Origin of the sequence: Bradyrhizobium sp. CCBAU 51745, assembly GCF_028128715.1 — a bacterium.
GTDB classification, from domain to species: Bacteria; Pseudomonadota; Alphaproteobacteria; order Rhizobiales; family Xanthobacteraceae; genus Bradyrhizobium; species Bradyrhizobium manausense.
In genome coordinates this window covers 115343-346028 of sequence record NZ_LBJP01000092.1, presented here as the reverse complement: position 1 = coordinate 346028, position 230686 = coordinate 115343, and the positions used below count along the sequence as shown (strand labels likewise).

205 protein-coding genes and 1 pseudogene (2 of these 206 cut by a window edge) are annotated in these 230686 nt (G+C 64.0%); 84 read left to right on the top strand and 122 right to left on the bottom strand.

Annotation, left to right across the window (positions count from 1 at the left end; all coding sequences use genetic code 11):
- Nucleotides 1-113, top strand: the end of a protein-coding gene (locus tag XH98_RS36105; protein ID WP_271621375.1) for a hypothetical protein. The gene continues 220 nt to the left of window position 1, outside the view; 113 of the gene's 333 nt are visible here — the last part of the coding sequence; the start codon falls outside the window, past its left edge; the stop codon is at nucleotides 111-113.
- 239 nt (nucleotides 114-352) lie between these two features.
- Nucleotides 353-637 (top strand): hypothetical protein, encoded by a 285-nt coding sequence (locus XH98_RS36100; protein ID WP_057754182.1) that lies wholly within the window; start codon nucleotides 353-355, stop codon nucleotides 635-637.
- 81 nt (nucleotides 638-718) lie between these two features.
- On the opposite strand, the gene XH98_RS36095 is transcribed toward XH98_RS36100, so the two are convergent.
- Nucleotides 719-1945 carry a lytic murein transglycosylase gene (locus XH98_RS36095; RefSeq protein WP_271621374.1) on the bottom strand — a complete coding sequence of 409 codons (1227 nt, stop codon included), beginning with the start codon at nucleotides 1943-1945 and terminating at the stop codon, nucleotides 719-721.
- A gap of 7 nt (nucleotides 1946-1952) precedes the next feature.
- Nucleotides 1953-3602 (bottom strand): energy-dependent translational throttle protein EttA, encoded by a 1650-nt coding sequence (ettA, locus tag XH98_RS36090; protein WP_057754174.1) that lies wholly within the window; start codon nucleotides 3600-3602, stop codon nucleotides 1953-1955.
- Between the two features lie 233 nt (nucleotides 3603-3835).
- Between ettA and XH98_RS36085 the strand changes: the two genes are divergently transcribed.
- Both XH98_RS36085 and XH98_RS36080 read left to right on the top strand, forming a co-directional pair.
- Nucleotides 3836-4045, top strand: coding sequence for a hypothetical protein (locus tag XH98_RS36085; protein ID WP_057754170.1), 210 nt, complete (start codon nucleotides 3836-3838; stop codon nucleotides 4043-4045).
- Between the two features lie 145 nt (nucleotides 4046-4190).
- Nucleotides 4191-5153 carry a D-2-hydroxyacid dehydrogenase family protein gene (locus XH98_RS36080; protein ID WP_271621373.1) on the top strand — a complete coding sequence of 321 codons (963 nt, stop codon included), beginning with the start codon at nucleotides 4191-4193 and terminating at the stop codon, nucleotides 5151-5153.
- 57 nt (nucleotides 5154-5210) lie between these two features.
- Here the strand turns inward: XH98_RS36080 and XH98_RS36075 are convergent, their stop codons facing one another.
- Nucleotides 5211-6380, bottom strand: a complete 1170-nt coding sequence (locus XH98_RS36075; protein WP_271621372.1) for a L,D-transpeptidase — start codon at nucleotides 6378-6380, stop codon at nucleotides 5211-5213.
- A gap of 220 nt (nucleotides 6381-6600) precedes the next feature.
- Here XH98_RS36075 and XH98_RS36070 point away from each other — a divergent pair, with 220 nt between their 5' ends.
- Complete coding sequence (locus XH98_RS36070) at nucleotides 6601-7644, top strand: hypothetical protein (protein ID WP_271621371.1); 1044 nt, start codon at nucleotides 6601-6603, stop codon at nucleotides 7642-7644.
- Nucleotides 7645-7647: 3 nt separating this feature from the next.
- On the opposite strand, the gene sseA is transcribed toward XH98_RS36070, so the two are convergent.
- The 3 genes from sseA to XH98_RS36055 all read right to left on the bottom strand — a co-directional run bounded on the left by sseA (nucleotide 7648) and on the right by XH98_RS36055 (nucleotide 10332).
- Nucleotides 7648-8499 carry a 3-mercaptopyruvate sulfurtransferase gene (sseA, locus tag XH98_RS36065; RefSeq protein WP_271621370.1) on the bottom strand — a complete coding sequence of 284 codons (852 nt, stop codon included), beginning with the start codon at nucleotides 8497-8499 and terminating at the stop codon, nucleotides 7648-7650.
- A gap of 125 nt (nucleotides 8500-8624) precedes the next feature.
- Nucleotides 8625-9035 (bottom strand): rhodanese-like domain-containing protein, encoded by a 411-nt coding sequence (locus tag XH98_RS36060; RefSeq protein ID WP_057754161.1) that lies wholly within the window; start codon nucleotides 9033-9035, stop codon nucleotides 8625-8627.
- 121 nt (nucleotides 9036-9156) lie between these two features.
- Nucleotides 9157-10332, bottom strand: coding sequence for a vWA domain-containing protein (locus tag XH98_RS36055; RefSeq protein ID WP_057754158.1), 1176 nt, complete (start codon nucleotides 10330-10332; stop codon nucleotides 9157-9159).
- A 264-nt stretch (nucleotides 10333-10596) separates the two neighbouring features.
- Between XH98_RS36055 and XH98_RS36050 the strand changes: the two genes are divergently transcribed.
- Together XH98_RS36050 and XH98_RS36045 are read left to right on the top strand one after the other, a co-directional pair.
- Nucleotides 10597-10842 carry a GlsB/YeaQ/YmgE family stress response membrane protein gene (locus XH98_RS36050; RefSeq protein WP_271602466.1) on the top strand — a complete coding sequence of 82 codons (246 nt, stop codon included), beginning with the start codon at nucleotides 10597-10599 and terminating at the stop codon, nucleotides 10840-10842.
- A gap of 93 nt (nucleotides 10843-10935) precedes the next feature.
- Nucleotides 10936-11778 carry an AAA family ATPase gene (locus XH98_RS36045; RefSeq protein WP_018641030.1) on the top strand — a complete coding sequence of 281 codons (843 nt, stop codon included), beginning with the start codon at nucleotides 10936-10938 and terminating at the stop codon, nucleotides 11776-11778.
- A gap of 1001 nt (nucleotides 11779-12779) precedes the next feature.
- On the opposite strand, the gene XH98_RS36040 is transcribed toward XH98_RS36045, so the two are convergent.
- The 5 genes from XH98_RS36040 to XH98_RS36020 all read right to left on the bottom strand — a co-directional run bounded on the left by XH98_RS36040 (nucleotide 12780) and on the right by XH98_RS36020 (nucleotide 17839).
- Nucleotides 12780-14435, bottom strand: coding sequence for a GMC family oxidoreductase (locus XH98_RS36040; protein WP_271621369.1), 1656 nt, complete (start codon nucleotides 14433-14435; stop codon nucleotides 12780-12782).
- 226 nt (nucleotides 14436-14661) lie between these two features.
- A complete protein-coding gene (locus tag XH98_RS36035; protein ID WP_271602464.1) occupies nucleotides 14662-15255 on the bottom strand; it encodes a GNAT family N-acetyltransferase in 594 nt (197 codons plus the stop codon).
- A 118-nt stretch (nucleotides 15256-15373) separates the two neighbouring features.
- Nucleotides 15374-16300: an SMP-30/gluconolactonase/LRE family protein gene (locus tag XH98_RS36030; RefSeq protein ID WP_271621410.1), complete on the bottom strand. Its 927-nt coding sequence runs from the start codon at nucleotides 16298-16300 to the stop codon at nucleotides 15374-15376.
- Between the two features lie 148 nt (nucleotides 16301-16448).
- The gene (locus tag XH98_RS36025) at nucleotides 16449-17282 is read right to left on the bottom strand and encodes an AraC family transcriptional regulator (RefSeq protein ID WP_271621368.1); all 834 of its coding nucleotides are present in this window, start codon (nucleotides 17280-17282) and stop codon (nucleotides 16449-16451) included.
- A 206-nt stretch (nucleotides 17283-17488) separates the two neighbouring features.
- Complete coding sequence (locus tag XH98_RS36020; protein WP_271621367.1) at nucleotides 17489-17839, bottom strand: hypothetical protein; 351 nt, start codon at nucleotides 17837-17839, stop codon at nucleotides 17489-17491.
- 193 nt (nucleotides 17840-18032) lie between these two features.
- Here XH98_RS36020 and XH98_RS36015 point away from each other — a divergent pair, with 193 nt between their 5' ends.
- Nucleotides 18033-18257 (top strand): hypothetical protein, encoded by a 225-nt coding sequence (locus XH98_RS36015; protein ID WP_220005815.1) that lies wholly within the window; start codon nucleotides 18033-18035, stop codon nucleotides 18255-18257.
- A gap of 280 nt (nucleotides 18258-18537) precedes the next feature.
- Here the strand turns inward: XH98_RS36015 and XH98_RS36010 are convergent, their stop codons facing one another.
- The gene (locus tag XH98_RS36010; RefSeq protein ID WP_271602461.1) at nucleotides 18538-19194 is read right to left on the bottom strand and encodes a glutathione S-transferase family protein; all 657 of its coding nucleotides are present in this window, start codon (nucleotides 19192-19194) and stop codon (nucleotides 18538-18540) included.
- Between the two features lie 123 nt (nucleotides 19195-19317).
- On the opposite strand from XH98_RS36010, the gene XH98_RS36005 reads away from it, so the two are divergent.
- Nucleotides 19318-20541: a polyhydroxyalkanoate depolymerase gene (locus tag XH98_RS36005; protein ID WP_083513980.1), complete on the top strand. Its 1224-nt coding sequence runs from the start codon at nucleotides 19318-19320 to the stop codon at nucleotides 20539-20541.
- A 29-nt stretch (nucleotides 20542-20570) separates the two neighbouring features.
- On the opposite strand, the gene XH98_RS36000 is transcribed toward XH98_RS36005, so the two are convergent.
- The 3 genes from XH98_RS36000 to XH98_RS35990 form a co-directional block, all read right to left on the bottom strand.
- Nucleotides 20571-22475 carry a diguanylate cyclase domain-containing protein gene (locus XH98_RS36000; RefSeq protein ID WP_271621366.1) on the bottom strand — a complete coding sequence of 635 codons (1905 nt, stop codon included), beginning with the start codon at nucleotides 22473-22475 and terminating at the stop codon, nucleotides 20571-20573.
- A gap of 171 nt (nucleotides 22476-22646) precedes the next feature.
- Nucleotides 22647-24839 carry a glycosyltransferase gene (locus XH98_RS35995; protein ID WP_271621365.1) on the bottom strand — a complete coding sequence of 731 codons (2193 nt, stop codon included), beginning with the start codon at nucleotides 24837-24839 and terminating at the stop codon, nucleotides 22647-22649.
- A 12-nt stretch (nucleotides 24840-24851) separates the two neighbouring features.
- A complete protein-coding gene (locus tag XH98_RS35990) occupies nucleotides 24852-26132 on the bottom strand; it encodes an HlyD family efflux transporter periplasmic adaptor subunit (protein ID WP_271621364.1) in 1281 nt (426 codons plus the stop codon).
- A gap of 212 nt (nucleotides 26133-26344) precedes the next feature.
- On the opposite strand from XH98_RS35990, the gene XH98_RS35985 reads away from it, so the two are divergent.
- Nucleotides 26345-26542, top strand: coding sequence for a hypothetical protein (locus tag XH98_RS35985; protein ID WP_271621363.1), 198 nt, complete (start codon nucleotides 26345-26347; stop codon nucleotides 26540-26542).
- A gap of 56 nt (nucleotides 26543-26598) precedes the next feature.
- Here the strand turns inward: XH98_RS35985 and XH98_RS35980 are convergent, their stop codons facing one another.
- Both XH98_RS35980 and XH98_RS35975 read right to left on the bottom strand, forming a co-directional pair.
- On the bottom strand, nucleotides 26599-27525 hold the full coding sequence (locus XH98_RS35980; RefSeq protein ID WP_271602456.1) for a 2-hydroxyacid dehydrogenase: 927 nt from the start codon (nucleotides 27523-27525) through the stop codon (nucleotides 26599-26601).
- Between the two features lie 9 nt (nucleotides 27526-27534).
- Nucleotides 27535-28863 (bottom strand): NAD(P)/FAD-dependent oxidoreductase, encoded by a 1329-nt coding sequence (locus XH98_RS35975; RefSeq protein WP_271602455.1) that lies wholly within the window; start codon nucleotides 28861-28863, stop codon nucleotides 27535-27537.
- Nucleotides 28864-29102: 239 nt separating this feature from the next.
- On the opposite strand from XH98_RS35975, the gene XH98_RS35970 reads away from it, so the two are divergent.
- Nucleotides 29103-30965, top strand: coding sequence for an ATP-binding protein (locus XH98_RS35970; RefSeq protein WP_271621362.1), 1863 nt, complete (start codon nucleotides 29103-29105; stop codon nucleotides 30963-30965).
- A gap of 142 nt (nucleotides 30966-31107) precedes the next feature.
- Here XH98_RS35970 and XH98_RS35965 read toward each other — a convergent pair whose 3' ends face one another.
- Complete coding sequence (locus XH98_RS35965; RefSeq protein WP_271621361.1) at nucleotides 31108-32133, bottom strand: AraC family transcriptional regulator; 1026 nt, start codon at nucleotides 32131-32133, stop codon at nucleotides 31108-31110.
- A gap of 186 nt (nucleotides 32134-32319) precedes the next feature.
- Between XH98_RS35965 and XH98_RS35960 the strand changes: the two genes are divergently transcribed.
- Together XH98_RS35960 and XH98_RS35955 are read left to right on the top strand one after the other, a co-directional pair.
- On the top strand, nucleotides 32320-32769 hold the full coding sequence (locus XH98_RS35960) for a cupin domain-containing protein (RefSeq protein WP_057743125.1): 450 nt from the start codon (nucleotides 32320-32322) through the stop codon (nucleotides 32767-32769).
- Nucleotides 32770-32875: 106 nt separating this feature from the next.
- Nucleotides 32876-34369: a flavin-containing monooxygenase gene (locus XH98_RS35955; protein ID WP_271602452.1), complete on the top strand. Its 1494-nt coding sequence runs from the start codon at nucleotides 32876-32878 to the stop codon at nucleotides 34367-34369.
- Here XH98_RS35955 and XH98_RS35950 read toward each other — a convergent pair.
- Nucleotides 34366-35913, bottom strand: a complete 1548-nt coding sequence (locus XH98_RS35950; protein WP_271621360.1) for a TadE/TadG family type IV pilus assembly protein — start codon at nucleotides 35911-35913, stop codon at nucleotides 34366-34368. The two genes, XH98_RS35955 and XH98_RS35950, sit on opposite strands and share 4 nt — an antisense overlap.
- 310 nt (nucleotides 35914-36223) lie before the next feature.
- Here XH98_RS35950 and XH98_RS35945 point away from each other — a divergent pair, with 310 nt between their 5' ends.
- The 5 genes from XH98_RS35945 (at nucleotide 36224) to XH98_RS35925 (ending at nucleotide 43718) form a co-directional block, all read left to right on the top strand.
- Nucleotides 36224-37288 (top strand): hypothetical protein, encoded by a 1065-nt coding sequence (locus XH98_RS35945; RefSeq protein ID WP_271621359.1) that lies wholly within the window; start codon nucleotides 36224-36226, stop codon nucleotides 37286-37288.
- A 47-nt stretch (nucleotides 37289-37335) separates the two neighbouring features.
- Complete coding sequence (locus XH98_RS35940) at nucleotides 37336-37977, top strand: glutathione S-transferase family protein (protein WP_271621358.1); 642 nt, start codon at nucleotides 37336-37338, stop codon at nucleotides 37975-37977.
- Between the two features lie 367 nt (nucleotides 37978-38344).
- On the top strand, nucleotides 38345-39529 hold the full coding sequence (locus tag XH98_RS35935; RefSeq protein WP_271621357.1) for an efflux RND transporter periplasmic adaptor subunit: 1185 nt from the start codon (nucleotides 38345-38347) through the stop codon (nucleotides 39527-39529).
- 13 nt (nucleotides 39530-39542) lie between these two features.
- Complete coding sequence (locus XH98_RS35930; RefSeq protein ID WP_271621356.1) at nucleotides 39543-42698, top strand: efflux RND transporter permease subunit; 3156 nt, start codon at nucleotides 39543-39545, stop codon at nucleotides 42696-42698.
- 321 nt (nucleotides 42699-43019) lie between these two features.
- A complete protein-coding gene (locus XH98_RS35925; protein WP_271621355.1) occupies nucleotides 43020-43718 on the top strand; it encodes a hypothetical protein in 699 nt (232 codons plus the stop codon).
- A 140-nt stretch (nucleotides 43719-43858) separates the two neighbouring features.
- Here the strand turns inward: XH98_RS35925 and XH98_RS35920 are convergent, their stop codons facing one another.
- Nucleotides 43859-45832, bottom strand: coding sequence for a potassium transporter Kup (locus XH98_RS35920; RefSeq protein WP_271621354.1), 1974 nt, complete (start codon nucleotides 45830-45832; stop codon nucleotides 43859-43861).
- Nucleotides 45833-46551: 719 nt separating this feature from the next.
- Between XH98_RS35920 and XH98_RS35915 the strand changes: the two genes are divergently transcribed.
- Genes XH98_RS35915 through XH98_RS35905 form a run of 3 tightly spaced genes read left to right on the top strand, consistent with a single transcriptional unit; the run spans nucleotide 46552 to nucleotide 50951 of the window.
- Entirely contained in the window at nucleotides 46552-47832 is a 1281-nt protein-coding gene (locus tag XH98_RS35915) for an OpgC domain-containing protein (RefSeq protein ID WP_333932795.1), read from the top strand.
- A gap of 34 nt (nucleotides 47833-47866) precedes the next feature.
- The gene (locus tag XH98_RS35910) at nucleotides 47867-49078 is read left to right on the top strand and encodes an OpgC domain-containing protein (RefSeq protein WP_271602446.1); all 1212 of its coding nucleotides are present in this window, start codon (nucleotides 47867-47869) and stop codon (nucleotides 49076-49078) included.
- Between the two features lie 58 nt (nucleotides 49079-49136).
- Nucleotides 49137-50951 carry a hypothetical protein gene (locus XH98_RS35905; RefSeq protein WP_271621353.1) on the top strand — a complete coding sequence of 605 codons (1815 nt, stop codon included), beginning with the start codon at nucleotides 49137-49139 and terminating at the stop codon, nucleotides 50949-50951.
- Nucleotides 50952-51097: 146 nt separating this feature from the next.
- Here XH98_RS35905 and XH98_RS35900 read toward each other — a convergent pair whose 3' ends face one another.
- Nucleotides 51098-51529 carry a cupin domain-containing protein gene (locus XH98_RS35900; protein WP_271602444.1) on the bottom strand — a complete coding sequence of 144 codons (432 nt, stop codon included), beginning with the start codon at nucleotides 51527-51529 and terminating at the stop codon, nucleotides 51098-51100.
- Nucleotides 51526-51993, bottom strand: coding sequence for an SgcJ/EcaC family oxidoreductase (locus XH98_RS35895; protein WP_271602443.1), 468 nt, complete (start codon nucleotides 51991-51993; stop codon nucleotides 51526-51528). The genes XH98_RS35900 and XH98_RS35895 overlap by 4 nt, the downstream gene beginning before the upstream one ends.
- Nucleotides 51994-52133: 140 nt before the next feature.
- Here XH98_RS35895 and XH98_RS35890 point away from each other — a divergent pair, with 140 nt between their 5' ends.
- Complete coding sequence (locus XH98_RS35890) at nucleotides 52134-53033, top strand: LysR family transcriptional regulator (RefSeq protein ID WP_271621352.1); 900 nt, start codon at nucleotides 52134-52136, stop codon at nucleotides 53031-53033.
- A 56-nt stretch (nucleotides 53034-53089) separates the two neighbouring features.
- Here the strand turns inward: XH98_RS35890 and XH98_RS35885 are convergent, their stop codons facing one another.
- The 3 genes from XH98_RS35885 to aspA all read right to left on the bottom strand — a co-directional run bounded on the left by XH98_RS35885 (nucleotide 53090) and on the right by aspA (nucleotide 57873).
- A complete protein-coding gene (locus XH98_RS35885) occupies nucleotides 53090-54850 on the bottom strand; it encodes a methyl-accepting chemotaxis protein (protein WP_271621351.1) in 1761 nt (586 codons plus the stop codon).
- A 172-nt stretch (nucleotides 54851-55022) separates the two neighbouring features.
- A complete protein-coding gene (locus XH98_RS35880; RefSeq protein ID WP_271621350.1) occupies nucleotides 55023-56348 on the bottom strand; it encodes a dicarboxylate/amino acid:cation symporter in 1326 nt (441 codons plus the stop codon).
- A gap of 91 nt (nucleotides 56349-56439) precedes the next feature.
- Nucleotides 56440-57873, bottom strand: coding sequence for an aspartate ammonia-lyase (aspA, locus tag XH98_RS35875; protein WP_271621349.1), 1434 nt, complete (start codon nucleotides 57871-57873; stop codon nucleotides 56440-56442).
- Between the two features lie 197 nt (nucleotides 57874-58070).
- On the opposite strand from aspA, the gene XH98_RS35870 reads away from it, so the two are divergent.
- Entirely contained in the window at nucleotides 58071-58955 is an 885-nt protein-coding gene (locus tag XH98_RS35870; protein ID WP_271621348.1) for a LysR family transcriptional regulator, read from the top strand.
- A gap of 79 nt (nucleotides 58956-59034) precedes the next feature.
- Nucleotides 59035-59748, top strand: coding sequence for an aspartate/glutamate racemase family protein (locus XH98_RS35865; protein WP_271621347.1), 714 nt, complete (start codon nucleotides 59035-59037; stop codon nucleotides 59746-59748).
- 2 nt (nucleotides 59749-59750) lie between these two features.
- Here XH98_RS35865 and XH98_RS35860 read toward each other — a convergent pair whose 3' ends face one another.
- Entirely contained in the window at nucleotides 59751-60923 is a 1173-nt protein-coding gene (locus XH98_RS35860; protein ID WP_271621346.1) for an MFS transporter, read from the bottom strand.
- Nucleotides 60924-60985: 62 nt separating this feature from the next.
- Between XH98_RS35860 and XH98_RS35855 the strand changes: the two genes are divergently transcribed.
- Entirely contained in the window at nucleotides 60986-61801 is an 816-nt protein-coding gene (locus XH98_RS35855) for an AraC family transcriptional regulator (protein WP_271621345.1), read from the top strand.
- Between the two features lie 263 nt (nucleotides 61802-62064).
- On the top strand, nucleotides 62065-63417 hold the full coding sequence (locus XH98_RS35850) for a malonyl-CoA decarboxylase (RefSeq protein ID WP_271602434.1): 1353 nt from the start codon (nucleotides 62065-62067) through the stop codon (nucleotides 63415-63417).
- A gap of 293 nt (nucleotides 63418-63710) precedes the next feature.
- Here XH98_RS35850 and XH98_RS35845 read toward each other — a convergent pair whose 3' ends face one another.
- Nucleotides 63711-63998: a GIY-YIG nuclease family protein gene (locus tag XH98_RS35845; protein ID WP_220005842.1), complete on the bottom strand. Its 288-nt coding sequence runs from the start codon at nucleotides 63996-63998 to the stop codon at nucleotides 63711-63713.
- A 260-nt stretch (nucleotides 63999-64258) separates the two neighbouring features.
- Here XH98_RS35845 and XH98_RS35840 point away from each other — a divergent pair, with 260 nt between their 5' ends.
- A complete protein-coding gene (locus tag XH98_RS35840) occupies nucleotides 64259-65392 on the top strand; it encodes a DUF418 domain-containing protein (protein ID WP_271621344.1) in 1134 nt (377 codons plus the stop codon).
- 152 nt (nucleotides 65393-65544) lie between these two features.
- Here the strand turns inward: XH98_RS35840 and tarD are convergent, their stop codons facing one another.
- The 5 genes from tarD to XH98_RS35815 all read right to left on the bottom strand — a co-directional run bounded on the left by tarD (nucleotide 65545) and on the right by XH98_RS35815 (nucleotide 69550).
- The gene (gene tarD, locus XH98_RS35835) at nucleotides 65545-66714 is read right to left on the bottom strand and encodes a D(-)-tartrate dehydratase (RefSeq protein WP_271621343.1); all 1170 of its coding nucleotides are present in this window, start codon (nucleotides 66712-66714) and stop codon (nucleotides 65545-65547) included.
- Nucleotides 66715-66911: 197 nt separating this feature from the next.
- Entirely contained in the window at nucleotides 66912-67169 is a 258-nt protein-coding gene (locus tag XH98_RS35830; RefSeq protein ID WP_092237479.1) for a DUF3297 family protein, read from the bottom strand.
- Complete coding sequence (locus XH98_RS35825) at nucleotides 67166-67642, bottom strand: glutathione peroxidase (protein ID WP_271602431.1); 477 nt, start codon at nucleotides 67640-67642, stop codon at nucleotides 67166-67168. The genes XH98_RS35830 and XH98_RS35825 overlap by 4 nt, the downstream gene beginning before the upstream one ends.
- Nucleotides 67643-67644: 2 nt before the next feature.
- Nucleotides 67645-69045 carry an amidase family protein gene (locus XH98_RS35820; protein ID WP_271621342.1) on the bottom strand — a complete coding sequence of 467 codons (1401 nt, stop codon included), beginning with the start codon at nucleotides 69043-69045 and terminating at the stop codon, nucleotides 67645-67647.
- A gap of 247 nt (nucleotides 69046-69292) precedes the next feature.
- Nucleotides 69293-69550: a DUF6894 family protein gene (locus XH98_RS35815; RefSeq protein WP_271602429.1), complete on the bottom strand. Its 258-nt coding sequence runs from the start codon at nucleotides 69548-69550 to the stop codon at nucleotides 69293-69295.
- A 251-nt stretch (nucleotides 69551-69801) separates the two neighbouring features.
- On the opposite strand from XH98_RS35815, the gene pqqA reads away from it, so the two are divergent.
- The 10 genes from pqqA (at nucleotide 69802) to XH98_RS35765 (ending at nucleotide 79932) form a co-directional block, all read left to right on the top strand.
- Nucleotides 69802-69882 (top strand): pyrroloquinoline quinone precursor peptide PqqA, encoded by an 81-nt coding sequence (gene pqqA, locus XH98_RS35810; RefSeq protein ID WP_007595659.1) that lies wholly within the window; start codon nucleotides 69802-69804, stop codon nucleotides 69880-69882.
- A gap of 135 nt (nucleotides 69883-70017) precedes the next feature.
- Nucleotides 70018-70947 (top strand): pyrroloquinoline quinone biosynthesis protein PqqB, encoded by a 930-nt coding sequence (pqqB, locus tag XH98_RS35805; RefSeq protein ID WP_271621341.1) that lies wholly within the window; start codon nucleotides 70018-70020, stop codon nucleotides 70945-70947.
- Entirely contained in the window at nucleotides 70944-71723 is a 780-nt protein-coding gene (gene pqqC, locus XH98_RS35800; protein WP_271621340.1) for a pyrroloquinoline-quinone synthase PqqC, read from the top strand. The genes pqqB and pqqC overlap by 4 nt, the downstream gene beginning before the upstream one ends.
- Before the next feature lie 9 nt (nucleotides 71724-71732).
- Nucleotides 71733-72044, top strand: a complete 312-nt coding sequence (pqqD, locus tag XH98_RS35795) for a pyrroloquinoline quinone biosynthesis peptide chaperone PqqD (protein WP_271602427.1) — start codon at nucleotides 71733-71735, stop codon at nucleotides 72042-72044.
- Nucleotides 72041-73234 carry a pyrroloquinoline quinone biosynthesis protein PqqE gene (gene pqqE / locus XH98_RS35790; RefSeq protein WP_271602426.1) on the top strand — a complete coding sequence of 398 codons (1194 nt, stop codon included), beginning with the start codon at nucleotides 72041-72043 and terminating at the stop codon, nucleotides 73232-73234. Before pqqD ends, pqqE begins: the two co-directional genes overlap by 4 nt.
- Complete coding sequence (gene pip / locus XH98_RS35785) at nucleotides 73224-74210, top strand: prolyl aminopeptidase (RefSeq protein WP_271602425.1); 987 nt, start codon at nucleotides 73224-73226, stop codon at nucleotides 74208-74210. The genes pqqE and pip overlap by 11 nt, the downstream gene beginning before the upstream one ends.
- A 26-nt stretch (nucleotides 74211-74236) precedes the next feature.
- Nucleotides 74237-74914 carry a DUF4286 family protein gene (locus XH98_RS35780; RefSeq protein ID WP_271621339.1) on the top strand — a complete coding sequence of 226 codons (678 nt, stop codon included), beginning with the start codon at nucleotides 74237-74239 and terminating at the stop codon, nucleotides 74912-74914.
- A gap of 349 nt (nucleotides 74915-75263) precedes the next feature.
- Entirely contained in the window at nucleotides 75264-77063 is a 1800-nt protein-coding gene (locus XH98_RS35775) for an FAD-dependent oxidoreductase (RefSeq protein WP_271602423.1), read from the top strand.
- Nucleotides 77033-78880: a 2-oxoacid:acceptor oxidoreductase subunit alpha gene (locus tag XH98_RS35770; RefSeq protein WP_271602422.1), complete on the top strand. Its 1848-nt coding sequence runs from the start codon at nucleotides 77033-77035 to the stop codon at nucleotides 78878-78880. Before XH98_RS35775 ends, XH98_RS35770 begins: the two co-directional genes overlap by 31 nt.
- Nucleotides 78877-79932: a 2-oxoacid:ferredoxin oxidoreductase subunit beta gene (locus XH98_RS35765; RefSeq protein WP_057743200.1), complete on the top strand. Its 1056-nt coding sequence runs from the start codon at nucleotides 78877-78879 to the stop codon at nucleotides 79930-79932. Before XH98_RS35770 ends, XH98_RS35765 begins: the two co-directional genes overlap by 4 nt.
- A 32-nt stretch (nucleotides 79933-79964) precedes the next feature.
- Here XH98_RS35765 and XH98_RS35760 read toward each other — a convergent pair whose 3' ends face one another.
- Nucleotides 79965-80531, bottom strand: coding sequence for an STM3941 family protein (locus XH98_RS35760; RefSeq protein WP_271602421.1), 567 nt, complete (start codon nucleotides 80529-80531; stop codon nucleotides 79965-79967).
- 190 nt (nucleotides 80532-80721) lie between these two features.
- Here XH98_RS35760 and XH98_RS35755 point away from each other — a divergent pair, with 190 nt between their 5' ends.
- The 6 genes from XH98_RS35755 to XH98_RS35730 all read left to right on the top strand — a co-directional run bounded on the left by XH98_RS35755 (nucleotide 80722) and on the right by XH98_RS35730 (nucleotide 83476).
- Complete coding sequence (locus XH98_RS35755; protein ID WP_271621338.1) at nucleotides 80722-81342, top strand: hypothetical protein; 621 nt, start codon at nucleotides 80722-80724, stop codon at nucleotides 81340-81342.
- A 41-nt stretch (nucleotides 81343-81383) separates the two neighbouring features.
- A complete protein-coding gene (locus XH98_RS35750) occupies nucleotides 81384-81833 on the top strand; it encodes a DsrE family protein (protein ID WP_271621337.1) in 450 nt (149 codons plus the stop codon).
- Nucleotides 81834-82047: 214 nt separating this feature from the next.
- Nucleotides 82048-82371 carry an ArsR/SmtB family transcription factor gene (locus XH98_RS35745; RefSeq protein WP_271602418.1) on the top strand — a complete coding sequence of 108 codons (324 nt, stop codon included), beginning with the start codon at nucleotides 82048-82050 and terminating at the stop codon, nucleotides 82369-82371.
- A complete protein-coding gene (locus XH98_RS35740; RefSeq protein WP_220005862.1) occupies nucleotides 82368-82799 on the top strand; it encodes an SRPBCC family protein in 432 nt (143 codons plus the stop codon). Before XH98_RS35745 ends, XH98_RS35740 begins: the two co-directional genes overlap by 4 nt.
- A gap of 45 nt (nucleotides 82800-82844) precedes the next feature.
- Nucleotides 82845-83057, top strand: a complete 213-nt coding sequence (locus tag XH98_RS35735; protein ID WP_271621336.1) for a hypothetical protein — start codon at nucleotides 82845-82847, stop codon at nucleotides 83055-83057.
- The gene (locus XH98_RS35730; RefSeq protein WP_271621335.1) at nucleotides 83054-83476 is read left to right on the top strand and encodes a DUF1801 domain-containing protein; all 423 of its coding nucleotides are present in this window, start codon (nucleotides 83054-83056) and stop codon (nucleotides 83474-83476) included. Before XH98_RS35735 ends, XH98_RS35730 begins: the two co-directional genes overlap by 4 nt.
- Before the next feature lie 109 nt (nucleotides 83477-83585).
- Here the strand turns inward: XH98_RS35730 and XH98_RS35725 are convergent, their stop codons facing one another.
- From XH98_RS35725 to XH98_RS35715, 3 genes are read right to left on the bottom strand one after another with little or no spacing between them, the layout of a single operon-like run.
- Entirely contained in the window at nucleotides 83586-85124 is a 1539-nt protein-coding gene (locus XH98_RS35725) for a SpoVR family protein (protein WP_057743052.1), read from the bottom strand.
- Nucleotides 85121-86398, bottom strand: a complete 1278-nt coding sequence (locus XH98_RS35720) for a YeaH/YhbH family protein (protein ID WP_205668201.1) — start codon at nucleotides 86396-86398, stop codon at nucleotides 85121-85123. The genes XH98_RS35725 and XH98_RS35720 overlap by 4 nt, the downstream gene beginning before the upstream one ends.
- Nucleotides 86399-86417: 19 nt before the next feature.
- Nucleotides 86418-88361: a PrkA family serine protein kinase gene (locus XH98_RS35715; protein ID WP_271602414.1), complete on the bottom strand. Its 1944-nt coding sequence runs from the start codon at nucleotides 88359-88361 to the stop codon at nucleotides 86418-86420.
- 901 nt (nucleotides 88362-89262) lie between these two features.
- Here XH98_RS35715 and XH98_RS35710 point away from each other — a divergent pair.
- The 6 genes from XH98_RS35710 to XH98_RS35685 are packed head-to-tail and all read left to right on the top strand — an operon-like array spanning nucleotide 89263 to nucleotide 96752.
- Nucleotides 89263-92112: a bifunctional transaldolase/phosoglucose isomerase gene (locus XH98_RS35710; RefSeq protein WP_271621334.1), complete on the top strand. Its 2850-nt coding sequence runs from the start codon at nucleotides 89263-89265 to the stop codon at nucleotides 92110-92112.
- 13 nt (nucleotides 92113-92125) lie between these two features.
- Entirely contained in the window at nucleotides 92126-93124 is a 999-nt protein-coding gene (gene gnd, locus XH98_RS35705) for a phosphogluconate dehydrogenase (NAD(+)-dependent, decarboxylating) (RefSeq protein WP_271621333.1), read from the top strand.
- Between the two features lie 29 nt (nucleotides 93125-93153).
- Complete coding sequence (gene zwf, locus XH98_RS35700; RefSeq protein ID WP_271621332.1) at nucleotides 93154-94665, top strand: glucose-6-phosphate dehydrogenase; 1512 nt, start codon at nucleotides 93154-93156, stop codon at nucleotides 94663-94665.
- Entirely contained in the window at nucleotides 94665-95414 is a 750-nt protein-coding gene (pgl, locus tag XH98_RS35695; protein ID WP_271621331.1) for a 6-phosphogluconolactonase, read from the top strand. Before zwf ends, pgl begins: the two co-directional genes overlap by 1 nt.
- Nucleotides 95401-95943 carry a gluconokinase gene (locus XH98_RS35690; RefSeq protein WP_271602409.1) on the top strand — a complete coding sequence of 181 codons (543 nt, stop codon included), beginning with the start codon at nucleotides 95401-95403 and terminating at the stop codon, nucleotides 95941-95943. Before pgl ends, XH98_RS35690 begins: the two co-directional genes overlap by 14 nt.
- Entirely contained in the window at nucleotides 95940-96752 is an 813-nt protein-coding gene (locus XH98_RS35685) for an HAD family hydrolase (RefSeq protein ID WP_220005870.1), read from the top strand. Before XH98_RS35690 ends, XH98_RS35685 begins: the two co-directional genes overlap by 4 nt.
- A gap of 228 nt (nucleotides 96753-96980) precedes the next feature.
- Here the strand turns inward: XH98_RS35685 and XH98_RS35680 are convergent, their stop codons facing one another.
- Nucleotides 96981-98786: a glycoside hydrolase family 15 protein gene (locus tag XH98_RS35680; RefSeq protein WP_271621330.1), complete on the bottom strand. Its 1806-nt coding sequence runs from the start codon at nucleotides 98784-98786 to the stop codon at nucleotides 96981-96983.
- Between the two features lie 27 nt (nucleotides 98787-98813).
- On the bottom strand, nucleotides 98814-100775 hold the full coding sequence (malQ, locus tag XH98_RS35675; protein WP_271621329.1) for a 4-alpha-glucanotransferase: 1962 nt from the start codon (nucleotides 100773-100775) through the stop codon (nucleotides 98814-98816).
- A 204-nt stretch (nucleotides 100776-100979) separates the two neighbouring features.
- Here malQ and XH98_RS35670 point away from each other — a divergent pair, with 204 nt between their 5' ends.
- Genes XH98_RS35670 through treY form a run of 6 tightly spaced genes read left to right on the top strand, consistent with a single transcriptional unit; the run spans nucleotide 100980 to nucleotide 114988 of the window.
- Nucleotides 100980-102926, top strand: coding sequence for a maltotransferase domain-containing protein (locus XH98_RS35670; RefSeq protein WP_271621328.1), 1947 nt, complete (start codon nucleotides 100980-100982; stop codon nucleotides 102924-102926).
- 10 nt (nucleotides 102927-102936) lie between these two features.
- Nucleotides 102937-106230: a maltose alpha-D-glucosyltransferase gene (gene treS, locus XH98_RS35665; RefSeq protein WP_271621327.1), complete on the top strand. Its 3294-nt coding sequence runs from the start codon at nucleotides 102937-102939 to the stop codon at nucleotides 106228-106230.
- Entirely contained in the window at nucleotides 106223-108370 is a 2148-nt protein-coding gene (glgB, locus tag XH98_RS35660) for a 1,4-alpha-glucan branching protein GlgB (RefSeq protein WP_271602404.1), read from the top strand. Before treS ends, glgB begins: the two co-directional genes overlap by 8 nt.
- Nucleotides 108371-108373: 3 nt before the next feature.
- A complete protein-coding gene (glgX, locus tag XH98_RS35655; RefSeq protein ID WP_271602403.1) occupies nucleotides 108374-110452 on the top strand; it encodes a glycogen debranching protein GlgX in 2079 nt (692 codons plus the stop codon).
- Nucleotides 110449-112203 carry a malto-oligosyltrehalose trehalohydrolase gene (gene treZ / locus XH98_RS35650; RefSeq protein ID WP_271621326.1) on the top strand — a complete coding sequence of 585 codons (1755 nt, stop codon included), beginning with the start codon at nucleotides 110449-110451 and terminating at the stop codon, nucleotides 112201-112203. The genes glgX and treZ overlap by 4 nt, the downstream gene beginning before the upstream one ends.
- 1 nt (nucleotide 112204) lies before the next feature.
- Nucleotides 112205-114988: a malto-oligosyltrehalose synthase gene (gene treY, locus XH98_RS35645; RefSeq protein ID WP_271621325.1), complete on the top strand. Its 2784-nt coding sequence runs from the start codon at nucleotides 112205-112207 to the stop codon at nucleotides 114986-114988.
- A 3-nt stretch (nucleotides 114989-114991) separates the two neighbouring features.
- Here the strand turns inward: treY and XH98_RS35640 are convergent, their stop codons facing one another.
- Nucleotides 114992-115309 (bottom strand): polyhydroxyalkanoic acid system family protein, encoded by a 318-nt coding sequence (locus XH98_RS35640; RefSeq protein WP_271602400.1) that lies wholly within the window; start codon nucleotides 115307-115309, stop codon nucleotides 114992-114994.
- A 182-nt stretch (nucleotides 115310-115491) separates the two neighbouring features.
- On the opposite strand from XH98_RS35640, the gene XH98_RS35635 reads away from it, so the two are divergent.
- A complete protein-coding gene (locus tag XH98_RS35635) occupies nucleotides 115492-115656 on the top strand; it encodes a DUF3309 family protein (protein WP_018318514.1) in 165 nt (54 codons plus the stop codon).
- A gap of 126 nt (nucleotides 115657-115782) precedes the next feature.
- Here XH98_RS35635 and ligD read toward each other — a convergent pair whose 3' ends face one another.
- Nucleotides 115783-118434 (bottom strand): DNA ligase D, encoded by a 2652-nt coding sequence (ligD, locus tag XH98_RS35630; protein ID WP_271621324.1) that lies wholly within the window; start codon nucleotides 118432-118434, stop codon nucleotides 115783-115785.
- A 119-nt stretch (nucleotides 118435-118553) separates the two neighbouring features.
- Here ligD and ku point away from each other — a divergent pair, with 119 nt between their 5' ends.
- The gene (gene ku / locus XH98_RS35625; RefSeq protein WP_271602398.1) at nucleotides 118554-119438 is read left to right on the top strand and encodes a non-homologous end joining protein Ku; all 885 of its coding nucleotides are present in this window, start codon (nucleotides 118554-118556) and stop codon (nucleotides 119436-119438) included.
- 95 nt (nucleotides 119439-119533) lie between these two features.
- On the opposite strand, the gene XH98_RS35620 is transcribed toward ku, so the two are convergent.
- From XH98_RS35620 to XH98_RS35595, 6 genes are all read right to left on the bottom strand, one after another.
- Nucleotides 119534-120223 carry a response regulator gene (locus XH98_RS35620; RefSeq protein ID WP_057743008.1) on the bottom strand — a complete coding sequence of 230 codons (690 nt, stop codon included), beginning with the start codon at nucleotides 120221-120223 and terminating at the stop codon, nucleotides 119534-119536.
- Nucleotides 120220-122943 (bottom strand): sensor histidine kinase, encoded by a 2724-nt coding sequence (locus tag XH98_RS35615; protein WP_271602397.1) that lies wholly within the window; start codon nucleotides 122941-122943, stop codon nucleotides 120220-120222. The genes XH98_RS35620 and XH98_RS35615 overlap by 4 nt, the downstream gene beginning before the upstream one ends.
- A 39-nt stretch (nucleotides 122944-122982) precedes the next feature.
- A complete protein-coding gene (locus XH98_RS35610) occupies nucleotides 122983-123588 on the bottom strand; it encodes a K(+)-transporting ATPase subunit C (protein WP_271602396.1) in 606 nt (201 codons plus the stop codon).
- Nucleotides 123589-123744: 156 nt separating this feature from the next.
- Nucleotides 123745-125859 (bottom strand): potassium-transporting ATPase subunit KdpB, encoded by a 2115-nt coding sequence (kdpB, locus tag XH98_RS35605; protein ID WP_271602395.1) that lies wholly within the window; start codon nucleotides 125857-125859, stop codon nucleotides 123745-123747.
- Nucleotides 125860-125890: 31 nt separating this feature from the next.
- Nucleotides 125891-127594 carry a potassium-transporting ATPase subunit KdpA gene (kdpA, locus tag XH98_RS35600; protein ID WP_271602394.1) on the bottom strand — a complete coding sequence of 568 codons (1704 nt, stop codon included), beginning with the start codon at nucleotides 127592-127594 and terminating at the stop codon, nucleotides 125891-125893.
- 115 nt (nucleotides 127595-127709) lie between these two features.
- Nucleotides 127710-127799 carry a K(+)-transporting ATPase subunit F gene (locus XH98_RS35595; RefSeq protein ID WP_035698142.1) on the bottom strand — a complete coding sequence of 30 codons (90 nt, stop codon included), beginning with the start codon at nucleotides 127797-127799 and terminating at the stop codon, nucleotides 127710-127712.
- Nucleotides 127800-128311: 512 nt separating this feature from the next.
- On the opposite strand from XH98_RS35595, the gene XH98_RS35590 reads away from it, so the two are divergent.
- The 3 genes from XH98_RS35590 (at nucleotide 128312) to XH98_RS35580 (ending at nucleotide 131125) form a co-directional block, all read left to right on the top strand.
- On the top strand, nucleotides 128312-128779 hold the full coding sequence (locus XH98_RS35590; RefSeq protein WP_271602393.1) for a hypothetical protein: 468 nt from the start codon (nucleotides 128312-128314) through the stop codon (nucleotides 128777-128779).
- A 105-nt stretch (nucleotides 128780-128884) separates the two neighbouring features.
- On the top strand, nucleotides 128885-129520 hold the full coding sequence (gene upp / locus XH98_RS35585; RefSeq protein ID WP_220006491.1) for a uracil phosphoribosyltransferase: 636 nt from the start codon (nucleotides 128885-128887) through the stop codon (nucleotides 129518-129520).
- Nucleotides 129521-129550: 30 nt separating this feature from the next.
- On the top strand, nucleotides 129551-131125 hold the full coding sequence (locus XH98_RS35580; protein WP_271621323.1) for an AMP-binding protein: 1575 nt from the start codon (nucleotides 129551-129553) through the stop codon (nucleotides 131123-131125).
- Here the strand turns inward: XH98_RS35580 and XH98_RS35575 are convergent.
- A complete protein-coding gene (locus tag XH98_RS35575) occupies nucleotides 131122-132288 on the bottom strand; it encodes an acyl-CoA dehydrogenase family protein (protein ID WP_271602391.1) in 1167 nt (388 codons plus the stop codon). The genes XH98_RS35580 and XH98_RS35575 overlap by 4 nt on opposite strands.
- A gap of 248 nt (nucleotides 132289-132536) precedes the next feature.
- Between XH98_RS35575 and XH98_RS35570 the strand changes: the two genes are divergently transcribed.
- Nucleotides 132537-133388: an HpcH/HpaI aldolase/citrate lyase family protein gene (locus XH98_RS35570; protein ID WP_271621322.1), complete on the top strand. Its 852-nt coding sequence runs from the start codon at nucleotides 132537-132539 to the stop codon at nucleotides 133386-133388.
- A 66-nt stretch (nucleotides 133389-133454) separates the two neighbouring features.
- On the opposite strand, the gene XH98_RS35565 is transcribed toward XH98_RS35570, so the two are convergent.
- Nucleotides 133455-133871: a hypothetical protein gene (locus tag XH98_RS35565; RefSeq protein WP_271621321.1), complete on the bottom strand. Its 417-nt coding sequence runs from the start codon at nucleotides 133869-133871 to the stop codon at nucleotides 133455-133457.
- 408 nt (nucleotides 133872-134279) lie between these two features.
- On the opposite strand from XH98_RS35565, the gene XH98_RS35560 reads away from it, so the two are divergent.
- Both XH98_RS35560 and XH98_RS35555 read left to right on the top strand, forming a co-directional pair.
- Nucleotides 134280-134498: a hypothetical protein gene (locus tag XH98_RS35560; protein ID WP_271621320.1), complete on the top strand. Its 219-nt coding sequence runs from the start codon at nucleotides 134280-134282 to the stop codon at nucleotides 134496-134498.
- Nucleotides 134495-134671 carry a hypothetical protein gene (locus XH98_RS35555; protein ID WP_167353965.1) on the top strand — a complete coding sequence of 59 codons (177 nt, stop codon included), beginning with the start codon at nucleotides 134495-134497 and terminating at the stop codon, nucleotides 134669-134671. The genes XH98_RS35560 and XH98_RS35555 overlap by 4 nt, the downstream gene beginning before the upstream one ends.
- 70 nt (nucleotides 134672-134741) lie before the next feature.
- On the opposite strand, the gene XH98_RS35550 is transcribed toward XH98_RS35555, so the two are convergent.
- The 5 genes from XH98_RS35550 to XH98_RS35530 all read right to left on the bottom strand — a co-directional run bounded on the left by XH98_RS35550 (nucleotide 134742) and on the right by XH98_RS35530 (nucleotide 138972).
- Entirely contained in the window at nucleotides 134742-135848 is a 1107-nt protein-coding gene (locus XH98_RS35550; protein WP_442868671.1) for a trypsin-like peptidase domain-containing protein, read from the bottom strand.
- Between the two features lie 162 nt (nucleotides 135849-136010).
- Nucleotides 136011-136346, bottom strand: a complete 336-nt coding sequence (locus tag XH98_RS35545; protein WP_271602386.1) for a hypothetical protein — start codon at nucleotides 136344-136346, stop codon at nucleotides 136011-136013.
- An 86-nt stretch (nucleotides 136347-136432) separates the two neighbouring features.
- Nucleotides 136433-136924 (bottom strand): Hsp20/alpha crystallin family protein, encoded by a 492-nt coding sequence (locus XH98_RS35540; protein ID WP_271621319.1) that lies wholly within the window; start codon nucleotides 136922-136924, stop codon nucleotides 136433-136435.
- Nucleotides 136925-136998: 74 nt separating this feature from the next.
- On the bottom strand, nucleotides 136999-137460 hold the full coding sequence (locus tag XH98_RS35535; RefSeq protein ID WP_271621318.1) for an Hsp20 family protein: 462 nt from the start codon (nucleotides 137458-137460) through the stop codon (nucleotides 136999-137001).
- A 210-nt stretch (nucleotides 137461-137670) separates the two neighbouring features.
- Complete coding sequence (locus tag XH98_RS35530; protein WP_271621317.1) at nucleotides 137671-138972, bottom strand: MFS transporter; 1302 nt, start codon at nucleotides 138970-138972, stop codon at nucleotides 137671-137673.
- 371 nt (nucleotides 138973-139343) lie between these two features.
- Here XH98_RS35530 and XH98_RS35525 point away from each other — a divergent pair, with 371 nt between their 5' ends.
- From XH98_RS35525 to XH98_RS35515, 3 genes are all read left to right on the top strand, one after another.
- Nucleotides 139344-140558, top strand: a complete 1215-nt coding sequence (locus XH98_RS35525; RefSeq protein ID WP_271602383.1) for an ABC transporter substrate-binding protein — start codon at nucleotides 139344-139346, stop codon at nucleotides 140556-140558.
- Nucleotides 140559-140566: 8 nt separating this feature from the next.
- The gene (locus tag XH98_RS35520) at nucleotides 140567-142300 is read left to right on the top strand and encodes an FAD-dependent oxidoreductase (protein WP_271621316.1); all 1734 of its coding nucleotides are present in this window, start codon (nucleotides 140567-140569) and stop codon (nucleotides 142298-142300) included.
- A 77-nt stretch (nucleotides 142301-142377) separates the two neighbouring features.
- Nucleotides 142378-143169: an IclR family transcriptional regulator gene (locus XH98_RS35515; protein WP_271621315.1), complete on the top strand. Its 792-nt coding sequence runs from the start codon at nucleotides 142378-142380 to the stop codon at nucleotides 143167-143169.
- Between the two features lie 271 nt (nucleotides 143170-143440).
- On the opposite strand, the gene XH98_RS35510 is transcribed toward XH98_RS35515, so the two are convergent.
- The 4 genes from XH98_RS35510 to XH98_RS35495 all read right to left on the bottom strand — a co-directional run bounded on the left by XH98_RS35510 (nucleotide 143441) and on the right by XH98_RS35495 (nucleotide 147931).
- Nucleotides 143441-144142, bottom strand: a complete 702-nt coding sequence (locus XH98_RS35510) for a GntR family transcriptional regulator (RefSeq protein ID WP_271602380.1) — start codon at nucleotides 144140-144142, stop codon at nucleotides 143441-143443.
- A 105-nt stretch (nucleotides 144143-144247) separates the two neighbouring features.
- Nucleotides 144248-144991 (bottom strand): aspartate/glutamate racemase family protein, encoded by a 744-nt coding sequence (locus tag XH98_RS35505; RefSeq protein ID WP_271602379.1) that lies wholly within the window; start codon nucleotides 144989-144991, stop codon nucleotides 144248-144250.
- 9 nt (nucleotides 144992-145000) lie between these two features.
- Nucleotides 145001-146266 carry an NAD(P)/FAD-dependent oxidoreductase gene (locus XH98_RS35500; RefSeq protein WP_271621314.1) on the bottom strand — a complete coding sequence of 422 codons (1266 nt, stop codon included), beginning with the start codon at nucleotides 146264-146266 and terminating at the stop codon, nucleotides 145001-145003.
- Between the two features lie 3 nt (nucleotides 146267-146269).
- Complete coding sequence (locus XH98_RS35495; protein ID WP_271621313.1) at nucleotides 146270-147931, bottom strand: thiamine pyrophosphate-binding protein; 1662 nt, start codon at nucleotides 147929-147931, stop codon at nucleotides 146270-146272.
- 272 nt (nucleotides 147932-148203) lie between these two features.
- On the opposite strand from XH98_RS35495, the gene XH98_RS35490 reads away from it, so the two are divergent.
- Both XH98_RS35490 and XH98_RS35485 read left to right on the top strand, forming a co-directional pair.
- Nucleotides 148204-149040 (top strand): transporter substrate-binding domain-containing protein, encoded by an 837-nt coding sequence (locus XH98_RS35490; protein ID WP_271602376.1) that lies wholly within the window; start codon nucleotides 148204-148206, stop codon nucleotides 149038-149040.
- 245 nt (nucleotides 149041-149285) lie between these two features.
- A complete protein-coding gene (locus XH98_RS35485; protein ID WP_271621312.1) occupies nucleotides 149286-150596 on the top strand; it encodes an MFS transporter in 1311 nt (436 codons plus the stop codon).
- 17 nt (nucleotides 150597-150613) lie between these two features.
- On the opposite strand, the gene XH98_RS35480 is transcribed toward XH98_RS35485, so the two are convergent.
- The 3 genes from XH98_RS35480 to XH98_RS35470 all read right to left on the bottom strand — a co-directional run bounded on the left by XH98_RS35480 (nucleotide 150614) and on the right by XH98_RS35470 (nucleotide 153700).
- Complete coding sequence (locus XH98_RS35480; RefSeq protein ID WP_167353964.1) at nucleotides 150614-150772, bottom strand: hypothetical protein; 159 nt, start codon at nucleotides 150770-150772, stop codon at nucleotides 150614-150616.
- Nucleotides 150773-150879: 107 nt separating this feature from the next.
- Complete coding sequence (locus XH98_RS35475; RefSeq protein ID WP_271621311.1) at nucleotides 150880-152340, bottom strand: carboxylesterase/lipase family protein; 1461 nt, start codon at nucleotides 152338-152340, stop codon at nucleotides 150880-150882.
- A 22-nt stretch (nucleotides 152341-152362) separates the two neighbouring features.
- The gene (locus tag XH98_RS35470; RefSeq protein ID WP_271602373.1) at nucleotides 152363-153700 is read right to left on the bottom strand and encodes an MFS transporter; all 1338 of its coding nucleotides are present in this window, start codon (nucleotides 153698-153700) and stop codon (nucleotides 152363-152365) included.
- A gap of 207 nt (nucleotides 153701-153907) precedes the next feature.
- On the opposite strand from XH98_RS35470, the gene XH98_RS35465 reads away from it, so the two are divergent.
- Nucleotides 153908-154558, top strand: a complete 651-nt coding sequence (locus XH98_RS35465) for a TetR/AcrR family transcriptional regulator (protein WP_271621310.1) — start codon at nucleotides 153908-153910, stop codon at nucleotides 154556-154558.
- A gap of 133 nt (nucleotides 154559-154691) precedes the next feature.
- On the opposite strand, the gene XH98_RS35460 is transcribed toward XH98_RS35465, so the two are convergent.
- From XH98_RS35460 to XH98_RS35435, 6 genes are all read right to left on the bottom strand, one after another.
- Nucleotides 154692-155477, bottom strand: a complete 786-nt coding sequence (locus XH98_RS35460; protein WP_271602371.1) for an ABC transporter permease — start codon at nucleotides 155475-155477, stop codon at nucleotides 154692-154694.
- Nucleotides 155474-156286, bottom strand: coding sequence for an ABC transporter permease (locus XH98_RS35455; protein ID WP_271621407.1), 813 nt, complete (start codon nucleotides 156284-156286; stop codon nucleotides 155474-155476). The genes XH98_RS35460 and XH98_RS35455 overlap by 4 nt, the downstream gene beginning before the upstream one ends.
- Nucleotides 156287-156355: 69 nt before the next feature.
- Nucleotides 156356-157402: an ABC transporter substrate-binding protein gene (locus tag XH98_RS35450; RefSeq protein ID WP_271602370.1), complete on the bottom strand. Its 1047-nt coding sequence runs from the start codon at nucleotides 157400-157402 to the stop codon at nucleotides 156356-156358.
- A gap of 22 nt (nucleotides 157403-157424) precedes the next feature.
- The gene (locus XH98_RS35445; protein WP_271621309.1) at nucleotides 157425-158732 is read right to left on the bottom strand and encodes an NAD(P)/FAD-dependent oxidoreductase; all 1308 of its coding nucleotides are present in this window, start codon (nucleotides 158730-158732) and stop codon (nucleotides 157425-157427) included.
- Between the two features lie 15 nt (nucleotides 158733-158747).
- Nucleotides 158748-159461, bottom strand: a complete 714-nt coding sequence (locus XH98_RS35440; RefSeq protein WP_271621308.1) for an HAD family hydrolase — start codon at nucleotides 159459-159461, stop codon at nucleotides 158748-158750.
- A 30-nt stretch (nucleotides 159462-159491) separates the two neighbouring features.
- Nucleotides 159492-160571, bottom strand: a complete 1080-nt coding sequence (locus tag XH98_RS35435) for an ABC transporter ATP-binding protein (protein ID WP_271621307.1) — start codon at nucleotides 160569-160571, stop codon at nucleotides 159492-159494.
- A 212-nt stretch (nucleotides 160572-160783) separates the two neighbouring features.
- Between XH98_RS35435 and XH98_RS35430 the strand changes: the two genes are divergently transcribed.
- The gene (locus XH98_RS35430) at nucleotides 160784-161722 is read left to right on the top strand and encodes a LysR family transcriptional regulator (protein WP_271602366.1); all 939 of its coding nucleotides are present in this window, start codon (nucleotides 160784-160786) and stop codon (nucleotides 161720-161722) included.
- Here XH98_RS35430 and XH98_RS35425 read toward each other — a convergent pair.
- Nucleotides 161716-162888: an alpha-hydroxy acid oxidase gene (locus XH98_RS35425; RefSeq protein WP_271621306.1), complete on the bottom strand. Its 1173-nt coding sequence runs from the start codon at nucleotides 162886-162888 to the stop codon at nucleotides 161716-161718. The two genes, XH98_RS35430 and XH98_RS35425, sit on opposite strands and share 7 nt — an antisense overlap.
- A 116-nt stretch (nucleotides 162889-163004) precedes the next feature.
- The gene (locus XH98_RS35420; protein ID WP_271621305.1) at nucleotides 163005-164651 is read right to left on the bottom strand and encodes an L-lactate permease; all 1647 of its coding nucleotides are present in this window, start codon (nucleotides 164649-164651) and stop codon (nucleotides 163005-163007) included.
- 219 nt (nucleotides 164652-164870) lie between these two features.
- Here XH98_RS35420 and XH98_RS35415 point away from each other — a divergent pair, with 219 nt between their 5' ends.
- Complete coding sequence (locus tag XH98_RS35415; RefSeq protein ID WP_271621304.1) at nucleotides 164871-165632, top strand: FCD domain-containing protein; 762 nt, start codon at nucleotides 164871-164873, stop codon at nucleotides 165630-165632.
- Nucleotides 165633-165889: 257 nt separating this feature from the next.
- On the opposite strand, the gene XH98_RS35410 is transcribed toward XH98_RS35415, so the two are convergent.
- Both XH98_RS35410 and XH98_RS35405 read right to left on the bottom strand, forming a co-directional pair.
- Entirely contained in the window at nucleotides 165890-167347 is a 1458-nt protein-coding gene (locus tag XH98_RS35410; RefSeq protein ID WP_271621303.1) for a M81 family metallopeptidase, read from the bottom strand.
- A gap of 311 nt (nucleotides 167348-167658) precedes the next feature.
- Entirely contained in the window at nucleotides 167659-169248 is a 1590-nt protein-coding gene (locus XH98_RS35405; RefSeq protein WP_271621302.1) for a winged helix-turn-helix domain-containing tetratricopeptide repeat protein, read from the bottom strand.
- 150 nt (nucleotides 169249-169398) lie between these two features.
- Between XH98_RS35405 and XH98_RS35400 the strand changes: the two genes are divergently transcribed.
- The 3 genes from XH98_RS35400 to XH98_RS35390 all read left to right on the top strand — a co-directional run bounded on the left by XH98_RS35400 (nucleotide 169399) and on the right by XH98_RS35390 (nucleotide 171363).
- Nucleotides 169399-169635, top strand: a complete 237-nt coding sequence (locus XH98_RS35400; protein ID WP_271602360.1) for a DUF1127 domain-containing protein — start codon at nucleotides 169399-169401, stop codon at nucleotides 169633-169635.
- A gap of 236 nt (nucleotides 169636-169871) precedes the next feature.
- Nucleotides 169872-170465, top strand: coding sequence for a DUF6647 family protein (locus XH98_RS35395; RefSeq protein WP_271602359.1), 594 nt, complete (start codon nucleotides 169872-169874; stop codon nucleotides 170463-170465).
- 430 nt (nucleotides 170466-170895) lie between these two features.
- Complete coding sequence (locus tag XH98_RS35390; protein ID WP_220004825.1) at nucleotides 170896-171363, top strand: MAPEG family protein; 468 nt, start codon at nucleotides 170896-170898, stop codon at nucleotides 171361-171363.
- A gap of 576 nt (nucleotides 171364-171939) precedes the next feature.
- Here XH98_RS35390 and uxuA read toward each other — a convergent pair.
- The 3 genes from uxuA to XH98_RS35375 all read right to left on the bottom strand — a co-directional run bounded on the left by uxuA (nucleotide 171940) and on the right by XH98_RS35375 (nucleotide 175123).
- A complete protein-coding gene (gene uxuA, locus XH98_RS35385; protein ID WP_271598277.1) occupies nucleotides 171940-173130 on the bottom strand; it encodes a mannonate dehydratase in 1191 nt (396 codons plus the stop codon).
- Nucleotides 173131-173197: 67 nt separating this feature from the next.
- Nucleotides 173198-174247, bottom strand: coding sequence for an L-idonate 5-dehydrogenase (locus XH98_RS35380; protein WP_271621301.1), 1050 nt, complete (start codon nucleotides 174245-174247; stop codon nucleotides 173198-173200).
- A 66-nt stretch (nucleotides 174248-174313) separates the two neighbouring features.
- On the bottom strand, nucleotides 174314-175123 hold the full coding sequence (locus XH98_RS35375) for a FadR/GntR family transcriptional regulator (protein WP_220004828.1): 810 nt from the start codon (nucleotides 175121-175123) through the stop codon (nucleotides 174314-174316).
- Between the two features lie 131 nt (nucleotides 175124-175254).
- Here XH98_RS35375 and XH98_RS35370 point away from each other — a divergent pair, with 131 nt between their 5' ends.
- The 3 genes from XH98_RS35370 (at nucleotide 175255) to XH98_RS35360 (ending at nucleotide 178202) form a co-directional block, all read left to right on the top strand.
- On the top strand, nucleotides 175255-176724 hold the full coding sequence (locus XH98_RS35370; RefSeq protein WP_271621300.1) for a mannitol dehydrogenase family protein: 1470 nt from the start codon (nucleotides 175255-175257) through the stop codon (nucleotides 176722-176724).
- 89 nt (nucleotides 176725-176813) lie between these two features.
- Entirely contained in the window at nucleotides 176814-177221 is a 408-nt protein-coding gene (locus tag XH98_RS35365; protein WP_220004830.1) for a nuclear transport factor 2 family protein, read from the top strand.
- 120 nt (nucleotides 177222-177341) lie between these two features.
- Nucleotides 177342-178202 carry an SDR family oxidoreductase gene (locus XH98_RS35360; protein WP_271621299.1) on the top strand — a complete coding sequence of 287 codons (861 nt, stop codon included), beginning with the start codon at nucleotides 177342-177344 and terminating at the stop codon, nucleotides 178200-178202.
- Here the strand turns inward: XH98_RS35360 and XH98_RS35355 are convergent.
- Nucleotides 178177-178287, bottom strand: a pseudogene (locus tag XH98_RS35355) (dienelactone hydrolase family protein); the annotation flags it as partial. The gene XH98_RS35360 and the pseudogene XH98_RS35355 sit on opposite strands and share 26 nt — an antisense overlap.
- A gap of 492 nt (nucleotides 178288-178779) precedes the next feature.
- Here XH98_RS35355 and XH98_RS35350 point away from each other — a divergent pair.
- On the top strand, nucleotides 178780-179358 hold the full coding sequence (locus XH98_RS35350; RefSeq protein WP_271598274.1) for a MarR family winged helix-turn-helix transcriptional regulator: 579 nt from the start codon (nucleotides 178780-178782) through the stop codon (nucleotides 179356-179358).
- A gap of 13 nt (nucleotides 179359-179371) precedes the next feature.
- Here the strand turns inward: XH98_RS35350 and XH98_RS35345 are convergent, their stop codons facing one another.
- Nucleotides 179372-180307: a hypothetical protein gene (locus XH98_RS35345; RefSeq protein ID WP_271598273.1), complete on the bottom strand. Its 936-nt coding sequence runs from the start codon at nucleotides 180305-180307 to the stop codon at nucleotides 179372-179374.
- An 811-nt stretch (nucleotides 180308-181118) separates the two neighbouring features.
- On the opposite strand from XH98_RS35345, the gene XH98_RS35340 reads away from it, so the two are divergent.
- On the top strand, nucleotides 181119-181889 hold the full coding sequence (locus XH98_RS35340; RefSeq protein WP_220004834.1) for a response regulator transcription factor: 771 nt from the start codon (nucleotides 181119-181121) through the stop codon (nucleotides 181887-181889).
- 115 nt (nucleotides 181890-182004) lie between these two features.
- Here the strand turns inward: XH98_RS35340 and XH98_RS35335 are convergent, their stop codons facing one another.
- From XH98_RS35335 to motA, 38 genes are all read right to left on the bottom strand, one after another.
- Nucleotides 182005-182463, bottom strand: coding sequence for a hypothetical protein (locus tag XH98_RS35335; RefSeq protein ID WP_220004835.1), 459 nt, complete (start codon nucleotides 182461-182463; stop codon nucleotides 182005-182007).
- Nucleotides 182460-183002: a flagellar biosynthesis protein FlgN gene (locus tag XH98_RS35330; protein WP_271621298.1), complete on the bottom strand. Its 543-nt coding sequence runs from the start codon at nucleotides 183000-183002 to the stop codon at nucleotides 182460-182462. Before XH98_RS35330 ends, XH98_RS35335 begins: the two co-directional genes overlap by 4 nt.
- Nucleotides 183003-183046: 44 nt before the next feature.
- The gene (locus tag XH98_RS35325; RefSeq protein WP_271621297.1) at nucleotides 183047-183514 is read right to left on the bottom strand and encodes a rod-binding protein; all 468 of its coding nucleotides are present in this window, start codon (nucleotides 183512-183514) and stop codon (nucleotides 183047-183049) included.
- Entirely contained in the window at nucleotides 183511-183930 is a 420-nt protein-coding gene (locus XH98_RS35320; RefSeq protein WP_271598270.1) for a hypothetical protein, read from the bottom strand. Before XH98_RS35320 ends, XH98_RS35325 begins: the two co-directional genes overlap by 4 nt.
- Nucleotides 183931-183936: 6 nt before the next feature.
- Nucleotides 183937-184689 (bottom strand): flagellar biosynthesis protein FliR, encoded by a 753-nt coding sequence (gene fliR, locus XH98_RS35315; RefSeq protein WP_271598269.1) that lies wholly within the window; start codon nucleotides 184687-184689, stop codon nucleotides 183937-183939.
- Nucleotides 184686-186767: a flagellar biosynthesis protein FlhA gene (gene flhA / locus XH98_RS35310; protein ID WP_271598268.1), complete on the bottom strand. Its 2082-nt coding sequence runs from the start codon at nucleotides 186765-186767 to the stop codon at nucleotides 184686-184688. Before flhA ends, fliR begins: the two co-directional genes overlap by 4 nt.
- A 71-nt stretch (nucleotides 186768-186838) precedes the next feature.
- On the bottom strand, nucleotides 186839-187105 hold the full coding sequence (gene fliQ / locus XH98_RS35305) for a flagellar biosynthesis protein FliQ (RefSeq protein WP_220004841.1): 267 nt from the start codon (nucleotides 187103-187105) through the stop codon (nucleotides 186839-186841).
- A gap of 2 nt (nucleotides 187106-187107) precedes the next feature.
- Complete coding sequence (gene flgD, locus XH98_RS35300) at nucleotides 187108-187530, bottom strand: flagellar hook assembly protein FlgD (protein WP_057742893.1); 423 nt, start codon at nucleotides 187528-187530, stop codon at nucleotides 187108-187110.
- A gap of 14 nt (nucleotides 187531-187544) precedes the next feature.
- The gene (gene flbT, locus XH98_RS35295) at nucleotides 187545-187955 is read right to left on the bottom strand and encodes a flagellar biosynthesis repressor FlbT (RefSeq protein WP_057742891.1); all 411 of its coding nucleotides are present in this window, start codon (nucleotides 187953-187955) and stop codon (nucleotides 187545-187547) included.
- On the bottom strand, nucleotides 187955-188299 hold the full coding sequence (flaF, locus tag XH98_RS35290; RefSeq protein WP_271598267.1) for a flagellar biosynthesis regulator FlaF: 345 nt from the start codon (nucleotides 188297-188299) through the stop codon (nucleotides 187955-187957). The genes flbT and flaF overlap by 1 nt, the downstream gene beginning before the upstream one ends.
- Before the next feature lie 45 nt (nucleotides 188300-188344).
- On the bottom strand, nucleotides 188345-189391 hold the full coding sequence (locus XH98_RS35285; protein ID WP_271598266.1) for a flagellar hook-associated family protein: 1047 nt from the start codon (nucleotides 189389-189391) through the stop codon (nucleotides 188345-188347).
- Entirely contained in the window at nucleotides 189391-190869 is a 1479-nt protein-coding gene (gene flgK, locus XH98_RS35280; RefSeq protein ID WP_271598265.1) for a flagellar hook-associated protein FlgK, read from the bottom strand. The genes XH98_RS35285 and flgK overlap by 1 nt, the downstream gene beginning before the upstream one ends.
- A gap of 46 nt (nucleotides 190870-190915) precedes the next feature.
- Nucleotides 190916-192154: a flagellar hook protein FlgE gene (locus XH98_RS35275; RefSeq protein WP_271598264.1), complete on the bottom strand. Its 1239-nt coding sequence runs from the start codon at nucleotides 192152-192154 to the stop codon at nucleotides 190916-190918.
- A gap of 115 nt (nucleotides 192155-192269) precedes the next feature.
- Nucleotides 192270-192851 carry a transglycosylase SLT domain-containing protein gene (locus tag XH98_RS35270; protein ID WP_271598263.1) on the bottom strand — a complete coding sequence of 194 codons (582 nt, stop codon included), beginning with the start codon at nucleotides 192849-192851 and terminating at the stop codon, nucleotides 192270-192272.
- Nucleotides 192802-194139, bottom strand: a complete 1338-nt coding sequence (gene fliK / locus XH98_RS35265) for a flagellar hook-length control protein FliK (RefSeq protein WP_271621296.1) — start codon at nucleotides 194137-194139, stop codon at nucleotides 192802-192804. The genes XH98_RS35270 and fliK overlap by 50 nt, the downstream gene beginning before the upstream one ends.
- Entirely contained in the window at nucleotides 194136-195320 is a 1185-nt protein-coding gene (locus XH98_RS35260) for a chemotaxis protein (RefSeq protein WP_271621295.1), read from the bottom strand. The genes fliK and XH98_RS35260 overlap by 4 nt, the downstream gene beginning before the upstream one ends.
- Complete coding sequence (locus tag XH98_RS35255; RefSeq protein WP_271598260.1) at nucleotides 195317-196636, bottom strand: MotB family protein; 1320 nt, start codon at nucleotides 196634-196636, stop codon at nucleotides 195317-195319. Before XH98_RS35255 ends, XH98_RS35260 begins: the two co-directional genes overlap by 4 nt.
- A 7-nt stretch (nucleotides 196637-196643) precedes the next feature.
- Entirely contained in the window at nucleotides 196644-197351 is a 708-nt protein-coding gene (locus XH98_RS35250) for a hypothetical protein (RefSeq protein WP_271598259.1), read from the bottom strand.
- Entirely contained in the window at nucleotides 197348-198973 is a 1626-nt protein-coding gene (gene fliF / locus XH98_RS35245) for a flagellar basal-body MS-ring/collar protein FliF (RefSeq protein ID WP_271621294.1), read from the bottom strand. Before fliF ends, XH98_RS35250 begins: the two co-directional genes overlap by 4 nt.
- Before the next feature lie 287 nt (nucleotides 198974-199260).
- Entirely contained in the window at nucleotides 199261-200169 is a 909-nt protein-coding gene (locus XH98_RS35240; protein WP_057742869.1) for a flagellin N-terminal helical domain-containing protein, read from the bottom strand.
- 287 nt (nucleotides 200170-200456) lie between these two features.
- Nucleotides 200457-201365: a flagellin N-terminal helical domain-containing protein gene (locus XH98_RS35235; RefSeq protein ID WP_220004852.1), complete on the bottom strand. Its 909-nt coding sequence runs from the start codon at nucleotides 201363-201365 to the stop codon at nucleotides 200457-200459.
- Between the two features lie 270 nt (nucleotides 201366-201635).
- Nucleotides 201636-202541 (bottom strand): flagellin N-terminal helical domain-containing protein, encoded by a 906-nt coding sequence (locus XH98_RS35230; RefSeq protein ID WP_057742864.1) that lies wholly within the window; start codon nucleotides 202539-202541, stop codon nucleotides 201636-201638.
- Between the two features lie 242 nt (nucleotides 202542-202783).
- Entirely contained in the window at nucleotides 202784-203524 is a 741-nt protein-coding gene (gene fliP / locus XH98_RS35225; protein WP_220004854.1) for a flagellar type III secretion system pore protein FliP, read from the bottom strand.
- Complete coding sequence (locus XH98_RS35220) at nucleotides 203521-203964, bottom strand: flagellar basal body-associated FliL family protein (RefSeq protein ID WP_271621293.1); 444 nt, start codon at nucleotides 203962-203964, stop codon at nucleotides 203521-203523. Before XH98_RS35220 ends, fliP begins: the two co-directional genes overlap by 4 nt.
- Before the next feature lie 30 nt (nucleotides 203965-203994).
- Nucleotides 203995-204690 (bottom strand): flagellar basal body L-ring protein FlgH, encoded by a 696-nt coding sequence (gene flgH, locus XH98_RS35215; RefSeq protein WP_271598256.1) that lies wholly within the window; start codon nucleotides 204688-204690, stop codon nucleotides 203995-203997.
- Entirely contained in the window at nucleotides 204691-205446 is a 756-nt protein-coding gene (locus XH98_RS35210; protein WP_271621292.1) for a MotE family protein, read from the bottom strand.
- Nucleotides 205447-205513: 67 nt separating this feature from the next.
- Entirely contained in the window at nucleotides 205514-206644 is a 1131-nt protein-coding gene (gene flgI, locus XH98_RS35205) for a flagellar basal body P-ring protein FlgI (RefSeq protein ID WP_271621291.1), read from the bottom strand.
- Nucleotides 206641-207117 carry a flagellar basal body P-ring formation chaperone FlgA gene (gene flgA, locus XH98_RS35200; protein WP_271621290.1) on the bottom strand — a complete coding sequence of 159 codons (477 nt, stop codon included), beginning with the start codon at nucleotides 207115-207117 and terminating at the stop codon, nucleotides 206641-206643. The genes flgI and flgA overlap by 4 nt, the downstream gene beginning before the upstream one ends.
- Nucleotides 207118-207130: 13 nt before the next feature.
- Nucleotides 207131-207922 (bottom strand): flagellar basal-body rod protein FlgG, encoded by a 792-nt coding sequence (flgG, locus tag XH98_RS35195; RefSeq protein ID WP_057742849.1) that lies wholly within the window; start codon nucleotides 207920-207922, stop codon nucleotides 207131-207133.
- Nucleotides 207923-207940: 18 nt separating this feature from the next.
- Nucleotides 207941-208270 carry a flagellar hook-basal body complex protein FliE gene (locus XH98_RS35190; RefSeq protein ID WP_271621289.1) on the bottom strand — a complete coding sequence of 110 codons (330 nt, stop codon included), beginning with the start codon at nucleotides 208268-208270 and terminating at the stop codon, nucleotides 207941-207943.
- Between the two features lie 2 nt (nucleotides 208271-208272).
- A complete protein-coding gene (gene flgC / locus XH98_RS35185) occupies nucleotides 208273-208689 on the bottom strand; it encodes a flagellar basal body rod protein FlgC (RefSeq protein ID WP_220004862.1) in 417 nt (138 codons plus the stop codon).
- Between the two features lie 11 nt (nucleotides 208690-208700).
- Nucleotides 208701-209102, bottom strand: a complete 402-nt coding sequence (gene flgB, locus XH98_RS35180; RefSeq protein WP_057742839.1) for a flagellar basal body rod protein FlgB — start codon at nucleotides 209100-209102, stop codon at nucleotides 208701-208703.
- A 62-nt stretch (nucleotides 209103-209164) separates the two neighbouring features.
- Nucleotides 209165-210247 carry a flagellar biosynthesis protein FlhB gene (gene flhB, locus XH98_RS35175; protein WP_057742837.1) on the bottom strand — a complete coding sequence of 361 codons (1083 nt, stop codon included), beginning with the start codon at nucleotides 210245-210247 and terminating at the stop codon, nucleotides 209165-209167.
- Nucleotides 210248-210260: 13 nt separating this feature from the next.
- A complete protein-coding gene (locus XH98_RS35170; protein WP_220004864.1) occupies nucleotides 210261-211295 on the bottom strand; it encodes a flagellar motor switch protein FliG in 1035 nt (344 codons plus the stop codon).
- A gap of 2 nt (nucleotides 211296-211297) precedes the next feature.
- Complete coding sequence (fliN, locus tag XH98_RS35165; protein WP_220004865.1) at nucleotides 211298-211672, bottom strand: flagellar motor switch protein FliN; 375 nt, start codon at nucleotides 211670-211672, stop codon at nucleotides 211298-211300.
- Between the two features lie 173 nt (nucleotides 211673-211845).
- The gene (locus tag XH98_RS35160; protein WP_271598250.1) at nucleotides 211846-212139 is read right to left on the bottom strand and encodes a hypothetical protein; all 294 of its coding nucleotides are present in this window, start codon (nucleotides 212137-212139) and stop codon (nucleotides 211846-211848) included.
- Nucleotides 212120-213061, bottom strand: coding sequence for a flagellar motor switch protein FliM (locus XH98_RS35155; RefSeq protein WP_057742825.1), 942 nt, complete (start codon nucleotides 213059-213061; stop codon nucleotides 212120-212122). The genes XH98_RS35160 and XH98_RS35155 overlap by 20 nt, the downstream gene beginning before the upstream one ends.
- Entirely contained in the window at nucleotides 213058-213954 is an 897-nt protein-coding gene (gene motA, locus XH98_RS35150; RefSeq protein ID WP_220004868.1) for a flagellar motor stator protein MotA, read from the bottom strand. Before motA ends, XH98_RS35155 begins: the two co-directional genes overlap by 4 nt.
- Before the next feature lie 153 nt (nucleotides 213955-214107).
- Here motA and XH98_RS35145 point away from each other — a divergent pair, with 153 nt between their 5' ends.
- From XH98_RS35145 to XH98_RS35130, 4 genes are all read left to right on the top strand, one after another.
- On the top strand, nucleotides 214108-214899 hold the full coding sequence (locus tag XH98_RS35145) for a DUF1217 domain-containing protein (protein ID WP_057743178.1): 792 nt from the start codon (nucleotides 214108-214110) through the stop codon (nucleotides 214897-214899).
- Between the two features lie 3 nt (nucleotides 214900-214902).
- Entirely contained in the window at nucleotides 214903-215631 is a 729-nt protein-coding gene (gene flgF, locus XH98_RS35140; protein ID WP_271598249.1) for a flagellar basal-body rod protein FlgF, read from the top strand.
- 48 nt (nucleotides 215632-215679) lie between these two features.
- Complete coding sequence (gene fliI / locus XH98_RS35135) at nucleotides 215680-217005, top strand: flagellar protein export ATPase FliI (RefSeq protein ID WP_271621288.1); 1326 nt, start codon at nucleotides 215680-215682, stop codon at nucleotides 217003-217005.
- A 941-nt stretch (nucleotides 217006-217946) separates the two neighbouring features.
- Nucleotides 217947-218582 (top strand): MarR family winged helix-turn-helix transcriptional regulator, encoded by a 636-nt coding sequence (locus tag XH98_RS35130; RefSeq protein WP_271598247.1) that lies wholly within the window; start codon nucleotides 217947-217949, stop codon nucleotides 218580-218582.
- 1213 nt (nucleotides 218583-219795) lie between these two features.
- Here XH98_RS35130 and XH98_RS35125 read toward each other — a convergent pair.
- The gene (locus XH98_RS35125; protein ID WP_271621287.1) at nucleotides 219796-220860 is read right to left on the bottom strand and encodes a ketopantoate reductase family protein; all 1065 of its coding nucleotides are present in this window, start codon (nucleotides 220858-220860) and stop codon (nucleotides 219796-219798) included.
- Nucleotides 220861-221218: 358 nt separating this feature from the next.
- Here XH98_RS35125 and XH98_RS35120 point away from each other — a divergent pair, with 358 nt between their 5' ends.
- On the top strand, nucleotides 221219-222730 hold the full coding sequence (locus XH98_RS35120; RefSeq protein ID WP_271621286.1) for an ATP-binding protein: 1512 nt from the start codon (nucleotides 221219-221221) through the stop codon (nucleotides 222728-222730).
- A 5-nt stretch (nucleotides 222731-222735) separates the two neighbouring features.
- Here the strand turns inward: XH98_RS35120 and XH98_RS35115 are convergent, their stop codons facing one another.
- From XH98_RS35115 to XH98_RS35080, 8 genes are all read right to left on the bottom strand, one after another.
- The gene (locus XH98_RS35115; protein WP_442868670.1) at nucleotides 222736-223761 is read right to left on the bottom strand and encodes a HoxN/HupN/NixA family nickel/cobalt transporter; all 1026 of its coding nucleotides are present in this window, start codon (nucleotides 223759-223761) and stop codon (nucleotides 222736-222738) included.
- 123 nt (nucleotides 223762-223884) lie between these two features.
- Nucleotides 223885-224625 (bottom strand): ABC transporter ATP-binding protein, encoded by a 741-nt coding sequence (locus XH98_RS35110; protein WP_271621284.1) that lies wholly within the window; start codon nucleotides 224623-224625, stop codon nucleotides 223885-223887.
- Nucleotides 224622-225470 carry an ABC transporter ATP-binding protein gene (locus XH98_RS35105; RefSeq protein ID WP_271621283.1) on the bottom strand — a complete coding sequence of 283 codons (849 nt, stop codon included), beginning with the start codon at nucleotides 225468-225470 and terminating at the stop codon, nucleotides 224622-224624. The genes XH98_RS35110 and XH98_RS35105 overlap by 4 nt, the downstream gene beginning before the upstream one ends.
- Nucleotides 225470-227293, bottom strand: a complete 1824-nt coding sequence (locus XH98_RS35100) for an ABC transporter permease (RefSeq protein WP_271621282.1) — start codon at nucleotides 227291-227293, stop codon at nucleotides 225470-225472. Before XH98_RS35100 ends, XH98_RS35105 begins: the two co-directional genes overlap by 1 nt.
- Before the next feature lie 54 nt (nucleotides 227294-227347).
- The gene (locus tag XH98_RS35095) at nucleotides 227348-228499 is read right to left on the bottom strand and encodes an ABC transporter substrate-binding protein (RefSeq protein ID WP_271598242.1); all 1152 of its coding nucleotides are present in this window, start codon (nucleotides 228497-228499) and stop codon (nucleotides 227348-227350) included.
- Nucleotides 228500-228569: 70 nt separating this feature from the next.
- On the bottom strand, nucleotides 228570-229148 hold the full coding sequence (locus XH98_RS35090) for an alkylhydroperoxidase domain protein (protein ID WP_057742801.1): 579 nt from the start codon (nucleotides 229146-229148) through the stop codon (nucleotides 228570-228572).
- Between the two features lie 15 nt (nucleotides 229149-229163).
- Nucleotides 229164-229763 carry a CMD domain protein gene (locus XH98_RS35085; RefSeq protein WP_271621281.1) on the bottom strand — a complete coding sequence of 200 codons (600 nt, stop codon included), beginning with the start codon at nucleotides 229761-229763 and terminating at the stop codon, nucleotides 229164-229166.
- Nucleotides 229764-229795: 32 nt separating this feature from the next.
- Nucleotides 229796-230686 carry the 3' portion of a putative FMN-dependent luciferase-like monooxygenase gene (locus XH98_RS35080; RefSeq protein WP_271621280.1) on the bottom strand. 144 nt of this gene lie beyond the right edge of the window, so the window shows 891 of its 1035 coding nt (coding positions 145-1035); its start codon lies beyond the right edge, outside the window — the gene reads right to left on this strand; the stop codon is at nucleotides 229796-229798.

Genomic DNA, 230686 nt, shown 5'->3' with positions numbered 1-230686 from the left:
CGGGTCCCGGCTACGTGGCCGACGACTATTACGGCGATGGTTGCGTCTGGCAGAAGCAGCGCTTCTGGGACGGCTACGCCTGGCGCGTTCGCCGCGTCCGAGTCTGTGGCTGAGGCGCGTTAGACCGGATCGCTGGAGCCGTTCTCGTTGGGCCGGTTCACTACGGATGCGCCGTTCATCTCAAAGCCTGAAAAAGACCGCTTTTTCTCGTCACAGCTCCGTGTGCGTTTACCGTGGATTGACCAATTGCGCGCTTTCTAGCTGCAAGGCCAATTCCATTAGAGTGTGCGTGAACCTTTGAACCCTGGACGCTCCTAACAAGGGACGTCCTTCTCCCAGGAGAGCCAAGAGCATGAAGAAGACTATTGTTGCCGCCCTCACGGTTGCGACGATCGCCGGTTCGCTGGTGACCGCCACTCCGTCCGCCAAAGCCGGTGACAACATCGGCGCCGGCATCGCGGCCGGCCTGATCGGCGGCGCCATTGTCGGCGGCGCGATCGCATCGAGCCGTCCGGCCTATGGTGGCCCGGTTTACGTCGCCGAGCCCGCTCCGCCCCCGCCGCCCTGCTACTGGCAGCGGCAGCGCTATTGGGACGGTTACGGCTGGGTCATTCGCCCGGTTCGCGTCTGCTACTGATCCGATCGCACGGCGCTGACCAGGCGCTGCGATCGAAGCCCGGCCGAGACCATCGGCCGGGCTTTTTCTTTGGGAAGGCCGCTAGCGCGCGGCCTGGATCGAGCGCAGCACCTCTTCGCTCGGCCAGCAATCAACCTTGAGCGCCGCCGATTTCTGATAAGCGCCGAGCGCGGCGCGCGTCTGCATGCCGGCCTTGCCGTCGATCTTGTCCTTGTACAATCCGATGCGGGTGAGCCCGCGCTGCATCGCCTCCACATCCTTCGTACGCAGCTGCTTCGATGCCGACCATGGCGTCGCAAACGGCAGCGGGCTGGTCATGCGGTCGCTGAGATGACCGACGAACAGCACGTAAAGGTCGGAAAAATTGTATTCCTTGATGACGTAGTAATTCTTCGTGGTCAGGAATGCCGGACCATAGATGCCCTCCGGCTGAAGCAGCGAGGCCGGCTGAGCCTGCTCTGCGGCACTCAGCTTCTGCCCGCGCACCGGCACGAAGCCTTCACGCAACCACTGACCGATCGGCTTGGTCACCTCAGGCACGCCAATGGTGCAGTCGACCTTGGCAGGTGCCTGCACTTCATAGGCCCAGCGCACGCCACTCTGCCATCCCTTGTTGACGAGCTGCTGCGCAGCCGAGGCGAGCGCATCCGGCACCGAGTGCCAAATGTCGATGCGACCATCGCCGTCGAAATCGACGCCATGCTTGTAATATTCGGACGGCAGGAATTGCGTGAGCCCTGTGGCACCCGCCCATGATGAGGTCATGTCCTTGCGCGTCACCACGCCCTCGCCGAGGATCCTCAGCGCGAGGATGAACTCGTTGCGATAGGTGTCCTTGCGCCGGCCGACATAGGCCTGCGTTGCCAGCACGCGGACGAGATCGTAGGGCAGTTTATAGCGACCATAGTCGGTTTCACGTCCCCAGATCGCGAGCATGACGGTCGCAGGGACGCCGGAGCTCTTCTCGATCTTCGTCAGCGCGACATTGTATTTTTGCAGCAGCCGCTGTCCCTCGCCCGCGAGATTCGCAATCGAGGCTTCCCGGACGTAATCGGCCGGCACCTGCACGAACTCGGCCTGCGACGGCGCACCGGTCGCGGGCCGCCCCGGCAGAATCAGATCGGGCAGCTTGTAGTCAGGCTCAAGCCCGCGCGTCTCCCGGTCGAACGTCGCGCGCGAGACGCCGGCCTCTTGCGCTTCCGGCCAGAGCGAGGCGATGAACTGCGTAAAGGCAGCATCGGCAGCATGGGCGGACGGCCATCCGCCGGCGATGATGATCGCCGCAGCGATGAGCGCCCGCCGCATCATCACACCATCACCGCGTCAGCTTCTTGTACTTCACGCGGTGCGGGATGATGCTGTCCTGGCCGAGGCGGCGCATCTTGTCCTTCTCGTAATCCTGGAAGTTGCCTTCGAACCATTCGACATGGCTGTCGCCTTCGAAGGCCAGGATGTGGGTCGCGATGCGGTCGAGGAACCAGCGATCGTGGCTGATGATGACGGCGCAGCCGGCGAAATCCTCCAGCGCCTCTTCGAGCGCGCGGAGCGTGTCGACGTCGAGGTCGTTGGTCGGTTCGTCGAGCAGCAGCACGTTGGCGCCGGACTTCAGCATCTTTGCCAGATGCACGCGGTTGCGTTCACCGCCGGAGAGTGCGCCGACCTTTTTCTGTTGGTCAGCGCCCTTGAAGTTGAACGACGAGCAATAGCCGCGCGAGTTCACTTCCTTCTTGCCGAGCAGGATCAGCTCGTTGCCGCCGGAGATTTCCTCCCACACGGTCTTCTTGCCGTCGAGCGCATCGCGTGACTGGTCGACATAGCCCAGATGCACGGTCTCGCCGATCGTGATCGTGCCCTTGTCGGGCTTGTCCTGCCCCGTGATCATCCTGAACAGCGTGGTCTTGCCGGCGCCGTTGGGACCGATGACACCGACGATGCCGCCGGGCGGCAACTTGAAGGTGAGATCGTCGATCAGGAGCCGATCGCCGAAGCCTTTGCTGAGGCCTTCGAAATCGACCACGTTGGCGCCGAGCCGCTCGGCCACGGGAATGATGATCTGCGCAGTCTGGGTCTGCTTCTCGCTCGCCTGCTTGAGCAGCTCCTCATAGCGCTGATAGCGCGCCTTCGACTTGGCCTGGCGCGCCTTGGGCGAGGACGCGACCCATTCCTGCTCGCGGGCGAGCGTCTTCTGGTGCGCGGCGTCCTCGCGGCCTTCCTGCTCGAGGCGCTTCTGCTTCTGCACCAGCCAGGACGAATAATTGCCCTCGTAGGGGATGCCGCGGCCGCGATCGAGCTCGAGGATCCACCCCGTGACGTTGTCGAGGAAGTAGCGGTCGTGGGTGACGATCAGGATGGCGCCGGGATAGTTGCGAAGATGACCTTCGAGCCACGACACGGATTCGGCGTCGAGATGGTTGGTCGGTTCGTCCAGCAGAAGGAGGTCGGGCTGGTCGAGCAGAAGACGGCACAGCGCGACACGGCGGCGCTCGCCGCCGGAGAGCTTCGTCACGTCGGCATCATCAGGCGGGCAGCGCAGCGCGTCCATGGCCTGGTCGACCTTGCTGTCGAGATCCCAGAGGCCCTGGGCCTCGATCTCGTCCTGCAGCTTGGTCATCTCGTCGGCGGTCTCGTCCGAATAATTGACGGCGAGCTCGTTGTAGCGGTCGAGGATCGCCTTCTGCTTGGCGACGCCCTGCATGACGTTCTCGCGGACGGAAAGCGCGGGATCCAGGTGCGGTTCCTGTTCGAGATAGCCGACGCGGGCGCCCTCGGCGACCCAGGCCTCGCCGGTATATTCCTTGTCGAGGCCCGCCATGATCTTGAGCAAGGTCGACTTACCAGAGCCGTTGACGCCGAGAACGCCGATCTTGGCGTCCGGGTAAAAGCTGAGATGGATGTTGTCGAGCACCTTCCGGGTCGGGTAGCTCTTGGTCAGGCCTTGCATGAAATAGATGAACTGGCGCGCCATCGGTCCCGTGAAACCTTCAATTTGAGGAGATTTGCTAGCCGCCGATGTAGCGATCCCGCCCCCAAAGGGCAATGTTTTCCCTCCGTTCACCACGGATGAATACTGGCCGGACACCATCCGGCCACCGATCCGGACAATTGAAACCATCTTTTAATCAATCAGGCCAAAGCTCGGTTTCGCGCGGCAACAGCGCCACCCGCTCAGAATGAACGGGAGCACAGCGAGGCCCCATCATGGCTCTGATTGAGACCCATTCCCTTCCCGTTCCGGCGGAAGCCGGTCGCGGCAACGCGCTCGTGTCCGAGATCAAGGGTTTCTGGAAGCGCTTCTTCGCCACCGCCTTCAATCCCTACCGGCCCGAACTGCACTATATGCGCGGCCCCGGCCCCGCCTGGCGCGCCAAGCACGGCATGGATGCACCGATCCGGTTGAAGCCGCGCTGAAGCGCCCCGTCCCTGTCGGATTTTTGAAGTCCCAGACTGCTTGCGCGCGGAGCTGAATGCGCGCAACCATGGCCCCGTTCCGACAATGGCGCCCCGCCCGGCGCTGTCACCTCTCGCCGTCAACTCTGGCCTTGGATCGACGCTGATGACGCGGCTGCGCTGTGCAATCCTCGACGACTATTTCAACCTCGCCCTCGACGTCGCCGACTGGTCGAAACTCTCCGACCGGATCGACACCACCGTGTTCAGCCATCCCTTCACCTCGGAGCAGGCTGCGGTCAGCGCGCTCGCCGATTTCGAGATCATCTGCGCGATGCGCGAGCGCACGGCGTTCCCCCGGAGCCTGTTCGACAAGCTGCCCAAGCTGAGGCTGCTGCTCACGTCAGGCATGCGCAACGCGGCGATCGACATGGAGGCCGCGAAGGCCAGGGGCGTCGTGATCGGCGGCACGCAATATTCGCGTGATCCAACTGCGCCGCTGACCATGGGCCTCATCCTGGAGCTGACCCGCGGCATCGGCCGCGAGAATGCGCGCATGCATGCCGGCGAGCCCTGGCAGACCTTTGCCGGTGTCGAGATCGAAGGCCTGACGCTCGGCATCGTCGGCCTCGGCAAGCTCGGTAGCAAGATGGCCGGCATCGCCAAGGCGTTCGGCATGAAGGTGATTGCCTGGAGCCCGAACCTCACCCCGGAGAAGTGCGCCGCCGCCGGCGTCGGCTACGCCACCAAGGAGGAGCTGTTCGCGAAGGCCGACATCATCACCATCCATGTGGTGCTGAGCGAGCGCTCGCGCGGCCTCGTCAGCCGCGAGGATCTTGCGCGGATGAAGCCGACCGCGTTCCTCGTCAACACCGCGCGCGGGCCCATTGTCGATGAGGCCGCGCTGCTGGAGGCCTTGCAGCAGCGCAGGATCGCGGGCGCTGGCCTCGACGTATTCTCGGTCGAGCCGCTGCCGGTCGACCATCCCTTCCGCAAGCTCGACAATGTCGTGCTGACGCCGCATCTCGGCTACGCCACCAAGGACGGCTTGCGCATCCATTACGGCCAGATGGTCGAGGCGATCGACGCCTGGACCAAGGGCGGTGAGCTGCCTCGCAAGCTCGCCTGAAATGACGAAGGGCGTGCCGATGGCACGCCCTTTTGCAATCTGAATTCGTGAAGCGCTTTAGCGCACGGTGACCGGGGCGGGCAGCGGCGGCACGACGGTCGGCTGCGTGCCCGGCACGGGGCCTGCCTGGGCGGCCATTGGAGCCGGACCGGGTGCAGGCGCGGCCGACGCGGTCGTCGTACCAGCCGGCGGATTGCCAGGCATCACCACGACGCGGGTGCCGACCTTGGCACGGTCAAACAGGTCCGAGACGTCCTCGTTCAGCATGCCGATACAGCCTGACGAGACGAACTTGCCGATCGTCGAGGGCTGGTTGGTGCCGTGGATGCGGTACACGGTCGAACCGAGATACATCGCGCGGGCGCCCAGCGGATTGCCTTCGCCACCGGCCATGAAGCGCGGCAGATAGGGCTGGCGCTCGATCATTTCCGCCGGCGGATGCCAATCCGGCCACTCGGCCTTGCGGGTGATCTTCTGCACGCCGGTCCAGGTGAAGCCGTCGCGGCCGACGCGGACGCCGTAGCGAATCGCACGGCCATTGCCGAGGACGTAATAGAGGTAGGTGTTCGGGGTATCGACCACGATGGTGCCGGCCGGCTCCTTGGTCTGGAACGCGACTTCCTGGCGGCGCAGGTTCGGCGGCAGTTGCACGGGGGCAGCGTCGGGCTGCTCTTCGGGCGGCAGCGCGGCGACCGACGTCGGCCGGCCATCGGCGCCCTGCTGTGGGACCGCGCCGGTCGCGGCGGGGCCACCGATAGCTTCGGGCGGACGCATGCCATCGTTGGTTGGCGCCTGCCCCGGACGGTCGGCATAGATCACCGCGGGCGGAGCGGCAGGGCGGCCATAACGGGGATCGTCGGGCGACATGACCGGCCCCTGCGGCGGTGCGGCGGAATAGACCGGCGGAGCGCCAGCCGGGCGGCCATAACGCGGGTCATCCGGCGACATCACCGGGCCCTGCGGCGGAGCCGCGGAATAGACCGGCGGGCCGGCGGGACGAGCGTAGCGCGGATCCTCAGCCGGCCCGGGCGGCGGCAGCGAGGCCTGCGGCATTGCGTCGTCGTCGTCCAGCGCGTCGAAATTCGGGGTGCGGTCACCGGGCCGATACTCGGCCGGGGCGCCATAGCTCGGCGCCTGCTGAACCGGATAGCTCTGGGCCTGTGCAAGCGAAGTTCCCGCCGCAGCGACTGTTGCGGCAGCGCATATCGTCAGAAAATGTTTGATCATCATCGCTCTTGTAAGTCCCCGGGCCCCGTCCGAGCCGATGAGGGCCAGATGACCGAAGATAGCGGCACATTCAAGACATAACAGGCTGATTTGTGCCCGATTTAGCGATTTGTGATGCAATCGCACACAGTTGCCCCGTTGCATCACGGGGTGAAAATCGCACCCCGCCGTAGATTGCCGGAGTCATCAGCCCCGATTTTTACGGAACGGGGCGAAGGCGTTGCGATATGGTCGAATCAGCCTGATTCGCCACCGATTTGAGCTCGAATCCCCGCGTGGCGAAGGCGGCAACCAGTACCGTCACCGCGTTCAGATGGCTCATGGGCCCTGGCCACACGCCGCCGGGGCGGAAATTCGCAACCCGTCGATGCTTCCCGGCTTTCGCTTCCTGCTTGCCGCGATCCTGCTGTCTACCTCCATCCTGGTGTTCGGCCTGGGCGCCGCCGCGCTCGTGCGGGCGAGCCACGAGCAGTATGTCAGCAACCCCTCCTGGCGGAACGGCCCGCAGGAGCAGATGTTCGCGCAAGCCTCCGAGCCTGCCCAGCCGGTGCTTGCGGCCCTGCGCATCGAGCCCGCCGCGCCGGTCGCCAACGATGCGGCGCCTGCGATGCCCGCGCAGGTCTCGAGCAGCCAGGTCTCGAGCAACCAGGTCTCGAGCAACCAGGTCCCGAGCATCGGACTGCCCGCGGTCGAAACGGGACCCGAGCAGATGGCTGCGGTGACGCTCGACGCCAAGGTCCAGCCTGAGCCTCAGGTCGTCGCCGTTGCGGCGGTGGCAGAGCCGGCTGCGTCCGCCACCGAAGCGCAGGCTCCTGAGCCGGCCAGGAGTGAGGCGGCAGCTTCCGCGCCCACCGACACGCTCACCCCGGCCGACACCACGGCTTCCATCGCCATGACGATTCCGGCCCCGGCCATGAGCGCCACCGACGTGCCGCGCACCGCAACGCCGGCGCTGGCCTCGCGCGTGAGCGACATCGCAGCGGCCAGAGTGGCGGCACTGAACGACCTCGCGCCGCCGGCAGAGCCCAAGGCCAACAGCGCAAAGCAAGACAGCAAGCCGCGTGCATACAAGCCGAAGAAGCGTCACCGCATCGTACGGCGCGCGCCGCCTCAGCAGGTCAACCAGGCGCTCGATCCGTTCGGCCAGCAACGGCAGCTGCAGCAGCTACAACAACAGCAGCAGCTGCAGCAGCTACAACAGCAGCAGCTACAGCAGCGGCAGCAGCAGATGCTCGCCACGGCGTCCACGCGCCCGCGCCAATAAGGCTTACGCCGGTCCGGTCGCGATGGCCGGGCCGCCCTCCTGGCCCCATTCCGACCACGAGCCGTCATAGAGCGCGGTGTCGGTAATCCCAAGGCGATAGAGCGCGAGCGTCAGCACGCCGGCAGAGACACCGGAGCCGCAGCTCGTGACGATCGGCGCATCGAGCTTGACGCCGGCACCGGTGAAGGCGGCGCGCAAATCCTCGAGTGGCTTCATCACCCCGGTCGCGGCATCGAACAGCTGGCTATAAGGCACATTGCGCGCGCCGGGGATGTGGCCGGAGCGGATGCCCGCGCGCGGCTCGGGAGCGCGGCCCTCGAAACGATCGGCGGCGCGGGCGTCGATCACCTGCTCGGCGCGGCTTTGGAGGTTGGCGATCAGCTGCTGCATGCTGCGCACGCGCTTCGGATCGTAACTGGCCCTGAAGCTTGCAGGCTTCGGCTTGACCTCGCCGCTCTCGACCGCACGTCCCTCGGCGCGCCACTTCTTCAGGCCGCCATTGAGGATGCGGACATTGCTGTGGCCGAAGGCCAGGAACATCCACCACGCGCGGGGCGCGGCGACCCAGCCGCCGGCATCGTAGATCACCACTGTATCGGCGTTGGAAATGCCGAGATTGCCGACGTCGCGGCCGAACTGCTCGGCGCTCGGATACATGTGGGGCAGCGGATTGGAATGATCGGACACCGCGTCGACGTCGAAGAACACAGCACCCGGCAGATGCGCGGCGAGATAATCATCCTTCGGCAGCGGCAGCACGCCCGGCAGCTTGAAGCTGGCGTCGAGCACTTTGACGTTGGAATCATTGATATGGGCGGCGAGCCATTCGGTGGAGACGAGGGGATCGGGGGTCATGCTGCTAATTCCTTGTCATTCCGGGGCGTGCGCAGCACGAACCCGGAATCCATCGTGCGGCAGAGTTGGTGGATAAATGGATTCCGGGTTCGCGACTTCGTCGCGCCCCGGAATGACGAGAGCAATTACTTCTTCTTCGGCTCCCAGGCTTCCGTCGGTCCGCCGGCATCGCGCCAGGCGGCAAAGCCGCCGGCGATGTGGGCGACAGGCTTGAGACCCATGTCTTGCGCGGTCTTGGCGGCGAGCGCGGAGCGCAGGCCGCCGGCGCAGTGAAACACGAACTTCTTGTCCTCCTGGAAGATCGGCTTGGCGTAGGGGCTCTGCGGATCGATCCAGAATTCGAGCATGCCGCGGGTGCAGGAGAATGCACCGGGAATGCGGCCCTCGCGCTCGATCTCGCGGGGATCTCTGATATCGACGATGACGACGTCGCCATTCTTGGAGATCTCGATGGCGTCCTTGGCCGAGAGCGTCTCGATCTCGGCATTGGCCTCGTCGCAAAGCTGCTTGATGCCGCGGGTGATGTTTTGGGGCATGTGGTTCTCCCTTCTTCTCTTCCGGGGCGCGCGCAGCGCGAACCCGGAATCCATTTCTCGACTAACTCTGCCGCCCGATGAATTCCGGGCTCGCCCTTCGGGCGCCCCGGAATGACCGAGGCTAGTGCGTCAATTCCTTCATCGCATTCTCCAGACCTTCGATCGTGATCGGGTACATGCGATTGGCGAAGATGCGTTTGATGATGGTGGTGGATTCCGAATAGTCCCAGTGCTTCTGCGCGACCGGGTTGAGCCACACCGTGTGCGGATAGGTGCGGATGATGCGGTCGAGCCAGACCGAGCCGGGCTCCTCGTTGACATGCTCGACCGAGCCGCCGGGCACCATGATCTCGTAAGGGCTCATCGAGGCGTCGCCGACGAACACGACCTTGTAGTCGTGCGGATATTTGTGCAGCACGTCCCAGGTCGGGGTGCGATCGGTGAAGCGGCGCTTGTTCTGCTTCCACACGCCTTCATAGAGGCAGTTGTGGAAGTAGAAATACTCCATGTGCTTGAACTCGCTCTTCGCCGCCGAGAACAGCTCCTCGACCTGCTCGATATGCGAATCCATGGAGCCGCCGATGTCGAAGAACACCAGCAGCTTCACCGCATTGCGCCGCTCGGGGCGCATGTGAACGTCGAGATAGCCGTGATTGGCGGTCTCGCGAATGGTGGTGTCGAGATCGAGCTCGTCGGGCGCGCCGGTGCGCGCGAATTTGCGCAGGCGGCGCAGCGCCACCTTGATGTTGCGGATGCCGAGCTCGACATTGCCGTCGAGATCCTTGAACTCGCGCTTGTCCCACACCTTCACGGCGCGGTTGTTGCGGTTCTTCTCCTGGCCGATGCGGACGCCTTCGGGATTGTAGCCATGCGCGCCGAACGGCGAGGTGCCGGCCGTGCCGATCCATTTCGAGCCGCCTTGATGGCGGCCCTTCTGCTCCTCGAGGCGCTTCTTCAAGGTCTCCATGAGCTTGTCCCAGCCCATGGCTTCGATCTGCTTCTTCTCTTCCTCGGAAAGGTATTTTTCGGCGAGCTTCTTCAGCCATTCCTCGGGAATCTCCGCCTTCTCCATGGCGTCGAGCAGGCTTTCCAGCCCCTTGAACACCGTGCCGAAGACACGATCGAACTTGTCGAGATTGCGCTCGTCCTTCACCAGCGAGGCGCGCGAGAGGTAGTAGAAATTCTCGACCGAATAGTCCGACAGGTCAGCGTCGAGCGCCTCCATCAGCGTGAGGTATTCGCGCAGCGTGACGGGGACCTGCGCATCGCGCAGAGACGTGAAGAATTGCAGGAACATGGGTGACAGATTGCCCGTCGGTGGACGGACGTCAAGGGGCGCCCCTTCACCTCTCCCACAGGGAGAGGTCGGCACGCAGTGCCGGGTGAGGGGTTCTGCTTCCTCGAGGGACCTGCGCCCCCTCACCCGGATCGCAAGCGCGATCCGACTTTTCCCCGTCGGGGAGAGGTGAAGGACAATCGCGAGCCTGCGATTCAACATGGACCGGGAGGCTATTTGCTCTAGAATTGACCACCTCAACGGGTCGTTTTGGGGAATGATGCAATGGGTATTCTCGCAGCGCTCATCATTGGCGCGATCGCCGGCTGGCTGGCCGGCAAGATTGTCCACGGGGCGGGATTTGGGCTGATCGGCAACATCGTCGTCGGTATCATCGGCGCACTGGTGGCCAGCTGGGTACTGCCGCAGCTGCACATCGAGCTCGCGACCGGCACGCTCGGCTCCATCGTCGATGCCACGATCGGCGCGGTGATTGTGCTGGTGATCCTTTCGCTGATAAGACGGGTCTGAAAGCCTGACCGAACCAGGAACGGCCGCCACGTGCGGCCGTTCCCATGTCGCGACCGGGGCACTCTTCCCGCCGACGACCAACAAGGACGCGCGATGAAATTTACCGGCACCAAGGACTATGTTGCGACCGACGATCTCAAGGTCGCCGTCAATGCCTCGATCGTGCTGGAGCGGCCGCTCCTGGTGAAGGGCGAGCCCGGCACCGGCAAGACGGTGCTGGCGGAGGAAGTGGCGAAGGCGTTGAACGCGCCGCTTTTGACCTGGCACATCAAGTCCACAACCAAGGCCCAGCAGGGCCTCTACGAATACGATGCAGTGTCGCGCCTGCGCGACAGCCAGCTCGGCGATGCCCGCGTGTCCGACATCAAGAACTACATCAAGCGCGGCAAGCTGTGGGAAGCCTTCACGGCCGAGCAGCGCCCGGTGCTCCTGATCGACGAGATCGACAAGGCCGACATCGAATTCCCCAACGATTTGCTGCTCGAGCTCGACCGCATGGAATTCCATGTCTACGAGACCGGCGAGACCATCAAGGCCAAGCAGCGCCCGATCATGATGATCACCTCCAACAACGAGAAGGAGCTGCCGGACGCCTTCCTGCGCCGCTGCTTCTTCCACTACATCAAGTTCCCCGATGCCGACACGATGGGGCGCATCGTCGACGTCCACTTCCCCGGCATCAAGAAGCGCCTGGTCGAGGAAGCCTTGCGCATCTTCTTCGAGGTGCGCGAGGTGCCCGGCCTGAAGAAGAAGCCGTCGACCTCCGAGCTTTTGGACTGGCTCAAGCTTCTGCTCAACGAGGACATGAGCGTCGAGCAGCTTAGGGAACGCGACCCGCGCAAACTGATCCCGCCGCTGCACGGCGCGCTGCTGAAGAACGAGCAGGACGTGCACCTGTTCGAGCGACTGGCGTTCTTGAGCAGAAGGGAAGTGTGAGGCGAGCTACGGCGAATCTCACGGTGCCGTAGGGTGAGCAAACGCGCGACGCGCCGTGCCCACCAATCGGTAACGACACGCAAGATACGTGGGGACGCTTCGCTTTGCCCACCCTACGATATCCGCGTCCGGGGCACGGGAGTGCAGTGTGACGCACCATCATCTCCACATCGTCATTGCGAGCGCAGCGAAGCAATCCAGAATCCTTCCGCGGAAAGACTCTGGATTGCTTCGCTGCGCTCGCAATGACGGAGTATGAGGCAGCATCGCCGCTCGTTCAGCTCGCACTTTGACTCGCAGACATACCTTCGCATCCTCGCGGCTGATCCCGCCCGAGCTTTGCTTCGTTCCGTCACCCCCAAGAACAGAGGGTGCAGGGAAGGCCGGGTGCCGACTGAGCACCCACGGTCCGCTGTGCGCGTGTAGCGCAATGAGAAATGCACAGCGGCATACAGGTGAAGCCGAACACACGGCCTTCCCTGCGCGATGGTCGGACGGCTTATGCCGCGCTCTCCCGGGAGCCGAATTCCTTCTGGCCTCCCTCGCCTTGCGGAAGTCACCGGCACCGCGCCGGTTGACGCTGCTGCCGCATCCGCAAGACTTGACCGTAGCGACGACGGCCGGGACCACACGGTTTTGCCGTACGCGGACGACCCTGCTTCGCCAAGAGGCTTCGCAGGGCTTCGGCGCCGTTCGTACAACGCGGCTTGCAAGTCGCTCACGGGGCTCGGCTCAATCCATCGCCCCGCCCTGCGACCCGCATCCGCGACGACGCTGCCCACGTCCACCGCAGCCCGATCCGCGGCTCGTGACGACGTACGACCGCCCCTCTTCGCCGGATCAGGATGGGCGAAACATACGACAAATCCGAATTTCGGCAAAGCGGAATATTTTTGTACGGAGGGGTTGACGGGGTGGCGGGTGTTTTGCCCGACGGGTCGTCTCGTAGGGTGGGTTACGCCAGCGGATTGCGCTTCGCGCAACCCGCTAGCTAACCCACCCTACGCTGCTGTTCCCACCGCCGTCTCCGGAATCCGCGTGGCTTCCATCGGGGCCTTGCCGCGGATCAAATCGGAGGCGCGGTCGGCGATCATCATCGTCGATGCGTTGAGGTTCGCCGAGATCATGCGAGGCATCACCGAGGCGTCGATGACGCGGAGGCCTTCGAGGCCGTGGACGCGGAGCTGGTCGTCGACGACGGCCCAGGTCGAGTCCGCCGGGCCCATGCGGCAGGTGCAGCCGGGGTGGAAAGTCGTGGTGCCCCGCTCTGTTGCCGCGTGCAAAAACTCGTCGTCGGTGACGACGTTGGGGCCGGGGAAATCCTCATAGGCGTAATAGGGCGACAGCGGCGCGCTCTTCAAGAGCCGCCGCGCCAGCTTCATGCCGCCGACGATGACGCGGCGGTCGAGCTCGGCATCGAGATAATTGGTCTGGATGATCGGCGGCGCGAACGGATCATTGGAGCGGATGCGGACATAGCCGCGGCTCTCCGGGCGCTGCTGCCAGGACGCCACCGTCATGCCGGGCTCGTCCTCGAGCTGGCCCTGCACCCCTTCCTTGTAGCTTGCCGGCGTGAAGGTGAGCTGGAGGTCGGACGACTCCGCGCTCTCGCCGGAGTGCCAGAAGCAATAGACCATGGTCGGGGACAGCGAGAGCAGGCCGCGGCGTGCGGTGGCCCATTTCATCGCCTCGACCCAGAGCCGCCAGCCGCGGCGAAGCTCGTTGATGGTCTTGATGTCCTTGACCCGCGCCACCGTGCGCGGGGCGTAGTGGTCCTGCAGCCCCTCGCCGACCGGCAGCGCGTGACGCACCTTGATGCCATGGGCGTTCAGCAGGTCGGGCGAGCCGATGCCGGAGAGCTGCAACAGCTGCGGCGAATTATAGGTGCCGCCGGCGAGGATCACCTCCTTGTTGGCGCGCACCTCCACCGGCGTGCCGCCGCGACCGCCCTTGCTGTAGCGTACGCCGACGGCGCGCTTGCCCTCGAAGATGATCTCGGTCGCATGCGCATGCGTGTGCACATGCACGTTCGGCCGCTTCATCGCCGGCTTCAGGAAAGCGGTCGCGCCGGAGACGCGCAGGCCGTTGTTGATGGTGCGCTGGCAATAGGAGACGCCTTCCTGGGTCCTGCCGTTGTAGTCAGGGTTGCGCGGAATGCCGAGCGAGACCGCGCCTTCCATGAAGGCCTCGCAGAGCGGATCGCGCCAGTCCATCGTGGTGACGATGAGGTTGCCGTCGCGGCCGCGATAGATGTCCTCGCCTTCGCCGATCCGCTTCTCCAGCCGGCGGAAGTAGGGCAGCACGTCGGCATAGCCCCAGCCGCGATTGCCCATCTGCGCCCAGGTGTCGAAATCCATGCGCTGGCCGCGGTTGTAGATGTGGCCGTTGATCGAGGACGAGCCGCCGAGCGTCTTGCCGCGCGGCGCGTAGATGCTGCGCCCATTGGTGTAGGGCCCGGGCTCCTGCTGATAGGCCCAGTTGATGCTCTTCATGTGGAAGGTCTTGATGAAACCCGCCGGCAGATGGATGTAGGGGTGCCAGTCGTTCGGCCCCGCTTCGAGCACGCAGACGCTGGTGTTGGGATCTTCGCTGAGCCTGGAGGTGAGGACGCAACCGGCCGAACCCGCGCCAACAATCACATAGTCAAATCTATCCATGGTGCCTGCGCCTTTAAAGCGAAATGAGTCTTGATTGAATCGGTGCCTGAAGCTCGCGCCCCTTCACCTCTCCCGGAGGGAGAGGTCGATTTGCGCAGCAAATCGGGTGAGGGCTTCAGGTCCCACGAGAGACCGGTCCCCTCACCCGCGCCTTCGGCGCGACCTCTCCCTATGGGAGAGGTCATCGAGCCCGCGGCGGCATTGGTGCGAAAAGCATGCATGAAAACTAGCGCGGCTTGTCGTTGAGTTGATATTCCAGATGCGCCTTCACCGTCGGCCATTCGGCGGCGGTGATGCTGTACACGACGGTGTCGCGCAGCGTGCCGTTGGGCGCGACCTGGTGGCTGCGCAAAATGCCGTCCTGCCTGGCGCCGAGACGCTCGATGGCGCGGCGGCTCTGGTGGTTGAAGAAATGGGTGCGGAATTCCACCGCGATGCAGTTCAGCGCCTCGAAGGCGTGGGTGAGCAGCAGCAGCTTGCACTGCGTGTTGAGCGGGCCGCGCTGCACGCTCTTGCCATACCAGGTCGAGCCGATCTCGACGCGGCGGTTGTTGGCGTCGATGTTCATGTAGGTCGTCATGCCGACGATGTTGCCGCCGGCGTCGAACACCGTGAATGGCAGCATCGAGCCAGCGGCCTGAAGGCCGAGGCGGCGGTCGATCTCCTTGCCCATGTTCTCGGGCAGCGGGATCGCGGTGTACCAGAGCTTTGACAGCTCGCCGTCCTTCACGGCCTCGGTCAGCCCCGCAAGGTGCTGTTTCGACAGCGGCTCGAGACGGGCGTGCTGTCCACGCAGGGTGATGGGATCAGGCCAGGGCATTCGATCGTCCTCATGGTTGTCATTCCGGGATGGTCCGCAGGACCAGACGCGGAATCTCGAGATCCCGGGTTCGGCTCTTCGAGCCGCCCCGGGATGACGATGGCGTACTACGCCATCGTCACTTATTCAGAAAATTCAACGGCAAACCGCTGCGCGGCCAGTCCATGACGATCAGCTCGCCCTTGCCTGACAGCGTGATATAGGCGGTCTTCAGCTCGGGGCCGCCGAAGGCGATGTTGGTGGTGACGCGGTCGCCGGTCGGGACCTGCTCGACCAGGGCGCCGTCGGGCGCGACCACCGAGATGCAGCCGGAGACGAGCGTGGCGACGCAGACATTGCCGTTGGCCTCGACCGCGAGCGAGTCGAACATCTGGTAGCCGCCAAGGCCGCAGATCGGCTTGCCCCGCTCGCCGCGATAGATCGCCTCGCGCGGCTTGAGCACGCCGGGCGCGGAGAGCTCATAGGCCCAGAGCCGGGCCGTCGGCGTCTCCGCGATGTAGACGGTGTTCTCGTCCGGCGACAGGCCAATGCCGTTGGCCGGCAGCACGCCGTGCACGATTTCGACGATCTCGGTCATGCCGGGCTTGAGATAGTACATGCCGCCGACATCCATCTCGCGGGGACGGCGCTTGCCGAGATCGGAGAACCAGAGGCCGCCATGCTTGTCGAAGACGAGATCGTTCGGCCCGCGCAGATCGTGCGCGCCGCATTTGGTCACGACGGTCTCGACCTTGCCCGTTTGCAGATCGACGCGCTGGATCGACCCGCCGAGATAATCCTCCGGCTGCGGGCCCGGCATGATAATCTTGCCGGTCGGAATCCAGGAGAAGCCGCCATTGTTGCAGATGTAGATTTTTCCGTCCGGGCCAAGTGCGGCGCCGTTCGGCCCGCCCGGCACCTTAGCGACGACCTCCTTGCGGCCATCAGGATAGACCCGGGTCAGGCGCTGGCCACGGATTTCCACCAGCACGACCGAACCATCCGGCATCACGACGGGGCCTTCCGGGAATTCGAGGTCGGTGGCGAGAACGCGGATGTCAGACATGGCAGTGGACATTGGCGGGACCCTCCGGGCTGCTTGTTATGGCTTGCTCGGGATGTCCGGCACGGGCCCCGCTGGCAAGTTTTGCCAGCGGTTATGACAAAACAGGTCTCCCTTGCCAAGCAAGCGGGCGCAATGCTGCGTTGCAGCCTTATCCTTTGATGGGCACCCAGATCTCGAAGCCGCCATTGCCGCTGACCGGATCGAACTTCTCGTCGTAGCGCTCGAAATTGGGGGCGTCGGCGGCCTTGTAGCTGGAAGCCGGCAGCCATTGATTCCAGATCGCGTTGACGGTGCGGCGGATCGAGGCGACGTGGTCGCTGTGGGTGAACACCGCGTAGCGCTGCTCGGGGATACGGATGCGACTGAGCCCGCGAGGCAGATCGGAGAAGTCGGCGACCTCGACACCGGCGATGTAATCGAAATTGCCGGAATCATCGCCGTTGCAGCAGACGCCGTAAGCCACGTTGCCGATGCGCCCGGGAATGTCGGCGACCTGCTGGTGGAAGCGGGCCCACATTCCGGGGATGATGGCGCCGTTGTCGCAGGTGATGCGCTCGGCGAGGCCGGCGACGAGGAAAGCCTTGGCGGTTTCGAAGCGCGGGGCTTTGAGAGTGTCCGAGATCGTGGAGTCCATGAGGATCGGCTCCTGAAGCTTGAGCTGGCTTGTGCACGTCGCCGCTCTGACCGCTTCGGGCGTGGTGCCGAACTGGTCGCGGAACGCGCGGGTGAACGCTTCGTGCGAGCCGTAATCCGCCTCCAGGGCGACGCCGAGAATGTCCGGCGCGCCGTTGGCGAGACGACGCGCCGCCTCGCTCAGCCGCCGCGCCCGCACGTAGCGCATCACCGGGAAGCCGGTGGCTGCGGCAAACGCACGCACCATGTGGAACCGCGACACGCCTCCGATCGCAGCGATCTCATCGAGCGTCATCGGCTCGGCCAGATGGCTTTCGATGTACCAGAGCGCGCGCTGGGCTGGGTTCATGGCTCAAGGCTCTCGTTCGAAGCGGGGTGATGATGCGCCCTCACCGCGCGCCTCGCTTGATCGGGATTGCTGTCGTGCCGCTAGCGCGGAACTCGTAGGGTGGGCAAAGGCGCATTAGCGCCGGCCAACGATCCGTTGCCTCATTGCCCGCGGCCGTGGGCACGCTTCGCTTTGCCCACCCGCGCCGCCTGGGGACACTGCACCATTCATTTCACCGCATCCTTCGGCGGCGGCGCATCCTGTTTCTTCTTCAGATCCTCCGCCTGCTTCGCCTGCGCGGCCTGGAGATCGCCGATGGTTTTCTGCAAACCGGCCAGCGTCACCTTCAGCGTATCGATCTGCCTCATGGCGGCATCCAGTTTCTGCTGGTGATCGAGATTGAGCTTGGTGATGGTCTTCTGGAGGAAATCGACATTGCTCTGCAGGCAGCTGGTACGCCGCTCCATAGTCTTCTCGACCGTGCAGATCTCGATGCCGGGAACGTCCTGCGCCGCGACCCGCGTAGGCGCGACGAGCGGTAACATGGCGAAACAAACAGCGGCGATCCGGCGCGGCATCCAGGTTCCTCATCATCGATCACGGCAATGTGCGCCGATTGCGCAGAGCCGCGTGAGGCTACCACACTGGCACCGCATTCTCGCGTTGAGCTTGGCACGTTCCCTCGGATGATCCTTTGGATGGGGAGCAGGAAACCGCGCGCGGAAGAGGTGGGCGCTCTTTCCGCGGCTTTGATTAGGGGAGATTTTTGGAATGGCAACGCGTGATAGACGTCTGGCTGAATTCGATGGCGCCGGAGAACCGCCACCTGGTCTGCCGGTCGAAGTGCTGTGTGAGGACCACAGTGGAACGTATCAACTGCCGTTCGCCTGCCGCTATGTCGAGGGCCGCTGGCAGAACCACGTGGCCGGCGTCCCGGTGGAAGCCACCGTCATCGGCTGGCGCGTGCCGCGCGTGAAGCATTCCGGCGCGGCTTGACGGGCGCCTCTGTCTCAAAATGCAACGGCGCCGCGCTCCACCTTAACGAACGGAACGCGGCCCGAACGAATCACGTCCGAATCAGCCTGGTGGCTCCGTACGCGGCTGTTCACGGCTAGATGTCGACAAAGTACTGATGGCACGCACAATATCTGCCCAGCGCGCGAGCTGGCCGCCGCCGCAGACCGTCCGCAAAAGTTAATCATCGCAAGGACATAGAGGCAGGCGGGGACGCTGGCCGCATCCGCTCCGGAAACAGGCAAGGCGCTGCGCGGCCTGCCTAATATTCGACCTCGAGCTCCTCGATCTCGGCCGGCTCGTCCTTGGCCGCCGCGATCCACTCCCTCATCTCGGGCATGCCCATGATGGTGTCGGCATAGGTCTTCAGAAGCGGCTCGAGCTTGACGTCATAGGTGACGAAGCGCGTCACCACGGGCGCGTACATCGCATCCGCCATGGTGCGTTTCTCGCCGAACAGGAACGGGCCGCCTGATTTCGCCAGGCAGTCGCGCCAGATGGACCAGACGCGGTCGATGTCGGCCTGCGCGCGCGACCAGATCTTGAAGCCGGGGAAGTGCCCCTTCAGGTTCACCGGCAGCGAGGCGCGCAGCGTGGTGAAACCGGAATGGATTTCGCCGCAGATGGAGCGGCAATGCGCACGCTGAACGCGATCATCAGGCAGCAGCCCGGCTGACGGCATCACCTCGTTGAGATATTCGGCGATCGCGAGCGTATCCCAGACCGTCGCGCCCTCGTGCCGCAGGCAGGGCACCAGGATCGAGGACGACAGCAACAGGATTTCAGCACGCGCCGATGCGTCATCAGGCGCGGTGATGATCTCCTCGAAATCGAGCCCGGAAAATTTCGTCAGCAGCCAGCCACGCAGCGACCAGGATGAATAGTTCTTGCTGCTGATGGTCAGTGTCGCCTTCACCATAGGGCCCTTCCCTCACGTTTCCGACCCAACGCGCAGCAAGCGACGTGCCAATTCCAGGAGGGCGGCGACGTCTCGTCTGGCTTCGATATTGCATGGAAGCAGCGGATAAGTGGGCGCTTCAGTATGATGTCGATGTATTATCAGGCTTTTCAGAACCAGATGGATTTGACGGCGCCGTTGCGGGCGGGAGCCTCCTCGGCGCTGAAATTCCTCAATCTGGTACCGCAGGGGATGTCGGACCAGGCCGTCGGCCGGCTCTCGGCGGCGCTGGAGCTGATCTCGCGCTCCACCCTCACCTATGACCGCCCGGCCTACGGCATCGACAGCGTGACGGTCGGCAATCGCGAGGTCGGCGTGACCGAGGAGATCGCTTACGCCACGCCATTCGGCTCGCTGCTGCATTTCAAAAAAGACGGCGCGAGCGAGCAGCCGCGTATGCTGCTGGTGGCGCCGATGTCCGGCCATTTCGCCACGCTGTTGCGCGGCACCGTGAAGACGCTGCTGCAGGACCACGATGTCTACATCACCGACTGGCACAATCCGCGCGACATTCCGCGCAGCGAGGGCCGCTTCGGGCTCGACGATTACACCGAGCATCTGATCGACTTCCTGGGACAGCTCGGCCCGCGCCCACATATGGTGGCGATCTGCCAGCCGTCAGTCTCGGCGCTCGCGGCCGCCGCCATCATGTGCGAGGGCAACCATCCCTCGCGCCCCGCAACGCTGACGCTGATGGCGGGCCCGATCGACACGCGGATCCAGCCGACCAAGGTCAACGAGTTCGCCAAGAGCAAGCCGATCGAATGGTTCGAGCGCAACCTGATCAACTTCGTGCCGGTGCAATGCCGCGGCGCATTCCGGAAAGTCTATCCCGGCTTCGTGCAGCTCACCGCCTTCGTGTCGATGAATCTCGAGCGGCACATCAAGCAGCACATGGATCTCGCCAACCACATCGCCAAGGGCGAGAAGGAGAAGGCGGCGACCATCAAGACCTTCTACGACGAATATTTCGCGGTGATGGATCTGCCGGCCGAATTCTACATCGAGACCGTGCGCGACGTGTTTCAGGAGCATCTCTTGCCGCTGGGCAAGCTGATGCATCGTGGCCGCCCCGTCGACACCAGGGCCGTCAGCCGCATGGGGCTGATGACGGTGGAAGGCGAGAAGGACGACATCTGCTCGATCGGCCAGACGCTCGCCGCCCAGGACCTCTGCACCGGCGTGCGCGCCTATCGCCGCGTCCACCACATGCAGGCCGGCGTCGGCCATTACGGCGTGTTCTCCGGCAAGCGCTGGAACAACGAGATCTATCCGCTGCTGCGGGACTTCGTGCACGTGAATTCGTGAGGCGCGCGGCGGCACACGACAGCTGCTCTTCAAGCCCGTATCGAGCCGGGCCAGGCGATGACTTGTCCTGACATCACAAGGCGGTTGCGTCCGCTCTCCTTGGCGGCGTAGAGCGCCTTGTCCGCAGCCGCTATCAACGAGGTGCAATCCGCCTTGTCGTCGAACGACATATGTGTGGCGCCACCAATACTGAGGGTGACCTGCTTGGATGGCGCGTTGAGCGCGTGCAGGATGCCGAGGTCCTGAATCGCCTGCCGGATTCGCTCGCCGACCTGCTCGCATCCTCCCATGTCGGTATTTGGTAGCAGCAAGGCGAATTCCTCACCACCATACCGAGCGGCTAAGTCTGCCGGCCGCCTGGCCTGCTCCGCCAGGACCCCGGCGATCGAGCGAAGACATGCATCGCCCGCCTGATGCCCATACTGATCATTGAAACTCTTGAAATGATCGGCGTCCATCAGCAACAGTGACAGAGGCCTTCCTTCGCGCCTGGCCCGGTCCCATTCCGCCTCCAGCCGCTCGTCGAAGTGTCTGCGGTTTGCCAAGGCCGTCAGGCCATCCGAGCTGGCGAGAGCCGCCAGCCTATCTTCCAGGTCTTTACGTTCGGTCATGTCGCGCGAGATCGCCACCACGCCGTTAATGTCCCCACTCTGCGCATCCCTGGCGATGCGCAGCGCGGTTTCGATCCAGACCTCGCCTTTCTCGCGATGCCGAGTGCGATAAGTGATTCTAGCCTCCTCCGCTTCGCCGTTCATCAACGCGGAGATCGTCTCCCCAACCCGCGTCAGATCCGCCGGATTTATGCCGGCGAGGGCCGACGTATCCACCAATTCGTTCGGAGCCCAGCCGAGAACTCGCGCGCTGGACGGCGATGCGTAGAGGATCCGTCCATCAACCGCTATGCGCATGACCATGTCTCCCGACTGCTCCGCGAGCAGACGAAAATCCGCCTCCTTGGCGATCAGAGCAGCGGCCATCTTCTGCCGCAGGTGCAACTGGCGCACCAGCAAAAGCCCCCCAACAGCGAGCCCTCCTATCAGTCCCAGCACCGCAGCCATGCGCGTCAGCGCCGCTCTGCGCCAGGGGGCCAAGACGTCGTCTTCCGATTCCGTCGCAACCACGAGAACAGGGTAGCGACTGCTGAGTTGATAAAAGCTTAGACGCCGAACGCCGTCGAGAGGCGATGTGAAGTAGTAGACGTCCGCAGCCGGCCGCTCATGGATAATCTTGAGGAGCGGAGCACTCGACAGATCGCGGCCCGTATATCCGTTGTCCGGGCTACGCGCGAGGATAATGCCGTTTGCCGTCGCCAGTGCAATTGAACCGTTCTGGCCAACGTCGAATCCGCGATAGAATTGTAAGAAATAGTCGACATCGATCGTGGTAAGAGACACTCCGGCAAAACTGCCGTCAGGATGATTGAAGCGCCTTGACGCTGTGATGATCCATTGCCCGCCCGACCTGCTCCTCACCGGAGGCCCAATGAAAGTTCCCCGCTCAGCCACGGCGCGATGATGCTGGAAATACTCGCGGTCGCTGTCGTTGAGGCTGGCGAAATCCACGGGCTCGCTGGTTGCGAGCCTGCGCCCGGCCTCGTCATAGATGAACACAGCGCGGATCCGGTTCGCGGCTTTGCGCCGGGAAAGAAAAGTCTGAATCTTGGCGATCGCCGCCGGGCTGGTTCCCTCGAGTTCGAGTTGGCCGACCAACACATTGAGAACGGTGTCCGCAAGTTCGAACGTATCGTCCGCGTGTTGCGTCACCGACCGGGCAAGATTGGCCATGTCTGTTTCGGAGGCCTTCAGCAGCGTCTGTCGCGAGGACCACTCGCGCCAGCCGCTGAGCGCGACAATCGCCAGGCAAGCGGCCGCCACGAATGCGGAGGCCCAGAGCGTCGGACGCCCTTTGCGAAGGTCGCTGCGGTGATCGATCAAGAGAGGCTCCCTGCACCCTCAAGCCCGTAAACGCCTTGGGCTAAGGGATGGTTGCTCGTTCCGGTTGAGATTTTTGGCAGAGCACCGGAAGGAGACTGACGCCATCGACGAGCGGCTTGACCGTCGATCGATGGCCCGTGGACTGGTCCGACGAGAAGGACAACACGGCAATCAGCTCGGCGCGACGGCCTCGATCACTGTGCCGGCCACTCGGCCAAAGCCAGGTTCCGTGAAACTCGTCGGATGCAGGCTTCGTACCCCGGCAAGATGTGCAAAATCGTCTGTCCGCGGTTGAGGCCGAATGACCATGCTCTCTGCCGGCAGACGCTCGGTCGGCGGGAGCGGCGCGGGCTTCGCGCCGCCTGCAACAATATGGGGCAACGGCGCGGCCATTGACCAGATGTTCTTGAGCATCGCCCTGTTCACCGAGCACGCGACGACATCGTTTCGCTTCAGACGGGCGACGGTAAAGAGCTTGCGGATCAGCAGGTCTCGTTCAAGCGACTGCGGCAATTTGAACCGCACCCCGATGAGCCGGCTTCTTTGTTGCGCAATCACCGCATCGACCCAACCCACTTGCATGATGTGCACGCGCAGCGGTTCTCCGGCGCGAGGACAGTCAATGCCGGAGCCGAGCGTAACGCCGGCGCCGGAGAGGGAGATGTTGCTCACGCGCCCGGAGAGCTGCTCGCCGGTCCCGGTCTGGATCAAGACCGTTTCGTCGATGTCGAAACGCTCCTCGGTACGTCCCATCCGCGCCTGCAGCGAGGTCATGCAGACGAAGAAAAGCACGATGATGTTCACGACCGACCAGAAGGCGACCATCGGTAGAGCCGCCGGATGATCGATCACCCGCCATTCCGGGATCGTGTTCAGAACCACACCGACAACCGTCAACGCCATCAGGATCGCCGACGGCCAGAATATCTCCGCAGCGTAACTTGCACGCCGCGCCGCAGCGCCCTTGGGCGTCACCCTGAACGCATGTCCCGTCGGCTTGACGAGAGTCCCCAGCACCGTTGGCAGGAGCTTGAAGCTCTGGATCGTCGCCGACACCTGAGCGGCGAGCGGAAAATGCACGTGCGGCGCAAACCAGGAGATGCCGCCGTTGAGCGCCAGGATCGCGGGAAACAAGTAAAAGAACACCGATTCGGGGGTGACGTCGACGACAGGCGCCAGGCCGGTCCACATGAACACGATCGGAACCACCACAACCATGAGCGCCCGCAAGCCCAATGAGAGCCAATGCGTCGGAAAGAAGAGAAGCCGATGCATCAAGCCCAGTCCGGGGCCGAGCGGGCCGGCGGCGAGGTACAGCGTCTGGATCGCGCCACGCGCCCAGCGTTGCCGCTGCACGAAAAAGGCATCAAGGCTTTCCGGCGCCAGTCCAATCGCCAGCGGTTCGCAGAGATAGCGGGTGACGTATCCCTTGCGCAGCAGGACGAGCGTCAACAGGATGTCTTCCGTAATGGACTGGGTCGGCAAGGCATCGCCCACCGCGCGGAGTGCTGCGCGACGCGTGACGGAGTTGGAACCACAACAGAAGGCACCATCCCAGCCGTCGCGCGCGGGCATGATGGAATCGAAGAAGAACCGTTGTTCGTCCGGCAGTCCCCTGTGCAGGCCGAGATTCGCCTGCATCGGGTCCTCATTGTAGAAGGCGTGCGGGATCTGAACGATTCCGACCTTTGAATCAGCGAAGAAGCCCATCGTGCGCATCAGGAAATTGCGCTGCGGCACGAAGTCCGCATCAAAGATCGCGAAGAACTCGCCGCTCGTCTTGGTCAGCGCATGATTGATATTGCCGGCCTTGGCATTCAAGCTGTCGGCGCGCGTGAGATAGCCGGCGCCCTTTTGCGTGCAGAGTGCCCTGAGCCAAGGCCTGCGACCATCATCCAAGACCCAGACCTGGATGTTTGGATAGTCCAGACACAGCGCGCCCGTGATCGTCTTTTCCAGCACCTCGAATGGCTCGTCATAGGTCGGAATAAAGACGTCCACCGAGGGCATCTCGTCGTCCGGCAGGCTGCGCAGCCGACGCTCGTGCTGATCTGCTTCGCTTCGACGATCGGTCCTGCGAAGGAACGTCAGATAGAGAATGAACTGATCTGTGAAGGTCAGAAGCTCGACGAACAGGCAGAACCAGATCCAGCCGACCTGATACCAGGTCCCGCCTGCCGGCAGCACGGTGGTGAAAATACGCCACTCGAGATAGCGGGCGACCACAAGCCAAACCACGACGAAGACCGCGACACGCGCCCAAGGGCGCGCGACCGGGAAGGTCGGCGCCAACAGGTACATTACGGCAAAGATGGCCATCATCGGCGCGAACAGCTGAGAGAAAGGCAGAGTCATGGCCTGCATGGAACAGCTCGCTCACAGGGACGATTGGTCGAGTTCCAGGCGAGCGGTCAGCCATTTCAACTTCGAGCTGACCAATCGTAGCAGGCCGTCGGCTCTGCGCTCGAAGCGCACCTCAGCCAGCCGTCCGATATCGCAGGAGCCGTTGCGGTCGGCCGACGTCTCATTGGGCGGAAGCGATATCTCAATGGTAATGTTGCCGGGATCAGGCCGCGGCACCCGAGCCGCAAGCAGCCGATCATCGCCGTACGCCGCCGATCCGCGGACCTGCCGGATCTGGCCGGTCTTCCATTCGCGGCTCCCAATCAGGCGGACGGTAGCCGCATCTCCGGCCTTGATCTTCTCGAAATCGCGCTCGGGTAGTTCAACAACGATAAACCGCCGTTCGCAATCTGCGAAGTCGAAGACCGACTGTCCTTCCGTGACCATCGAGCCCGGGCTGGCCGCGACCGACCAGACCACATGGGCCGCGGGCAAGGACAGATCGTAGTGATCGAGACGATCAAGTCGAGTGCGCTCCTCTGCGATTTCCGCAGCCAGCTGCGCGGCACGTGAGCTGTTCTGCAACAGGTCCGTCTCGAGCTCCTGTCGGCGGAGGACAAGCCGCTCGCGCTGCTGCTGAGAATAGGGCACGTCATTGGCATCGCCACGAAGATAAATGCCCTTCTCGGCCGCCCCCAGTTCCGTCCTGAGGCGCTGCAGGCGTTGATCGGCCATCTGGCACCGCGTTGCAGTTGCCTCCTGCGAGGCCTGGGCCTCACCGGAGCGGATCTGCGAACTGATGCCGAGCTTCACGAGCCTCTCCATCCGGCCCGCGACATCGTTCCGCTGTCGCGCCTCAGCGAGACAGCCGCCTTTCTCAACTTCGGTTTCACCGATCTCGTGGCTCAGGCGCGTCACCATCCCCGAACGATAGTCGTCGCTGCGCTCGCGGAGCTTGCGATCGAGCTCGGCGATTTCCTCGAGTTGCCGACGTGCGAGCTCGGCGCGTTTGGTGGACACGGCAAGCTGCTGGTCAAGGTCCATGAAGTGCCTGCGATCCGGCGAACGCGCCTCGACCAGCGGCACCATCCGGGTGTGCTCGAAATATTCACCCTTGCGTGGAAGATCTGACGAAAGCTGACCCGCCATCGGCGCAGTCACCCGCATAAGCTCGGCATTGACATAGGCGGAGGGAGCGATTCGGTAGGTCACATACGGCAACAGGGCCCATCCGCTGAGAGCGATAATCCCAAGCGCCAGGGATCGGCGAACGATCCGGCTGCGAATGAAACGTTCGACATGCAAGCGAACCACGACTGGATCTCCAATGAGCTTTGGTCGCTTCGACTGCCGCTGCGAAGGCGACAATCGCCGCATGGCCTGGGCGTTGGCATGAAGTCGGCGCCTTGAGGCAAGGAGCAATCCGACAACATTGCCGCTGGCCGAAATCAAAATTCGCCGCCGAAGCAGACTCGCCCTCGCAACCACGAGAAGCATATCTAGGTTTCACCACAATAGGTTAATACGTGTCAAAACCGGAGAACTACGGCACCCGAAGCGAAGAACAAGATGCCGACCTATTCCGGCTTGAAGTCGGCGCGGCGCTTGTACCGACCGAATGGCGGCGGTGCGAGGGCGGTCATCCCTCGCGCCGGCGACGCACGACCAAGGTCAACGACTTCGCCAAGAGCAAGCCGATCGAATGGTTCGAGCGTGCTGCTTGATATGGCAATCGAGATTCATCGAGATCCGCGCCGATGTTCGCATCATCACCGCACCCTCAGTAACCGCGACGACGATCGACCAAGCCCGGCAGGGCTTCGCCGCGACGGTGACGGGCGATGGTGTCGAGCACGTAGTCGACGGCCGTTTCCGGCTTCGTCGTGCTGGCGATGTGCGGCGTCAGCAGAATGCGCGGATGGCTCCAGAATGGATGGCCCGCAGGCAGCGGCTCCGGCTCGGCGACATCGAGCACGGCGGCCGACAACGCCCCGCTGTCGAGCGCCGCGATGAGATCGGCCTCGACCAGATGGCCGCCCCGGCCGACATTGAGCAGGCGTGCACCACGCGGCAGACGCGCGAACAGATTTGCGTCGAGGATGCCGCGCGTCTCCGATGTCAGCGGCAGCAGGCAGACCAGAATGTCGGTCTGCCCGAGGAAATCCGCCAAGGCGTCCGCGCCCGCATAACAGGTGACGCCGTCGATGCTGCGCGGTGAACGGTTCCAGCCGAGCAGTGAGAAGCCGAACGATTTGAGCCGATCGAGCACGGCCAGACCGAGCAGACCGAGCCCCATCACACCGACACGCCGCTCGCTCGCGTAGATCGCGGGGAGCTCGCGCCAGACCTGCTCGCGCTGCTGGCCGATAAACTGCACGAGGTCCCGGTGCAATGCGAGCACCGACATGCAGGCATATTCGACCATGCGATCGGTGATGCCCGGCTCCATCATGCGAACCAGCGGCACATGCGGCGGCAATTTCGTGAAGTCGAACTGGTCGACGCCGGCGCCAACCGAGAACACCAGCTCGAGATTCGGAAAGCTCCGTGCGATATCGTCCGGCGGCACCCATGCCACGAGATAGCGCACATCGGCCGGATCGCCGATGTCGGGCCAGAGCCGGAACGGCACGTCGGGCGCGCGCTGCGCGAACAAGCGCGCCCACTCCGCGCCGCGCACCAGATTGGCCTTGTAGAGAACCGTCATGCCGCGCCTTTAGAACGGGCTGACCGGCGCGAGCCGCCGGCCGTCGATCATGCGCTTGTGGCTATAGGCGGCGGGATCGACCAGCGGCGTCGCACCCGTGACGAGGTCGGCGGCGAGCTTGCCGGCGGCGGGGCCGATGCCGAAGCCGTGGCCGGAGAAGCCGGTGGCGAGGAAGAAGCCCGGCAGCGCATCAACCGGCGAGATCACCGGGATCGTATCCGGCGTGCAGTCGATGGTGCCACCCCAGGCCTCCGCGATCTCGATGTCTTTCAGCTCGGGGTTCGCCTTGATCAGCGAGGCCAATGCCGCGCTAACCAGCGACATGTCAGGCGCGGGATCGCGCACGCGCTCGGTCTCGAACGGCGACGGCTTGTCAAAGCTCCAGCTGGTGCCGCGCATGATCTGGTCGAAGAACGACTTGCCGAATGACAGCTTCAGTCCGCCCTTGCGATGCTGATAGGTCGGCCAGAAAGTGCGCGCGTAGCGGAATAAATCGGGCGACAGCTCGACCGTGCCGCGGTTGCGCAGCGCCAGCGTGAAGCCGCCGTCGAGGCGGCGGCGGATGCAGTAGAGATCGGTGCCGAGCGCGCCCGAGGTGATCTCCGGCGCCGGCGTGGTCCGGCACGCCGTGGCATTGACGAGACCGATCGGAAGCTCGATGCCATGGCGGCGGCAGAACAGCGACGACCATGCGCCGCCCGACAGCAGCGCGGCTTGGGTGCGAATGGTGCCCTTCTCGGTGACGACGGCGCTGACGCGCCCGCCTGTCGTCTCCAGCCCGCGCGCGGCGCAGCCTTGATGGATGGTGACGCCGTGCTTGCGCGCAGCCGTCGCAAGCGCCGGCACCGCCATCGACGGCTCGGCGCGTCCGTCGCTCGGCGTGTGCAGGCCGCCGACCCATGTGTCGGTATTTCCCGGCATGCGCTCGGCAACCTCGGCCGGCGTCAGCACGGTCGAGTGCACCTGCATCTCGCGCGCGACGGCGGCCCAGCGCTCCCAGCCGGCGAGCTCGTCCTTGTTCTTGGTCAGGAACAGCACGCCGGTGCGGCGGAAGCCGGCATCGACGCCGGCATCGTTCTGCATGTCTTCCCACAGCCGCAAAGCTTCGCGCGCGAGCGGAATCTCCTCGCGCGCACGGCCCTGCTGACGGCACCAGCCCCAATTGCGGCTCGATTGCTCGCCGCCGACATGGCCCTTCTCGACGAGGGCAACGGAGAGCCCCTTCTTCGCCAGATGATAGGCCGCAGAGACGCCGATGACGCCGCCGCCGATGACGACGACGTCAGCCTGCGCCGGCAGACGCTCGTCGCTGCTTATTCGGTTGAGCGGCGGGGACATGATGCACTCCTGGAAGGTCAGTTCGAACGATCACACCTCAATACAGCTGTCAATCGCATTGCTTGTATGCACGCCCTTCGCGCCAGACCGGTTCGCCCCGGGGGTGAACCCAAAGGAAAGGCAGGAGGACGACACTACCTCAAATTGCCCCTCGACGCCGCCGCGCGGAGTCTGTAGCTCACATCAAGCGGCAGCCGGGACCGGGTGGCCGGTGCGGTTGTCGTCTTTGGTGTGGGAGCATGAAACTCAGGGGGCTTCTGACATTTGCGATGGCCGCGCAGTCCGTCGTGACCGCCGCGGCTCTCTTTGTCTCCTATGCCGTGGCCGGCAGCGGTTTCGGCGCTGCCCAGATCGTTGCCCTGCTCGCAAGCGGCGCAGTTGCGGTGCTGCTCGCCCGCATTTGCGCAAGCAGCATCGCGACGTCACAGCGCCAACGCCACACCGCCGAACTGGCGGAGCAGGCGCAGGCGCGCACGGGCAGCGCGCAGATGACGCAAGCCATCATCAGGACCGCGCTCGACGCCTTCATTCAGACCGACGACACCGGCATTGTCCTGGAGTGGAGCCTGCAGGCCGAGGCCCTGACCGGCTGGTCGCGGCTGGAAGCTCTGGGTGCCGACGTGGTCGAGTTGCTCGTCGCCGAGCCGCTGCGCCCAGGTTTCAGGCAGCGCATGACGCGCATCCTGCCGGAACTCCGCGATACGCCGATCGGCATCCGCTTCGAGGCAAACATCCTGCACCGAACCGGCGACGACATCCTGATCGAGGCGTCGAGCACCGCGCTCCGCATCGGTGACCGCTCCGTCATCAACGTCTTCGTCAAGGACGTGACGCAAAAGCGCGCGGCGGAGGAACAGCTGATCCAGTCCCAGAAGATGGAGGCGGTCGGCCAGCTCACCGGCGGCATCGCGCACGAGTTCAACAACATGCTCACGGTCATCACGGGCACGATCGAGATCCTGGCCGAGGCCGTGAAGGACAATCCGCCGCTCGTCTCCATCACCAAGCTGATCAGCGAGGCTGCCGACCGCGGCGCCGCGCTGACCTCCAGCCTGCTGTCGTTTGCGCGCAAGCAGGCGCTGCAGCCGGCCGAGATCGACGTCAACGATTTGCTCGAGGAGCTTTCAAAGCTGCTGCTGGCGACGTTCGACAAGAAGATCGAGATCGTGCGCAAGCTCGACGGCAATGTCTGGCTCGCCTACGCCGACCGCGGGCAGCTCAGCGCGGCGCTGCTCAATCTCGCCATCAACGCCCGGGACGCGATGCCGGAGGGCGGCCGCCTGACGCTGACGACGCGCAATGTGGTGTTCGGCGTGCGCGAGGCCGTTGCGGTCGGCGCCGGCTACGCCGGCGACTATGTCGAGATCGAGATCATCGATACCGGCACGGGCATCCCGCAAGCGCACGTCGAGCGGATCTTCGATCCGTTCTTCTCGACCAAGGAGGTCGGCAAAGGCACCGGCCTCGGGCTCAGCATGGTGTTCGGCTTCGTCAAGCAGTCCGGCGGCGGCATCAAGGTCAAATCCGAGGAAGGCCGCGGCACGACCTTCACGATCTATCTGCCGAAGGCCAAGACCAGCGCGTTGCGTCCCGCAAGCTATGATGCGCGCAAGATCGTGGGCGGCACCGAGACCATCCTCTGCGTCGAGGACGACCGCGACGTCCGCCGATACGTCACGGTCCAGCTCGAGAGCCTCGGCTACAAGGTCGTCCCCGCCGCCAACGCGACCGAAGCGCTTGCGATTGCGGCGAGCGGCACGCCGTTCGACCTGCTGTTCACCGACATCGTGATGGCCGGCGGCATCAACGGCCGCGAGCTTGCGGACCGGATGGTGGCCGCGCGTCCGTCGCTGCGGGTGCTGTTCACCTCGGGCTACGCTCACGATTCCCAGCACGCGCCGGGAAGTGCGACCACGGGCGCGCCCCTGCTGGCAAAACCCTACCGCAAGGCCGAACTCGCACGCATGCTGCGCCGCTCGCTCGACACCGCCGTCGATGCCGCGGGGGATGCGATCCCGACGCCCTATTCGGTGCAGGCCGATCTCGAGGGCTTCCTGCGCAGGCAGGCGGCCGAGGACAGCGCCACGCGATCCCGAAAATAGATCTGCCCTCTCGCTAAAAGCGCGATGAGATCGGTTTGAATCGTCATCACGCTTTAGCTCTTTGTTTGAGCATGATCTCCGCGCAAACGCGTTCCGCTGATGTCGCGAGGGAAAACCGCTTCGCACTTTTCCGGATCATGCTTTAACTCAGCCGCCGTCGCAGCGTTGCCGACGGTGTCTCGCCGAATTTTTCGCGATACGCTCCGGCCATGCGGCCGAGATGCGTGAAGCCGAGATCGAATGCGATGTCGGTGATCGAGACGTCGAATGACGCCCTCGCGAGCCGGGCGTGGAGACTGGCAAGCCTGATATCGAGCAGCATCTCCGAGATCGACATCCCGAAGTGACGGCGGAAGCCGAGCTGAAGCGCACGGATGCCGATGCCGGACGCGCAGGCGAGCTGCGCGAGATCGAGCGGCTCATCGGCATTATCAGCAAGATAGTCCCGCGCAGCGCGGAGCGCGCGCGGCAGGCGCTCGGCCTGACCCGAGAACGTCGTGATCGCATCCGACAGGCCGTGCCGCTGGCCATTGAGCAGACGATCGAGCAGCACCTCGCGCCATCCGGCCATCGACGTCGGTGAAAGCCTGCCAGACGGTCCCAGCCGTTCGGCAAGCGTCATCAGCTCGGCAAGGCTGGCCTGCAGATGCCGGCCCGACGGTGCGCTCAGGTCGATCACGGGATCGAATTCGACCGCGGCCGCCGCCCTGCCCGACAGCGCCGCGGCACGCTGCTCCACCATGCGGCGATCGAGCAGCAAGATCGCTTGCGCACAGTCACGCCACGTCATCTGCGTTGCGATCGTCGGCGACAACAGCGAAGCAATTTTGCCGGGCGCGACGTCGAATCCGCTGGCACCTGCGTGAATATGGGCACTGCCTGTGAGCGGGACCTGGACAAGAAAGAAGCGATCGAGGCAGCCCGGATCGATGCTGACGGTCCCGCCATAGCCGACATAGTTGATGGAAAAGCCGTCGAAGGCTGCGCAATTGTGCCGGGCCGAAAATCCGGACGCACGGGCCTGCGCCGGCCTGAGATCGTGCGGACAGAAAATACGACCGATCTGTTCGGCCGCTTCGTCGACATCATCGGTGGTGACGCGAGCGAACTCCGCAAGCCGTTCGGCTGCGGGCGCCCTTGCGCTGATTTCCAGCACGGCTGCGGACATGATCGACCACGCTTCGCGTCGCGGAATTGCTTTAAGCCTATAATAGTTCCGGGGATGCGAAAAGGGCCGTGTCGCAAATTCGCCGTGCTGCAGGGCAATAGCCACGGCCGGATTCGTTTAGCGGATAGACAGCCGCTCGCGTCTGGCTGAAGCTCCATTCTCGCCGGTATCCAACAGGAGGCGAGCATGACTGCACTCGAAAAGGGCATTACTGCAAACGGCACGGGCTACGGCGGCAAGAGCTGGAACATCCTTGGCCAGGTCTACTTCCCCAAGGCCGTCACCGACTCCACCTTCGCGTTCGAGACCAACAGCGATCCCGGCCAGTTCGTGCCGGTGCATATCCATCCGACCCAGGACGAATTCATCCTGGTGCAGGAAGGCACGCTCGACCTCAAGCTCGACGGCGTCTGGGTCAAGGCCCATGCCGGCGACCTCGTGCGCATGCCCCGGGGCATTCCGCACGGCTATTTCAACAAGTCAGACAAACCGTGCCGCGCGCTGTTCTGGGTCTCGCCGATGCAGAAGCTGGAAGCGCTGTTCAACCAGCTGCACAATCTGACCGACCCGGCCGAGGTCGTGCGCATCTCGGCGCTGCACGAGGTCGACTTCCTGCCGCCCGAGGCCAACGACTAGGCGCCCGCCTCCTCGTTCACATTCACCTGCCTGCAGCCCCGCCGGCCGCACCTTGCGGCCGAACGTGGCCGCTCGCGCGCAAAACACAACGATTGCGAGCCATCCCATGGTCAGCCCCAAGCATGTCTGCGTGATCGGCGCCGGCGTCTCCGGCCTCGCCACAGCGAAAGCCTTCTCCGCCCGCGGCCACCACGTCACCATCGTCGAACGCAGCGCCGATCTCGGCGGCGTCTGGGAGCCGGCGCGCTCCTACCCGGAGGTGCAGACCCAAAGCCCCAAGGATCTCTACCGCTACACCGATCGCGCCATGCCCGAGACCTATCCGGAATGGCCGACCGGGCCGCAGGTCCATGCTTATCTTGCCGACTACGCGAAAAGCTTCGGTCTCGACCGCATGCTGCGCCTCAATACGACGGTTTCGGGCATGGCGCGGCGCACCGACGACAGACCGGGCTGGACGCTCGCCCTGTCGGGCAAGGATGGCGCGACCAGCAACGAGGATTTCGATTTCGTCGCTGTTTGCACCGGGCAGTTCAATGAGCCGCGGGAGCTGCATTGCCCGGGCGAGGACGGCTTTCTGGCAGAGGGCGGCCAGATCCTGCATTCGTCGAAATACGGCGATGCCACGCTTGCGAAAGGCCGCCGCGTCGTCGTGCTCGGCGGATCGAAATCGGCGACCGACATTGCTGTCAACGCGGTGAAATCGGGAGCGCGCGAGGTCACCATCGTGATGCGCGAGCCGGTCTGGCGCATCCCCTATTTCATCGGCGGGCTCGTGAACTTCAAGCGCATCCTCTATATCCGCGCGCAGGAGGAGATGTTTCCGGGCTGGGGCCTCGGTGCGATGTCACGGCTCGCGTACCGTCTCGCTGCGCCCGTGATCTGGGCGAACTGGCGCGGCCTCGAGAGCCTGTTGAAAGCGCAGCTCAAGCTTGGCAAGTGCAAGATGGTGCCGAAAGAGCGGATCGAGGATGGCGTCAACTGCTCGGTGCCGATCGCGACGCCCGGCTTCTACCCGATGGTCGCCGACGGCCGCATCAAGGCGGTGTTCGGCACGTTCGATCATTATGAAGGCGACAGCATCGTGATGAGCGGCGGCGAGCGCATCGGTGCCGACGTCGCAGTTCTCGCGATCGGTTACAAGCTCGGCGTGCCCTTCCTTCCCGAGGCCTATCAGCAAAAGCTGGTCGATGCGGACGGGCAGTACCGGCTCTACCGCCTGATCGCCAACCCCGACCTGCCCGACCTCGGCTTCGTCGGCTTCAACTCGTCATTCTGCACCGTGCTCTGCGCCGATCTCGCCGCCAACTGGCTGGTGCGCTATGCCGATGGACGGCTCGCGAAGCAGCCGACGGAGCGAGAGATGCGCGACAACATCGAGATGATGCTGCACTTCAAGCGCGTGGAGCGACCGGCCGCCGGCGTCTATGGCGGCCTGTGTGTCGCACCTTATCACTACCGGCATTTCGACGAGCTGATGGCCGACATCGGCGCAAAGACCCGGATGCGCGGCGGGCTCAAAGGACATTTCCTGCCGCCCGATGCCGATGCCTATGCAAAATTCCTGACGACGGCACCAGCGTATCAGGCAGCGGATTAGTTGGTGATGTGGGCCTCCTGGACCGCATGATTGAACATCGCGTTCAGCGCCGCCGTGATGTCGGCAGGTGTGTTCGCGGTGTAGAAGAAGCCCGGAGAGGCACAGTTCTGCAGGCTGGCCGGAATATTCGGGATGTTCCAGTTGGCGTAATCGTCCTCGTCGCCGGCGAAGGACGTGTTGACCGGATTGATCTTCTGATAGGGGATGTACAGCACGGAGATGATGATGCCGCGGTTCTTCAGCGGCGTGCACGACGTGGCCGGGTTTATCGTGGTGGCATGGTTGCTGCCCGACCAGGACCCGTTGGGAACGCCCTTGACCTGCGGATCCTGCGCGCCATCGGTGACGAGGAAGACATAGGGCAGCGTGTTGTTCCACGCGCTGCCGTCGCCCACACTCGTGATCAGCGTGTTCACGCTCGACAATGCCGTGTCGATATGCGTGCCGCCCGAGCCGAGGCTCGCATTCATGTTGGTATCGAGCAGCGTCGCCAGATTGGCCGCCGCATAGTTGATCGTCGACGGATTGGTCGTCGAACCGTTGATGCTGCTGGTCAACGGGAAATACGAGTACAGATAGCGAATGAAAGGATAGAGGCCGATGCGGAACTGGTTCGTCACCCTCGCCGTATTGTTCGCCGTGACGAACAGCTGGTTCACCGCATAGCCGACGGCGTCAAGCCGCAGCTGGATGCAGGAATCGGTCCCGTCGGTCGGGCAGTTCGCCACCGTCGCGAGATTTGAGTAGAGCGAATTCGGCAGTCCGGAGACGATCGAGGACGGCAGCTGAACGCCCATGGGATTGGTGGCCTTGGGGCTGAGCAGGCCCCTGTACCCACTCTGACTGACGCGCGAGATCGCGTAGCCAAGGCAATAATTGTTGGTGGGATAGCCTTGCGTGCCGGAATCCGTGCAGGCACTGTTCTGCGGCGAGAAATGGCAGGCCAACGTGCAGCCCGTCGGATATTGCCGGTAGTTGTCGGGATTGATCGACTGCATGCGCTGGGCTTCCGCGGTGGTCGAGGGAAGGCCCATCGAGCCCGAGACGTCCAGCGTCAGATAGAAATCGAGATACAGCGGCAGCGTCGTGGACGAGGACGAACTGCCGGTTACGGTCAGCTTGTGGTAGCCGAGAAGCTGCATGAAGGTGACGGGGACGTCCGCGCTGAATTGCACGGACGCCGACAATCTCGATCCCGATTTGGTGACGGTGCTCGTCAGACCCAGATTGGTGTAGCTGTTGGCGAACCCGGTGACGTTTCCGTTGAAGATGTTGTTCGCTTCCGTAACGCCGGCGGCAACCGATCCGTTCGACGTCATCGCCATCGCGGCGTTGTACCCGGCCGAGTTGACCGAGATCGAGGCCACGCTCGCCGCATCCGCGGAACTTTGCAGCTTCGCCTTGATGCGCGTCGCCATGCTGTAGTCGATGGCACATCCGATCGACGCAATGAGCGGCACGAGCGCGATTGCAAAGATGGCGACGACGTTCGCACGGGAGTCGCGCTGCCATCGCGACAGGAGCCGGCCAAGGCGCTGTACCATTCCAAAATCCGGCATTGCCAAGCCTTCTCGACGGTTCGCGGAAAAATGATTGACAGGAGTCAAAAGGGTCACGAGACGAAACAGTCGCCGGGACCAGCGCTTGGTTAGCGAAGATGATAAACTTCGCGTAAAAGGCCTCGCGTAGCCCCCGGGACATGACGGTACATTGTGCAGGTCGGGCGCTACCGAATCGTAAAGTTGTGCGGTGAAAAGTGGGCCCATTCCTCCTCCCGGCCACCCCTCGCCAACCCGCATCTTTGGGGCTTACGATCTCCACGGAAGCCGAATCGGCAGGCCCGGGAACCTCGCGATGCGAACACGATGTTATGCCGCCGCTGCGGCGCTGGCCCTGTTCCTCATAACGCCCGCTTCGGGACAGGGCGCACCGACGCCGGCGCAGTCGGAGGCATCAGCCGCTTACGAGCACGCGCTCGGTGAGTTCAAGTCGATCCTTGCCGAGCGGCGCCGCCAGATCGAGACCAAGCAGCCGCTGCCGAACCTGCCGGGCCAGGCGCTCTATCTCGCCCGCGTCGCTGTGATCAGCACCTACAAGGATCTGACCGATGCCATGCCGTCGCGGATCGGCCAGCCGAACAAGTTCGGGATCCCTCCGGCCTATTTCGACGCCGCGATCGAGCCGCTGGTCGACGAATATGCTGATATCTTCGAGATCATGGAGGCGCCGCCCGCGAGCGCTCAGAATTCGCCGACACCGTTCAAGGACGTCGTCGATCTTGGCACCGCGATCGCGCGCGCCAAAGGGCTTGCGCCTGCTGACGCCGAGGCCGCGGGCCGCATCAGCCTCGGACTCTTCTATGCCGAGACGAACGGCAAGCAGAACGTCCGCAACGCACGCTCGAATACCTATATGGGCAGCCTGCAGACCGGCCCCTCCGAGGACCGCAACGGCCAGCGCAAATGGGAGGCGATCAAGGGCACGATCGCGGCCATCGATCCAGCTTTGAACGCGCGCGACGACGAGGAAGAGGCGCGGTCCCGCGGCACCGACCGCCGTTTCAATCACTGGACCAACGTCCGCGACGGCCTCATGAACGCGCATGCGGAGCTGTTTGCCGAAATCCCCGCGATCGTGAAGACGCTGCCCGATCCGATCGAGCAGATGAAGCTGTTCGAGCTGATCCAGATCATCCCGACGCCGACGCGAGCCGCGCTGAGGTCCGGCGATCTGCTGAACTACAGGGTGTCCAATCCCACCATCATGAAACACTTGCGCAACAACAGCGTCTTCGCCTTCGGCAAGGTCGACCGGGCGCGGAGCTCGGCGACCTTCCGCGAGATTTTGGGCGCGATGTGGCTGTTCAAGCGGAAGTTCGACAAGGCGATGGTGAAATATGCGGAGATCAGACCGCGCTAGATCGTCTGCGAGTCAGTTTATCCAGTCCAATCCAGGAATGTTCAACTATGCTCACCGTCTATGGCGAAGGCCGCGGCTTCCGTGTTGTTTGGCTGCTTGAGGAACTCGGATTGGCTTATCGGCTGCGCCCGGTCGATCTGCTCGCAGCCGAGGATGACCGAGATTTCCTTGCGGTCAACCCCGCCGGCTTCATTCCGGTGCTGCAGGACGGCGACACGATCATGGTCGAGTCGATCGCGATTCTTGAGTATCTGCTCGCCCGCCACGGCCCGAATTCGCTTGCCGTCGCCCCCGATGATCCTGCCTTCGCACCTTATCTGCAATTTCTCCACTTGGGCGAGGCCGGGCTCGCCGGGCCGATGAATGCAGTCCTTATCGGTCGCCAGCTGGCGCCGGAAGCCGAGCGAGGCGCCCGGGTAACCCGCTGGGCAGCCGAGACCTTCGAGAGCCGGCTTGGGTTGGTCATCCGTCGCCTCGCGGATTGCCGCTATCTCGTCGGCGACCGATTCACTGCCGCCGATATCTCGGTGAGCTACGCCCTCCTGCTCGGTCTGCGAACGGGCAACTACGTCCCCGGTCCGACCGAGCGGGACTATCTCTTGCGCACGACGGCACGTCCCGCCTACGCCCGAGCGATGGAAAGCTGCCAGGCCACCAAGGCTTGGGCGGCGAGATCACCGGGATTGTAGTGCTCGCTTCATCGGAGAGAGCGTTCGTTCTCCACCTTGTAGCCGTCGGTCAGCGTTTTCAGGAAGCGACGATGGCGGCTCCGTCCTGTTCCGTCATCGCCGCCTTGTCGAAATAGTCCGGATCGCTTGCCAGCGAGCGCGGCGTTGCGCGGCGCGCCGAGCGCCTCCTATTGGTGGTCGGTGAAGAGCGGCGGCAGGCCATCGCGGGACGGCCGAGGCGTGACAACCGGCGGCGGGATGCGCGCGCAGCACCATGTCGACCGTTGTGGGTGCCGCCACAGCGGACTACACCATGGCTATGGTGTTCCACGAACGGAGATTTGTTGCTAGCCTGCCGCACCGACAGACGATCATCAGGGGCCACCGAATGACTTGCGCGAATCCCGCTCGACTCACCGGACCGTGGAGACGTCTCTGTCTGACGCTGACCGCGACAATGGCCGTGGTTGCGCTCGCCGGCTGCGAGGACAAGAACGCCTACGTGGCGCCGCCGCCCCCGAAGGTCGATATCGCCACACCCATACAGCGCCCGGTCACGCGCTATGTCGAGGCTACCGGCAACACCGCGCCGATCAAGAGCGTCGATCTCGTCGCGCGCGTGCAGGGTTTTCTGCAAACGATCGACTACACCGACGGCACCTTCGTCAAGCAGGGCACCCAGCTGTTCACGATCGAGCCCGAGACCTACAAGCTGAAGCTCGAGCAGGCGCAGGCCGCCGAGGCCGGCGCGCAGGCCTCGCTCAGGCAGGCGGAAGCTGATTTCAAACGACAGGCGGATCTCGTGCAGCGGCAGGCGGTCTCGCAGGCGACGCTGGAGACGTCGACATCGACCCGCGACAACGCCCAGGCCAATCTCCAGCAGGCCCAGGCCAACACCAGGATCGCGGAGCTCAACTACAGCTACACCAAAGTGAGCGCGCCGTTCGACGGCGTCGTCAGCGCGCATTTGGTCTCGGTCGGCGAGCTGGTCGGCGCCTCCTCCCCGACGCAGCTTGCGACCATTGTTGCCATGGACCCGATCTGGGTCAACTTCACCGTCAACGAGCAGGACGTGCTGCGCATCCGGGCCGAGGCGCAACGCCGCGGACTGACGGTGGCCGAGCTCAGACAGTTGCCGGTCCAGGTGGGCCTCCAAACCGAGACCGGCTATCCGCATGAAGGCCACCTCGACTACGTCTCGCCGACCCTCAATACATCAACCGGCACGCTCGCCGTGCGCGGCGTCATCCCCAACGACAAGCGGGTGCTGCTCCCGGGCTATTTCGTCCGGGTCCGCGTGCCCTTCGACCAGGACAAGGACGCCCTGCTCGTTCCTGATACGGCGCTCGGCAGCGACCAGGGCGGCCGCTATCTGCTGGTGGCCAACAAGGACAACGTCGTCGAACAGCGCAAGGTGCAGATCGGCCCAACCGACAATGGCCTGCGCGTGATCGAGAGCGGCCTGCAGCCTGACGACCGCGTGGTCATTTCGGGCCTGCTGCGCGTGATCCCGGGCCAGAAGATCGATCCGCAAGAGACCAAGATCGAGCAGCCGCAGGCGTCTGCCAAGTGAGGGGCCGCCAGCCATGATCTCAAAGTTCTTCATCGAGCGGCCGGTCCTCTCGAACGTCATTGCGCTGCTGATGATCCTGATCGGTGGCGTGGCGCTGTTCAACCTCGCGATCGCGCAATATCCCGATGTGGTGCCGCCGACGGTGCAGGTGACGACGCGCTATCCCGGCGCCAGCGCCAAGACCGTGATCGACACCGTCGCGCTGCCGATCGAGCAGCAGGTCAACGGCGTCGAGGACATGCTCTACATGCAGTCCTACAGCGGCTCCGACGGCACCTACACCCTGACGGTGACCTTCAAGATCGGAACGGATCTGAATTTCGCGCAGGTGCTGGTGCAGAACCGCGTTTCCAGCGCGCTATCGCAGCTGCCGCAATCGGTGCAGAACCAGGGCGTTACCGTTCAGAAGAAATCGACCTCGATCCTCTTGTTCGTGACGCTGACCTCGCCGGACTCCCGGTTCGACAGTCTTTTCCTGAGCAACTACGCCACCATCAATATCCGCGACGAGCTGTCCCGCCTGCCCGGCGTCGGCAACGTCACGGTGTTCGGCGCCGGCCAGTATTCGATGCGCATCTGGCTCGATCCGAACAAGCTGCAGGCGCGTGGACTCGTGCCGCAGGACGTCATCCAGGCGATCCAGCAGCAGAGCCAGCAGGTCTCGGCCGGACAGGTCGGCGCGCCGCCGACACCGCCGGGACAGGCGTTCCAGTACACGCTCAACGTCAACGGCCGGCTCGAAGACACCAGCCAGTTCGAGAACATCATCGTCAAGACCGGGACCAGCGGCGACGTCACGCGCGTGCGCGACGTCGGCTGGGTCGAGCTCGGCGCGCAGACCTACAGCCAGATCTTCTCCCTCAACAAGCAGCCCGCGACCGGCATCGGCGTGTTCCAGTCGCCCGGCGCCAACGCGCTTCAGGTCGAGCAGGCCGTCGAGAAGAAGATGGTCGAGCTCGCCAAGCGCTTTCCGGAAGGCATCAAGTACGACACGCCGTTCGACACCACGAAATTCGTCAACGCCTCGGTGCACGAGGTCTATATGACCCTGATCGAGGCCGGCCTGCTCGTGCTGGTCGTGATCCTGGTGTTCCTGCAGGACTGGCGCGCGATGCTGGTGCCGGCGACCACGGTGCCTGTCACCATCATCGGCGCCTTCGCCGCGATGGCGGCGCTCGGCTTCACCATCAACATGTCGACGTTGTTTGCGATCGTGCTCGCGATCGGCATCGTCGTCGACGACGCCATCGTCGTGGTGGAAGGTGCTGCGCATAATATCGAGCAGGGCATGAACGGGCACGACGCCGCGATCAGGGCGATGGACCAGCTGTTCGCGCCGATCGTCGGCATCACCCTGGTGCTGATCTCGGTGTTCCTGCCCGCCTCGTTCCTCGCCGGCCTCACCGGCCGCATCTATTCGCAATTCGCGCTGGTGATCGCGGCGACAGCGCTGCTGTCCGCCATCAACGCGGCAACCCTGAAGCCGACGCAATGCGCGCTATGGCTGCGGCCGGCGGTGCCGCCGGAGCAGCGCAATTTCTTCTACCGCGGCTTCAACGCCGTCTATGACAGGGTCGAGCGGGGCTACACGCGGCTGATCACGTTTCTGGTGAAGCACGCGACCGCCTCGGTCGCATGCGCGCTTCTCGTGATCGGGCTCAGCGGCTACGGCCTGTCGCGGGTGCCGACCGGCTTCCTGCCGATCGAGGACCAGGGCTATTTGATCGCGGCCGTGCAGCTGCCCGACGGCGCCTCGCTTGAGCGAACCCAGAAGGTGCTCGACCGCGCCGCCGACATCATCAAGGACACGCCCGGCGTCCAGCAGGTCATCACCATCGCCGGCATCTCCGCGCTCGACAACAGCGCGAGCCTTGCCAATGCCGGCGTTGCCTACATCATCCTGAAGGACTGGTCCGCGCGCGGCAAAGGCGAGGATCTGCGCTCGCTGGTCTACGGCCTCAACGACCGGGTCTCGACCATCATGGAGGCGCGCACGCTGGTGCTGCCGCCGCCGCCGATCCAGGGCATCGGCAATGCCGCCGGCTTCTCGATGCAGGTCGAGCTGCGCGACGGCAACAGCGATTTCGCCAAGCTGCAGGCCATCACCGGCGCCATGGTCTCCAACGCCCAGAGCCAGAGCGCGCTGCAGCGGGTCTCGTCCTCGTTCCGCTCGGCGGTGCCGCAATTCAATGTCGAGATCGACCGCGTCAAGACCCAGACGCTGCATGTGACGACGGACGCGGTGTTCTCGGCGCTGTCGACCTATCTCGGTTCGTCCTATGTCAACCAGTTCAACAAGTTCGGCCGCGTGTTCCAGGTCTACACGCAGGCCGATCCCGCATTCCGCGTCACCGAGCGCGACATCGCCAACATGCAGGTGCGCAACCAGAACGGCGACATGATCCCGATCGGCACGATCGCCACCATCACGCCGGTGACCGGCCCGTCGCTGATCAGCCTCTACAATCTCTACCCGTCCTCCACCATCGTCGGCCTGCCGGCGCAGGGCTATTCATCCGGCCAGGCGCTGCAGCTGATGGAGGAGATCGCCGACAAGACGCTGCCGCCGGGTACCGGTTTCGAATGGACCGCGATGTCCTACCAGGAGAAGGCGGTCTCCAACCAGATCTACTGGGTGTTCGGCCTTGCCATGCTGCTGGTCTATCTCGTGCTTGCCGGCCAGTATGAGAGCTGGTACGCGCCGATCTCGGTGATCCTCGCCGTGCCGCTGTCGCTGCTCGGGCCGATGCTGATCCTCTCCGGCCTCAAGATCGACAACAACCTCTATTGCCAGATCGGCCTGATCCTCCTGATCGCGCTGTCGGCCAAGAACGCGATCCTGATCGTCGAGGTCGGGCTCGAGCTGCACGGGCGCGACGGCAAGCCGGTCATCGAATCCGCGATCGAGGCGGCACGCGCCCGCTTCCGTCCGATCCTGATGACCTCGTTCGCCTTCATCCTCGGCGTGGTGCCGCTGGTCCTCGCGACCGGCGCCGGCGCCAGCGCGCGCAAGTCGATCGGCATCACGGTCTTCTCCGGCATGCTGGCCTCGACCTGCCTCGCGGTGCTGTTCGTGCCGGCCTTCTTCGTGGTGGTGCAGCGGTTCGAGAACTGGCGCGAGTCAAGGAAGGCACCGAAGGCCGCACCGGCCGTGGAGGTGAAGTCCTAGGACGGTTTCAGCAACAGCGCGAAAAACAACCCCATGCACAGTAGGGATGGGGTTGAAAAAGCAGAATAATTTCGCTTTTACAGAAAAAGGGCTTGTGCCGTCGGGCAAAACACTGACATAGTGGCATCGTGGGTGGTGTGCGTGACGCGACGACCGCGCGCCCCTCTCTCCGTCATTGCGAGCGCAGCGAAGCAATCCAGAATCCCTCCGCGGAGGTAGTCTGGATTGCTTCGTCGCAAGGGCTCCTCGCAATGGCGATTATCTGCCAGTTCACAAGGCTACCAAACTGCGAACAATGGTTGTGTTGCCAAGGGAGACCAAATGGACCAGACGGAAGTTGCATCGGCTTTGTCTTGGTTAGGCTGGCTTGAGCTAATCAAGAGAGTTGGTGGATTTATGGTTATTGCCGGTGTTGCCATTGAGGTTGGCGGCGATTGGATCAGCGGGCCGTTCCACAAAAAAGTCGAGGACGCGCGCCAGCTTGAACTAACCACATTGAACAACGAAACAGCACAGCTCTCGAAAGAGGCCGAAACTGCACGGAAAGAGACAGCGCAGGCGCAATTACAATTGCAACAATTGCGATTCCCACGGGGGCTCGATGCCGACAAACTCAGGGATGGGATTAAAGAGCTTCCTCCGCAGTTTTTCGAGGTTCTGTATGATCCCAGCGCCGCTGACGCAAATAGCCTCGCGTTCGGTATTTTCGTGGCCCTACATATGGTCAGTTGGAAGACAGACCAAAAGTTGCCTGCTCCACTGGTCCCACGGCAGGGACCGATTGAGCTAAGAGACGTATATCCGCTGTTGCCGCTGACGCAGCAAGCCGGTGGCCAAGCCTGGGGACTTAGCGTGGTAACGAAAGGGCCTATCGATGACGATGCTAAGACACCCGAAAACGCACTAATTCGCGCTCTGCTCGACGCGGTCTCAGGACCGATACAGATAGTCTCACATGGCAAAGACGAGTCGATGCCAGCGGGCAAAATACGGATCATCGTCGGCCCCAAGCTTCCATAGCTGGGACCAACGCCACAAAAGAATGCGCCTCCGAGACACAACAACAAGCGTGGCTTGCTATCGTTGTCGACTGCCGGATAATCGCCCTCGCAATGACGACGGAGAGAGCGGTGGTCGCAACGCCTCCTGGCGGCAATGACTCACACGTCGACGCGGAAGCCGACCTCGATCACCGCATCGTGGGGGATCTTGAAGAAATCGGGCGCGCGGCTCGCGACCCGGTTCAGGAACGAGAAGATGCCGAACGAGAGCGGATCGATCGTCGACCCGGCCTCGCGGCGGACGATGGTCTCGTGGGCGAGATAATAGTTCTTGTGCTCGAGATCGGCGTCGAAGCCGAGCTTGTTGCAATTGTCGAGCGTCAGCGGAATGTCCGGCGTCTGCATGAAGCCAAGCCGGACCTGGATGCGATAGAAGCCGCGTCCCAGACGATGCACCGAATGCCGCTCGCCGAACGGCACCCGCGGCCGGCGATCCGAGACATACGTCAGCAGCACCACCGTCTCGTGCAGCACACGATTGTGCTCGATGTGGCGGAGCAGCATTGGCGATGCCCCATGCTCGACCTTGGTCAGCCAGACGCCCATGCCCGGCGCGCGGCCGATCACGGCATTGTCCGCATAGCCAAGGAATTCCTTCAGCGGCATCGACATGTCGTCGAGGCGATGCCGCACCGCCGACGAGCCCCTGCGCCATGACAGCATCAGCGCGGCGATGAGCGTACCGACCACCAGCGGAAACCAGCCGCCCTCGACGATCTTCAGCGAGTTGGACACCAGGAAGGTCGCATCGATCGCGCCGAAAACTGATATCACCGGCAGCGCCAGCGCACGCGTCCATTTCCAGCGCGAGCGCGCAACATGATAGAGCAGGATCGTGGTGATCAGCATGGTGCCGGATACGGCGATGCCGTAGGCGGCGGCGAGGTTCTCCGACGAGCGGAACATGATCACCGTGAGCAGCGTGCCAGCCATCAGCAGCCAGTTTGCGGCAGGCACGTAGATCTGGCCGGCTTCGTCCCAGGAGGTCGGCGTGATCCGCGCACGGGGCGCCAGCCCCATCTGCATCGCCTGCCGCGTCAGCGAGAACACACCTGAGATCAGCGCCTGCGAGGCGATGACGGTGGCGAGCGTTGCGAGGATCACCATGGGGATCAGCGTCCAGCCGGGCGCGAGCTTGTAGAAGGGATTGTCGGCCGCCGAGGGATCGGCCAGCACCAGCGCGCCCTGCCCGAAGTAATTCAGCATCAGCGCCGGCAGCACCAGCGCGAACCAGGCGCGCCGGATCGCGGTGGCACCGACATGACCCATGTCGGCATAGAGCGCCTCGCCGCCGGTGAGCGCGAGGAAGACGGCGCCGATCACCACGAACGAGATTTTGGGATCGGCCACGAGAAAGCGGCCAGCTTCGAGCGGATTGACCGCCAGCAGGATGGCCGGCGCCTGCCAGACATTGATCGCGCCGAGCCCGGCGATCACGACGAACCAGATCACCATGACCGGTCCAAACAGTTTTCCGATGCTCCCCGTGCCGTGGCGCTGGATCACGAACAGGCCGATCAGCACCGCCAGCGTCGCCGGCAGGATGAACGGCTCGAAGGCAGGCTGAACCAGCTTGAGGCCTTCCATCGCCGAGAGCACGGAGATCGCCGGCGTGATCACGCCGTCGCCGTACAGCAGCGAGGCGCCGATGATGCCGAGCAGGACGAGGATGGGAAGCTTCGCGCCGTCGGCGACCTTGTCGGCAGCGACCAGCGACAGCAAGGCGAGAATGCCGCCCTCTCCGTCATTGTCCGCCCGCAGAATGAACACGACGTATTTGAGCGCGACCATGGCGACCAGCGCCCAAAGAATGAGCGAGACGATGCCCGTGACCTCGGCCGCGACGGGCGCGGCGTGGCCAAGACCGGACAGCGCGACCTGGAAGGCATAGAGGGGACTGGTGCCGATGTCGCCGAACACGACGCCAAGCGCCGTCAGCCCCAGAAACCATGGACTGCCGAGATGATGGACGAATTTTGGATGCTCGCTCGCTGCCTCAAGCGGATCGTGAACCACGCCTGTCGCGGCGCGATCGATCAGGCTCCGGACCGGGAGGTCGGACGGCATATCCATGCGAGGCCTCGAGGTGAGGATGGATTCCCGTGAGGACCAAATGCAAACGGCATGCCGGGCCGGTTCCCGGTGCCTCAGGCGAGAGGCGCAACCGCATGCACAGTCGGGATGGATTCGCAAAAGCTTGAGTTATTTCGGCGATGCCGAATTTACCGCTCCACGGGCAAAACACCGGCATAGTGGCATCAACGGCGGTAGGGTGAGGTGCCGAGCCTCTCTCCTCGTCATTGCGAGCGAAGCGAAGCAATCCAGACTGTCACCGCGGAGGGATTCTGGATTGCTTCGTCGCAAGGGCTCCTCGCAATGACGGGGAGAGAGTACGCGGGATGCCGCCACACGCTCCTTCATTGCCGACGAAGCGAAGCAATCCAGTCCCCAGTCCCCGACTTTGGCACGCAGCAAAGCCTGGCGCCATGACCGGCCGCACGGCGCATCCCTCGATCGTCAGCTCTGTCTGTCCTTCTCGGTCACTTCCAATGCCGACCGGCTAACGAAGCCATAGGGCCAAGGCATTGGATCGGTCCCCCCGTACCGACTATGCAGCCTCCACGCACGGCATTCGTTGTGCGAGGCATTCGGCAGGATCGACTTGCACATGGAGGCATCGCATTTTCGATGTTCTTGTTCCAGAGCAGAGGCTAAACTCCTGGGAACAGGGAGGGGGACCAATGGGGCGTTCGCCGATTCTTGGTATCCATGGCGCGCGGGCCGGGAGTGGGGTGACTGGTCGCCCTCAGCACCGCCGATTGATCTGGCTCGCCGCCTGGTTCGCCAGAAGTTACCCCAAATCAAAGCGGCATGGTGTCGTGCCGGCGTCGTCGCCGCCCCTCGCAACACCCAGCTTTGCCGTCGCCAAAGGCGAGCGAGAACTGCGACTCGACTTCTTCCGCGGCCTGGCCCTCTGGCTCATTTATATCGATCACGTTTCACCCGACGTCCTGACCTGGGTCACGATACGCAACTACGGGTTCAGCGACGCAGCCGAAGTGTTCATCTTCATCTCCGGCTTCACTGCAGCTCTGGTCTACGGTCGCGCAACCTTCGAGGCTGGCTTCGTGATCGGGACAGCGCGCGTGCTGCGGCGGGTCTGGCAGATCTATACCGCGCATCTTCTGCTTTTCCTGGTGCTGATGGCCGAAATCGCTTTGGTCACTACGGTTGCCGAGAAGCCGGCGTTCTACATCCAGGAGATGGAGGTCGGAGACTTCTTCAAGCAACCCGGTTCCGAAATGATCCAGGCGCTGCTGTTGCGATTCCGTCCCCTGAACATGGATGTCCTGCCGCTCTATGTCGTTCTGATGGCTTTTCTGCCGTTGGTGCTGCTGCTCGCCAGATTGCACAGGGATCTGCCGCTTGCCCTGTCGGCCGGACTCTATGTGCTCATGCTCCGATACGACCTGCATCTGTCGACCTATCCGGACGGCTTCTGGTCGTTCAATCCTTATGCATGGCAGCTGCTGTTCGTGTTTGGCGCCTGGTGCGCGCTTGGAGGAGGCAAGCGACTGTCGCCGATCCTCAATTCCCGATCGGTGTTGTGGCTGGCCGTTGCCTATCTCTGCGCGGCCTTCTTTGTGACCATGACGTGGTATTTTCCGTCACTGGAGCGGGCGATCCCCGGCTGGGTGGCGCGGCTGATCTATCCGATCAACAAGACCGATTTCGACATCCTGAGGTTTGCGCATTTCCTGGCATTGGCCGTCGTCGCGCTGCGCTTCGTGCCGGGCGACTGGGCGGGGTTACGATCGGCCTGGGCGCGCCCACTCATTCTTTGCGGACAATATTCTCTTCAGATTTTTGCGCTCGGCGTCGCCCTGTCATTCGCAGGCTACGCGCTGCTCACCGAGCTTAACGCTGATATCGTGCTGCACGTGATGGTTGGCGCCGGCGGCATCTTGATCCTGTACGGCATAGCAAGGGTATTCACCTGGTACAAATGGGCGATGTCCGGGCGCGAGCGCGCCAAGACGGATACTTCCAAGCTGATTTCGCAAGATGCTTGAAAACAATTCACTCTTATTAATGGGACTGACGGACATGGGAACAGAGAGCAAGGATCGGTTTGTCGTAGAGCGAGATTTGAGGCTCGACCTTTTGCGCGGCCTCGGCCTCTGGATGATCTTTCTCGACCACATTCCGGATGACGTCGTGGCCTGGCTCACGCTGCGCAATTACGGCTTCAGCGACGCAGCCGAGTTCTTCGTTTTCATCTCCGGTTATCTCCTCGGATTCATCTACGTGCCCATCGTGGCTGCGGGCCAGTTTCTTCCGGCGTTGAAGCGATTGTGGCTGCGCGCCTGGCAGATGTACGTTGCCCACCTCCTGCTGTTCCTTGCCTTCACGGCACAGATCGCCCGCGCAGCGAGGAAGTGGGACAACCCCATGTACAAGGACGAGTTCAACGTCGCCAACTTCCTGGCGCATCCCGACGAGTTGATCGGCAAGGCGCTCACGCTGCAATACAAGCCGGTCGATCTGGACGTCCTGCCGCTTTACATCTCCCTGGTGCTGGTTTCGCCGTTCGTGGTGTGGTGCCTGGTGCGGCGCCCGAATCTGACCTTGGCAGGTTCGATCGTGCTGTACCTGCTCGCCCGCTATTTCGACTGGAACCTGCCGTCCTATCCGAAAGGAGCGACCTGGTACTTCAATCCGTTCGCCTGGCAATTGATGTTCTTTTTTGGTGCCTGGTGCGGATGCGGCGCGGTCGCTCAAATCAGCAAAATCCTTCAGTCGCGCATCGTCTTCGCGGTCGCGATCGGCTGGATCGCCTTTGCGCTGGTGATCGTGATGAGCTGGCACAGCGCTTTTCTGGAGTCGTTGATCCCGAAATGGATGATCAAGCTGATCTATCCGATCGACAAGACCGACCTCGACATGCTCCGGTTCACGCACTTTCTCGCGCTGGCTGTCATCGTCTCGCGTTATCTCAACAAGGATTGGGAAGGACTGAAGTCGAAATGGCTGCGACCGCTGGTGTTGTGCGGCCGGCATTCGCTGCCGCTGTTCTGCCTCGGCGTCTTCCTGTCGTTCGGAGTGCATTGGATGCTGGTTCAGTGGAAGCACCAGGTGATCGAGCAAATTCTGCTCAGCATCGGTGGAATGGTCATCATGACCGCTGTCGCCTGGCTTCTGGATCGCGCACAGCGGGTGCCCAATCTTTTCGTGGACGCCGGCGGCGACGAGCGCCTGGACACGACGCTCCAAGCGGAGGCCACGCCCGCGGCTCGCACTCAGCCGAGCGCCGCGTGACCTGATTCGGGGATGAGACAGGCATGCATGAGGACCATAAGCTCTAGGACCACCGGTCATGAGGGACGAAGCGGGAGACAGCGCACCAGTTGCCGGCTCCGAGAAGCGGCCTCGGCTCGCTTTGCAAGCGAGCGGGCCGAACGTGAGATCCGACAATGCACTTTGGAGAGTTGAAGAAAGGGCGGCGAACCGGGTTTCCGTTCATCACGCAGCAAAGCATGATGTCGAGCGCACTCCGCGCAGCATCATCCCTTCGCAGGCTTTCGATTTCCTGGCCTTGGCCTTTCTTGCAGTCCTGGCATTCCTCGTGTTCTCCACAGCGAAGGATTACGCGATCTCAAATGACGAGGGCGTCCAGCATCGCTACGGCGAATTGATCATTGCTTATTATCAGAGCGGACTGCGGGTCCGCGATCTCTTCACCTTCGATAATCTGTATCTCTACGGAGGTCTGTTCGACGTCATAGCAATCGCGCTCGGCCGGGTTATCCCCATCGACATTTACGAATTGCGGCACATCCTCTGTGCCGTTACGGGCCTTGCCGGCATCGCCGCCAGTGGCGCCGCCGCGCGACTGATCGCCGGACCGCGCGCCGGCCTGATTGCGATGGTCGCGCTTGCACTCTGCGGCGCCTGGTACGGCGCCATGTTCAACCATACCAAGGACATTCCATTTGCGGCGGCCATGGCCGGAGCGACGCTGTTCCTTCTCCGCCTGGCGCGCCAACTTCCCGCGCCCCGCGCCCTCGATGTCGTGGTCTTCGGCTGTCTTGCCGGGGCAGCGCTCGGGCAGCGCAGCTATGGTTTGCTGCTGTTCGTCTATCTCGGCGTTGCAATCCTGATCTATCTGCCCTGGCCGGAAAGCCGCGGGGCGCGCCTGGCCTTTGCGGCCAACTCCCTGTTGGCGACATGTCCGGCGGTCGCAGTCGCCTATCTGCTGATGATCCTGGCCTGGCCGTGGGCTGCCCTGTCGCCCCTCAATCCCATCCGTGGCCTGTTTGCCTTCTCGGAATTTCAGTATGCAATCCGCACCCTTTTTGACGGGCGCGTGTACGAGATGGCCAACGTACCGCGCGCCTATGTTCCCTTCTACCTCTTGATCCGCTTGCCGCTGATGACACAGGCGGGCGCCGCGCTGGCGATGGTTTCGCTTCTTTGGCGCCCCCTCAGGCGAGGCTCGGTCCGGTGCCGCGAACTCGCATTGCTCTCGACCATGGTTCTGCTTCCCCTGGCAAGCCAAGCCCTCATTCATGGCCCTGCGTTCAGCGGCATGCGCCATTTTCTCTTTGTGCTTCCTCCGCTGGCCATGCTGGCCGGCGTGGGGTTGAACGACGTTCTCAATACGATGGCCGTGCGTAGCCGCCGACTGGCCTCGGCGGCACTTGCGACGATGTGCGCGGCTTTCCTGTCCGAAGGGATCACGCTGGCAAGGCTTCATCCTTACGAGAATCTATCCTACAACGCCGTGGTCGGAGGTCTTCCGGGAGCCTTCCGCCGCTATGACCTGGACTACTGGTTCAACAGCATGCCGGAGGCGATCCGCATCCTCGAGGCATTCGTCCGCGAAACGACACCGCTCGACAATATCAAATCGCCGGCGGTCTATTCGGTCGCGGTATGTGGGGAACGTCCGGCGTTCGATCACACCGTCACGCTTCCGCAATTGCGTTGGGACTTCCGGTCCGAATGGGACGAATCGGAGTTCTTCATCGCTCCGACGCACATGAACTGCGATCGCGACCTTGATGGCGCCATCATCGGCCGCGTGGAAAGGTTGGGTGTTCCCATTGCCTATGTGAAAGACAGGCGGGCCATTGTGAAGCAACCGGCGACAAACGTCTCAATTGCCGCTCGCCCGTCAGATTCCCGCTGAGAACGAGATCGCGCCGGGATTTCGAAAGCCGTCGTCTTCTGATCAGGCGCTCCGACCCGCCAAGGGCGGATGCTTCGCGCTGGATTGGATAGGTCGAAGCGGCCGGGACGAGCGGGAGCACATCGCAGGGATGGCGCTCCTGCTCGTCAAGCGCTGAACGTGTCATAGGCCGCGCCAAGCCTCGCCAGAACACTCGGATCGGACGGAGGCCATACGGGGGATTCGGTTGCCAGCGTGAGAAGATTCTGGAAATAGCCTTCCATGCCGGCACGATCGAAGCCGAATAGAAATGCGAGCGCCCGATCCGGATCGGCGTTGCGCCATTTGTGCACGCGCCGCGGCGCGACCTCGACAAAATCACCTGCGCCGGCAAGACGGACTCCGTCCGGAAATTCGAATGCCATTCGCCCGTCGAGGACGCGGAACCACTCGGTCGACACGGCATGGTAGTGCGGCCGCACGCCATCGAATCCCGGCGGCGCCACATAGTCGAGCACGGTGTGCGCACCGCATGAGGAGAGCACACGGATCCGCACGCCGAGAGCCGTCATCTCGCGCGCATTGCTGAAGTCGGTCATGCGCGGCCCCCGAGAGCTTGCGGCGCGAAGGGATGGCCGGCAATCGCCGCGCTTTCCAGCGTGTTCTGGAAGAACAGGATCTGCCAGGCACCGCCGCGGCGCTGGGCAACCAGGCTCGGGCGCCCGGTCAAGCGCGTTGGACCATCCGGCGCCCGATAGTCGAGCGTTTGGTAAAGACGAACAATTGCAAGATCCGCCTCGAGATGGCGGATACCCTCCACGCCGAGGCTGAGCCGGCTGCCGCGGTAGATCGTGTCAAACAGCCGACGGTGCGCCGCCCCGATTCCGGTCCGACCTGCGCCATGACCGCCAAGCACGTGGATAAAGTCCGCATCATCGGCAAAATGCGCCGCCCAGGCGGCGGCATCTGCCGCATTCCAGGCAGCGACAAGACTGTCGGCAAGCCGCTCCGCGGCTGCCGAGAGATCCGGCACGACGGTCTCATCGGACTTGGGAATGGTCATTGCGGGGCCTCCGGTTCAATCCGTCGGGGGTATAGTCCGGCGCTCCTCCCGTGATAAGAAGCCATCGGCGGAATATCTGTTCGACATAGGACGACAATCAGGGCCGGGACGCCGTCAGGCCCCGTGCGAGGGGTGGTCACATGGGTCGTCACGGCGATCTCACTGGCATGGAGGAGTTTGCCACGGTTGCGCAGGCCGGCTCCTTCACCGCTGCGGCGGCCCGGCTGAAGCTGACGAAGTCCGTGGTTTCCGAACGCGTCCGGGCGCTGGAGACGCGCCTTGGCTGCCGGTTGTTCGACCGCAGCACGCGACGCGTGCGGCTCACCGAGGCCGGCGCCGTCTACCTCGAGCACGTCGACCGCATTCGCGACGAAATCCGCAGCGCCGAAGGCGCGCTCCAGGATCTGCGTCAGGAACCGCGCGGCCGCCTGACCGTGGCGACCACGATCAACGGGGCCACCCTGTTCGTGGTCCCCGCGCTCGCCGACTTTCGTGCACGCTATCGCCACATCGACCTTCACATCATCGCCGACGATGCCGTCGTCCATCCCGCCCATGTTGGCGCCGACGTCGCGATCCGGTTCGGCACGGTCGACCGTCCGGACTGGGTCGCCCGCCGGATCGGCGGGATCGACTACATTCTCGCGGCTTCAGCCTCCTATGTCGCGACACACGGTGCGCCGCGCAGTCCCGGTGATCTTGCCGGGCACGTCTGCCTGCCCTTCCGCAACCAGGTGCCATGGGTGTTCCGGCAGGGTGAGCGGGTCGTCCACGAGCCACGCACCTTTGTCAGCACAGACAACGGTCCGGTGTACCGCGCACTTGTCCTGGGCGGCTACGGCATCGGGATGCTCAACCGCCTGGCCGTCGGTCCCGAACTCGCATCCGGGGCGGTGGTGCAGATATTGCCGGACTGGAAGATTGAAGGCCGAGATGAAATGGCCACATGGGTCGTGCTGCCGGACAACCGCGCAATTCCGCCCAAGGTCAGGGTGTTCGTGGACTATATGGCTGAACGAATGGCGGCAGTCAGCGCATAGCTGCGGCCTGTGCCCCGGTGATGATCAAAGGGGCGCAGGCGCAGCTGGCGAGAGTCCTACGCCGCCGACTGGAGCGCCTGGAGCTTGCGGACAAAGCCCAGCGCCGCTTCGTTCAAATCGCCAAATCTGCTTCGCAACGCCTCTGCGCGCGAGCCCGCGCCTTGCGCAATCGACTGGCCCATGACGGCCTTCGAACAGACATCCTCGACCGATTTCTGCAGATGCTCGGCACCTTGCGCGGCGCACCTCGCCGCGCGGTTGATGTCGCTGGTGGCGCCGCTCTGCTCCTGAACCTCTCGGGCAATCCTCGCGCTCTGCTCCCTGATATCGCCGATGACGGCGACGATCGCAGCGATTTCACTTGCCGCCGCCTGGGTCGCCGACTGGATGCCGAGCACCTGGGACGAGATGTCCTCCGTCGCGCGCGCCGTTTGCGTCGCCAGCGTCTTGACCTCTGCCGCAACCACCGCAAAGCCGCGGCCTGCTTCGCCCGCCCGCGCCGCCTCGATGGTCGCGTTGAGGGCCAGCAGATTGGTCTGGCCGGCGATATCGCTGATCAATTCCACGACGCTGCCGATCTTTGTTGCGGCTTGCACCATGCTTTCCACCATCAGTCCGGCCTGGGTTGCGCGACCGCTGGCGACATCCGCCACCTGGCTCGCTTCCTGGGCGCGGCCATTGATGTTCCGGGTGGAGGCATCGAGCTGCTCGACCCCGGCGGCCATGGTCTGCACGCTGCCGGCGATCTCTCCTGCGGACGCCGATGCCGTGCGGCTGCGCAGCATGTTGTCGGCGTTGAACCGCTCCAATTCCTGGATCGCATCGGCGATGTGTCCGGCCGCCTCCACGACCTCATCCACCGAACCGACGACCGATTCCTCGAAGGACGAAGTCGCACGCGCCAGCACGTCTTTCAGCTCGCTCTCCGCCTCCAGCTTGAGCTTTGCCTGCGAGGCCTGGAGCGCCAATCGATCGGCGGAATGGTCACGCAAGACGGCGACGGCTGCGGCCATGGCGCCAATCTCGTCGCGCCGGTCCAGCCCCGGAATGTGTCCTTCGATCTCGCCCGACACGATCTTGCGCAGCCGCTCCTCGAGGCGCCGCAGCGGCCGGGAGATCGTTGCTGCGATCACCACCGCAAACGCCACGCTCATGAGCACCACCAGCAAGGCAAGACCGCCGAGCCGCAGCGCCGCAGCATTGAACGATGCGTCGAGATCGTCGACATACATGCCGCTGATGACCATCAGCTTCAGGTCCGGAATCGCCCTGACGAAGGCTTGCTTGCGCAGCGGCTGCGGCTGGCCGTTGCGGGGGAAATAATAGGTGACGGTCCCGCTGCCTGCGCTATGGGCGAGATCGACGATCTCGCGCCGGAACAGGCGTCCATTGACATCGCCCTTGTCGATCAAGTTCTTCCCGACGTTCTCGGGCGTGCCGCCATCGGCGAGATTGAGCCCGTCCCAATCATAGACGAAGAAGTAGTTGTTGCCGTCATATCGCGATTTCGCGACGATCTCCCTGACCCTCGCAATCAATTCGTCGCGGCTCAAGCGACTTGAAAGCACATCCTGCTGATAGGCCGCGATCTGCGATGCGACCACGTCCACGGCACCGCGCAGCGCCCGCGTCCTCTCGGCCTCCATCTGATCGCGCAGCTGGACCAGGGACACGCCAACGAGCACCATCATCGCGAGCACGCTGCCGAGCGTGAGCATGCCCAATCGCCACGCGATCTTGATCTTCTTCATGCGAAATCCCTTGTCGTTGCAATCATGGCCGAACCTTGCGATCGAAAACTTGACGAGGACTTTCACTAACGGCGCCGAACGCGGCGCCTTGCACAAAAATCTTATGCGAAATTTGCATCGGCTAGTCGTGTCTTGCATCGAAGCGCGGCAAACGTGTCCGGCAAAGACAAAAGCCCCGGCTACCGCCGGGGCCTTTGAATCAAGCGCAGCATGTTTTCGAATGGGCCGGACCAGCCTTCTATCCGCCCGCCGCACCAGCTACGGCAACGGCCGGCGTTGCGGTCTCGACGGATGGCTCTTCGATCAGACCACGCTCGTCTTCCCACTTCGCCACGGCCGCCGTCGCAATGCCGTTGCCGATGACATTGGTCATGGTCCGGCCCATGTCCAGGAACTGGTCGATGCCCATGACGAGAAGCATGCCGCCCACCGGCAGGTTGAACATCGGCAGCGTCGCGGCGACGACCACGAGCCCCGCGCGCGGCACGCCGGCGATGCCCTTGCTGGTGACCATCATCACCAAGAGCATGACGAGCTGTTGCGTGAAGCTGAGCTCGATGCCGTAGGCCTGGGCGATGAACAGGGCCGCAAAGGCCTGGTACATCATCGAGCCGTCGAGGTTGAACGAATAGCCCAGCGGCAGCACGAAGCCCGAGATGCGCTCGCTGACGCCGAACTTGGTCAATTGCTCGATCATCTTGGGGTACGCGGCCTCGCTGCTCGCGGTCGAGAAGGCCAGCAGCATCGGCTGACGCAAGAGGCCGATGAGATGAAGCACCGGCCGGCCGAGGGCCAGGAGGCCCACGAGAACGAGGACGCTCCAGAGCACGGCGAGGCTGAAATAGAAGGTCGCGATGAACTTGCCGTAGGTCACGAGCACGCCAAGGCCCTGCGTGGTGATGACGGCCGCAATGGCCGCGAACACGCCGAGCGGGGCGAACTTCATCACGAAGTTGGTGATCTGCAGCATGATGTGGACCAGCTCGTCGATCGACGCCGCAATGGTCTTGGCGTGGCTCGTCTTCAACCTGCTGAGGGCGAGACCGAAGAACACGGCGAAGACCAGGATCTGCAAGATCTCGTTTGTCGACATCGCCTGGGCGATGCTGGTCGGAAAGACGTGGGTGATGAAGTCCTTCAGATTGAATCCGGCGGTCTGCAAGGTGTTGGCGGCATCGGCGTTGGGAAGCGGCAGCTGCAAGCCCCGCCCCGGCGCGAACAGGTTCGCGAAGATCATGCCGAGGCCGAGGGAGACGAGCGAGGCCGAGACGAACCAGCCCATGGACCTGGCGGCAATGCGGCCGACCGCCCCGCCTTCGGAGCCGAGGCTGGTAATCCCTGACACGATGGTGGCGAAGACGAGCGGCGCGATGATCATCTTGATCATGCGCAGGAACACGTCAGTCGCGATCGAGAAATAGCCGGCGATGGTCTTCGCCATCTCCGGCGTCGGCGCCAGCTCATGACAGGCGTAGCCGGCCAGGATGCCGAGCAGCAGGCTGACCACGAGAGCATTGGTCAGGCGGTTGGGTCGCGCGGGTGAATTGTCGGCACTTATCGTCATTGTCTATGACCTCCCTTGGGTACGCCTGATCACGACGGTTCGGAGACGACCCGCGGCCCGCAGGCGCGTCGACGCAGTTGTGCTGATCGTTTCAGCAAATCGGCTGTGGCTGGCGGCCGTCCTGGTCCGTAGCGGCAAGACTTTGCGGCCGCGTCAGCATTTCCGGCTTCAGGATCGCCGCCAGCGTGGCCTCGGTGAGCAGGCCGCGCTCGCGCACGAGCTCGGCAACGCCGCGGCCGGAGGCATGTGCCTCCACGGCGACGGCCGTCGCGGCCGCGTAACCGATATAGGGGTTGAGTGCGGTGACGAGGCCGATCGAGTTTTCGACATCGGCCTTGAGACGGTCGCGGTTGGCGGTGATGCCTGCGACGCAGCTTCGCTCCAGCGTCAGGCAGGCCCGGCTGAGATGGCTGATGCTCTTGAACAGGCTGTGCGCGATGATCGGCTCGAAGGCATTGAGCTGCAATTGGCCCGCTTCGGCGGCCATGGTCACCGTGACGTCGTTGCCGATCACTTCGAAAGCGACCTGGTTCACGACCTCGGGGATAACAGGATTGACCTTGCCGGGCATGATCGAGGAGCCGGCCTGGACCGCCGGCAAATTGATCTCGCCGAACCCGGCCCGCGGCCCGCTCGAGAGCAGCCGGAGATCGTTGCAGATCTTCGAGATCTTGACCGCGACGCGCTTCAGCACGCCGGAGATCTGAACGAAGGCGCCGCAATCCTGCGTCGCCTCGACGAGATCAGGCGCGGTCACCAGCGGCAATCCCGTGATCGCATTCAGATAGCGGCAGACGAGACGCGCATAATCCGGGTGGGCGTTGATGCCAGTGCCGATGGCGGTTGCGCCCATGTTGATCTCGTGGATCAGGGTTCCTGCTTCGCGGAGGCGCTCCTGATCCTCGCCGATCATGACGGCATAGGTGTTGAACTCCTGCCCCAGCGTCATCGGCACCGCGTCCTGCAACTGGGTCCGCCCCATCTTCAGGACGTCCTTGAACTCCGCAGCCTTGTCGGCGAAAGCGAGACGAAGGACGTCCATCGCTCTCACGAGAATCTGCAAGCCATGCGACGTCGCGATCTTCAGCGCCGCGGGGTACACGTCGTTGGTGCTCTGGCTCATGTTGACGTGCTCGTTCGGATGCAGCGCGGCATACGCGCCCCTGGCGTGGCCAAGAATTTCCAAGGCCCGGTTCGCGATCACCTCATTGGCGTTCATGTTGGTGGAGGTGCCGGCGCCGCCCTGGATGACGTCAACGACGAACTGGTCGTGCAGCCGGCCGGCGCGCAGCTCCTCGCAGGCCGCGACGATGGCCCGGCCGCGTCGCTGGTCGAGAAGGCCGAGCTCCATGTTGGACAGGGCCGCCGCCTGCTTGATGGCGGCGAGCGCACCGATCAGCTCCGGATAGGCCGAAATCGCGATCCCCGAGATCGGAAAGTTCTCGACGGCGCGCAGCGTGTGGACGCCGTAATAGGCCTCAAGAGGCACCTCGCGCTCGCCAAGCAGATCATGTTCCGTCCGCATGTCATCTCCCGCTGGTCAGCTCCGTTGTCCGGAGACAGTGGGCCTCGCGCTGAGGCCTGGCATTGCGGGGCGATGCATGCGCCTGGGGACGGCGGACCGTCCAATGTTATGCCGGCAAGCTCTATTCCGATTTTGCATAGATTTCCCGCCAGGATCAGGGCATCTTCGCAAGGCGAGCCTCGCCCGGAGCAGACCCGATGGAATTGAAATGGCTGGAGGATTTTCTCAGCCTGGCGCGAACGCGCAGCTTCTCGCGCGCGGCCGACGAGCGGCACGTGACGCAGTCTGCGTTCAGCCGCAGGATCCAGGCGCTGGAGCTTTGGCTCGGCGTGTCCCTCGTCGACCGCAGCAGCTACCCGACGACGCTGACCGCCGAGGGTCGTGAGTTCCTGGAGACCGCGGAAGAAACCGTTCGCATGCTCCATGCGAGTCGTCTCGCGCTTCAGGCGAGCAAGCGGCCGAGCACGCAAGTGGTCTCCATCGCCGCTCTGCACACCCTGTCGCTGCACTTCTTTCCGCGCTGGTTCCGGACCATCGAGAAAGAGGTCGGGCCGATCGGCAGCCGCTTGCTGCCCGATGATTTTCACAGCTGCCTGCAGGCGCTGGTCGAAGGCAGCTACGACTTCCTGCTCACCTTCCATCATGCCAATGTGCCGATCCTGCTGGAGCCGGAGCTCTACCCGCATATCGTCGTCGGCATGGACAGTTTCGTCGCCATCCGCAGCACGGCGCTCGCTGGAGACGATACCGCTTCGCTGCCCCTGCTCAGCTACGCCGCGAACTCGTTCCTGGGACGGGTCGCCACCTTCGCCCAGGCCCAGGCCGGCTCGCCGCCGGCGCACGTGACCCATACCAACGAGAACGCCATGGCCGAGGGGCTGAAATTCATGGCGCTGGAGGGCTATGGCCTGGCGTGGCTGCCGCGCAGCCTGGTGGCCCGGGAGATCGATGAGGGCACCCTCACCATCGTGGGGCCGGAGATCCCGCTGGAGGTTCGGCTCTATCGCAGCGCACGCCGGACCCGGCCCATCGTGGAAAAGGTCTGGAACGCGGCGCAGGCAGCCGCCCCCAAAACTATGTAGAAGCCGCATATGCCGTTCTGAACAGGCATTGGATTTGCCTGAAGCGGCCGTGCATCGTGGCTCCAACAAGGAGAGTTCGATGCTTGGCATTCTGGGCGGCATGGGGCCGATGGCGACCGTGGATTTCATGGGCAAGATCGTCAGGAACACCCCTGCGTCCTGCGATCAGGACCACATCCAGATGGTGGTGTGTTCGGCGACCGACGTGCCCGACCGCACCGCCGCCATCCTCGGGCACGGCGCTGATCCCTTTCCCGCCATGCTGAATGCCTTGCGCCGGCTCGAGCTGTCAGGCGCGACCCGCATCGCCATCCCCTGCAATACGGCGCATCATTGGTACGGCGCGCTGCAGGCCGAGACGTCGGTGCCGATCATCCACATCGTCGATGCCGTCACTGAGGCGCTTGCGCAGCGGCGGACGAACCCGACCCTGGGGGTGCTTGCGACCGACGGCACGGTGCACGCCGGGATCTACCAGCAGCGTCTTGCCGAACGCGGCTATGCCTGCGTGGTGCCCGCCGCCACGGCGCAAGCCGAGGTGATGCGCGCGATCCGTCTCGTCAAGGCAGGACTAACGGACGAAGCGGCCGGCATCCTCGGCCGGGAAGCAGAGGCGCTCGCGGCCAGAGGCTGTTCGCACATCGCGATGGCCTGCACGGAGATTCCCCTGGCACTGGCGGCTCTCGACAGCGATGTCGGCGCGGCGCTGCTCGATCCCACCGACCTGCTGGCGCAGGCCTGCGTCAGATCATGCCTAGCCGCGCCGCAGGAGACGGTGCGGGAAGTGGCGTAGCCTCACGTCGCCGCGGGCGTGCGGATCTCGCGCGGCAGGATGATCGCCGCGGCGATCGCGAGCAGGCAGAGGCCCGCAAACGCGTGCAGCATCGTCACGAAGCCGCCCTGCTCGTAGAGCCAGGCGACGAGGCCGACTGACGCGCCCGCCGCGGTGAAGCCGATGAAGTAGCGCACCGCGTAGGCGCGCGAACGCCATTCCTCGCTGGTGTATTTGCCGACCATGGCGTCGTTCACCGTGACCTGGCCGAAGGCGCCCATGACGATGCCGATCGAGACCAGGATCAGCGGCAAATTGCTCAGGCTCGCGGCCAGATAGAGGAACGGTGCCAGCATGAAGGACAGCGGCAGCGCCACCGTCTTCAGCGAATAGCGATCGAGCAGCCGGCCGATCGTGTACTGCGTCATCGCGCCGAACACGTAGACGCAGGCGGCAATGACCCCGAGCAGCGCCGGACTTTTGGTGAGATCGGCGAGCCGCTCCGCGAACAGTTTTGGCAGCGCCACGGTGACGGCGTTGAAGGTGGTGGAGATCGCGATCACGACGATCAGCAGCGACAGCACCACGCGCCACATGTCCTGCTTGGCCACGCGAGCCTGGGCTGCGGCCTGCTTCGAGCCCTTGCGGTCCTCGTGCACCACCAGCATCGCAAAGGCGATGCCGATGAGGATGGTGACGATTCCAGGGATGATGAAGGCAGCACGCCAGCCGAGATATTGGCCGATCACACCGGTCACCAGCGCGGACGAGGCGACGCCGAGATTGCCCCAGACGCCGTTGATGCCCATCTCGCGGCCAAGCCTGTCGGCATAGGACACGATCATCGCGGTCCCGACAGGGTGATAGATCGAGGCGAAGACGCCGATCGCGAGCAGCGCGGCGCCGAGCTGCACGGGCGTCTGCGCCAAGCCGACCGAGATCATGGAGGCGCCGATGCCGACGAAGAAGATCAGCATCATGTGGCGGCGGCTCCAGCGGTCCCCGAGCCAGCCGGTCAAGAGCGAGCCGGCGCCGAAGGCGATGAAACCCGGCGTCGCGTAAGGCAGCAGTTCCGAATAGGCCATGCCGAGCGCCGGCCCCATGATGATCACCGCGGCGGCGAAAATCAGCATTGAATAATGGTCGATGAAATGGCCGGCGTTGACGAAACTGATGACCCTGACGGGGCTGTTCATGTCCCGAATCCTCTCCTGCTCCGAAATGAGTTATATGTCTTGGCCATGACGGGGTGCTGCCAATGACTGTCTTGGAAACGCCAATCTTGGAAACGCCAATCCTGCGGGAGGTCCGGAGCAACCATCGCTCGCCCGCGGGCGTGCATTTGGTTGCGCGCGACTATCCCAGGGGGATGCGGATCGATCTGCACATGCACCGCGAAGCGCAGCTGATCTACGCGGTGAAGGGCACGATGCAGGTGAATACGCCCGGCGGACGCTGGCTGGTGCCGCCGGACCGCGCGGTCTGGGTGCCGGCCGGGCTCGAGCACGCCATCGACCTGCTCGCCGACACCGAGATGCGCACGCTGTATTTCGACCTCGCCTGGCTCAAGCGCGAACAGCGCTATGAAGGATTGACGCGGGAATTCGTAGTGCGGGTGTCGCCGCTGCTCAACCAGGCGATCCTGGCGCTGTTCGACGCCCGCAACACCGAAGAGCGCACCCAGCTCCTGGTGCGCCTCGTCATGCTGGAATTGCACCAGGCCGAGGATTCCGCGACCTTCGTGCCGCTGCCGCAGGAAGTGCGCTGCCGCCGCGCGGCGATGATCGTGCTCGACGATCCCACCGCCCTGCACGACATCGACACGCTGGCGCGCGAGGTCGGCACCTCCGCGCGCACGCTGTCGCGGCTGTTCTCGGCGGAGACGCAGCTCAGCTTCAAGAGCTGGTGCCAGCGCGCGAGGATCGCGGCGGCGATCCAGAGACTGTCGACGGATGCGAATGTGTCCATAAAGCAGCTCGCGACCCAGCTCGGCTACGCCAGCGTGCCGGCGTTCTCGGCCGCGTTCCGCCAGGTGACGGGACGGACGCCGACGGAGTTTGCGGGGAAGGTGTAGCTCCAGCCTCGTCATTGCGAGGAGCTCTTGCGACGAAGCAATCCAGACTGCCACCGCGGAGAAACCCTGGATTGCTTCGCTACGCTCGCAATGACGGTGGTTGAGGCAGCCGGCCCCCTCTCGCCTTCACCGAGCATAGCGGCATTCTCCAAACGCACGGCACCAACGAAAGTTGCCGCATTCCCCTGCTTGATTGTGATCGGCTTCCGCCTAAATCCCGTGTAAGCTTGCGCATCGCACAAACCCGGATTCGAAAAGCCCTGATGGCCAATGCCTTCTTCTCTGACCTGCTCGCCACAATTTCCGAGCGCGGCCGAACGCTGCTGCGCCGGAGGGATTCCGCTGACACCAAGCAGGATGCCGACGGGCTGATCGCGCTTTGCAACGCGCTACTGTCGGGCCGGGGCGAAGCCTCCGGCACCGCGATGGCGCGTGAGGTGCTCGACATCTACCAGGAGTTGGATGCGGCGGGACGACGCGCCTTCTTCGAAGGGTTGGTGCGCGATTTCGGACCGGACCGGGAGCGCCTGAGCAAGGCGATCGAAAAGTGGCGCAGTCAACCTGATGACGAGGACGCCAGCGCGCTGCATTTCGCCTCGGAACCGCGGCGACAGGAGCTGATCCGCCGGCTCAACCGCGCGCCCGGCGGCACCGGCGATCTCGTCGCCATGCGGGCCGACCTGCTCGGCATGATGAACGGACACACCGACCTCGCCGCGCTCGACCGCGACGTCTCGCATCTGCTCTCTTCTTGGTTCAACAGGGGGTTTCTCGTGCTGCGCCGGATTGACTGGTCGACCCCGGCCAACATCCTCGAAAAGATCATCCGCTATGAAGCCGTGCACGAGATCTCTGACTGGGACGATCTGCGCCGCCGCATCGATCCGGTCGACCGCCGCTGCTACGCCTTCTTTCATCCCGCGATGGTCGACGAGCCCCTGATCTTCGTCGAGGTGGCCCTGACCGAGACGATTCCCGGCGCGATCGCCCCGCTGCTCGCGGTCGATCGCCAGCATCTGGGAATCGAGAAGGCGCGCACCGCGGTGTTCTATTCGATCTCCAACACCCAGCGCGGGCTTGGCGGCATCTCCTTCGGCAGCTTCCTGATCAAGCAGGTGGTCGAGGAGCTGCGCCGCGAGCTGCCCAAGCTCGACAATTTCGTGACGCTGTCGCCGGTGCCGGGCTTCATGTCCTGGATCAAGCAGGACAAGGATCTGCCGCTGTCGGACGAGGACCGCGAGGTGATGAAGCGCCTCGACGATCCCAAATGGTATGAGAATCCGGAGACGACCACGCAGCTGCGCGCCGTGATCGAGCCGCTCGCCGCCTATTACTTCCTGAGGGCACGCACGCCGAAAGGCCGCCTGATCGATTCCGTCGCCCGCTTCCACCTCGGCAACGGCGCGCGGCTCGAGCGCATCAACTGGCTCGGCGACCTCTCGCCCAAGGGCCTGCGCGAATCCGCCGGCGTGATGGTCAACTATCTCTACCGTCTCGACGACATCGAGAAGAACCACGAGGCCTACGCCAATGACGGCGAGGTGGTGGCGTCGAGCGCGGTGAAGAAGCTGCTGAAGGGCGAAGGACGACGGCTGCTGGACATGCGGCTGTCGTAGGGAGCGCGTTCTCTCCGCCGTCATTGCGAGCGCAGCGAAGCAATCCAGAACCGCGGAAAGACTCTGGATTGCTTCGCTACGCTCGCAATGAAGGAGTGTGTGGCGGCACCTCGCGCAATTCAGCAATTCGCTCCCAGCAAGCAAGATCTCCGATAGATATCGCCGCTCTATCCCCGTCATTGCGAGGAGCCCTTCGACGACGCAATCCAGACTATTCCCGCAGAGGCAGACTGGATTGCTTCGCCACGCTCGCAATGACAAAAAGCGTGGCGGCGCCTTCGCGCATTGCAAGGTCAGATCAGCGTCTCGTACAAATCTCGCCAGTCCGGATTGACGCTTTCGATCAGCGCGAGCTTCTTGGCCCGACTACCGCCTTTGATCTGCTTCTCGCGCGTGATCGCGTCGGTCATGGTCGCATGCAGTTCGTACCAGACGAGGACCTTGCAGCCGTATTTCGCGGAGAAGCCTTTCACGAGGCCTTCCCGGTGCTCGAACGCGCGGCGCGGCGGGTTTGAGGTGACGCCGGTGTAGATCGTCCCGTTGCGACAATTGGCGAACATGTAGACGCAGGGTTGCTTCATGATTACCCTCACTTCAAGCGAGTCTGGAGCATATCACAACCAAGAGGTGATTGCGAGCAAGCACCCGCACTGAATGCGGTGAATCGCGAGACTGTCGCCACACCGTCATTGCGAGCGCAGCGAAGCAATCCAGCGTCCCTCCGCGGCAAGGATTCTGGATTGCTTCGCTGCGCTCGCAATGACGGAGGGTGTGGCGGCAGCTCGCCCTGGTGTCCCAGGACTTGCGGTAAAATTCGCCGAGACTCATTTGGAATGCATGCATGACGTCCGTTAGCACAGCATCAGCCCGACCGACGAACCCTGCGGACCGCATCGACGCCATCGACGTGCTCAGGGGCATCGCCCTGTTCGGCGTCATGGCCATCAACGTCGTGATGGAATTTCGCGTTTCGATCTTCGAGCAGTTTCTGGGGCCGAAGACGCTCGCCTCGTCAATCGATCGCGCCGTCGAGACGATCTTGACGCAGGCCGTCGAGCTCAAGGCATTTGCGCTGTTTTCGCTGCTGTTCGGCGCCGGCCTTGCCATTCAATTCGACCGGCTCGCCAAGAGCGAGCACCGCACCAGGCTGCTGGCGCGCCGGCTCGCCGTGCTGCTGGTGTTCGGCGTCATCCATTTGTGCCTGATCTGGAACGGCGACATCCTCACCGAATATGCTCTGGCCGGGTTCATTGTGCTGCCGCTGCTGTTTGGTCCGCGCTGGCTGATCGCTCTCGCTGCACTGGTGTTTCTGGCGCTGTATCTGGCGATACAGGACTTTCCGCCGGAGGGGTTCTTTCCGAGCCGGACCCTGATCTGGCGCGATGTCATGGATGCCAACCGCATCTATGCGACCGGCGGCTTCCTCGACGTGCTGGCGTTTCGCCTGCGCGAACTTCCCCTGATCGCCTCGCTCCACGCGTTCGTCTTCCTGCGCACGATCGGGCTGTTTCTGCTGGGGGCGCTGGCCTGGCGCAGCGGCCTCGTGCGGAATACGCGCGCCCTGTTCGTCATCGCGATTCCCGCGATCGCTCTCGGTGCGGCGTTGCTCTGTGGCGGCATGGAGCCGCTCGGCACCATCCTGCTGGCGCTGGGCTATGGTGCCGCCATCCTTGGTTTTGCCAGCTTTGAGCGCGGCAAGCAGTTGCTTGGCTGGGCCGCGCCGCTGGGACGGATGGCGTTCACCAACTACATCGCGCAATCCATCATCTTCGGCTGGATCTTCTACGGCTACGGCCTCGGCCTGTTCGGCCGGCTCGGCATCACCGAGGCCCTCGCCATCGGCATCGCCGTCTACCTCGCACAGGTGCTGTTCAGCGCCTGGTGGCTGCGCCGCTACCGCTACGGACCGCTGGAATGGCTGTGGCGGTCGTTGATGTATGGGGTGCGGCAGCCGATGGTGGTGGCGGAGGTGTGACTTAGCTCTCTCCCCGTCATTGCGAGCGCAGCGAAGCAATCCAGAATCTTCCTGTGGAGAGACTCTGGATTGCTTCGTCGCAAGTGCTCCTCGCAATGACGTGTGGAGAGAGCTGCGCTCGCAATGACGGAGGGGTGTGGACGCAGACGGGCTTACTCCGCCAGCGCCTTCATCTCCTTGTAGAGATCGGACTTGCCTTCGAAACCGATGCCCGGAAGGTCGGGCATGGTGATGTGGCCGTTCTCGACGCTGATACCATCCGGGAAGCCGCCATAGGGCTGGAACAGGTCGGGATAGCTTTCGTTGCCGCCGAGACCGAGGCCGGCGGCGATGTTGAGCGACATCTGGTGACCGCCGTGGGGGATGCAGCGGCTGGGGGACCAGCCGTGGGTCTTCAACACGTCCAGCGTGCGCTGGTATTCGCACAGGCCATAGGACAGCGCGCAATCGAATTGCAGCCAGTCGCGGTCGGGGCGCATGCCGCCATAGCGGATCAGATTGCGGGCGTCCTGGTGGCTGAAGAGATTCTCGCCTGTCGCCATCGCACCCGGATAGAATTCGGCGAGTGCGGCCTGCAGCGCGTAGTCGAGCGGATCGCCGGCTTCCTCGTACCAGAACAGCGGATAATCCCGCAGCATCTTGGCGTAGGCAATGCCGGTCTCGAGATTGAAGCGGCCGTTGGCGTCGACGGCGAGCTGGGCGTCCTTGCCGATCTCCTTCAGCACCGCCTCGATGCGGGTGCGGTCTTCCTCAATCGGCGCACCGCCGATCTTCATCTTCACGACGTTGTAGCCGCGGTCGAGATAGCCGCGCATCTCACCGCGCAGCATCGAGAGATCCTTGCCGGGATAGTAATAGCCGCCGGCGGCGTAAACGAACACGCGCGGATCGGCGGTGACGCCGTGACGTTCGGCGAGCAGGCGGAACAGCGGCTTGCCCGCGATCTTCGCCACCGCGTCCCACACCGCCATGTCGATGGTGCCGACCGCGACCGAGCGCTCGCCATGGCCGCCCGGTTTCTCATTGGTCATCATCGCGCCCCAGACCTTGTCGGGGTCGAGATTGTCGCCGGCCGCATCGAGCAGCGACTTCGGATCGGCTTCGAGGATGCGCGAGGCAAAACGCTCGCGGATCAGCCCGCCCTGCCCGTAACGGCCGTTGGAATTGAAGCCGTAGCCGACGACCCGTTTTCCCTCGCGCACGACATCGGTGACGACGGCGACCAGGCTCGTCGTCATCTTCGTAAAATCGATATAGGCGTTGCGGATCGGGGAGGAGATCGGCTTGGTGATCTCGCGGACGTCGACGATGCGGACGGACATGGGGCGGCCTTCGTGATCGAGAGGGACTTCGCCGACTGTCTTCCCATCATCCTGAGGTGCGAGTGGCGCGATGCAAAGCATCGCGCCGGGAGCCTCGAAGGATGAACGGCCGAGATGCAGCCGGGCCGTCGCCCTTCGAGGCTCGCCGAAGAGGCGAGCACCTCAGGGTGACGGGGAAACATTTAGGCACGTCGCGCTTATTTCTTATCCCTGAAATACGGCTCGACCGGGCCATGCACCTTGATGGTCAGCGGGTTGCCGTAGCGGTCCTTGGCGTTGCCGGCGGTGACGCGGACCCAGCCCTCGCTGATGCAGTACTCCTCGACATTGGTCTTCTCGATGCCCTTGAAGCGGATGCCGACGTCGCGCGAGAGGATGTCGGCGTTGTAATAGGGGCTGTTGGGGTCGACCGACAGTCGATCGGGGAATTCATCGCTCATGGATGTCTCGCTCATAACAGGGTTTCGATTTGCTGCCGCAGCCCTTCCGGTCGCGCGGTCGGCGCATAGCGCGCGGTCACCTTGCCGGCACGGTCCACCAGGAATTTGGTGAAATTCCATTTGATGGAGGAACCGAGCAGACCGGATTGCTGGCGTTTGAGGTACTCATACAGGGGATGCGCATTGGCGCCGTTGACGTCGATCTTCGCGAACAGCGGAAAGGTGACGTCGTAATGAGTCGAACAGAATTCCTGGATTTCGCTCGCCTGCCCCGGCTCCTGCGCGCCGAACTGGTTGCAGGGAAAGCCGAGCACCGAGAAGCCGCGCGGCGACAGGTCGCGATGCAGATCTTCCAGACCACGATATTGCGGCGTGAAGCCGCATTTGCTCGCGGTGTTGACGATCAGCAGCACCTGTCCCTCGAAGGCGCGCATCGACACTTCCTTGCCATCAAGCGAATTGGCCTTGAAGTCGTAAATCCCAGGCATCGCTAACCCACGGGATCGATCGGCGAGGCCGGCACGCCGCCCGCCTCGATCGCTTCGCCGGCGAGCAGGCAGAGATCCTCGCGGTAGCGGCCGGAGACGATGTGCACGCCGACGGGCGTCTTGCCGACGAGGCCGGTGGAGACCACGAGGCCCGGCAGGCCCATGAAGGGAATGGCGATCTGCGGCAGCTGCGCCTCCCAGACCCGCTTGAAGGACTCGTCGTCCTTGCGGTCGAGATGATCCGGGAACGGCAATTCGCCCGAGACCGGCGTCAGCAGCACCGCATATTTTTCGAAGAACAGCATCCATTCGCGGGTCAGCGTGGCTCTTCGGGTCAGCGCCTTGGCGTAAGTCGCCTGGTCCATCGGCGTGACCCTGGCGCGGACACCGCGCAGGCAGGCCAGCGCGCCGGGATCGCCCTCGCGTTCGGCCATCTCGAGCTGTGCCTCGAAAGCATCGCCGAGCCAGAGTTTGATTTGCCACTCGACCGCTTCGCGCATCGGCGGCGTGTTCTCGATCACATCGACGGTCCAGCCGGCGCGCTCGAGGCGCTTGCCGGCGTCGGTCACGGCGGCCTTGACCTCAGGCGTGGTGGCAAGTCCATCCGGGTTGAGGCAGAGCGCGGCGCGCTTCTCGCGCGCCGGGCCTTCCAGCGGCACGGGCACGTACCAGGGATCGCGCACGTCGCGCGCCGACATGGCGGCGAGGGAAATCCTGAGGTCATTCACAGTGCGCGCCAAGGGGCCCGAGACGGCCATGATCTGCGGACCGATCGGTCGCTCCGGCAGCGCCGGGTTGAAGGCGGGGATGCGGCCCAAGGTCGGGCGCAGGCCGTGCACGCCGCAGGCATAGGCGGGATAGCGGATCGAGCCGGCGATGTCGGTGCCGTGGGCGATGGCGCCGATGCCGGCCGCCACCGCCGAGCCGGCACCGCCGGACGAGCCACCCGGGGTCAGCGCGGCATCGCGCGGGTTCTTGGTATCGCCATGGACGAGATTGGTGGTGAACCAGCGATAGGAGAAGGCCGGGCAATTGGTGCGCCCGAGGAGAACCGCCCCGGCTTTGCGGAAATTGGCGACGACAGGATTGTCCTCGCGCGCGATCAGGTCGCGCTGGAATTTCAAGCCGTTGGTGGTGGCAAAGCCCTCCTGGTCGACATTGGCCTTGATGGTGACGGGCACCCCCGCCAGCAAGCCGGGGTCCTCGCCCCTGGCGATGGCGGCATCGACGGCGTCGGCCTGCTTGAGCACGTCCTCGGGCCGGTGGTCGATCACGGCGTTGAGCCTGGGATTGACGGCATCCAAGCGGTCGAGACCGGCCTTGGCCGCCTCCCGAGCAGACACCTTCCTGGATTTGACGAGGGCCGCGAGGTCGGCGGCCGACAGGCGCCATAGATCTTGCATGACATGCTCCGTATGACCGGCGTCTTTTAGCGCCGGGATCGCGGCAAAGCCATGCGGAATTCGCAGGGAGGAAAGGCGGGTTTGGTCCCGGGTCGTGCCTCATCCTCCGTCATTGCGAGCGAAGCGAAGCAATCCAGAATCCCTCCGCGGAGGCAGTCTGGATTGCTTCGTCGCATCTGCGCAAAATTGCTACGCAATTTTGTCGCGAGCTCCTCGCAATGACGTGGAGGGAGCGGCGGATCTCCCCCTAATGCCTTGTCGCGGATTCGTCCGGGAGGTCCAGCAGCGCCTCGGTGAAGGGGAATTCGAGCACGATCTCGCCGTCGTCATCGGTCACCTCGATGACCGCCTCGAGCAAGGCCGGCTGGGCGCCTTCGGATTTCACCACCTCCAGGATCATCTGGCGGGCGACCTCCCAGGCGCGATCGGGATTGCGCAGATCCTCGCCATCGGGGTCCACGATCAGTTCATCGCCGATACGGGTGTTGAAGAAATATTTTGGCATCACGAGATCCAGCTAAAGCGGCCTGTACCGGATTGAAAGCTGCACTGCACTCACAACTGCTTTATCAGGACAGGGTTCACGACCGAATGCGCCGGGCGCAAGGCCGTATCACCAGAAAGTACTGTTCCCCGCGTATGTCTCGCGGCGCAATATGGCCGTGCTCGGGAAAATTTCACTGGCGAACTTTTCCGCCCGCAGTAATTTAACCCCCGGGCGGAGACGTCCCAAAATCGCGAAAATGGAGAGCCGAAATGGCCTGGAAAGCCCCCAAGATCGTCGAAGTGCCCTGCGGCATGGAAATCAACATGTATGTGAGCGCCACCCGCAAATAAGCGGTCGGCAGTCAAGCGTTCTGCGCAGGTGGGTCTCTCGGTCACGATCGGTTTCCGACTGATGGAAACTGTGTCGTCCAAGTCCTTTTTGATCCTTTTGATCCACCTCGCGACGTTGCCTCCAGGAGACGGATCATGCTTCGCGTCGTCGTCCTGGGCGCCGGGGCTGGCGGCGGAGTCCCGCAATGGAATTGCGGGTGTGAGGGCTGCCGGGCGGCCCGTGAAAACGGCCACGAGCTTTGTCGAACCCAGGCCTCGGTCGCCTTCAGCGGCGACGACGAGCATTGGTTCCTGATCAATGCCTCCCCTGATCTGCGCCAGCAATTGAATGCCACGCCGCGGCTGCATCCCAAGGCGGGCGCGCTGCGCCATACGCCTGTCGCAGGCGTGATCCTGACCAACAGCGAAGTCGATGCCGTCGCCGGCCTGCTCTCGATGCGCGAGGGTTCGCCCTTCACGGTCTATGCGCATGAGAAGGTGCTGGCGATCCTGGCCAGCAACAGCATCTTCAACGTGCTGAACGAGAAGAACGTCAAGCGCCAGCCGATCGGAATCGGTGAGCCGTTCGAGCCGCGATTGCCTGATGGTGCGCGCTCGGGCCTGGAGGTGCTGCCCTTCGCGGTGCCGGGCAAATCGGCCTGGTATCTCGAGGGCAAGGTCCATCCCGGCGGCAGGAGCGGCGATGGCGATACGCTGGGCCTGAAGATATCAGACAAATCATCAGGCAAGTGCTTCTATTTCATCGCCGCCTGCGCCGAGGTCACCGATGCGCTCAAGGCCGAGATCGACGGCGCCGCGCTGGTGTTCTTCGACGGCACGGTCTGGCAGGATGACGAAATGATCAGGTGCGGCCTTGGCCACAAGACCGGCAAGAGCATGGGCCATGTCGCGATGTCCGGCGAGAACGGCGCCATTGCGCGGCTGGCCGATCTCTCGATCGGCAGAAAGATATTTCTACATATCAACAACTCGAACCCGGCACTGCTGCCTGCCACGCCTGAACGCAAGATGGCCGAGGGCGCGGGCTGGCAGATACCCGCCGACGGAACGGAGATCGTGCTGTGAATGCTGCATCCATGACGGGAATGACCGCGCTCTCGATCGGCAAGGACATCAGGCTCAGTAGCGCCGAGGAGCTCGAGGCGACGCTGCGCCATATCGGCGCGACGCGCTATCACAGCCTGCATCCGTTCCATAAGCTGCTGCATGGCGGCAAGCTGAACAAGGGCCAGGTGCAGGCCTGGGCGCTGAATCGCTACTATTACCAGAGCACGATCCCGATCAAGGACGCGGTGGTGATCTCGCGCTTCCGCGACCGCGCCACGCGGCTGGAATGGCGTCACCGCATCGAGGACCATGACGGCGATGTCGGCTCCGAGGGCGGCATCGAGCGCTGGCTGAAGCTGACCGAAGGCCTCGGCCTCGACACGGCCTATGTGGAATCAACCGAGGGCATCCTGCCGGCGACGCGCTTCGCGGTCGAGGCTTACGTGCATTTCTGTCGCGAGAAGAGCCCGCTGGAGGCAATCGCCTCCTCGCTCACCGAGCTGTTCGCGCCGAGCATCCACGAAGAGCGCATCGCCGGCATGTTGCAGCATTATGATTTCGTCAATCCTGACATCATGAGCTACTTCAAGCGCCGGCTGACGCAGGCGCCGCGCGATGCCAATTTCGCGCTCGATTATGTGCGGACGCATGCGCGGACCCCGGAAGAGCGGGCTTCGGTCTGCAATGCGCTGATCTTCAAGACCAACGTGCTGTGGGTGCAACTCGACGCGCTCTATCATGCCTATGTCGAGGGCAACATTCCGCCGGGCGCGTTCGTGCCCAAGGCGAGCTAAGGACAACAGATGGCCGGGCCGCGGAACATCAGCGTCAGCGAGGCAAGCCGCCCCGTGCTGCCGCGGCATGCCAAGCTGAAATATGACGAGACGCGAAAGGTCTGGGTGATCCTGGCGCCGGAACGCGTGCTGGCGCCGGACGAAATTGCCGTCGAGGTCTTGCAGCTCTGCAATGGCGAGCGCAATGTCGGCGAGGTCGCCGATCAATTGGCGGCGAAATACGCCGCGCCCCGCGAGGCGATCCTGACCGATGTCATCGCCATGCTGCAGGATCTCGCCGACAAGGGCTTTTTGGCCGAAGCCCGGGAGAAGACGCCATGAGCGATGTGCCCCTGGTCATCCCGCCCGACGCCAGCGACAGCCTCGCGGTGCTGGAGAAGAGCCGCTCGACGGCGGAGACCTTCGGTATTCCGCTCGCGGTGCTGCTGGAGATCACCCATCGCTGCCCGCTGCAATGCCCGTACTGTTCCAATCCGATCGAGCTGGATCGCTCGGCCAAGGAGCTGACCACCGACGAGTGGAAGAAGGTGCTGAGCGAGCTCGCCGAGATCGGTGTGCTGCAGGTGCATTTCTCCGGCGGCGAGCCGACCGCGCGGAAGGACCTGGTCGAGCTGGTCAAGCATGCCAGCGACGTCGGGCTCTATACCAACCTCATCACCTCGGCCGTGCTGCTGACGCGCGAGAAGCTCGGCGAGCTGGCCGATGCCGGGCTCTGCCATGTGCAGATCTCGTTCCAGGGCATCGAGGAAGGCCTCGCCGACCGCGTCGCCGGCTACAAGGGCGGCCATCGCAAGAAGCTCGAGGTCGCCAAATGGACGCGGGAGCTGGATTTGCCGCTCACCGTGAACGCGGTGATGCACCGGCAGAACCTGCACCAGCTCCCCGAGATCATCCAGATGTCGATCGATCTCGACGCCGACCGGCTCGAGGTCGCCAATGTGCAATATTACGGCTGGGCGCTGAAGAACCGCGCCGCCTTGATGCCGACGGTGGCGCAACTCGACGAGTGCACCCGCACCGTCGAGGACGCGCGCGAACGGCTGAAGGGCCGGCTGACGATCGACTACGTCGTCCCTGATTATTACGCGCTGCGGCCGAAGAAATGCATGGGCGGCTGGGGCCGACAGTTCTTCAACATCTCGCCCGCCGGCAAGGTGCTGCCCTGCCACGCCGCCGAGAGCATCACCGGGCTCGATTTCCTGTCCGTGCGCTCCAACCATTCGATCGCCTGGATCTGGCAGAACTCCGACGCCTTCAACCGCTATCGCGGCACCGGCTGGATGAAGGAGCCGTGCAAGTCCTGCGAATTCCGCGAGATCGATTTCGGCGGCTGCCGCTGCCAGGCCTTCGCGCTGACGGGCGATGCCGCCAACACCGATCCGGCCTGCGCGCTGTCGCCGCTGCACGAGACCATCTTCAAGCAGGCGGAAGCCGAGGCCGAGGGCGAAACCAACCGCTTCCTCTACCGCAATTTCGCCGGCGGCACCCTGGAATCCGAGAATGGCGCCTGACGCCGACGCTGCCGCATCCGCCAGGCGCGCCGATCCCTTTGCGCCGCTGACATCGGACATGCTCGATGTGGGCGACGGCCATGAGCTCTATGTCGAAAGTATCGGCCGCGCTGGCGGCATTCCCGCGATCTATCTGCATGGCGGCCCGGGCTCCGGCTGCCAGCCCGATCACCGCCGGCTGTTCGATCCCGAGCGCATGCATGCCGTGCTGTTCGACCAGCGCGGCTGTGGCCGCAGCCGGCCGAAGGGATCGCGCGAGCATAACACCACTGCGCATCTGGTCGCGGACATGGAGAAGATCCGCGAGAAATTCGGCGTCGCACGCTGGATCGTCGTGGGCGGCTCCTGGGGCGCGACGCTGGCCCTGGCTTACGCAGAGGCTCATCCCGAGCGCGTCTGCGGCATTGCGCTGCGCGCGACGTTCCTCGGCACGCAGGGCGAAGTCGAGACCGCCTTCACCTCGCGCCTCGCACAATTCTATCCGGCGCTGCACGAGGATTTCTTGAGCGTGCTGCCGCCGGAGGAGCGCGCGCAACCGGTGCAGGCCTATTATCGCCGCATCCTCGATCCTGATCCGGCCGTGCATGGTCCCGCCGCGCGCGCCTGGCACGACACCGAGCGCGCGTTGTCCGAGCACAAGGCGGCAAAGACGCGCATCGACCTTGCATCACTGAACGTCTGGCGCACGCTGCCGGCGACGCCGTTCATGGAGGCGCATTATTTCGTCAACAACTCCTTCATGAGCGACAACCAGTTGTTGCGAAATGCTACGAGGCTCGCCGACATTCCCGGCATTATCGTGCAAGGCCGCTACGACCTGTTGTGTCCTCCTGAGACATCCGCGCGGCTCGCGAAACTGTGGCCGGGTTCCGAGGTCAGGATCGTGGAAGAAGCCGGACATTCCCTCTATGATGCCGGCGTGCGCGATGCGGTGATGAAGTCGATCGCCGACCTTGCGTCGAAGGCCGCGCGCTGACGCGCGAAAGTAAGGACAACAAGAAAATGCCGCTCGCCGGGACAGGCATGCTGCTGACATCGATGGATATCGACGCGGCTGACGATGCCGATTTCAACCGCTGGTACGATCGCGAACATCTGCAAGAGCGCGTCGCGATCGAGGGATTTCTCGAAGCGCGCCGCTATGTCGCGCACGCGGCCTCTCCGAAATATCTCTCGCTGTATTCGACCACGACGCTCGAGGTGCTCGACAGTCCCGCCTACCGCGCCCGGCTTGCCAACCAGACCGAATGGTCGCGGCGGACCATGGCGCATTTCAAGAACATGCTGCGCGTGGTCGCCCGCATCACCATCAGCAAGGGCACCGGCCGCGGCGCCGCGCTTGGCCTGGTGCGGCTGCGGCCCACGCCTGACAACGCCGGCGCATGGCGTGACGCACTGCGAGAAAAGCTGGCGCCGGGGGATCGTGACGGCATCATCTCGATGCATCTGCTCGAAAGCGAGCCGGAATTGTCCGGCGCAACGGCGGACATCCCCGCGGTGCGCAACCAAGGCGCGCGCGACTGGTTCGTGCTGATCGACGGCACCCATGTCGGCGCCGTCTCCGCCGTCATCGCCGAACGCTTCACCGGCCCTGCGGCCGCGCCCTTCCCGCTCCCGGTCTCCGTCGGCACCTACTGCCTGATGTGGGACCTTGCCAAGAGCGATATTGCGGGCGGCTGAGGTGCCGAGATTGCTGCGCTGCCACCAACACCGTCATGGCGAGCGCAGCGAAGCAATCCAGGGTCTTTCCGCGGTGGCAGTCTGGATTGCTTCGCTGCACTCGCGATGACGACGGATGGAGCAGAGTGCGATGCTGCACCGCACGCATCTCGCGCGCGCGGCGCTAATGCTGTGTGCGCTTAGCTCCCATGAAACGCGGTGATCGCACAAATTTGCCGTTGTACTCCGGAACGGTTCTAATAAGCTAACCCGATGACGTCATTCAGAAACGAGATCGCCGCGCGTTAGGCGTCGACAAGCTCAAAGAAGAGGCCGCCAGGTCTTTGAGCCTGCGCGGACGAGGGTAGGAATGAAACCGACCGATATCGCGGCCCCCGACTACTTTCACAAAGTGGTCGATTGCCAGTGGGCCTGTCCCGCGCACACCCCGGTTCCCGAATACATCCGATTGATTGCGCAAGGCCGCTACAGCGACGCCTACATGATCAACTGGAAATCGAACGTGTTTCCCGGAATTCTGGGACGCACTTGCGATCGTCCATGCGAGCCGGCGTGCCGCCGCGGACGCGTCGAGGAAAATCCGGTTGCGATCTGCCGCTTGAAACGCGTCGCGGCCGACTTCAAGGACGACATCAAGCAGCGCCTGCCGCGGCCCGCAGCCAGAAACGGCAAGCGCGTTGCGCTGGTCGGCGGTGGTCCCGCCTCGCTGACGGTGGCGCGCGATCTCGCGCCGCTCGGTTATCACTGCACCGTGTTCGATGCCGACCCCGAAGCCGGCGGCATGATGCGGACGCAGATCCCGAAATTCCGCCTGCCCAATTCGGTCATCGATGAGGAGACCGGTTATATCCTGGGTCTCGGCGTCGAGTTCAGGGGCGGCCATCGCATCGAGAGCATGAAGGCGCTGCTCGCGGAGAAATATGACGCGATCTTCGTCGGGTCCGGCGCGCCGCGCGGACGCGAGCTCGACATTCCCGGCCGGAAAGAGGCCGCCGCCAACATCAACATCGGCATCGAGTGGCTGGCCAATGTGTCGTTCGGCCATGTCGACAAGATCGGCAAGCGCGTCATCGTGCTCGGCGGCGGCAACACCGCGATGGATTGCTGCCGCACCGCGCGCCGTCTCGGCGGCGAGAAGGTCACGGTGGTCGTGCGTTCCGGCTTCGAGGAGATGAAGGCCTCGCCCTGGGAGAAGGAAGACGCGATCCACGAGGATATCCCGATCCTCAACTACATGGTGCCGGTGGCCTTCAAGCATGTCGCCGGCAAGCTGATCGGCGTCACCTTCCAGCACGTCAAGGCCGAATACGACGCCAAGGGCCGCCGTAACCTGGTGCCTTCGGGCGATCCCGATCAGACCATTCCCTGCGACGACGTGCTGGTCGCGGTCGGCCAGGAGAACGCCTTCCCCTGGATCGAGCAGGATTGCGGCATCGCCTTCGACAAATGGCATATGCCCAAGGTCGACCCGAAGACCTTCGTCTCGACCAATCCGAAGGTGTTCTTCGGCGGCGACGCCGCCTTCGGGCCGAAGAACATCATCTGGGCGGTGGCGCACGGCCACGACGCCGCGCTGTCGATCCACAAGATGCTGTCGGGCGAGGACATCACCGAGCGGCCGCTGCCGGAGGTGCAAATCTCCTCGCAGAAGATGGGCATCCACGAATGGAGCTATGACAACGACATCTCCATCGACAAGCGCTTCAAGGTGCCGCATCGCGACAAGGTGATCGCGCTGAAGGACGTCAGGACCGAGGTCGAGCTCGGCTACGACGTCAAGCTCGCGCTCGGCGAAGCGCATCGCTGCCTGAACTGCGACGTGCAGACGGTGTTCTCGACCTCGCTCTGCATCGAGTGCGATGCCTGCGCCGACATCTGCCCGATGGACTGCATCACCTTCACTGACAATGGTGAGGAGAGCGACCTGCGCACGCGCCTGAAGGCGCCCTCGCCGCATCCGGACCAGGATCTCTACGTCTCGTCCGATCTCAAGACCGGGCGCGTCATGGTCAAGGACGAGGACGTCTGCCTGCATTGCGGGCTGTGCGCCGAGCGGTGTCCCACCGGGGCCTGGGACATGCAGAAATATTTCATCGAGATGACTCACGCAGGTTCGACATGCCCGACAAAAAGCCGATCAGCAGCGTAAACGACTTCGTCGTCCGCTTCGCCAACGTCAACGGCTCGGGCTCGGCCTCCGCGAACGAGATGTTCGCGCGCGCGATCCTGCGCCATGGCGTGCCGGTATCCCCGCGCAACATCTTTCCCTCCAACATCCAGGGCCTGCCGACCTGGTACGAGGTGCGGGTGACTGAAGCCGGCCATCTCGGCGCCCGCGGCGGCGTCGACATGATGGTGGCGATGAACCCGCAGACCTGGGACAAGGACGTCGCCGGCATCGAGCCCGGCGGCTATCTGTTCTACGATTCCACCAAGCCGATGCCGTCGACCAAATTCCGCGACGACATCACCGTGATCGGCGTGCCGCTCACCGCGATCACCAACTCGACCTACACCGATCCGCGTCAGCGCCAGCTGTTCAAGAACATCATCTATCTCGGTGCGCTCAGTGCGCTGCTGGAGATGGACCCGAAGCTGATCGAGCAGCTGATCGGCGAGCAGTACAAAGGCAAGGAGAAGCTGCTCTCCTCCAACGTCCATGCGCTGCATCTAGGCCGCGACTGGGCGCTGCAGAATTTGAAATGCCCGATCGGGCTCAGGGTGAAGAAATCCGACAAGGTCGGCGACCGCATCTTCATCGAGGGCAACAGCGCCGCCGCGCTCGGCGCCGTCTATGGCGGTGCCACGGTGTGCGCCTGGTATCCGATCACGCCGTCATCGTCGGTGGCGGAAGCCTTCACCGCGCATTGCAAGAAGTACCGGCACGATCCGGAGACCGGCAAGGCGAAATACGCCATCGTGCAGGGCGAGGACGAGCTCGCGTCCATCGGCATCGTCATCGGCGCCTCCTGGAACGGCGCCCGCGCCTTCACCGCGACCTCGGGGCCCGGCATCTCGCTGATGACCGAGTTCATCGGCCTCTCATATTTTGCCGAGATCCCGGCCGTGATCATGAACATCCAGCGCGCCGGCCCTTCCACGGGCATGCCGACCCGCACCCAGCAATGCGACATCATCGCCTGCGCCTATGCCTCGCATGGCGACACCAAGCATGTGCTGCTGTTCCCGGAAGATCCGGCCGAAGCGTTCGAGTTCGCCGCGGCCGCGTTCGATCTCGCCGAGCGGCTGCAGACCACGATCTTCCTGATGCTCGACCTCGACATCGGCATGAACCACCGGCTCTGCCGTCCGCTGAAATGGGACGATGCGCGGCAATACGACCGCGGCAAGGTGATGACCGCGGAGATGCTGGAAGAAGGCCGCGACTTCGGCCGCTATCTCGACGTCGACGGCGACGGCATTCCCTACCGCACCTATCCCGGCACGCATCCGACGAAGGGCTCCTATTTCACCCGCGGCACCTCGCGTGACCGTTACGCGCGCTATTCCGAGGAAGGCACCGTCTATGCCGACAACATGCAGCGCCTGGTCCGCAAATTCGAGACCGCGCAGGATCTGGTGCCGCGGCCGCTGCAGGCCAACGCGGAACGGCCGACCAAATATGGCGTGATCTATTTCGGCTCGACCTCGCCGGCGATGGACGAGGCGATCGGAATGCTGGAGGCGCGCGGGCACCAGCTCGATCGCCTGCGCATCCGCGCCTTCCCATTCCACTCCAGCGTCGCAAGCTTCCTCGCCGAGCACGATTTCGTCTATGTCGTCGAGCAGAACCGCGACAGCCAGCTCCGTCAGCTCATCGTCAACGAGAACGGCATCGATCCAGTCCGCCTCGTGCCGATCGTGCATTATGACGGCACCCCGATCACCGCCCGCTTCATCGCAAAAGCCATTGGCGACCATCAGGATCACCTCAAGGTGACCCCGCTCCGCAAGGCCGTGTCATGACCTACATCGCAAAGCCGAAATTCCACCATCCGGGCCTGAAGAAGAACGAGCTCGGCTACACGCATCGCGATTACGAGGGCAAGATCTCGACGCTGTGCGCCGGCTGCGGCCATGATTCGATCACCGCCTCGATCATCGAGGCCTGCTACGAGCTGTCGATCGAACCGCACCGCGTCGCGAAGATCTCCGGCATCGGCTGCTCCTCCAAGACGCCGGATTACTTCCTCGGCAATTCGCACGGCTTCAACTCCGTGCACGGCCGCATGCCCTCAGTGCTGACAGGCGCCAACCTTGCCAATCGCGACTTGATCTATCTCGGCGTCTCCGGCGACGGCGATTCCGCCTCGATCGGCTTCGGCCAGTTCGCGCATTCGATCCGGCGCGGCGTCAACATGACCTATATCGTCGAGAACAACGGCGTCTACGGCCTGACCAAGGGCCAATTCTCGGCCACTGCCGACCGCGGCTCGAAGTCGAAGAAGGGCGTCACCAACACCGACAACGCCATCGACCTCGTCGCGATCGCGCTGCAGCTTGGCGCCACCTTCGTGGCGCGCTCGTTCTCCGGTGACAAGGACCAACTGGTGCCGCTGATCGCCGCCGCGATCCGACACAAAGGTTCGTCTTTCATCGACGTCATCAGCCCCTGCATCGCCTTCAACAATCACGCCGGCTCGACCAAGAGCTTTGATTATGTCCGCGAGCACAATGACGCCGTGAACCGGCTCGACGTGCTGGTCGGCCGCGATCCGATCGCGGTGGACTACGCGCCTGGTACCGTGCAGGTGGTGGAGCAGCATGACGGCAGCAAGATCGCGCTGCGCAAGATCGACGCCGATTACGATCCGCATGACCGGTTAGGGGCCCAGACCTTCCTCGCCAGGCACGCCGCCAAGGGCCAGATCGTCACCGGGCTGCTCTACGTCGATCCTGACGCGGAAGATCTGCACGCCCATCTCAACACGGTCGAGACGCCGCTCAACACGCTGGAGGCGGACACGCTGTGCCCCGGCTCGGCGGTGCTCGACAAGATCAACGCCAGCCTGCGCTGACGCGCTGACGCGACCGGCCGGGCGATCGGTCGCTAGCTGACGGGCTCCGGCGTCGCACGGCGCAAATGAGCGAGCCGGCTGGCCGTCCAATATTGCCTGCAGGTCTGGGACAAGGTCTCGGCGTCCATGGTCAGGCCGCCGGCATTGATGATCACGCCGTCGGCGCCGAGCGCCTTGTTCATCAGCGTTACGATGTGCTTCAGCATGCCTCCGGCAAACTGCTCGGCAACGAGGGGATCAACCTTCAGTACCACGATCTTTTGGGTGCGAAGCTGCCAGACCAGGATGTCGCGCACCGATCGCCAGGCGATGGTGTCGTCGGCGATCCTGGTGTCGCGGATGCCGACGCGGGTGATGAAGATAACCGGCTCCCGGGCGGAGACCAGCCGCCAGATCGCCTGGCAGGTCGCAAAGCCGAACAGCGCAACACCGGCGGAGCAGATCACGATCTGGAGCGAGCTGATCTCCTTGCCGTGCAGCCAGTTGAAGGCGACGGCGGCACAGAGCAACGTCAGCAGCAGGCCCGCGCCGAGCACCTTCAACGACCTGGCCAGGGAATAGCCGATCGCAAGATTGGGCAAGTTCTGACTTTCGGACATGTTCAACCGCCTCCAGCCATTTGCAACGCCCGGGGTTTTTCTGCGCCCCCTCGCAAGGGTTAAGCCTGGAACCTTGCGCGAGGCTGCCGGCCAGGCGCGCGGTTGAACGCGCCGCGTGCGGCTTGCGACTAACCGCTGGTGGCCCGTCACCATCCCGATGCGGGCCCCAAATGGCTGACCCGGTGCAATCATGAAAATTGCCCTTATCCTTCCGCTTGCCTTCGTGGCCTTCATCGGCGTCGCCCGGGCCGAGGAGGCCGACGACTTCCGCGAGGCGAACAAGACCGAAGCCGAGACCTTCAACGCACGGATCTATGCGGGCACACCAGGCAAGACAGCCTATGCCTGCTTCGTCCGCCGCTACGATGCCGAGCATCTGGCGCGACATCCGAAGCAGAAGGTCGCTTCCATGAAGCTGCTGGTCTCCGCGGAGACCGACAGCGAGGACAAAGAGCTCCACAACTCGTTCCGGCTCGGCTTCCGCTATCGCCACCGTAGCGGTGATTTCGATTCCAGCGGCTCGTGTCACCACACGGTGCTCACCAAGGAAGGCAACGAGGTCAGACTCGGCTGCGGCGTCGATTGCGAGGGCGGCGGCATCGGTATCGCGCTCTCGAAGGACGACAAATCGGCCATCGTACGGCTCGAGAGCGTCAGGGTCTGGCTGCACAACAAGCCCGACGACGAGGCCGAGCGGTCGCTGGTCGCTGGCAGCGATGACGGGATTTTCCGGCTCGACCGGGCTGACAACAGCGAATGCGCCGCGCTCGCGACCGACCGCAAGGAACTCGCCGCGCTCCGCCACAAGTGATATCGCTCCGGCAAAGACGGGCGTCATCAAAGGACATCGCCATGAACCGCCGGAACATTCTGTGGAGCACGATTTCGGCGCTGGGCGCGGCCTTTGCCGCCTCGCGCGCCAACGCTGCGACTGAAGCCGCAAAGTCAGACAAGCTGAAGGTGGTGTATCACCTCAGCGACGCCGACAAGGTCAATTTCGTGCTCGGCAACATCCAGAACCACATCGACGGCGTCGGCGGCCCCGACCATGTCACCCTCGCGCTCGTCATCCACGGGCCGGCGCTGAAGGCCTTCCATCAGGCACAGGCCAATCCCGACGTCAGGGGGCGGATCAGCAATTTCGCCAAGGACGGCGTCGAGCTCGCCGCCTGCGGCAACACCATGAAGGCGCAGAACATCACGCTGACGGATCTGCTGCCGGGCTTCGTGAGCGCGGAGAACGGCGGCGTGGTTCGGCTCGCCGAACTGCAGTCGCAGGGGTATTTGTACTTGCGGCCGTGAGCCACATTCGCCCCCATCCTCCGTCATTGCGAGGAGCCCTTACGACGAAGCAATCCAGGCTGCCTCAGCGGAGAGATCCTGGATTGCTTCGCTACGCTCGCAATGACGGGCGAGAGAGTTGCGCCCGCCAGCACCAACCCCTTTGCCGCCCCTTGACTTACCCATAACCCTGCGGTTATGAATCAATCCATAACCTAGGAGTTATGGATTTCCCATGTCCTCCACCCCTGACCTTCTGTTCCGGACGCTCGCCGACCCGACGCGGCGGGCGATCTTCGAACGGCTGTGCCGGGAGGGCGAGCAGACGGTCGGAGCACTGACGGCGCGATCGGGCGTTTCGCAGCCGGCGGTGTCAAAGCATCTCGGCGCGCTGAAGCTCGCCGGCCTGGTGCGCGACCGGCATGAAGGACGCCAGACCCATTACAGCGCGCAGCCCGGCGCGCTCAATCCGCTGATCGACTGGACCAGCCAGATGGCCGGCTTCTGGCAGAACCGGCTCGATGCACTCGACGATCTCCTGAAGAGGATGGACCAATGACTGAGGCTGCGACCGAAACACGTTCCGTGGTGATCGAGCGGGAATTCGCCTATCCGCCTGAGCGGCTGTGGCGCGCGCTGACGCAGCCGCATCTGATCGAGGAATGGCTGATGAAGAACGACTTCAAGCCCGAGGTCGGCCACCGTTTCAATCTGCGCGGCGAATGGGGCGGCGTGCTGGATTGCGAGGTGCTCGCCATCGAGCCACAGCGCTCCCTCGCCTATACCTGGAACTTCACCAACGAGGACGCAGCCTACGACCTCAGAAGCGTGGTGACGTTCACGCTGACCCCGCAAGGATCGGGCACGCATCTGCGTGTCGAGCAGGCGGGCTTCCGCCCCAGCCAGAAGCAGGCCTATGGCGGCGCACATGCCGGCTGGAAGCAGTTTTTCACCAAGCTCGACGAGCTGCTGGCACGGGCCGAATAGCGAGCCACAAACGTTGATCCCGAATATTCCCAGAGGAGACTTTAGATGAACTCGAACATGTGGGTCCGGCAAATCCATCGCTGGCTGTCGATTGCCTTCACGCTGGCCGTGATCGCCAACATCGTTGCGCTGACCATGCAGATTCAGGCCACGTGGATTGGCCTGATGGCTTTCGTGCCCTTGATTCCGTTGCTCGCGACCGGGCTCTATCTGTTCGCACTGCCCTATCTCGGCCGCGGCAGCGAGGCGAGGCCATGAAGAAGACCGTGACCGCGAAGAAAGAGACGGATGGGCCGTCACCATCCAGGATGATCGACGGCCGGATCAAGGAGCTCGGCGACTGGCGCGGCGAGACGCTGAAGCGGATCCGCGCCCTGATCAAGGAGGCCGATCCTGATGTGGTCGAGGAATGGAAGTGGCGCGGCGTTCCCGTGTGGGAGCACGACGGCATCATCTGCACGGGGGAGACCTACAAGGCGGTGGTGAAGCTGACCTTTGCCAAGGGCGCGGCTCTGGACGACCCCGCCGGCCTGTTCAATTCCAGCCTCGACGGCAATGTGCGGCGCGCGATCGATATCAGCGAGGGCGCGAAGATCAACGAGAAGGCGCTGAAGGCGCTGATCCGCGCGGCGGTGGCGCTGAATGCGGCGAAGAAGAAGCCGGGGAAGAAAGCCTGACCTGATCTCTTCAGAAGCCGCGGACTGGCTCTAACCTCTCCCGCAAGCAGGCGGGCGAGGGAGCGCACCGCCTTCTGCGCGCGGGTCTCATATCACCTTGAAAGATGCCTCAGGCCACCGCGGCCGCGATTGGACGCGGGCTGACGACGTATTCGCGCAGCACCTTGTCGTTGGCATCGACCTCGATCAGCGCGACGTCGTAGGTCCAGAGATCGGCGAGGTGCTGCAGCACGCGCTTGGCGTCGGTCTCGTTGAGCTGCGAGCCCTTGATGACACGGTGATGCAGGATCAGCCGGCGGTCGCCGGAGAGATCGACGTCGACCACCTCGATATTGGCATCGATGAAGCCGACATCGTGCTGGCGCGCCAGCTCGCGGCGGACGCGGCGGAAGCCGCGCTCGTCGTGGATCGCGTCGACCCGGATGCCGGCGCGCTCCTCGGGATCGTCGTGCAAATGGAACATGCGGAAGTGCCGCATCAGCTTCGGGCTCAGGAACTGGCCAATGAAGCTTTCGTCGCGGTAATTGGCCCAGACGTCGCGCAGCACGCCCATCACGTCGTTCTTGCCGGCGATATCAGGGAACCATTCGCGGTCCTCGTCCGACGGACTGGTGACGATGCGCTCGATGTCCTGCATCATGGCGAAGCCGAGCGCGTATGGATTGAAGCCCGAGAAGCGTGGATCGTCGAATTCGGGCTGGAACACCACATTGGTGTGCGAGCCCAGAAACTCCAGGAAGTTGCCATCGGTGATGCGGCCCTGCTGATGCAGCTGGGTCATGATGCGATAGTGGACGTAGGTCGCCGTCCCCTCGTTCATCACCTTGGTCTGGCTCTGCGGATAGAAATATTGCGCGATGTGGCGGACGATGCGCAACAATTCGCGCTGCCAGGGCGCGAGGCGCGGCGCGCTCTTCTCCAGGAAGTAGATCAGATTTTCCTGCGGCAGGCCGAGCAGCTTGCGGCGGCGCTCGATCGAGAGCGCGGACCGGCTCTTGCTCTTGCCTGTCGGCACGGTGCGCCAGAGGTCGTTGAAGACCTCCTCCTCGTGCTGGCGGCGGCGCCCTGCCCGCTTCTCCTCGGCGCGCAAATCCAGCTTCTTCTTGCCCGGATACCGGTCGATGCCGTGCGACATCAGCGCATGCGCGGCGTCCAGCGTGCGCTCGACCTCGATGCGGCCGTAGCGCTCCTCGCACTGCATGACGTAGTTCTTGGCGAAATCCAGATAGTCGAGAATCCCTTCCGCGTCGGTCCACTGCTTGAACAGGTAATTGTTCTTGAAGAAGTGGTTGTGGCCGAAGGCGGCGTGCGCGATCACCAGCGTCTGCATCGTCGCCGTGTTCTCCTCCATCAGGTAGGAGATGCAGGGCGAGGAGTTGATCACGATCTCATAGGCAAGACCCATCAGGCCCTTGCGATACGAGGCCTCGTGATAGGCGAAGTGCTTGCCGAACGACCAGTGCTTGTAGAACAGCGGCATGCCGACGGACGAATAGGCGTCCAGCATCTGCTCGGCGGTGATGACCTCGATCTGGTTCGGGTAGACGTCGAGCCCGAGATCCTTCAACGCAACTTCTTCGCAGGCATCGGTGATGCGCTGCAAGGTGTGGAAATCCCAATCGGCGCCTTCGAACAAGCGTTCCGTCATGGAGCGGCTTTCTCCTGGGCAGTTTCGCGGCGCTGGAACAGATCGTGGAACACCGGGAAAATCTCGCTGCGCTCGGAAACCTTGCGCATCGAGAGCGGTGCGCCAGAATTGCGCAGGCGCTCATAGAGGGTCCAGAGCGAGGAGTCGGAGAGATCGAAGGCGCTGCCGCCTGATTCCCCGACCTCGAGATAGGCAAAGAACTGGCAGACCGGCAGGATCTTCTCGGTCAGCAGCAGGCCGGTCAGCTCGCCATCGGAATAGGAATTGTCGCCGTCGGAGGCTTGCGCGGCGTAGATGTTCCAGTCCGCCGGGCTGAAGCGCTCGCGCACGATCTCGTGCATCGCCTGCAGCGCGCTGGAGACCAGCGTGCCACCGGAGGCCGGGCCATAGAAGAAGGTCTGCTCGTCGACCTCCTCGGCGCGGTCGGTATGGCGGATGAAGACGATCTCGACATGCTTGTAGCGCCGCTTCAGGAACACGTAGAGCAGCATGTAGAAGCGTTTGGCCAGATCCTTCATGTGCTCGGACATCGAGCCCGACACGTCCATCAGGCAGAACATCACGGCCTGCGCCACCGGCCGCGGCACCTTCTCGTAGCGGCGATAGCGGATGTCGAGCGGATCGATGAAGGGAATGCGCTTGGTCTTCGCCTTGAGCTTTTCGAGCTGGGCGATGAGCTCGGCACGCTCGTCCTCGTCGGTACAGGCCTCGATCGCGGCTTCCAGCTCCTCGACCTCGTCCTTGCGCGGGCGCTTGAGCGCGATGCGGCGTGCGAGCGCCAGCTTCACGGTGCGGCTGACCGAGATATTGGCGGGCGAGCCCGAAGTGGTATAGCCGGCGCGCTGGATGCCTTCGCTCTCGGTCTGCGCGATCTTGCGCTTGGCGAGATCAGGCAGCTCGAGGTCGTCGAGAAAGAGATCGACGAACTCGTCGCGGCTGAGCACGAAGCGGAAGGCATCTTCGCTGTCGCCTTCACCGGGACCGGAATCCTTGGCGCTGCCCTGGCCCTGACGCTGGAGATAGTCGCCCTCGACGAACTTCTTGTTGCCGGGCAGCACCATGTCGCGCGTGCCGCCTTCACGGCGGAAACGCGGCTCGTGCATCCCGTCGAGCGGGATTGTGACCTCTCCACCCTCCAGGACGTCCTTGATGTCGCGTTCCTGAGAGGTCTTCTTGACGGCGCCCTGCACCAGGGATTTGGCCCGACGCAAGAACCGCTGGCGGTTCTCAAGACTCTTGCCGCCTGGATTCAGGCGCCTGTCAATAATGTGAATGGCCACTTTCTCATCCGCCTCAACCGGCTTGCTTCACGCGCATGTACCATTCGACCAGTCGGCGAACCTGACGCTCGGTGTAGCCGCGCTCCACCATGCGTGCCACGAACTCGCCGTGCTTCTTCTCCGTCTCGCCGTCCTTCTTCGAACCGAACGAGATGACCGGAAGCAGGTCTTCGACCTGGGAGAATATCCGCTTTTCGATCACATCGCGAATCTTCTCGTAGGAGGTCCAGGTCGGATTCTTGCCGCCGTTCTGGGCCCGGGAGCGTAACGAGAATTTGACGACCTCGTTCCGGAAGTCCTTGGGATTGGCAATACCCGCCGGCTTCTCGATTTTCGTCAATTCCTGGTTCAAAAGCTCGCGATCAAGCAGCTGGCCGGTGTCGGGGTCCTTGAAGTCCTGGTCCTCGATCCAGGCATCGGCGTAATCGACATAGCGGTCGAACAGGTTCTGGCCGTAATCCGAGTAGGATTCGAGATACGCCTTCTGGATCTCGTTGCCGATGAACTCGGCATAGCGCGGCGCCAGGTCGGCCTTGATGAATTCGAGATAGCGCTTCTCGACTTCCTCGGGCAGCTGCTCCCTGCGGATCGACTGCTCCAGTGCGTACATCAGATGCACGGCGTCGGCGGCAACCTCCTGCGGATCGTGGTTGAAGGTCGCAGCCAGGATCTTGAAGGCGAAGCGGGTGGAGACGCCGTCCATGCCTTCGTCGACACCGGCGGCATCGCGATATTCCTGCACGCTGCGCGCCTTCGGATCCGATTCCTTCAGGCTCTCGCCGTCATAGACCCGCATCTTGGCGAACAGCGTCGAGTTCTCGTGCTTGCGCAGGCGCGACATCACCGAGAACCGCGCCAGCGTCTCCAAGGTCGAGGGTGCACACGGCGCAGCCGCCAGCTCGGAGCCCTGGATCAGCTTCTCGTAGATCTTCTGCTCCTCGGTGACCCGGAGGCAGTAGGGCACCTTGATGACGCAGATGCGGTCGATGAAGGCCTCGTTGTTCTTGTTCGACTTGAAGCTCGCCCACTCCGCCTCGTTGGAGTGCGCGAGGATGACGCCGGTGAACGGGATCGCGCCGATATTCTCGGTGCCGATGTAATTGCCTTCCTGCGTTGCCGTCAGCAACGGGTGCAGCATCTTGATCGGCGCCTTGAACATTTCGACGAATTCGAGCACGCCCTGGTTGGCGCGGTTGAGGCCGCCGGAATAGCTGTAGGCATCGGGATCGTTCTGCGCGTAGGTCTCGAGCTTGCGGATATCGACCTTGCCGACCAGCGAGGAGATGTCCTGGTTGTTCTCGTCGCCGGGCTCGGTCTTGGCGATCGCGATCTGGCGCAGCCGCGACGGCTGGATTTTTGCGACCCTGAACTGGGAAATGTCGCCGCCGAAGGCCTCGAGGCGCTTGTAGCACCACGGGCTCATCAGGCCGGTGAGACGCCGGCGCGGAATGCCGTACTTCTCTTCCAGCATCGGCCCGAGCTGATCGGGATCGAACAGGCTGAGCGGGCTCTCGAACACAGGCGAAAGCTCATCGCCGGCCTTGAGCACGTAGATCGGATGCACCTCCATCAGCGACTTCAGCCGCTCGGCGAGCGAGGATTTACCGCCGCCGACCGGGCCGAGCAGATAGAGGATCTGTTTACGCTCTTCGAGACCTTGCGCCGCATGACGGAAGAAGCCGACGATGCGCTCGATGGTTTCCTCCATGCCGTAGAAGCCGGCGAAGGCCGGATAGGTCCGGATGGTGCGGTTCAAAAAAATACGGCCAAGGCGTGGGTCCTTGGCCGTGTCAATCGTCTGGGGCTCACCGATCGCTGCAAGTAGTCGTTCGGCCGCATTCGCGTATTTCATGGGATCGCTTCGACACGATTCCAGATATTCCGCCATCGACATGTCGTGCTGGCTTCTCGCCTCGAACGACCGAGCGAAAGCGTTGAATAGAGAATCGTTGTACATGATCCCTCTCCGCGTGAGTTCCGCTACAAGCTGAAACGAAAGCAGTTACTAGACTGTTCCTCAGGCCGCTTCTCGAATCAGCGTGAGCACATGCCGATCATTGGACACCCGGGTGCCGACGCGACGCAACGCACAAGGTAGGCACTCGCTGAATTACGAACAGGCACTTGCCTGTAATTTGTGCGAATCTTCCTATATCTTGGCGTATTTCCAGAAATTGTCACTGGCTGGCCACATCCGGGCGATACCGGGGCACCACTCCCTCCGGCACTGCAACATGACGATTTCCGAGCGGCAAACTTATGACGCTTGCAGGACGATCGCGTGGGTGCCGCGGTCATCTTCCTGCTGCAATGCGGTGCCCCGGCTGCCTGCAGCGGCCTGCTTACTTGCAGCCATGACGGTCGCGACAAGCGCGCAGTATCAAAATCGGTCGCCAGGCCCCTCCTGACGGATAACGTCGTTCTGCGTGGCAGCTCGGATGCAGTCGCATCAGGTATTGACCGACGTCGGGATCACAGGATGCGCCGACGCAGGCGACCGACGCGATCGATCGCCGGTGACCGGCGACGGCAACGCCGTCAGGACTTGCGTGCATGCTTTCCCCCAGCATGACCATTCGCGACCGAGCCGATCAGACAGGTCAAACAACCGCTGACCACACTCCGCGACGCGACAGGTGTCCTCACGCAGCAAGACGTTGGTCGAACCATCCCAGATTTATATTACGCATAAGCACGGCTCCCGCCTGGATCGCCATGATCGCGACGGAGTTAGACCGAGAGAATGACGCCAATACCCTTGATTGGTTCCCTCCCGGGAGCATGTGGGCTAAAGGATAGCGCGTCAGGACCGGCGCGGAAACCCCCTCCGCCCGCAGGCTTGGAGATAAATAAGCATCATGAATCCCGTCAAAGAACTGGAAAAGCACGGACAAGCCGTCTGGCTGGACTTCCTCGCCCGCGGCTTCATCGCCAAGGGCGACCTGAAGCGGCTGATCGACACCGATGGCGTCAAGGGCGTCACCTCCAATCCCTCGATTTTCGAGAAGGCGATCGGCAGCTCGGACGAATACGACGCCCCGATCGGCAAGGCGCTGAAGCGCGGCGACCGGACCGTGGCCGATCTGTTCGAGGCGGTCGCGGTCGAGGACATCCAGGCCGCCGCCGACGTGCTGCGCCCGGTCTATGACCGCCTCAAGGGCGGCGACGGCTATGTCAGCCTCGAGGTCTCGCCATATCTCGCGATGGACACGTCAGGCACGATCGCCGAAGCACGCCGGCTCTGGAAGGACGTTGGTCGCAAGAACCTGATGGTGAAAGTGCCGGCGACGGCCGAGGGCCTGCCGGCGATCGAGACGCTGATCGGCGAGGGCATCAGCATCAACATCACGCTGCTGTTCTCCAAGGCGGTCTATCTCCAGGTCGCCGAGGCCTACCTCGCAGGCCTCGAGAAATATGTTGCCGGCGGCGGCGACCCCTCGCATGTCGCCAGCGTCGCCAGCTTCTTCGTCAGCCGTATCGATACCATGGTCGACAAGCAGCTCGACGAGAAGATCGCGCGGGCCAACGACCCTAGCGAGAAGGAGCGGCTCGCCGCGCTGAAGGGCAAGGTCGCGATCGCCAATGCCAAGGTCGCCTATCAGGATTACAAGCGACTGTTCTCGGGCCCGCGCTGGGAGAAGCTCGCCGCCAAGGGCGCCAAGCCGCAGCGCATGCTGTGGGCCTCGACCGGCACCAAGAACAAGGATTACAGCGACGTCCTCTACGTCGAGGAGCTGATCGGCCCCGACACCATCAACACCGTGCCGCCGGCAACGCTGGATGCATTCCGCGACCACGGCAAGCTGCGCGACAGCCTGGAGGAGAATGTCGAGGACGCCTACCGCGTGCTGGAGGAGCTGGAACGCTCCGGCGTCTCGCTCGATGCCATCACCGAGGACCTGGTCAAGGACGGCGTCAAGCAGTTTGCCGACGCCGCCGACAAGCTCTACGGCGCGGTCGCCCACAAGCGCGCCACCGTGCTCGGGCCGGCAATCGACCGCCAGCTTCTCTCGCTCGGCGACGGCCTCGGCAAGGCCGTGGCCAAGAGCACCGAGGAATGGCGCGCATCGGCAAAAATCCGCAGGCTGTGGCAGCGCGACAAGTCGGTCTGGACCGGGACGGACGAGGACAAATGGCTCGGCTGGCTCGACAGCGCCGCCAAGGCCGACGTCGCCGATTATGAAGACTATGCCAGCCGCGTGAAGGGCCAGAAATTCTCCGACGCCGTCGTGCTCGGCATGGGCGGATCGAGCCTCGGCCCCGAGGTGCTGGCCGAGACCTTTGCCCGGAAGCCCGGCTTCCCGAAGCTGCACGTGCTCGATTCCACCGATCCGGCCGAGGTGCGGGCGATGGAGGCCAAGATCGACATCGCCAATACGGTGTTCATCGTCTCCAGCAAGTCCGGCGGCACCACCGAGCCGAACGCGATGAAGGACTATTTCCATGAGCGCGTCGCGCAGGCCCTCGGCCCCAAGGCCAAGACCGGCTTCCGCTTCATCGCAGTGACCGATCCCGGCTCCTCCTTGGAGAAGGCGGCCAAAAAGCTGAGCTATGCCCGCATCTTCCATGGCGAGCCCTCGATCGGCGGCCGCTATTCGGTGCTGTCGCCGTTCGGCCTGGTGCCAGCGGCAACCGCCGGCATCGACGTCAGGACCTTCCTCAAGCATGCGCTTGCGATGGCCCGCTCCTGCGGCCCGGACGTGCCGCCAGCCGAGAACCCGGGCGTGCAGCTCGGTCTCGCCATGGGCCTTGCCGGCCTCGAAGGCCGCGACAAGGTGACGATATTCTCGTCGAAGAAGATCGCCGATTTCGGCGCCTGGGCCGAGCAGCTGATCGCGGAATCGACCGGCAAAGAGGGCAAGGGCCTGATCCCGATCGCCGGCGAGCCGATCCGCGAATCCGCCGTCTACGGCAATGACCGCTTCTTCATCGACATCCGCACCGAGGGCGAAACCGATGCCGCCCATGACTCGGCGCTCGCCGGAATCGAGGCGGCCGGTCATCCCGTCGTGCGCATCGTGATGAAGTCGATCGACCATCTCGGCCAGGAATTCTTCCGCTTCGAGATGGCAACGGCGGTGGCAGGCAGCATTCTCGGCATCAATCCGTTCGACCAGCCGGACGTGGAAGCGGCCAAGATCAAGACCCGCGAGCTGACGTCGGCCTTTGAGAAGACCGGCGCGCTGCCGGCCGAACAGCCTGTCGTCAGCACCAAACAGTTCGATCTCTACACCGACGACCACAACGCCGCTGCGCTCCGCACGATGGGCGCCAATGGCGACCTCACCTCCTGGCTCAGGGCCCATATCACCCGCTCGCGGCGCGGCGATTACTTTGCCCTGCTCGGCTACATCACGCGCGACAAGGCCAACATCGAGGCGCTGCAGCAGATGCGCACCGCCGTGCTCGAGAAGCGGCACCTGGCAACCGCCGCCGAATTCGGGCCGCGCTTCCTGCACTCCACGGGGCAGGCCTATAAGGGCGGACCGGACAGCGGCGTGTTCCTCCAGATCACCGCCGACGACGCCAAGGACCTCGCTGTGCCGGGCCAGAAGGCCAGCTTCGGCGTGATCAAGGCGGCGCAGGCGCGTGGCGATTTCGACGTGCTCACCGAGCGCGGCCGGCGCGCGCTCCGGGTGCACCTGAAGGGACCGCTCAAGAAAGGTCTCGCGGCGCTCAATGCCGCGCTCAACGACGCGCTGAACTAAGGGAATTTCTCACATGCAACTCGGCATGATCGGCCTCGGCCGAATGGGCGGCAACATCGTTCGCCGGCTGATGCGTCACGGCCATTCGACCGTGGTCTATGACAAGGACCCCAAGGCCGTCGCCGGCCTTGCCGCCGACGGCGCCGTGGGATCGGCGACGCTGGAAGAGTTCATCTCGAAACTGGAGCGGCCGCGCACGGCCTGGGTGATGCTGCCGGCCGGCCGCATCACCGAACAGACCATCGAGACGATCGCGGGCGTGATGCAGGACGGCGACGTCATCATCGACGGCGGCAACACCTTCTGGCAGGACGACGTCCGCCGCGGCAAGGCGCTGAAGGCGCGCGGCATCCACTATGTCGACGTCGGCACCTCGGGCGGCGTCTGGGGTCTCGACCGCGGCTATTGCATGATGATCGGCGGCGAGAAGCAGGTGGTGGACCGGCTCGATCCGATCTTCGCAGCGCTCGCGCCCGGTGTCGGCGACATTCCGCGCACGCCGGGGCGCGAGGGACGCGATCCCCGCATCGAGCAGGGCTACATCCATGCGGGTCCCGTCGGCGCCGGCCATTTCGTCAAGATGATCCACAACGGCATCGAATATGGCCTGATGCAGGCCTATGCCGAAGGGTTCGACATCCTCAAGAACGCCAATATCGACGCGCTGCCGGCCGATCATCGCTACGATTTCGACCTCGCCGACATCGCCGAGGTCTGGCGCCGCGGCAGCGTGATCCCGTCCTGGCTGCTCGACCTCACCTCGACGGCGCTCGCCGACAGCCCGCAGCTCGCAGAATATTCCGGCTTCGTCGAGGACTCGGGCGAAGGACGCTGGACCGTGAATGCGGCGATCGACGAGGCCGTGCCGGCCGAAGTCTTGACCGCCGCGCTCTACACCCGCTTCCGCTCCCGTCGGGAACACACCTTCGCCGAAAAAATTCTTTCCGCGATGCGCGCGGGTTTCGGCGGCCACAAGGAGCCGAAGCAACCGGCCGCTTCGAAGCCCAAATAAGAACTCCATCAAGCGAAGGCCAATCGTTCGTGACCAAAGACCCGCAACCAAAGCGCAAGCCGGAAAACTGCGCCTTCGTCATTTTCGGTGTCACCGGCGACCTCACCCATCGCCTGGTGATGCCGTCGCTCTACAACCTCGCGGCCGAGCACCTGCTGCCGGAAAAGTTCTGCGTCGTCGGCGTGGCCCGCAGGGGCCAGTCGGACGACGAGTTGCGCGACGGCCTGATGAAGGGCCTCAAGCAATTCGCAACGCGGCCCGTGGACGACGACATCGCGACGAGGCTCTTGGAATGCGTGACCTTCGTCGAGGCTGATCCGAAGGACCCGCCCTCCTTCGACCGCTTGCGCGAGCATCTGGATACGCTGGAATGCGCGCAGGATACCGGCGGCAACCGCCTGTTCTATCTCGCGACCCCGCCGGCCGCCTTCGCGCCGACGGCGCGCGAGCTCGGCCGCACCGGCATGATGAAGGAGAATGGCGCCTGGCGCCGCCTCGTGATCGAGAAGCCTTTTGGCACCGACCTCGCCTCGGCCAAGGCGTTGAACGCCGAGCTCCTGAAGATCATGGACGAGCACCAGATCTACCGGATCGATCATTATCTCGGCAAGGAGACGGTGCAGAACATCCTGGTGCTGCGCTTTGCCAACGGCATGTTCGAGCCGATCTGGAATCGCAACCACATCGATCACATCCAGATCACGGTGGAGGAGAAGCTCGGCGTCGGTCATCGCGGCGGCTTCTATGATGCCACCGGCGCGCTGCGCGACATGGTGCCGAACCATCTGTTCCAGCTGATGTCGCTGGTGGCGATGGAGCCGCCGGCGCGCTTCGACGCGCATTCCGTGCGCTCCGAGAAGGCCGACGTCCTCACGTCGATCCAGCAGCCAAGCCGGGAAGAGGCACTGAGAAATTCGGTGCGCGCGCAATATCTCGCCGGCCGCATCGGCGACGAGGACATCCCGGATTATCGCAAGACCGAGGGCGTCAAGCCCGACAGCACCATCGAGACCTTTGTCGCCCTGAAGCTGATGATCGACAATTGGCGCTGGGCCGGCGTTCCGTTCTACTTGCGCACCGGCAAGGCACTGGGCCACAAGCGCACCGAGGTGGCGATCAAGTTCAAGCAGGCGCCGCTGTCGATGTTTTCAGGCACGACGGTCGACCGGCTCTCGCAGAACTTCCTCACCATCGGCATTGCGCCGACCGAAACCATCGAGCTTCAATTCAATGCCAAGATTCCGGGGCCGAGCATCACCATCGACGGTGTCGAGATGAAGTTCAGATATGGCGACTATTTCCGCGCCGACCCCTCCACCGGCTACGAGACGCTGATCTACGACTGCATGATCGGCGACAACATCCTGTTCCAGCGCGCCGACGGCATCGAGGCCGGCTGGGCGGCGGTGCAGCCGTTCCTCGACGCCTGGAAAACCGAGGGCAGCAACGGCATCGAGACCTATGAAGCCGGCAGCGACGGCCCCGCCTGCGCTGATGAACTGCTGCGCCGCGACGGCCGCAGCTGGCGGAAATTTTCGTGATGGCGGCGGTCGCAGAGCCGAAGTTGATCGTCGTCGCGGACGCCGAAGCCCTCGCACAAGCCGCCGCCGAGCGGGTGATGGCGCGGATAGCAGCCAATCCCGGCCGTATCGCGATCTGCCTGACCGGCGGATCGAGCCCGAAGAAGCTGTATCAGCTGCTCGGCAGCGACGGCTATCGCAGCAGGATTCCGTGGGACCGCGTGCACTGGTTCATCGGCGATGAGCGCTTTGTCCCCGAGAGCGATCCGCTCAACAACATGGCCGTCGCGCGCGCCATTTTTCTCGATCGCGACGCGCCGTCGGGCCATATCCATCCGATCCCGACCCTGGTTGAAAATCCCGACGAGAGCGCTGCGGCCTACGCACACGAATTGCAGGCCTTCTACGGATCTGAACGCCTCGATCCGGCTCGACCGCTGTTCGATCTCGTCCTGATGGGCGCAGGACCCGATGGGCATACCGCCTCGCTGTTTCCCGGCTATCCCGAGATCGAGGAAACCGCGCGCTGGGTGGTCGGCGTGCCCAAGGCCAATGTCGCGCCGTTCGTGCCGCGGGTCTCGCTGACGCTTCCCGCGCTGGCCTCGTGCCGCGAGATGCTGTTCGAGATTGCAGGGCATGACAAGCAGCCGATCTTGACGCGCCTTCTCAATGGCGAGAATCTGCCGGCGTTACGCGCGCGCTCGCATGGTGAGACCGTCTGGATGGTCGATCGGGCCGCGCTTCCGGAGGGGATTCGTGGGCCGCGTTAAAGCACCTTGTGCGTTGATTGTGATGGGCGTGTCGGGATCGGGCAAGAGCACGATTGCGGCTGCACTCGGCGAGCGCCTCGGCTGGCGCTTCGAGGACGGCGACAGCTTCCACCCCAAGAGCAATGTCGAGAAGATGCGGGCCGGCCATCCCCTCACGGATGAGGACCGCTGGCCCTGGCTCAACGCCATCGCCGACGAGATCGCGCGCGCCTGCGGCAAGGGCGAGCATGTCATCATCGCCTGCTCGGCGCTCAAGCACAGCTATCGCGAGGTGCTGCTGCGCGGACGTGACGACGTGCGCTTCGTGTTCCTGAAAGGCACGCAGGAGCTGATCGCCGACCGGCTGGCGCACCGCAAAGGCCATTTCATGCCGCCCGGGCTGCTCACCAGCCAGTTCACCACGCTGGAGCCGCCGGACGCGAGCGAGCACGTCATCACGGCCTCGATCGACGAATCCGTCGAGGCGATCGTCGACGGCATCGTGCGGCAGCTGAAAATCGACGGCGGGAAAAGCAGGGCTGAGCCATGACGAAGATTTCACTGGTCGTCTCCGATGTCGACGGCACGCTTTTGACCAAGGACAAGACGCTGACGGACCGCGCGAGGAGCGCGGTGCAGCGGCTGCACCAGGCCGGCATCGGCTTCACCATCACTTCGAGCCGCCCCGCGATCGGCATGCGCTTCCTGATCGAGCCGCTGGCGCTGTGGCTGCCGGTCGGCCCGTTCAACGGCTCCTCGATCATCGACCCCGAGATGAGGCCGGTCGAGCAGCATCTGATCCCGAAAAGCGCCGCCGAAAGGTCGCTTCAGATCCTGCGGGAGTTCGGCGCCGACATCTGGCTGTTCACGACCGACCAATGGCTGATCGACAACCCCAGCGGTAAATACGTCGCGCATGAGCAGCACACGATCCGCTCCGATCCCACCATCGTCACGGACTTTGCGCCGTATCTCGCCAGTGCCTGCAAGATCGTCGGCGCCAGCGCCGATGCAGCGGGCCTCGAGGCTTGCGAGAAGGCGATGCAACAGGCGCTCGGGAGCGAGGCGACCGCGGTGCGCTCGCAGACCTATTATCTCGACATCACCCCGCCCGGCTTCGACAAGGGCACCTTCGTGCAGGCCATGGCCAAGCGCCTCGGCGTTTCCCTGGATGCGGTCGCCACCATCGGCGACATGCAGAACGACCTCGCCATGTTCCGCGTCAGCGGCACCTCGATCGCCATGGGCAACGCCACCGACAACGTCAAGGACCAGGCCACCAACGTCACCGCGAGCAACGAGCAGGATGGTTTTGCCGAGGCGATGGAGATGATCTTGAAGCGGAATGGGGTGGGCTAGGGCATCCCGCGAGGGCAGGTTGAAGCGGCCCGCTCAAATCTCTCACCGTCATCCTGAGGTGCTTGTCCTGCAACGCAGGACGAGCCTCGAAGGACGACGGCCTGGCTGCATCCCCGGCCGCTCATCCTTCGAGGCTCGCCAAGCACCGCTTCGCGTCGCATGGCTCGCACCTCAGGATGATGGGTCTGACATGGCATCCTTGCGCGCAATCGAAGTTGATCTTTCGAGCTATTTCGACCGCTGCATCGCCGGCTTGTCGCCGGCGTGCCTTGCCGCCGAGAGATTGTGCGCGGTGTTGATCAGCGCGATATGTGTCAGCGCCTGCGGGAAGTTGCCGGTATGGCGGCGTGCGAGGGAATCATATTCTTCGGCGAGGAGCCCGACGTCGTTCGCAAGACCTGCGATGCGATCGAACAGCGCCTGCGCCCGATCGAGGTCGCCCGCGAGCACGTGGGCGTCAGCCAGCCACAAGGTGCAGGCCAGGAAAGCGCCCTCGATCGGCTGTGTCTCCTCGGAGACCTCGCGCGGATCGTGCCGCAGCACGAAGCCGTCGCGCATCATGTGCTTCTCGATGGCCGCGACGGTGCCGCGGATGCGCGGGTCATCGGCCGGCAGGAAGCCGACACCCGGCAGCAGCAGCAGGCTGGCATCGAGCCGTTTTGAGCCGTAGGACTCGACGAAAGCGTTCTCTTCGGTATCCAAGCCCCTGTGGCAGACGTCGCGGTGGATGGCCTCGCGCAAGGTGCGCCAATGCAGCAGCGGCGCCTTGAAGCCAAAAGTCTCGGCGCTCTTGATGGCCCGGTCGAAGGCGACCCAGGTCATCACCTTGGAGAAGACGTAGTGCTTCGGCTGACCGCGCCGCTCCCAGATGCCGTGGTCGGGATGATCCCAGACTTCAGCGAGATGATTCAGCACGGCGCATTCGAGCGCCCAGGTCGCCTCATCGTCGAGCTTCAGCTTGGCCATGCGCGACTGATGGAAGGCATCGATCAATTCGCCGTAAACGTCGAGCTGGAGCTGGGCATGCGCGGCATTGCCGACACGTACCGGCTTGGCGCCTTCATAACCGTCGAGCCAGGCCGCCTCCCATTCCAGGAGCCGCCGCTGGCCCCAGATGCCGTACATGATCTGCATGTTGGCCGGCGAGCCGGCGGCCGCACGCAGCAGCCAATTGTGCCAGGCCGAGGCTTCCTCGGTGTAGCCCGAGTTCATCAGCGCCAGCAGCGTGAAGGTGGCATCGCGCAGCCAGCAGAAGCGGTAGTCCCAGTTCCTGCCACCGCCGAGCTTTTCCGGCAGCGAGGTGGTCGGCGCCGCGACGATGCCCCCCGTCGGGCCAAATGTCAGCGCCTTCAGCGTGATCAGCGAGCGCATGACGAGATTGCGATACTCGCCATCATGGGTGGAGCGGCTTGACCACTCCTTCCAGAACTTTTCGGTCTCCTGGAGCGCGGTCTCTGGGTCGATTGCCTCTGGCGGATCGAGATGCGAGGGGCCGTAGGTCAGCACGAACGGCACGGTCTCGCCGGCCTTGACGTCGAAATCGGACACCGTGGTGAGATCCTCGCCGCGGATTTCGACCGGCGTGCGCAACACGGTCATGTCCTGGCCGGCGACCGCCAGCAGGGACCGATCTTCGCAGCGGCGCACCCAGGGAATATCGACGCCGAAGCCGAAGCGGATGATGAGCTCCATCCGCATCTTCACCGTGCCCTTGACGCCGCGCACCAGCCGCACGATGTCGGAGGCCTTGCCGCGCGGCGGCATGAAATCGATCAGCGCGGCGGTGCCGCTCTTCGTTTCAAAGCGCGTTTCAAGGATGAGAGTGTTGCCGAGATAGCGGCGCGAGATGCTTGTAACGTCCTCGCTCGGAGCGATCAGCCAGCGACCGTTCTTGCGCGTGCCGAGGATGGCGGCAAAGCAGGCGTCGGAATCGAAGGCCGGCCAGCACAGCCAGTCGATCGAGCCGTTGCGCCCGACCAGCGCCGCGGTCTCGCAGTCGCCGATCAGCGCATAGTCCTCGATCCTCTGCGACAATGTTTTGCGAGCCTAAAACCCTCGATATCAACGCCCACCGATGAGCGAACGTTCCCGCGTCGCGGCCTTCAGGGCCGCGAGATCGATCTTGGCAACGATCTGATCGAGCGCGACCGGAAGCCGCTGCCGCCAGTTCGGGTGCTCGTCGATGGTGCCGGGAATGTTGGGTTGGTCGATCACGCCGAGCAGGTCCTCCAGCGACACGGCGAGCAGCCGCGACGGCGTGCGCGACAGGAAGCCGAGCACAGAGTAGAGATCGTTGGCCTTGATCCCGTTCTGGCGCAGGATCTCGTCGAGCGCGCCGAGCGCGTCCCAGCGCGCCTGCTCGTTCTCGCCGGGATCGAGCCCGAGCGAGCGCTTCATCTTGAGATCGCTGAAGGAGCGCCAGCCCGCATAGGTGCAGAGATCATGGGTATTCAGCGTGACCAGCGCGTTCGGCCGGTAATGGTCGACATTGCGGAAATGGCCGGCGTCGTCGCGCTCGAACATCATGACGAGATAGGACCAGATGCCGAAATCCTGCATGGTCTCGCGGAAGCCTTCGGGCACGGTGCCGAGGTCCTCGCCGATCACGATGCATTTATGGGTCACGCTCTCGCACACGACCGCCGCCAGCAGCGCCTCGAGCGGCATCTGCACATAGGCGCCGTTGTCAGGCTTGAAGCCGCGCGGCACCAGGTACAGCCGCTTCAAGCCGAGCACGTGATCGAGCCTGATGGCACCGGCATGCCGCATCGAGGCGGCCAGCATGTTCGCGAACGGCACGAAGGATTGCGCCTCCAGGCCGCCCGCGTTGAAGCCGGCAAGGCCCCAATCCTGGCCGACGGTATTGAGGACATCAGGCGGGGCGCCGACCGCGAGATGGCGGGAGATGGACGTCTGCTCGTTCCAGGCATCGAAGCCGTTGGACTGCACGCCCACGGCAACGTCGAGATAGAGCCCGACGCGCATGCCGAGCTCTGCGGAGAGCTCCTTCGCAGCGCGCAACTGGCTGTCCGCCGTCCATTGCACGAATTCGACGAACTCGGTCTTGTGCTTGTCGGGTCCGTTGCGCAATTCAGCGCATTTGGCATCGTCCGGCTGCTGCCATTCCACCGGCCATTCCCACCACGGCACATTGAAACGATGCCGAAGTACCTCGAAGCAGGCAAAGCGCGACAACAGCGGCGCCCGCTCGGCGCGGAAGGCATCGAACTGGTTGCGCCGGACACCGGTCGCGGTCTTCAAGAAGCTGGCAAAGGCGGCGCGCAGGCCCAGCCATTTCAGCGCCGCCATGTCGGCATACGGGACACGATCGCCTTCGCGCAGCCGCGCCGCGGTCCTGGCAGCGTCCGGGATGAGGTCGGCCGAATATTCGGGGATGGCCTCCACGTCGATATAAAGCGGATTGAGAAACAGCCGGCTGTTCGGCGAATAGGGGCTGCAATCGGCCGGATGATCGTCGAACAGGACATGGAGCGGATTGAGCCCGACGCCGTCGGCGCCGAGTTGCTTGGCGAGCCTGACAAGGCCGGCGAGGTCGGTGAAATCGCCGATGCCCCAATTGCGATCCGAGCGGACGCTGTAGAGCTGCACGGCCAGCAGCCAGCCGCGGTCAAACTCACCGCCGAAGGCCCGTTCGGGCGCCACGATCATCGGCACCTCTTCGGTCGCGCCCGCAGCATCGGTCAGCGTCAGCCGGTGATAGCCCAGTGGCAGGCCGGCGGGCCAGGCGATGACAGGCTCGTGCGTCTCGCCCTGCCCGATCATGTTGCCGTTGCCCGTGATCTTCCATTGCAGCGGCGCGGCGCCGACGGAAGCGAGCTCGGTGCGCGGATTGCCGAGCGCGCGCACCACGACCGGACCGCTGACGAAGCGATAGACCCGCTTTTCCGGCAGGGCATCGAGGATGGACTTGAGCGCCTCGGGCGCAGTGACCCGCAGCTTGCCGAGGGCATCGACGAATTCGGACTGAACGCCCTTGATCCGGGCTTGAGCTAAAAGATCCATTCGGCACGCAGCTTGCAGGCCATTGTTTGGCCGGGGGCATGGATTTTAACGAGGTCGCGGAAGAGGTTAGTCAGGGGTAACTCGCAAACTGGGCCCGCCGTTCCCAAGGGAACCAATGACACACAAGCGGCTTTCTATAGTGGTACCAAGCGTAGGTTCCCGACAAGGGAAACGGGCTCCTGCTTTCTTGTCAATGGCATCACCGTGAACAAGACAATTCAAACTGTCGAGAGTGCCGCCGCCGGCAGCGCTTTCCTCATCGAAGATATCTATCCGTTGATCGATGGCGGCCGTTTTGCCGTGAAGCGGATCGCGGGTGATCGGGTCGACGTCTGGGCCGACATCTATCGCGACGGCGAGGCGACCATCAGAGCCGCGCTGATCTGGCGTGGCGAACAGGACCGGGAATGGCGGCGCGAGCCGATGACCCATCATGGCGACGACCGCTGGTGCGGCGCATTCACGCCAACCGAAGCAGGCCAATATGTCTATGCCATCGAAGCCTGGACCGACGAATTCGCCACCTGGCGTCACGGGCTCGAACGCAAGCAGCTCTCGGGCGGCGACGTGACGCTCGATGCGATCGAGGGCGCCGGCCTTTTGACCAAGGCGCATGGCGCGCGGCAGGACGCCGCGGCCGTGATTTTCAGGCAATGCGAGGATTATCTCCAGAACGGCGACGTCGCTTCGCTGCTCGCAACTGATCTCGGCGAGGCCATGGCCGAAAGCCAGGCGCGGCCCGACCTGACCCGCTCGCCAAACTTCCCGCTTATTGTCGACCGCGACAAGGCGCGCTTCAGCGCCTGGTATCAGATGATGCCGCGCAGCCAGAGCACGGTGGCCGGCCGGCACGGCACCCTCCGCGACTGCATCGCCCGCGTACCCGACATCGCCGCGATGGGCTTTGACGTCCTGTACTTCACGCCGATCCACCCGATCGGGCGCACCAGCCGCAAGGGCCGCAACAATGCGCCCGTCGCAACCGAGGGCGAGCCCGGTTCGCCCTATGCGATCGGCTCGGCCGAGGGCGGGCACGATGCGCTGCATCCCGAGCTCGGCACCATCGAGGATTTCCGCGCGCTGGTCGCGACCTGCCTCGAATACGGTCTCGAGATCGCGCTCGATTTCGCCGTGCAATGCTCGCCGGATCATCCCTGGCTGACGCAGCATCCGGAATGGTTCAAATGGCGGCCGGACCGCTCGGTGCGGACGGCGGACGGCCGCTATTCCGACATCGTCATCCCCGATTTCGCCTCGGTCGACCGGGTCGGGCTGTGGAATGCGTTTCGCGACGCCATGCTGTTCTGGATCGACCATGGCGTGACCATCTTCGCCATCGACAATCACGACACCGCGCCGCTGCCGTTCTGGGAGTGGCTGGTCCACGAGATCAGGCAGCGGCATCCCGAGGTGATCCTGTTCGCCAAGACGTTCGCGCGGCCGAAGCTGATGAAGGGTCTCGCCAAGCTCGGCTTCGCGCAGTCCTTCAGCTATTTCCCCTGGCGCACGGCGAAGTGGGGGCTGGAGCAATATCTCGGTGAGCTCTTGCGCTATCCCGAGCGGGATTTCTACCGGGCAAACCTGTTCGTCAACACGCCGGACCTGCTGCCCTATCACCTCCAGAGCGGCGAGGCCTGGATGTTCAAGGCCCGTGTCGCTTTGGCAGCAACGCTGTCGGGCAATTACGGCCTCTATAGCGGGTTCGAGCTGCTCGAGCACGAGGCCGTGCCCGGCCACGAAGAATATCAGGATTCCGAGAAGTACCAGATCCGCCAGCGCGACTGGGACAAATCCGGCAATATCAAGCCCTGGATTGCCGCGCTCAACCGCATCCGCAACGACAATCCGGCGCTGCAGCAGACCACCAATCTGCGCTTCCTCGGCATCGAGGACGGCGAGACCATCGCCTTCGTCAAGGCGGCCGCCGAACCCGCCAACACGATCGTCGCGGCCATCGCCCTCTCGCGCCATGTGCGCGAGACCTGGTTGCCGCTCGGCGACCTCACCATCGACGTCGGCGGCGAACGCCGCCCCGTCACCGCTCTTGAAAATCTCATGACAGGCGAACAGTCCCGCATCGAATGGGGCGGGATCAAATTGCGTATCGATCCCGACCGCGATCCGGCCCTGCTCTTCCGCTGCCTGGCGTAAGGATCACGCCATGAATGTTCTGTCTTCCGTCGACACCAAGAAGGCCGAGGCTGCCGGGATCGTAGATGAGCTCTGGTACAAGGACGCGATCATCTACCAGCTCCACGTCAAGGCCTTCGCCGACAGCAACAATGACGGCATCGGCGATTTCGCAGGGCTGACCGAGAAGCTGCCTTATCTGCAGGACCTCGGCGTCACTGCACTGTGGTTGCTGCCGTTCTATCCCTCGCCCGGCCGCGACGACGGCTACGACATCGCCGATTACGGCGCGGTCAATCCCGATTTCGGGACGATGAAGGACTTCAAGCGCTTCATCCAGGAAGCGCAGAAACGCGGCCTGCGCGTCATCACCGAGCTCGTCGTCAACCACACCTCGGACCAGCACAAATGGTTCAAGCGCGCCCGCCGCAGCCCGGCCAGCTCGAGCGCCCGCAACTGGTATGTCTGGAGCGACACCGATCAGAAATACCAGGGCACGCGGATCATCTTCACCGATACCGAGAAGTCGAACTGGACCTGGGATCCCGAGGCCGGCGCGTTCTACTGGCATCGCTTCTTCTCGCACCAGCCCGACCTCAATTTCGACAATCCGCGCGTCGTCAGCGCCATCATCCAGGTGATGAAGCGCTGGCTCGACGCCGGTGTCGATGGCTTCCGGCTGGACGCGATTCCCTATCTGTGCGAGCGCGAGGGCACCTCGAACGAAAACCTCCCGGAGACGCATGCGATCATCAAGCGCCTGCGCCAGGAGCTGGACGCCTATTCCAAGGGAAAGCTGCTGCTGGCCGAGGCCAACCAATGGCCGGAGGACGTGCAGGAATATTTCGGCCGCGGCGACGAATGCCACATGGCCTACCACTTCCCGCTGATGCCGCGCATCTATATGGCGATCGCGCAGGAGGACCGCTTCCCGATCACCGATATCCTGCGCCAGACGCCTGATATCCCCGCGAGCTGCCAATGGGCGCTGTTTCTGCGCAATCATGACGAGCTGACGCTGGAGATGGTCACCGACGTCGAGCGCGACTATCTCTGGACCACCTACGCCAACGATCCCCGCGCCCGCATCAATGTCGGCATCCGCAGGCGCCTTGCGCCGTTGATGGACAATGACCGGCGCAAGATCGAGCTGATGAACTCGCTGCTGCTGTCCTTCCCCGGCACGCCGATCATCTATTACGGCGACGAGATCGGCATGGGCGACAACATCTATCTCGGCGACCGCAACGGCGTGCGCACGCCGATGCAATGGAGCCCGGACCGCAACGGCGGCTTCTCGCGCTGCGACCCCGCCCGTCTCTACGCGCCGCTGATCATGGATCCGGTCTATGGCTATGAGTCGGTGAACGTGGAGGCGCAGTCGCGCAGCCTGTCGTCGCTGCTCAGCGCCACCAAGCGGCTGATCTCGGTGCGCAAGTCGACGCTCGCCTTCGGCCGCGGCACCATGACCTTCATCCGCCCGGCCAACCGCGCCGTGCTGGCCTATGTCCGGCAATATCGCGACGAGGTCATTCTCTGCGTCGCCAATCTGTCGCGCGCGGCGCAGGCGACCGAGCTCGATCTGTCGCCGTGGAAGGACCGCATCCCGCAGGAGATGCTGGGCCGCACGCGCTTTCCGCCGATCGGCGAATTGCCCTACATGATCACGCTCGGGCCCTACGGCTTCTACTGGTTCCAGCTCCAGGAGCGCGACAAGTCCGAGCCGGTGGTGCCGCGCGCGGTGCCGGAGTTCGAGACGCTGGTGGTTCCGGTCAATTCGAACTGGGTGTCGCTCGCCCGCGAGCGCGGCGTGTTCGAGCGCGACGTGCTGCCGGGATTTCTGGCAAGGACGCGGTGGTATCCCGAGCATAATCCCAAGCACATCAAGGCGACGCTGACGTCAGCGGTGCCGTTCAGCGACATCGGCGACAACAGGCCCTGGATCGCGTTCTTCGAAACCGCAGGGAATGATGTCACGACGCGCTACGTGCTGCCGATGCAGATCGAGTGGGTGCGCTTCGACCGCGAGCGCTTCAACCCGAGGGCGCTCGCCGCCGTGCGCCAGGGCGCGCGCGAAGGCACCCTGCTCGACGTCGCCACCGACCAGATCTTCATCGGGCTTTTCCTGCGCGGCTTGTCTCAGAACCTGGTGGTGGACGAAAACAATCTGCGGCTCGAGTTCAAGGCGACGAGCCGTTTCGCCGACTACACCGTCAAGGAGCCCGGGCGCATCCGCGCGATCGAGCAATCCAACAGCACCGCGCTGGTCGACAATCAATATGTGGCCAAGATCTATCGCCGGCTTGAAAGCGGCCCCAATCCTGAGATCGAAATCGGCAATTATCTCACCGAGGTCGCACGCTTTGCCAATACACCGGCGCTGCTCGGCAGCGTCGAGCTGGCCGAGGGCGACAGCCGCAGCGCGCTCGGCGTGCTGCATGCCTATGTCGAGAACCAGGGTGACGGTTGGGCGGTCACGGCGGGCTATCTCGACCGCTATGTCGACGAGCAGCGGGTGCTGCCGCCGGACGAGGAGTACCGGACGACCCAGGAGCAGTCGATCTATCTGCACTTCGTGGCGCAGATTGGCCGCCGGCTTGCCGAGCTGCACATGGCGCTCGCCGCTGCAAAATCCACCGACCTTGCCCCTGAACCGATCGGCAAGGCCGACGTCAAGCGCTGGACGACCGACCTCATGAGCCGAGCCGAGCGGGTCTTCGACCTGCTGACCGATGCCCGGGACGGCCTGCGCGAAAGCGACCGGCCCCTGATCGACCAGCTTGTCGCGGTGCGCGCGAGCTTGCCGCGCCACATCAACACACTCTTGCCATCCGAGATCGGCGGGTTGAACATCCGTCATCACGGCGACTTCCGCCTCGGGCAAACCCTGATCGTGAAGGACGACATCTTCATCATTGATTTCGACGGCGATCCGCACCTCGCACTGGCCGACAAGCGGCGCAAGCTGCCTGCCGCGCGCGATGTCGCGGGCCTGGTGCGCTCGATTGATCTTTCGGTTAACGCAGCGCTTGGCCGCGCGGGCTCGGGCGGCGGTGATGAACAAGGCCGGATCACGGCCGCGCTCGACGAATGGCGCGAGCGCGCCACCGCAACCTTCCTGTCCGCCTATCATGAGGCCATGACCCACCGGCGGCTCTGGCCGGAAGACGCGCACGGCGCGGAAAGCATGTTAAGGTTTTTCCTGCTTGATCTAGCGTTCGACGAGGTAGAGTACGAGCTGTCCCACCGGCCCGACGGGCTCCATGCGCCGCTGACCGGCCTGCTTCGCATTCTGTCCAGTGCCGGGAGCGAAGCCCATGCCTAAACTGCCAGCCGAAGCCTACGCCATCATCGAGGGTCGCCACTCCGATCCCTTCCACTATCTCGGGATGCATCCCGAGGGTGGCAGGAGCGTGGTGCGCGCCTTCCTGCCCGAGGCCTCCAATGTCGAGGCAATCGGCGAGCATGGCGAAGTCGCGCCGCTCGACCGTGTCCACGATTCCGGCCTGTTCATCGGCGCCCTGCCCAACGGCTCCAAGCACTACCAGCTTCGCGCCAAATTCGGCGACAACGTCGTCGAGTTCGAGGACGCCTATCGTTTTCCGCCCATTCTGACCGATTTCGATCTCTATCTGCTCGGCGAAGGCACGCATCAGCGCCTCTACGACAAGCTCGGCGCCCATCCGATGCGGCTGGAGGGCATCGACGGCGTCGGCTTCGTGGTGCTGGCCCCGAATGCGCGGCGCGTGTCCGTGGTCGGCGATTTCAATTTCTGGGATGGGCGGCGTCATCCCATGCGGGTGCGCGGCGCCGGCTATTGGGAATTGTTCATTCCGCACGCCAAGAGCGGCGATCACTACAAGTTCGAGATCATCGGGCCGCACGGCCATCTGCTGCCGCTGAAATCCGACCCGCTGGCGTTCGCCAGCGAGGTGCGGCCGAAGACCGCCTCGATCGTGTTCGACGAGGCGCATCTGCCGCGGCCGCGGCCGGCGCCCGACGGCATCAACGCACTGTCGGCGCCGATGTCGATCTACGAGGTTCATCTCGGCTCGTGGCGGCGCAAGAACGGCAATGAATGGCTGACCTATCGCGAACTCGCCGAGCAACTGCCCGCCTACGCCCGCGACATGGGCTTCACCCACCTCGAATTCCTGCCCGTGAGCGAGCACCCGTTCGACGGCTCCTGGGGCTATCAGCCGACCGGCCTCTATGCGCCGACCAGCCGTTTCGGATCGCCGGAGGATTTTGCGGCGCTGATCGATGCCTGCCATCGCGAAGGCATCGGCGTGCTGCTCGATTGGGTGCCCGGCCATTTCCCCGATGATCCGCACGGGCTCGGCAGCTTCGACGGCACGGCGCTCTACGAGCACGCCAATCCGCTCCAGGGCCGTCATCTCGACTGGGGCACGCTGATCTACAATTACGGCCGCACCGAAGTGACGAACTTCCTGGTGTCGAACGCGCTGTTCTGGCTCGAGCGCTACGCCATCGACGGCCTGCGCGTCGATGCGGTGGCATCCATGCTCTATCTCGACTACAGCCGCCCGCCGGGCGCCTGGATTCCCAACCAGTATGGCGGCCGCGAGAACATCGAGGCGATCAACTTCCTGCGCCGCTTCAATACCGAGCTGTTCGCGCGCTTTCCGCAGGCGACCACGGCAGCGGAGGAATCCACCGCATGGCCGCAGGTCTCGCGCCCGGTCGAATTCGGCGGGCTCGGCTTCGGCTACAAGTGGAACATGGGCTGGATGCACGATACGCTGAACTACATCAGCAAGGATCCGATCCACCGCAAATATCACCACGGCGAGATCCTGTTCGGCCTGCACTACGCCTTCTCTGAGAACTTCATCCTGCCGCTGTCTCATGACGAGGTCGTGCACGGCAAGCGCTCGATCTTCGGCCGCATGCCCGGCGACGAATGGCAGCGCTTTGCCAATTTGCGCGCTTACTACAGCTTCATGTTCGGCCATCCCGGCAAGAAGCTGCTGTTCATGGGCGGCGAGATCGCGCAGAGCCGCGAATGGAATCACGACCAGTCGCTCGACTGGCACCTGCTCGAATACAAATATCATCAGGGCATCCAGGCGCTGGTTCGCGACCTCAACCGCCTCTATCGCGCAGTGCCGGCGCTGCACCAGATGGACTGCGACCAGGCCGGCTTCGAATGGCTGGTCACTGACGATGCCAACCGCAACGTGTTCGCCTGGCTGCGCAAGGGCTTTGACGAGCACGCGCGGTGTCTCGTGGTCGTCAACTTTTCCCCCAATGTCTATCGCAACTACCGCGTCCCCGTGCCCTTTGCGGGCAAGTGGAAAGAGGTTTTCAACTCGGATTCCGCCCATTATGGCGGCACCAATGTCGGAAACATCGGCGAGGTGCAAACCGTTGCCGGCAAGGCGCCCGAGCTCCGCCTCACCATTCCGCCGCTCGCCGCGATCTTCCTCGTTCCGGAAAGCTGACCGATGCGCCTGACTGCTGGATCGCCCGCGCGCCTCGGTGCAAGCTGGGACGGACGCGGCACCAATTTCGCACTGTTCTCAGCCCACGCCGAGAAGGTCGAGCTGTGCCTGTTCGACAGCCAGGGTCGGCGCGAGCTCGAGCGCATCGAGCTGCCTGAGCGTAACGAAGACGTCTGGCACGGCTATCTCAACGACGTCTCGCCGGGCCAGCTCTACGGCTATCGCGTGCATGGCCCCTACGAGCCCGAGCACGGCCACCGCTTCAACGCCAACAAGCTTCTGCTCGACCCCTACGCCAAGCGGCTCGCCGGGCGGCTGGTCTGGAGTGACGCGCACTTCGCCTATCGCACCGGCTCGGCGCGCGAGGATCTGTCGTTCGACCGGCGCGACAATGCACGCGGCATGCCCAAGGCGGTCGTGGTCGACGAGACTTTCAACTGGGGCCGCCGCGAGATCAGGCCGAACATCGCCTGGGAAGACACCATCATCTACGAGGCCCACGTCAAGGGCCTGACCCAGAAGCGCGACGACGTGCCGCCGAATCTGCGGGGCACCTATGGCGGATTGTCGTCGCCGGCAATGATCGAACATCTGAAGAGGCTCGGCGTCACCACGATCGAGCTGTTGCCGGTTCACAGCTTCGTCGACGACCGCGTGCTGGTGGAGAAGAAGCTCACCAACTACTGGGGTTACAACACGCTGTCCTTCTTCGCGCCGGAGCAGCGCTACGCCCAGGACAATGCGCTGGATTCCTTCCGCACCACGGTGGCGCGCCTGCACGATGCGGGCATCGAGGTGATGCTCGATGTCGTCTACAATCACACCGCCGAAGGCAATCACCTCGGCCCGACGCTGTGCTACCGCGGCATCGACAATGCCTCCTATTACTGGCTGAACCGCGAGAACCCGCGCTATTATGACGACTTCACCGGCTGCGGCTCCTCGGTGAACCTGACCCATCCGCGCGTGCTGCAGATGGTGATGGATAGCTTGCGCTACTGGGTCGAGGTCTGCCATGTCGACGGCTTCCGCTTCGACCTCGCCACCACGCTGGCGCGCGGCCCGAACGGTTTTGACCGCGGCAGCTCGTTCCTCACCGCTGTCAGGCAGGATCCGGTGCTCGCCACCGTCAAGCTCGTCGCCGAACCCTGGGATCTCGGCCTCGGCGGCTACCAGGTCGGCGCCTTCCCCTCGCAATGGTCGGAATGGAATGACCGCTATCGCAGCGCCATGCGCCGCTACTGGAGCGGCGAAGGCAGCCTGATCGGCGACATCTCCAGCCGCATGACGGCCTCGTCCGACCTGTTCAATCACGACGGACGCCGGCCGCGCGCAAGCATCAACCACATCACCGTTCATGACGGTTTCACGCTGGCGGATCTCTTCAGCTACAACGAAAAGCACAACGAGGCCAATGGCGAGGACAATCGCGACGGCTCAAACGACAACCACAGCAACAATTGCGGTGTCGAGGGCCCGACCGATGATCCCAAGATCCTTGGCCTGCGCCGGCAGCTTCGCAAGAACGTGCTGGCCTGTCTGATGCTGGCGCAGGGCGTTCCGCTGATCCTTGCCGGCGATGAGGTCGGTAACACGCAATTCGGCAACAACAACGCCTATTGCCAGGACAACGAGGTCGGCTGGGTCTCTTGGGACAATCTCGGCAAGGACGGCGATGACATGATCGATTTTGTCGCTGATCTCGCAGACATCCGCCGAAAATTCTCGCAGCTCCGCAGCCATCGCTGGCTCGACGGCCGGCCCAAGGACGGCATCTCCTACGGCGCACTGTGGCTGACGCCCGAAGGCAACGAGATGACCGAGAGCGACTGGACATTCCCGGACGGCCGGTTCCTCTCTTATGTGATGGGACCGATGGAACCGGGCAACGCGGCGCTCTTTATCGTTCTGAACGCCGCCCCGGAAGAGATTGCATTCAAATTGCCCAAAATGCCCGAATACAAGAGTTGGCAGCAGATCCTGAACACGACGGATGCCAAGCTGAACAGCGTTGATTTCCTGTCCGGAAGCGACAGCAAGGCGCCGCCACGCTCCGTGCTCGCCTTCGCGGGGGCGCTATGAGGCCATCCTTCGGAGCGAAGCCGACCAAGGACGGCGTGTCGTTCCGGCTGTGGGCGCCCGCCGCGCGCCGCGTCGATCTCCTGCTCGAAAGGCGACATGCGATGCAGCGCCGGCAGGATGGCTGGTATGTCGCCGAGATCGCCGGCCTCGCTCCTGGCAGCCAATACAAGTTCAGGATCGACGACGAGATCGACGTGCCGGATCCCGCCTCCGCGTTTCAGCCCGAGGATGTGTTCGGCCCGAGCGAGGTGATCGATCACGACGCCTTCGCATGGCGCGCCAAGGATTGGCGCGGCCGCCCCTGGGAAGAGACGGTGCTGATCGAGACCCATGTCGGCACCTTCACGCGCGATGGCACCTACCGTGCCATGATCGACAAGCTCGATCATCTGGTCGCATCCGGTATCACCGCGCTGGAGCTGATGCCGCTGGCCGATTTCGCCGGCCGTCGCGGCTGGGGCTATGACGGCGTGCTGTGGTACGCGCCCGACAGCGCCTATGGCCGTCCGGAGGACTTGAAGACGCTGATCGACGAGGCGCACCTGCGCGGGCTGATGGTCTTCCTCGACGTCGTCTACAATCACTTCGGCCCGGAAGGAAACTACCTCGGCCGCTACGCGCCATCTTTCTTCACCGACGCGCACACGCCCTGGGGCAGCACGATCGATTATCGCATGCCGCAGGTGCGCGCCTTCGCGGTCGAGAATGCGCTGTCCTGGCTGACTGACTACCGGTTCGACGGTCTCAGACTGGATGCCGCCAACCACATCATGGCGATCCCGGGCGAGCAGTCGATGCTGCACGACCTCAGCGTCGCCGTCGGCGAGCTCGCCAAGGCCACCGGAAGGCACATTCATCTGGTGCTGGAGAATGGCGACAACCGCGCCAGCCTGCTCGATGCCGCGCAGGAGCCGCCGAGCGGCAAATATCGCGCGCAGTGGAACGACGACTATCACCACGTCTGGCACGTGATGCTGACCGGCGAGCTCAACGGCTATTATGCCGACTACCAGACCCCGCGCATGGACCTCGCGCGTGCGCTCGCCTCCGGCTTCGTCTACCAGGGCGAGATCTCGGAGTTCTGGGGCAAGAAGCCGCGCGGCGAGCCGAGCGGCGAGCTGCCGCCGGCGACCTTCGTCACCTTCCTGCAAAACCACGACCAGATCGGCAACCGCCCGCTCGGCGAACGGCTGGAGAGCCTGGCCTCGCCCGAGCAGATCGAGGCCGCGCTCGCGGTGACGCTGCTCGCGCCGATGGTACCGATGCTGTTCCAGGGCGAGGAATGGGGCTCGAAGATGCCCTTCCCATTCTTTTGCGATTTCCAGGGTGGCCTCGCCGATGCCGTGCGCAAAGGGCGCAAGCAGGAATATGCCTGGGCCTACGCGAAATATGGCGACGAGGTGCCGGACCCGCTTGATCCTGCCACGCCGCAATCGGCCGTGCTGGACTGGACCGGCCGCACGCCCGAACAGGACGCTCGGCTGGCGCTGGTGCGCGACTTGCTCGAGCTTCGCCGCAGGGAGATCATGCCGCGGCTGAAAGACGCGCGCTTCGGCGATGCCGAGGCGAAAGACAACGGCCTGCTCACCGCGCATTGGCGCATGGGCGACGGCACGACGCTGCAGCTCACCGCCAATCTTTCCGACAACGACATCGCGCATTCCAACGACAACGCGGGCACGCCGATCTGGGGCGGCGCTGCCGGCGACCGACTCCCGCCCTGGTCGGTGGTCTGGCATCTCGGAGGTTGAAATGCCTTCCGCGATCCCTCTTGCGACCTACCGGCTCCAGCTCACTGCGGATTTCGACTTCGACAAGGCCGCCGCGGTCGTGCCTTATCTGAAGGCACTGGGGATCACCCATCTCTACGCCTCGCCTGTGATGAAAGCGCGCAAGGGCTCGACCCATGGCTATGACACTGTCGATCACAGCCAGTTCAATCCCGAACTCGGCGGCGAGGCCGGCTTTGCCCGGCTGAGCGAGGCGCTCGCACAGAACGACCTCGGCCTGATCGTCGACTTCGTGCCCAATCATGTCGGCGTGCATTTCGCCGACAATCCCTGGTGGCTCGACGTGCTGGAATGGGGCCAGGCCTCGCCGCACGCCGTTTCCTTCGACATCGACTGGGACCAGCTCCCCTATCGTGCCCGCGGCGGCGTGCTGCTGCCGATCCTCGGCGCGTCCTATGGCGAGGCGCTGGAGCGCGGCGAGATTGAGCTGCGTTACGATCCCGATGAGGGCAGCTTTTCTGCCTGGTATTTCGAGCACCGCCTGCCGATCGCGCCGGAGCGCTATGGCGAGATATTGCGGATGATCGTGAAGGAGGCGGATGCTGCCGATACCGTTGCCGGCAAACGCCTGCTCTCGCTCGCCGCGCGCTATACCGGCCTGCGCAGGCCGAACCGCAAGGAGGCCCCCGCCTTCAAGGCAGAGCTGAAGGAGATCGCAGGCGGCGCCGACATCGTCATGCACGGCCTCCTCGCCTATCGCGCAGCCAAAGACCGCCCGGCGCAGACGCTGGCGCTGCATCACCTGCTGGAGCGGCAGAACTACAAGCTCGGCCATTGGCGGCTTGCCTCCAGCGACATCAACTATCGCCGTTTCTTCGACGTCAACGGGCTCGCCGGCCTGCGCGTCGAGGACGCGAGCACGTTCGCCGCCACGCACCGGCTGGTGAAGCAGCTCGTCGCCGACGGAAAACTGCAAGGCATCCGCCTCGATCACATCGACGGCCTGCGCGACCCTGCGCAATATTGCCAGCGGCTGCGCCGGCTGGTGCGCGACGCGCAAGGCAATGCCAAACCATTCTACACGGTGATTGAAAAGATCCTGTGCGAGCACGAGAAGCTGCCGCACTTCGCCGGCGTCCAGGGCACCACGGGCTATGAGTGGATGAACGCGATCACCCAGGTGCTGGTCGATGCCAAAGGGCTGGAGGCGCTGGACGAGACCTGGCGCCAGATCAGCAACCGGCCGCCGCGGCTCGCGCCCTATGTCAAGGACGCCAAGCGACGCGTGCTGGAAACGCTGCTGACCAGCGAGTTCACCGTGCTGACCCGCCTGCTCGCACGCATCGCCAACGGGCACTATTCGACCCGCGATTTCTCCGCCGACAGCCTGCGGCAGGCGCTCGAGCTCTACGTGCTGCACTTCCCGGTCTATCGCACTTACTTGACGCATAGCGGCCCGACCGCGCTCGACCGCAAGCTGATCGACGACACCATCGCGCGCGCCCGTACAGAGTGGTTCGCCGCGGATGAAGGCATTTTCGACTTCCTGCGCGATGCGCTGACCATGGACCTGCTCAAGCCCGGCCGTCCGCCGCACAGCGCGCCGCGCGTGCGCCGCTTTGCACTGAAGGTGCAGCAGTTCACGGGACCGATGATGGCGAAATCACTGGAGGACACCGCGTTCTACCAGTTCCACCGGCTGCTGGCGCTGAATGAAGTCGGCGGCGATCCCGCCAGCAAGGGTCTCACCATACGGGCCTTCCACGAGGCGATGCGCGCCCGCGCCAGGGAATGGCCGCAGGGGATGACGGCGACCGCAACCCACGACACCAAGCGCGGCGAGGATGCGCGAGCGCGGATCACGGCGCTGAGCGAGATATCAGGCGAATGGACCAGCGCGGTTTCGCGCTGGAAGGTGCTGAACGCGCCGCACCTCGCGCTGTCAGGCAATCTGCGCGCGCCGTCGGCAACGTTCGAATACATGCTCTACCAGACCCTGCTCGGCGCCTGGCCCCTTCAAGGGCCGGATGCCAGTTTCGTCGAGCGCATCCAGGCCTATGCGCTCAAGGCGGCGCGCGAGGGCAAGGAGGAGACGAGCTGGCTCAATCCGCATGAAGCGTATGAAAACGGCATCAACAGCTTCATCGAGAAGATTCTCGACCCCGGCCTATCAGGCGAATTCCTGGATGCGCTTGCCACTCTGGCTCGCCGTGTCGCGCTGCTCGGCGCACTGAATTCGCTGAGCCAGCTCACGCTGAAGGCGACACTGCCGGGGGTGCCTGATTTCTACCAGGGGACTGAATATTGGGACCTGTCGCTGGTCGATCCGGATAATCGCCGCCCGGTGGATTTTTCTGCACGGCAAGCGGCGCTGGCTTCGCTGGAAACACCGGATTGGGGCGGGCTGATCAGGACCTGGCCGGACGGACGGCTCAAGCTGGCCTGGACGCGGCACCTTCTCAGGCTCCGGACTGAGCTCGCCGACGTTTTTGCGCAAGGCGGTTACCAGCCGCTGGATGTGCGCGGCGCGCACGCCGATCATGTGATCTCTTTTGTCCGCCACCACGGCCGCGCTGCAGCGATCGTCGTGGTGGCGCGCCAGTTCGCACCCTTCACGCAAGCGGGCCGCGAGTGGCCGGCGCTCGAAGGTTTTGACGCAACCGTCGACATCAGCGGCTACACCGCGCCGGGCCTTGCGGGCAACGAATTGCCGCTCGCGCAGGCATTCCGTGATTTTCCCGCTGCGGTCATCGAGGCGCGCGCGGCAGGTGCCGTCAGGCCCCGGCGACAGCGCGTGGGCGCCTGACGCCTACTTTCCCTCATCCTTGGTCAGCAGCAATTGCCCGCGCTTCTTGATGGTCGCCTGCGCCATCTCGGCAAAGCGCTGCAGCAGCCACGGCAGCACCACCTCGACCTTGACATGGTCCTCAGTGACGTCGACCTGCCCGCTCGCGACCTGGCCGAGCGCGCGAATGCGGAAATTCATGGTGTCGCCGCTCCAGCGCTCCTCCTCGACCTGCATCACGGGAATGCTGGCGGCGGCGCGGCCGAGCCCGGTCTTGAGCCGGCGAACCGCTTCCTCGCGACCGAGGCGATGCGGAATGGAGACGACGAGCGGTGCTGACATGGCGCTGCCCTGTGGCGACTGATCCTCACATAGTCATGCCTGATAGAGGCGTAAAGGTTCCATGCAGGTCGGAACTGTCGCCCCGTTTCAAACCCGGAACTTTAAAACCCCGGGCAAGTTGCCCTCCGCACAACGGGACAGGTTGCAACAACCCTTTCGACAAAGGGCTGGAGGAGATTCGCATGTCTATCGGTACGATCATTCTGATCATCCTGGTTATCGCGCTGCTCGGCGGCTTCAGCGGCATCGGCGGCGGTCCGTTCTACGGCACCGGCTATTACGGCGGCGGCGGCCTTGGGCTCGTCATCGTCATTCTGCTGATCCTGCTGCTGATGGGCCGGATCTAGGACGAGATCTCGTAGGGTGGGCAAAGGCGCGACGCGCCGTGCCCACCTAATCTTCGCTCCAACGAAAAGATGGTGGGCACGCTCCGCTTTTGCCCACCCTACAGCAGTTGTGCCCGGCGCGCGGGTCTACTTCTTCGTAGCCAATTTCTTGATCGCCGCCTTGATCGACACGGCAGCATCATCATAGCCATCCCATGCCTTCGACCGCGCCAGCAGGCCCGGCACGGTGCGAACCGTGTAACGCTTCGGATCGAGATCGCTCTTCACCTGCGCCCAGGTCAGCGGCATGGACACGGTTGCGCCCGCACGTGCACGCGGCGACAACGGGGCGACCGCCGTCGACATCCGGTCGTTGCGCAGATAATCCAGGAAGATCTTTCCCTTGCGCAGCTTCTTCGACATGTTGAGCAGATAGCGCTCGGGATCGTCATCGGCCATCCACTGACAGATGCCTTGCGCGAATGCCTTTGCTTCCTTCCAGTCCACCTTGTCGCGCGCGCCATGCAGCAGCGGGACCACCACATGCAGGCCCTTGCCGCCCGTGGTCTTGCAGAAACTCTCCATGCCGATATCGGTGAGCCGCTGCCGCATCTCCTTCGCCGCTTCCACCACATCGGCGAATTCGACATCAGGCGCAGGATCGAGATCGAATACCAGCCGGCCCGGAACGTCATAGGCGTAGGGCGCACAGTTCCAGGGGTGCAGCTCGACCCCGCCGATCTGCGCGACCGCGGCAAGGCCCTCGATACGGTCGATCTGCAGGTAAGGCTTGCGATCGCCTGACACGCGCGCGAGCTCGAGCAGGTTCGAGGTGCCCTGCATGGCGTGGCGCTGGAAGAAGCACTCTCCCTTGATTCCGTCAGGTGCGCGGATCAGCGAGCATGGCCGGCCCTTGAGATGCACGATCATCCATTCGCCGACGGCCTCGAGATAGCGTGCGAGGTCGAGCTTGGTGACCGGCGCGCCCTCCCCATCGTCGGGCCACAGCTCCTTGTCGGGCTTGGAGATCACGACGCCCATCACTTCGGCGGTGCCCTTCCCTGCCGCCGGCTTTGCAGCAACGCGCTTCCTGGGAGAGGGCTTGGCGAGTTCTGTATCCGCAGGCGTCTCCGCCTCGACTTCCTCAGCGGGCTTGTCCTGCCGCAGGCCCTTGAAGGCGGCCTGGCGGATGTTGCCATCAGCGGTAAATCCGGCGAACTCGATCTCGGCGACGAGCTCGGGCTTCAGCCAGTGCACGTCACGGGTCTTCTTCGGCGCATTCTTGCCGCCGAACGGACTTTCCTTGGCTTCCATCGCTTTCAGCGACGGCATGATGCGCTTGATCTTGTCGGCACCAAATCCGGTCCCGACCATTCCGACGAAGGCGAGATGATCGCCCCGATGCACGCCCGCCATCAGGGAGCGGAATTTTCCATTGGTGGTCTTGTAGCCGCCGATCACCACCTCATGGCCGGCGCGGCATTTTGCCTTGGTCCAGCTCTCGGTGCGGCCTGAGCGATAGGGCGCGTCCAGCTTCTTCGAGACGACCCCCTCGAGCTCGAGCTTGCAGGCCGATTGCAGCACCGCATCGCCGCCGCTCTCGAAATGCTCGACATAGCGGATCTGGCTCGTCTTCTTCTTGCGGGCCTCCAGCAGTTTCTTGAGACTGGCCTTGCGCTCGCCGAGCGGCAGGCGGCGATAATCGAGATCCTCGGCGAACAGCAGGTCGAAGGCAAAGAAGATCAGCTCGTCGGTCTTGCCGTCCGACAGCGCGGCCTGCAGCGAGGAAAAGTTCGGCGCGCCGTTATGGTCGAGGGCGACGATCTCGCCGTCGATCATCACGTTCGGCAACTCGGCGGCCTCCTTCGCGATCGACGCGAACTTGCCGGTCCAGTCGAGGCCCTTGCGCGTCTTCAGCGTCGCTTCGCCGTCCTCGACGCGAAGCTGCACGCGATAGCCGTCGAACTTGATCTCGTGGCACCAGCCATCCGAGGCCGGCGGCCGCTCCACCGGGGTGCAGAGCTGCGGCGCCACGAAATCAGGCATGTCCGAGACCTTCCTGGCCGTCGTCGCTGATGTCGCTTTCTTCTTCGATGCCTTGCTGCTCTTCAGCGCCGTGCGAGGCGCCGGCTTGAGCGTGCGCCCCTTGGTCTCCTCGGCGCGGTTGGACTGCCAGACCGCATCGGCCTTGCCCTTGCCCTTCGCCAGCATGAACGGTTTTGGCGCGCGACCCTTCCCGCCTGCGATCTGCTCCATCGCACGGCCGGAGGCCACGGACTTGTCCTCCGCCAAAATATCCTCGTCTTCGCTGGCATATTCGTCGCGGTGCTTGATCAAGAGCCAGTTGGTGCGCTTCTCGCCGCCACGGTTACGCATGCGCACCAGCACCCAGCTGCCATGCAGCTTGTCGCCATGCAGCGTGAACTTGAGATCGCCCTTCTTGAAGCCGGCTTCGGGGTCATCGCACTCCCAGGTGCCGCGATCCCACAGCATCACCGTGCCGCCGCCATATTGGCCCTCGGGAATGGTTCCTTCGAAATCGCCATAGTCGAGCGGATGGTCCTCGACTTCCACCGCCAGCCGCTTGTCGTGCGGGTTGAGCGAGGGCCCTTTCGTCACCGCCCAGGACTTGAACACGCCGTCGAATTCAAGCCTGAGATCGTAGTGCAGGCGCGTCGCGTCATGTTTCTGGATCACGAAGCGGCGTTGCTTCGAGGGCGCCACCGCCGTCTTGCCCGACGGTTCGGGCGTCTTTTCGAAATCCCGCTTCTTTCGATAGATGGAGAGTTTTTGCAGCACGACGGGTCCCACATCCTCTGATCGCGTTGAAGCCTATCACGGCGAAAGTCCCACCCGGAACCAAAACCCCGGGGGCCGGTTGGAGTTCCTGAAAAGCCTTGAAATCACTGGAGAATGGAATGGCCCCGCGCGCCTATTGGAAGGGAACGTTGAAACTCTCGCTGGTCAGCTGCCCGGTCGTGCTTTACCCGGCGACCACGGCCGCCGAGAAGACGCGGTTTCACATGATCAACCGCGAAACCGGCAACCGGCTCAAGCAGCAGATGGTGGATGCCGAGACCGGTGACGTGGTCGAGAGCGACCAGAAAGGCCGCGGCTATGAGCTGCGCAAGGGCAAATATGTCGAGATCCAGCCGGAAGAGCTCGAGGCGGTGCAAATCGAGAGCAACCACACCATCGATATCGAGAGCTTCGTGCCGAGCGAGGAGATCGACCAGCGCTATCTCGACCATCCCTATTACATCGCGCCCGACGGCAAGGCCGCGGCCGACGCCTTTGCGGTGATCCGCGACGCCATGAAGGACCAGGACCGCGTCGCGCTCGCCAAGATCGTGCTGACCAACCGCGAGCACATCATCGCGATCGAGCCGCTCGGCAAGGGCCTGCTCGGCACCACGCTGCGCTTCCCTTACGAGCTGCGTGACGAGGACGAATTCTTTGGTGACATCAAGAGCACGAAGATCACCAAGGACATGGTCGAGCTCGCCGGCCACATCCTGCACACCAAGGCGGCGCATTTCGACCCGAGCAAGTTCAAGGACGAGTACGAGACCGCGCTGAAGGCGCTCGTCAAGCGCAAGGCGAGCGGCAAAAAGATCGAGCTGCCGGAGCCCGAGGAGCGGCCGAGCAACGTGATCAACCTGATGGATGCGCTGAAGCAGAGCCTGAAGGGGCGCGGCGGCGGAAAAACGGCGGCCAAGTCGCATGCGCGGCGTGCGACGGGGCGGCAGCGGGCGGCGAAGAAGACGCACCGGCCGACGGCGCGGCAGAGGAAGGCGGGGTAGCTCCTACCGTCATTCCGGGGCGCCTCGAAGTGGCGAACCCGGAATCTCGAGGTTCCGGGTTCGATGCTTCGCATCGCCCCGGAACGACGACCTAGTTAATCCCCCGCCTTCAGCCGGTACCCGATCCCCGTCTCGGTCAGCACATATTGCGGCCGCTCCGGATCGGCTTCGATCTTCTGGCGGAGCTGGCGGACGTAGACGCGCAAATATTGCGCATCGGTCAGCTCGTCCCAGAGCTCCTTGAGCAGAAAGCGATGGGTCAGCACCTTGCCGGCGTGCTGGACCAGCACGCGCAGGAGATCATATTCCTTCGGCGATAGCTTGATCTCGCGCTCGCCGAGCTTGACGATGCGGCGGACCAGATCGACCGAGAGATCGCCGCTGCGAAACACCGGACGCTCGCCCTGGACCTGCAACTGGTGCCGTAGCGCGGCGCGCAGGCGCGCCAGCAGCTCGTCCATGCCGAACGGCTTCGTCAGATAATCATCGGCGCCAAGATCGAGCGCCTGCACCTTGCCGGCCTCGTCGCCACGGCTCGACAGCACCACGATCGGCACGGCTTCGTTGCGGGCACGGATGGTGCGCAAGAGCTCGTGGCCCTGGATGTCAGGCAGGCCGAGATCGAGAATGATCAGCGCGGGCTCTTCGGCAAGCTTCTCAAGAGCGAGCTTGCCGTTCGACGCCTCCAGGATCTCGTAGCCTTGCGTCGACAACCCCATCCGCAGCAATTTGCGGATCGGCGGCTCGTCGTCGATCACCAAAACCTTGATTGGGGCAGCGCTCATGCGGCGGTATCCAAAGCCTTGGTCTGTGCCGGAACCGGCAGACGGATGGTGAGGACGGCGCCGCTGCGGTCGCTGCGATTGGCGGCCGAGATCGTGCCGCGCATCGCCTCGACGAAGCCGCGCGAGATGGCGAGCCCGAGCCCGGTGCCGGGACGGACATGGTCGCCCTTCTGCACGCGATAAAACTTGTCGAACACGCTCTCGAGCTCGTCGGGAGGAATGCCGGCGCCCTCGTCAGCGACCTCGAGCACCACATGGTCGCGCTCGCGCCGGCTCCTGATCGCGATCGTGGTTTCAGGCGAAGAATATTTCGCGGCATTGTCGAGCAGGTTGAACAGCACCTGCTCGAACAGCACGGCGTCGAGCTCGAGCATCGGCAGATCGGCCGCCAGCACCAGCTCCACCTTGTGCGCTGTCAGGATCTTCGATGCCCGCCGCAGTGCGCTGCCGACGATCTCGCCGAGATCGTGCAGCGCCGTGTTGGGCACGATGGCGCCGGATTCGAGCTTGGTCATGTCGAGCAGATTGGCGATGAAGCGGTTGAGCCGCTCGGACTCGTCGATCACGGTCGCAAGCAGGTCGCGCTTCTCGGTGTCGGACAGCGCGCCGGCGAGGTCGCGCATGGTCGAGGCCGCGCCCAGCACGGAGGCGAGCGGCGTCTTCAGGTCGTGCGAGATCGAGGTCAACAGCGCCGAGCGCAAGCGCTCGGATTCGACGGTGCGCTTGACGCGATCCATGTCCTCGACCAGCAGCACGCGCTCGATCGCCAGCGCGCCCTGGTCGACCAGCGCGTCCAGCAGCCGGCGCTGGTCCGGCGTCAGCAGCGGGCCGGTGCGGTCATTGTCGATGCCGATCACACCGATCGGACCGCGCCCGGTACGCATCGGCAGGAACAGCCGCTTGGCACCCGGCAGCGTATCCGAGCCGCGACCGGCGGAACGGTCATTGCTCCAGGCCCAGTTGGCGGCGGCAAGGTCGGCCTGGTCGAGCTGGTCCTCCGGCGGATAGCCCGACTTCACCGTGAGCAGGCCGTCTTCCGGCAGCAGCAGCACGACACGCACCTTCAGCATCAACGCGATCTGATAGGCGGTCGCCCACAGCACGTCGTCGAGCGTGGCGGTGCCGGCGAGCTTGCGGCTGAACGCATAGAGCTGCTCGGTGGTCCTGATCCGGCCGATCGCGGTGTCGGCCTGCGTACGCACGCGCGCGGCGACATTGGAGACGATCATCGCCACCACCATGAACAGGAAGAAGGCGGCGACGTTGGTCGGGTCGGTGATCGTGAAGGTGTAGATCGGCGGCAGGAAGAAGAAATTGTAGGACAGCGAGGCCCCGACGGTCGCGAGCAGCGAGGGCCACAGGCCATAGCGGACCGCCACGGCAACAACCGCCGTGAGCAGCACGAGGTCGACGTTCTCGATCCCGAAATAGGGCTGGATCAGCTCCGCGGCACCGAGGCCGACCAGCACGACGCCGAGCGCCTTCAGATAGGGTAGCGGGTTGAACGGCTCGGCCCGCGCGGCGGTCTGCACCGCCGTCTTCGCCGCCGCCTCGCCGGGCAGCTCGTCACCGGGAATGACGTGAACACTGATATTGCCGGCGCGCCGCACCAGATCATGCACGACCGAGCCGCGCGTCATCTCGAACCAGCGCGAGCGTGTCGACTTGCCGATCACGATCTGGGTGACGTTGTTGCCTTGCGCAAAATTGATGACGTCGTCGGCGATGCGGCGGCCGACCGCGGGAATGGTCAGCGCTTCGCCGCCGAGCGACTCCGCGAGCCGCAGCGTGTCGGCGAGCCGATCGCGCTCCTGGTCCGAAAGCTGGAGCGAGCGCCTCGTCTCGATCGAGATCGCTGTGAACGGCGCATGCAGCCGGTCAGCCAAGCGCTTGGTGTAGCGCACCAGGCCGGCCGCGCGGGGATCCTCGCTGACGCAGACGAGGATGCGCTCGCCTGCGGCCCAGGGGCCGGCGATGGCGTTCGCCTGCATGTGACTGAGCAGCTGCTCATCGACCCGCTCGGCCGTCCGCCGCAGCGCGAGCTCGCGCAGCGCGGTGAGATTGCCGGGCGAGAAGTAATGCTCCAGCGCCCGCTCGGCCTGCTTGGGAACGTAGACCTTGCCCTCGCGCAGGCGCTGGATCAGATCGTCAGGCGTGAGGTCGATCAGCTCGATCGCGTCGGCGCGGTCGAAGATCGAATCCGGCACGGTCTCGCGGACCCGCACATGGGTGATCTGGGCGACGACGTCGTTCAGGCTCTCGATGTGCTGGATGTTGACGGCGGTGTAGACGTCGATGCCGTGCGAGAGCAGCTCCTCGACGTCGAGATAACGCTTGGGGTGACGGCTGCCGGCTGCATTGGTGTGGGCGAGCTCGTCCACCAGCGCGATCTTCGGCCGCCGCGCGATCACCGCGTCGAGGTCCATCTCCTCGACGATCTGGCCGCGATAATCGAGCCGCTTGCGCGGGACGACCTCCAGTCCCCGCACCAGCGCCTCGGTCTCGGCGCGGCCATGGGTCTCGACGAAACCGACCACGACATCAATGCCGGCCTTGCGCCTGGCATGGGCGCTTTGCAGCATCTCGTAGGTCTTGCCGACGCCGGGGGCGGCGCCGACGAAAATCTTCAGCTTGCCGCTCGCGCTCTCCTCTCGGCGCGCAGCTTCCAGCAGCGCCTCGGGCGAGGGACGTTGTTCGGGATCGCGGCGTTGCTGAACCATCAGGCCAATATAATCATCCTGATATTGCCGGCCTAGACGCTACTTCGCGGACGCACGATCCAGCGCCAGATTCAGCGCCAGAACGTTAACCCGGGGTTCGCCGAGCAGGCCGAGCAGGCGGCTCTCGGTGTTGGCGGCGACCAGCCGCTTGAGCGACTCTTCCGGCATCTTGCGCGCCTTGGCGACGCGCGGCACCTGGAATTGCGCCGCTTCCGGCGAAATGTCGGGGTCGAGACCGCTGGCCGAGGTCGTGACCAGATCGACCGGCACGGCGGCATCCGGATTCTCGGCTTTCAACCTGTCCACATCCTCCTTCAGCCGGTCGGCCAGTGCCTTGCTGGTCGGGCCGAGATTGGAGCCACCGGAATTGGCGGCGTTGTAGGGCGCCGGGATCGTCTTGCTCGAATCGCTCGGGTCCGGCGCCAGCGTCGCCGAGGGGCGGCCGTGGAAATATTTGTCATCCCTGAACTCCTGCCCGATCAGGGCGGAGCCGATCACCTTGCCGTCCTTCTCGATCAGGCTTCCTTGCGCCTTGGCGGGGAAGATCGCGCCGGCAATGCCGGTCATGGCGAGCGGATAGGCCAGGCCCGTGATGGCGGTGAGCACCAGCAACAGGACGATGGCGGGGCGGATTTCTCTGAGCATGTGTTTTTCTCCAGTTACGTCGTCATTGCGAGGAAAGCGTCTCTCCTGTCGTTCCGGGGCGGTGCGAAGCATCGAACCCGGAACCTCGAGATTCCGGGTTCGCCTCTTCGAGGCGCCCCGGAATGACAGTGAAAATCGCTCCACTCGATGACGCGGTTAAGCCAGGTGCAGCGCGACGACCGCAAGGTCGATCGCCTTGATGCCGATGAAGGGAATGACGATACCCCCTAAGCCGTAGATCAGGAGATTGCGCCGAAGCAGCGCGCCGGCACCGACCGCGCGATAGGCGACGCCCTTGAGTGCCAGCGGGATCAGGCCGACGATGATGAGCGCGTTGAAGATGATCGCCGACAGGATGGCGCTCTGCGGGCTCGACAGGTTCATGACGTTCAGCACGTTGAGCTGCGGGTAGAACGCCAGGAACATCGCCGGGATGATCGCAAAATACTTTGCCACGTCGTTGGCGATCGAGAAGGTGGTCAGCGCACCGCGCGTCATCAAGAGCTGCTTGCCGATCTCGACCACCTCGATCAGCTTGGTCGGGTTGGAGTCGAGGTCGACCATGTTGCCGGCCTCGCGGGCGGCCTGGGTGCCGGTGTTCATGGCGACGCCGACATCGGCCTGCGCCAGCGCCGGGGCGTCGTTGGTCCCGTCGCCGCACATGGCGACCAGCTTGCCCTTGGCCTGCTCGTCGCGGATCAGCTTGAGCTTGTCCTCGGGCGTTGCCTGCGCCAGGAAGTCGTCGACGCCGGCTTCCGCCGCGATCGCGGCCGCAGTCATCGGATTGTCGCCTGTGATCATGATGGTGCGGATGCCCATGCGGCGCAGCTCGGCAAAGCGCTCGCGGATGCCGCCCTTGACGATGTCCTTGAGCTGGATGATTCCGAGCAGCCTGCCGTCCTTGGCGACCGCCAGCGGCGTGCCGCCGGACTTCGACACTTCGTCGGCAATCGTCTGGATCTCGCGGCCGATCTCGGAGAGAGCCGCAGGCTGGATCGCCCTCGCCGTGTTGCCGGAAGCGACGGCGATCGGAGCGCCGCCGCCGACATAGTTCAACATGGCATCCACCGCGCCCTTGCGCACCGACGAGCCGCCGGCATCGACGCCGCTCATGCGGGTCTGCGCCGTGAACGGGATGAAGGTCGCGCCAAGCTCAGCCATGTCGCGGCCACGGATGCCGTACTTTTCTTTCGCGAGCACGACGATGGAACGGCCTTCCGGCGTCTCATCGGCGAGCGAGGCGAGCTGGGCGGCGTCCGCGAGCTCCTGCTCGGTCACCCCGCGCACAGGGCGAAACGCCGTTGCCTGGCGGTTGCCCAGCGTGATGGTGCCGGTCTTGTCGAGCAGCAGCGTGTCAACATCGCCGGCCGCCTCGACCGCGCGGCCGGACATCGCCAGCACGTTGAAGCGGACCAGACGGTCCATGCCGGCGATGCCGATGGCTGACAACAGCGCGCCAATGGTGGTCGGGATCAGCGTCACGAACAAAGCGACCAGCACGATCACCGAGATCGAGCCGCCGGCATAAGCGGCGTAGCTAGGAATCGTGACGGTGGCGAACACGAAGATGATGGTGAGGCCGGCGAGCAGGATGTTCAGCGCGATCTCGTTCGGCGTCTTGGCCCGCTCGGCGCCCTCGACCAGCTTGATCATGCGGTCGATGAAGGTCGAGCCTTGGGCCGCCGTGATACGGACGCGGATCCAGTCGGACAGCACCTGGGTGCCGCCCGTCACCGCCGAACGGTCGCCGCCGGACTCGCGGATGACAGGCGCTGATTCACCGGTGATGGCGGCCTCGTTGACGGAGGCCACGCCCTCGATCACCTCGCCGTCGGAGGGGATGGTGTCGCCGGCTTCGACCAGCACCAAGTCTCCAACCTTCAGGCTCGTGCCCGGCACCAGCTTGAAATCATGGCCCGCGCCATTCAGGAGCTTGGCCTGGCTTTCGGTGCGGGTCTTGCGCAGCGAATCCGCCTGCGCCTTGCCGCGGCCTTCCGCGACGGCTTCCGCGAAATTCGCGAACAGCACCGTGAACCAGAGCCAGACAATGATCTGGAAAGTGAAGCCGAGATTCACCCCGCCCGTGACGAGATCGCGCAGGAAGATCACCGTGGTGAGCGCGGCCACGACCTCAACCACGAACATGACGGGGTTCTTCACCATCAGCCGCGGATCGAGCTTGGCGAAGGAGGCACGGATCGCGGGCAGCACGATTTTCGGATCGAGCATGGCCGACATCGGGGCACGCTTTTGCAGTTTCATCGTATCCATCGAGGGCACTCCGGAAATCAGAAGAGGTTAGTCAGAACAGTTGGCTTGCGTTCATCGCCAGATGCTCGACGATGGGGCCGAGCGCGAGTGCCGGAAAGAAGGTCAGGCCGCCCATGATCAGGATCACGCCGACGACGAGGCCGACGAACAGCCCGCCCGTGGTCGGGAACGTGCCCATCGACGGCGGGATCGATTTCTTCTCTGCGAGCGAGCCCGCAATCGCCATGGCCGGCACGATCATGAAGAAGCGGCCGACGAACATCGCGCTGGCCAGCGTGAGGTTGTAGAAGAAAGTGTTGCCGGTCAGGCCCGCAAAGGCCGATCCGTTGTTGCCGGTCCCCGAGGTGTAGGCGTAGAGCACCTCGGTGAAGCCGTGCGGTCCGGCATTGGCCATGGAGGCCACCGCCGCCGGATAGACCACGCCAACCGCGGTCCAGCCCAGGATCATCAACGGCAGCACCAGGATGGCCAGCATCGCCATCTTGACCTCGCGCGCTTCGATCTTCTTGCCGACATATTCCGGCGTGCGGCCGACCATCAGGCCGGCGACGAAGATCGCCAGGATGACGAACAGCAGCATGCCGTACATGCCGGCCCCGACACCGCCGACGACGATTTCGCCGAGCTCGATGTTGATCAGCGGGATCATGCCGCCGAGCGCGGTGAAGCTGTCATGCATGGCATTGACCGCGCCGCAGGAGGCGGCGGTGGTGATCACGGCAAACAGCGAGGAGGCAACGATGCCGAAGCGGACCTCCTTGCCTTCCATATTGCCGCCGGTGAGGCCGAGCGCCTGGAGCGTCGAGGTGCCGCTGGCTTCCGCCCAGTAGGTCACGGCAACGCCGGCGATGAACAGCACGCCCATCACGGCGAGGATCGCCCAGCCCTGGCGCTGGTTGCCGACCATGCGACCGAACACGTTGGTCAAGGCAGCGCCCAGCGCAAAGATCGACAGCATCTGCACGAAGTTCGACAGCGCGGTCGGGTTCTCGAAGGGATGCGCAGCATTGGCATTGAAGAAGCCGCCGCCATTGGTGCCGAGCATCTTGATCGCGACCTGCGAGGCGACAGGGCCGACCGCAATGGTCTGCTTGGCGCCTTCGAGCGTCGTGGCTTCGACATAGTCACCGAGGGTTTGCGGCATGCCCTGCCAGACCAGGAACAGGGTGTAGACGACACAGATCGGCAGCAGCACGTAAAGTGTGCACCTGACGACATCGACCCAGAAATTTCCGACCGTGCGCGCCGAGGCACGCGAGAAGCCGCGGATCAACGCGACCGCGAGCGCGATGCCGGTCGCCGCCGACAGGAAGTTCTGGTGCGTCAGGCCCAGCATCTGCACGAGATAAGAGATCGTGCTCTCGCCGCCGTAGTTCTGCCAGTTGGTGTTGGTGATGAAGGAGATCGCGGTGTTGAAGGACAGATCCTCGGCGACCGCTGTCTGCCCGGCCGGATTGAAGGGCAGAACGGCCTGGAGACGCATCACGGCGTAGATGATCAGGAAGCCGCCGACATGGAACAGCAGCATGGCGACCGTATAGGTCAGCCAATGCTGCTCGCGCTTCTCGTCGACGCCTGAAATCCAGTAGATCCCGGCCTCGATCGGGCGCAGCACCGGCGAGAGAAACGTTGTCTCGCCATTGAACACGCGCGTCATGTACCAGCCGAGCGGTTTTGTCAGCGCGACGATGATGAGGCAGAAAAGAATGATCTGGAGCCAACCGATCACGGTCATGGAATCAACCCTTCAGGCTTGGTGTCCGGCGCAACAGCTACGGCAGCAGCACCATCAACGGGCAGGCGAACAGCGAGGCCTCTGCCAGCAGCAATCCGACAAGCAGCAGCACCGCTCAGAATCGCTCCGGCCGCAGCAGCGCGTAAGTGAGGTAGATCAGAAGGCCGAACGAGACGGCGCCGGCGAGCGCATAATCGAAGATCATGGTCCGCTCCGTCACAGCCGTTCGCAGGCGTAGGTGTAGCCGATCGCAAGGGCAAAGAAGCCGAAGCCCAGCGCCAGCATGAGAATGTCCATCATAGGGATGCTCCTCGTTGCGTCCCCATATCGGGGGCAACACTCGACCGTGCTGAAGTGCCATCACGGGCATAGGTTTTCGAGACGAGGGCCATGGCGAAGTTATAAGAATCTCATAAAGGGCGGAGGCGGTGCTCGGCCAATTCTCTATCGTCGTCCCGGCGAAGGCCGGGACCCATAACCACGAAAGGGAGTTGGAGCGCAGAGCTCCCACTCCGAGTCTTCGTCAAACCACTGCCTCGGGGTATGGGTCCCGGCCTTCGCCGGGACGACGACAGAGAATGACGCTACAGACCGCCCCCTCCCACCTTTATGAAATTCCTATATCTGCCGCTCCCGCCCCATCTCGTTTTCCAATGCGCCTCCCGCCATCCTGAACAGGCCGGCCGACTGACCGACGCCGCTTCCAGGAGGCCTGACATGACTGCCGCTTTCCGACACTACGATTCATCCTCCCTCGGCGATCGCTTGCGTAACGCGCAAGGCATGACCGGTCCGCTGATGCGCGAGTTCATCGACAAAGCCTGCCGGCGACTCCCCTCACTCCACCAGAGCGAGCGCACGGCACGCCTGGTGCAGCTGATCGAAGCCGAAGCCTGGACCGATGCCGCGTTGGCACTGATGGAGCTTGAGCTGCCGCTGTGGCACGTCCGCCGCATCGCCTATGACGAAGGCGAGTGGCATTGCGCGCTGTCGCGTGAACGCGAGCTGCCCGACTGGCTCGACGCGGCGATCGAGGGATGCCATGGCGACCTCGCGATCGCGCTGATGTCGGCGTTCGTGGAGGTGCAGGCACGCACCGTGGACGCGCCGCGTCCGAGTGTGCCCAACGTGCGTCCCGCCCCGGATCCCCTCATTGAGCCGGCCTCGTGCGAGAACTTCAGCTGACCGAGCTCCCGCGGTAGTCGCACCGCCCTGACAGGGTTGCGTCCCTTGCGGAAAACGCCCCGGCCGATCTGGCGCAGCTTCGCGGAACCGTGTTAGATCGGCCGCATGAGCACATCTAGCGTCAACGTCGTCGCCCACCCCCTGGTCCAGCACAAGCTCTCGCTGATGCGGGAGAAGGACCGCTCGACCAAGAGCTTTCGCGAGATCCTGAACGAGATCGGGATGCTGCTCGGCTACGAGGTGACGCGCGACCTGCCGCTGGAGCTGGTCGACATCGAGACGCCGATCGCCCCGATGCAGGCGCCGAAGATCGCCGGCAAGAAGCTCACGCTGGCGCCGATCCTGCGCGCCGGCGTCGGCTTTCTCGACGGCATGCTGGCGCTGATGCCGTCGGCGCGCATCGCCCATATCGGGCTCTACCGCGATCCCGAAACGCTGCAGGCCGTGGAATATTACTTCAAGGCGCCGCAGGACCTGTCGGACCGTACCGTGATCCTGATGGACCCGATGCTGGCGACCGGCAACTCGGCCTGCGCCGGCGCCACGTTGCTCAAGGCGCGCGGCGCCCGCGACATCCGCTTCGTCTGCCTGCTGGCGGCCCCGGAGGGCATCGCCCAGTTCCAGAGCGAGCATCCCGACGTGCCGATCTGGACCGCCGCGATCGACGAGCGGCTCAACGATCACGGCTACATCGTGCCGGGTCTCGGCGATGCCGGCGACCGGATGTTCGGCACCAAATAGACGAATTTGCGCGATCGGGCTCCGGTTGCCATGCATGCTGACGATGTTTCACTGCAATCGCTGATCGGACCTGCGACATCAGCCGATCCCGCCTTCGTGTTTGGCGGCACGCCCGTTTTGCGCGCGGAATTTTCCCGCAAGGTCGAGCAGACCGCGGCCTGGCTTGCCGCGCAGGGTATCGGCAAAGGCGACGTCGTGGCGGTCTGGCTGGTCAACCGTGTGGAATGGATTGCGCTGCTGTTTGCCGCCGCCAGGCTGGGAGCGATCGTCGCCGCCGTCAATACGCGCTATCGCAGCGCCGAAGTCGCGCATCTGCTGAAGCTATCAGGCGCAAAGCTGCTGGTCATCGAGGCGGCGTTCCGCTCGATCGATTTCGCTGCCATTCTCGCCGACATCGCCAAGACCGATGTCCCCGCGCTGCAACAGCTCGCGGTGGTCGGCGCGGATACGGTTCCTGCGCAATGGCCCAGTGTGCGCTTCGACGCCTTCGACAAGCATTATCCCCCGGCTCCGACTCAGCACGACATCGATCTGCCCGTGCTGCTCTACACCACATCGGGCACGACCAAAGGGCCAAAACTGGTGGCACATTCGCAGCGAACGCTGGCGAGCCACGCCAAGGCCGTGGCCAACGCGCTCCAGCTTTCGCCGCAGCGTCATGCCCTGCTGGCGATGCTGCCGTTCTGCGGCACCTTCGGCATGACGAGCCTGCTTGGCTTCGTCGCCGCCGGCGCCACCGTCCACGTGCTCGATGCCTTCGAGGCGGCGCCGGCGCTGAAGATCCTTGCCGAGCACAAGATCACCCACAGCTTCGGCTCCGACGAGATGTTCCGCCGCATCCTTGCGCTGACCGACGCAAGGCGGCCGTTCCCGCATCTGCAAGTTTGCGGCTTCGCCGCGTTCCAGCCCGGCTGGCGCGAGCTGGCCGCGGAGGCCGAGGCACGCGGCCTGCCGCTGTTCGGCCTGTACGGCTCGAGCGAGGTGCAGGCGCTGTTCTCGATCGGGCGCGCCAGCGACGCCTTCGCCGACCGCATCGAGGGCGGCGGCTGGCCGATGTCCCCGGACGCGGAAGTCCGCGTGCGCGACACCGAAACCGGCGAGCTTGCGCCGCAAGGCGTCTCCGGCGAGATCGAAATCAGCGCGCCATCGCGCTTCCTCGGCTATTTCAACAATCCGCAAGCCACCGGGGATGCGATCACTGCGGACGGCTTCTTCCGCACCGGCGATATCGGCCGCCTGCGCGGCGGCGCCTTCGTCTATGAGACCCGCGCAGGCGATGCGATGCGGCTCGGCGGCTTCCTGGTCGCGCCCGGCGAGATCGAGGACGAGCTCAAGTCCTGCGCCGGCGTTGCCGACGCCCAGGTCGTCGCCGTCGATCTGAAGGGCCAGGCGCGCTGCGTCGCTTTCGTAGTCCCGGCCGGAGCTCCGCCGCGTCAGGAGGTGCTGACGGCCCGCCTGCGCGAGCGGCTCGCCGGCTACAAGATTCCGGCACGGATCTATGTCGTGGATGCCTTCCCGGTCACCGACAGCGCCAATGGCGTCAAGATCCAGCGCGCAAAGCTCCGCACCATCGCGATGGAGCGGATCGCGGCCGAACCGAGCTAATACGACTTGGCAAGCCCCAGCACCTTTTCCGCGATGAAGCTCAGTGCGAGCTGCGGGCTGACCGGCGCGATGCGCGGGATCAGGATTTCGCGCAAGTAGCGCTCGACGTGAAACTCCTTGGCGTAGCCGAACCCGCCATGGGTCATCACCGCCTGCTCGCAGGCATGGTATCCGGCTTCGCCCGCGAAATATTTTGCGGCATTGGCGCCAGCGCCGCAGGGCAAGCCCTTGTCGTACTGCCAGGCGGCCTGCATCACCATCAGCCAGGCCGCCTCGAGCTCGACCCAGTTCACCGCGAGCGGGTGCTGGATGCCTTGATTCTTCCCGATCGGCCGGTTGAACACGACACGGGTCTTGGCGTATTCGGTCGCGCGCGACAGCGCGAGCTTGCCGAGGCCGACGGCTTCTGCCGCGATCAGGATGCGCTCGGGGTTCATGCCTTCGAGGATGTACTGAAACCCTTTGCCCTCTTCGCCGATGCGGTCCTCGATCGGGATCTCGAAATCCTCGAAGAAGAGCTCGTTGGAATCGACGATCTTGCGGCCCATCTTCTCGATCTCGTGGACCTTGATCCTGTTGCGGTCGAAATCGGTGTAGAACAGGCTGAGGCCATGGGTGGGCGAGCGCACCTCCTCTAGCGGCGTGGTGCGCGCCAGCAGCAGGATCTTGTGCGCGACCTGCGCAGTCGAGATCCACACCTTCTGGCCGTTGACGATGTAGCGGTCGTTCTTGGCAACGGCGCGGGTCTTGAGCTGGGTGGTGTTGAGCCCGGTGTTCGGCTCGGTGACGGCGAAGCACGCCTTCTCGCGGCCCTCGACCATCGGCGGCAGCATGCGCTTGCGCTGCTCTTCGGTGCCGAACACGACGACGGGGTTGAGACCGAACACGTTGATATGCACGGCAGACGCGCCGGACATGCCGGCACCGGATTCGGCAATGGTGCGCATCATGATCGCAGCTTCGGTAATGCCGAGGCCCGAACCGCCATATTGCTCCGGAACGCAGATGCCGAGCCAGCCGGCATCCGCCAGCGCTTTGTGGAAGTCGTGCGGGAAGCCGCCGTCGTGGTCCTTCTTCAGCCAATAGGCGTCAGGAAAGCCTTCGCAGATCTTGGCGATGGCGTCGCGAATGGCTTCCTGCTGATCGGTGAGCGCGAAATCCATGGTCTTGGTCTCCTTGTTGGGAGCCGCGATTGCCCCATCTCCCGATCGCGTTCCCCGCGCAAAGGCCATGGCGCTTGCCGCGCCCGACATGCCCTGGCTTTTCGTTCTTTAGCTCGAAAAACCGCATGCAGATACGTGAATTTGTCCATCAACTGTGTCTAACATGCATGGCGTCATGCGGCGCAAAGCTAAGCGCGCCGTTATTTCGCAAGGAGGGAAACCGCGATGATGCACAAGAGGCCGGCCTGATGCGTTCGATGCTGTTCGTGCCGGGCGATTCCCCGCGCAAATTCGAGAAGGCGAGCGAAGGCAAGGCCGACGCCCTGATCATCGATCTCGAGGACTCCGTCGTCACCGACAAGAAGCCCGAGGCGCGGACCCTGACGCTTGCGATGCTCAGGAGCCGCCCCGGCCCGCACCAGCTCTATGTCCGCATCAACGCGCTCGACACCGGCATGACGCTGACCGATCTCGCCGCCATCATGCCGGGCAAGCCTGACGGCATCGTGCTGCCGAAATCGCAAGGCGGCGATGACGTGCGCCAGGTTGCGACCTGGCTTGAAGCACTGGAAGCAGCATCCGGAATCACAGCAGGCGCAACACGCATCGTCTGTGTGGCGACGGAAACCGCCAGCTCGATCTTCGGGCTCGGCAGCTACAGGGGCTGCTCCCCTCGCCTTGCCGGCTTGATGTGGGGCGCGGAAGATCTTTCCGCCTCGCTCGGCGCGACCGAGAAGGCGTCAGGCGGCGTGTTCCACAGTCCCTACCGCCTCGCGCGCGATCTGTGCCTGATGGCGGCGGCCGCGGCGGAAGTGGCGCCGATCGACACTGTCTATACCGACATCGACAATCTCGCAGGTCTCGAGCAGGAAACCCGCGCCGCGCGGCGCGACGGCTTTTCGGCGAAGGCGCTGATCCATCCCAAGCATGTCGACATCGTCAACGCGGCGTTCGCGCCGACCGACGCCGAGCGCATTTGGGCGGAGAAGGTCGTCGCCGCGTTCGCGAGCAATCCAAACGCCGGCACGCTGCGCCTCGACGGCCAGATGATCGACAAGCCGCACCTTCGCGCCGCGAAGAAGATCCTGGGCCAGATCTAGAGAAGTGGCCGCGCTGATGGCGCGGACGGTGGATCGGCTGCGGCCGAAGACCACCGCGGCCTGGTTTCAGTCGAATCCCTGAACGGGTGGCGTCGTGGTTGCCGCTGGCGCCGCAGGCGCAACTTGAGCCGGCTGCGACACGGGAGCGGCTTGGACCGGCGGATTGCCGGCCGCGCTCATCTGACCGTTGGCCTCCATCGCCTCGCGGGTGCGTGGGGGCGCACCGGCGGCCGTCGTCCCATACGCCTCGCGACGTGGCGGCTGCCGGTGTCTTGCCGAGCGCGAACCTCTCATGCCCCATGACCGGGCGATGGCAGGACCGGCGGTATAGCCGATCACGGCGCCCGCGACGGCACCGACCGGCCCCAGCACGACCGCGCCGGACACGGCTCCGAGCGCCGCCGAGCCGGCGCGCTCCTGCGCAACGGCGCTTGCGGGCACGGCGGCCAGCATCACAACGGCAGTGATCAGAGCTTTGTTCATGGAGTGCCTCCCTCACCGGAAACCACTCCTTCTCAAATATGGCCACAGGAGGTTCGCTTGCCGGCCAACAAAAGGCAATCGACGGGGGAACCCGGCGGTGGAAGCGACGATGACCTTAACCCCGCGAGCGCTAGGGCGTCGCAGATCGACGTTCACCGGAGGTCGTCATGCCCGGGCTTGTCCCGGGCATCCACGTTCTTTGTGCCGCGTAACAAGGCGTGGAGGGACAAGCCCGGCCATGACGATGTGAGCCGGCGGATTTCAATACGGCGACGAGCTGGACCTCGTGGTGGCCGGCGTTTGGCAAATCTCTTGACACGAAATTCGCGCTGCATATTTTTGCGGCGAGAACACCGTTCTCACCCTCGGAAATCAAAGGATCCAACGCGACCGTCTGGAGAGACGACGATGCTCGATGAGAATTTGGCCCGCATTCGTGCACATCGTAACAACATCCACCGTTACCGGCGTCTTCTGAAGACCAGGCTGTCGGAGCTCGAACGCCAGTTCATCGAGAGACGTCTCACGGAAGAAAGGTCGGCGCTCGAAAGCCTGACCGCGGCGACCTTCCCGGTTGCTCTCTCTGCCACCCAGGCGCCGATCGATGTGAGAGGAGCAATACAATGATCAGCCAGCGAGAGCTGCTCATTCGCGGCAGCGAAAAGGTGATCGGCCATTACGAACTGCTCCTGGCAGGCGCAAAGTCCGAGCAGGAGCGCGAGCTCTATCTCCAGCGGATCGAACGCGAGCGAAGGCTGATCCGCGACTTGCAAGGCGAGCAGGATCACCGCGCGGCTTGAGCCGCGATGTCATGCGGCTCACCACCCTCGCAGGGGATACACCGTTGATCTTCGGCCCCCTGCGACCGATTCAACGAACGAGGCGATTGGGCCCTGCGAGGGCGCTGCTGGACTCACTCGCGGGCGCGATCCTGACGCTCACGGTGAGCGGAACGCCGTTCCGCAAGACCGAGAGCCTCACATCCTCGCCGACGCGGGCAAGGCCGATCGTGTTGCGGAGCTGGGCGGCGGTGCGGATCGGGCGGTCGTCTGCTCCGGTGACCACATCCCCCCTGCGCAGGCCTGCCTTTTCCGCGGGCGAATCCGCGGCCACTTCGGCAATGACGGCGCCTTGAATCAATCCCCTGTTGGCCGAGGGATGCAGATCGTTCAGCGAGATGCCGATACGGCCGCGCTCGACGCGACCGTTGGCGATGATCTGCTCCATCACCTTGCGTGCCATGTTGACCGGAATGGCAAAGCCGATGCCGACATTGCCGCCGGCCGGAGAGATGATCGCCGAGTTGATGCCGACGAGTTCTCCGCGCAGGCTGACCAGCGCCCCGCCGGAATTGCCCGGATTGATTGCGGCGTCGGTCTGGATGAAATCCTCATAGCCCTGTTTGCCGATTCCAGTCCGGCCCAGCGCGCTGACGAGACCTGACGTCACGGTCTGGCCGAGCCCGAATGGATTTCCGATCGCGAGCACGAAGTCGCCGACTTCGAGCGCGTCGCTGTCGCCGAAGGGGAGCGCCTTGAGCCCGGTCGGGTTCTGAATCTGGAGTACCGCGACATCGGTGGGTGGATCACGTCCGACGACCTTCGCGGAAAACTGCCGGCCATCCTTGGTCGTGATCTGGACGGCGGAGGTGCCTTCGACCACGTGATTGTTGGTCAAGACATAGCCGCGCTGGGCATCGACGATCACGCCGGAGCCGGTCGCGTTGACCTCCTTCTCGATCTGCCTGGGGACGTCGAAGAACTCGCGAAACATCGGGTCGCGGTAGAGCGGGTTATCCTCCCGCACGCGGCCGTGCACGGAGATGTTGACCACGGCGGGCGTCACCTGACGCACCAGCGGCGCCAGGGTCGGCAGCGAGCCGCCGGTCTTCAGGTCGGGAATTTGGCCGGCAGCAGGCTGCAACGCCGTGGGCGTCAGCACCAGCATCGCCAGCAGGAGCAAACGCACAGCACGCATCTTCAGTACCTGCTACCTTGCCTGGGATTGGAACGTAAAAGCTCTGGCCTCAGATCTCGGCACGCGCCCCGGTGACGAGGCCTTGCAGAGCCAGAAATGGAACCGCCCAGACTGCCGAAGCCTGGCCGAGCAGCACGAGCCCGAGAACAGTCTGTGTGAGCATCATGCGCTTTGCCCCTCGGCGGCGGCCGATGGCCGCCGCAGCCGCATCGGGACGCCGCCGCCGCGCGGCGGGTCGTCATTGTCGTTGTCGCCGTCGAGCTTGCGCAGGGCAGCCAGGATATCGGCGAGCCGGACCGTGTGGCCCATGCCGGGGATCTCGCGCAAGGCGGGACAGGATTCCACCGCGTACATGTCGGACGCCCAGGACGACAGGATGACCCGCTTCTCCGGCGTGGAGAGATCCTGTGCATTCAGGACCTCGGTAGGTGAATCGTAATGGGCGGCGGGATGAAACAGCGGATTGAGATTGCCGAAATTGGTATTCACGTTGGTCATCGGCGGTTGCCTCCCTCATACTCCTTTCAAGGGACGGGTTCGTTGACGGGGGACGGCGGCGCCAGAGGCCGCCGTCCGGCTTGTTGCTATTGCAAATTGATCGCGATGCGCTTGACGCCTTCGCGCGCCCTCTCGGACTTCGGCAGCGACACGGTCAGAACGCCGTTCCTGAACGACGCCTCGGCCTTGTCCTCCTCGACGCCTTCCAGCGGGATCTGCCGCTCGAAGGCACCATAATAGCGCTCGGTGAAGTACCGGCCCTCGCCGTTGCGCTCCGCCTTCTTCTCGCCGCGGACTGTCAGGACGCCATTGGCGATCTCGACCTGGACGTCCTTCTCGGTCAAGCCGGGAAGCTCGGCAGACACCGTCAGTGTCTTGTCGGTCTCGCTCAGTTCGACCTTCGGCCAGCCGAAACGGCCTTCCATCAGCGGCGACAGACCGGTCCCACTGACGCCGCGGAAAACGTCGTCGAACAGACGGTTCATCTCGCGGTGAAGCGTCAGGAAGGGGTCGAAACTGTCCCGCGTGGGCGCAAGCTCCTGGTTTCTCGACCAGGGAATGAGGTCACGAAAAGCCATGCTTGTCTCCTTCATGCATCGGGAGCGCGGCGCGCATTGCACGCCGCGTTCCGCCGTTGGACCGATCGAGCGCTTTAGGCTGCTTTCTTCTGCTCGATCTGCGATGCCGCAGGAGCGCCGCCCGCGATCGGAATCCGACGCGGCTTCATGGCTTCCGGAACCTCGCGGACGAGGTCGATGATCAGGAGCCCGTCCTGGAACGAGGCCTGCTTCACCTGGACATAGTCTGCGAGATTGAACACGCGCCGGAACGGACGCGCGGCGATGCCCTGGTACAGGTATTCGCGCGCGGCGGTCTCGGGCTTCCTGCCCTCGATGGTGAGCGCGTTCTGCTCGGCCGTCACGGTGATATCGTTGGTGCTGAAACCCGCCACCGCAAGGCTGATCCGGTAATGGTCCTCGCCGGAGCGCTCGATATTGTAGGGGGGATAGTTGTCCTCGGTCGCCTGGCGCAGCGTGCTGTCGACGAGGTCGGCCAGGTGATCGAAGCCGATGGTGGAGCGCCACAGGGGCGCAAAGTCAAAACTGGTCCTCATAACCAAGTCCTCCAAAGAGCAAGATGGATACGAAGGAGCGCAGGACAGGGTATCAGACGGGTCCGACGACCGATCCGGCGCCCGCACCGGGCCCGATCTGGCGCCCGGCACACCGCTCTCGCGGCGAAAAATCAATTAGAAAAACGGCTGGCGGTTTCAAGGGGGAGGCTCGAAAAATTTTTGGCCGCCCAGGCCGGTCGCCGGAATGCCTCAGGACTTCAGCGCGTCGCGCGCCGTCTCCGGCGTCATCAAGGTCGCAATGATCGTGATGACCGAAAGCGCGATGATGTAGAGCGACACCGGCCAGGACGTGCCGGCCCAGCCGAGCAGCGCGGTCGCGATCAGCGGCGAGAAGCCGCCGCTCAAGGCGGCCGCGACATTTGCCCCGAGCGAGGCGCCGCTGTAGCGCACCTTTGTGCGGAACAGTTCCGGCATGAACGCCGCCTTCGGCCCGAACAGCAGCGCATGCGTCAGCGTCATCGTGACGACGAGCGCGAGCGTGATCAGCACCGGCTCCCTGGTGTCGAGGAACCAGAACAGCGGAAAGGCGAGCGCCACCGTGAATACGCCGCCGGCAAGATACAGCGCCTTGCGGCCGAAAAGATCGGATAGCCAGCCGGCGAGCGGCAACGTGGCGAACTCGACGAGCGCGGCATAGACGACAGCATTCAGGATCACCTGGCGCGGGAGGCCGAGTTTTGTCGTGGCATAAAGCACGGTGAAGACAGTGAGGAGATAAGCGAGCCCCACTTCCGAGATCGTGATGCCGATCGCCAGCAGAAAGCTGCGCCAGTCGCGGCGAAGCACCTCCCACACCGGCTGCGCCAGCACCTCCTTGCGCTCGACCACCTCCTTGAAGTGCGGCGTCTCCGCAAGCTTGAGCCGTACGATGAGACCGATGCCGACCAGCAGAATGCTGATCCAGAACGGCACGCGCCAGCCCCAACTCAGGAAGTAGGCCTCAGGCAGTTGCGTCATCAGCCCGAACATGCCGGTGGAGGCAGCAACGCCGACGGGAAAGCCGATTTGCACCAGGCTGCCGTAGAAGCCGCGCCTGTTACCGGCGTGCTCGACCACCATCACGACCGCGCCGCTCCACTCGCCGCCGAGGCCAATGCCTTGCACAAAGCGCAGGATGACAAGCAGGATCGGCGCCCATACGCCGATTTGGCTGTAGGTCGGCAGGCAGCCGATCAGGAAGGTGCCGAGCCCCATCGCGATCATGGTCGCGACCAGCATCCTCTTGCGGCCGAGCCGGTCGCCGTAATGCCCGATGATGGCGCCGCCGATCGGCCGTGCCACGAAACCGACCGCATAAGTGGAGAATGCCGCCAGCGCGCCGACGAAGGGATCGAAGCTCGGGAAGAACAGCTTGTTGAGCACGAGCGCGGCCGCCGTGCCATAGATCAGGAAGTCATACCACTCGATCGCAGTGCCGAGCGCACTCGCCCACACCACATGCGCCGTCGTCGATCGCTCCGTTTCGCCGGAGACTCCTGTTGCCGCCGTCATTGCCCATCCGCCCCAAAAGATCCCGGGAGCATCATGGCCAATCGTGGTGTGGGTTGCAACTTGTCCGCGCAATGCCGTCAACCCGGATCACAGCGGGAGAGGATGCTCACAACTGTTTCAACCACGTCGTTGCGAGGAGCCCTTGCGACGAAGCAATCCAGACTGTCTCCGCGGAAAGATTCTGGATTGCTTCGCGTCGCTCGCAATGACGGGTGCTGAGGCAGTTGCGCACACGTCTCCGCAGCGCTTCTCGGCGAGAAGGAACCCTCATTGACGCCTGTATTTGTCATTGACAAACTTATTCACTAATATCTAATTTACCGCCATAACAGCCGGCCGCACCAAGCGGCCAATAACGAGAGGAAACATCGATGAGAGGGCTTTTGGCCTGCGCCATGCTCGCGGCCATGACTTCGGCTGCCATGACCAATGTCGCGCGCGCGCAGGTCTCCGACGATGCAGTGCGGATCGGCGTGCTGACGGATCTGTCGAGCTGGGGCCGCGACAACTCCGGGCCGGGCTCGGTCGAGGCCGCCAGGATGGCGGTGGAGGAGTTCGGGCCGACCGTGCTCGGCAAGCCGATCGAGATCATCAGCGCCGATCACCAGATGAAGACGGACGTGGGCGTGCAGATCGTGCGCGGCTGGTTCGACAACGGCAAGGTCGACGCGGTGGTCGACATCCCCAATTCCGGCATCGCGATCGCCGTGCACAACATGGTGCGCGAGCGGGGCAAGATCGCCCTGCTCTCCGGCCCCGGCGCGAGCTCACTCACCGACGAGCTGTGCAGCCCGAACACAGTGCACTTCACCTACGACACCTACGCACTGTCGAAGGTGACGGCGTCCGCCGTGATTAAGGAAGGCGGAAAATCCTGGTACTTCATCACCGCGGACTACGCCTTCGGCCAGCAGCTCGAGAAGGACGCCACGCGCTTCATCAACGAGATGGGCGGCAAGGTGCTCGGCGGCGTCAAGCACCCGACCAATACCGCGGATTTTTCGTCCTTTGCGCTGCAGGCGCAGAGCTCCAAGGCTGACGTCGTCGCCTTCGCCAATGCCGGCCAGGATACGGACAACGCCATCAAGCAATCCGGCGAGTTCGGCCTGGTGCAAGGCGGCCAGAAGCTCGTCGGCCTCTTGATGTTCGACACTGACGTGCACGCGATCGGCCTGAAGTCGGCGCAGGGCACCTACATGACGACGGCGTCCTACTGGAACATGGACGAGGCCACGCGGGCATGGTCCAAGAAATTCTATGCGCGCACCAACGTCATGCCGACCATGATCCATACCGGCGTCTACGGCTCGGTGCTGCATTATCTCAAGGCCATCAAGGCTGCAGGCACGGACGACCCCGCCAAGGTGATGGCCAAGATGCGCGAGCTGCCGATCGAGGATATTTTCGTCCATGGCGGCAAGTTGCGCGAGGACGGCCGCGTCATCCGCGACATGTATCTGGCCAGGGTGAAGGCACCAGAGCAGTCCAAGGAGCCCTGGGATTATCTTGACATCATCAAGACCGTGAAGGGCGAGGATGCCTTCCGCCCGGTCTCCGAATCCAAATGTCCGCTGCTGAAGCAGTGAGGTGAGACATGGCCGGCAGCGAGCATAGCGCAAGCGAAACATACGAGTGCGACGTGCTCGTGGCCGGATCAGGCTGCTCCGGCATGTCGGCGGCGATCACCGCGAGATATCGCGGCCTCGACGTGCTGATCGTCGAGAAGGAACCGCGCTTCGGCGGCACCACCGCGCGCTCCGGCGGCTGGCTGTGGATTCCGGGCACCGCCCTGGCGAAAGCCTACGGCATCGAGGAGACGCCGGAGCAGGCCCGTACCTATCTGCGCCACGAGGCCGGCAACAATTTCGATGCGGCGCGCGTCGATGCGTTCCTCAGCGCCGGCCCCGAGGCGGTGGATTTCTTCACCACCAAGACCGCGCTCCGCTTCGACATGCCACTGGTGTTCCCCGACTATCACGCCGAGGCGCCCGGCGGCGCGCAAGGCGGCCGCTCCATGGTGACATGCCCGTTCGATGGCCGTGAGCTGGGCGACCTCATCAAGACGCTCGGCATGCCCCTGCCCGAGCTCACCGTGTTCGGCATGATGCTGGGGTCAGGCAAAGAGATCATCCATTTCATGCGCGTCACGAAGTCGCTGACGTCAGCGGTCTATGTCGCAAAGCGGCTATCGCGCCACCTGATGGACGTGCTGCGCCATGGCCGCGGCATGACCTTGACCAACGGCAATGCGCTGGCGGGTCGGCTCGCAAAGTCCGCGCAGGATTTGAAGATCCCGATGTGGTTGTCTTCGCCGGTGCGCGAGCTGACGGTCGAGAATGGCACGGTGACCGGCGCGATCGTGTCGCGCGAGGGACGCGACGTCCGCGTCCGCGCGCGGCGGGGCGTCGTGCTCGCCTGCGGCGGCTTCCCGCATGATGTCGAGCGCCGCAAGAAGATGTTTCCGCATGCGCCGACCGGCGCGGAGCATTTCTCGCCGGGGCCGACCGGCAATACCGGCGACGGCCTGCGCCTCGCCGAAAGCGCGGGCGGACATATCGAGGATCGCCTGCCGAACGCGGCGGCCTGGGTCCCGGTGTCGCTCACGACGCGCAAGGACGGCTCGAAAGGCGTGATGCCGCACTTCATCGATCGTGCCAAGCCCGGCGTGATCGCGGTGATGCGCGACGGCAAGCGCTTTGCCAATGAAGGCAATTCCTACCACGACTTCGTCCAGGCCATGATCAAGGCGGCCAGGCCCGGCGAGGAGATCGCCGCCTATCTCGTCTGCGATCACAAGACGTTGCGCAAATACGGCCTCGGCTGCGTGCCGCCGTTCCCGGTGCCGCTGGGACATCATCTCGCGAGCGGCTATCTCATGCGCGGCGATACGCTGGAAGCGCTGGCGGCAAAGGCCGGCATCGACGCGAAGGGCTTTGCGGAGACAGTCAGGCAGTTCAACGCGACCGCGCCGCTCGGACAGGACCCCGCCTTCGGCAAAGGTTCAAAAGCCTATAACCGCTACCAGGGCGACGCGCTGCACGGTCCCAATCCTTGCGTCGCGCCGATCGAGAACGGCCCGTTCTACGCCATCAAGATGGTAACAGGCGATCTCGGCACCTATGCCGGTATCGTCACCGACGAGAACGCGCGCGCTCTCGACGCCGAAGGCCGGGTGATTCCCGGGCTCTATGCCGCCGGCAACGACATGGCGAGCATCATGGGTGGCAATTATCCCGGCGCCGGCATCACGCTTGGGCCGGCGCTGACCTTCGGCTACATTGCCGGGCGACACCTTGCCGACAGCGCCAGCAAGCGCGATGCGGCGTAGAGCATGATCCGGAAAAGTGTGCAGCGGTTTTCCGAAGAGATCATGCTCAAACAGGGACTCAAGCGCATCGGGAACGCATGAAGAAAGAAAGCCGCGGCATCCAATCGATCGAGGTCGGCGGAGAATTGCTGCGCGCGCTCGCGAGATGCGGCGAGCCGATGATGCTGCGCGATCTCGCGCGCGAGGCCGGCATGACGCCGGCCAAGGCGCATCCTTATCTCGCCAGCTTCTCCCGCATCGGGCTGATCGAGCAGGACGAGACCACCGGCCGCTACGAGATCGGCGCGCTGGCGCTCGAGCTCGGACTGATCAGCCTGCGCCGCCTCTCCGGCGTGCGCATCGCGCAGCCGAAGATCGCGGCGCTCGCAAGCCAGATCGGCCACGCGGTCTCGCTCGCGGTCTGGGGCACGCACGGCCCGACCGTGGTGCAGCTGGAAGAGCCCGGCCAGCCCGTCCACATCGTCATGCGCGCGGGATCGGCGATGGCGTTGCTGGAGACCGCCACGGGGCGTGCCTTCGCAGCGTTCCTGCCGGAGAAGACCATCAACGCCGCGCTCGAGAGCGGCCTCGATCGCCAGGGCGTCGGCTACAATCCGAAGCGGCCGGTGAAAGGCAAGGTCGCGGAGATGCTGACCGAGGTCCGCAAGCACGGGCTCGCCCGCGCGCTCGGCGATCCCCTGCCCGGCGTGAACGCGTTCGCCGCACCGGTGTTCGATCATTCAGGCCATGTCGCGCTGGTCGTCACCGCCATGGGACCGGAAGGCACGTTCGAAGCGCGCTGGGACAGCCCGATCGCGCACGCGCTGCGCGATTGCGCGGGGGCGATTTCGAAGCGGCTTGGTTACGGAATGAATGTTGCGGCGGAGTGAAAGGCGAACCGCCCGCCTCACAACAGGTGTCATGCCCCGCGCAGGCGGGGCATCCAGTACGCCGCGGCCTATCGGTTCAATCACCGCCGTCTCGGCGTACTGGATCGCCCGGTCAAGCCGGGCGATGTCAGCGAGAATGGAGCCGCCCTGCTTATCCTTCACCGGCACCGTGTAGAAATCGTAGGGTGGGCAAAGGCGCACTTGCGCCTTGCCCACGACTAGGTGGTGGGCACGCTTCGCTTTGCCCACCCTACGATACTGCAGAAGAGCCTCAATTCGCCCCAGCTCTCAGCGCCGCCGGCATATAGATCTGCGCGTAGCCTTCCTTGATCGCGGAGGTGATGCGGTCGAGGCGGCGGTCGATGTGCTTCTCCAGCACCGAGACGCAGACCTCTTCGTTGCGTGCCATCAGGCCCTCGATCACCGCGCGATGCTCGGCCTGGGTGTTGGTACGGTTGATGCTGTCCATGTCGATCCAGCGCACGAAGCGGATGCGGGCGTTGACGTTGCGCAAGACGCGCAGCATCTCGGCATTGTTCGACATCGCCATCAGCCGCTCGTGAAAAGTCTCGTCCAGCTCGACGAGCTCGACCGATGTGCGGTCGCCGGGATCGGGGCCGGTGGCCTCGAGGAATTTCAGCAGCGCGTCGATATCTTCGTCCTTGGCGCGCTTGATGGCGAGGCGGACCGCGGCGACTTCGATCGACTTGCGCAGCTCGTAGAGATCGAAGATCTCGTGGGCGTCGAGCTCGCGGCAGAAGAAGCCCTTGCCCGGCGTGAAACGCAGAAAACCTTCGGTGTTGAGACGATTGAGCGCTTCGCGCAGCGGCGTGCGGCTGACGCCGAGGCGCTTGGCCAGTTCGCCTTCGTTGAGCCGCTCGCCCGGCTTGAACTCATAGCTCACGGCCATGGCCTTGAGCTGTTCGTAGACGCGATCGACGATACTGTCGGAGGCCAGTTCCACGTTGCTCATCATCAACTGCATTCATGACCGAACACAGCCAAATATACCGGGGCTGCGGCGGCGATTGCAATGCAAACAACAGCAGAGGTGCGAGGAGCTGTGTGACATCAGGAATCAGCCGAAGGCGCGCGGGCGCAGTCCAGCATGAAACCAGGTGATCATGGAATAGATGTCGTAAACGGGCAACCCGACTTCGGCCTGCAGCGCTGCCGCATAAGGCGGCATGTTGGTGCATTCGAGCACGATGGCGCCGACGTCGGGGTTTTTCGCGACCAGCTCTTTGCCGGCCTCGACCACGTCGCGCTCGGCCTGCGCGACGTCCATGTCATCCTTCTCGGCCTTGATCAGGACGCGGAAAAACTCCTTGCCGTGCTCGGTACCGACCACCGGCGTATCGAGCGGCACGCCGGCACCTTCGAGATGGGCCGGTGTCAGGGTCGAGCCCGATACCGTAACGAGGCCGACGCGCTTGCCAGGCGGCAAGGTCGCCTGCACCCACGGCACCTGCATCAACGACGAGGTCGCAACCGGCACGCCGACCGCGGCGGCGATCTCCTTCTGGAACAGGGAGAGGAAGCCGCAATTGGTGGTGATGGCTTCGGCCCCGAGCCGCACCAGGTCCTTCGCCGCATCGATGAAATCAGGCAGCAGGCCAGCCGCGCCCTTCAGCACCACCTTCTCCGGCGACGCCCCGCTCACCACGCGATAGAGCACGGGGAAGGGCCAGGTCGTGCCATTGCCCATGTCGCCGGGGATGCGCGGAAAGCGCGCTTCCAGCATCAAAATGCCGAGCGGCGCGCCGTAGATGGCCTTGCCGCCACGGGCGATGCGGGATGAGGAACTGGACGTATAAGTCATGTTGCAAGCTCAGAGGAAGCGATCGGGAGAAAACGGCGCGAGCGGAATTTCGGGCGGCTTGCCGCTCAGGAGCTGGGCGACGAGGCGACCGGTGCGAGCTGAGCCGACCAGGCCGACATGACCATGGCCGAAGGCATAGACGATGTCGCGCGAGGCGCGGGAGTAGCCGATGCAGGGACGTCCGTCCGGCATGCTCGGACGATGGCCGAACCACATCTTGATGCGCGAGGCGGGAATGTCCCTCGGCAGTTTCGGAAACATGCTGAGAAGGTGGTCGCGCAGAATCTCCGCGCGCTTCCAGTTCGGCGCGGCCGCGAGGCCCGCGATCTCGACCGTGCCTGCGGCGCGCAAGCCCTTGTTGGTCCAGTTTGCCACCATCTTGGCGTCGGAGGCCATCATCGAGCTGCGCGGACCTACTTCCGGGTTCTCGATCATGACGTGATAGCCGCGCTCGGTCTCGAGCGGTAGCGGATCGCCGACGGACGCAGTCAGCCGCTTCGACCGCGCGCCGGCGGCCACCACAGCGGCATCGCAAGCAATCTCGCCGGTGTCGGTGAGAACGGCGACGAGCTTGTTGCCGCTCAGCTTAAGCCCGGTTGCCTTGGCACGAACCAGCTTCGCGCCGCTCGCTAGCGCTTGTTGGGCAAGCGCGGCAACATAAGCGCCGGGATCACGGCAGCGTCCCGCCTCCTCCACCACCACACCAAAGGTATAGCGCGGATGCAGATCCGGCTCGCGCTGACGCATCTCGTCGGCGTTCAGCTCCAGCCATTCGACGCCGACCTTCCTGCGCAGGCGCCAGCCGAGATCGTTGTCGAAATTGCCGCGCGACGGGAACACATGCATCACGCCGTTGCGCTCGATCAGCTCAGGCACGCCAGCTTCTTCCGCCAGCTTCCGGTGCAACAGCGGCGCGTCCTTCAGGAGGTCGCGCAGCGCGAACGCTGTCTTCTCGACACGCGCCTCGGTCCAGCCCGACAGCAGATATTTGATCAGCCAGGGCAGCGCCTTCGGCAGATATGACCAGCGGATCGCGAGCGGGCCGAGCGGGTCCATCAGATAACCCGGCACCTTCTTCCAGACGCCGGGCTCGGCCGGCGGGATCACCGAATGCGACGAGAGCCAGCCGGCATTGCCGTAGCTTGCCGCCTGTTCGCCGCCCGGCTCGCCCGGATCGATCAGCGTGACGCGATGCCCTTCGCGCAGCGCCTCGATGGCGCTGATCACGCCGATCGCGCCGGCCCCGATGATGGCGACGTGGCGACCCTCTGCCATCGCCTACGCCTTCACCTGCGGCACAAAATCCTTGCCGACCGAGATCGCGCGGGGATCGATGATGCAGTGGAGGATCGACGGCTTGCCGGAAGCGAGCGCGCGCTCGAACGCCGGTGCGAATTCCTCGGTGCGCTCGACCCGCTCGCCATGGCCGCCGAATGCTTTCGCGTACATCGCGAAATCAGGATTTTTCAGCTGGGTGCCGACGACGCGGCCGGGATAGTCGCGCTCCTGGTGCATGCGGATGGTGCCGTATTGCGAGTTGTCGATCACGATCACGATCAGCGGCGCGTCATACTGCACGGCGGTCGCAAACTCCTGGCCGTTCATCAGGAAGCAGCCGTCGCCGGCGAAGGCGACGACGACGCGGTCAGGATATTGCCGCTTCGCCAGCACGCCGGCCGGCACGCCATAGCCCATCGAGCCCGAGGTCGGCGCGAGCTGCGAGGCAAAGCTGTGGAAGCGATGATGGCGATGAATCCAGCCGGCATAATTGCCGGCGCCATTGCAGACGATCGCATCCTTCGGCAAGCGGTCACGCAACCAGGTCATGACCTGACCGTACTGGAAATTGCCCGGCAGCTCCCGCGCCTTCTCGGTCCAGGCGAGATAATCGGCATGCGCCTTGGCGGCCTCGCCCTTCCAGGCAACGGCACTCGAAGGCTTCAGCGTCTCCACAGCGGCTGCGAACGCGGCCGGCGTCGCCTGCATCGCCAGCTCCGGCTGATAGATGCGGCCGAGCTCTTCGGAGCCGGGATGCACATGGATCAGCTTCTGCTTCGGCGAGGGAATGTCGAGCAGCGTGTAGGACGAGGACGGCATCTCCGACATGCGGCCGCCGATGAGGAGAATGACGTCAGCGTTGTCGACGCGCGCTTTCAGGCCCGGGCTCGGCCCGATGCCGAGATCGCCGGCATAATGCGAATGATCGGCATCGATCAGCGAGGCCCGGCGGAACGAGGTCGCGACCGGCAGATCGAAGCGCTCGGCAAACCGCGCGATGCTCTTGGTAGCCTCATCGGTCCAGCGCGAGCCCCCGAGAATGACCAGGGGTGCCTTCGCGCCAGCGAGCAGCGCACCGACACGTTCGATGTCTGGTGGCGCCGGCCAGCTCACCGCGGGCTCGATGCGCATGGCGTCGGCCACAGCGGCGGTCTCGGTCAGCATGTTCTCCGGCAACGCGATCACCACCGGACCCGGTCGGCCCTGCATGGCGACGCGGAAGGCGCGCGCGACCAGCTCGGGAATGCGGTCGGGGCGATCGATCTCGACGGCCCATTTCGCCATGGAGCCGAATACCGCCTTGTAGTCGAGCTCCTGGAACGCCTCGCGCTCGCGCATGCCGGTGTCGACCTGGCCTACGAACAGGATCATCGGGGTGGAGTCCTGCATCGCGATGTGGACGCCGTGGCTGGCATTGGTGGCGCCGGGGCCGCGGGTGACGAAGCAAACGCCGGGGCGCCCGGTGAGCTTGCCATAGGCTTCCGCCATCATCGCAGCGCCGCCCTCGGCGCGGCAGATCACGACGTCGATCGGACTGTCGTGCAAGGCATCGAGCGCCGCCAGATAGCTTTCACCGGGAACGCAGGTAACCCGCTCGACGCCTTGCGCGACCAGCTGATCGATCAGGATCTGGCCCCCGGTGCGGGTGTTTCTGATGGTCATGACGGCTCCCTGCATGCTTTAGCGAACGCGCTGTTGTTCCGAGGTGGCGTAGGACAGGAGGACATGAGGTGCAAGGCCGATGCTGACAGTGCAGAGAGCATCGGCACGCCTCGGCTTCACAAAATTTTCTCTCGCTTTGCCAACGGACTAGGCTCTAACCTGCCGCACCGCTCAAATGCCCGGCAGGGCTGCGATACCATATTGCATTATGTTCTGAATACAGAAATAGTCCGCCTGCCGGCTAATGATCCCATCCCCAGGGAGTACCGACGATGAACCGCAGGGACGCACTCACCACCGTCGCGCTGGCGGGCGCCGCAATGGCCGCGACCGCGCCAGTCAAGGCCGACACCGCGCCGACCTCCACGCTCGATCGCATCAAGAAGAGCGGCGTGCTGCGCATCGCTGTCATCGCCGGCCAGGACCCCTATTTCCACAAGGATCTCGCCACCAATCAATGGTCGGGCGCCTGCATCGACATGGCGAATGACATTGCGGGCAAGCTGGGCGCCAAGGTCGAGATGCTGGAATCGACCTGGGGCAACCAGATCCTCGATCTTCAGGCCGACAAGGTCGACCTCGCCTTCGCCGTGAATCCGACGCCGGAGCGCTCGCTCGTCATCGACTTCTCGACCCCGATCCTGGTGCACTCCTTCACCGTCATCACCAAGAAGGGCTTTGCCAAGCCGCAGACCTGGACCGAGCTCAACAAGGCGGAGGTCAAGATCGCCGTCGACATCGGCTCGACGCACGAGACCATCGCGCGCCGCTACTGCCCGAAGGCTGACATCCTCGGCTTCAAGACCCGCGACGAGGCGATCCTCGCGGTGTCGACCGGCCGCGCCGACTGCAACGTCTCGCTCGCGGTGCTGTCGATCTTCACACTGAAGAAGAATCCGACGCTCGGCGAGCTCGCGATCCCGCGGCCGATCCTGACGCTGCCGACCAATCTCGGCATCCGCGCCGAAGCCGACCGCCGCTACAAGGATTTCCTCAGCGCCTGGGCCGACTACAACCGGTCGCTCGGCCAGACCCGCGAATGGCTGCTGAAGGCCTATCAAACCGTCGGCCTCAGCGCCGACGACATTCCCGGCGAGGTGCAGTTCTGATCGGTCAATCATGTCAGGGACGCGTCAGCCGCGCAGCAAGCGGCTGAAGACGTTCTTGAGCCGGTTGCACCGGACACATTGACGCGGATGCCCTGAATAAACCGGGAAGCTGATATGCGCGCCGCCTGACGTGGCACTTCCGGTGTTGACGCGAATCCACGCGCGTTTAAGTAGGTGAGACAAAGACTGCAGGGATGGCGACGTTTGCTGGGCTGGTTCCCGTTGCCGTCACCTAAGCAGGACACATGACGACCTCGCCTCACGCGACCTCGCCAAGCGCGAAACCGAAATCCCATTCCCCTCATCTCGCCATCGTCCTGTTCTCGCTCGCGATGGGCGGCTTTGCGATCGGGACCACCGAATTCGCATCGATGAGCCTGCTGCCGTTCTTTGCGGCTGACCTTCATATCGACGAGCCGACCGCCGGACACGCGATCAGCGCCTACGCGCTCGGCGTGGTGCTGGGCGCGCCGCTGATCGCGGTGCTCGGCGCGAAATTCGCCCGGCGCACGCAGCTGTTGGCGCTGATGGCCGTGTTCGCGCTCGGCAACGCCCTCACCGCGCTGGCGCCCGGCTTCGGCTCGATGGTCGCGGCCCGCTTCCTCTCGGGCCTGCCCCACGGCGCCTATTTCGGCATCGCCGCGCTGGTTGCGGCCTCGCTCGTGCCGCAACACCGCCGCTCGCAAGCGGTCGGCCAGGTGATGCTGGGCCTGACTATAGCCACCATCATCGGCGTGCCGCTAGCCAATCTGATCGGCCAGATGGTCGGCTGGCGCGCGAGTTTCGGCCTCGTGTCGGTGCTGGCCCTGTTCACGATGCTGCTGTGCGCGTTGTTCGCGCCGCGCGACCGGGCCGGCCGGTCGGATCCGCTGCGCGAGCTCGGCGCGCTCAAAAGCCGCCGGGTCTGGACCACGCTCGCGATCAGCGCCATCGGCTTCGGCGGCATGTTCGCCGTCTACACGTATCTCGCGACGACCTTGATCGAGGTCACCAAGGTCAGCACCGAGGTCATCCCGTTCTTCCTGGCCATCTTCGGCGTCGGCGCCACGCTCGGCAATCTGTTCGTGCCGCGCTTCGCCGACCGCGCCTTGATGCCGACCGCGGGCGGCATCCTGGTGTTTGCGGCCGTGGCGCTGCTGGCCTTTCCGCTTGTGGCCGGCAATCCCTGGCTGCTCGCGATCGACATCTTTGCCATCGGCGCGAGCGTCGCGCTCGGTGCCGTCTTGCAGACGCGGCTGATGGATGTTGCCGGAGATGCGCAGGCGCTTGCCGCCGCGCTCAACCATTCGGCGTTCAACACCGCCAATGCGCTCGGCCCGTTCCTGGGGGGCCTTGCCATTCGTCAGGGGCTCGGCTGGACCTCGACCGGTCCCGTCGGCGCGGGGCTGGCGGTCCTCGGCTTGCTGATCTGGTTTGTTGCCTGGCGCGACACCGGCGCTGCGCCGGTCGAACACGTCCCAGGCAGCGATACCTCGCCACGCGAAGCAGCTCCGCTGGAGCAGGCGCCGCCGCTGGCGCCGCGTGAGCGAAGCCGTCCCAAGGAACCCGTGGCCTGACGGCGATTGCGACGCGCTCAGAACAGAGCGGCGTTGAGAGCCTGTCCGTAGATCATCGCGGCGACGAGCGAGACCAGGAGGCCCGCGCCCGAGAAGATCACGAGGATCTTCAGGGTTTCGAAATCGACATTGGTTCCCGTCGCGCGGGATATTGCTCTTGCCAGTGCAGCAATCATCGCCAACTCCGAAGTCGGCCGCTTGGACAGGGCCTGACTTCATCTAGCGCAGATCGACGCATTCGCCTGTGAAGCAGATTACAGGGGGCGGCTTCGAGCACCCCGTCTCACGCGCTCAGTTCCGCCCACAGGCGGGCACGTGCGCCTTCGTTCAGGGGCACAACATGAAACGGCTGACCGAAGATGGCGAGCGATTCCTTGTGAGGCTCGAACCGCGGCCAGGCTTCCGCAACATCGGGCATGCCTGAAGTCACGAAGCGCAGCAGGCTGGTCTGAAACCGTGCTGCGACGTCGATATCGGCAGGCGTCATCGGTCCGCCCTTGCGCTTCAGGATCGGGCGATCGATGAAATCAGGCAGATGCGCCCACAGGCAGGCATTGTCGGCGCCATGCGTCGGCCCCTGCGACAGAAACGGCTCCAGCGCCGGGCGATGGTCGAACCGGCTGAGCCACACCGCGCCGCCTGCTTCGGCGTGGCTCCGCGCCAGATCGGCCATCGGGCGGTGCCAGAACGCATCCGACAGCAGCGCCTCGTACGGGTTCTCGTCGGGACGCACTGAACCGCGATAGCAGGCCAGCAGCCGTTCCCAGCCGGCGTCGCCAAAGGCAACGCGCAAATTGCGCTCGCTGGTGCGGATCATCGCGGCGGGCGGGGTGCTCTTCAGGAACATCACCATCTCGTCGCGGCAGGAGCCGAGCCAGAGCTCGACATCGCGCAGAGCCCCATCGGCAAACACATCGCGCGGCTCGCGCGGGATCACCGTGCCGTCCAGCACAGGCCCGAACACGGTGCCTGCTTCCGTTTCGTCCGCGATCCTGCGGCCGACACGCTCGACGGCTGCAAACAGGTTCGGCAGCGGCACCGATGCGATCGCGCTCGGGTCTTGCTCGATCTCGAGCTCCGCGAGCACCCGGCGCGCGATGTGGTCGGCATGATCCGCGCTCATGATGTTGCGCCCCGGCGCGCTCAGCGCCAGCGCACGGGTGAACTTGCCCCTCGCCTGCGGCAAAGTCGCGAGTGCAATCACCATCGACGCACCGGCCGACTGGCCCGACAGCGTCACCTGGTCAGGATCGCCGCCGAAATTGGCGATGTTGGCATGGACCCAGTCGAGCGCGGCGAGTGCATCCGAGATCGCGAGATTGCTGGCTTCGCTCAGGCCATGGCGATGCAGTTGCAGGAAGCCGAGCGGGCCGAGCCGGTAGTTGATGGTCACGATGACGGCCGGGCCGTGCGCGGCGAGGAAGGTGCCGTCATAGTCGGCGCCGCCACCGGTGACGAAGGCGCCGCCATGGATGAAGAACAGCACCGGCAGCGGGCCATCGGCGCCGACAGGCGTCCAGATGTTGAGGCTGAGACAGGAGTCTTCCGGCTGATCGAGCTGCCCCGGCTGCGGTGCGTAAGGGCCGTAATCCGTGCAGCGGCGCGGCTCGGTCCACGCAAGCGGCGGCGTCGCCTTGGCAAAGCGCCGCGCCATCGCGAACGGCACGCCCTTGAAGGCGCGGACGTGCCCCTGCTCGGCCCCGATGACGGGACCGAGCGTGGTCGGAACGGCGCAGGTCAGCATCGGTCTTTGTCCCGTCTTGCGCTCACGCGCGCCGCTTGCCGAGATCGGCGATGTCGACCTTATGGGTTTCGCGCGCGGTCGATGCGGCCGCGGCCGAGGCGACGCAACAGCCCGCGACGAAGATCGCCACCGGGATCCAGCCGTTCGGACCCTCGCCGACGAGGCTTGCGCTCACCAGCGGCGTGAAGCCGGCGGCGAGGAAGCCAAGCTGGGTGCCGATCGCCGTGCCGGAATAGCGCACCCGCGCTTCGAACATCTCGGCGTAGAACGACGGCCAGATCGCGTTGGGCGCGGAGTAGATGATGTAGAGGCCGATCGCAGCAGTGAAGATCGCGGTCGTGCTGCCCGTCGTCACCAGCATGAAGTAAGGGAACAGCAGCACGGCGCAACCGAGCACGCCGCCGATGAACACCGGCTTGCGGCCGATCTTGTCGGCGAGCAAGGCCCAGAGCGGCTGCGCGAACAGCGCCACGACATTGCCGAGCACGCCGGCCCACAGCATGGTCGGACGCGCGACGCCGAACTTGCTGGTGGCATAGCCGAGCGCGAACACCGCCGTCAGCGTGCTGACGGTCGCGATCAGCGCGCAGACGATCACGCGCAGCACGTCCGGCCAGTAGTCGCGCAGCAGCGCCACGACGGGGAAGCGCGCCACCTGCGCCTTGTCCTTGATGTCCTCGAACACTGGCGTTTCCGGCATGGTCCGGCGCACCAGATAAGCCACCAGCAGCACGAGCGCCGAGAGCAGGAACGGAATGCGCCAGCCCCAGCTCAGCAATTGGTCTTCCGGCATGCCGGCGACGGGAATGAACACCAGCGTTGCCAGGATCGCGCCGGCCTGGGTGCCGCTCAACGTCCAGCTCGTGAAGAAGGCGCGGTTGGAATTGGCGGAATGCTCCAGCGTCAGCGAGTTCGCCCCGCTCTGCTCGCCGGCGGCCGACAGGCCCTGCAACAGGCGCAGCAGCGTCAGGATGATGGGCGCGGCATTGCCGATGGTCTTGGCATCAGGCAACAGGCCGATCGCCAGCGTCGAGAAGCCCATCACCACCAGCGTGAACAGCAGCACCGTCTTGCGGCCGATGCGGTCGCCGAAATGGCCGAGGATGACGGCGCCGACGGGGCGCGCGATATAGCCGATGCCGAACGACAGCAGCGCAAGCAGCGTCGCGGTGCCGGGATCGACATTGGCGAAGAACACTTTTGGAAAGATCAGCGCCGCCGCAGTGCCGTAGATGAAGAAGTCATAGTATTCGAGCATGCTGCCGACGAAGCTGACGAGCGCGGCGCGCTTCGGCAGCTTGTTCTGTGTTGTCTCCGCGCTGGACGGCGCGTGCAGCGATGCAGTTGAGGTCAAGCTCATCAATCGTCCTCCCGTATGCGATGGCGACCGCAGCCCGCGTCATGCCCATCCGGCTTTCCGCGGGCTTTTGCTTCTGGTTGCCGCAACCTTGGTTTCGCCGGATAATGTACGAACTAGTACGTTTATGCAAGCATCCTGGGTCGTCGGATTGGGCGAAATTTGCCTTCACCTTCAAGGTGATCCATAGAACCGGCGGGAGAAATTGTGATGCTCAAGCGCAAGCCGCCCCCATCCAAGCGCACCAACGACCCCGAACGCACCAAGCGCGACATCCTCGAAGTGGCGATGGCCGAATTCGCCTCGGAGGGCTATTCCGGCGCCCGCGTCGACGCGATCGCCGCGCGGACCCGCACGTCCAAGCGGATGATCTATTATTATTTCGGCGGCAAGGAGCAGCTCTACCTCGCCGTGCTGGAAGAGGCCTATCGCAGCATCCGCGCGCTGGAAGACCAGCTCGATATCGAAAGCTGCGACGCGCGCGAAGGCCTGCGCCGGCTGATCGAGGCGACCTTCGACCACGACGAGCGCAACCCGAACTTCATCCGCCTCGTCTCGATCGAGAACATCCACCACGGCAAGCATCTGAAGCAGAATCTCCAACTGCGTGAGCTCAACGCCAGCGTGATCGCGACGCTCGACAGCATCCTCAGGCGCGGCCGCAGCGAGGGCGCGTTCCGCGACGACGTCGACGCCATCGATCTGCATCTGGCCATCTCCTCCTACTGCTTCTTCCGCGTCGCCAACCGGCATACGTTTGGGGCCCTGTTCGATCGCGACCTGAGCGAGCCGAAGGTGCTGGCGAGGAGCAGAAGCCAGATCGTGGAGATGATCCTGGCGTGGCTGGAGGCCAAGGCTTAACAGCCGCCACACACTCGCTGTCATTCCCCGCGAAGGTGGGGAATCCAGTACGCCGCGCCTATCGAGGAATCACTGCCGTCTCTGGAATACTGGATTGCCCGCCTTCGCGGACGATGACACCGGGAATGGAGCCCTACCCCGCCTTCTTCTGCCGCGTACTCGCCGCGAGCACCAGCAGGAACGACGCCGCCGTCATCAGCGTCGAGATCGCGGCGATGGTCGGGTCGATCTCGTCGCGGAGCGCGGTGAACATGCGTTTGGTCAGCGGCTGATACTGGCCGCCGGAAATGAACAGCGCGACGATGGTCTCGTCCATGGCCGAGATGAAGGCGAAGATGCTCCCCGCAATCACGCTCGACTTGATCTGCGGCAGCGTCACCGCAAAGAAGCTGCGCAACCGGTTCATGCCGAGGCTGCGCGCCACCATCTCCTGCGCGGGATCGAAGCTTTGCAAGCCCGCGAGCACCGAGATGACGACGTAAGGCAAGCCCAGCATCACGTTGGCCAGCACGAGGCCGGGCATGGTCGCGACCAGGCCCACCTTGGCATAGACGAAGAAGATGCCGACCGCGGTAATGATGATGGGCACCACCAGCGGCAGCAGCAGCGCCATGTGGATCAGCCGCATGATGCGCAGTTTCGACTGGCTGATGGCATAGGCGGCGGCGATACCGCACGGCGTTGCGATCACCACGGTGAACAGCGCCACCGTCAGCGTCACCCGCGTCGCCTGCATCCAGGCCGGATTTGAAAAATACTGCTGGTACCAGCGCATGGAGAATGACGGCGGCGGGAAGGTCAAAAAGCGCGCACTGGAGAACGAGATCGGCGCGATGATCAGCACGGGCAGGATCAGATAGAGCAGCACCAGCGCGCTGATCACGTAGAGGGCAATTCGAGCGGGCGAGATCCGCGTCATTTCTGCCCCAACACGCGATCGAGCGAAATGAAGCGGCTGACGACGAAGAAGATCGCGAGCACACCGAGGAGCAGCACCACCGCGACCGCGCTCGCGGCACCGAACTGGTTGTAGAGCTCGACATTGCGGCTCACCAGCATCGACACCATCACGGTGCGGCCGCCACCTAGCAGCTCCGGCGTGATGTAGAAGCCGAGGCAAAGCACGAACACCATGGTGCAGCCCGCGAGCACGCCCGGCAGCGACAGCGGCAGGAACACGCGAAAGAATGTCAGCGACGGGCTTGCGCCCAGGCTGGCGCCGGCCTGCATCAAGTCACCCGGGATCTTCTGCATGGTGGCGTAGAGCGGCAGCACCATGAACGGCAGCAGGATGTGCACGGTCGCGACCACCGTGCCAAAGGTGTTGTGCACCAGCGCCAGCGGCTCGGAGATCACATCGAGATAGCGCAGGAATTGATTGATCACGCCGGTGCGTTGGAGCAGCGCCAGCCAGGCATAGGCGCGCACCAGCACTGATGTCCAGAACGGCAGCACCACCAGCGACAGGATCAGGATGCTCCAGCCCTTCGGCACGGAATTGGCGAGGTAGGCGACGGGATAGCCGAGCAGCAGCGCGATCACGGTGACCGCGAGGCTGATCTCGAAGGTCAGCGCGAAGCTGCGCCAGTAGATGTCCTCGGTGAAGACGCGGCGATAGTTCTCCACTGTAAAGCCGTCATGGTAGATCGACTGCCAGGCCAGCCAGCCGACCGGCAGCACAATCAGAGCCAGGATCACCAGCAGCGCCGGCGACGCCAATGCCAGCATCAGGCCGTGCTCGCGGCGCTGATGCTTTTGGGAGGGATCTGGCACTGAAGTCGCCAAGGCTGGCCTCACTCACTTCTGCATGAACGACGCCCAGCGCTTTTCGGCGGCTTCGCCCGCCGGCGAGGACCACCAGGCGTAGGACATCAGCGCTTGTTTCGAAGCGTTCGCCGGCTCGCTCGGCAATTGCGCTGCGCGCTCGGGGTTGATCACGCCCGTCTCGAACGCCTTGGGATTGCCTGGGCCGTAGTCGATGTTGAGCGGCAGATTGGCCTGGTGCACGGGATCGACGGCCTCGTTGAGGAACTTTACGGCCGTGTCGAGATTCGGTGCGCCCTTGAGGATGCACAGCGATGTGCTCTGCAGGATGCCCTGGTTGTAGGTGAAAGCAACCTTGGCGCCTTCCTTGGCGACGGCGCTGACGCGGCCGTTCCAGGCCATCTCCATGTCGACTTCGCCGTCATTGAGCAGCTGCGCCGACTGCGCACCCGAGGTCCACCACACCGTGATGTTAGGCTTGATCTCCTCGAGCTTCCTGAAGGCGCGGTCGACGTCGAGCGGATAGAGCTTGTCAGGCGCAACGCCGTCGGCCATCAGCGCCGCCTCCAGCGTCGCGAAGGGATGGTTGCGCAGCGCGCGGCGTCCGGGGAATTTCTTCACGTCCCAGAAATCGGCCCAGCTGTTCGGGGCGTCCTTCGGGAACGTCTTCTGGCTGTAGGACAGCACGCTGGAATAAAATTCGTAGGAGACCGAATAGGGACTGCGATAGGCTTCCGGCATCGCCGCACCGTTTGGAATCTTCGAGAAGTCGAGCTTCTCCATCAGCCCCTGCTCACCGCCACGCAGGCAGTTGCCGGTCGGGGTGTCGACGACGTCCCAGATCGGCTTGCCGCTGCCGACCTGGGTCTTGATCGCAGGCCAGGCGTCGGGGATCGAATCCTGGTTGATGGTGATGCCGAGCTTCTTGGCGGAGGGATCCAGGATCGCCACCGTCTGCGCCTGCTGATAGGCGCCGCCCTGCGAGACGAAGGTGATCTGCTCGGCGGCATCAGCCGAGGTGGTCAATCCCATTGCGCCCACCAGCGCACAGCCCAATCCAAAATTCCGTTTCGTCATCATCCTCGCCTCCTTCAAAGTGATTTCACCGACCGATCGCATCGAGAAACTGGTACCAGCCGGCGACCATGCGCACGGCGGGCTCGCGCAGCGGATAGAACGGAATGGGTTTCATGCGGCTGACGTCGAGCAGTGCGACATCGGGCCTCTCGCCGCGCACGAAGGCGGCGAGATAGCGGCCCATCAGGCTCGACATGGCAACGCCGGCGCCGTTGTAGCCGAGCGAGACCAGGGTGCGGTCGTCGATCCGGCCGATATGCGGCACCGAGTCCAGCGTCATCGCGACAAGGCCCGACCATTTGTATTCGAGCGGGACATCGGCCAGATCAGGGAAGATGCCGACCATCGCCTTGCGCAGCGCGTCGAAGGCGGTTTGCGAATCCTGCTTGCCGAAGGCTCCGCGGCCGCCGAAGATCACGCGATTGTCGACCATGCGGAACCAGCGCATCATGCGCTTGGTCTCGGTATAGGTGCGCCCCGTCGGCATCAGTTTGCCGGCGAGATTGCGCGGCAGTTTTTCCGTCGCAATGAGGGCGCTGCGGAACGGGATCAGCGTGCGCTGGAGTTGCGCGGTGGCGCCGGTGAGATCGGAATAGCTGTTGGTGGCGATGATCGCCTGCCTGGCGCGCACCGCACCTCGCGGCGTCTCGGCGACGACACCCTCGCCCTCGCGCCGGAGTTTTACGACCGGCGATTCCTGGAAGATCTGAACGCCGCGGCGCGCGACGCCGTCGGCGAGGCCGCGCAGATAATTCAGCGGATGGACGCCGCCGGAGCCGGGATTGAGCACGCCGCCGACGAAAATGTCGGAGCCGGTCTCCTCGCGCACGCCGCGCTTGTCGAGGATACGGACCTCGGCCGAGCCCATTTCGCGCGTCATCCAGTTGGCTTCGTCGATGGCAGCCTTCAGCGTGGTTTCGTTGTGCGCCGCCTTGACCTGGCCGGTGCGGGTCAGGTTCGCACTGGTGATGCCGAACTCGGAGACAAGCTCCTCGACCATGTCGGTGGATTCATGCGCGATCTCGTACATGCGCCTCGCCATGGCGCGGCCATGCGCGGCATCGATCTCGCGAAACGAGAGACGAAACTTTGCGGTGATCACGCCGCCATTGCGCCCGCTCGCTCCCCAGCCCGGCCTGTTGGCCTCGAGCACGACAGGGGTCAGCCCGCTCTTGGCGATGTGGTGCGCGGCGGAGAGGCCGGTATAGCCTGCGCCAACGATCACCACATCCGCCTGTTGCTCGCCGGAGAGCACCGGAAAGGCGCGCGCCGGCTCCGCCGTGGCTTCCCACAGCGAGTTGGCCGATGGCAGCGCGCGCCAGTCCCGTGTCATGCCGGCACCCGTCCCTTAAGCCGGGCCGATGGCCGCGTCGGCCAGCGCCTTCAGGGTCGGGTAGTGGAAGTCCGGCTTGGTCAGCGTCTCCACCGCCGGCGTCCCGCCGAAACCTGCGATGCCCCGGCGGCGCTCGATCCAGCACACCTTGTAGCCGAGTTTTCGCGCGATCCCGATGTCGTGATACTGGCTCTGCGCGACGTGCAGGATGTCGGACTGCTTGTAGCCGAAGGCGGATTGCCGGCCCTTGTTGTAGGCAAAGAACTCCGGATTCGGTTTTGCCACGCCGGTGTCGTCGGCGCAGACGGTGTCGTCGAAGGGATTGCCGAGCGCATGGGCGTAACAGGAGAGCGCGACGCGGTCGGCATTTGTCATCGCCACCAGGCGAAACTTTGTCCGCAGCCGCTTCAGCGCCTCGACGGAATCGGAGAACGGGCCCCAGCGCAGCACCGAGAGCTGGAACACGTCGCAGGATGCGTCGTCGGCAGGCAAACCGAGCTCGGTGGCGAGATGGCGATAGACGTGGAACATCACCTCGCTGGAGCGCTCGTAATGCTTGTCGCGGCCGCGCTTGTAGGGCTCGAAGATCTGCTCGTCGCTGAGCTCGGCCGCCTTCCTGCCGCCGATCCTGCGCACGGCTTCGAGCACGCCGGTTTCGAAATCGATCAAGGTGCCGACGACGTCGAAGGTGAGAACCTTGAAATTGCTGAACGCGGCTTGGGTCGACATGTGCTTCTTCTCTCAGGTTGCAACAAGGCTTCAGTCCACCCGGGGCACAACGATGGTGTCCTCGGGGTGGAGGGTGACGGTGAGGCTGCCGCCGAGCGGCGGGATGCGCAGGTAAGCTTGATGATAGGAAGGCTGGCGCAGGCTGAGCGCGACGCCGCCTTCGAGCGCCAGGAAGATGCGCAGGCTCTCGCCCTGATAGACGATGTCGGTGACCGTGCCGGTCAGCCGATTGCAGGCGGCATCCTGCGCGCCGTCGTCGATCAGCAGCTTCTCGCTGTGCACGGCGAGCATCAGCGCATCGCTATCAGGAATGGCGCGGGCGCTGCGCAGCAGCGCGTTGCCGAGCGCGACACTGCAAGCATCGACGCGGCGGACGGGAAGCATCGTCGCCTCGCCGATGAAGCTGGCGACGAAGGAATCGGCCGGGTGATCGTGCAGGCGCGCCGGCGCGTCGATCTGGATCAGCCTTCCATCCTTCATCACGGCGACGCGGTCGCTCATGGTCAGCGCCTCGCGCTGGTCATGGGTGACGTAGATGATGGTCGCGCCGATGCGCCTGTGCAGCGCGCGCAGCTCGATCTGCATGGTCTCGCGCAGCTGCTTGTCGAGCGCCGAGAGCGGCTCGTCCATCAGGATCAGCCGCGGCTCGAAGATCATGGCGCGCGCCAGCGCCACGCGCTGGCGCTGGCCCCCCGAGAGCTGCGCGATGCCGCGCGCCTCGTAGCCGGCAAGGCCGACCATGCTGAGCGCCGCGCGCACCCTGTCAGGCCAGCTCGCCTTCGGCAGGCGGCGTGCGCGCAAGGGAAAGGCGACGTTCTCGCCGACGCTCACATGCGGGAACAGCGCGTAGTTCTGGAACACCACGCCGATGTCGCGCTTGTGCGGCGGCATGTAGGTGACGTCGCGGCCGCCGAACAGGATGGTGCCAGAGGTCGGCAGGATGAAGCCGCCCAAAATTCCGAGCAGCGTGGTCTTGCCGGAGCCGGAAGGACCGAGCAGCGAGACGAACTCGCCGGCGCCGACATTGAGGGACACGTCGTCGAGGGCGCGAACGGCGCCATACGCCTTGCTCGCGGACCTGATCTCGACGCTTTCCGCTCGTTTGTCCAACGATCGACCTCGCGCAATCCCGCCATGACGTGCCTGACTGCACGCCATAAGCCTGCTTTATAGACAGGGTTTTGCAGCATTCAGAGGCGCGGCGTGCACCGCACCAAATCTTCGCTCGCAGGCCCCTGTCTTTAAGGCTGTCATGGCAATGACACCAGACTTGCGAAAATCCGGCAATTGCCAAATTCTCACCAGGATCATAACATGACGTTATGCCAGAGCTCCGCCGCATGCTGCCCTCCAGCAACGCCCTGTTCGTCTTCGACGCAGCGGCGCGCAATGGCAGCTTCACGGCCGCCGCCGCCGAGTTGAACGTGACGCAGCCGGCGGTGAGCCGCATGCTCGGTCAATTCGAGGAGCATCTCGGCGTGCGGCTGTTCGACCGCAAAGCCGGCCGCGCGGTGCTCACCGAGGAAGGCGAGCTGCTCTATCGCCGCGTGCTCGAGGGCTTTCGCAGCATCGAGACCGGGCTCACCGAGATCGAGCGGCGTCGCAAGGGCACCGAGACGGTGACGCTGTCGGTCTCCTCCGCCTTCACCACGCATTGGCTGATGCCGCGCATCGACAAGCTGCAGAAGCAGTTTCCGCAGGTCGATCTGCGCTTCCAGCTCATCTCCGGAGCGCTACGCGGGCCGGTGGAGAATGTCGATCTCGGCATGCGCTTTCGTGATCGCGAGGAGCCATCGTCCGGCGGCACGCTGGTGATGAAGGAGGTGATGCTGCCGATGTGCAGCCCGACCTATCTCGACGCGACCGATCCCGCCGAGGGCAACACCATCATTCGCCTCGCCGAGACGCCGGGCGACTGGGCCGCGGATTACGCCTCGCTGCTCACCGGCCGCCGCGGCGCCGCCAAGGGCTTGAGCTTCACCGATTATGCCGTCGTGGTGCAGGCGGCGCTACTCGGCCAGGGCATCGCGCTCGGCTGGCTCACGGTCGCCTCGCACTGGCTTTTGACCGGCGCATTGGTGCCGGCCTCCGACCGGCTCACCACCACGCGCCGCATCTGCGAATTCCTCCCCCCGCGCAACCGGCCGATGCGCCCCATCGCCGCCGAGATCCGCGACTGGATCATCGCCCAGATGCACAGCGAAATCGCGGCGATCGACAAGCTCTATCCCAAGCTCGGAGCGATGGCGGCCTGCTATTGAGAGCAACCGGCTGATGATCCGCTCCTGAAGCGCAGATTGGCACGCGACAGCTGGCCGAGCGAGGTACATCCCATCAATTTCATGTCGCGCTCGAGCTCGGCGCGCAGCAGGCCGAGCGCACGCTCGACGCCGGGCTGGCCGGCCGCGGCGAGCGGATAGAGATAGTATCGTCCGAGGCCGACGGCCTTGGCCCCGAGCGACAACGCCTTGAGGATGTGGGTCCCGCGCTGGATGCCGCCATCCATCATCACATCGATGCGGTCGCCCACCGCATCCACGATTTCGGCAAGCTGATCGAAAGCCGAGCGGGAGCCATCGAGCTGCCGTCCGCCATGATTGGACAGAACGATCCCCGCGCAGCCGATCTCGACCGCGCGCCGCGCGTCCTCCACCGACATGATGCCCTTGAGACAGAACGGCCCGTTCCAGGTCCGCACCATCTCGGCGACGTCGTCCCATTTCATCGACGGGTCCAGCATGTCGGTGAAATAGCGGCCGATCGACATGGCGCCGCCGCTCATGTCGACGTGCTCGTCCAATTGCGGCAGCCTGAACTTCTCGTGAGTGGCATATTGGATGCCCCACATCGGCTTGATCGCGAACTGAAGCATGCCTGATAGCGTCAGGCGGAAGGGTATGCTGAAGCCGGTGCGCAGATCGCGCTCGCGATTTCCTCCGGTGATGCTGTCGACCGTCAACATCATCACGTTCACGCCGGCCTCCTTGGCACGTTGCATCATGGCGCGGTTGAGGCCTCGATCCCGGTGGAAATAGAACTGATAGACCTGCGGCGTGGGGTGGGCCTTGCGCAGCTCCTCGAGGCCGACCGTGCCGAGGGAGGAAACGCCGAACATGGTGCCGTAGCGCGCCGCGGCCGCGGCGACGGCACGCTCGCCTTGGTGGTGGAACAGGCGCTGCAAGGCGGTCGGCGAGCAGTAGAACGGCAGCGCCAGCTTCTGGCCCATGACGGTGACCGACAGGTCGACCTGCCCCACGCCACGCAACACATTGGGCACGAGGTCGCACTGCTCGAAGCTTGCGGTGTTGCGCCGAAGGCTCGTCTCGTCGTCGGCTCCGCCGTCGATATAATCGAAGATCGGTCCCGGCAGCCGGCGGCGTGCCAGCCGCCGGAAGTCATGGAAATTGTGACACTGTGCGAGACGCATCTTGCGGCCTCCCCTCAGAGCATGATCCGGAAAAGTGTGAAGCGGTTTTCCGAAAAGATCATGCTCAAAACAAAGAACTAAAGCGCGATGACGATTCAACCCAAGCTCATCGCGCTTTAGGGCACCAGGAGCTTCAGCGGCCAGAGATAGGCCTGGCCCAGCACCATCACGCCGACCAGAACGGCCAAGGCGAGGCTGTGGAAGAAAACGAAGCGCAGGATCGTGCCTTCATGGCCGTACCATTTCGTCGCGGTGGAGGCGACCACGATGCTCTGCGCGTCGATCATCTTGCCCATCACGCCGCCGGAGCTGTTGGCAGCCGCCATCAGCACCGGGCTGACGCCGATCTGCTCGGCGCTGATGCGCTGCAGCCCGCCGAACAGCACGTTCGACGACGTGTCCGATCCGGTCAGCGCCACGCCGATCCAACCGATCAATGCACCGAAGAACGGATAGAGCGATCCGGACTTGGCAAAGGCGAGCCCGAGCGTGGCGTCCGTGCCGGAGTAACGCGTGACGAAACCGAGCGCCAGCATGCAGGCGATGGTCGCCAGCGAATAGCGCGTCAGATGCAGCGTACGCACATACATCCGCGCCAGGCCGAGCGGGCCGTAGCCGACCAGCAGTCCCGAGATGATCGCCGCCAGCAGGATGCCGGTACCAGCCGCCGAGAGCAGATTGAGCACATAGACTGCGCCTTCGGCTGCGGGCTTTGCCACGACCGGCGGAGCCTTCTGCACGAGGTTGTGCAGCCCCACGACGGGAAACTTGGCAACCCAGATACTGTCGAGCCAGCTCTTCACCTGCGGCGTTCCCCAGGCGAAGACGAAGGCAGAGAAGATCAGCCACGGCGTCCACGCCTTGGCGACGGCCGCCTTCGTCGTCTTGCCGCTGGGCGCTTCGGCCGCCAGCGGCGCGCCATAGCGCACCGGCATCTCCTTCATCGCATTCGCAGGGCGCCAGATCTTCAGGAACAGCGCAAGGCTCGCCATCGAGACCACTGCGGCGATCACATCGACCAGCCACGGACCATGGAAGTTGGAGACCAGATATTGCGGAACGGCGAACGAGACGCCCGCGACCAGGATCGCCGGCCAGATTTCGAGCATCCGCCGAAAACCGACGAAGGCCCAGATCAGCCAGAACGGCACGAGCAGCGAAAAGAACGGCAGTTGCCGACCGATCATCGCGCTCAACGCCTGCAGATCGAGCCCCGTTACGGCGCTGAGCGCAATCACCGGCGTTCCGAGCGCCCCATAGGCGACCGGAGCCGTATTGGCGATCAGCGACAGGCCGGATGCGGCGAGCGGAGAAAAGCCCAGTCCGATCAGCATTGCGGCGGTGACGGCGACGGGCGTGCCAAACCCGGCGGCTCCCTCGAAGAAAGCCCCGAGCGAGAACGCGATGAACAGCAGCTGCAGCCGCCGATCGTCGCTGATCGAGCTGATCGAGCGTTGCAGCACCGCGAACTCGCCCTTCTCGTTCAGCAACTGATAGAGGAAGATGATGTTGATGATGATCCAGCCGATCGGCAGGAGCCCGAAGCCCGCCCCATAGATCGCCGCCATTGCAGCCATCGGCGCCGGCATGCCGAAGCCGAGGATGGCAACGCCAAGCGCCGTCACGAGGCCGATCGCCGCCGCCCAGTGCGCCTTGATCTCGAAGATCGCAATCGCGCTCAGCAGGACGACCACGGGAAGGGCCGCCGCCGCGGTCGAAAGCCACGGATTATTGAAAGGGTCGTAAACCTGCGTCCACGTCATGAGACTTCTCCTCGCGTTTCCTCACGCCGCCGCGCTGAACCGCGATCTTGGGCATATCTGTTATCCTATACTCATATTGGTAAAATTAATTTACCAGTTCTGTCAATTGGGAAAGATATTTCATAATTGATCGATGCGGGGAGCAGACTTGACCGATGCCTTCCAAGGTCCATAGTCGCAAGACGAATCCATACGCTCGCCCAGACAGATAGGTGCCACTTGAGCAACGTCGTTCGCACACCCAAGATCGCGGAAGCGATGGCCGATCACATCGAGCGGCTGATCCTGGAGGGCGTGCTCCGGCCGGGTGAAAAGCTGGCGGCCGAGCGGGACCTGGCCGAGAAGCTGGACATCTCGCGGCCGTCGCTGCGCGAGGCGCTGCAGATCCTGGAACAGCGGGGGCTGCTCGCCACCACGCGCTCGGGAACGTTCGTCGCCCAATTCCTCTCGCCGCTGTTTCGGCCGCTCGCCACGCTGCTGCAGGACAAGCCGCGCGTCACGGCCGACTATTTCGAATTCCGCCGGATTCAGGAGGCCCATGCGGCCCGCTTTGCCGCCATGCGCGCGACCGATCTCGACCGGAAGGCGATCCGGCACTGCGTCGACCGGATGCAGAAGGCTCACAAGCTCGAGGATCCGACGCAGGAAGGCGACGCCGACGTCGACCTTCATTTGCTGATCTACGAGGCCAGCCACAACGTGGTCCTGCTTCACGTCATGCGCGCGCTCGCCGACCTCCTGCGCAACAATATCTTCTACAGCCGCGCCCAGCTCTATCTGCGCGAAGGCGTCCGCGATCAGTTGCTCCAGCAGCACCTGACGCTCGCGGAGGCCGTGATCGCCGGCAAGGCCAAGGAGGCGGAGGCGGCAGCGGCCGCGCACATCGGCTTCACTTTCGAGACGGTCGAGGAAATCAGGCGCGACAGTGTCCGGCTGGAGACATCGCTGAGCCGCGTCAACCGCAGCGATTTTCTCGCCTGACCGCTAAAACGCGACGGGATTGGGATGAATCGGTGCGCGCCAAGAACTCGAGTCACCTCTCCCGCAGGGAGAGGTCGGATCGCATCGTAAGATGCGATCCGGGTGAGGGGTTACAGTCTCACTGTGCGCCGCGGCCCCTCACCCGGATTGCTCAGGTGCGCAATTGCGCACCGTAGCAATCCGACCTCTCCCCGCTTTGGAGAGGTGAAACACGGACCCGCCGACCAAACCTAATTTCACGCTTTAATGACCGGCCGTCAGCTCGCATCCAGCGGCCATTTCGGGCGGCGGATCTTGCGGTATGGCAGCGAAGTGATGTCGCGGGCCACGACGCCGGGCGCGTCGACCATGATGACGCGCGTGGCGATCGGCTCGAACGACGCGCGGAAATGCTGCGATGACTTGACGACGGCGATCTTGCGCTGCGCGGGATCGAGCCCGAGCTGGGTGAAGACGTCGACACCGAAGGTCTGGCAGCGGAAGGTCGAGAGCACGACCTCGACGCCGTCAGAGGCAATCAGGGCGCAGTCGCCGAGCTTCGCCGGCGTCCCCGCAAGTCCCGTCATGACCATGTCCGGCTTGATCGCGCGGATCTCCCAGACGGCGTCGACAGGATCTCCCGACAATGGCCCGATCTTGCCGCCGATGCGCAAGGCGATGCGCGCGCCGACGCCGGCATCGAAGGCGATCCGCACCGCACCGGGATCCCACAATGGCCCGAGACAGGCGCTCGCGACCTTGCGATCGATGAGCCTCCGCAGGATATAGGTCGAATCGCCGGGTGCGCCGCCGCCCGGATTGTCGCTGCCATCGCCGAGCACCACCGTGCCATCAGCGGCGAGCGCGGCGTCGATCGCGGCATCGATCCCGACCGGTCGCTCGCTCAGCGCCCCGCGCAGGTCGCACAGCTCGCGCGCCAGGCGCTGCGCCACGTCTTGTCCCCGTGCGCCGTCCGGATCGGCGGCGGCATCGCTATAGACCAGCATCTTGGTGCCCATGTCAGGCACGTCGCCCGATGCAAAGCCGTGCACGACGGAGATGGAGACGATGCCGTCCTTGCCCTCGAGTGCGCGCACGCGGTTCACGAAACTCTTGCCCGGCTCGCGCGTGGTGTGCAGCGGCGCGATCATCCCGGTGTCGATAACAGCGACGCGCAGCTCGAGGCGCTGCTCGGCCAGCGCCGTGCAGAATTCGACGAGCTCCCGCGCCCGCTCCAGGATGTCCGTGTGCGGATATTCCTTCCAGCAGATCAGGAGGTTGGCATTGCCGACCATCGCGTCGCTGAGATGGGTGTGCGGGTCGAGCGTCCCGCCGACCACCGTATCCGGTCCCACGATCTGCCGGACGCGCGCCAGGAGGTCGCCTTCGCAATCGTCATAGCCGTCGGCGACCATGGCGCCGTGCATGCCGAGCAGGACCATGTCGACGGGAAGCGCCGCCTTGAGATCCCCGAGCAGCTGGTCGCGGAGACTTTCATAGGCTGTGCGCGTCACGATGCCGTTCGGCACGGCTGCCGCCACCAGACCCTCGATCAGCGTCCAGCCCCGCGACGGCCCGACCTCCCGCGCGGCCCAGAGCGGGCCGCCGTGCATCTGCATCGCATCGGGATGCTTTCCCGCGGGATAGTAGGCGCGCTCATGAAACGCCGACACGCCCGTCGGCATCGGCGCAAAGGTGTTCGTCTCGGTGGCAAGGGCGGCAGAAAAGACGCGCATGGGATTTCACTTCTCACGTTGAGAAGCGCAATAACGCCCGCTATGGCGGCAGGCGCAACCGTCTTTAATGCATGATCGCCCGGATGGCGCCACGCAGCTGGGCGAAACCGCGGAGGCGGCCCGGCCACCGGCGCGACGCGGCTGACGAATTCGACGAGTTCGTTGCGCATGATTCAGGCTCCAGTTCGGGAGCTTGAATCACGGCAGTCCGGCCAACCGCAACGCCGCTGGCCCGACGCTTACGGAAAGGAGCGGACATCAACCAGCCCGCAACCTCTGCCAAAACCGCCGAAAGTGACCCATCTCCGACATCACCCTTCCGGCACCCCCGCCATGCGCATGCCCTCGTAGACGCGCTTGCCTCCGGCGATGAAGGTTGGATTGTTGCTGGCTGCATGGGCGTTGAAGCGGCGGAGGGTGCGGAGGGTAAAGTTTGGGTCAAGCATAAGTCCTGCCTGCACAGCGGCCTTTGCCTCATCGAGCGAGCCGAGCAGCGCCAAGGCGGCGGCGAGATAGAAGTTTACACGGGGATGATTTCGGTTGATGTCCATTGAGCGACGGAACCGCGCGACCGCTTCCTCGTCGGCGCCGAGCTGTAGCTTAGCGTGGCCGGCGATTATCATCCAAATAAAAGCGTCCGTATCGCGAGGACTGAGGCGGAGTGCGTTCTGGATATGGGCCTCGGTCTCAGCGCCGCAACCAAGAAAATACTTAGCCATACCGATGGACCCGTGTGCGCTGGCCAAGTTTCGATCCAGTGCCAATGCCTGCTCGCATTCAGCAAGGCCTTGAGCCGCGCGGTTGGTGAAAATCTTGACGTGTCCAAGATGCCGGTGGGCCCGCGCGTGCTGTGGGGCCAATGACAGAGCCTTGATCAAGGCCGTCTCAGCCGCCGCGAACCGTGCGGCCGGATCATCTGTCAAATAGAATGCACCACTATTCAGGTCAATATTTGCCAACGCGACCAGCGCCTCGACATTTTTGGGATCGAGCGCCAAGGCGCGTTCAAGAAAACTGCGCGCTTGGGCAAGATACTCGGGAATCCTTCCCTTGTTTAAGCAAGCCATGCCTTGGAAATACAAATCCATCGCATCTGGATGCAGCGCGCGATCTGCTCGCCGCGCCTCAACCTCAATAAGCTGCGCATTCAAGCTGTTGGCGAGCCTCGATACAATTTCGTCCTGCATATCAAAAAGATCCGCGACTGGCTTATCGAAGCGTTCGGCCCAAAGGTGATTGGTGGTCTCGGCGTCAACCAACCGCACGTTCACGCGAACCCGGTTGCCACCCCGCTGCACCGAGCCTTGCAGCACGTAGCGGACGTTCAACTCCCGCCCGATCCGTTTCAGGTCGACCGCTTTCCCCTTGTAGGTGAATGCTGTGTGCCGTCCAATCACGAATGAGCCGCTAATTCGCGACAAGTCGGTGGTCAAACTCTCGGTTACGCCATCGACAAAATAGTCCTGCTCGCGCTCGCCGCTCAGGTTGGCGAACGGCAGCACAACAATGGATAAACGCGGCGCCGTAGATGAGCTTGACATCGTATCGCTGCGCTGCACTGCCGAACCGAGAGGGTCAACAGTGCGTCTCGGGACTTCCCGAACGGCGCCAACAAAGCGGAAGCCTTTGCGAGGCAATGTTTTTATTAGGCGCTGCTTCTCGCCCGTGTCGCCAATTGCGCTCCGAGCGGCATTCAGGCGGGTCGTCAGGGCGGCATCGGAAACGATACGTCCGTTCCAAACGGCGTTGGTGAGGTCGTCTTTGCTGACGACCCGCTCCCTGTTTCGGATCAGGTAGTCAAGCAGATCGAACACCTGAGGTGTGACAACAATCACGTCCGTTGCGCGGTGCAGTTCGCGTCGGTCAGTGTCCAAGGCGTAGTCATCAAAGAGATAACGCAAGCTGCCATTCCTTTTCGAGGTCACCTCTGAAGCCTCAGGAGCGCAAAGAATAAGCTGCCGGTAAGGAGAATGTAAGCCACCTGTTAAGCGCGCCAGCGGATGTGCAGGCAGCTTTAGTTTGGTGAAACAGCCCAACTTGGACACACCGCGATGAGCACGATCCACGGGACCACTGAGTTTGGACCGGCAACTGCAAGGCGGCAGTATTACAGCCCCCTCGAAGCATATTGGGATGCGTTTTGTGAGTGGCGCAAACGCGAGAGGCTGCGAATGCAGCTGTGTTGCCTGACGGATAGCGAGCTTATGGACATTGGTATCACGCGCGGTGAGATCGACTTCGTCACCTCGAACCCATCCATCGAACCAACCATCTTTCGTTCATCCTAGCTCGGCAATCGGCGATAGGCGTGCTCACTGTCACTACGATGGGCGGTCTGTTTGTATCCCGGCGAGGTACCACCCGCGCCGCTCACCAGCATACTCGGTGACCGGCGTTGTGGCTTCTCTGGTGTGAATGGGTTCACAATGGCGTCGGCAAGCGAATGCTATGATTCAGCCATTCAACTGCTGACTAAGGGTATTGGAAGAGCGTCCGTATTCCGAACAGCCTCTAGGAGAGGGTCATGTTCAAAGAATTTCTTATGGTCGCTGTAGTTGCCTCTCTCACGTTGGCGACATCCTCAGGAGGTCATTGCGAATATGCTTTGGAGGGCAGCGCGTCCACCGGGTCGCGTTCGGTCTTGTTGCATTCTGACGCGGTTCAACCTTCGGAAGACCTGTTGGAAGAGATTGTAACTTGGCTCTCGTCAAATTTTGACCTCCCAGCCAACAAAGATCGTCCTGCCATTGAATTTGCATCAAGGATGGAGCTTGCGAGGTTACGTGCAAGGGACCTTGCGTCTTCGCAAAGCTTCATGGGAAACGATGGGCAAGCCGCTCAGCGCGAGGTCGTCGCACTCTACGACAACCATAGGAGTACGATCCTGCTTCCTGACGATTGGGACTCGACTTCGCCGGCGGACCAATCGGTCCTGGTCCATGAAATGGTTCATCACCTTCAGAATCTGGGAAAGCTCAAATTCGATTGCCCCCAGGCGCGGGAGAACACGGCCTACCTGGCTCAGGCAAAATGGCTGGAGCGGTTCGGTCTGAGCCTGGAGAAAGAGTTCGACGTGGACATGTTTACGGTGCTGATTTCTTCAGCATGCATGTATTGATCTGGTCGCGGACGATTGCTTTTACGACGCAGCGCAAAGCCAAGAACTTGGACGTACGAACAAGTTTTCAGCAGAATTCGATCGATGGTCAAACTTCTCGCGGTCATTGCAATCATCTTGATAATCCTGGCGATGGCCCGGGGGCAGCAGAATCAATTTGTCCCACTGCCAACGGGGCCGCTGCCAGCGCCGCTTATTCCCTGAGTTCGCCGACGGTGGCGCACCTACCCAATTTGTCGCTGACGCACAGGTCGGCTCTTGGCCCGAATGCGAAGTTTGGGCGGCGTCTTCAATTGTCAGCTTATCGGATTGGACCAGAAGCAAGGGCCAACCGTCGAAACGGCGCTCCTCACCCGAAGCGGACTTTGGGGCCTAGCCGCTCCCCGCTTCTGTGTGGTTGAATGACCGAGCAAAACGAAGGCGATGCGATATGGACAAGCTCAGCTTTCACGATCCGCTTTTTCGTACCTATGCGATCGCTGCCTCCATCATGGTTCTCAAAGCTCTCACGATGTCGTGGTTGACGGTTGTTCGGATGATGCAAGTAAGAGGCGGATTTCGCTCACCCGAGGACATCAAGAAGACCATCCTCAACCCACATCCAAACTCAGAACAACTAGCACCAAATGAATATGTGGACCGCATCCGGCGAATTCAGCTGAACGATCTCGAAAATCTGCCGTTTTTCCTAGTCGCTGGATTCCTCTTCATCTTGACCGAGCCATCAATAGCGCTCACGCAATGGCTGCTGTACGGTTACGTGGTCTCGCGGCTATTGCATTTCGCCGCATATTTCACGGCAAGGACTCACGATACGCGCGCAACACTCTGGACGGTGGGTTCTCTAATTCTAATCTTTATGACTTGCTGGACGCTGATTGTTGCTTTGCGTCAATGATGTCGGCAGCCACTGGGCCCTTCGCATGTAAGTTCGCAGCTTGCTATCGCATCCAACGTGGCATGGGCAGAAGCATCTGCCGGAGGTCCATTCACCGCTCCTCAACGGACATCCTGCGATAGCATAGGGCGTTGGGCTCCGTTCCTTTGGCACTCTCAAGGAATTAACCGCATTGCCTCATGAAATCCATGCATTTGGCATCTGTGCTGCCGCGGCTGGCGACACAAGGGCGGTGCGAGAGTACATCGAAGGCTTTATCTGATATCTCTCGGGTCTATGTCTGCCTTTGGCCCATCGCGACATACTGCGCTGCCGCACGAACTTGGTCGCTATAGGGGCAAAGCGGACATTGCTTTCGTCGCATCAAATCGCCGGGCTTATGGGTACACGGCCTACATTCTCCCTATTCCCGTTCCTACGGGGCCGGGACGAGCTGCGCTCGCCCTGAGAGGGTGGGGCGAGGGGCTACTTCCGCAATCACCGTCAGAGATGGACCCGCGGAGAGTCCCCTCACCCGCAATCAGCGCTTTCAGCGCGCATTCCGGCCTCTCCCGCACGCGGGGAGAGGCGAAGAGTTCACCGATGCCCGATCGCCCGGATGGCGCCACGCAGCTCGGCGAGACCGCGGAGGCGGCCGATTGCGGTGTAGCCGGGATTGGTGCGCTTGGTGGCGGCGAGATCGTCCAGCATGCGATGGCCGTGATCGGGACGGAATACGATGCGCTGGTCCGGCGAGCGTCGTGCGTTCTCCTTCAGCAGCGCCTTCAGCACCGCGATCATGTCGACGTCGCCGTCGAGATGATCGGACTCGTGGAAGGACAAGCCGTCGGCTTCGCGCCTGGTCGCGCGCAGATGGGCAAAGGCGATGCGCGGGCCGAAGCGTTCGGCCATGGCAGGCAGATCGTTCTCAGGGCGCACGCCGAGCGAGCCTGTGCACAGGCAGATGCCGTTCGCCTTTGAGGGCACGGCATCGAACAGCGCTTGGTAATCCTCTGCCGTGGAGGCGATGCGCGGCAGGCCGAACAGCGGCCGCGGCGGATCGTCCGGGTGCAGCGTCAGCGAGACGCCGAGCTGCTCGGCGACCGGCGCGACGCGCTCGAGAAACTCGACGAGATGCTGCCGCAGCATCTTTGGCGTGATATCGCGATAGGCATCCAGCTTGTCGCGAAATTGCGGGATGGTCAGCGGCTCGGTGGTCGAGCCCGGCAGCGCGCTGGCGATCGCCATGATGAGATAGTCGATGTCGGCCTGGCTCATCTTGTCGAACCGCGCCTTTGCGCGCGCCTGCTGTTCGGGCGAATATTCCCGCAGTGCTGCCGGGCGCTGCAGGATATGCAGTTCGAACGCCGCAAACCGGTCCTGATCGAAGCGCAGGGCGCGGGCGCCGTTCGGCAGCTCCCATTCGAGATCGGTGCGGCACCAGTCGACCACGGGCATGAAATTGTAGCAGATGATCTTGATGCCAGAGGCGGCCACCGCCTCCAGGCTCGCGATCCAGGCGTCGATGGATTTGGTCGCCTTAGCCCCGAGCCGCTTGACGTCATCGGGAATCGGGATCGATTCCACCACCGACCAGGTCAATGGCGAGCGGCCGGGCTGGCCGTCCTCGATGAAGCTCTTGCGCTCCTCGACCGCCCGGCGCGTCCAGGCCTCGCCGATCGGCACCTGATGCAACGCCGATACGATATCGCTTGCGCCGGCCTGCCTGACATCGTCCAGCGACACGGGATCGTTTGGCCCGTACCAGCGCCATCCCTCGCGCATCATCGACATTCTCCTAAAGCGTTTTCGAGTGGGCACCGGTTCGCGTGAAGAAAACGCGTCAAAACGAGATTCAGTTCGCAGTCAGCACGACCTTGACGCTCTGCGAACGGTCGAGCGCCAGCCGCAGCGCGTCGGGCGCGGTCGACAGTGGTCGCTCGGCGGTGACCAGCGCCAGCACGTCGACGCTGCCCGCGCCGATCAGTTCCACCGCGGTCATGAATTCCAGCCCGAAGCGGAACGAGCCGCGCAGGTCGATCTCCTTGGCCATCACCGCATTCGACGGCGTCGGGATCTGGCCGCCCGGCAGATTGCCGATCTGCACCACCACGCCACCGCGCCTGACGATGCCGATGGCGCTGGCAAGGCCCGCGGCAGTGCCCGAGACTTCGAACGCGACGTCATAGGGACGCGACGCCGCCTGCGCCTTCAGGCCCTCCTCGCCGCCCGAGACGTTCTCGACATGGGACGCACCGAGCCTGGTCGCGAACGCCAGCGGCGCCGGCGCGATATCGGCCACCGTGATATCGGTCATGCCGGCGCGGCGCGCGGCCAGCATGGTCAGAAGCCCGATCGGGCCGGCGCCAAAGATGATGCCGCGCTTGCCCTGGATGTTGCCGGCGCGCGCGACGGCGTGCAGGCAAACGGCGAGCGGCTCGGCGAGCGCCGCGGCCTGATAGGAGACGTGGTCGGGAATCTTCACGCATTGCGCCGGGATCGCGTCGAAATAGTTGGCAAAGCCGCCCTGCATGTGCGGCGTCTTCGAGGCCGAACCCATGAAGTAGATATTTTCGCAGAGGTTCTGCCGCCCCTCGCGGCAGGCGACGCAGTGACCGCACCAGCGCGACGGATTGACGGCAACGCGGTCGCCGACCTTCAGGTTCGCAGGCATACCCGCGATCTCCACAACCTCGCCCGAGATCTCGTGACCGAGCACCAGCGGCGACTTCACCACGAAATCGCCGGTGCGGGCATGGCGGAAGTAATGCATGTCAGAGCCGCAGATGCCGCCGGCGCCGAAGCGGATGCGCACCATTCCGTCAGCGAGCTTGTCGAGCGGATGCTCGATCATGCGCAGATCTTCGGGTCCGAACAGGGTTGCGGCGAGAGCGGTCGAGGTCATCGGTAAAATCCCATTGTGTCTGCAGCTTCGTTCACCCGCCCTAACAACGAGACGAGCGGTCCAATCTCATCGTCGCCCCGCGCTGCCGCCTTTGGCTTGCACGCCAGAGGATCGTTTTGGCTTCGCCGGCTGATCTCCGGATCGCGCCGTCCGCTTCCGCGCCCCCGGCGCGCCTGCTGATGTCTCGGCGCCAAAGCTCTGCGCAAAGCGCTCCTGCGAATGCGCGAGGTGATCGCGCATGGCGTCGTGAGCCGACATTGGCCGGCGCGCCGCGATGGCGTCGCGCACGGCGCGATGCTCGCTCAGCGCGGCGAGCCAGGTGCCGGGGTTTTCGAAATAATGCGCAAGCTGCGTGAAATAGGGATTGAGGCGCTGGTCGAACAGCTCGCCGACGACGCGCACCAGCACGGCGTTGCCGAGGCATCCGGCGATCGCGATGTGGAAGGCGCGGTCATGGACCATCGAAGCTTCGCTGGGATGCTCGACCTCAGCCATCGCGACAAGGGCCGCGTCGATGCGCGCGACATCGTCGCTGGTCGCCACGCGGGCGGCCTGCTCCGCGATGGCGCTTTCCAGGAATTCACGGGCGCGCAGCAGCTCGAACGGCCCCTCGAGGACGGCCGAGGACACCGGCGCAGCGTCGACGGGCTCTGTTACATAGATGCCGGAGCCGACGCGAATGCGAACGCGTCCCTCCACTTCGAGGGCGATCAGGGCTTCGCGCACCGTCGGCCGCGAAATCTTGAGCTGCTCGGCGAGCTCGCGCTCGGTCGGCAAGCGGCTGCCGACGGCGTACTCGCCGCTGTCGATCAGGCTTCGCAATTGATCGGCGACCTGGCGATAAAGCCGTCTCGCCTCCACAGCTTCCAGCGGCACGCCGGCCTCCCCGAACGGTCTCGCCGGATGGATTGCTGCCGGCGGCCACGTCCACTTTGGATAATTGGCCTTACCAATTGACCCGATACGGCCGCCATGTCAAGCAACGGGCTAAACCCAGGGAGACGACCATGCGGCTTGGTCACGCCCATCTCGACCTGTTGCCAGCGGCCATCCGCCGCCCGGCCTATGACCGTTCCCTGATCACGCCAGGCATCGTGCATCTCGGTCTCGGCGCGTTTCATCGTGCGCATCAGGCTGTCGCCATCGACGATTGCCTGGCCGCAGGCCCCACATCCTGGGGCATCGTCGGCGCGAGCCTGCGCAGCCCCGATACGCGCGATGCTCTCGCCCCGCAGGATCATCTCTACACGGTCGCCGTGCGCGCCGCCGAGGGCACCGAGCATCGTGTCATCGGGGCATTGCTGGACAGCGTCGTCGCGCGCGAGAAGCCGGCTGCGCTGGTCGAACGGATGGCTGATCCCGCCATTCGCATCGTCTCGCTGACGGTGACCGAAAAGGGCTATTGCCACACGCCGCAGTCAGGCGATCTTGACGAGCGACACCCCGATGTCGTGCACGACCTCAACGATATCGACGCGCCGCGCTCGGCGCCGGGCTTCATCGTGGCGGCGCTGGCGCGGCGGCGGGCGCAGGGGATTGCGCCCTTCACCGTGCTGTGCTGCGACAATCTCGCCGCCAACGGTCACACCGTGCAGCGGATCGTGACGCAATTCGCCGCGCTCCGCTCAGAGGAGCTTGGCAAGTGGATCGCCGCTAACGCCACTTTCCCCTGCACCATGGTCGACCGCATCGTGCCCGAAACCACCCGTGCCGATCGTGATGGGGTCGCAGCAGTGCTCGGAATGCGTGACGCCTGGCCTGTGATGACAGAGCCCTTCACGCAATGGGTGGTCGAGGATCGCTTTGCCTCGGGAAGGCCCGATCTCGCCGCGGCAGGTGTCGAGCTTGTCAGCGACGTCAAGCCGTTCGAGCTGATGAAGCTGCGGCTGCTCAATGCCAGCCATTCAGCGCTCGCCTATCTCGGCTACCTCGCCGGGTACGAGACCATCGCCGACACCATGCAGGATCCGCATTTCGCGCGCCTCGCCGCACGGGTGATGGAAGAGGCCGCGGTGACGTTGACGATGCCTGAAGGCACCGATCTTGCCGCCTATCGCGCCTCCCTGCTCCAGCGTTTTGCCAATCCGGCGTTGCATCACCGCACCTGGCAGATCGCGATGGACGGCTCGCAAAAACTGCCGCAGCGCCTGCTCGGGACGATGCAGGATCGTCTCGCCATGAACCTGCCGATCGCGACCCATGCGCTCGCGGTGGCTGGCTGGATGCGCTACGTCACCGCATCTGACGAGCAGGGCCGCGCCATCGACGTGCGCGATCCCTTCGCGGCCGAGCTGGCGGCGCTGGCGCGCGAGGCCGGTCCCGTCGCCGAACGGCTTGCGCCTGCATTGCTCGGCGTCACGAAGGTGTTTGGGCCGCTTGGCGCCGAGCCGCGGCTGCGCGAGGCGGTGACCGTAGCGCTTGGGCGCCTCTACGCGGAAGGTGCGCGGCGCGCGGTAGAGATGCTCGTTTCGGCATGACCAGAAACTGGGCAGCGATGCTGCACTGCGTTCAAAGTCGGACTGAAGTCGCGCTTGATTTTTGCCTTCCATTGCCCCACCCGAGAGAGATGGCAAAGGACAGCAAGGTCATCGCCGCGAACGCGGCTTTTTACGCCGCCTTTTCGACGGGCGATTTTGACAGCATGAAGCGGATGTGGGCGGACGACGACGCCATCTCCTGCATTCATCCCGGCTGGCCCGCGATCGTCGGCCATGCCACTGTCATCGGCAGCTGGCGCGACATCCTGCAAAATCCTGAGAGGCCGCAGATCGTCTGCGCCGAACCGCAGGCGATCGTCGACGGCGACAGCGCCCGCGTGCTCTGCATCGAGATCGTCGACGGAACCGCGCTGGCTGCCGCCAACCATTTTCGCCGCGTCGGCGACGACTGGCGCATGGTGCATCACCAGTCGAGCCCGATCGCACAGATTGTCGAGCAGGCCGAGGACGATAGGGCGAGCCACCGGGTGCACTGAGGGCAACCCTCACGCCGGCGTGATGTACTATGCATGGGGTTGTTTTGCGGTTTTGATCTCTTATGAGCGAGGACGCGCCGGCTCGCGCGAACGGAACTCGGACCCGGCACGGGAAGACGCATGCGGCTCTTCATTCTTGGCCTCGGCTATAGCGCCCGGCATTTCGTCCGCAGGTTCGGCGGCAGCTTCTCGCATGTCGCCGGCACCGTGCGCGATCCCACCACGCGGGACGATCTCGCCGGCGTCGAGCTGCATGCCTTTTCCGGCAGCCGCCCGGCTGATGCGACCGTCAATCGCATCCGCGATGCCGATGTTCTCCTGATCTCGATCCCGCCTGACAGCAGCGGCGATCCCGCGCTCGCAGCGCTCGGCGATGTGCTGGCAACAGGCCGCCGCAAGGTCGTCTATCTCTCCACCATCGGCGTCTATGGCGATCATGCCGGGGGATGGGTCGACGAGAGCACGCCGCCGCAGTCTTCCCTCGATCGCGCCCGGCTGCGCGTCGCGGCGGAGCAGGCCTGGACCGAGACGGCGCACGGCGATGTTGCGATCCTGCGCCTTGCCGGCATCTACGGTCCCGGCCGCAACGCGCTGGTGACGCTGCGTGGCGGCACCGCCCGCCGCATCATCAAGCCCGGCCAGGTTTTCAACCGCATCCATGTCGACGACATCGCGAGCGCCATCATGGCCGCGATCACCCACAACAGCGGCGGCACCTGGAACGTCTGCGACGACGAGCCCGCACCGCCGCAAGACGTGATCACCTATGCCGCTCAGCTGATGGGCATCGCGCCGCCGGCCGAAGAAGCGTTTGCGACCGCCGAGATGTCGGCGATGGCGCGCAGCTTCTATGCCAGCAGCGCCCGCGTCTCCAATGCGAAATTGAAGCGCGAGCTCGACGTCGCGCTGGCCTATCCGACCTATCGGCACGGCCTCGATGCGCTGTGGCGCGGCCTCAGCTCAGAACGCCATATTTCTTGAACCAGGCTTGCGCCTGCGCCCAGGCGTCGTCCGCCGCGTCCTTGCGATAGCTGCCGCGAAAGTCGGCATGGAAGCCATGCGGCGCGTTCCGGATAGATCAAGCTGCAGTCCCTGATCTGATGATGTGACTGATTTAACCGTGTAGCCGCGTTGCGTCGCAACATCCATTAACCGAAAAAAGGGTTCTCCCGCCTTCCGCTGCGCCATCACGCGTTGCCGATCATGCGTGGCTTCGCGCAACTCGAAACGGTTTGCCGCAACAAACAGGCTCCATCGTGGCCGCATTGACACATCATGTTGCCCAAGCACTGCATAGCGTCCGACATTTGCACGCAAGCTCGCACCATTTGACTGAAATTTTCGGATCAGTTGAGCTTTGCAGTTTACTCGAACTTTCTTTGTGACGCTCTAGTTCCACTCCCGAATGTTCCATCTCCAGAACGGAGAGGCGTCTTCCAAGCGCGGCATGTTCCTTTGGTCTCGCGCGAAGCAACGCTAGACGGCTTCATTCCGAACCCGCAGCGATTGCGCCCCCGAACGCTCAATTGAACAAAGCTTGATCCTATCTGGCATCGAAATGAATTTGGCTCGCGAAGCAATCGAATTGTTGGGACAGGTGGCGCGGATCCTGTGGTTCGAAGGCACCAAGCATGGCATGCGGGATCGCGAGTGGATGGCGCTGCGCTTCCTCTTCCGTGCGAATCGGTTCTCACGGACGCCGTCGGCGCTGGCAAGCTATGTCGGCACGACGCGCGGCACCGCCTCCTTCATCATCGGCGAGCTCGAACGCCTCGGTTATGTGGAGCGAACCCGCTCCTCCAAGGACAAGCGCTCGGTCATGCTTAGCGTGACGCAGCAAGGCAAGAAGTTTCTGGCCCGCGATCCGGTCAACGGCCTGGTCGATGCCTTCGCCATTCTCGATGATGACAGCAAGCTTCGCTTCCGCGACACGTTGCGTCACGTGCTCGATCAGGCGGATGCCGCCGAACAGCGGCACCACACCGACATCTGCAAGCGATGCATCTTCCTGCGGGAGGATCGCACAGCTTCCGAGAACAAGTCGACGGTCGAGTTCACCTGCCGGCTGTTTCGTGCGCCGATCGCGGAGGCCGAGATCGAGCTGCTATGCACCAGCTTCGAGCATCACCGACAATAGAAGCCTCCGCCGCTCACTTGCGCGCTGAATAGATGACACCGCCGCCGCTGGTTTCCACGACGAGACGGCCGTTCTCGTTCCTGATCTCCTCGATCCGACCGAGATTCGGCACCTGCTGCCCGAGCACGGCCTCGACGACACCGTTCGGGCCCTGCAGGATCGCGATGCCCTCATAGGCCTGGCGAACCGACCAGCCCTTGACCACTTTGCGCGGCGCCGAGCTGCGCTCGACCGGAGCCACCGAGCCCGTGGTCTCCGGCGCGGCCACCGACGCCATCACCGGCATCGCCGGCGACGGCTGCGCGGCGACTTGCACCGGCGCCTGGATTTGGGCCTGGGCGAGCCTGTCGAGCTTCGCCGTCGAAGACGAACTGACTCGCTCGATACGATCCAGATTTTCGGCAAACCGACCGAAACGATCGCTGGTTGCCTTGCTTGATTGATCGACCGCGGTGCGCAGGCCATCGAGATTCTCTGATACGCCGGACAATTGCTTGCGGAGCTGGGCGACCGTTTCGCGCAGATTCCTGATCTCCGCATTGGCCGTGGCATTGGTCTGGCCCGGCTGCGTGGTGAGATAGGCAATGACGCCGGTGCACGCGCAGACCACCAGGATGGCGGCAATCGCCAATGTCGCGAGCGGAACGACCCAAGCGGGGCGCTGCGGCGGCGGCTTGGCTACGATCATCGCCGGCTTGATGACGGCAGGCGCAGGCTTTGGTATCGCCATCTTGTCGAGGCGCGCCTTGGCACGAATGCGCTTCAATCCCTCGAGCGCCTCTTTCGCTGCGGCTTCGTCGTTCGACAATGATGCAGGCTTCGCGCCTGCCGCGGGCTTGGCCGTGCGCGTGTTATTATTGGGCTTGGTGTCGCGTGTGTCCGGAGCAAGCTTCGCAGCTGCGGTCAAATCCGCAGCTTCAGCGGGACGCGTTTTTCCATCGGACAACATTTGAAAATGCTCCGTTCGTTTTGATCTGTCGAACGAAGCTAGTTGGCGAAGCTTGCCTGAAACGTGCGCATCAGAACTTTTTCGTCGCGCATGAAGCACAGGCGAGTCTGGCGCATCATGCGTGATTCAAAAGTGCGACTCGAAAGACACACACTCGCCAAGATTTTGCCAAGCTGGAGTCTCGCCGCCATACATGAGTCGAATTGTCGCACGTGAGTACCCGGCCAGAGGAGTCAATCCCGGGTTGAAAATCCCCCGTATGACGGCTCAGTGACACGACTCAAAACGGCTTTATTTGTACGGGCATAGGAACTTTATAACCGCTAAGGTGCAAAACTGGTTCGAATTTCAAATCAACTGATGCGTTCGGACATACAAAGAGACAACTGGAAACAAACCAACAGCATCAAGCACACGTAGCAAACGCTTTGTTCCGCACGCTTGATCGGAAATCGGCAATTGTTACGGTCTGTCTTAAGTGATTCTCGCCCGTTGGCGAGGAGATCGACAGAGTTCAGTGGCGTTCGGACGCGATGAGCAACGTAACGCAGCTGTACTACGTCGCTATCTCAATCCGCCCCGCAAGGTGATCTGTAAGACACCCGCCGGGCTTCACGCAGTAAGCGTTCAGTATCGAGTCGAAGTAGCAGGCCCACACATGTGGGCACTGAATGCGTAGGGCTGCCCGCGAATATCGAGACCACAATAACGGTTCGCGGGAGGGAATATCGTCAAACAGCATGGCTGCCGAACCGGGGCATCACAACAAACCTCCCGGCTACAGCAAGTGCGAAACAGGGGCGAAAGACTGATGTATATTATCGTTGATGATCGCGAGAGCGTCACGAACAGCTACGTAGGAGGGCTCGTTCGCGAAGGCGTATCGTCGATCGGCTTCTCCTCCGGAGAATTCTGGGACTGGCTGCAATCCGCGAGTGAATCGGACCTTGCAGCCGTCGATGCCTTCCTTCTGGGGGACTGCGATGCCCGCGGAAGCCTGCCGCGGGCGATGCGCAAGCGGTCTACGGCTCCGATCATCGCCATGAGCGGCCAAAAGATGCTCAAGAATACGCTGGAGCTGTTCGAATCCGGTGTGGACGACGTCGTCCACGTGCCGATCCATCTGCGTGAGATCCTCGCCCGAACGGCCGCGATCGCTCGCCGCCGGGTCGGAGAGTTGCCGAGGCCCTGCGAGACCAGGATCCAGGTCTTCTTCAACGGACGTGACCCCGAAATCGCGGGCCACGCCCTGACGCTGCCGCGCCGCGAGCTGCGCATCCTCGAATATATGGTCAGCAACCACGGCAAATGGATCACCAAGACGCAGATCTTCAACGCGGTCTACGGCATCTTTGAATCCACATTCGACGAGAGCGTGATCGAAAGTCACGTCAGCAAGCTACGCAAGAAGCTCCGCGACCGCCTCGGTTTCGACGCGATCGTGGCCCGCCGCTATGTCGGATACCGGCTCAACATCCCGGCCAATGAGACGATCGACGAGCCGATGCAGGAGCTCGACGAGGTCGGCATCCTCCTGAACCGGGCTCATGCCGCGCCTGCGGCCTACCCGGCCGGCAACTGACGCGGCAAGCCGGCTCGCAAACGACCACCGGCCCCTGCGGGAAGCTCGCGCAGGGGCCGGTTGTTTTTGACGGCCTGGATGTCGTCGGGCCTGCGCGGTTTCGCGGACCGGCGCACTACGGCTTCTGCTGGAATTCTTCCTTGGAGACGTAGTTGAAGTCCTCGACCAGGACGTCCTGGACGATGTCGGCCTGCATCCGCTCGTTGACGCGCTGCTTGATCGCCGAGGTGAGCACGGAGAGATCGTAACGGGCGAGCTTCCTGAAATCGAGCTTGTCGTCAGCGTAGATCCTTCGGAAAGCCTCGTCGACGACGAACGGCTCCGGCGGAACCGTCAGCTGGTGCATGGTCTTCGCCTCAACTGTGTAGACGAAGCGCGCGACGATGTAGCCCTGCACAGCGCCGCCCTCGACCATGGGCACGCTCAGCGCCCGCGTCTTCTGGTATTGCAGGCCTTCAAGATATTCGTCCTTCGCGGGCAGCAGGCTGCCATTTTCCTTCCAATAGGCAACCCCATAGCTCGTGCCCGCGGTGAGGATGCATACCCAGAGCCCGGCCAGCACCAGCTTGATCATTTTCTGTCCTGCGCTGCGCGACCGGTGTACGTGCCGTCCGATTCGGCTTCCTTGATCGCCCTGAGGATGATGCTCGCGACCTCACGCACGGCGTCGTAGTGCATTTCGAGGAGAGAGCGGTTTCGCTCGAGCTTCTCGCGCAGCCGCTGAATTTCCTCGGTGATCTCGGTTTCGCTGCCGAGATGCATCCGCGCCCGCATCAGGCGGACGAATTCCAGCATGCTCCGGCTCTTGCGGGCGCTGAAGTCGTCGAAGTCGACCTTCTGTCCGGTGGCGAGCGCGGCGGTCTCCTCCTCGACAATGGTTTCGAGCCGGCGAATTGCGACCAGCAATCCGCGGACCTCTTCGGACCGCACCACCTCCAACCTCGCCGCCGCCTCAGGGTCGTCGGGCGTCATGTCGCTGCCGACATTAGGCAGGAGCGCGGGCAACAGAACGTCGCTCGGCGCAGCCTCCGTCACGGCCTCGATGTCAAGGACGTGTTGCTCAATGACCGGCTGCTCCATCACCTGGGCCGTCGCGCCTTGTTCTACCTGCATAGCAAATCCACCCCTCAACTTTCGTCACCCAGGTCCCATATCCATCAGTCCGACTTGCCCGCGGCCTCCGGGCCTGCCGGATGCGCAGCCGCGAGCTGCTTGGCAATTCCGATCCCCTTGCCCTTCGCGAGCTGGGCGCCGAGCTGCTCGGCCAGCATCGATTTCCAGATGCCGCCCGCGGTGCCCTTGCCGAATACTTCGTCAGACTCCTTCGGCAGCATCGTCTCGACGAAGGTCTGGAGAATGAACGCTTCGAACTTGCGATAGACCTCGTCCGGGCCAGGCTTCTTGATCACCTGCACCGGCGGCCCGTTCACCACGCCCGATTGCGCCTCCGTCAAACTTGCGGCGGATTGATCGGCCGCCTTGCTGGTCGTCGCATCCATCGTCGCAGCGAAATCGGCGCCCGACGATCTCAGCGACTCCAGCTTCGCCGTCGCCATCCGCTGCGTCACCGGATCGGCGGCGTCGAGGACATCAAGAACGAGGTCGGATGTCGGTGTTACGATCATGTCTTGGTCCGGGTGGTTGGCCGCGGCGTCAGATCGCGCGCGGCGGCGTGTGTTCCCATCATGTCTTCGAGCGAGCGCTTCTCTGCGGCGCGCAGCTTGTCGGCGAGCGCCGCCCTGGCGACCTCCTCGAGCTGCTTCACACGCCGGGTTTCCGAGCGCACCCTGTCGAGCTGCATCGCGGCGCGTTCCTGCACGGCGCGAGCGCCGACGCTGGTCTTGTTGAGGCGCCGCGCAATCGAATCGCTCGACGATCCCGCCGGCGTTTTGCCTTCGTTCAGCGTTCCCACCAGCCAGGCCTGCTCATCCTGCATGGTCTGCTCCTGCTGCCGCAATTGTGAGAGCTGCCATTCGGACAGCCGGAGCTGAAGCTTGATCAGCGAGACGATTCGACTGAGCTTGTCCGCGCGCGAGACCATGACCCGTCATCCCGGCAGCCATGACGACAGGCCCAGCATGAATTGCGCCAGCAGCTCGTCGCTGGTGAGATAGAGCAGCAGGAAACCACCGAACAGGACGAATGGCACCGAGACGAAATAGACCGGTATCGCCGGGGTCAGCTTGTTGATGAGACCCACCGAGAAATTGACGATGACGGAATAGACGATGAAGGGGCTGGTGATCCGCAGCGTCAGCACGAACGCGTCGGCGAGACGGCTCACCAGCTGGTTCAGCGCCATCTCGCCGGTCAGCTTCTCGCCGGGATGCCAGACGTCGTAGGAGTTCATCAGCCCGCGCAACACCTGCCAGTGCTGATCGGTCAGGAAGAACAGCGTAGTGACGGCGGCCATGATCAGCGGCACCACGGGCGGCGCCGGATCGGTGTCGCCGACGGGCGTGCCCGGGATGCTGCTGAGCCCGATCGCGCTCGCCATCACGGTGAGCATGGTCTGGAGCGCGAGGAAGAACACACGCCCGCCGAGACCGATGACGCCGCCGACCAGAAGCTCTGTGCCGATCAGCAGCGCCATCGTCAGCGGCGAGGCGCCGTCGACGAGCGGCTTCAGGATGGCGACAAGAATCGGCGCCAGCGCGAAGGTCGTGACCAGGGCGACGAACAGGCGGATTTGCGGCGGAACGTTCACGCTGGAATAGCCAGGCACGAGCATCAGGCAGGCGCCGATACGGCAGAACACGATGAACGTGACGAGCACCTGGTCAGTGAGGCCGATGATCACGAAATGGCTCCGAGCGCCCGGATCTCGGCGCTGCGGGCGACCTCGACATGCGACAGGATCGGCAGGGTCGGGAACACCCGCTCCAAAATCATGCGCACATAGGGTCGGGCCTCCGGCGTCACCGCCAGCACCACACTGGTGCCGTCCTCGGTGAACTTCCGGACCGCGGCGCTGGCTTCGGTCGCGAACTGCTCGATCAGCCGAGGATCGGCGTCGAACTCGACGACGTCACCCTTGGCGTCGCGCTTCAGGCTCTGATGGAAGGCGAGATCCCAGCGATTGCCGAGGCGAAGGACGTTGAGCACGCCGTTGTCGGAGAGGTCGCCGCAGATCTGCTGGGCCAGCCGCATCCGCACGTGCTCGGCAACCTGCTCGGACCGCCGGACATGCGGCGCGATCTCGGCGATCGCCTCGAGGATCAGATGCAGATTCCGGATCGACACCCGCTCGCCCAGCAGGATCTTCAGGATCGCCAGCAGGCCGGAATAGGAAATCTGGGACGGGCAGAGATCGTCGACAAGGCGCTTGTATTCGGGTTCGAGCCGGTCGAGCAGTGCGCGCATGTCCTTGTAGGACAGCAGCTGCGACAGATTTGCCCTCAGCACTTCGCTCAGGTGCGTGAGGAGCACCGACAGATTGTCGACCGGCTTGCAGCCCTGCCGCTTGACCTCCTCGGTGAAGGCTTCCGTCACCCACAGCGCCTTCATGCCGAAGGCGGGCTCGATCACCTCGTCGCCGGGCACGTCGGGCTTGCCGTCCTTGTCCACCAGCACCATCACCTCGCCGATGCGGAGCTCGCCATGGGCGACGCGCGTGTCGTGGATCCGGATCTGGTATCCCTTGGGGTCGATCGACAGATTGTCCGACAGCTTGATCTCGGGGATGACGAAGCCGTACTGCTTGGCGAATTTCTTGCGGATCTTGGCGACGCGGTGGGCAAGCTCGTTGCGCGAGCCGAGCAGGTGAACCGACAGATGGCTGCCGAGCGACAGCTCGATCTCGGCGGTCTTGAGCGATTCCTTGACCGATTCCTTGGCGTCGTTCTGGGCGCGCTCTTCGGCCTTGCGCGCATCCTCCTTCTGCTTCGCGGCCGCCTGCCGCTTCGGCAGCGAGTAGCCGACGAAGGCCATGACGCCGCCCAGAAGCACGAACGGTGCCATCGGCAGCCCCGGCATCAAGGCAAGCACGAACATCATTAAGGAGGCGGCAGACACCGCGCGTGGATAGCCGCCGAGCTGCCGCAGCACCGCCTGCTCCGCCGAGCCTCTGGTGCCGCCCTTGGACACCAGCAGACCCGCCGACAGCGACACGATCAGTGCCGGCATCTGCGTGACCAGACCGTCGCCGACGGACAGTTTTGTGTAGACGTCGGCGGCGCGCGACAGGGTCAGACCGTGATGAGTGACGCCGATGATGATGCCGCCGAAGATGTTGATCGCCGTGATGATCAGGCCGGCGATGGCATCGCCGCGCACGAATTTCGAGGCACCGTCCATCGCGCCGAAGAAGGAGCTCTCCTCTTCGAGCTCGCGGCGCCGGCGTTGGGCTTCCTTGTCATCGATCAGGCCTGCAGAGAGGTCCGCGTCGATCGCCATCTGCTTGCCGGGGATGGCGTCCAGGGTGAAGCGCGCGCCGACTTCGGCGATACGCGTTGCGCCCTTGGTGATCACGACGAAATTCACCGTGACCAGGATCGCGAAAATGATCAATCCGATGACGAAGTCGCCGCCCATGACGAACTTCGAGAAGCCGGCGACGACGTGGCCGGCAGCGGTCTCGCCCTCCCCGCCGCGCGACAGGATCAGGCGGGTGGTCGCGACGTTGAGTGCGAGCCGCAGGATCGTCGCGATGAGGAGCACGGTCGGGAAGGCGGAAAAATCGAGCGGCCGCTGGATCCACAACGCAACCATCAGGATCAGCGCCGCCAGCGCGATCGAAAAAGCGAGGCCGAGGTCGATCAGGATGGGAGGGATCGGCAGGAACAGGATCGTGAGCATGGTCACGATACCGCCAGCGAAGACGGCGTCCGCGCCGAAGCGTCGCGGGTTCGGCAGGCTAGCAGCTAACGTATCGGCCATAGGTCACCGGGCAGCAGGGTCCGCCCTGCAATCTGCCCCGCAAAGCTTACGCGAGGGTGGTGGCCGGCGGATCAGAAGCCGTGCTCGATCCGCGAATAGACCATCTCGGTGAAGGTGGAGAGATGGGCGCCGATGAAGGAGCCGGAGATGGCCACGACCACCAGGATGACGATGATCTTCGGAACGAAGGTCAGCGTCGCCTCCTGGATCTGGGTCAGGGCCTGGATCAGCGCGATGACGATGCCGACCAGCATCGCCGCGCCGACGGCGGGTCCGCAGGCAACGAGGATGGTCCAGATCGCTGCCTGGACGAGGTCGAGGGCGTCCCGCTCGTTCATGGTTAGTTGCTGATCGTGAGACCAGGGCCGACCGCGACCTTGGTGCCGTCCTGGAGGGTCGCGACGGAGCCGTTGCTGTTGATCGAGATCGAGGCGACCTTGCCGGTGAACGTCGCTCCGGTCGAGTCGGTGAAGCTGACATTCTTTCCGATCAGCCCGTCCGCCTGCGACAGCGACTGGGAGGACAGCAGCGCATCCAGCTTCGTGTTGGTTTGCATGGCCTGCTCGACCGTCGACAGCTGGGCGAACTGGCTCATGTATTGCGACGTATCCGTCGGATTGGTCGGATCCTGGTTCTTCATCTCGGCGATGAGGAGCTGGAGGAAGGTGTTGTAGTCGACTCCGCTGCTTGACGGCGTCGAGCTGGACGAGGTCGAGCTGGTCGAATTGGTGCTCGTGGTATCGGTCGCGCTGGGAACGTTCATGGGCCTCTCCGCTGTCAGGCAGCCTTGAATGGAGATTTGGTGGTGGTGCCGGCCAGGATCGCCTCCTCGAGAGGGAACAGCGCCCGGATCCGCTTGAGCGCCTCGAAGTAGCGGGTTCCGCCGACCATCTCGTCGATCGCGGCGAGCCCGTCCAGCATCTCGCGGTTCTCGCAAACGGCAAGCAGGGCCGCGTGGTGCTGCCCATAGAGCGAGGCGGCGGCGCCAACATCTGTCGGGTTCATCAGCATGAGCTGAACGATGAAATAAAGCTGCCGCATCGCCGTGGTGGCGTCGGCAGCCTGCATCACCTGCCCTTCCAGCAGGAACATCACATCATTGACGAGTTCGAGCGAGACCTTGCGGTCCACGCGCAACACCGCGCCGTTGATGTAGACTCGTTCGCCCGCTCGCAAGGAGATCTTCATTAGAGCGCGTCTCTAATCAGGCGGTTGATTTCGACGAGCTGCGTCACGTCGTTCGATTTTTCCTCGCGAAGGCGATCGGCTTCCTTGACGACCCACAGACCGATCGAGATGATGTCGGCGCGCAGCTGCTCGGGCAGTCCGTTCTCGGGATGCGCCAGATCCTCGATGAAGATGGTCCATAGCCGCCGGACATAGAGCAGGCTCTGAACCTGATCCTCAAGGCTGAAACACTCGCGCTGGAGCCGCTCCAGCCGGTCGATGCCGAGGCTGAGCGCCTGGCGCTCGCGCCCTCGCGCCTCGTAGCCGCTGTCTTCAACGACCGTCTCATAGGCTTCAAAAGTCATCCGTAATACTCTGCGCAGGAAACTGAAAGCGTAAGCGGCTCGGGCTCAGAGATAGTTGATGAGACTGATCTTCTGGAGCTGCGAGGTCAGTGCGAGCGCCGTCTGGATCTGGGTCTGCAGCGTGTTGACGCGTACCGACGCTTCGGTCGGATCGACCTTCTCTATGCCGACGATCTGATTGTTCAGAATGTCCTTCTGAGTCTTCAGCTTGTCGGTCGCGTTGGTGATCCGCTGCTGGACCGTGCCCATGTCGCCGCCCAGCGTTGCGAGGTCGGTGATGGCGCTGCCGACGAGGCCGATGGCTTTGTCCACGACCACCTGGAACGTCGACTGGTCGAGGTTCGCATTCCCGAGATCGGCCATCATCGTATAAGCCTCGGCGAGCTTGCGAAAACCGGTCTGGTTGGCGCTGACGGATGTATCGGCGATCTCCGTCGTCGAGATGCGGCTTTGCATGACCTGGTCGGTGGCCGTTGACCAGTTGGTGTTCCAGGCAGGACTTGCGAACTCGGCGTCGAAGGGACCGTTGAGGAATGTCTGCATCTGGGCCGGCGTAATGGTGTTCACGCTGGCCGAGGATTGCGTGAAGCCGAAGGCCGCAAGGAAATCGGCATCGACCTTGTTCTTGCTGGCCGAGCCGGCCTGGTAAGGCGTGATCGGCTGGGTCTGCGTGTTGATGCCCGAGAACAGGAACGAGCCATTATAGGAGACGTTCAGCGCGCCGATCAGGTCCTGGAGATTGGAGGACGCCGGCGGCAGGATGATCCGGCCGCCACCATCGGTGCTGCGGGCCGCAATCAGGTCCTTGAGAAAATCAGTAGCGGTCGACCCGAGCTGGGTGATGCGGTCCTGGGTCACGTCCAGGCGTCCCCCGACCAGGCCGTTGGTATCGACGAGCTGGTCGGCGAAGCTGAGGTCCGCCCGCAAGGTGACGTCTCCCCCCGTCGTCGCCCCGAGCTGGAGGCCGACATCGGCGAAACGCCCGGTGGTCGCTTCCGTCGACGCTTTGCTCAGCGCAGCCTGGTTGTTCGTGATCGAATACCTCAAGGACGAGGACAGCACGAGGGTGGAAATGTAGTTGGCGCTCATCATCACGGATTCCCCACGGCGGCTAGCAAGGCTTGCAACATCTGGTCAACGGTCGAAATGATCTTGGAGGACGCCGAATAGGTGCGCTCGACCTGGAGCATCAACGACATCTCATCGTCCATGTTGACGCCGTTGACGTTCGACAGCGCCGTCGTGCTGCGGTCCAGCAGCGTGTTCTGATATTGAGAGCTGTCGCTGGCGGCCTTGCGCTGGTTCTCGATCCAGCTGGTCGACGACGATGCGTAGTCGATCAGGCTGCCGTTCGGCTTGCCCTGCGTTGTCGCATCGAACGGCTGCGACGCGTCCATGTTGCCGATGAGCTGCTGCAGCCGGGCCGAAAAGCCGCCGTTGCCCGCAGTGTTGTAGTTATAGGCCGGGTTCCCGCTGATGGCACCGTCGCGCAGCAGATTCGGGTTGCCACCCAAGGCGGGATCGACCGACGCCGCGACCGAGATCGTGCCGGCGAGGCCCACCGAGACGGTAGCGCTCGCGGGCATCGTCGGCGCGCCAGGGTACGTGAAGAGACCGGGAACGTTGGGCAGCGCAGCGGCCGTTTGGTCACTTTCCTTGAAAGCATTGATCAGGCCGCGGGCGATTTCGTCGAGCTGGCTCTGATAGGTGACCGTGTCGCTGTCGCGCAGTCGGGCGAGTCCGGAAAGCTTGCCGGACTTGATCGGCATCACCGAATTGGCGCCGGTCACCGGCACGCCGTCGATGAAGACCGCGTTACCCGTGATGCTCGCCGAATACGATGTGGTGGGAGCGAAAGTTACCGCCCGCGCCGTTTTGTCGAACAGCACCGCGCCGCTGTCGGCGTAGAGGGCTGCATCGCCGTTGGTGCGGATCGTCATCGTGACGCCGACCTCCTGCGACAATTGCGAGACGATGCTGTCGCGCTGGTCGAGATAGTCAGTCACGTCGTCTCCGGCGATTGTACCCTTCACGATCGCCGTATTTACCGTCTGGAACTGGGAGAGCAGCTGGTTGATGTTCTGGACCGACGTTTTCATGTCGGCGTCCGCACCCTCGCGCACCGACTGCACGGTCTCGGTCGCCTGGTTGAGCGCGGTCGCCATGTCTTTGGCGGAGGTGACGGCGGCCTGAGCCAACGTGGTGTTATCGGGCGCGTTGGCATATTGCTGCAGCGCCTGCTTCAGCGCGTTGAGCTGCGCCGTCGGCGACTGGTCGAGCTGCGGATCGTCCACCGTGGCAGCGGCGATCTTCTGGAGACCGGCATAGATCGCGCTCTGCGTGGCGGCTGCCGAGGTCGCGGTCAGGACGTTGCTGTACAGGCCCGAAGAGGCGGCGCGCTGGATCGCCGCGACGTAAACGCCGGCGCCGGGAAGATTATCCAGCTCGGTGATCTTGCGCGAATAGCCGGTCGAACCGGCACCGGCGATATTGCGCGAGATCGTCGAGGACTGGATGCCCGACGCCATGAGCGAGTTGCGGGCCGAATCGAGGGCTGAGGTAAGGGACATGGCGTGCTCTTGAACGTTCTCTGGCCCGGAATCGGCGTTGAGCTACTCAGCGCTTCAGGTTGACGACGACGTCAAGCAGATCTGCGCCGGTCTGGAACGATTTCGAGTTCGCGGTGAAGCCGCGCTGCGCCGAGATCATGTCGGTCAGCTCGCTCGCAAGATCGACGTTGGAGTCTTCGAGAGCGCCGGATTGGATGGTTCCGAGGCCACCCTGCCCGGCCAGACCGACCTGCACGTTTCCGGAATCAAGGTTCGGCGAATAGACATTGCCGACCTCCGGCGTCATGTGATCCGGGCTCGGCACGGTTGCGAGTGCAACCTGGAAGCTCTGCAACTGCGTGCCGTTCTTGAGCACCGCGCTCACCACGCCCTTGCTGTCGATGTTGACTTTCTCGACGGCGGACGGCGCGTTGCCATCAACGGTCGCCTTGAAGTCGAAGCTGGAGGCAACCTGGGTCATGGCCGAGAGGTCCATGGTGAAGGCCGAGCCGCCGGGGACGGTGAACGCGAGCGTCTTGGGGCTCGCTGCGGCCAGCGCGCCCTTTCCGGCCGCCGTGACGTTGAAGGTGAAACTGGTCGCAGCCGAGGGACCACCCGTCAGCAAGGCTGCGCCGTTGTAGACTTCGATGTCCCAGGTGTTCGCAGCGGTCTTCGCGGCATAGACGTCGAGCGTCACGGCGTTGCCGATGTTGTCGTAGGTAACCATCGACGTCTTCGACGTGTAGTTGCCCGGACCAGCAGCCGCCGCCGGAGCAGCGACGATCGCCGCGCTCGGATCCAGATTGGCAGCCACGGTCGCCTTGGTCGAGGGCGAGGCCTGCAACGCCATCTGGTTGACGTTGATGACCTGGAGGCCACCGAAGCCATTGGCGGCCACGTTGGGGATGGCGCCGTTCTGGATGTTGTAGCCCATCAACTGGAAGCCGGCGGTGTTGACGAGGTTGCCGGTGCTGTCGGGCACGAATGAGCCGGCACGCGTGAGGAAGTTGTTGCCGTTCGCATCCTGCACGACGAAGAAGCCGTTGCCCTGGACCGCGAGGTCCGTCGTCGAGGTCGTGAACTGGAGATTGCCGGGATCGGTGATGGCGTAGCGGACCGTGGTCTCGACCGCGCCGGAGTCGTAGTTGCCGGAGCCGCTCTTCAAGATCAGCGAGGAGAATTCCGTCGAAGCCCGTTTGTAGCCGACCGTGTTGACGTTCGCGATGTTGTCCGAGACCGTCGACAGCTTGTTGGACTGCGCGTTCATCCCGGAAACGCCGGTGCGCATAACACCATACAGGCTCATGTAGTGGGCTCCTTTGGCAGATTGGAATTACAATGCGGGGTCTTGCTTGCGCGGGGCTGATGGTTGGTGGCGATGCACAACTTGATGTCGTGCCTCGACATCTCAGGTCGTCGTTTCATGTTGTCTTGGGCTGACAGAACGAGCGCGCCTTGTCGGTCCACGCGCCGAAGCCGCTGGAGACGAGATGCGCAACGATGTGGCAGACGTAGCGCTTCTGCGCCGGTTGATTGTTGGGACCGGCATTGTAGCGGGCGACCGCCATGGTCCAGCTTCCCTCGCGCTGCTTCAGCTCTTTCAAGAAACGCGCGGCGTAGTCGACATTCTCCGCCGGATCGAACATCGCCCGCACCGACGCGAATTTGTCGCCGTGAAAATAGTGATTGATCTGCATGCAGCCGAGATCGATCAGCTTGATGCCCCTGGCCCGCATCGCCTCGAAATTCGCGATCGCATCGTCCATGTCCTTGGCGAACACGGTCTGCCCTTCGGCGCCCAATGCATAAGGATAGAGCGCGCCGCGGCGGCCGGTCTCGGTGAGACCGACCGCATAGAGGATGCCGAGCGGAATTCCGTGCTGCTGCGAGGCGCGCGCCATCTCGCGCTCGCAAGGGCGCGCAGTGTCAGTCGCCGCCGCGGCGACGCCGACATTACAAATAAACAGGGCCGCGACGAGTATGTGGCGCCACGTCCTGATCATGGCGTGCCTCCTGGTTGGGCTGCTGGTCTTGGCGGGCTTGCCTGGCGCCGCCGTCGGACTGGCCGGACGTGCCTGCACCGCCGAACGCGCCTTGCGACTGCGATGATTGCTGTTGCTGGCCGGAGAGATGCGGCTGCGACTGGCCAGATCCCGACTGGAACCCGTCGAGCGAACCGTGCTGCACCGGCGCGACGTCGGCGACATATCCCGCCGACTGCATCAGGTCGCGGATCTGATCGCGCTGCTGATCCAGCATCGTGCTGGTGTCCTTGCGTTCGGCGGCGAGCTGAACCGAGACCTCGTTGCCGACGAGACGCAGACGCATGGTGACATTGCCGAGATCAGGCGGCTCGAGATTGACGGTGAGGATCTTGAGCGGCTGATCCGGGGCATTGTTCTGCGTGCCCAAGAGATCCGTCGCGACGGACGCGGCCGGCGCGGGTGAACTCTTGAGCTCGGACACCACGGCGTTCGCCACCTGTTGGGTCGCGCTGAACGGCCCCACGGGAGGCAGATGAGTCTCCTGCTGGACGACCGTGACCTTGGTCGTCTCAGGCAAGGCGTCGCGGCCCGCGGACTTTGCGACGCGCTCGACATTCGCCGCGACGGCTTCGAAGCCCGGTGTTGCCGGCATGGCATCCGTCGGAGCGGCACTTCCCTGCGGCATCGCTGCAGCCTGTGCACCTGCGGCCGCCTGCCCGCGCGCGAGGGACGTGTCGGCGCCGGAACGCGCCACAAACGAAGGCGCGGCGGTGGATCCTGCGACGTCTGCCGCCGCCCTTGCGTCGCCGATGCCCTGCTTTGCCACTGACGGACGCTCGTCCCGGGCCGACGTCTCCTTCTTGTCGCCGGACGGCTGTGGTGTCTGCATTGCCGCCGCCTGCGCGGCAGCGAGCTCCTGCCCCAGCATCGCGGGAAGGTCCAATCTGGGCGAGACATCAGCCTTCGCGACCCGATCGAACTGCTCCGGCTTGTTCGACGATCTGGTCTGCTCGGTGCGTTCGTGCACCGGTTCATCCTTCGACGTGCCAGGCTCGCTCAACTGTCTCACGCGCGGGCGCGCCGGGGCAGCTTTGGTGGTCGTATCGGTGGTCGTATCGGTCTCCTGATCGTCCAAAGCCCGCTTGGCCATGTTTGAGACGGTGTGGAGCAGATCGTGAAACGAGGAATCGTCGGCGGTTTTAGTGCCCGGTGTTGCCACACCTTTCGTCGACCGGGTCACCCCGCGCGCAAGGCTTTCGGCGAGACCGGCGAAGAGCTGTCCGGAGGTTCCAGTGAGCTTGGTCATGGGCGATGATCCCTGGTGAGAAGCTCCAGTTCGCCGAGCTGCGACTTCGCGCGTGCGAGCGTCGCGTTGGACGAGGCAAGATCGATCCGTGCCGGCGTGGGCGGTGGCTTGTCGGCCATCATGACGGCCGCCGGTCCCGTGATCGACTTGCGAATGTCGAGCGCGAGCTGGAGGGTTGCGTTGAGGAGCAGGACATCGCGCTCCGCCAGCTTCGACCGGTCGAGCGCCCTCAGCTCGGCGAAACCGCCGTCATATTCGTCGGTCAGCGCGCGGGATGCGCCGCGATAGAAATGTGCGCGTTCCCGATCGGGCGCGGCATCGGCGCTGAGCGTCAGCGCCCGCTCGGCCGCAAGGCTGACGACTGTAAGCTTGCCGCGGATCAACGCACCGCGCGCAATCACCAGATACAGCTTGAGGCGGCTGGCGCGGTCGACATGTTCCAGCAGCGCCGCGACCCGTGCAAAGCGACGATCGTCCAGCGCAAGATTCGATTGCGTCAGGCCCGTGGAGAAACGCTGCCAGAAATCGCCGGCATAGACCGAGTTGCGGTAGTGGCGAATATAGGCCAGCGTCAGGAACTCGAACTTGTCGAAGTCCTCGGCCTGCCCGACCAGAAGGACCTCGCGCCGCAGTGCCGCCTCCTCGACCAGCGTGCCGGGCAGCAGCAGGCGTGCGTCGTCCAGACGCTCGATCGCGAGCGAGGCCTCTGACCGGGCGAACAGCGCGCCCTGGACCAGCGCCACCTGCCCGCCCATGCCGGACGAAATCGTGCGCGGCTTGACGTCCTTGAGCAGCTCCCTCGCCTCGTCCTGCCGTCCCTCGACATAAGCGAGCGCGCCGTCGAACAGCGCCTTGTCGACATTGATCTTGTCGCGCGGCAGCTTGCGAACGATCTGCGGCGCGCCGCCGGACAGCAGGTAGATCACGACCGCCTGCCCGTTCTGCGGGTTGCTCCACACGTTCGGATCGGCGGCAAGAAATTTTTCGCCGATCTGCCGGATCAGCGCGATGTGGCTGCCATGCGCCGCGGTATCGCCACGGGCGATGCCGTCTTGCACCGCCTGCAGCGTGCGGACGAGTTCATACGGCTCGCCCGACGGAGGCGCTGGATCGGAAAAGGCACGGGTCGCGGCCAGCGACAACAGCACCAACAGAACGGTGCGGAGCAGCGGTCTGGTCAAGGACGCTTCTCCCGGATCAGGATCTCGATCCGGCGATTTTGCGCGGCCGCAGGATCGTTCGGAAGTTTCGGCCTCCGGTCGGCATAGCCTTCGACATGCTCGATCCGCTGGGCATCGATACCGGAGCGGACCAGCATGTAATAAGCCATCTGTGCGCGCGCGGTGGACAGCCGCCAATTGTCGTAATTGTCAGATTTGTAGGGCCTGTTGTCGGTGTGACCACGTACGATGATCGTGCCGCGACGTTTTGCGATGAGCGGGCCGATCTTGTCGATGACGCGAACGAGCTCGGGCTGCGGCTCCGCCGAGCCGACTGCGAACATGCCAAAGCTCGTATCGTCGGTGAGGCTGACCAGCAGGCCTTCTTCGATCTGGCGGACCTCGGCCACCGGACCGGCGCCGGCCTTGATGTCCGACAGCGCGTCGGCAATCGCGGACTGGAGCTGCTTCACGGTCGGCTGCTGGGCCTGGGTGGCATCGCGCGCCTCCGACTCCTTCGGGACATCGGTCGGGCGCGCCTGCGGCGTCGCGTTGGCCTGAAGATTCGCTTGCGGGCTTGGCCGCATGGCGGCCTCGCGCGCAGACGGTGATGGCACCGGACCCGGCGGCAGCAGCGGCGACATGCTTGTGGACGACGCCTGAGCGTCGGGAGCCATGCTGCCGCCGGCATCATCGGTCCTGCCCCGGCGCGGCTCGCCCTGATTTGTGTTGGCCGGATTGTCGCGTGCCGAAGCACTCGCCTTCGGCTCGCCCTCCATGATCCTGTCTGCTTCCTTCGAAGCCTCGGGCGCAAGCTTCCAGTAGCCGGGATCGAACGGATCGCGATAGGCATCGCCGCCCTTGAGGCCGTCCTCTTCCGCAGACGTCAAAGCCCCGGCGCGCCGCTGGCCCGAGGCCTGGTTCGCGCTGGTCGCGATCTCGGCGAGAGTCGCATAGGGATCGCGGAACAGGACCTTCTCTTCGTAGAAGGGCGGCTTCTCTTCCGTCGGCGAGTCACCGCGGCGCTCCTCGTTCGGCCCGGCCGGCTTGCGCCGGCCGTCCTGCCCCTCGAACGGCGTCGACTCCTTCTTTGAGAGATCCTTGAGCCCCTTGGGCGCGGGCGCGTTCTCGGCGAGCTTGATCGGATTGAAGTAGCTTGCGACAATCTGCTTCTGATCCTGGTTCAGCGCGTTGAGCAGCCACATCACCAGAAAGAACGCCATCATCGCGGTCATGAAGTCCGCGTAGGCGATCTTCCAGACGCCGCCGTGCGCCTTCTCGTCCTCGAAGGCGCTCCGCCTGCGGATGATGACCAGCTCGTGCTTGACCTCCTCCATGGTGCAACTACCGGCGCGCCTCGTTCAGCCGGTCGACCCAGGTCGAGATCCGCGTCTCGATCGTGGTCTGATCGGCAAGGACGCGCACCTCGACGGTGTCGGCCGACTGGTATTCGACACCGGTGCGGCCGGCCAGATTGAGTTGTGCCCTGACGAGGTCGATGAGCTCGCTGGGGCCGGTGACGCGGAACACCGACACGGGCGAGTTCGAGGTCAACGCCGCGATCTGCTCGACCAGGGATCCGATCGCCTTGTCGCGAACCGCTTCAGCGAGGAATGGCAGCAATATCCGAGCCACCGAGCTTGCGATGTTGCTCTCGATCTCGCGGCAGGCCGCGTCGAAGCCGTTGACGATCGCGACGGCCTGCTGGTCGGACCATTTGGCCCGCTCCTCTCCCAGCCGGATCGCACTGCGGACCCGCTCTTCGGCGAGCTTGGCTTCACCCTCCGCAACACCGGCAGCATGGCCGCGCCGATAGGCGTCTTCGAGAAGGTTCAGCGGTGCAGCTTCCGGCGCAGACGCCGGAGGCGGCGGTTGAAGTTGCGGCTGCGATTGCGCCTGGCGCTCCTGGCGCTGCGGTTGAGGCTGCGGCTCGCGCCGGACCTCCTTCTGCTTCGTCAGCACGTCCTGGACCTTGGGCAGCGGAGCCGGAGGTGACTTGGCCCGGCCGTTGGCGTCGAATTGCGTCAGGAGTTTTCCGATTGCCGCGTTCATGCCGCCTCCTCGCGTCGCATCCAGTCCTTAAGGATTGCTGCCGCCTGCATCTGATCGAGGCGGACGATCTGCTCGAGCCGCTTCTGCGGCGTACGCTGCATCTTGCCTTCGAGGTCCTCGACGAGATTGAGCTCGGGGTCCTGGCTCTCAGCCAGAGCGAGGGCCGTGGCAGCTTCGAGTTCAGCCGCTTCGGCCGCCTCGCTCTGTTCCTGCGCTGCACGATGGGTCAGGATGCCGTTGACCGCCGGCCGGAGCCCGAACCAGACCAGCATCGAAGCGACGGCCAGGATCGTCACCGCATTGATCACGCTGCCGAGCTGCTTGTTCATCATCTCGACAAAGCTGATCGGCGGAACCGGCGCCAGATCGCGCGAGCCCTCCACGAAGTCGACCGCCGTCACCTGGATCTGGTCGCCGCGGGTCTTGTCCAGGCCGCCGGCGGTTGCCGCCAGCTGGCTGATCTCGGCGAGCTTGCTGTCGACGATGGCCTGGTTGGTCTTGTCGCCGAGGTCGGCGACCAGCCGAGCCCGGTTGACCAGCACGGCGATGAAGAGCTTCTTGACCGAGTAGCCGTCACTGACCGTCGTCGTGGTCTTGGACGAGACCTCGAAATTGGTGACGTCCTCGCGACGGGTCTTGTCCTCGCTGGAATTCTTGGTGCCGCCGGCATTGACCTGCTGGTCCGGCAGGTTTTGCTGGACCGTCGTCGGCGTCGAGCGATCGGCGTTCGATGACTTCTCGTTTTCGCGAACGTTGCGTACGGAACGCTCGGCGCGTGTCTCCGGATCGTAGACCGTCTCGTTGATCTGGCGCTTGTCGGTCGAGAGCTGGGGCGCGACGCTGACCTCGAAATTGTCCAACCCCAGATAGGGCGTCAACGCCTTGCGGATGTTCTCCTGCACCATTCCGCCGACGGTCTTCTGAAGGCTCGCCATCTTGGTCGGCGCGGCGCTGGCCTCGTCTTCCTCCGCCAGCAGCATCGAGCCGTCGGCATCGAGCACCGTGACCTTGTCGCGCGTCATGCCGGGAATGGCGGCCGCGACGAGGTGGCGGATCGACTGCGCCGTCCGCGCCTCGATCGCACCGTCAGTGCGCAGCACGACCGACGCGGAAGGCGGCTGCTGCGTCGCGCGGAACGAGCCGCGTACCGGCATCACGATGTGCACCCGTGCCGCCTTGACGCCTTTCATCAGCTGAACGGTGCGCGCAATCTCGCCTTCGAGTGCACGCAGCTTGGTCACCTCCTGCATGAATGAAGTCAGCCCGAGCGAACCGATCTTGTCGAACAGCTCGTAACCGGAATTGGCGCTGGTCGGCAGCCCCTTCTCGGCGAGCAGCATTCGCGCCTGCGCGGTCTGGCTCGGTCGCACCGAGACGGCATCACCGGCCGCGCTGATATCGAAGGTGATGTTCTGCTCGCGCAGCGCAGCCCCGATGCGTGTCACGTCTTCGCGCGTGAGGCCGGTATAAAGCGTTTCGTATTCCGGACGGCTCAGATAATAGGCGCCGCCGACCACGGTGACGAGGACGGCGAAGCCGATCAATCCCAAGGCCATCAGACGTCGCGGCCCAAGTTCCAGCAGATTGTTGAGCAGCTGCTGTAGCTGCGCGCGACTGAGCATGTGACCTCGTACCAATGCGAATGGCAAGGACACTCCGCCGCCAACCTTGTCTGAGGGTTGCGCAAGCATGCGAATAAGTCGCTTCGCAGGCGAGACGTTGCAATTTTGCAGGAAGTTCAGACGTCGCAACCGGCTCAACGGCAACGAGCGAGCGCCCGCGCGAACGACACGTCGCTTTGACGTCTGGCGTCAGGAAATCAATTGCGGGCACGTCATGTGCCGTCACGTCCGCCGGTCGAGGCGGGACCGTGCTCCCCAGGGAGCACGGTCGCTTTCGAAGCCGAGGCTTACTTGAACAGCGAGAGGATGCTCTGGCTATTCTGGTTGGCGATCGACAGCGCCTGGACGCCGAGCTGCTGCTGGGTCTGGAGCGCCTGCAGGCGGGTGGATTCCGCGTTCATGTCGGCGTCAACAAGCTGCCCGACACCGCGGGTCACCGAGTCCATCAGGGTCTTGACGAAATCGGTGTTGGTCGCGAGGCGGTTCTTGACGGCGCCGAGGTCGGCGGCAGCCGAGGCTACCGAGTTGATCGCGGCCGTGACCTGCGTGATGTAACCGTCGAGCGTGGCCTGGTCGGCTGCCGAGTCGGTCAGCGTTGAGATGCTGATCGTGTCGACCGATGCGCCGGCACTCACCTTGTCCAGGATACCGCTGGTGGACGAAGTGTAGAGCGAGTAGTTCGAAATCGTCAGCGTGATGGAGCCGATGGTCGGCGTGCCACCGACGCGCGAGAACGAGGACACCAGGTCGAACGTCGCGGGCGTGGCCGTCGTCGTGCTCAGCCAGTTCACGCCGTTGAAGGTCGCCGCCGCGGCGGTGCCCTTCATCTGCTGCTGGATCTGGGTGATGTCGGCCTGGATCTTGGTGCGGTCGATGCCGGCGGTCTTCGCCTCCACCAGCAGCGACTGCAGCTTGGTCAGGCCGCCGGTGCTGTCGCCGACAACGGCGGTCAGCGCGGTATATTCGGTGTCGACGGTCGCAGCCGACAGACCGAGCGAGTCGGAGACGGCGGAGAGCGCGGCGTTGTCGGCGCGCATCGAGGTCGCGATCGACCAATAGGCGGCGTTATCCGACGCGGTGGCGACGCGCTGGCCGGTCGAGATCCGGTTTTCGGTGGTCTGCAGATTGGAGCTGACGTTGCGCAGCGTCTGCAGCGCGGTCATTGCTGCGGAGTTGGTGAGAAGGCTAGAACTCATGTTTGACGTCCCCTGAAAACGACTTGAAATTGTTGGGACATACCGGGCTTGCACCGGTACGACAGGGCGGCATCATGCCTTTGGGCTGCAAAAAGCGCGCTCAACCTGCCGTAACGGCGGCGATAGCACGCGAAGTTTGGGCGAAGCTTGTGGCGTCGTGATTGCACCGGGGAGGAGCGACAGTTCGAGGCGCGAAGTCGAGATCTTTCCGGCACGCCAACAACGCACCCGAAATGAAAAGAGCCGCGCTTCGCGAGAAGCGCGGCTCCCTCAGGTCGTGTTCAGGGTTAGCGGAACAGCGAGAGGATGCTCTGGCTGTTCTGGTTGGCGATCGAGAGCGCCTGGACGCCGAGCTGCTGCTGGGTCTGAAGCGCCTGAAGGCGGGTGGATTCCGCATTCATGTCGGCGTCGACGAGCTGACCGACACCGCGATTCACCGAGTCCATCAGGGTCTTGACGAAGTCGGTATTGGTTGCGATGCGGTTCTTCACGGCGCCGAGGTCGGCGGCGGCCGAGGCTACCGAGTTGATCGCGGTGGTGACCTGCGAGATGTAGCCATCGAGCGTGGTCTGGTCGGCTGCCGAGTCGGTCAGCGTTGAGATGCTGATCGTGTCGACCGATGCACCGCCGCTCACCTTGTCGAGGATGCCGCTGGTGGACGAGGTGTAGAGCGAGTAGTTCGAGATCGTCAGCGTGATGGAGCCGATGGTAGGCGTGCCACCGACGCGCGAGAACGACGACACCAGGTCGAAGGTCGCGGGCGTCGCCGTCGTCGTGCTCAGCCAGTTCACGCCGTTGAAGGTCGCCGCATTGGCGGTGCCCTTCATCTGCTGCTGGATCTGGGTGATGTCGGCTTGGATCTTGGTGCGGTCGATACCGGCGGTCTTGGCTTCGACCAGCAGCGCCTGCAGCTTGGTCAGGCCGCCGGTGCTGTCGCCGACAACCGCGGTCAGAGCGGTATATTCGGTGTCGACGGTCGCAGCCGACAGACCGAGCGAGTCGGAGACCGCGGAGAGCGCGGCGTTGTCGGCGCGCATCGAGGTTGCGATCGACCAGTAGGCGGCGTTGTCCGACGCAGTGGCGACGCGCTGGCCGGTCGAGATGCGGTTTTCCGTGGTCTGCAGGCTGGAGCTGACGTTGCGCAGCGTCTGCAGCGCGGTCATAGCGGCGGAGTTGGTGAGAAGGCTAGAACCCATTTTGATGTCCCTTTGAAGATCGAGTTGTTTTGGGGACATACCGGACTTGCACCGGTACGACAGGGCGGCGTCATGCCTTTGGGCTGCGCAAGAGCGTTGAGGGCCCAACCTGTCGTACGGCGACCGTAACGCTCGAAGCTTGTGCGAGGCTTGTGGCTCTGTGTCCTCGCCGCAACAGCGAAGCCAAAGTTGCGACGCGCCCTGGACGTCGCATCAAACGAAAAGGCCGCACTTCGCGAGAAGCGCGGCCCCCTCAGATTGTCGTCAGACTTAGCGGAACAGCGAGAGGATGCTCTGGCTGCTGCTGTTGGCGATCGAGAGCGCCTGGACACCGAGCTGCTGCTGGACCTGGAGGGCCGACAGGCGGGTGGACTCCTGGTTCATGTCGGCGTCGACGAGCTGGCCGATACCGCGGCTCACTGAGTCCATCAGCGACTTCACGAAGTCGGTGTTGGTCGAGATACGGTTCTTCACGGCACCGAGGTTCGCAGCGGCCGAAGCCACCGAGTTGATCGCACCAGTGACCTGCGCGATGTAGCCATCGAGCGTGGTCTGGTCCGCCGCCGAGTCGGTCAGGGTGCTGATGTCGATCGTGTTGACCGACGAGCCGCCGCTCACCTTGTCGAGAATGCCGCTGGTGGACGAGGTATAGAGCGAATAGTTGGCAACGGTCAGGGCGATGGAGCCGGTGGTCGGCGTGCCGCCAACGCGAGAATAGGACGACACCAGGTTGACCGTCGTCGGCGTTGCCGTCGTCGTGCTCAGCCAATTCACGCCGTTGAAGGTCGCCGCAGCCGCGGTAGCCTGCATCTGCTGCTGGATCTGGGTGACGTCCGCCTGAATCTTGGTGCGGTCGATACCAGCCGTTTTGGCTTCCACCAGCAGCGACTGCAGCTTGGTCAAGCCGCCGTTGCTGTCACCGACAACAGAGGTCAGAGCAGTATATTCAGTATCGACCGTCGCGGCCGACAGACCGAGCGAATCGGAGACCGCGGAGAGCGCAGCGTTGTCGGCGCGCATCGAGGTCGCGATCGACCAGTAGGCAGCGTTGTCGGAGGCGGTCGAGACGCGCTGACCGGTGGAAATGCGGGTCTGCGTGTTGGCGAGTTGGGAGCTCACAGACCGCAGGGTCTGGAGTGCGGTCATGGCGGTCGAGTTCGTAAGCAGGCTTGACATTGCGAATGTCCCTTTATGTACGCGTTACATTTTCACGAGGGGACATACCGGGCTTCCACCGGTACGGAGGGGCGGCATCATGCCTTTGGACTGATGTGGGTAGGGTCCAACCCGCCGTGCCGCATTGCTAGCACGCCGAATCTTGCTTCCAGATTAAAGCGAGATTGAATTCACCAGCAAAATCATATGGTTAATATTACTCTTTACTAACCTTAACGATTCTCGTGGGCCGGTGATCGCCCTCACGAGAACGATCGCACCAGTCCGGAAGCAAGCAGATTCCAGCCGTCGATCAGCACGAAGAACAGCACCTTGAACGGCAGCGCGAGGATCGACGGCGGCATCATCATCATGCCCATCGACATGGTCAGTGTCGCCACGATCATGTCGATGACGAGGAACGGCAGGATGATGAGGAAACCGATCTCGAACGAACGCCGGAGCTCGGAGATCATGAAGGCCGGGATGATGACGCGCATGTCGATGCGCTTGTCGTCGAACTTCTTGCGAAAGCTTTCCGCGGCGAGCGACTCGAACGTCTGCAGATCCTTGTCGCGGACGTGTGCCAGCATGAACTCGCGGAACGGATCGCTGATCTTGAGATAGGCGTCCTCCTCCGAGATCTCGTTCTTCATCAGCGGCTGCACGCCGGTCTCCCAGGCCCGATCGAAAGTCGGTGCCATGACGTAGAAGGTCATGAATAGTGCGAGGCTGATCAGCACGAGATTCGGAGGCGTCGTCTGAAGACCGAGCCCGGCGCGCAGGAACGACAGCGCGACGGCGAAGCGGGTAAAGCTCGTGACCATGATGAGCAGTCCCGGCGCGACGGACAGCACCGTCAGCAGCGCCATGAGCTGGATGATGCGGCCGCTGGTCGAGCCGTTGCCTGGCGGCAGCAGCGAGTTGAGGTCCGGAATCTGGGCGAATGCCACTTCGGGCAGCACGACCAGCAGCAATGCGAGCAGCAGGACTCTCAATTTCACTGGATCACCAACGTCTCAATGATCAATTCGCGGACCTTGCCGGACGAGCGGATGCTGGCGCGTTCGGACAGATCGTCGCGCAGATGCTGAAGCCCTCGCGCGCCTTCGAACTGCGTGACCGAGGCCGAGCGCAAGTAAGTGACGATGTCCTCGCTGATATGGGCAGCGAGGATGCCGGCATCCTCGTCACTCATGCTGTCGGTCACCATGGAGGCCTCGACCCGGGCCCAGTTGTTGGCTGGGGCCGCAAGATTGGTCACGATCGGTGACAGCTTTCTCAGCCGCGCGCTTCCCGAATAGCTCGACGCGACCGGCGGCGGGGTAGCGCCCTTCTTTGCATCGGCGACGCGCTCGGCGGCGGCGAACAGATGCAGGCCAGCAAGCGCGCCGGCGCCAATCGCGACCAGGGTCAGCACGACGATGGCTGCGATCAGGCGCATGGCGCCCCCCGCTGCCATGACGCGCGAGCCTCAGAACGGTGCCACGGCATCATAGATCCGGTGTCCCCAACCAGGCTGCTGCACGTCAGACAGATTTCCGCGACCACCATAGGACACGCGCGCCTCGGCGATCTTCTCGTAGGAGATCGTGTTGGTTCGCGAAATATCCCGTGGACGCACGATGCCGCCGACATTGAGCACGCGCATCTCCGTGTTGATGCCGAACTCCTGCGAGCCGCTGATCATCATGTTTCCGTTCGGCAGCACGTCGGTGACGACGGCCGCGATGGAGAGCTTGATGTCTTCGGAGCGGTCGATCTGGCCGTTGCCTTTGATCTGCGTATTGGTGTTGAGATTGGCGTTGGCCTGGCCTTTGTCCTGCCATCCCGCGACGTCCATCAGCCAGTTCAGTCCGAACTGGATCTGCGAATCGCGCGAGCGGCCGGTCTTGTTGTCGAGCTTGGCCTTGTCCTGCATCGAGATGATCACCGTCACGACGTCGCCGACGCGGCGCGCACGGGGATCGCGGTAGAGATCGGTACCGTCGTCCCAGGTCGAGCGATAGCTGACGGGCTGGTGCATGCGGGGCGTCACCGGAATAGGCTCGGTCGGCGTCCTCAGGCCGCTGCCCACGGGCGACAGCTTCGGGCCGGTCAGGATTTCTGCCGGATCATGGGAGCAGCCGGTGAGAAGCAACAGCGACAGGATGAGGCATGGCGTCTTCATTTACTTGGTCTTTCCGTCATCCACGCGACGCATTCCACCGAGCAGGTCAGCGAGATGCGCTGCGCGCCCGGTCTCCATCTCGTTGAAAATCGCGCTCGAGCTCCTCGGGCTCAACTTTGCAAGAACCGCCGCGGCTGTCTCGTCCGCCATGCCCGCGATCTGGGTTGCGGCCGCGTCCGGCTTCATGCGCGAATAGATCTCGACGACGCTGGCTTCGGCCTTTTTCAGGAAGTCGTCGCGGAGCGCCATCCACTTCTCATACTCGGCCCGCTTGGCCTCGACTTCGGCGATCCGCTCGCGCAGCAGGCTCTCGGCCTTCTCCAGCTCTTTCAGCTGCCAGGCGAGCCTGGCGTCGACGGCTGGATCGGCGACGTTGCTACAGAACAGCGCGACTTCGTTGTCCGCGGGCGCAGCGGTTTGTGCCGGCACCGGCTTCGGCGGCGCCATGCCGCCGCCTGACTTCGCCGGACGCGCCGGAACGGGAGCCGGTGCTGGAGCGGCCGCTTCGGGCACCGCACCGGTGGTGGCGGGCCCTGAATCCTCGGCCGCCCAGGCCGTGGCCCGCGAATTATCACCTGGAACAGACGCTGCCTGTGCATGCGACCTCTGCGGCCCGGGCGCGCGAGCGCGTGCGAACGAGAGCAGATTGAGCGGCTTCGACGGCTTCGGTTCGTCCAGCCCGAGCACAGGCGAAGCGTGCGCGAGCACGAACACCGTGGCCAGAAGGAGGTGCGCTTTGTGATCAAGCTTCAGCATCGGCCCGCGTGCGATTCCCGGTCAGGACCTGAGCATTGAGGGACCAAGCTTGCACGACGCTTGTGCATCATTGCACTATGACTTCAGCCTGCAGCGCGCCGGCGGTCTTGATCGCCTGAAGGATCGCGATGATGCCGGATGGTTTCAGTCCGATCTGGTTCAATCCGCGCACCAGGCGCTGCAGATCGACGCCGCTCAGGATCGCTACCTGCGATCCGGCCTCATTGGCCTCGACGATGGTCTGGGGGACGACGACAGTCTGGCCTTGCGAGAACGGCGCCGGCTGCGACACCACGGGCAGCTCGGTGACGCGAACTGTCAGGTTGCCATGCGTGACAGCGACGGTTGATATCCGCACGTCGCGTCCGATCACCACCGTGCCGGTGCGCTCATTGATCACGACGCGCGCGGGCGTGTCGGGCTCGACGGTCAGCTCGCCGATCTCGGCGAGAAAGCGAACCGGGCCGACATAGCGCGGCTTCGACAGCACGATGGTCCGGTAGTCGCGCTCAAAGGCAATCTGGGCACGATAGCGGCCGCCGGCATAGCGATTGACGGCGTCGAGGATCCGCGTCGCCGTGACGAAATCGGGGTTCTTCAGCTCCAGCACCAGGAACTCCATCTCGTGGAGGCTTCCCTGCACCTCGCGCTCCACCAGCGCGCCGTTCGGAATTCTGCCCGCGGTCGGCGTGCCCTGGCTGACGTTCTGGGCCTGGCCTCCGACGCTATAGCCGGCGACCGTGACTGCACCTTGCGCCACCGCATAGACCGCACCGTCGGCCGCGCGCAGCGACGTCATCACCAGCGTGCCGCCGAGCAGCGAGGTCGCATCGCCAAGGGACGACACGGTGACGTCCATCCGTTCGCCCGGCCCGATCGAGGGCAGCAGGTCCGCGGTCACCATCACGGCGGCGACGTTCCGCGTGCGCAGCGTCGTCGGCCGCGACTGATTGTTCGTGCTGCTCGTCTCGTTGCGGACGTTGATGCCCATGTTCTCGAGCATCGACTGCAGCGACTGTTCCGTGAAAGGAGCGTTGCGCAGGGTGTCGCCGGTGCCGTTGAGGCCGATCACCAGGCCATAGCCGACGATCTGGTTCTCGCGCAGGCCCTTGATGTCAGCGATGTCCTTGATGCGGACGGCTGCATGGGCGCTGGCGGCGCAGAAGATCAGCAGAAGCGCGGTCAGGACTCTGGTCATGACCCGTCCGCGACCTTGACGGTGCCGTCCGGCTGGACGATGGCCCTGATGATCACGCCGGTGTCGGTGTTTCGCACGGTGATGAGCGAACCCGGCGCACCGGATTGCATCGCCGATCCGTACGTCACGATCGACAAGCCGGAGTCTTCGACAACCACCTTCACCGTCGCGCCGCGGGCGATGGTCCAGGGGTCCTCCACCGAATTGGTCGGGATCGGCTGACCCGGCAACAGCGCCCGCCGCGCCATCCGGCCGACCAGGACCTGACGGCCTTCGACGAACATAGCGACGCCGAGCGCATTCTGGTCAAAGCTGCGTTCGGTGATCATGTCTTCCCTGATCAGCTCGCCGGCGCGGATCGACGTCGCGGGCACGGGAAGCCGCTTCTCGTCCGCGGCGGCGTACTCCGCGAAGACGAGAACCAGCAGCGCGGCGGCCAACCCGCGCACGATCAGGCCCTCCCAGTTCAACATGGACACACCGAAACTAGCGACTGAGACCCTTCGATACCGTCGAGGCCATGTCATCCGACGCCTGGATCACCTTGGCGTTCATCTCGTAGGCGCGCTGCGCCGAGATCAACTCTGTGATTTCCTTGACCGGATCGACGTTCGAGGCTTCGAGATATTGCTGATTGATCTTGCCGTAGCCGGCATCGCCGGGCAGGCCAACCACCGGCGCGCCCGACGCCGTGGTTTCGCGATAGAGATTGCTGCCGAGCGGCTCGAGGCCTGCCTCGTTGGCGAAATTAGCAAGGTTGAGCTGGCCGATCTGGCGCGGATTGACCTCCGTATCCAGCTTGGCGAAGACCTGACCGGTCTGGTTCACGGTGACCTGCACCGTTCCCTGCGGCACGGTGATATTGGGATCCAGCAGGTAGCCGTCCATCGTCACCAGCTGACCGGTCGCGTTGGTGTTGAACGATCCCGCGCGGGTGTATTGCACCTCGTTGTTCGGGCCCAGCACCTGGAACCAGCCCCGGCCGTTGATCGCGAGATCGTAAGGATTACCGGTCTGCGTCAGCGCGCCCTGGATGTGCAGTTTGCGGATCGCCGCCGACTTGACGCCGAGACCCAGATTTGCGCCCTCCGGAATCGGCGAGGAGCCGTTGACGTTTGCGACCCCCTGCATGCGGTCCATCTGGTAAAACAGATCGGTGAACTCCGCACGCGCGCGCTTGAACGACGTGGTGTTGATGTTGGCGATGTTGTTCGCGATGACTTCGATGTTGGTCTGCTGGGCATTCATGCCCGTGGCCGCGATGGCGAGCGATTTCACTTAGGTCACTCCTTCAGATCAAATCGACATTCGAACGACTTCCTGGTAGGCCTGCACGACCTTGTCGCGAACCGCGACCGCGGTCTGCAAGGCCTGCTCGGCCGACATCAGCGCCTCTACGACCTTTCGCGTCGATTCCTTGCCCTGCATCGCCGAGATCGACGCCGCTTCGCCCGTCTTCAACGTTCCGATCGCGTCCGTGGTCACCTGCTTCATCACGGAATCGAAGCCGACATCGTCGGCGGACTGGACCGGGGACGCCCCCGTAGGCGCAATGGCTTGTGTCTCGGTCGCGCGAGAGGCCGCCTGCCCTGCGGTGATCGCGGTCGATGAAATCGCTTCCAGCATTGTCAGCTCCTCAGCAGGTCGATGGTCATGCCGAGCATCGACCTCACCTGCTTCACGACCTGGAGATTGGCCTCATAGGAGCGGTTGACCTCCCGCATGTCCGCCATCTCGATCATCATGTTGACGTTGGGCATCTTGACGTAGCCGGCCTTGTCGGCAGCGGGATGTCCCGGGTCGTACTCGACGCGATAAGGCGTGGTGTCGACCCCGATTTCCTTGACCTTCGCCAGCTGCGTGCCGGAGGCCCGATCGAGCGCGGCATCGAAGGTGATGGTCTTGCGCTGATAGGGATCGGCCCCCGCAGTGTGCCCGGTCGACGTGGCGTTGGCGAGGTTTTCCGAGACGACGCGCATGCGCGTCGATTGCGCCTCGAGCCCGGAGCTCGCAACCGTCAATGAAGCCGATAGAGCGTCAAGCATATCAGTTCACCTCAAGTCTTCGCGCTGGTCATGACCATGCGGTTGAACGAGCGCACAATCGCCGAATTCATCGAATAGTCGCGATTGACGTCGCTGCCCTTGATCATCTCCTGCTCCAGGCTCACGGAGTTGCCGGAGTGGACGACGTCCCAGCTGTCCTTCTTGGCGGTAGCCCGCGTGTCGGTTTCCGCCGGCGACAATTGCATGTGGCCGGGCGAAGTGGTGGCCAGTCTCACCGGCACCGCGTCGAGCACCTTATTGAACGGCTCGACATCGCGCGCCTTGAATCCCGGCGTATTGGCATTGGCGACATTGGTGGCAATGGTCGACTGACGAAGCTCGAGCCAGCGTGCCTGCGACGATGCGAGTTCGAAGAGATAAAGCGGTCCCACGACGGCCCCATTATGGTTCATTGGAGAGAACCCTAGGGCGTTAAGCTTTCGTCAAGCTGTTGAGGAGCACCATCCCAGAGATTCTATTGAACCTTCGCGGGCCGCGCGGCCTGCTTTGACTGCAGGAAATAGATGATCTCGGCGACGGGACGGAAGAATTCGGCCGGGATCACCTGATCGACCTGCACCGCTTCGTAAAGCGCACGCGCGAGCGCCTTGTTCTCGATCACCGGAATCTTGCTCTGCTCGGCGACCTCGCGAATCTTCAGCGCGATCACGTCCATGCCCTTGGCCACCACGAGCGGTGCCGGGTTTTCGTCGCGATTGTAGCGCAACGCGATCGCGAAATGCGTCGGGTTCGCGATCACCAGCGTCGCGCGCGGCACGGAAGCGATCATGCGCTGGCGCGAGCGGTCGCGCGCGAGCGAACGCAGGCGCGCCTTGATCAGCGGATCGCCCTCCGCCTGCTTGTGCTCGTCCTTGATCTCCTGCCTGGTCATGCGCAGCTCGCGGCGCCAGTGGAAGCGCGCCCAGGCAAGATCGATCGCGACCAGCACGATCGTCGCGATGCAGATCGCCGACACGATCCGCATCGCGATGGTGAGGATCATCTCGGGCAGCGCGACCGGATCGGTGTACATCGCTTCGAACGCCCTCGCCTCCGACGAGCGCAATACGAAGCAGACGACTGCCGTCACCGAGACGAGCTTGAACATCGACTTGGCGAACTCGACGAGCCCTTGAGTTCCGAAGATGCGGTTCCAGCCGCTCGCGGGCGAGATACGCGAGAAGTCTGGCTGAATGCGCTCCAGCACCAGGCGCGGCGCGTTCTGCAGCAGCGACGCTGCGAGCCCGAACACCGCCAGGATCACGACCAGCGGCACCAGGAACCGCAGGGCCTCGAGGCCGACCACGGTGAGCAGGTTCTGCGCGTCTGCACCGGTATGAAGCGGGAAGCCGTCGGGATCGTCGAGAAAGCCCTTCAAGGTCGGCGTCAGCTGCTGCACGCCCTGGCCGATCAGGAACGCCTGAATCACCATCAGCGCCGTCATGGACGCGAACATGGACGCCTCCCGAGAGACCGGAATCTTGCCCTGTTCGAGCGCATCGCGGACTTTCTTCTCGGTCGGCTCTTCTGTTTTGCTCTCCTGATCGGATTCTGCCATGCCCGTTCAGCGGTCAGCGGAAGACCAGCTCATCCTCCTGATCGGGGTTGAGCTCGATTTCACCCTTTTCAGCGAGGTCGAGTGCAAGATCAGTGATCACGCGGCGCGCCTCCAGCACGTCGCGCTGGTTCGACGGCTCGCCGATGGCGAGCTCGGCTTCGACGACGCGGCGAACGCGCGAGGCGACCGCGGACAGGATCAACTCGCGGAAATGCTTGTCGGTGCCCTTCAGCGCCACGACGATGCGGTCGGTCGGCACCTGATCGAAGATCATGGTGCGCGCCTTCGGCGCCAGGTTGATGACGTCGTCGAAGGTGAACAGCAGCTCCTTCAGCACTTCGGCCGATTTCGGCCGCTTTTCCGACAGGCTCTTCAGCATGTCCTCGATATGACCGCGCTCCATCTTGTTGATGATGTCGGCGACACGGGCGTAAGTGTCCGCACCGAGATTGCGAGCGAAATTGAGCGTCAGGTCTTCGTGCAGCGTCTTCTCGAGCACCTTCATCGCATCGTCGACGATCGGCTTGAGGCTGAGCACTCGCCGCATCAATTCGTTGCGCAGGCTCGACGGCAGCTGGCTCATCACCTTGGCGGCGCAAGACGGCTTGACCTTGGACAGGATCAGCGCCGCGGTCTGCGGATGTTCCTTGGAGAGGTAGGTGGCCAGCGAATTTTCCGACACCGACGAGACGCGATCCCACACCGACCGGCTGGAATTTCCGAGCAGGTCCGACATGATCGCCGTGACCTGGTCGGCGGGAAGCACGTCGCCCAGCACGGCTTCGAGGCCGCCGAGCGTGCCGAGGATGTTGGCGCCCATCGAGAATTGCTGGGCAAATTCCTCGACGATTGCCTCGAGTTCCTGCGCCGTGATCGGCCTCAGCTCGGCCGCGGCCTTGGTGACGACGCGAATGTCCTGCGGTTCGAACTGCGCGAGCACGCTGGCCGCGGCCTGGCGGCCCATGGCCAGCAGCAGCGCCGCGACCTTTTCCGTTCCGCCCAGCGTGGCAACGCCGCGCTGCTTGATGGGAGCGACCGGTGCCGCCATGGTCAGGAATCACCCTGCCCCAGCGGTCCGACAATCTCGGTCAGCGAGACACCGAAGCGGGAATTGTCCTCCTCGACGACGACAACTTCGCCGCGGGCAACGACGCGGCCGTTGACCACGACATCAACGGGCTCGCCGACGCGGTGATCCAGCGGAACGACGGCACCGCGGCCGAGCTTCATCAAATTCGCCACCGGGATGGTCGCCGATCCCAGCACCACCTGCATGGTGACGGGAATGCGCATAATGGCATCCACATTGGCGAACTTGCCGGTCTCCTCGGCGGTGCGGGCGGCGATCTCCGCCAGCCGGTCGAGCGGAGAGGTCTCGGCATCGTCGGATGCGGTTGCAGATTCGTAGTCGAAGGATTGCGCCATCTGGTATCGCCTCTTGGTAGTTCCGCTCCCGGAGCGTCGCGTTCCGATCTATCTCTTCGGCCGTTTCCGGCCCTAAAGCGCGATGAGATTGGGTTGAATCGTCATCGCGCTTTCGCTCTTTGTTTGAGCATGATCTTTTCGGAAAACCGCTTCACACTTTTCCGGATCATGCCCTAGTGCTTGTTGGCCTCGCCCTGCAGCCCGTTGCGTGCATCGAGTGCGGCGATCGCCTCATGGGCCTGATCGATCTTTGCGCTCAGCACATTGGCAAGCCGGCCCAGATTTGCCGTGGAATCATGCGCCGCGGTAATCACGGTGTCGAAGGCGCCGGCGGTCTCGTGGACAATGGTCGAGAACTCGCCCTGGTAGCTGCGCAGCTTCGCGAGCTCGCGGTGCATCCGGGTCACCCGCATGCTCGTGAAGGCCAGCGCGATCAGCAGCACCGCATCAACGAGATAGGATATCATCGACGAACTCCCGCTTCTGATCGACGGGATCCGCCACCTGCATGGCGTAGTAGCCATCGAGCTGGCCGATCTGACACCAGAACAGTACCTGGTTGTTGCTCTCGAGCCGCGCCAGCGTACGCGGCGTGGCCTCAAGCTCCAGGACCTGCCCCACCTTGAATTTGACGACGTCCTCGAGGGTGATCATCTTCTCGTCGAGCACCGCGCTCAGGGTCACCTCGGTGCGGTGAACCTCGCTCTCCATCTGTTCGCGCCAGCGCGGATCGGCCGCGCCGCCTTCGCTGACGACGACATGGGCAAGCTTCTGCCTGAGCGGGTTGAGCGCGGAGTGCGGAATGATCAGGAACATCTGACCGCCGCGATAAAGCGCCTGCACCATCATGTTCGCACAGATCGACATGTTGCTGGCGCGCCCGATCGCCAGCGACGCCATCGCCGTCTCGACCCGCTCGACGCGGAAGGTGACGTTGGAGGTGCCGGCGAAAGCCGCCTGCAGCGCCTTGGCGAACCGGTCGAACAGCGCCTGGACCAGGCGGATCTCGATGTTCGAGAAAGTGCGTTCGACATCGAGCGGCGGCTCGGCACCGTCGGAGCCGAACATCGCTTCGACCATCGTGAACACGAAGTCACGGTCGAGCATGATAATGACGCGGGAGTCCCACTGCTCGGCGTAGAGCACGGCGGCGACCGCATTGCCCTCGTAGTCCTTGATGATGTCGCCGACACGGTCATTGGTGATGCCGTTGACCGAGAAATAGCAGGGCGTGCCGGCCATCGGCTGCAGGCTGTCCGTGCACGATGCCGCCATGCGATCGAAGATCACATTGAGCATCGGCATGCGCTCGATCGAGATGCCGGCGGCGTCCAGCAGATAGTTCGGCAGCTGCTTGCGCTGATCGACCTCGACGTCTTCCATCGTCATGCGCGTGCGGCCTTGGGTTCAGCGTCGGTCACGACGGCCTTGGGACCTGCGATCGTCTCGTTCTCGACGACGTCGATCGACGGCCGTTCGGAGCTCGCGATCATCTTGCGGCCGTGCTCGACGGCGATTTGCGGCATGGCGCCGTTCATGAACGCCAGCAGGGTCTGCTTGACGATGATGTAGGGCCGGCACTTCTTCTCGCGCGTCATCTTGATCTTCAGTGCGAAGGGCGAAATGATGCCGTAGGACAGGAAGATGCCGGCGAAGGTGCCGACCAGCGCCGCGCCGATGAAGCCGCCGAGCAGCTTCGGCGACTGATCCAGCGCGCCCATGGCCTTGATGACGCCGAGCACCGCGGCGACGATGCCGAGCGCGGGCAGCGCTTCGGACACCACCACCAGCGCATGATAGGGCGTCAGCTTGCTCTTCACGATGGTGTGGATCTCCTCGTCCATCAGCGCCTCGATCTCATGGGTACGGGCATTGCCCATGATGATGAGGCGCACATAGTCGCAGATGAACTGGAGCAAAGACGGGTCGCCGAGCACGCTCGGGAACGCCTTGAAGATCTCGGAGGACGAGGGATCGTCGATATGCGCCTCGACCTCATTGCGGCCCTTGCCGCGCAACTCGCGCATCAAGGCATGAAGCGCGCCGAGCAGGTCAAGGTAGTAGCGCTGGCCAGGCACCGCGCCGGTGACGGCCTGCATGCAGGCGACCCCGGTGTCGACGACCGTCTTCCAGGGATTGGCCACGATGAAGGTGCCGACCGCGGTGCCCATGATGATCACGAACTCCCACGGCTGCATCAGCACGGCCAGGTGCCCGCCCATGGCGGCAAATCCGCCAAGCAGTGCTGCCACCGTGATGACAATCCCCACGAAACTGCCCAACGCGCCGCTCCATCACCGATCCCATCGGGAACATCTAGTCGGCCACGCTTGCGCGAAGCTGGCTTGGGCGTCCTTTCGGCCGCGCCAGCCCCGCGCAAGCAATTCGCGGCAGCTTGCGACGAGGTCGCAGCGGCGACCAGAGGGGCGCATGCCATGCTATCCACCATCGCGGATTACACCAGGCTGACTACGGACATGAGCAAGTCGCTGACTCAGGTCGAGCAGCAGCCGGACGTGAGCCGCGACACCGCCTATTATCTTGCCAATATCGGCAAGGTGAAAAGCATCGACGATCTCCTGAACAACTATAGGCTCTACTCCTACGCGATGAAGGCCTATGGCCTCGACGACATGATCTACGCCAAGGCGTTCATGCGGAAGGTGCTGACCGAGGGCATCGCGACCTCCAACACCTTCGCCAACAAGCTGAGCGACAGCCGCTACCGGGAGTTCGCCGCCGCCTTCAACTTCGCAGCACTCGGCGCCGCCGCGACCCAGAGCACAGCGGCCACATCAGGCACGACCAGCCATTATGCCACCCAGACGCTGGAGCAGAACGCCGGCGACCAGAATGAGGGCCTCCGGCTCGCCCTGTATTTCACGCGCAAGGCCGCCTCGATCACGAGCCCCTACCAGATCCTCGCCGACAAGGCCCTGACCCAGGTGGTGCAAACCGCAGAGGGCTGGTCGTCGACGATCAGCTCGTCCGACATCGACATGCAGGCCAAGATGATCACGGACAAGATCAACCTCGCCGATTTCAAGGACCCGGCCAAGGTCACCAAATTCGTGCAGCGCTTCGCGGCGATGTGGGATGCGACCCAGGCCCAGAACGACAGCTCGACCAACCCCGCGCTGGTGCTGATCACCGGCGCCTCGACATCGTCGGCCAGTCTCGACACCGATATGCTCACGACGCTTCAGAATATCAAGTTCAACAGGTAAGCCATGCAATCGGCCCTCTATGTCGGATTGTCGGCGCAGGTCGCGCTCGAGAAGCGCCTCCAGACGATCGCCAACAACGTCGCCAACGTCAACACATCCGGCTTCCGCACCGATGTCGTGAAATTCGAGACGGTGCTCTCCAAGGCCGGCGCCAACCCGGTCGCGTTCTCCTCGCCCGGCGACAACATCATCTCGCGCGAGGCCGGCAACATCACCGAGACCGGCAACCCGCTCGACGTCGCCGTGGTCGGCCAGGGCTGGATCGCCTTCGCCGGCCCCAACGGCACGGTTTATACCCGCGACGGCCGCCTGCAGATCGCCGCCAATGGCGACCTCCAGACGGTGTCGGGTTTCCCCGTCATCGATTCCGGCGGTGCGCAGCTCACGCTCGACCCGAACGGCGGGCCGGTCTCGATCTCGCGCAGCGGTGCGATCACCCAGGACAACAACGAGATCGGCACCATCGGCCTGTTCAATATCCCTGCCGATGCCACTCTCGATCGCTACGGCAATTCCGGCGTCACGCCCGACCGGCCCGCGACTGCCATCGCCGATTTCAGCCGCGATGGCTTCAAGCAGGGCTATGTCGAGGGCTCCAGCGCCAATCCGATGATGGAATTGACCAAGCTGATGTCGGCCTCGCGCGCCTTCGACAGCACCAACTCGCTGATCGACGGCACCGAGAGCACGCTCCGCAACGCAATCCAGACGCTGGGCGATCCTGGCAAGTAGACTTGAGAGGCGGCTTGCGCGTCGCGCGTAATTGGGTGGACGGTTTCCTTGAACGCTCTTCGGCAACTTGAGTGGGCGCTGCTCGAGCTCGAGCAGAGCACGCCTCTGGCAAGCGTCAGCGGTGCGATCTCCGAGATCGCGCCGACGCATTTTCGTGTCTCCGGCCTGTCGCGTTCGGTCAAGCTCGGCGAGCTGATCGGCGTCAATACCGGGGCCAAGCCCCAGATCGGCGAGGTGGTGCGGATCGACAGCGACGGCATCGTGGCCAAGCCGTTCGACCGGCACTTCGCCGGCGGGCTCGGCTCGGTCGCCTATCGCATGCCGCCCCTGTCGTTCGCGCCGGATCCGAGCTGGAAGGGCCGCGTCATCAATGCGCTGGGCGTGCCACTGGACGGAATGGGGCCGCTCACGCCAGGGTCGAGGGCCGTTTCGGCCGAGGCGGAGGCGCCGCCGGCGATGAAGCGGGCGCGCGTCCACAAGCCGCTGCGCACCGGCGTGCGCGTGATCGACCTGTTTGCGCCGATCTGCGCCGGCCAGCGCGTCGGCATCTTTGCCGGCTCGGGCGTCGGCAAATCCACGCTGCTCGCCATGCTCGCCCGCAGCCAGGGCTTTGACAGCGTCGTGCTGGCGCTGGTTGGCGAGCGCGGCCGCGAGGTGCGCGAATTCATCGAGGACGTGCTCGGAAACGACCGCAACCGCGCCGTCGCCATCGTCTCGACGGGCGATGAAAGCCCGATGATGCGACGGCTGGCGCCGAAGGCGGCGATGGCGGTGGCCGAATATTTCCGTGACCGCGGCGAATCGGTGCTTCTCATCGTCGATTCGATCACCCGCTTCGCCCATGCCGCCCGCGAGGTCGCGCTGGCGGCCGGCGAGCCGGCGGTGGCCCGTGGCTACGCACCGACCGTCTTCACCGACCTGCCGCGCCTCCTGGAGCGCGCCGGGCCCGGCGAGGACGGATCCGGCACCATCACCGGCATCTACTCCGTGCTGGTCGACGGCGATGATCACAACGAGCCTATCGCCGACACCATCCGCAGCACACTCGACGGGCACATCGTGCTCTCCAGGCACATCGCCGACCAGGCACGCTATCCGGCCGTGGACGTGCTGGCCTCGGTCTCGCGGCTGGCGCACAACGTGTGGGATCCCGAGGAGCGGGAATTGGTGAGCAAATTGCGCACCCTGATCGCCAAATACGAGGACACGCGCGATCTTCGCCTGATGGGCGGGTACCAAACCGGGCGCGATTCGGGGCTCGACCAGGCCGTCGACATGGTGCCGCGGATCTATCAGGCCATGCGCCAGGACGCCTCGGCGCCGCCGAGCGCCGATCCGTTCCGCGAGCTCAGGGACATGCTCAAGGGCGACTAAAGCCCGATGAGACTAGGATGAATCCTCATCGCGCTTTAGGCTATTGTTTGAGCATGATCTTTTCGGAAAACCGCTTCGCACTTTTCCGGATCATGCTTTAGCGGCACGGCGTGCTGCCCGCGTCGGGTCAGCGCCCCTCGCATCCTGACGAGGTGCTGCATGTCGCGGCACAAACTGCACAGGCGTTTGTGCGCTGGCGGCGTTAGCCGCCAATCTCAGCCGTCGGGATGAGACCATAGTCCTGAAAGACGACAAGCAGATGATGCTCCCCGCATAGTCCAGCAACAACCGCCACGTGCATTCCCTGCAAGTTCCCCTGACCCTGTCTTGGCAATTCCCGAAGCAGATCGCGGAAGTTGTGGATGACTCTCGTGTTGCATCTCACCCGTCCTGCACAAGCTTCGATCAAACTGCATCAACGACAGACAGCAATATGCGTGCAATCCGCCATGCGTAGAACTACGTGCATCTGCCTTGTTTGACTGTGTATTACGTTCACCTTCATGTGTCCCGACCAGCGAGATTGACTTGAACAATACATTGGTCTGCAGCGACATCCGCTCTCGAGTAGTCTCACTACTTGATTTTGTTGAGAAGCTCATTCATCGTTTCGACGGAACAAAAGAAACGTCTGCGTGTGACTTGAACTCAGGGGCTTCGGTTGAACAATTCCGATCCATCGTCCAGAGGTGACGGCAACTCGGGCTTGCGTTCGACGACCTTGTGGTTGGAATGGCATCGGCGGCACCGTTTCTTGCGCAGCATCCTGCGACGCTCATTGGTCCTGGGCGAATGTCTCGCCATCCAAGCCTTTGTGTTGGGCATGAGGCATTCATCGGACACGGCTGAGCATCCGGCTTTGCGCGAGATATTCGTGCGCCAAGGTGGAAAGCGGCTTCGGGGCGCCGCACACGCGATCCCCGGGGTGAGGTAGGAATTTTATGCCGTTGGCACGCGAAGCAGTCGAACTGCTGGTTCAGGCGGCCAGAGCCTGGTACTTCGAAGGAAATCAACACGGATTGCGCGATCGGGAGTGGATGGCGCTGCGCTTTCTCGGCCGCGCCAATCGCTTTTCGCGTACGCCATCTGCGCTCGCCGGCTTCATTGGCGCGACCAGGGCGACCGCGTCGCAGATCGTGAAGACGCTGGAGAGCAAATCCTTCCTGGTCCGGAAGCCGTCGCAGGAGGACAAGCGCTCCGTCGTTCTGGACGTCACGGCGCAGGGTGAGAAATGCCTGAACCAGCATGATCCGATCAATCACGTGTTGAATGCGGTCAATGCGCTCGGCACCGAGGAATGCATCAGGCTGCGCGACTCGCTCCGTGAGGTTCTCAATCATCTCGATGCGGCGCATCAGCGGCTCGATGCCAGCATCTGCCGCGATTGCATGTTCCTGGCCGAGCGCGGCCCCGCCCCGGGCAAGGGCCGCGCCACCGCCGAGTTCATGTGCCGGCTGTACCGCGCCCCCGTCTCGCTCGAGGAGACCGAGCTGCTGTGCACCAGCTTCGAGCGCACCCGCGACCGCCCCAAGATCGAGGAGCATTTCGATCGCGCGCGCGTGGCAAGCCAGGGGTGACGGCGGGCGCGCGCTCTCCCCCGTCATTGCGAGCGCAGCGAAGCAATCCAGAGTCTTTCCGCGGAGGGATTCTGGACTGCTTCGCTGCGCTCGCAATGACGGAGTATGAGGCGGCAGCATCGCTTCTCCGAGTGACACTGTCATTCCCCGCGCAGGCGGGGACTCCAGTACGCCGCGGCTTCTCGGCTCAATCATTGCTGTCTCGGAGTACTGGATCGCCCGGTCCTAGCGCGCAATTGCGCACTGGCCGGGCGATGACAGCGAGTGTGTAGATGCAGTATGAGACCACGGCATCGCTCTTCCGTTCGCAGGTGTCGTAGGGTGGGCAAAGGCGCCAAGCGCCGTGCCCACCATGTGCTTGTGGTGGGCACGCTTCGCTTTGCCCACCCTACGATAGCGTCGCCTGTGGCAAGCAGCTCCAATCGCAGACACGCCTTCGCCTCCTCGCGGCTCATTTCGCCCGAGCTTTGCTTGATCACCCTCTCAATCAAGAGGGCGCAGGGAAGACCGGGTGCCGGCTTGGCACCCGCGGTCCGCTGCGCGAAAATGTAGCGCAAGAAGACCGCACAGCAGCATACAGGTGAAGCCCAACACACGGCCTTCCCTGCGCGATGGGTTGACGGCTTATGCCGCGCTCTCCCGGGAGCCGAATTCCTTCTGGCCTCCCTCGCCTCGCGAATTGACGATGTGGCCAGCCCGGTTGGACGCTCCACACCTCCGCAAAGGCTTGACCGTAGCGACGACGGCCGGGACCACACGGTTTTGCCGTACGCGCGGTTCGCTGGTTCACCGCATTATCTCCCAGCGTTGTCGACATTGCCGGAAGAATGCAGGCGAGACGAACCTCAACAGCGCCGCTCATCCACACGCGGTTTCGGGCTCACAGGGACTACCCGCCCTGCCCGCACCCTCTCGTGCCGACGCTGCCGCGTCCACCGCATCCCCGGCTCGCGAAGCGTGACGACGTACGATCGCCCCTCAAGGTGAGCCGGGATGGGCGATACATACGCTATTTCCGAATTTCGGTAAAGTGGAATATTTTTGCGCACGTGGATTGACAGAGGGCGACACGCCGGCCTCTCCGTGTCATTCCGGGGCGCGCCTCTCGGCGCGAGCCCGGAATCCATTTCACAGCGTGACCTGGGGCCCGATGGATTCCGGGCTCGATGCTGCGCGTCGCCCCGGAATGACGATGGGGAGAGTCCGTGGGCCGCTACTGCGCACCCGATCCGCCCTGCACGATCTTCTCGTTCAGCTTCTGGTCGACGGTATCGACCATGCGGTCGATCTCGGCATTGGGCGCGCCGAGCTGATGCGAGATCAGCTTCACCAGGAGGTCGACGCGCTCGATGAAGGGCGCTCCGCTCGCGACCGCGCGCGCGGCCGAGGAGGGCTTGAGCAGGCTCTCGGCGGCTTTGGCGTATTTCGCGAAAGGGACCTGATCCGCGGGATCGGCGCCGAGCCGGCGGGCGATGGCGTCGACATGGTCGTAGATCGTCTGCGAGCGCTTGAGATCGCCATGCACGGCGTCGCGGATCGACTGCGGTTCGTTCGGCGTGATGCAGCGGTAATTGCCGGTGAGCAGCATCGACCATTTCGCCAGCGGCACGAACAGGGACGAGAACACTTTCAGCTTCACCGGCACGTCCTTGCCGTCGAGCGTCACGGCATCGATGTCGGCCTCGAGCTCGCGCAGCACCTTGTTGTGCGTCTCGTCGGCGAAGACCGAGGCCTTGAAGTTGGTGGGCAGGCCGACATGCAGCACGTTCGCCGCTTCCTCCGGCGGACGGAAGGCCTGCGGATCGGGCGAGCACAGCGTCACCAGACCGGGCTCGAACCGCTCCCACACCTGCGCATTGGTGTAAGCCTCCTCCAGATCCATATCGGCGAGCGCCGGGATGCGCTTGAGATAAGGCAACGGCGGCATGTTCATGATCGACAGGCAGGGCAGCTTCGCCGCGGCGATCTTGACCATGAGCATGCGAACTGTGTGGTTGGTGTATTGCGGCTCCTGCATCGCCAGGCCAACAAGGTCATAGCGCGACACGTCCACATTCTGCGGCGTCACCGCATCCAGCTTGCCCGGCAGGTCGCGCGAGAAGATCGCGCGGTGCACCGCTTCGTCGCGCAGCTTGATGCGCACCTCGGTGCCGTCGCGGTTGATCAGCTCCGCAGTCTTGGCGCGGCAGACCAGGGTCACGTTGTGCCCGGCCATCAAGAGCTTGGTGCCCAGCAGGGAGCCGTAGGAAGCTCCCAAAATCAGTACGTTGCGCGCCATGATCGTCCCCTCGATATCTTGTGTGATTTTTGGGCCCCGGCTGTGATCCGCGGGTGCGTTGCAGCATCTAAGGCAAACCGATCGGGGCTGGCAACTGGGATAATGCATACAAGGAGGGAGCGAATATTCCGTCACACGGACCGGGCCGGCGGGTCAATTCTCGACCAATTACGGCTTAGCCGAAATCTGGATGCAGCACCGATCCCGCCCGTCGTTCCCGCCCGCAGGACTACGGCTTTCAAATCCCAGCAGAAATTCCGCCGTGGGCAACACGGCGTGTTCCCAGCTGTTTCGCTCGACGCATCCCGCTTCGGTTGATAAGCCCTTGCCGCGAATGACGGGGCTTTGAGTCGGGGACATGACGGTTGCGATCGAGATGGGGCTGACCACGGCGGGCGCCGGGGCGGCCATGGACCTCGAGGAACTCTTGGCGACCCGTCTCCTGGTGCAGGGCAATTCCGGCTCCGGCAAGTCGCATCTGCTCAGGCGCCTCCTGGAGCAGAGCGCGCCCTGGGTGCAGCAGGCCATCATCGACCCCGAAGGCGATTTCGTCACGCTGGCCGAGCGCTTCGGCCACCTCGTGATCGAGGCCGAGGATCACACCGAGCGCGGCCTGCAGGTTGCCGGCGAGCGCGCCCGGCTGCATCGCGTCTCCACCGTGCTCAATCTCGAGGGGCTGGACGCCGAGAACCAGATGCGGCGCGCGGCCGCCTTCCTCGGCGGCCTGTTCGACGTCGAGCGAGATCATTGGTACCCGATGCTGGTCGTGGTCGACGAGGCGCAGCTGTTTGCGCCTGCTGTCGCCGGCGAAGTTTCAGACGAGGCGCGAAAGCTCTCGCTGGGTGCCATGACCAATCTGATGTGCCGCGGCCGCAAGCGCGGCCTTGCCGGCATCATCGCGACGCAGCGTCTGGCCAAGCTCGCCAAGAACGTCGCGGCCGAGGCCTCGAACTTCCTGATGGGCCGGACCTTCCTCGACATCGACATGGCGCGCGCTGCCGATCTGCTCGGCATGGAGCGGCGGCAGGCGGAGGCCTTTCGCGATCTCGAACGCGGACAGTTCATGGCGCTGGGGCCTGCGCTGTCGCGCCGCCCGCTGCGGCTGAACATCGGCCCGACCGAAACATCCCCGCGCAATTCGACCCCGCGGCTGATGCCGCTGCCCGAAGCGACGCTGGAGGATGCGCGCGCCGTGATCCTGGCCGCGCCGCCGCCGGATGCGAGCCGGCCGCAGCGCCGGCCGGCGCCCGACCTGCTGGAGCAGCTCCGCGCAGCCAAGGCGGCAGCGCCCGAGATCAGCCCCGAAGAGGTCGAGGTGCCGGTCAGCGCCGAGGAACTCGCAGAACGGCGCGAGCGCGTCGATCGCACGCTGCGCGCCGTGCTGGCTGCGCCCGATGCCGGCTTCCGCGCCATCGGCGTGCTCTATCAGGAATTCGTGGTTCGCTGCCGCATCGAAGGCCTCGGCGCGGCCGTACCTGACCTCACCGAATTCCGTCGCATGCTGACGCATGCGCGCGCGGGCCTCGGCACCGACATCGCCGAGGACGATGCCTGGCAGGAGGTGAGCTTGCGCGCCTCGATCCTGCCCGACGACATGCAGGGCGTGTTCATGATGATCGCGCGCGCCGCCAAGGAAGGCTGGCCCTGCCCCGGCGATGCCGCGATCGCCCGCGCCTATGGCTCGCACTCGCTGCGCCGGGCGCAGCGTCTGCTCGGCTATATGGAGGAGCAGGGCCTGATCGTGGTCCAGCTCGACGGCGGCGGACGCAGGATCGTGACGCTGGTGGAATTGGCCTGGGCGACCGCGCCGGGTGATCCCCACGGCGACGACCAGCCGGCCGAGCAGATGCCGAGCGCGGCGTCGGCTTGACGCCCTCAGGCCGTCGCGAAGATGCGGCGGTAGAGCAGGCTCGAAACCAGCCAGGCGATCACGAACAGCGCGATCACGGCGAAGCCGACATTGGCAAGCGACGCGTTGAGACCATCGACCAGCGCCCACACGCCGCCATTAAATCCGAGCCGGTCGCTGATCAGGCCGAGCGCCTCAATGCCGCCGATCAACAGCGCGACCGCGACGGATGCGCCTGTGATGGTGAGGTTGTACCAGAGCTTGCGCATGGGATCGACGAAGGCCCAGCGATAGGCGCTGACCATCAGCGCGGAATCGGCGGTATCGACCAGCGCCATGCCTGATGCGAACAGCGCGGGGAAAACCAGGATGTCGGCGAACGAAGCACCGCGTGCCGCTTCGGTGGCGGAGATGCTGAGCAGGCCGATCTCGGTCGCGGTATCGAAGCCGAGACCGAACAGCAATCCGAGCGGAAACATGTGCCAGGGCTTCGTCACCAGGCGGAACATCGGGCCGAGCAGGCGCGCGAGAAAGCCGCGATGGCCGAGCAGTGCCTCCGAACCTGCGGCGTCGTGGACGCCCTGCTCGCGCGCGGCGCGAAACGTCCGCCACAGGCGGGCGAAGATGGCGAGGTTGATCGCTGCGATCACCAGGAGGAACAGCGCCGACACCGAGGTGCCGATCAGGCTGCCGATATCCTTGAGCAGGCTGTCGCCACCAAGGCTGACCACGCCGAGCGCCAGCAGCATGGTTGCGACCACGACGATGGTGGAATGGCCGAGCGCGAAATAGAGACCGACACTGCGCGGCATATCGCCCGCCTGCATCTGCTTGCGCACGACATTGTCGATGGCGGCGATGTGGTCGGCATCGACGGCGTGGCGCAGGCCGAACACCCAGGCGAGCAGCGCCGTCGCCATCACCGCGGGCCGGTCACCGAACGCCGCGAAAGCCCAAATCCACGCGGCGATGTTGGCGGCGACGAGCCCGCCGAACAGCAGCACCGTTCCGGACTCAATCGTCCGCATAGACCATCTCGTCACGACCCGCATTCCGCCCGCACGCCTCATTGCGCCAACGGTATGATCTTTTCATAAGATGGTCATACTGACCAGTGCAATCGCGCAAGAGCAGCGGTGCTTGCGGCCATCCTTCCCCGGCAGGCCGAGGCCAAGCTACGCGGCCTCGGAGCCGCCGAGATAGGCGTCGCGAACGCGAGGATCGTCCTTCAGCGTGCGCGCCGGGCCCGAGAGCACGATCTTGCCGGTCTGGAGCACATAGGCCTCGTGCGCGATCTCGAGGGCGAGGCTGGCGTTCTGCTCGACCATGAAGATCGAGACACCGTCCCGGTTGATGGTGCGGATCAATTCCAACACGCGGTCGACATAGAGCGGCGACAGGCCCATGGTCGGCTCATCCATCACGATCAGGCGCGGCCGGCTCATCAGCGCGCGCGCCATCGCCACCATCTGCTGCTCGCCGCCGGACAAGGAGCCGGCGCGCTGCGACAGCCGCTGGCCGAGCTTCGGAAACAGCGTCAGCATCTTGTCGAGATCCTGCGCCACGGCGTCGCGGTCGTTGCGCACGAAGGCGCCCATCAGGATGTTTTCGCGCACGCTCATATCGGCGAACAGCCGCCGCGCCTCGGGCACCGAGGCGATACCGCGGCGGACAATCTGCGGCGTGGTGAGGCCGATCAGCGAGGCGCCGTCGAACGTCACCTCGCCGGAGCGCGGCTTCACCAGACCCAGGATGATCTTCATGGTCGTCGACTTGCCGCTGGCATTGCCGCCGAGCAGGCAGACGATGTGGCCGCGGCCGACTGATATCGACAAGTCGAAATGGACCTGGGCCTGGCCATAGAACGTGTTGACGTCAGTCAGTGCCAGCAGCGGTTCGGCTGCGCCCGTGGTCATGCCGCGCTCTCCTGCTCCGCCGCCCCTGCTAGCCCGTGGCCGAGATAGGCCTCGATCACCTTGGGATCGCTGCGCACCACCTCGCCCGGCCCTTCCGCGATCTTCTTGCCTTCGTCCATGACGATGACGCGATCCGAGAGCTGCATCACCATCTCAAGCTTGTGCTCGATCAGCAGGATGGTCAGCCCCTCTGCTTTCAGCTCGGCGACGAGGGCCTGCATTTCCGCGGTCTCGCTCGGGTTCATGCCGGCGGTCGGCTCGTCCAGCAGCAACAGGCGCGGCTTGAGCGCGAGCGCACGCGCGATCTCGACGCGGCGGCGGTTGGCGTAAGACAGGCTATAGGCCGGCTGGTCAATGCGCGGCAACAGGCGCTCGCCGAAGCGGGCGAGGATGGCTTTGACCTCTTCGCGCAGCCGCTCTTCCTCCTGCCTGACGCTCGAAGGGCGCAGCAGCGCCAAGCCCAATTCCAGCAACGGGCCGATCACAGGCACGGCCGGCTTCACGGCACGCAGGCGCGTATGGGCGCCGATCAGGACGTTGTCCATCACGCTGAGATTGCCAAAGACACGGCCGAGCTGGAAGGTGCGCGCGATGCCTTGCGCGGCGAGCCGCTCCGGCGAGAGGCCGGTGATGTCCTGTCCCTCGAAGCGAACCTGGCCCGCATCCGGCCGGTCGAGCCCGGTGACGAGATTGAACAGCGTGGTCTTGCCGGCGCCGTTGGGGCCGATGATGCTGACGAGTCCGCCCTTGGCGAGATCGAGATCGATGCCGTCAACGGCCGTGAGGCCGCCGAAGCGACGCGTCAACCCGCGCAGGGACAACAACGGTGCGTGCGCTTCCGCCATCAGATCGTCCCCAACAGGCCCTGCGGCCTGAATCGCACGAGCAGCAGCAGCACGATGCCGTAGATCAGGATGCGGTACTCCGCCGCGACCCGGAACATTTCGGGGATGCCGACCAGCGCCACCGCGCCGACGATGGCACCGACGACATTGCCGAGGCCGCCGAGGATCACGACCGTCAGCGCCAGGATGGATTGCTGCGTGTTGAAGGTTTCATGGTTGATATAGGAGTAAAGATGCGCGGCGATGCCGCCGCTGAGGCCGGCGGCGAAGCCGCCGAAGATGAAGGCGAGCGATTTGTAGCGGTTCAGGCTCAGCCCATAGGCACGCGCCGCGATGTCGTCATCGCGAATGGCGCGAAAGCTGCGGCCGAGATGCGAGCCGAGCAGGCGCGCCTGCAGCAACGCGAGCACGACCATGACGGCGAATGCGAACCAGTAGACCGAGGCCGGGCTGATCAGATCGTAGCCGAACAGCGACAGCGGCGGGATGCCGGAAATGCCGATCGGCCCTCGCGTGACGCTTTCCCAGTTCAGGATCACCAGCGACACGATCTCGCCGATGGCGAGCGTCGCGATCGAGACGTAGTGGCCGCGCAAGCGGAATGACGGCGAGATCAGGATCGTGCCGAGCGCGGCGCTCATCAGGCCGCCGGCGATGATGGCAAGGCCGACCGGGACGTTGAGCGTCAGCGACAGCAGCGCGGAGGTATAGGCGCCAATCGCGAGCAGCGCGGCGTGTCCGAGCGAGACCTGGCCGATCGTGCCGGCGACCAGCGTCAGGCTCAGCGCGAGCATGCCGAGCAGCCAGGCGTTGATCAGGGTCTGGAGCACGTAGAACGACACCGGCAGCAGCGGCAGGATCGCGAACGCGGCGACCGCGACGGCCAAGGCCCAGCGCGGAATGCGCAACGGTCGGCTCGGCGCAATGAACGTGCCGGTGAGCGGCTCGGGCGGCGCCTGCCGGGCGCTGGCAAACAGGCCGTTCGGCCGCAGCACCAGCACGACGACCAGCAGCAGGAAGGCGAACAGATTGCGATAGCTGGTGCCGAACACGGCGACGCCGTAGCTCTCGACCAGGCCCAGCAGCATGCTGCCGACCACGGCGCCCGGCACGTTGCCGGCACCGCCGACGACTTCAGCGACGACGCCCTTCAGCGTCGCCTGCAGGCTCATCGCGGTGTCGATCTGGTTGTAGTACATGCCGACCAGGAGGCCGGAGACGCCGCCGAGGGCGGCCGCGATGCCGAACACGGTCTGATTGACGCGGTTGACGTCGACGCCCATCTGCATCGCGGCGTCGCGGTCCTGCGAGGCGGCGCGCACCGCCCAGCCGAGCTTGGTGTAGCGCAGGAACACGAACAGCAAGAGCGCGCTGGAGATGCCGACGCCGGCAATCAGGAGATCGAGCGGCCCGATGGTGCCGCCGCCGACCTGGAAGCGGACATCAGGCAATTGGCTCGGCAGCGCGCGCGGATTGGGCGAGAAGGTCAGCATGACCAATTGGTCGAGCACGAAGCTGATGCCGATGGTCGCCAGCAGCGGCGCGATCCGCACCGAGTTCTGCAGCGGCCGCAGGCCGAAGCGCTCGATGATCAACCCGACCAAAGCGGCCACCACCGCGACGAAGATGATGGTGAGCGGCAGCGGCGTGTGCAGCTGCACCACCGCGACCCAGCCGATATAGGCGCCGACGAGATAGATCGAGCCCTGCGCAAAGTTGATCAGCCGGCTGACGCCGAAGATCAGCGCGAGCCCGACTGCAACGAGGGCGTAGACGTTACCGACGATCAGCCCGTTGATGGTGTAGTCGAGCCAGGAAGACACGCAGGGTTCCTAATGAAGGGGAGAAAGGCCGGAGCGAGAGCTCCGGCCGTCAGGTCAGGTGGGCTTGCCGTCCCAAAGCGCGAACTTGCCGTTGCGCACGACCAGCTCGGCGTTCATGGCGCCCTTGATGCGACGGGTGGCAACGTCAAAGGTCGCGGTGCCGAAGATCACGCTCGGGACGTCCTTGACCTTGGCGAAGGCATCGCGGATCGCCTTGCGGTCGGTGCCGCCGATCCTGATCACCGCGGCCGCCATGTTCATCGCATCATAGGCGTAGGCGTTGAACGCGTCGGGCTCCTGCCCGTTGTACTTTTTCTTGAAGCCGGCAATGAAGTTCTGCACCTCGGGCCGCTTGTCCTCCGGGAAATAGCGTGTGCCGACATGGACGTCCTCGACGGCGTCGCCGCCGAGCTCCAGGAATTTCGGCGAATAGACGGAGCTGGCGGCGCAGATCACCTGCTTCAGCCCGACCTGACGCGCCTGGCGCGCGATCAGCGCACCATCGGAATAATAGGAGATCAGCACCAAGCCGTCCGGATTGGCATCGCGCACCCGCACCAGCGTGGAGCGGAAATCGCGCTCCTCGGCGATATAGCCTTCGGTGACGACGATCTCCGCGCCATATTCCTTGGCGGCGTTGTTGAAATAGTCGCGGCTGGTGCGGCCCCAATCGGTGTTGAGATGCAGCACCGCAAGCTTCTTCAGGCCGAGACTCTTCACCGCATAGCGCGCCAGCAGCGGCTGCTCGTCGGCCTGGCTGACCGACGTGCTCCACATGAAGTCGCCGCCCTTGGTGAAGTCGGGGTGCGAATTGGTGAAGCCGAACTGCACGAGGCCGCCGCGCTGATAGATCGGCGAGGCCGCCATCGAGGCGGGGCTGGAGAAATCGCCGAGCTCAAGCACGATGCGGGGATCGGACACGAACTTCTGCGCGATCGCCACCGACTGGCGCGGATCGCTCTGGCTATCCTCGAAGGTATAGGCAAGCTTGCGGCCGTTGATGCCGCCGGCGGCCGTGATCTCGTCCAGCGCGAGATCAAAGCCCTGCTTCCATTGCGTGCCATATTGTGCATTCGGCCCCGTCAGCGGGCCGCTGACGCCGAGCAGGATCGGATCGGCGTCCGCGAGGGCTGCGCGCGAGAAGGCGGCGCCCGCCATCATGGCGAGCGAGCCTTTGACCAGGGTTCGGCGATTGATGTTGCTCATGTGCGGCTCCATCCAGTCAGGTGTTGAAAGCTCTAGTCTTACAAACAAGCAGCAAGTCTTGTGCCGGTGACTATTTCGAGGGCTCGCCCAGCGACAGCATCAGCCGGTTGGCCCAGTTGAAGAACGAGGCGCCGTTGATGACGTCGACGATCTCGGCATCGTCGAGGCCCGCACTGCGCAGCTCCCTGATATTGTCGGGGCCGAACGCGATCGGCGTCGACGCCAGCGCCACCGAGGCCTTGACCACGGCGTTCCAGCGTTCGCCGAGATCGGCCTTGACGCCCTCGTCGAGCAGCTTCTGCACGTCGTCACGGCGCTTGGAATAGGTGCTGGCGAAGCGCGCATGCACCGAGGCGCAATAGATGCAGCCATTGTAGCGCGAGGTGGCAGCCGCCGCGAGCTCGCGCTCGGCGCGCGGCAGGCCGTCGGCGACGTTGTAGAAGATGTCCTTGTCGGTCTTGGTGCGAGCTTCCAGCACTTCGGGGTCGCGCACCAGGAGACGAAAATATTCCGACTTGGCGCGGGCGCGGTCGACGAGGCCGGCATAGTGCCGCTCGGTCAGCTCGGCCTCGGGCAGCGGCTCGATCCAGGAGACCCAGCCGAGCTCATCCTGGGTGAAGACATCAGGCGGATTGACGGTGGCGTTCATGATAGCGGCCTCCTCTTATGCGTTCACTGCTGCAAGCGTGCGCAAGCCGCTGACGACGCGCACCTGAAACGACAGGAACGCGACGAGTTGGGAGAAGGTGACGATGCCGGTGGTCGACCAGCCGGCCGCCTGCAGCGCCTTCATGTCGGCGGCCGCCGCATCGCGTGGCCGGAACACCAAAAGATGGGCGTGCTCGAGCGCCGCGACGAGCCGGGGACCGAGCGCGGACTTGCTATCCGCGTCAACGCGATAAATCAGGCCTGCCGTATTCTCGACCGAGAGGGGGCCCGCCGGAAACGAGCCATACGGACCCGAGGTCTTGCCCCGCGCGATCTCGGCGTCGACGGTCTTGACCAGAGCCGCGCCGCCGGCGGTCGCCGCAAGCTTGTCGCGATAGAAGCTGGCAACCGGGGACTCGCCATGGAGCCCGGTCACGAAGGCCGCGATCGCGGCGCGCTCGAGCAGCGAGAATTCGCCGGCGTCGATCGGTTCGAACAGGGAGAGATAGCTCTTCTGCGCGTTCTCGCGCGCTTGCAGGCGCTTGGCGCGGATGGCGTCCAGCGCCGATCCCGGCTTGATCCCGGCGAGCGTGTCGATGATATCAGGCGTACTCATCATGAAGCCTCGTGAAATCCATCAAAGCCCGACTAGCCGGCGAGGGCTACTTCGGGCGCGGTCCTGGTCCAGCCCAGCGCCGGCGCGACCTTGTCGGCCACGAGCTCGATCGAGCGCAGCACGTAGGGGTGCGGCGCATCGACGGAATGGACCTGGAAGACGAGATCGGTGATCCGCTCCAGCGTCGCATCGGTACGTAGCGAGGCGATAACCTCGTCGGCGCCGCCGACATGGGTGTCGAACGCCGCGATCATTTCCTCCAGCGTCTCGCCCGGGGGAAGATGCCCGCTTTTCATGAATTGCGGCAGCGCGCGGCGCAGCCCGATATCGGCAAGACGCATCGCCTCGCGATGATCATCGGCGACGAACACGCTGCGCGAGGCCATGATGCGCGGTTCAGTGCCCGGCGGCAGCGCGGCGAGATAGGCGTCGATGATCGGGTTCTGGATCTCGGCGAGCGTCGCGTTTGGCGCGTCCTTGGCCCGCGGCTGGGTGCGCGACAGCAAGAGGCCGTCGCCGGCCTTGCCGGCGCGGGCCCCGCCCGCGACCGAGAACGTCGCTTGCCAGATGCGCTTGTCTAGTTGCGGCCGCTGCGGGTAGAGCGTGTCGCCGCCCTCGAGCGGCTTGCCGGTCAGCGCCTTGCGGACCACCTCGAGATTGCGCGCAAAGATCTCGTTGCGCTGGGCGCCGTCGAGGCCGAAGGCGGCAAAGGCCGACGGGTTCCCGCCGGTGCCGACCCCGAGCTCGAAGCGGCCGTTGCAGAGCAGATCGAGCACTGCGGCGTCCTCCGCCACCCGCACCGCGCTCTCCAGCGGCAGGGTGACGATGCCGGTGCCGAGGCGGATGCGCGAGGTCTGGGCGGCGACATAGCCGAGGAAGGTGAAGGGCGACGGCAGTCCGCCCTCGCGCTCGTGAAAATGGTG

Coding starts and splice junctions, on each gene's coding strand:
- XH98_RS36100 (WP_057754182.1), top strand. CDS start 353: ATGAAGAAGACTATTGTTGCCGCCCTCACGGTTGCGACGATCGCCGGT.
- XH98_RS36095 (WP_271621374.1), bottom strand. CDS start 1,945: ATGATGCGGCGGGCGCTCATCGCTGCGGCGATCATCATCGCCGGCGGA.
- ettA (WP_057754174.1), bottom strand. CDS start 3,602: ATGGCGCGCCAGTTCATCTATTTCATGCAAGGCCTGACCAAGAGCTAC.
- XH98_RS36085 (WP_057754170.1), top strand. CDS start 3,836: ATGGCTCTGATTGAGACCCATTCCCTTCCCGTTCCGGCGGAAGCCGGT.
- XH98_RS36080 (WP_271621373.1), top strand. CDS start 4,191: ATGACGCGGCTGCGCTGTGCAATCCTCGACGACTATTTCAACCTCGCC.
- XH98_RS36075 (WP_271621372.1), bottom strand. CDS start 6,380: ATGATCAAACATTTTCTGACGATATGCGCTGCCGCAACAGTCGCTGCG.
- sseA (WP_271621370.1), bottom strand. CDS start 8,499: ATGACCCCCGATCCCCTCGTCTCCACCGAATGGCTCGCCGCCCATATC.
- XH98_RS36060 (WP_057754161.1), bottom strand. CDS start 9,035: ATGCCCCAAAACATCACCCGCGGCATCAAGCAGCTTTGCGACGAGGCC.
- XH98_RS36055 (WP_057754158.1), bottom strand. CDS start 10,332: ATGTTCCTGCAATTCTTCACGTCTCTGCGCGATGCGCAGGTCCCCGTC.
- XH98_RS36050 (WP_271602466.1), top strand. CDS start 10,597: ATGGGTATTCTCGCAGCGCTCATCATTGGCGCGATCGCCGGCTGGCTG.
- XH98_RS36045 (WP_018641030.1), top strand. CDS start 10,936: ATGAAATTTACCGGCACCAAGGACTATGTTGCGACCGACGATCTCAAG.
- XH98_RS36040 (WP_271621369.1), bottom strand. CDS start 14,435: ATGGATAGATTTGACTATGTGATTGTTGGCGCGGGTTCGGCCGGTTGC.
- XH98_RS36035 (WP_271602464.1), bottom strand. CDS start 15,255: ATGCCCTGGCCTGATCCCATCACCCTGCGTGGACAGCACGCCCGTCTC.
- XH98_RS36030 (WP_271621410.1), bottom strand. CDS start 16,300: ATGTCTGACATCCGCGTTCTCGCCACCGACCTCGAATTCCCGGAAGGC.
- XH98_RS36025 (WP_271621368.1), bottom strand. CDS start 17,282: ATGAACCCAGCCCAGCGCGCGCTCTGGTACATCGAAAGCCATCTGGCC.
- XH98_RS36020 (WP_271621367.1), bottom strand. CDS start 17,839: ATGCCGCGCCGGATCGCCGCTGTTTGTTTCGCCATGTTACCGCTCGTC.
- XH98_RS36015 (WP_220005815.1), top strand. CDS start 18,033: ATGGCAACGCGTGATAGACGTCTGGCTGAATTCGATGGCGCCGGAGAA.
- XH98_RS36010 (WP_271602461.1), bottom strand. CDS start 19,194: ATGGTGAAGGCGACACTGACCATCAGCAGCAAGAACTATTCATCCTGG.
- XH98_RS36005 (WP_083513980.1), top strand. CDS start 19,318: ATGATGTCGATGTATTATCAGGCTTTTCAGAACCAGATGGATTTGACG.
- XH98_RS35995 (WP_271621365.1), bottom strand. CDS start 24,839: ATGCAGGCCATGACTCTGCCTTTCTCTCAGCTGTTCGCGCCGATGATG.
- XH98_RS35980 (WP_271602456.1), bottom strand. CDS start 27,525: ATGACGGTTCTCTACAAGGCCAATCTGGTGCGCGGCGCGGAGTGGGCG.
- XH98_RS35975 (WP_271602455.1), bottom strand. CDS start 28,863: ATGTCCCCGCCGCTCAACCGAATAAGCAGCGACGAGCGTCTGCCGGCG.
- XH98_RS35970 (WP_271621362.1), top strand. CDS start 29,103: ATGAAACTCAGGGGGCTTCTGACATTTGCGATGGCCGCGCAGTCCGTC.
- XH98_RS35965 (WP_271621361.1), bottom strand. CDS start 32,133: ATGTCCGCAGCCGTGCTGGAAATCAGCGCAAGGGCGCCCGCAGCCGAA.
- XH98_RS35960 (WP_057743125.1), top strand. CDS start 32,320: ATGACTGCACTCGAAAAGGGCATTACTGCAAACGGCACGGGCTACGGC.
- XH98_RS35955 (WP_271602452.1), top strand. CDS start 32,876: ATGGTCAGCCCCAAGCATGTCTGCGTGATCGGCGCCGGCGTCTCCGGC.
- XH98_RS35950 (WP_271621360.1), bottom strand. CDS start 35,913: ATGGTACAGCGCCTTGGCCGGCTCCTGTCGCGATGGCAGCGCGACTCC.
- XH98_RS35945 (WP_271621359.1), top strand. CDS start 36,224: ATGCGAACACGATGTTATGCCGCCGCTGCGGCGCTGGCCCTGTTCCTC.
- XH98_RS35940 (WP_271621358.1), top strand. CDS start 37,336: ATGCTCACCGTCTATGGCGAAGGCCGCGGCTTCCGTGTTGTTTGGCTG.
- XH98_RS35935 (WP_271621357.1), top strand. CDS start 38,345: ATGACTTGCGCGAATCCCGCTCGACTCACCGGACCGTGGAGACGTCTC.
- XH98_RS35930 (WP_271621356.1), top strand. CDS start 39,543: ATGATCTCAAAGTTCTTCATCGAGCGGCCGGTCCTCTCGAACGTCATT.
- XH98_RS35925 (WP_271621355.1), top strand. CDS start 43,020: ATGGACCAGACGGAAGTTGCATCGGCTTTGTCTTGGTTAGGCTGGCTT.
- XH98_RS35920 (WP_271621354.1), bottom strand. CDS start 45,832: ATGGATATGCCGTCCGACCTCCCGGTCCGGAGCCTGATCGATCGCGCC.
- XH98_RS35910 (WP_271602446.1), top strand. CDS start 47,867: ATGGGAACAGAGAGCAAGGATCGGTTTGTCGTAGAGCGAGATTTGAGG.
- XH98_RS35905 (WP_271621353.1), top strand. CDS start 49,137: ATGAGGGACGAAGCGGGAGACAGCGCACCAGTTGCCGGCTCCGAGAAG.
- XH98_RS35900 (WP_271602444.1), bottom strand. CDS start 51,529: ATGACCGACTTCAGCAATGCGCGCGAGATGACGGCTCTCGGCGTGCGG.
- XH98_RS35895 (WP_271602443.1), bottom strand. CDS start 51,993: ATGACCATTCCCAAGTCCGATGAGACCGTCGTGCCGGATCTCTCGGCA.
- XH98_RS35890 (WP_271621352.1), top strand. CDS start 52,134: ATGGGTCGTCACGGCGATCTCACTGGCATGGAGGAGTTTGCCACGGTT.
- XH98_RS35880 (WP_271621350.1), bottom strand. CDS start 56,348: ATGACGATAAGTGCCGACAATTCACCCGCGCGACCCAACCGCCTGACC.
- aspA (WP_271621349.1), bottom strand. CDS start 57,873: ATGCGGACGGAACATGATCTGCTTGGCGAGCGCGAGGTGCCTCTTGAG.
- XH98_RS35870 (WP_271621348.1), top strand. CDS start 58,071: ATGGAATTGAAATGGCTGGAGGATTTTCTCAGCCTGGCGCGAACGCGC.
- XH98_RS35865 (WP_271621347.1), top strand. CDS start 59,035: ATGCTTGGCATTCTGGGCGGCATGGGGCCGATGGCGACCGTGGATTTC.
- XH98_RS35860 (WP_271621346.1), bottom strand. CDS start 60,923: ATGAACAGCCCCGTCAGGGTCATCAGTTTCGTCAACGCCGGCCATTTC.
- XH98_RS35855 (WP_271621345.1), top strand. CDS start 60,986: ATGACTGTCTTGGAAACGCCAATCTTGGAAACGCCAATCCTGCGGGAG.
- XH98_RS35850 (WP_271602434.1), top strand. CDS start 62,065: ATGGCCAATGCCTTCTTCTCTGACCTGCTCGCCACAATTTCCGAGCGC.
- XH98_RS35845 (WP_220005842.1), bottom strand. CDS start 63,998: ATGAAGCAACCCTGCGTCTACATGTTCGCCAATTGTCGCAACGGGACG.
- XH98_RS35840 (WP_271621344.1), top strand. CDS start 64,259: ATGACGTCCGTTAGCACAGCATCAGCCCGACCGACGAACCCTGCGGAC.
- tarD (WP_271621343.1), bottom strand. CDS start 66,714: ATGTCCGTCCGCATCGTCGACGTCCGCGAGATCACCAAGCCGATCTCC.
- XH98_RS35830 (WP_092237479.1), bottom strand. CDS start 67,169: ATGAGCGAGACATCCATGAGCGATGAATTCCCCGATCGACTGTCGGTC.
- XH98_RS35825 (WP_271602431.1), bottom strand. CDS start 67,642: ATGCCTGGGATTTACGACTTCAAGGCCAATTCGCTTGATGGCAAGGAA.
- XH98_RS35820 (WP_271621342.1), bottom strand. CDS start 69,045: ATGCAAGATCTATGGCGCCTGTCGGCCGCCGACCTCGCGGCCCTCGTC.
- XH98_RS35815 (WP_271602429.1), bottom strand. CDS start 69,550: ATGCCAAAATATTTCTTCAACACCCGTATCGGCGATGAACTGATCGTG.
- pqqA (WP_007595659.1), top strand. CDS start 69,802: ATGGCCTGGAAAGCCCCCAAGATCGTCGAAGTGCCCTGCGGCATGGAA.
- pqqB (WP_271621341.1), top strand. CDS start 70,018: ATGCTTCGCGTCGTCGTCCTGGGCGCCGGGGCTGGCGGCGGAGTCCCG.
- pqqD (WP_271602427.1), top strand. CDS start 71,733: ATGGCCGGGCCGCGGAACATCAGCGTCAGCGAGGCAAGCCGCCCCGTG.
- pqqE (WP_271602426.1), top strand. CDS start 72,041: ATGAGCGATGTGCCCCTGGTCATCCCGCCCGACGCCAGCGACAGCCTC.
- pip (WP_271602425.1), top strand. CDS start 73,224: ATGGCGCCTGACGCCGACGCTGCCGCATCCGCCAGGCGCGCCGATCCC.
- XH98_RS35780 (WP_271621339.1), top strand. CDS start 74,237: ATGCCGCTCGCCGGGACAGGCATGCTGCTGACATCGATGGATATCGAC.
- XH98_RS35775 (WP_271602423.1), top strand. CDS start 75,264: ATGAAACCGACCGATATCGCGGCCCCCGACTACTTTCACAAAGTGGTC.
- XH98_RS35770 (WP_271602422.1), top strand. CDS start 77,033: ATGCCCGACAAAAAGCCGATCAGCAGCGTAAACGACTTCGTCGTCCGC.
- XH98_RS35765 (WP_057743200.1), top strand. CDS start 78,877: ATGACCTACATCGCAAAGCCGAAATTCCACCATCCGGGCCTGAAGAAG.
- XH98_RS35760 (WP_271602421.1), bottom strand. CDS start 80,531: ATGTCCGAAAGTCAGAACTTGCCCAATCTTGCGATCGGCTATTCCCTG.
- XH98_RS35755 (WP_271621338.1), top strand. CDS start 80,722: ATGAAAATTGCCCTTATCCTTCCGCTTGCCTTCGTGGCCTTCATCGGC.
- XH98_RS35750 (WP_271621337.1), top strand. CDS start 81,384: ATGAACCGCCGGAACATTCTGTGGAGCACGATTTCGGCGCTGGGCGCG.
- XH98_RS35745 (WP_271602418.1), top strand. CDS start 82,048: ATGTCCTCCACCCCTGACCTTCTGTTCCGGACGCTCGCCGACCCGACG.
- XH98_RS35740 (WP_220005862.1), top strand. CDS start 82,368: ATGACTGAGGCTGCGACCGAAACACGTTCCGTGGTGATCGAGCGGGAA.
- XH98_RS35735 (WP_271621336.1), top strand. CDS start 82,845: ATGAACTCGAACATGTGGGTCCGGCAAATCCATCGCTGGCTGTCGATT.
- XH98_RS35730 (WP_271621335.1), top strand. CDS start 83,054: ATGAAGAAGACCGTGACCGCGAAGAAAGAGACGGATGGGCCGTCACCA.
- XH98_RS35725 (WP_057743052.1), bottom strand. CDS start 85,124: ATGACGGAACGCTTGTTCGAAGGCGCCGATTGGGATTTCCACACCTTG.
- XH98_RS35715 (WP_271602414.1), bottom strand. CDS start 88,361: ATGTACAACGATTCTCTATTCAACGCTTTCGCTCGGTCGTTCGAGGCG.
- XH98_RS35710 (WP_271621334.1), top strand. CDS start 89,263: ATGAATCCCGTCAAAGAACTGGAAAAGCACGGACAAGCCGTCTGGCTG.
- gnd (WP_271621333.1), top strand. CDS start 92,126: ATGCAACTCGGCATGATCGGCCTCGGCCGAATGGGCGGCAACATCGTT.
- pgl (WP_271621331.1), top strand. CDS start 94,665: ATGGCGGCGGTCGCAGAGCCGAAGTTGATCGTCGTCGCGGACGCCGAA.
- XH98_RS35685 (WP_220005870.1), top strand. CDS start 95,940: ATGACGAAGATTTCACTGGTCGTCTCCGATGTCGACGGCACGCTTTTG.
- malQ (WP_271621329.1), bottom strand. CDS start 100,775: ATGGATCTTTTAGCTCAAGCCCGGATCAAGGGCGTTCAGTCCGAATTC.
- treS (WP_271621327.1), top strand. CDS start 102,937: ATGAATGTTCTGTCTTCCGTCGACACCAAGAAGGCCGAGGCTGCCGGG.
- glgB (WP_271602404.1), top strand. CDS start 106,223: ATGCCTAAACTGCCAGCCGAAGCCTACGCCATCATCGAGGGTCGCCAC.
- glgX (WP_271602403.1), top strand. CDS start 108,374: ATGCGCCTGACTGCTGGATCGCCCGCGCGCCTCGGTGCAAGCTGGGAC.
- treZ (WP_271621326.1), top strand. CDS start 110,449: ATGAGGCCATCCTTCGGAGCGAAGCCGACCAAGGACGGCGTGTCGTTC.
- treY (WP_271621325.1), top strand. CDS start 112,205: ATGCCTTCCGCGATCCCTCTTGCGACCTACCGGCTCCAGCTCACTGCG.
- XH98_RS35640 (WP_271602400.1), bottom strand. CDS start 115,309: ATGTCAGCACCGCTCGTCGTCTCCATTCCGCATCGCCTCGGTCGCGAG.
- XH98_RS35635 (WP_018318514.1), top strand. CDS start 115,492: ATGTCTATCGGTACGATCATTCTGATCATCCTGGTTATCGCGCTGCTC.
- ku (WP_271602398.1), top strand. CDS start 118,554: ATGGCCCCGCGCGCCTATTGGAAGGGAACGTTGAAACTCTCGCTGGTC.
- XH98_RS35620 (WP_057743008.1), bottom strand. CDS start 120,223: ATGAGCGCTGCCCCAATCAAGGTTTTGGTGATCGACGACGAGCCGCCG.
- XH98_RS35615 (WP_271602397.1), bottom strand. CDS start 122,943: ATGGTTCAGCAACGCCGCGATCCCGAACAACGTCCCTCGCCCGAGGCG.
- XH98_RS35610 (WP_271602396.1), bottom strand. CDS start 123,588: ATGCTCAGAGAAATCCGCCCCGCCATCGTCCTGTTGCTGGTGCTCACC.
- kdpB (WP_271602395.1), bottom strand. CDS start 125,859: ATGGATACGATGAAACTGCAAAAGCGTGCCCCGATGTCGGCCATGCTC.
- kdpA (WP_271602394.1), bottom strand. CDS start 127,594: ATGACCGTGATCGGTTGGCTCCAGATCATTCTTTTCTGCCTCATCATC.
- XH98_RS35595 (WP_035698142.1), bottom strand. CDS start 127,799: ATGATCTTCGATTATGCGCTCGCCGGCGCCGTCTCGTTCGGCCTTCTG.
- XH98_RS35590 (WP_271602393.1), top strand. CDS start 128,312: ATGACTGCCGCTTTCCGACACTACGATTCATCCTCCCTCGGCGATCGC.
- upp (WP_220006491.1), top strand. CDS start 128,885: ATGAGCACATCTAGCGTCAACGTCGTCGCCCACCCCCTGGTCCAGCAC.
- XH98_RS35580 (WP_271621323.1), top strand. CDS start 129,551: ATGCATGCTGACGATGTTTCACTGCAATCGCTGATCGGACCTGCGACA.
- XH98_RS35575 (WP_271602391.1), bottom strand. CDS start 132,288: ATGGATTTCGCGCTCACCGATCAGCAGGAAGCCATTCGCGACGCCATC.
- XH98_RS35570 (WP_271621322.1), top strand. CDS start 132,537: ATGCGTTCGATGCTGTTCGTGCCGGGCGATTCCCCGCGCAAATTCGAG.
- XH98_RS35565 (WP_271621321.1), bottom strand. CDS start 133,871: ATGAACAAAGCTCTGATCACTGCCGTTGTGATGCTGGCCGCCGTGCCC.
- XH98_RS35560 (WP_271621320.1), top strand. CDS start 134,280: ATGCTCGATGAGAATTTGGCCCGCATTCGTGCACATCGTAACAACATC.
- XH98_RS35555 (WP_167353965.1), top strand. CDS start 134,495: ATGATCAGCCAGCGAGAGCTGCTCATTCGCGGCAGCGAAAAGGTGATC.
- XH98_RS35550 (WP_442868671.1), bottom strand. CDS start 135,848: ATGCGTGCTGTGCGTTTGCTCCTGCTGGCGATGCTGGTGCTGACGCCC.
- XH98_RS35545 (WP_271602386.1), bottom strand. CDS start 136,346: ATGACCAACGTGAATACCAATTTCGGCAATCTCAATCCGCTGTTTCAT.
- XH98_RS35540 (WP_271621319.1), bottom strand. CDS start 136,924: ATGGCTTTTCGTGACCTCATTCCCTGGTCGAGAAACCAGGAGCTTGCG.
- XH98_RS35535 (WP_271621318.1), bottom strand. CDS start 137,460: ATGAGGACCAGTTTTGACTTTGCGCCCCTGTGGCGCTCCACCATCGGC.
- XH98_RS35530 (WP_271621317.1), bottom strand. CDS start 138,972: ATGACGGCGGCAACAGGAGTCTCCGGCGAAACGGAGCGATCGACGACG.
- XH98_RS35525 (WP_271602383.1), top strand. CDS start 139,344: ATGAGAGGGCTTTTGGCCTGCGCCATGCTCGCGGCCATGACTTCGGCT.
- XH98_RS35520 (WP_271621316.1), top strand. CDS start 140,567: ATGGCCGGCAGCGAGCATAGCGCAAGCGAAACATACGAGTGCGACGTG.
- XH98_RS35515 (WP_271621315.1), top strand. CDS start 142,378: ATGAAGAAAGAAAGCCGCGGCATCCAATCGATCGAGGTCGGCGGAGAA.
- XH98_RS35510 (WP_271602380.1), bottom strand. CDS start 144,142: ATGAGCAACGTGGAACTGGCCTCCGACAGTATCGTCGATCGCGTCTAC.
- XH98_RS35505 (WP_271602379.1), bottom strand. CDS start 144,991: ATGACTTATACGTCCAGTTCCTCATCCCGCATCGCCCGTGGCGGCAAG.
- XH98_RS35500 (WP_271621314.1), bottom strand. CDS start 146,266: ATGGCAGAGGGTCGCCACGTCGCCATCATCGGGGCCGGCGCGATCGGC.
- XH98_RS35495 (WP_271621313.1), bottom strand. CDS start 147,931: ATGACCATCAGAAACACCCGCACCGGGGGCCAGATCCTGATCGATCAG.
- XH98_RS35490 (WP_271602376.1), top strand. CDS start 148,204: ATGAACCGCAGGGACGCACTCACCACCGTCGCGCTGGCGGGCGCCGCA.
- XH98_RS35485 (WP_271621312.1), top strand. CDS start 149,286: ATGACGACCTCGCCTCACGCGACCTCGCCAAGCGCGAAACCGAAATCC.
- XH98_RS35480 (WP_167353964.1), bottom strand. CDS start 150,772: ATGATTGCTGCACTGGCAAGAGCAATATCCCGCGCGACGGGAACCAAT.
- XH98_RS35475 (WP_271621311.1), bottom strand. CDS start 152,340: ATGCTGACCTGCGCCGTTCCGACCACGCTCGGTCCCGTCATCGGGGCC.
- XH98_RS35470 (WP_271602373.1), bottom strand. CDS start 153,700: ATGAGCTTGACCTCAACTGCATCGCTGCACGCGCCGTCCAGCGCGGAG.
- XH98_RS35465 (WP_271621310.1), top strand. CDS start 153,908: ATGCTCAAGCGCAAGCCGCCCCCATCCAAGCGCACCAACGACCCCGAA.
- XH98_RS35460 (WP_271602371.1), bottom strand. CDS start 155,477: ATGACGCGGATCTCGCCCGCTCGAATTGCCCTCTACGTGATCAGCGCG.
- XH98_RS35455 (WP_271621407.1), bottom strand. CDS start 156,286: ATGCTGGCATTGGCGTCGCCGGCGCTGCTGGTGATCCTGGCTCTGATT.
- XH98_RS35450 (WP_271602370.1), bottom strand. CDS start 157,402: ATGATGACGAAACGGAATTTTGGATTGGGCTGTGCGCTGGTGGGCGCA.
- XH98_RS35445 (WP_271621309.1), bottom strand. CDS start 158,732: ATGACACGGGACTGGCGCGCGCTGCCATCGGCCAACTCGCTGTGGGAA.
- XH98_RS35440 (WP_271621308.1), bottom strand. CDS start 159,461: ATGTCGACCCAAGCCGCGTTCAGCAATTTCAAGGTTCTCACCTTCGAC.
- XH98_RS35430 (WP_271602366.1), top strand. CDS start 160,784: ATGCCAGAGCTCCGCCGCATGCTGCCCTCCAGCAACGCCCTGTTCGTC.
- XH98_RS35425 (WP_271621306.1), bottom strand. CDS start 162,888: ATGCGTCTCGCACAGTGTCACAATTTCCATGACTTCCGGCGGCTGGCA.
- XH98_RS35420 (WP_271621305.1), bottom strand. CDS start 164,651: ATGACGTGGACGCAGGTTTACGACCCTTTCAATAATCCGTGGCTTTCG.
- XH98_RS35410 (WP_271621303.1), bottom strand. CDS start 167,347: ATGCGCGTCTTTTCTGCCGCCCTTGCCACCGAGACGAACACCTTTGCG.
- XH98_RS35400 (WP_271602360.1), top strand. CDS start 169,399: ATGAGCACGATCCACGGGACCACTGAGTTTGGACCGGCAACTGCAAGG.
- XH98_RS35395 (WP_271602359.1), top strand. CDS start 169,872: ATGTTCAAAGAATTTCTTATGGTCGCTGTAGTTGCCTCTCTCACGTTG.
- XH98_RS35390 (WP_220004825.1), top strand. CDS start 170,896: ATGGACAAGCTCAGCTTTCACGATCCGCTTTTTCGTACCTATGCGATC.
- uxuA (WP_271598277.1), bottom strand. CDS start 173,130: ATGATGCGCGAGGGATGGCGCTGGTACGGGCCAAACGATCCCGTGTCG.
- XH98_RS35380 (WP_271621301.1), bottom strand. CDS start 174,247: ATGACCTCGACCGCTCTCGCCGCAACCCTGTTCGGACCCGAAGATCTG.
- XH98_RS35370 (WP_271621300.1), top strand. CDS start 175,255: ATGCGGCTTGGTCACGCCCATCTCGACCTGTTGCCAGCGGCCATCCGC.
- XH98_RS35365 (WP_220004830.1), top strand. CDS start 176,814: ATGGCAAAGGACAGCAAGGTCATCGCCGCGAACGCGGCTTTTTACGCC.
- XH98_RS35360 (WP_271621299.1), top strand. CDS start 177,342: ATGCGGCTCTTCATTCTTGGCCTCGGCTATAGCGCCCGGCATTTCGTC.
- XH98_RS35350 (WP_271598274.1), top strand. CDS start 178,780: ATGAATTTGGCTCGCGAAGCAATCGAATTGTTGGGACAGGTGGCGCGG.
- XH98_RS35345 (WP_271598273.1), bottom strand. CDS start 180,307: ATGTTGTCCGATGGAAAAACGCGTCCCGCTGAAGCTGCGGATTTGACC.
- XH98_RS35340 (WP_220004834.1), top strand. CDS start 181,119: ATGTATATTATCGTTGATGATCGCGAGAGCGTCACGAACAGCTACGTA.
- XH98_RS35335 (WP_220004835.1), bottom strand. CDS start 182,463: ATGATCAAGCTGGTGCTGGCCGGGCTCTGGGTATGCATCCTCACCGCG.
- XH98_RS35330 (WP_271621298.1), bottom strand. CDS start 183,002: ATGCAGGTAGAACAAGGCGCGACGGCCCAGGTGATGGAGCAGCCGGTC.
- XH98_RS35325 (WP_271621297.1), bottom strand. CDS start 183,514: ATGATCGTAACACCGACATCCGACCTCGTTCTTGATGTCCTCGACGCC.
- XH98_RS35320 (WP_271598270.1), bottom strand. CDS start 183,930: ATGGTCTCGCGCGCGGACAAGCTCAGTCGAATCGTCTCGCTGATCAAG.
- flhA (WP_271598268.1), bottom strand. CDS start 186,767: ATGGCCGATACGTTAGCTGCTAGCCTGCCGAACCCGCGACGCTTCGGC.
- fliQ (WP_220004841.1), bottom strand. CDS start 187,105: ATGAACGAGCGGGACGCCCTCGACCTCGTCCAGGCAGCGATCTGGACC.
- flgD (WP_057742893.1), bottom strand. CDS start 187,530: ATGAACGTTCCCAGCGCGACCGATACCACGAGCACCAATTCGACCAGC.
- flbT (WP_057742891.1), bottom strand. CDS start 187,955: ATGAAGATCTCCTTGCGAGCGGGCGAACGAGTCTACATCAACGGCGCG.
- flaF (WP_271598267.1), bottom strand. CDS start 188,299: ATGACTTTTGAAGCCTATGAGACGGTCGTTGAAGACAGCGGCTACGAG.
- XH98_RS35285 (WP_271598266.1), bottom strand. CDS start 189,391: ATGATGAGCGCCAACTACATTTCCACCCTCGTGCTGTCCTCGTCCTTG.
- flgK (WP_271598265.1), bottom strand. CDS start 190,869: ATGTCCCTTACCTCAGCCCTCGATTCGGCCCGCAACTCGCTCATGGCG.
- XH98_RS35275 (WP_271598264.1), bottom strand. CDS start 192,154: ATGAGCCTGTATGGTGTTATGCGCACCGGCGTTTCCGGGATGAACGCG.
- XH98_RS35270 (WP_271598263.1), bottom strand. CDS start 192,851: ATGATCAGGACGTGGCGCCACATACTCGTCGCGGCCCTGTTTATTTGT.
- fliK (WP_271621296.1), bottom strand. CDS start 194,139: ATGACCAAGCTCACTGGAACCTCCGGACAGCTCTTCGCCGGTCTCGCC.
- XH98_RS35255 (WP_271598260.1), bottom strand. CDS start 196,636: ATGGAGGAGGTCAAGCACGAGCTGGTCATCATCCGCAGGCGGAGCGCC.
- XH98_RS35250 (WP_271598259.1), bottom strand. CDS start 197,351: ATGAACGCGGCAATCGGAAAACTCCTGACGCAATTCGACGCCAACGGC.
- fliF (WP_271621294.1), bottom strand. CDS start 198,973: ATGCTCAGTCGCGCGCAGCTACAGCAGCTGCTCAACAATCTGCTGGAA.
- XH98_RS35240 (WP_057742869.1), bottom strand. CDS start 200,169: ATGAGTTCTAGCCTTCTCACCAACTCCGCAGCAATGACCGCGCTGCAG.
- XH98_RS35235 (WP_220004852.1), bottom strand. CDS start 201,365: ATGGGTTCTAGCCTTCTCACCAACTCCGCCGCTATGACCGCGCTGCAG.
- XH98_RS35230 (WP_057742864.1), bottom strand. CDS start 202,541: ATGTCAAGCCTGCTTACGAACTCGACCGCCATGACCGCACTCCAGACC.
- XH98_RS35220 (WP_271621293.1), bottom strand. CDS start 203,964: ATGCGCCTGATCGCAGCCATCGTCGTGCTGACCCTGGTCGCGATTGGC.
- flgH (WP_271598256.1), bottom strand. CDS start 204,690: ATGAAGACGCCATGCCTCATCCTGTCGCTGTTGCTTCTCACCGGCTGC.
- XH98_RS35210 (WP_271621292.1), bottom strand. CDS start 205,446: ATGCTGAAGCTTGATCACAAAGCGCACCTCCTTCTGGCCACGGTGTTC.
- flgI (WP_271621291.1), bottom strand. CDS start 206,644: ATGACCAGAGTCCTGACCGCGCTTCTGCTGATCTTCTGCGCCGCCAGC.
- flgA (WP_271621290.1), bottom strand. CDS start 207,117: ATGTTGAACTGGGAGGGCCTGATCGTGCGCGGGTTGGCCGCCGCGCTG.
- XH98_RS35190 (WP_271621289.1), bottom strand. CDS start 208,270: ATGCTGGAAGCGATTTCATCGACCGCGATCACCGCAGGGCAGGCGGCC.
- flgC (WP_220004862.1), bottom strand. CDS start 208,689: ATGCTTGACGCTCTATCGGCTTCATTGACGGTTGCGAGCTCCGGGCTC.
- flgB (WP_057742839.1), bottom strand. CDS start 209,102: ATGAACCATAATGGGGCCGTCGTGGGACCGCTTTATCTCTTCGAACTC.
- flhB (WP_057742837.1), bottom strand. CDS start 210,247: ATGGCAGAATCCGATCAGGAGAGCAAAACAGAAGAGCCGACCGAGAAG.
- XH98_RS35170 (WP_220004864.1), bottom strand. CDS start 211,295: ATGGCGGCACCGGTCGCTCCCATCAAGCAGCGCGGCGTTGCCACGCTG.
- fliN (WP_220004865.1), bottom strand. CDS start 211,672: ATGGCGCAATCCTTCGACTACGAATCTGCAACCGCATCCGACGATGCC.
- XH98_RS35160 (WP_271598250.1), bottom strand. CDS start 212,139: ATGATATCCTATCTCGTTGATGCGGTGCTGCTGATCGCGCTGGCCTTC.
- XH98_RS35155 (WP_057742825.1), bottom strand. CDS start 213,061: ATGACGATGGAAGACGTCGAGGTCGATCAGCGCAAGCAGCTGCCGAAC.
- XH98_RS35145 (WP_057743178.1), top strand. CDS start 214,108: ATGCTATCCACCATCGCGGATTACACCAGGCTGACTACGGACATGAGC.
- flgF (WP_271598249.1), top strand. CDS start 214,903: ATGCAATCGGCCCTCTATGTCGGATTGTCGGCGCAGGTCGCGCTCGAG.
- XH98_RS35130 (WP_271598247.1), top strand. CDS start 217,947: ATGCCGTTGGCACGCGAAGCAGTCGAACTGCTGGTTCAGGCGGCCAGA.
- XH98_RS35125 (WP_271621287.1), bottom strand. CDS start 220,860: ATGGCGCGCAACGTACTGATTTTGGGAGCTTCCTACGGCTCCCTGCTG.
- XH98_RS35120 (WP_271621286.1), top strand. CDS start 221,219: ATGACGGTTGCGATCGAGATGGGGCTGACCACGGCGGGCGCCGGGGCG.
- XH98_RS35115 (WP_442868670.1), bottom strand. CDS start 223,761: ATGCGGGTCGTGACGAGATGGTCTATGCGGACGATTGAGTCCGGAACG.
- XH98_RS35110 (WP_271621284.1), bottom strand. CDS start 224,625: ATGACCACGGGCGCAGCCGAACCGCTGCTGGCACTGACTGACGTCAAC.
- XH98_RS35105 (WP_271621283.1), bottom strand. CDS start 225,470: ATGGCGGAAGCGCACGCACCGTTGTTGTCCCTGCGCGGGTTGACGCGT.
- XH98_RS35095 (WP_271598242.1), bottom strand. CDS start 228,499: ATGAGCAACATCAATCGCCGAACCCTGGTCAAAGGCTCGCTCGCCATG.
- XH98_RS35090 (WP_057742801.1), bottom strand. CDS start 229,148: ATGAACGCCACCGTCAATCCGCCTGATGTCTTCACCCAGGATGAGCTC.
- XH98_RS35085 (WP_271621281.1), bottom strand. CDS start 229,763: ATGAGTACGCCTGATATCATCGACACGCTCGCCGGGATCAAGCCGGGA.